The 162688-nt window shown below is 67.9% G+C and carries 148 protein-coding genes, 5 tRNA genes, 1 other RNA gene and 1 pseudogene (1 of these 155 cut by a window edge); 67 read left to right on the top strand and 88 right to left on the bottom strand.

The features are described 5' to 3' along the window. The 4 genes and pseudogenes from FHX60_RS17675 to FHX60_RS17660 form a co-directional block, all read left to right on the top strand. Positions 1-378: pseudogene (locus FHX60_RS17675) on the top strand (allantoinase); the annotation flags it as partial. Then, a complete protein-coding gene (uraD, locus tag FHX60_RS17670; RefSeq protein ID WP_092308361.1) occupies positions 375-893 on the top strand; it encodes a 2-oxo-4-hydroxy-4-carboxy-5-ureidoimidazoline decarboxylase in 519 nt (172 codons plus the stop codon). The pseudogene FHX60_RS17675 and the gene uraD, both read left to right, overlap by 4 nt. A gap of 181 nt (positions 894-1074) precedes the next feature. Continuing rightward, positions 1075-2142, top strand: coding sequence for a porin (locus FHX60_RS17665; RefSeq protein WP_112773480.1), 1068 nt, complete (start codon positions 1075-1077; stop codon positions 2140-2142). A 241-nt stretch (positions 2143-2383) separates the two neighbouring features. Then, positions 2384-2629: a hypothetical protein gene (locus FHX60_RS17660; protein WP_012352285.1), complete on the top strand. Its 246-nt coding sequence runs from the start codon at positions 2384-2386 to the stop codon at positions 2627-2629. Between the two features lie 104 nt (positions 2630-2733). Here FHX60_RS17660 and FHX60_RS17655 read toward each other — a convergent pair whose 3' ends face one another. Together FHX60_RS17655 and FHX60_RS17650 are read right to left on the bottom strand one after the other, a co-directional pair. Continuing rightward, positions 2734-5055, bottom strand: coding sequence for an NADP-dependent malic enzyme (locus FHX60_RS17655; protein ID WP_183284042.1), 2322 nt, complete (start codon positions 5053-5055; stop codon positions 2734-2736). Between the two features lie 337 nt (positions 5056-5392). Continuing rightward, positions 5393-6031 carry a DUF4136 domain-containing protein gene (locus FHX60_RS17650; RefSeq protein ID WP_181486952.1) on the bottom strand — a complete coding sequence of 213 codons (639 nt, stop codon included), beginning with the start codon at positions 6029-6031 and terminating at the stop codon, positions 5393-5395. A gap of 272 nt (positions 6032-6303) precedes the next feature. Between FHX60_RS17650 and pepN the strand changes: the two genes are divergently transcribed. The 3 genes from pepN to FHX60_RS17635 all read left to right on the top strand — a co-directional run bounded on the left by pepN (position 6304) and on the right by FHX60_RS17635 (position 10350). Further along, positions 6304-9015: an aminopeptidase N gene (gene pepN / locus FHX60_RS17645; protein WP_183284041.1), complete on the top strand. Its 2712-nt coding sequence runs from the start codon at positions 6304-6306 to the stop codon at positions 9013-9015. 99 nt (positions 9016-9114) lie between these two features. Next, complete coding sequence (locus tag FHX60_RS17640; RefSeq protein ID WP_012352281.1) at positions 9115-10131, top strand: class 1 fructose-bisphosphatase; 1017 nt, start codon at positions 9115-9117, stop codon at positions 10129-10131. Positions 10132-10274: 143 nt separating this feature from the next. Continuing rightward, positions 10275-10350: transfer RNA gene (locus FHX60_RS17635), tRNA-Thr, on the top strand. 39 nt (positions 10351-10389) lie between these two features. Here the strand turns inward: FHX60_RS17635 and FHX60_RS17630 are convergent. From FHX60_RS17630 to FHX60_RS17620, 3 genes are all read right to left on the bottom strand, one after another. Further along, positions 10390-10641 (bottom strand): hypothetical protein, encoded by a 252-nt coding sequence (locus FHX60_RS17630; RefSeq protein ID WP_183284040.1) that lies wholly within the window; start codon positions 10639-10641, stop codon positions 10390-10392. Between the two features lie 67 nt (positions 10642-10708). Next, positions 10709-11626, bottom strand: a complete 918-nt coding sequence (gene ppk2, locus FHX60_RS17625) for a polyphosphate kinase 2 (protein WP_183284039.1) — start codon at positions 11624-11626, stop codon at positions 10709-10711. Between the two features lie 115 nt (positions 11627-11741). Next, positions 11742-13130, bottom strand: a complete 1389-nt coding sequence (locus FHX60_RS17620; protein ID WP_183284038.1) for an FAD-binding oxidoreductase — start codon at positions 13128-13130, stop codon at positions 11742-11744. A 227-nt stretch (positions 13131-13357) separates the two neighbouring features. Here FHX60_RS17620 and FHX60_RS17615 point away from each other — a divergent pair, with 227 nt between their 5' ends. Next, on the top strand, positions 13358-14470 hold the full coding sequence (locus FHX60_RS17615) for a CapA family protein (RefSeq protein ID WP_260164007.1): 1113 nt from the start codon (positions 13358-13360) through the stop codon (positions 14468-14470). Positions 14471-14730: 260 nt separating this feature from the next. On the opposite strand, the gene FHX60_RS17610 is transcribed toward FHX60_RS17615, so the two are convergent. Next, complete coding sequence (locus tag FHX60_RS17610; RefSeq protein ID WP_183284036.1) at positions 14731-16344, bottom strand: flagellar assembly protein A; 1614 nt, start codon at positions 16342-16344, stop codon at positions 14731-14733. Positions 16345-16530: 186 nt separating this feature from the next. Here FHX60_RS17610 and FHX60_RS17605 point away from each other — a divergent pair, with 186 nt between their 5' ends. After that, positions 16531-17373, top strand: coding sequence for a class I SAM-dependent methyltransferase (locus FHX60_RS17605; protein ID WP_183284035.1), 843 nt, complete (start codon positions 16531-16533; stop codon positions 17371-17373). Here FHX60_RS17605 and FHX60_RS17600 read toward each other — a convergent pair whose 3' ends face one another. Next, positions 17374-17994, bottom strand: coding sequence for a DUF1415 domain-containing protein (locus tag FHX60_RS17600; protein ID WP_183284034.1), 621 nt, complete (start codon positions 17992-17994; stop codon positions 17374-17376). It abuts the gene before it with no gap. A gap of 90 nt (positions 17995-18084) precedes the next feature. On the opposite strand from FHX60_RS17600, the gene FHX60_RS17595 reads away from it, so the two are divergent. Then, on the top strand, positions 18085-19359 hold the full coding sequence (locus tag FHX60_RS17595; RefSeq protein WP_183284033.1) for a TIGR03862 family flavoprotein: 1275 nt from the start codon (positions 18085-18087) through the stop codon (positions 19357-19359). Here FHX60_RS17595 and FHX60_RS17590 read toward each other — a convergent pair. Then, on the bottom strand, positions 19356-20981 hold the full coding sequence (locus tag FHX60_RS17590) for an NAD(P)/FAD-dependent oxidoreductase (RefSeq protein ID WP_183284032.1): 1626 nt from the start codon (positions 20979-20981) through the stop codon (positions 19356-19358). The genes FHX60_RS17595 and FHX60_RS17590 overlap by 4 nt on opposite strands. Positions 20982-21048: 67 nt before the next feature. Beyond that, on the bottom strand, positions 21049-21420 hold the full coding sequence (locus tag FHX60_RS17585) for a hypothetical protein (RefSeq protein ID WP_183284031.1): 372 nt from the start codon (positions 21418-21420) through the stop codon (positions 21049-21051). Positions 21421-21596: 176 nt separating this feature from the next. Here FHX60_RS17585 and FHX60_RS17580 point away from each other — a divergent pair, with 176 nt between their 5' ends. Both FHX60_RS17580 and FHX60_RS17575 read left to right on the top strand, forming a co-directional pair. Next, a complete protein-coding gene (locus FHX60_RS17580; RefSeq protein ID WP_183284030.1) occupies positions 21597-23033 on the top strand; it encodes an aminotransferase-like domain-containing protein in 1437 nt (478 codons plus the stop codon). A 176-nt stretch (positions 23034-23209) separates the two neighbouring features. After that, on the top strand, positions 23210-24721 hold the full coding sequence (locus FHX60_RS17575) for a sensor domain-containing diguanylate cyclase (protein ID WP_260164003.1): 1512 nt from the start codon (positions 23210-23212) through the stop codon (positions 24719-24721). A gap of 25 nt (positions 24722-24746) precedes the next feature. Here FHX60_RS17575 and FHX60_RS17570 read toward each other — a convergent pair whose 3' ends face one another. The 5 genes from FHX60_RS17570 to FHX60_RS17550 all read right to left on the bottom strand — a co-directional run bounded on the left by FHX60_RS17570 (position 24747) and on the right by FHX60_RS17550 (position 28507). Beyond that, a complete protein-coding gene (locus tag FHX60_RS17570) occupies positions 24747-25013 on the bottom strand; it encodes a putative hemolysin (protein WP_183284028.1) in 267 nt (88 codons plus the stop codon). Positions 25014-25083: 70 nt separating this feature from the next. Then, positions 25084-25986: a lipid A hydroxylase LpxO gene (lpxO, locus tag FHX60_RS17565; protein ID WP_092308330.1), complete on the bottom strand. Its 903-nt coding sequence runs from the start codon at positions 25984-25986 to the stop codon at positions 25084-25086. Positions 25987-26137: 151 nt separating this feature from the next. Further along, complete coding sequence (locus FHX60_RS17560; RefSeq protein WP_092308328.1) at positions 26138-26449, bottom strand: hypothetical protein; 312 nt, start codon at positions 26447-26449, stop codon at positions 26138-26140. A gap of 28 nt (positions 26450-26477) precedes the next feature. Next, positions 26478-27878, bottom strand: coding sequence for a DUF2252 domain-containing protein (locus FHX60_RS17555; RefSeq protein WP_183284027.1), 1401 nt, complete (start codon positions 27876-27878; stop codon positions 26478-26480). Between the two features lie 185 nt (positions 27879-28063). Continuing rightward, the gene (locus FHX60_RS17550) at positions 28064-28507 is read right to left on the bottom strand and encodes a carboxymuconolactone decarboxylase family protein (protein WP_112773496.1); all 444 of its coding nucleotides are present in this window, start codon (positions 28505-28507) and stop codon (positions 28064-28066) included. Between the two features lie 172 nt (positions 28508-28679). Between FHX60_RS17550 and pdxR the strand changes: the two genes are divergently transcribed. Then, entirely contained in the window at positions 28680-30128 is a 1449-nt protein-coding gene (pdxR, locus tag FHX60_RS17545) for a MocR-like pyridoxine biosynthesis transcription factor PdxR (RefSeq protein WP_183284026.1), read from the top strand. Between the two features lie 154 nt (positions 30129-30282). Further along, positions 30283-30591 carry a hypothetical protein gene (locus FHX60_RS17540; RefSeq protein ID WP_112773498.1) on the top strand — a complete coding sequence of 103 codons (309 nt, stop codon included), beginning with the start codon at positions 30283-30285 and terminating at the stop codon, positions 30589-30591. 58 nt (positions 30592-30649) lie between these two features. Here the strand turns inward: FHX60_RS17540 and FHX60_RS17535 are convergent, their stop codons facing one another. Next, positions 30650-31333, bottom strand: a complete 684-nt coding sequence (locus FHX60_RS17535) for a Fe2+-dependent dioxygenase (RefSeq protein ID WP_116295171.1) — start codon at positions 31331-31333, stop codon at positions 30650-30652. A gap of 149 nt (positions 31334-31482) precedes the next feature. Between FHX60_RS17535 and FHX60_RS17530 the strand changes: the two genes are divergently transcribed. After that, entirely contained in the window at positions 31483-31764 is a 282-nt protein-coding gene (locus tag FHX60_RS17530) for a hypothetical protein (protein WP_092308316.1), read from the top strand. A gap of 139 nt (positions 31765-31903) precedes the next feature. Here FHX60_RS17530 and FHX60_RS17525 read toward each other — a convergent pair. From FHX60_RS17525 to FHX60_RS17515, 3 genes are all read right to left on the bottom strand, one after another. Continuing rightward, positions 31904-31979: transfer RNA gene (locus tag FHX60_RS17525), tRNA-Met, on the bottom strand. Between the two features lie 139 nt (positions 31980-32118). Next, on the bottom strand, positions 32119-32379 hold the full coding sequence (locus FHX60_RS17520; protein ID WP_092308315.1) for a hypothetical protein: 261 nt from the start codon (positions 32377-32379) through the stop codon (positions 32119-32121). A 168-nt stretch (positions 32380-32547) separates the two neighbouring features. Next, positions 32548-32624 (bottom strand) — tRNA-Arg (locus tag FHX60_RS17515). A 156-nt stretch (positions 32625-32780) separates the two neighbouring features. On the opposite strand from FHX60_RS17515, the gene greB reads away from it, so the two are divergent. Next, positions 32781-33344 (top strand): transcription elongation factor GreB, encoded by a 564-nt coding sequence (gene greB / locus FHX60_RS17510; RefSeq protein ID WP_092308313.1) that lies wholly within the window; start codon positions 32781-32783, stop codon positions 33342-33344. Positions 33345-33359: 15 nt separating this feature from the next. On the opposite strand, the gene FHX60_RS17505 is transcribed toward greB, so the two are convergent. The 4 genes from FHX60_RS17505 to FHX60_RS17490 form a co-directional block, all read right to left on the bottom strand. Continuing rightward, positions 33360-35774 (bottom strand): RelA/SpoT family protein, encoded by a 2415-nt coding sequence (locus FHX60_RS17505; protein WP_112773501.1) that lies wholly within the window; start codon positions 35772-35774, stop codon positions 33360-33362. A 205-nt stretch (positions 35775-35979) separates the two neighbouring features. Continuing rightward, a complete protein-coding gene (gene rpoZ, locus FHX60_RS17500; RefSeq protein ID WP_006578656.1) occupies positions 35980-36183 on the bottom strand; it encodes a DNA-directed RNA polymerase subunit omega in 204 nt (67 codons plus the stop codon). Positions 36184-36275: 92 nt separating this feature from the next. Continuing rightward, positions 36276-36950 (bottom strand): guanylate kinase, encoded by a 675-nt coding sequence (gene gmk / locus FHX60_RS17495; protein ID WP_092308310.1) that lies wholly within the window; start codon positions 36948-36950, stop codon positions 36276-36278. 18 nt (positions 36951-36968) lie between these two features. Further along, entirely contained in the window at positions 36969-37904 is a 936-nt protein-coding gene (locus tag FHX60_RS17490; protein WP_183284025.1) for a YicC/YloC family endoribonuclease, read from the bottom strand. A gap of 223 nt (positions 37905-38127) precedes the next feature. Between FHX60_RS17490 and FHX60_RS17485 the strand changes: the two genes are divergently transcribed. From FHX60_RS17485 to hemW, 5 genes are all read left to right on the top strand, one after another. Then, positions 38128-39180, top strand: a complete 1053-nt coding sequence (locus tag FHX60_RS17485; RefSeq protein ID WP_092308307.1) for a serine/threonine protein kinase — start codon at positions 38128-38130, stop codon at positions 39178-39180. A 73-nt stretch (positions 39181-39253) separates the two neighbouring features. Beyond that, a complete protein-coding gene (locus FHX60_RS17480) occupies positions 39254-40168 on the top strand; it encodes a PP2C family protein-serine/threonine phosphatase (RefSeq protein WP_183284024.1) in 915 nt (304 codons plus the stop codon). A gap of 103 nt (positions 40169-40271) precedes the next feature. Continuing rightward, entirely contained in the window at positions 40272-40991 is a 720-nt protein-coding gene (rph, locus tag FHX60_RS17475; protein WP_111519003.1) for a ribonuclease PH, read from the top strand. 15 nt (positions 40992-41006) lie between these two features. Then, positions 41007-41624: an RdgB/HAM1 family non-canonical purine NTP pyrophosphatase gene (gene rdgB / locus FHX60_RS17470; protein ID WP_183284023.1), complete on the top strand. Its 618-nt coding sequence runs from the start codon at positions 41007-41009 to the stop codon at positions 41622-41624. Further along, the gene (hemW, locus tag FHX60_RS17465; RefSeq protein ID WP_183284022.1) at positions 41621-42853 is read left to right on the top strand and encodes a radical SAM family heme chaperone HemW; all 1233 of its coding nucleotides are present in this window, start codon (positions 41621-41623) and stop codon (positions 42851-42853) included. Before rdgB ends, hemW begins: the two co-directional genes overlap by 4 nt. A gap of 83 nt (positions 42854-42936) precedes the next feature. Here the strand turns inward: hemW and FHX60_RS17460 are convergent, their stop codons facing one another. Further along, entirely contained in the window at positions 42937-43446 is a 510-nt protein-coding gene (locus FHX60_RS17460; RefSeq protein WP_112773505.1) for an outer membrane lipoprotein, read from the bottom strand. Between the two features lie 288 nt (positions 43447-43734). Here FHX60_RS17460 and FHX60_RS17455 point away from each other — a divergent pair. Then, positions 43735-43824, top strand: a tRNA-Ser gene (locus FHX60_RS17455). Between the two features lie 43 nt (positions 43825-43867). Here the strand turns inward: FHX60_RS17455 and FHX60_RS17450 are convergent. The 5 genes from FHX60_RS17450 to FHX60_RS17430 are packed head-to-tail and all read right to left on the bottom strand — an operon-like array spanning position 43868 to position 47806. Further along, positions 43868-44239, bottom strand: coding sequence for a hypothetical protein (locus FHX60_RS17450; protein WP_112773506.1), 372 nt, complete (start codon positions 44237-44239; stop codon positions 43868-43870). Positions 44240-44293: 54 nt separating this feature from the next. After that, on the bottom strand, positions 44294-45469 hold the full coding sequence (locus FHX60_RS17445; RefSeq protein ID WP_183284021.1) for an osmoprotectant ABC transporter ATP-binding protein OsmV: 1176 nt from the start codon (positions 45467-45469) through the stop codon (positions 44294-44296). Next, the gene (locus FHX60_RS17440) at positions 45466-46116 is read right to left on the bottom strand and encodes an ABC transporter permease (RefSeq protein WP_012352190.1); all 651 of its coding nucleotides are present in this window, start codon (positions 46114-46116) and stop codon (positions 45466-45468) included. Before FHX60_RS17440 ends, FHX60_RS17445 begins: the two co-directional genes overlap by 4 nt. A gap of 10 nt (positions 46117-46126) precedes the next feature. Then, positions 46127-47062, bottom strand: coding sequence for a glycine betaine ABC transporter substrate-binding protein (locus FHX60_RS17435; protein ID WP_183284020.1), 936 nt, complete (start codon positions 47060-47062; stop codon positions 46127-46129). A 27-nt stretch (positions 47063-47089) separates the two neighbouring features. Then, the gene (locus tag FHX60_RS17430) at positions 47090-47806 is read right to left on the bottom strand and encodes an ABC transporter permease (RefSeq protein ID WP_183284019.1); all 717 of its coding nucleotides are present in this window, start codon (positions 47804-47806) and stop codon (positions 47090-47092) included. Between the two features lie 673 nt (positions 47807-48479). On the opposite strand from FHX60_RS17430, the gene FHX60_RS17425 reads away from it, so the two are divergent. The 6 genes from FHX60_RS17425 (at position 48480) to FHX60_RS17400 (ending at position 54986) form a co-directional block, all read left to right on the top strand. Continuing rightward, on the top strand, positions 48480-49397 hold the full coding sequence (locus FHX60_RS17425) for a pirin family protein (protein WP_183284018.1): 918 nt from the start codon (positions 48480-48482) through the stop codon (positions 49395-49397). Positions 49398-49693: 296 nt separating this feature from the next. After that, entirely contained in the window at positions 49694-51256 is a 1563-nt protein-coding gene (locus FHX60_RS17420) for an ABC transporter ATP-binding protein (protein ID WP_183284017.1), read from the top strand. Continuing rightward, entirely contained in the window at positions 51249-52358 is a 1110-nt protein-coding gene (locus FHX60_RS17415) for an ABC transporter permease (RefSeq protein WP_183284016.1), read from the top strand. Before FHX60_RS17420 ends, FHX60_RS17415 begins: the two co-directional genes overlap by 8 nt. 18 nt (positions 52359-52376) lie before the next feature. After that, positions 52377-53297: an ABC transporter permease gene (locus FHX60_RS17410; protein WP_183284015.1), complete on the top strand. Its 921-nt coding sequence runs from the start codon at positions 52377-52379 to the stop codon at positions 53295-53297. Positions 53298-53351: 54 nt separating this feature from the next. Further along, positions 53352-54497, top strand: coding sequence for a BMP family ABC transporter substrate-binding protein (locus tag FHX60_RS17405; protein ID WP_092308284.1), 1146 nt, complete (start codon positions 53352-53354; stop codon positions 54495-54497). Positions 54498-54692: 195 nt separating this feature from the next. Beyond that, the gene (locus FHX60_RS17400) at positions 54693-54986 is read left to right on the top strand and encodes a YkvA family protein (RefSeq protein WP_092308282.1); all 294 of its coding nucleotides are present in this window, start codon (positions 54693-54695) and stop codon (positions 54984-54986) included. Between the two features lie 70 nt (positions 54987-55056). Here FHX60_RS17400 and FHX60_RS17395 read toward each other — a convergent pair whose 3' ends face one another. The 4 genes from FHX60_RS17395 to FHX60_RS17380 are packed head-to-tail and all read right to left on the bottom strand — an operon-like array spanning position 55057 to position 58276. Beyond that, positions 55057-56034, bottom strand: a complete 978-nt coding sequence (locus FHX60_RS17395; RefSeq protein WP_112773512.1) for a quinone oxidoreductase family protein — start codon at positions 56032-56034, stop codon at positions 55057-55059. Positions 56035-56084: 50 nt separating this feature from the next. Beyond that, positions 56085-56492, bottom strand: a complete 408-nt coding sequence (locus FHX60_RS17390; RefSeq protein ID WP_112773513.1) for a methylglyoxal synthase — start codon at positions 56490-56492, stop codon at positions 56085-56087. Positions 56493-56545: 53 nt separating this feature from the next. Continuing rightward, positions 56546-57334 (bottom strand): SDR family oxidoreductase, encoded by a 789-nt coding sequence (locus FHX60_RS17385; RefSeq protein ID WP_092308278.1) that lies wholly within the window; start codon positions 57332-57334, stop codon positions 56546-56548. 54 nt (positions 57335-57388) lie between these two features. Then, positions 57389-58276, bottom strand: a complete 888-nt coding sequence (locus FHX60_RS17380) for a DMT family transporter (protein WP_183284054.1) — start codon at positions 58274-58276, stop codon at positions 57389-57391. 206 nt (positions 58277-58482) lie between these two features. Between FHX60_RS17380 and FHX60_RS17375 the strand changes: the two genes are divergently transcribed. Next, a complete protein-coding gene (locus FHX60_RS17375) occupies positions 58483-58959 on the top strand; it encodes a MarR family winged helix-turn-helix transcriptional regulator (protein WP_018007004.1) in 477 nt (158 codons plus the stop codon). A 49-nt stretch (positions 58960-59008) separates the two neighbouring features. Here the strand turns inward: FHX60_RS17375 and FHX60_RS17370 are convergent, their stop codons facing one another. Continuing rightward, positions 59009-61288, bottom strand: coding sequence for a xanthine dehydrogenase family protein molybdopterin-binding subunit (locus FHX60_RS17370; protein ID WP_183284014.1), 2280 nt, complete (start codon positions 61286-61288; stop codon positions 59009-59011). Between the two features lie 114 nt (positions 61289-61402). On the opposite strand from FHX60_RS17370, the gene FHX60_RS17365 reads away from it, so the two are divergent. Continuing rightward, a complete protein-coding gene (locus FHX60_RS17365; RefSeq protein WP_183284013.1) occupies positions 61403-62158 on the top strand; it encodes a TetR/AcrR family transcriptional regulator in 756 nt (251 codons plus the stop codon). Between the two features lie 27 nt (positions 62159-62185). Here FHX60_RS17365 and FHX60_RS17360 read toward each other — a convergent pair whose 3' ends face one another. Genes FHX60_RS17360 through FHX60_RS17345 form a run of 4 tightly spaced genes read right to left on the bottom strand, consistent with a single transcriptional unit; the run spans position 62186 to position 65508 of the window. Further along, positions 62186-62821, bottom strand: coding sequence for an N-carbamoylsarcosine amidohydrolase (locus FHX60_RS17360; RefSeq protein ID WP_092308272.1), 636 nt, complete (start codon positions 62819-62821; stop codon positions 62186-62188). Continuing rightward, on the bottom strand, positions 62814-63902 hold the full coding sequence (locus tag FHX60_RS17355; protein WP_092308270.1) for a 2,5-dihydroxypyridine 5,6-dioxygenase NicX family protein: 1089 nt from the start codon (positions 63900-63902) through the stop codon (positions 62814-62816). The genes FHX60_RS17360 and FHX60_RS17355 overlap by 8 nt, the downstream gene beginning before the upstream one ends. A gap of 11 nt (positions 63903-63913) precedes the next feature. Beyond that, positions 63914-64744, bottom strand: coding sequence for an alpha/beta fold hydrolase (locus FHX60_RS17350; protein ID WP_112773517.1), 831 nt, complete (start codon positions 64742-64744; stop codon positions 63914-63916). Positions 64745-64755: 11 nt separating this feature from the next. After that, a complete protein-coding gene (locus FHX60_RS17345; protein WP_112773518.1) occupies positions 64756-65508 on the bottom strand; it encodes a maleate cis-trans isomerase family protein in 753 nt (250 codons plus the stop codon). Positions 65509-65879: 371 nt separating this feature from the next. On the opposite strand from FHX60_RS17345, the gene FHX60_RS17340 reads away from it, so the two are divergent. The 6 genes from FHX60_RS17340 to FHX60_RS17315 all read left to right on the top strand — a co-directional run bounded on the left by FHX60_RS17340 (position 65880) and on the right by FHX60_RS17315 (position 73659). Further along, positions 65880-67040, top strand: coding sequence for an FAD-dependent monooxygenase (locus tag FHX60_RS17340; RefSeq protein ID WP_183284012.1), 1161 nt, complete (start codon positions 65880-65882; stop codon positions 67038-67040). Between the two features lie 89 nt (positions 67041-67129). Next, entirely contained in the window at positions 67130-67627 is a 498-nt protein-coding gene (locus FHX60_RS17335; protein ID WP_092308262.1) for a (2Fe-2S)-binding protein, read from the top strand. Continuing rightward, complete coding sequence (locus FHX60_RS17330; protein WP_183284011.1) at positions 67624-70563, top strand: c-type cytochrome; 2940 nt, start codon at positions 67624-67626, stop codon at positions 70561-70563. Before FHX60_RS17335 ends, FHX60_RS17330 begins: the two co-directional genes overlap by 4 nt. 594 nt (positions 70564-71157) lie before the next feature. Continuing rightward, positions 71158-72558: an MFS transporter gene (locus tag FHX60_RS17325; RefSeq protein ID WP_258396817.1), complete on the top strand. Its 1401-nt coding sequence runs from the start codon at positions 71158-71160 to the stop codon at positions 72556-72558. A 162-nt stretch (positions 72559-72720) separates the two neighbouring features. After that, on the top strand, positions 72721-73371 hold the full coding sequence (upp, locus tag FHX60_RS17320; RefSeq protein WP_012352165.1) for a uracil phosphoribosyltransferase: 651 nt from the start codon (positions 72721-72723) through the stop codon (positions 73369-73371). 123 nt (positions 73372-73494) lie between these two features. Next, on the top strand, positions 73495-73659 hold the full coding sequence (locus FHX60_RS17315) for a DUF3149 domain-containing protein (RefSeq protein WP_092308258.1): 165 nt from the start codon (positions 73495-73497) through the stop codon (positions 73657-73659). Between the two features lie 68 nt (positions 73660-73727). On the opposite strand, the gene FHX60_RS17310 is transcribed toward FHX60_RS17315, so the two are convergent. Then, entirely contained in the window at positions 73728-75251 is a 1524-nt protein-coding gene (locus tag FHX60_RS17310) for a helicase HerA-like C-terminal domain-containing protein (RefSeq protein ID WP_112773522.1), read from the bottom strand. Positions 75252-75470: 219 nt separating this feature from the next. Here FHX60_RS17310 and FHX60_RS17305 point away from each other — a divergent pair, with 219 nt between their 5' ends. From FHX60_RS17305 to rng, 8 genes are all read left to right on the top strand, one after another. Further along, positions 75471-76196 carry a YebC/PmpR family DNA-binding transcriptional regulator gene (locus FHX60_RS17305; protein WP_092308254.1) on the top strand — a complete coding sequence of 242 codons (726 nt, stop codon included), beginning with the start codon at positions 75471-75473 and terminating at the stop codon, positions 76194-76196. 89 nt (positions 76197-76285) lie between these two features. After that, entirely contained in the window at positions 76286-77554 is a 1269-nt protein-coding gene (gene purD, locus FHX60_RS17300; protein ID WP_092308252.1) for a phosphoribosylamine--glycine ligase, read from the top strand. 141 nt (positions 77555-77695) lie between these two features. Beyond that, positions 77696-78607, top strand: a complete 912-nt coding sequence (gene hemF / locus FHX60_RS17295; protein WP_183284010.1) for an oxygen-dependent coproporphyrinogen oxidase — start codon at positions 77696-77698, stop codon at positions 78605-78607. A 10-nt stretch (positions 78608-78617) separates the two neighbouring features. Continuing rightward, positions 78618-79355 (top strand): nicotinate-nucleotide adenylyltransferase, encoded by a 738-nt coding sequence (locus FHX60_RS17290; RefSeq protein WP_183284009.1) that lies wholly within the window; start codon positions 78618-78620, stop codon positions 79353-79355. Between the two features lie 62 nt (positions 79356-79417). After that, entirely contained in the window at positions 79418-80152 is a 735-nt protein-coding gene (gene rsfS / locus FHX60_RS17285; RefSeq protein WP_092308246.1) for a ribosome silencing factor, read from the top strand. A 64-nt stretch (positions 80153-80216) separates the two neighbouring features. After that, positions 80217-80696, top strand: coding sequence for a 23S rRNA (pseudouridine(1915)-N(3))-methyltransferase RlmH (gene rlmH, locus FHX60_RS17280; RefSeq protein ID WP_092308244.1), 480 nt, complete (start codon positions 80217-80219; stop codon positions 80694-80696). A gap of 31 nt (positions 80697-80727) precedes the next feature. Next, a complete protein-coding gene (locus FHX60_RS17275) occupies positions 80728-81342 on the top strand; it encodes a Maf family protein (RefSeq protein WP_116602408.1) in 615 nt (204 codons plus the stop codon). A gap of 103 nt (positions 81343-81445) precedes the next feature. Next, complete coding sequence (gene rng, locus FHX60_RS17270) at positions 81446-82912, top strand: ribonuclease G (protein ID WP_092308241.1); 1467 nt, start codon at positions 81446-81448, stop codon at positions 82910-82912. A gap of 64 nt (positions 82913-82976) precedes the next feature. On the opposite strand, the gene FHX60_RS17265 is transcribed toward rng, so the two are convergent. After that, entirely contained in the window at positions 82977-83303 is a 327-nt protein-coding gene (locus FHX60_RS17265; protein WP_183284008.1) for a hypothetical protein, read from the bottom strand. 279 nt (positions 83304-83582) lie between these two features. Here FHX60_RS17265 and FHX60_RS17260 point away from each other — a divergent pair, with 279 nt between their 5' ends. Continuing rightward, positions 83583-84092, top strand: a complete 510-nt coding sequence (locus tag FHX60_RS17260) for a hypothetical protein (RefSeq protein WP_092308237.1) — start codon at positions 83583-83585, stop codon at positions 84090-84092. A gap of 30 nt (positions 84093-84122) precedes the next feature. On the opposite strand, the gene FHX60_RS17255 is transcribed toward FHX60_RS17260, so the two are convergent. Then, positions 84123-84713, bottom strand: coding sequence for a peroxidase-related enzyme (locus FHX60_RS17255; protein WP_183284007.1), 591 nt, complete (start codon positions 84711-84713; stop codon positions 84123-84125). A 180-nt stretch (positions 84714-84893) separates the two neighbouring features. On the opposite strand from FHX60_RS17255, the gene waaC reads away from it, so the two are divergent. Further along, positions 84894-85871 carry a lipopolysaccharide heptosyltransferase I gene (waaC, locus tag FHX60_RS17250; protein WP_183284006.1) on the top strand — a complete coding sequence of 326 codons (978 nt, stop codon included), beginning with the start codon at positions 84894-84896 and terminating at the stop codon, positions 85869-85871. Between the two features lie 73 nt (positions 85872-85944). On the opposite strand, the gene msbA is transcribed toward waaC, so the two are convergent. Further along, on the bottom strand, positions 85945-87669 hold the full coding sequence (msbA, locus tag FHX60_RS17245) for a lipid A export permease/ATP-binding protein MsbA (RefSeq protein ID WP_181486954.1): 1725 nt from the start codon (positions 87667-87669) through the stop codon (positions 85945-85947). 99 nt (positions 87670-87768) lie between these two features. Beyond that, the gene (locus FHX60_RS17240; protein ID WP_112773895.1) at positions 87769-88542 is read right to left on the bottom strand and encodes a glycosyltransferase family 25 protein; all 774 of its coding nucleotides are present in this window, start codon (positions 88540-88542) and stop codon (positions 87769-87771) included. 298 nt (positions 88543-88840) lie between these two features. Between FHX60_RS17240 and FHX60_RS17235 the strand changes: the two genes are divergently transcribed. Both FHX60_RS17235 and FHX60_RS17230 read left to right on the top strand, forming a co-directional pair. Beyond that, positions 88841-89605, top strand: a complete 765-nt coding sequence (locus tag FHX60_RS17235) for a glycosyltransferase family 2 protein (RefSeq protein ID WP_092308230.1) — start codon at positions 88841-88843, stop codon at positions 89603-89605. Between the two features lie 47 nt (positions 89606-89652). Beyond that, positions 89653-90726 (top strand): glycosyltransferase family 4 protein, encoded by a 1074-nt coding sequence (locus tag FHX60_RS17230; RefSeq protein WP_183284005.1) that lies wholly within the window; start codon positions 89653-89655, stop codon positions 90724-90726. A gap of 30 nt (positions 90727-90756) precedes the next feature. Here FHX60_RS17230 and dnaE read toward each other — a convergent pair whose 3' ends face one another. Then, positions 90757-94269, bottom strand: a complete 3513-nt coding sequence (gene dnaE / locus FHX60_RS17225; RefSeq protein WP_112773896.1) for a DNA polymerase III subunit alpha — start codon at positions 94267-94269, stop codon at positions 90757-90759. 206 nt (positions 94270-94475) lie between these two features. Between dnaE and FHX60_RS17220 the strand changes: the two genes are divergently transcribed. After that, a complete protein-coding gene (locus tag FHX60_RS17220) occupies positions 94476-95324 on the top strand; it encodes a sulfurtransferase (protein WP_112773532.1) in 849 nt (282 codons plus the stop codon). An 18-nt stretch (positions 95325-95342) separates the two neighbouring features. On the opposite strand, the gene FHX60_RS17215 is transcribed toward FHX60_RS17220, so the two are convergent. The 5 genes from FHX60_RS17215 to rpsP all read right to left on the bottom strand — a co-directional run bounded on the left by FHX60_RS17215 (position 95343) and on the right by rpsP (position 98467). Beyond that, positions 95343-96023, bottom strand: a complete 681-nt coding sequence (locus FHX60_RS17215) for a CoA pyrophosphatase (RefSeq protein ID WP_092308224.1) — start codon at positions 96021-96023, stop codon at positions 95343-95345. Positions 96024-96167: 144 nt separating this feature from the next. Then, positions 96168-96560 (bottom strand): 50S ribosomal protein L19, encoded by a 393-nt coding sequence (rplS, locus tag FHX60_RS17210; protein ID WP_012352117.1) that lies wholly within the window; start codon positions 96558-96560, stop codon positions 96168-96170. 74 nt (positions 96561-96634) lie between these two features. Continuing rightward, positions 96635-97417, bottom strand: coding sequence for a tRNA (guanosine(37)-N1)-methyltransferase TrmD (gene trmD / locus FHX60_RS17205; RefSeq protein ID WP_183284004.1), 783 nt, complete (start codon positions 97415-97417; stop codon positions 96635-96637). A gap of 53 nt (positions 97418-97470) precedes the next feature. Continuing rightward, on the bottom strand, positions 97471-98094 hold the full coding sequence (gene rimM, locus FHX60_RS17200) for a ribosome maturation factor RimM (protein ID WP_181486944.1): 624 nt from the start codon (positions 98092-98094) through the stop codon (positions 97471-97473). A gap of 121 nt (positions 98095-98215) precedes the next feature. Continuing rightward, entirely contained in the window at positions 98216-98467 is a 252-nt protein-coding gene (gene rpsP, locus FHX60_RS17195; protein WP_018007036.1) for a 30S ribosomal protein S16, read from the bottom strand. 152 nt (positions 98468-98619) lie between these two features. Between rpsP and FHX60_RS17190 the strand changes: the two genes are divergently transcribed. From FHX60_RS17190 to FHX60_RS17175, 4 genes are all read left to right on the top strand, one after another. Further along, the gene (locus FHX60_RS17190) at positions 98620-99744 is read left to right on the top strand and encodes a PQQ-dependent sugar dehydrogenase (RefSeq protein ID WP_183284003.1); all 1125 of its coding nucleotides are present in this window, start codon (positions 98620-98622) and stop codon (positions 99742-99744) included. Between the two features lie 153 nt (positions 99745-99897). After that, on the top strand, positions 99898-100293 hold the full coding sequence (locus FHX60_RS17185) for a hypothetical protein (protein ID WP_092308216.1): 396 nt from the start codon (positions 99898-99900) through the stop codon (positions 100291-100293). A 274-nt stretch (positions 100294-100567) separates the two neighbouring features. Continuing rightward, the gene (locus FHX60_RS17180; RefSeq protein WP_165835196.1) at positions 100568-100726 is read left to right on the top strand and encodes a hypothetical protein; all 159 of its coding nucleotides are present in this window, start codon (positions 100568-100570) and stop codon (positions 100724-100726) included. A gap of 143 nt (positions 100727-100869) precedes the next feature. Further along, entirely contained in the window at positions 100870-101361 is a 492-nt protein-coding gene (locus tag FHX60_RS17175) for an NINE protein (protein WP_183284002.1), read from the top strand. A gap of 317 nt (positions 101362-101678) precedes the next feature. Here FHX60_RS17175 and FHX60_RS17170 read toward each other — a convergent pair whose 3' ends face one another. Continuing rightward, complete coding sequence (locus tag FHX60_RS17170; protein ID WP_183284001.1) at positions 101679-102908, bottom strand: PA0069 family radical SAM protein; 1230 nt, start codon at positions 102906-102908, stop codon at positions 101679-101681. Positions 102909-102919: 11 nt separating this feature from the next. Beyond that, complete coding sequence (locus tag FHX60_RS17165) at positions 102920-103423, bottom strand: Lrp/AsnC ligand binding domain-containing protein (RefSeq protein ID WP_012352108.1); 504 nt, start codon at positions 103421-103423, stop codon at positions 102920-102922. A gap of 107 nt (positions 103424-103530) precedes the next feature. Here FHX60_RS17165 and FHX60_RS17160 point away from each other — a divergent pair, with 107 nt between their 5' ends. Beyond that, the gene (locus FHX60_RS17160) at positions 103531-104835 is read left to right on the top strand and encodes a D-amino acid dehydrogenase (protein ID WP_092308212.1); all 1305 of its coding nucleotides are present in this window, start codon (positions 103531-103533) and stop codon (positions 104833-104835) included. Between the two features lie 78 nt (positions 104836-104913). On the opposite strand, the gene FHX60_RS17155 is transcribed toward FHX60_RS17160, so the two are convergent. From FHX60_RS17155 to FHX60_RS17120, 8 genes are all read right to left on the bottom strand, one after another. Further along, on the bottom strand, positions 104914-106698 hold the full coding sequence (locus FHX60_RS17155; protein WP_183284000.1) for an acyl-CoA dehydrogenase: 1785 nt from the start codon (positions 106696-106698) through the stop codon (positions 104914-104916). A gap of 118 nt (positions 106699-106816) precedes the next feature. After that, complete coding sequence (locus tag FHX60_RS17150; protein ID WP_018007045.1) at positions 106817-107752, bottom strand: electron transfer flavoprotein subunit alpha/FixB family protein; 936 nt, start codon at positions 107750-107752, stop codon at positions 106817-106819. Between the two features lie 18 nt (positions 107753-107770). Beyond that, positions 107771-108520 carry an electron transfer flavoprotein subunit beta/FixA family protein gene (locus FHX60_RS17145; RefSeq protein WP_112773539.1) on the bottom strand — a complete coding sequence of 250 codons (750 nt, stop codon included), beginning with the start codon at positions 108518-108520 and terminating at the stop codon, positions 107771-107773. A gap of 220 nt (positions 108521-108740) precedes the next feature. After that, positions 108741-109538, bottom strand: a complete 798-nt coding sequence (locus FHX60_RS17140; RefSeq protein WP_183283999.1) for a MetQ/NlpA family ABC transporter substrate-binding protein — start codon at positions 109536-109538, stop codon at positions 108741-108743. 33 nt (positions 109539-109571) lie between these two features. Continuing rightward, positions 109572-110225 (bottom strand): methionine ABC transporter permease, encoded by a 654-nt coding sequence (locus FHX60_RS17135; RefSeq protein WP_092308203.1) that lies wholly within the window; start codon positions 110223-110225, stop codon positions 109572-109574. Continuing rightward, positions 110215-111249 carry a methionine ABC transporter ATP-binding protein gene (locus FHX60_RS17130; RefSeq protein ID WP_183283998.1) on the bottom strand — a complete coding sequence of 345 codons (1035 nt, stop codon included), beginning with the start codon at positions 111247-111249 and terminating at the stop codon, positions 110215-110217. Before FHX60_RS17130 ends, FHX60_RS17135 begins: the two co-directional genes overlap by 11 nt. A 165-nt stretch (positions 111250-111414) precedes the next feature. Next, positions 111415-112218 (bottom strand): enoyl-CoA hydratase, encoded by an 804-nt coding sequence (locus FHX60_RS17125; RefSeq protein ID WP_112773541.1) that lies wholly within the window; start codon positions 112216-112218, stop codon positions 111415-111417. A gap of 9 nt (positions 112219-112227) precedes the next feature. Beyond that, positions 112228-113151: a histone deacetylase family protein gene (locus FHX60_RS17120; RefSeq protein ID WP_183283997.1), complete on the bottom strand. Its 924-nt coding sequence runs from the start codon at positions 113149-113151 to the stop codon at positions 112228-112230. 169 nt (positions 113152-113320) lie between these two features. Between FHX60_RS17120 and mltB the strand changes: the two genes are divergently transcribed. After that, a complete protein-coding gene (mltB, locus tag FHX60_RS17115) occupies positions 113321-114427 on the top strand; it encodes a lytic murein transglycosylase B (protein ID WP_112773542.1) in 1107 nt (368 codons plus the stop codon). Between the two features lie 70 nt (positions 114428-114497). On the opposite strand, the gene cysM is transcribed toward mltB, so the two are convergent. From cysM to cmk, 11 genes are all read right to left on the bottom strand, one after another. Further along, the gene (gene cysM / locus FHX60_RS17110) at positions 114498-115400 is read right to left on the bottom strand and encodes a cysteine synthase CysM (RefSeq protein ID WP_112773543.1); all 903 of its coding nucleotides are present in this window, start codon (positions 115398-115400) and stop codon (positions 114498-114500) included. A gap of 133 nt (positions 115401-115533) precedes the next feature. Next, positions 115534-116835: a solute carrier family 23 protein gene (locus FHX60_RS17105; RefSeq protein WP_183283996.1), complete on the bottom strand. Its 1302-nt coding sequence runs from the start codon at positions 116833-116835 to the stop codon at positions 115534-115536. Positions 116836-117071: 236 nt separating this feature from the next. Further along, positions 117072-117467, bottom strand: coding sequence for a ComEA family DNA-binding protein (locus FHX60_RS17100; protein ID WP_112773545.1), 396 nt, complete (start codon positions 117465-117467; stop codon positions 117072-117074). Positions 117468-117632: 165 nt separating this feature from the next. Beyond that, positions 117633-118628 carry an ADP-glyceromanno-heptose 6-epimerase gene (gene rfaD, locus FHX60_RS17095; RefSeq protein WP_092308189.1) on the bottom strand — a complete coding sequence of 332 codons (996 nt, stop codon included), beginning with the start codon at positions 118626-118628 and terminating at the stop codon, positions 117633-117635. A gap of 27 nt (positions 118629-118655) precedes the next feature. Next, a complete protein-coding gene (rfaE1, locus tag FHX60_RS17090) occupies positions 118656-119603 on the bottom strand; it encodes a D-glycero-beta-D-manno-heptose-7-phosphate kinase (protein WP_112773546.1) in 948 nt (315 codons plus the stop codon). 80 nt (positions 119604-119683) lie between these two features. After that, a complete protein-coding gene (locus FHX60_RS17085; protein ID WP_183283995.1) occupies positions 119684-121072 on the bottom strand; it encodes a UDP-glucose dehydrogenase family protein in 1389 nt (462 codons plus the stop codon). A gap of 33 nt (positions 121073-121105) precedes the next feature. Further along, on the bottom strand, positions 121106-122335 hold the full coding sequence (lapB, locus tag FHX60_RS17080; RefSeq protein WP_112773547.1) for a lipopolysaccharide assembly protein LapB: 1230 nt from the start codon (positions 122333-122335) through the stop codon (positions 121106-121108). A gap of 3 nt (positions 122336-122338) precedes the next feature. Beyond that, entirely contained in the window at positions 122339-122692 is a 354-nt protein-coding gene (locus tag FHX60_RS17075) for a lipopolysaccharide assembly protein LapA domain-containing protein (RefSeq protein ID WP_183283994.1), read from the bottom strand. Positions 122693-122976: 284 nt separating this feature from the next. Next, complete coding sequence (locus tag FHX60_RS17070; protein WP_092308410.1) at positions 122977-123396, bottom strand: integration host factor subunit beta; 420 nt, start codon at positions 123394-123396, stop codon at positions 122977-122979. A gap of 30 nt (positions 123397-123426) precedes the next feature. Next, a complete protein-coding gene (rpsA, locus tag FHX60_RS17065) occupies positions 123427-125121 on the bottom strand; it encodes a 30S ribosomal protein S1 (protein WP_012352088.1) in 1695 nt (564 codons plus the stop codon). A 165-nt stretch (positions 125122-125286) separates the two neighbouring features. After that, positions 125287-125955 (bottom strand): (d)CMP kinase, encoded by a 669-nt coding sequence (cmk, locus tag FHX60_RS17060; RefSeq protein ID WP_092308178.1) that lies wholly within the window; start codon positions 125953-125955, stop codon positions 125287-125289. Between the two features lie 123 nt (positions 125956-126078). Here cmk and FHX60_RS17055 point away from each other — a divergent pair, with 123 nt between their 5' ends. Then, entirely contained in the window at positions 126079-126324 is a 246-nt protein-coding gene (locus tag FHX60_RS17055; protein ID WP_112773549.1) for a DUF2061 domain-containing protein, read from the top strand. On the opposite strand, the gene aroA is transcribed toward FHX60_RS17055, so the two are convergent. From aroA to gyrA, 7 genes are all read right to left on the bottom strand, one after another. Then, positions 126314-127618: a 3-phosphoshikimate 1-carboxyvinyltransferase gene (aroA, locus tag FHX60_RS17050; protein WP_183283993.1), complete on the bottom strand. Its 1305-nt coding sequence runs from the start codon at positions 127616-127618 to the stop codon at positions 126314-126316. The two genes, FHX60_RS17055 and aroA, sit on opposite strands and share 11 nt — an antisense overlap. 49 nt (positions 127619-127667) lie before the next feature. After that, entirely contained in the window at positions 127668-128567 is a 900-nt protein-coding gene (locus tag FHX60_RS17045; protein ID WP_183283992.1) for a prephenate dehydrogenase, read from the bottom strand. A gap of 87 nt (positions 128568-128654) precedes the next feature. After that, the gene (gene hisC / locus FHX60_RS17040; protein ID WP_112773550.1) at positions 128655-129785 is read right to left on the bottom strand and encodes a histidinol-phosphate transaminase; all 1131 of its coding nucleotides are present in this window, start codon (positions 129783-129785) and stop codon (positions 128655-128657) included. 27 nt (positions 129786-129812) lie between these two features. Further along, positions 129813-130976 (bottom strand): prephenate dehydratase, encoded by a 1164-nt coding sequence (gene pheA, locus FHX60_RS17035; RefSeq protein ID WP_112773551.1) that lies wholly within the window; start codon positions 130974-130976, stop codon positions 129813-129815. 104 nt (positions 130977-131080) lie between these two features. Continuing rightward, positions 131081-132238, bottom strand: coding sequence for a 3-phosphoserine/phosphohydroxythreonine transaminase (gene serC / locus FHX60_RS17030; RefSeq protein WP_092308169.1), 1158 nt, complete (start codon positions 132236-132238; stop codon positions 131081-131083). 159 nt (positions 132239-132397) lie between these two features. After that, entirely contained in the window at positions 132398-132961 is a 564-nt protein-coding gene (locus FHX60_RS17025) for a DUF2059 domain-containing protein (protein WP_092308167.1), read from the bottom strand. Between the two features lie 94 nt (positions 132962-133055). Continuing rightward, a complete protein-coding gene (gene gyrA, locus FHX60_RS17020; protein WP_112773552.1) occupies positions 133056-135743 on the bottom strand; it encodes a DNA gyrase subunit A in 2688 nt (895 codons plus the stop codon). Between the two features lie 433 nt (positions 135744-136176). Here gyrA and ompA point away from each other — a divergent pair, with 433 nt between their 5' ends. The 5 genes from ompA (at position 136177) to FHX60_RS16995 (ending at position 139625) form a co-directional block, all read left to right on the top strand. Continuing rightward, positions 136177-136830, top strand: a complete 654-nt coding sequence (ompA, locus tag FHX60_RS17015; RefSeq protein WP_062797334.1) for an outer membrane protein OmpA — start codon at positions 136177-136179, stop codon at positions 136828-136830. Between the two features lie 116 nt (positions 136831-136946). Next, positions 136947-137705 (top strand): bifunctional 2-polyprenyl-6-hydroxyphenol methylase/3-demethylubiquinol 3-O-methyltransferase UbiG, encoded by a 759-nt coding sequence (gene ubiG, locus FHX60_RS17010; RefSeq protein WP_112773553.1) that lies wholly within the window; start codon positions 136947-136949, stop codon positions 137703-137705. After that, entirely contained in the window at positions 137702-138376 is a 675-nt protein-coding gene (gene gph, locus FHX60_RS17005; protein WP_183283991.1) for a phosphoglycolate phosphatase, read from the top strand. The genes ubiG and gph overlap by 4 nt, the downstream gene beginning before the upstream one ends. A gap of 85 nt (positions 138377-138461) precedes the next feature. Beyond that, positions 138462-138820: a transfer-messenger RNA gene (ssrA, locus tag FHX60_RS17000) on the top strand. 403 nt (positions 138821-139223) lie between these two features. Continuing rightward, positions 139224-139625, top strand: a complete 402-nt coding sequence (locus FHX60_RS16995) for a hypothetical protein (RefSeq protein ID WP_183284053.1) — start codon at positions 139224-139226, stop codon at positions 139623-139625. A gap of 15 nt (positions 139626-139640) precedes the next feature. On the opposite strand, the gene FHX60_RS16990 is transcribed toward FHX60_RS16995, so the two are convergent. Beyond that, complete coding sequence (locus tag FHX60_RS16990; RefSeq protein WP_183283990.1) at positions 139641-140135, bottom strand: cyanophycin metabolism-associated DUF1854 family protein; 495 nt, start codon at positions 140133-140135, stop codon at positions 139641-139643. After that, on the bottom strand, positions 140125-142419 hold the full coding sequence (locus FHX60_RS16985; protein ID WP_112773555.1) for a cyanophycin metabolism-associated ABC transporter: 2295 nt from the start codon (positions 142417-142419) through the stop codon (positions 140125-140127). Before FHX60_RS16985 ends, FHX60_RS16990 begins: the two co-directional genes overlap by 11 nt. A 238-nt stretch (positions 142420-142657) precedes the next feature. On the opposite strand from FHX60_RS16985, the gene cphA (FHX60_RS16980) reads away from it, so the two are divergent. After that, the gene (cphA, locus tag FHX60_RS16980; protein WP_092308155.1) at positions 142658-145291 is read left to right on the top strand and encodes a cyanophycin synthetase; all 2634 of its coding nucleotides are present in this window, start codon (positions 142658-142660) and stop codon (positions 145289-145291) included. Positions 145292-145333: 42 nt separating this feature from the next. Then, positions 145334-147904 (top strand): cyanophycin synthetase, encoded by a 2571-nt coding sequence (cphA, locus tag FHX60_RS16975; protein WP_112773557.1) that lies wholly within the window; start codon positions 145334-145336, stop codon positions 147902-147904. 61 nt (positions 147905-147965) lie between these two features. Here the strand turns inward: cphA (FHX60_RS16975) and FHX60_RS16970 are convergent, their stop codons facing one another. The 4 genes from FHX60_RS16970 to FHX60_RS16955 form a co-directional block, all read right to left on the bottom strand. Next, positions 147966-148625, bottom strand: a complete 660-nt coding sequence (locus FHX60_RS16970) for an amino acid ABC transporter permease (RefSeq protein ID WP_092308151.1) — start codon at positions 148623-148625, stop codon at positions 147966-147968. Between the two features lie 105 nt (positions 148626-148730). After that, entirely contained in the window at positions 148731-149552 is an 822-nt protein-coding gene (locus FHX60_RS16965; protein WP_183283989.1) for a transporter substrate-binding domain-containing protein, read from the bottom strand. Between the two features lie 193 nt (positions 149553-149745). Continuing rightward, positions 149746-150657 (bottom strand): glutamate/aspartate ABC transporter substrate-binding protein, encoded by a 912-nt coding sequence (locus FHX60_RS16960; protein ID WP_183284052.1) that lies wholly within the window; start codon positions 150655-150657, stop codon positions 149746-149748. Between the two features lie 105 nt (positions 150658-150762). Continuing rightward, positions 150763-152046 carry a D-amino acid dehydrogenase gene (locus FHX60_RS16955; RefSeq protein ID WP_183283988.1) on the bottom strand — a complete coding sequence of 428 codons (1284 nt, stop codon included), beginning with the start codon at positions 152044-152046 and terminating at the stop codon, positions 150763-150765. A 142-nt stretch (positions 152047-152188) separates the two neighbouring features. On the opposite strand from FHX60_RS16955, the gene FHX60_RS16950 reads away from it, so the two are divergent. Both FHX60_RS16950 and paeA read left to right on the top strand, forming a co-directional pair. Then, positions 152189-153154 carry a LysR substrate-binding domain-containing protein gene (locus FHX60_RS16950; protein WP_183283987.1) on the top strand — a complete coding sequence of 322 codons (966 nt, stop codon included), beginning with the start codon at positions 152189-152191 and terminating at the stop codon, positions 153152-153154. 83 nt (positions 153155-153237) lie between these two features. After that, complete coding sequence (gene paeA / locus FHX60_RS16945) at positions 153238-154557, top strand: polyamine export protein PaeA (protein ID WP_112773561.1); 1320 nt, start codon at positions 153238-153240, stop codon at positions 154555-154557. Here paeA and FHX60_RS16940 read toward each other — a convergent pair. From FHX60_RS16940 to FHX60_RS16915, 6 genes are all read right to left on the bottom strand, one after another. Continuing rightward, a complete protein-coding gene (locus tag FHX60_RS16940) occupies positions 154439-155569 on the bottom strand; it encodes a phosphatase PAP2 family protein (RefSeq protein WP_183283986.1) in 1131 nt (376 codons plus the stop codon). The genes paeA and FHX60_RS16940 overlap by 119 nt on opposite strands. Further along, entirely contained in the window at positions 155562-156491 is a 930-nt protein-coding gene (locus FHX60_RS16935) for a DUF1653 domain-containing protein (RefSeq protein ID WP_183283985.1), read from the bottom strand. The genes FHX60_RS16940 and FHX60_RS16935 overlap by 8 nt, the downstream gene beginning before the upstream one ends. Before the next feature lie 150 nt (positions 156492-156641). Next, positions 156642-156731: transfer RNA gene (locus FHX60_RS16930), tRNA-Ser, on the bottom strand. An 80-nt stretch (positions 156732-156811) separates the two neighbouring features. Next, positions 156812-158116: a serine--tRNA ligase gene (gene serS / locus FHX60_RS16925; protein ID WP_112773563.1), complete on the bottom strand. Its 1305-nt coding sequence runs from the start codon at positions 158114-158116 to the stop codon at positions 156812-156814. A gap of 81 nt (positions 158117-158197) precedes the next feature. Next, complete coding sequence (locus FHX60_RS16920; protein WP_092308137.1) at positions 158198-159562, bottom strand: replication-associated recombination protein A; 1365 nt, start codon at positions 159560-159562, stop codon at positions 158198-158200. 79 nt (positions 159563-159641) lie between these two features. Continuing rightward, complete coding sequence (locus FHX60_RS16915; protein WP_112773901.1) at positions 159642-160775, bottom strand: ABC transporter ATP-binding protein; 1134 nt, start codon at positions 160773-160775, stop codon at positions 159642-159644. A 153-nt stretch (positions 160776-160928) separates the two neighbouring features. On the opposite strand from FHX60_RS16915, the gene FHX60_RS16910 reads away from it, so the two are divergent. Both FHX60_RS16910 and FHX60_RS16905 read left to right on the top strand, forming a co-directional pair. Further along, on the top strand, positions 160929-162572 hold the full coding sequence (locus FHX60_RS16910) for an ABC transporter permease (RefSeq protein ID WP_092308133.1): 1644 nt from the start codon (positions 160929-160931) through the stop codon (positions 162570-162572). Between the two features lie 106 nt (positions 162573-162678). Next, positions 162679-162688 carry the 5' portion of a hypothetical protein gene (locus tag FHX60_RS16905; protein ID WP_183283984.1) on the top strand. 662 nt of this gene lie beyond the right edge of the window, so only the first 10 of its 672 coding nucleotides appear in the window; it begins with the start codon at positions 162679-162681; the stop codon falls past the right edge of the window.

Here is a 162688-nt window from a genome sequence, read left to right as displayed (position 1 = left end):
GACCTGCCGTTCTGGACCGAAGTCGAAGTCACCGGCGGCGAGAAGAAGCCGCACCTGGTGGTGCCGTACACGCTGGACTCGAACGACATGCGCTTTGCCACGCCGCAGGGCTTCAATACCGGCGAACAGTTCTTCCAGTACCTGAAGGACGCGTTCGACGTGCTGTACGAGGAAGGCGACCCGAGCGGCCAGGACAGCCCCAAGATGCTGTCGATCGGCATGCACTGCCGCCTGCTCGGCCGCCCGGGCCGCTTCCGCGCGCTGCAGCGCTTCCTCGACTACGTGCAGGGGCACGACAAGGTTTGGATCTGCCGCCGTGTCGATATCGCCCGGCACTGGGCCGCCACCCACCCCTACACTCCCCGGAATCAAGCATGAGCCAGACCTACACCATCGCCCAACTCAACACCATGCCGGTCGCGGAATTCGTGCAGGTGCTGGGCGGCATCTACGAACATTCGCCGTGGTTTGCCGAGACCGCCGCCGCGCAACGGCCCTTCGCCGATGGCGCCGCGCTGGCGCAGGCGCTGCGCCAGGCTGTGGATGAAGCCGGCGAAGCGGCCCAGCTGAAGCTGGTGCGCGCCCACCCGGAGCTGGCCGGCAAGGCCGCCGTGCGCGGCGAGCTGACCGCCGAGTCGACGCGCGAGCAAAGCGGCGCCGGCCTGAACCAGTGCACGCCCGAAGAATTCGACCGCCTGCAGTCGCTCAACGCGGCGTACAACCAGAAGTTCGGCTTCCCGTTCATCCTGGCGGTGCGCGGCTACGACCGCCACGGCATCATCGCCGAGTTCGCGCGCCGCATTGAAAACACGCCGCAGCAAGAGTTGCAAACTTGCATCAACCAGATCCATCGCATTGCACAGTTCCGTCTTGACGACTTAGTATCCGCCTGAGCAAAAAAGCGTCACCTGTATAACAAAAAAAACGCTGTACCCCGATGCCGCCGGCCTCCCATGCAACACCACACCGAGCCCGGCCAGGCGGCACGAATAAAAGCACAAAGACATGATAAGAACCCGTCAGGGACCCAGTACACAACGTTCCAAGCAGGATCAAAACCACGGAGGTCTAACAATGCAGAAGCAGTACAAGCCGGCGCTCAAGCTGGCGGCGGTAGCGGCTACCCTTTTTTCCGGCGCGGCCATGGCCCAGTCCAGCGTCACGCTGTACGGCCAGGCTGACATGTTCGTCGGCGGCGTGAAGAGCCCGGGCTCGGGCGAGCGCGCCTGGGTGGCCAATTCTGGCGGCATGCAGACGTCTTACTGGGGCATCAAGGGCACCGAAGACCTGGGCGGCGGCACCAAGGCCATCTTCGACCTGAACGGCTTCTTCCGCACGGACGCCGGCCGCAGCGGCCGCTTCGAAGGCGACTCGATGTTCAGCCGCAACGCCTACGTCGGGCTGCAGAACGACAAGGCCGGCACCATCAAGCTGGGCCGCAACACCACGCCGTACTTCATTTCGACCATCCTGTTCAACCCGCTGGTCGACTCGTACGTGTTCTCGCCGACCATCTTCCACACCTACTTCGGCGCGGTCAGCGGCGCCGTCGCCGATCCCGGCATCATCGGCGATTCGGGCTGGAACAACTCGGTGGTGTACAGCACGCCGACCTTCGGCGGCCTGACCGCCAACTTCATCTACGGCTTCGGCGAGCAGCCGGGCGCCGCCGGCAAGCAGAAGTTCGGCGGCAACGTCCTGTACTTCAACGGTCCGTTCGCCGCGACCGTGGCCTACCAGCAGGTGCGCTTCAACAGCGTGCCGACCGACATGTCCGACATCGGCCTGTCGCGCCAGGACGCCGCGCAGATCGGCCTGTCCTATGACTTCAAGGTGGTCAAGCTGTTCGCGCAGGGCCAGTACATCAAGACCCGCGCCACCACCGCGCCGTCGGGCGACATCAAGCACATCGACGGCCAGTTCGGCGCCTCGGTGCCGATCGGCGCGGGCAACCTGCTGGCTTCGTATGCCTACGGCAAGGTCGACAACTCGCTGGGCGACTTCAAGCGCAATACCTTTGCCGTCGCCTACGACTACAACCTGTCCAAGCGCACCGACGTGTACGCCGCCTACTACTACGACAAGATCACCGGCATCGAGCACGGCGACACCTTCGGCGTGGGCGTGCGCCACAAGTTCTGATGCGCTGAGCGCGTCCCCGGCAGCACTGAAGCCCGCCTTTCCGGCGGGCTTTTTCATTGGGCGGCGAGGCGCAGCGCCCGCCACCCGCGCCCCGCCGCAATGCTGCGCTGCGCCACATCACGGGCGGTCCCGGGCCGGATGAGAAACAGCCGCCCCATAGGCGGATTCAATTGGAAGGCCTCCGGCGCGCTTCCTAGATTGGTGTTCCAGGCCTCAAAAACCCATGACAGCGAGGTGACACATGCGGCGATACGCGAAGACCCGGTCTGAACTCATGGCCATCCTGAACCAGTGCCTCGACAACAACCCCGAGTGCGGAGAATGCGAACTGCACGCGGTGCGAATGCACCAGCCTGACCATACCGGATGCAACTGGAGCGCCGAGGTAGATTTCCCGCAGGAGTCCGTCGACAACCTGGGCCACCAGCTCGCCGCGGCAAAATCAATTATCGTGGTCATGCGCGAGCAGTACAACGTGCTGCAATAAGCACCAACCCAACCGCCCCCTGGCCGCGCGAATGCGGCGGGGCAACAAACAAAAAGGCCGGGTCATTGACCCGGCCTTTTACATGGCGAAGGCTTCGCGGTGGCTCAGCGCCCCGCGTTGCACTCGGCCACGGCGACGGCCGTCATATTGACGATCCGGCGCGTGGTGGCCTGCGGGTTCAGGATGTGCACAGGCTTGGCCGCGCCCAGCAGGATCGGGCCCACCGTCACGCCCTGGCCGCCCGTGATCTTGAGCAGGTTGAAGGCAATGTTGGCGGCATCCAGCGTCGGCATCACCAGCAGGTTGGCGCTGCCGGCCAGCTTGGTCGACGGCAGGAAGTGGCGGCGCACGTCCTCGACCAGCGCGGCATCGCCCTGCATCTCGCCTTCGACTTCCAGGTGCGGGGCCTCGCGCGCGAGGATCTGCGCGGCCTCGCGCATCTTGCGCGCCGACGGGCGCGTCGACGAGCCGAACATCGAGTGCGACATCAGCGCCACCTTCGGCTGCAGGCCGAAGCGCGCGATCTCTTCCGCGGCCAGCTGGGCGATGGCCGCGAGCTGTTCCGCGCTGGGGTCGTCGTTGACGAAGGTGTCGGTGATGAACAGCGTGTACTTCTCCAGCATCAGCGCGTTCATCGCGGCAAACACATGCGCGCCCGGCGCCAGGCCGATCACGTCGCGCACGTGCTCGAGGTGGGCCTCGAAGCGGCCCACCGTGCCGCACAGCAGCGCGTCGGCGTCGCCCATGTGCATCAGCATGGTGCCGATCAGCGTGTTGGAGCGGCGCAGCGCCACCTTGGCCATGTCCGGGGTCACGCCGTCGCGGCCGCGCAGCGCGTGGTAGGCCTCGTGGTAGGCGCGGTAGCGCGGATCGTCCTCGGGGTTGATCAGCTCGAAGTCCACGCCCGGCTTCAGGCGCAGGCCGGCCTTGTCGATGCGCATCTGGATCACGTGCGGACGGCCGATCAGGATCGGACGCGCCAGGCCTTCGTCGACCACCGACTGCACCGCGCGCAGCACGCGCTCTTCCTCGCCCTCGGCATAGGCCACGCGCTTGGGCGCGGCCTTGGCGGCCGAGAACACCGGCTTCATGATCAGGCCGGTGTGGTAGACGTAGGTCGAGAGCTGCTGGCGATACGCCTCCAGGTCCTGGATCGGGCGCGTGGCCACGCCGGACTCTTCGGCGGCCTTGGCCACCGCCGGGGCGATCTTCTCGATCAGGCGCTGGTCGAACGGCGTCGGGATGATGTAGTCGGGGCCGAACTTCAGCTCGCGGCCACCGTAGGCCGCGGCCACGGCGTCGTTCAGCTCGGCCTCGGCCAGCTCGGCGATGGCCTTGACGCAGGCCAGCTTCATCGCTTCCGTGATCTTGGTCGCGCCGCAATCGAGCGCGCCGCGGAAGATGTACGGGAAGCACAGCACGTTGTTGACCTGGTTCGGGTAGTCCGAACGGCCGGTGGCGATGATGCAGTCCGGGCGCGCGGCCTTGGCCACTTCCGGGCGGATCTCGGGCTCGGGGTTGGCCAGCGCCAGGATGATGGGCCGCTCGGCCATGGTCTTGACCATCTCGGCGGTCAGCACGCCGGCGGTGGAGCAGCCCAGGAAGACGTCGGCGCCGTTGACGATATCTGCCAGCGTGCGCGCCGAGGTGTCCTGCGCGTAGCGGGCCTTGTTGGCTTCCATGTTGGCGTCGCGGCCCACATAGATCACGCCCTTGGAATCGACCACCGAGATGTTCTCGCGCTTCACGCCCAGGCTGACCATGGTGTCGAGGCAGGCGATCGCGGCAGCGCCGGCGCCCGACACGGCCATCTTCACCTTGCCGATGTCCTTGCCGACCACCTTGAGGCCGTTCAGCAGCGCTGCCGCCGAGATGATCGCGGTGCCGTGCTGGTCGTCGTGGAACACGGGAATGTTCATGCGCTCGCGCAGCTTCTGCTCGATGTAGAAGCACTCGGGCGCCTTGATGTCTTCAAGATTGACGCCGCCCAGCGTGGGTTCCAGCGCGGCGACGATCTCGACGATCTTGTCCGGGTCGCGCGCGTCGAGCTCGATGTCGAACACGTCGATGCCGGCGAACTTCTTGAACAGGCAGCCCTTGCCCTCCATCACCGGCTTGCCGGCCAGCGGGCCGATGTCGCCCAGGCCCAGCACGGCGGTGCCGTTGGTGACCACGGCCACCAGGTTGGCGCGCGAGGTGTACTCGGCGGCGGTGGCGGGATCCTTGGCGATTTCCTCGCAGGCGTAGGCTACGCCCGGCGAATAGGCCAGCGACAGGTCGCGCTGGTTGGACAGCGCCTTGGTCGCGGTGACCTGGATCTTGCCCTTGGTCGGGCTGCGGTGGTATTCCAGCGCGGCGAGGCGCAGCTGCGCTTCAGGACTGTTCGGGGCATGTTGCGGTGCATCACCGCCGTTCTTGCTGCTCATTGGCTCGTCCGGAAAATGGCCCGGACCGGAAGCGCCCCTCTCCCGCCATGGTTCGACCCGGCTCATGCGACAAGCCGGCAGCGAAGGACAAGCTCTGGCAGCGAAACTGACGACTCCGGCAGCCAGGCCGGAAAAATCGAGCAGCTATTCTAGCCCACGCGCCCGCGCAAAGTACCACCGCAGCACGCCTGCAGGCCGGATTTTGCGCGGATTCCGGCCGTTAAACAGCTTTTACCATTGGGTATGCAATGGCGGTGCAGAAGCATGCTCCTGCATGCATCCGCACGCATCGGGCTGCCGGGCCCCGGATCGGCGATGGTGGCTGGTTGCGGCCGCCCTACCTGGCGTTCTTTTCCACCTCCAGCGTCACCCGGCGCGGACGGCCGCTGTCGGACGGGAAGTCAGTGAAGGCGCTGCGGATCAGGTACGGCATCATCGCCGGCAGGCTGCCGTTCTCGGCCTGGTTCTGCGCGGTGACCTGGTAGACCCGCTTGCCGCTGGCCGCGTCCTTGAAATACACCCGCAGGCTGGAGAACGTCACCGGCACGTCGCGCACCACCGTCTGCGGCGGCCAGTAGCCCGGACCCCACGGGCCCCATGGCCCCCAGGGGCCCCACGGCCGGTAGTAGCCAGGGCCCCAGTAAGGAGGTCCCCAGGGGCCGTACCACGGGTCCGGATAGACCGTCTCGGCCACGCGCACCAGCCCCGGCGCGGAGTCATAGTCCATGCTGACCAGATAGCGTGCCTGCCGGGCCGGCACCTGCTCGAAGCCGACGCCCGCCAGCGTCGCCGCCAGCCACTGCTCATAAGTCTGCCGGTCGAGTTGGGCCGCCTGCTCGGCGCTGCGCTCGAAGCTATAGGTGCGCGGCGCGTCGTTTTGCCAGCCGGGCTGGCGGAACGCCGTGACATCGGTGGTCACGGTGCTGGCGCACCCCGTCAGCAGCAGCGCCGCCAGCAGCGCCAGCGCGCCCCACATCCTGCGCAGCCCCGGCCACCGGCCCGCTGCCCCGTCATTGCCGACACCGCCTGCGCGCTGCCACATAGTGCTACCTCGCTCGTCTGTCCACTGAAACCCTGCGTGTCTCTGAGACCACGCCGGCGGCGCGGAATTCCCGCGGCGGCTTGGTGCGGCGCCCGTCAGACCGCACCCCCACCCCTTGGCTACAATGAGGACTTCAGCGCCATGCCTTGCTTGCACGCGCCTGGCCGCCCCCTTTTCCTAACGGTCTTCCGAAGACAGGATCCCCCATGCTGCGCACCGACACGCCCGTTACCGTCTATCGCAAGGACTATACCCCGCCGCCGTTCGCCATCGACCACGCCGCGCTGGTGCTGGAGCTCGATCCCCAACGCACCGTGGTCACCAGCACGCTGCGCTTCGCGCGCACGGCCGGCGCCCCCGACGCGCCGCTGGTGCTGGCCGGTGAAGAACTCGAACTGATCGGCGTCAGCCTGGACGGCAAGCCGGTGGCCAACGCCACCCAGGACGGCGGCACGCTGACGCTGCCCGGCCTGCCGGCGCAGGGCACGCTGGAAATCACCACCGCGTGCCAGCCCGCGGCCAACACCACGCTGTCGGGCCTCTATGTGTCCAACGGCAACTTCTTCACCCAGTGCGAGGCCGAGGGCTTTCGCCGCATCACCTATTTCCTCGACCGCCCCGACGTGATGGCGACCTACCGCGTCACGCTGCGCGCCGACCGCGCCGCCTATCCGGTGCTGCTGTCCAACGGCAACCTGGTGAGCCAGCGCGAACTGCCCGATGGCCGCCACGAAGCCGTGTGGGAAGACCCGTTCCCCAAGCCGTCCTACCTGTTCGCGCTGGTCGCGGGCAAGCTGGAATGCATCGAGGAACGGATCCGGTCCGCGTCCGGCAAGGACAAGCTGCTGCAGGTGTGGGTCGAGGCGCGCGACCTCGGCAAGACCCGCCACGCGATGGATTCGCTGGTCCATTCGATCCGCTGGGACGAGCAGCGCTTCGGCCTGGAGCTCGATCTCGACCGCTTCATGATCGTCGCCGTGGGCGACTTCAACATGGGCGCGATGGAGAACAAGGGCCTGAACATCTTCAACACCAAGTACGTGCTGGCCAATGCGGAAACCGCCACCGACACCGACTTTGCCAATATCGAGGCGGTGGTCGGCCACGAGTACTTCCACAACTGGACCGGCAACCGCGTGACCTGCCGCGACTGGTTCCAGCTGTCGCTGAAGGAAGGCCTGACGGTGTTCCGCGACCAGGAGTTCTCGGCCGACATGATGGGCTCGGAATCGGGCCGCGCGGTCAAGCGCATCGAGGACGTGCGCGTGCTGCGCCAGGTGCAGTTCCCCGAGGACGCCGGCCCGATGGCGCATCCGGTGCGCCCCGACAGCTACGAAGAGATCAACAACTTCTACACCGTCACGGTCTACGAGAAAGGCGCCGAGGTAGTGCGCATGTACCAGACCCTGCTGGGCCGCGAGGGCTTCCGCAAGGGCATGGACCTGTACTTCCAGCGCCACGACGGCCAGGCCGTGACCTGCGACGACTTCCGCGCCGCCATGGCCGACGCCAACGGCCGCGACCTGAGCCAGTTCGGCCTCTGGTACAGCCAGGCCGGCACGCCGGTGGTGACCGCGCGCACCGCGTGGAACGGCGACGACGGCAGCCTGACGCTGACGCTGACGCAACGCTGCCCCAAGGTCGGCATCGAGACCCGCGCCGGCACGCCCGACAAGCAGCCCTTCCATATCCCGTTCGCGCTCGGCCTGCTGGGCGCCGACGGCAACGACCTGCCGCTGCAGCTCGAAGGCGAAGGCGCGCCCGCCGGCACCACGCGCGTGCTCGACTTCACGCAGGCCGAGCAGAGCTTCCGCTTCATCAACCTGCCGCGCGGTGCGCAGGCCCCGCTGCCTTCGCTGCTGCGCAATTTCTCCGCGCCGGTGATCGTCGATGCCGAGTACACCGACGCACAGCTGACCTTCCAGCTGTCGCACGACAGCGACGCCTTCAACCGCTGGGAAGCCGGCCAGCGCCTGGCCACGCGCGCGCTGCTGCAGCTGGTGGCCGACGCGCAGGCCGGGCGCGAGCTCACCCTCGACCCCGCGCTGGTGCGCGCCATGCGCGCGGTGCTGACCGACGACACGCTCAACCCCGCCTTCCGCGAGCAGGCCCTGGTGCTGCCGGCCGAAGCCTACCTGGCCGAGCGCATGGGCGTGGCCGATCCCGCCGCCATCCACCGCGCCCGCCAGTTCATGCGCGAAGGCCTGGCGCGCGCGCTGCAGGCGGACTGGCTGGCGGCCTACGAAGCCAATGCGACGCCGGGCGCGTATTCGCCCGATGCCGCGTCGGCGGCGAAGCGCGCGCTGCGCAACCTCGCGCTCGGCTACCTGGCCGAAAGCGGCGACCCCGCGATGCAGGCGCTGGCCGACCAGCAATACCAGCAGGCCGACAACATGACCGACCGCTTCGCCGCGCTGTCGGCACTGGTCAACAGCTTCGCGCCCGGCCGCGAGCATGCGCTGGCGGACTTCTACCAACGCTTTGAAGACGATGCACTGGTAATCGACAAGTGGTTCTCGCTGCAAGGCATGCAGCGCGGCAGCGTCGGACCGCAGCCCGGCGGCCCGCACGCCGGCAAGCGCACCATCGACACCGTGCGCGCGCTGATGGAGCATCCCGCCTTCAACCTGCGCAACCCCAACCGCGCGCGCTCGCTGATCTTCAGCTTCTGCTCCGGCAACCCGGCGCAGTTCCACGCCGAGGACGGCTCGGGCTACCGCTTCTGGGCCGACCAGGTGCTGGCGCTGGACGCCATCAACCCGCAGGTGGCGGCGCGCCTGGCGCGGGTGATGGACCGCTGGCAGAAATACGAACTGGCGTTGCGCGACCGCATGCGCGCCGAGCTGGAGCGCGTCGCCGCGTGCAGCACGCTGTCGCGCGACGTGCGCGAGATCGTTGGCAAGGCGCTGGCCGGCTGAGCGCGCCGGCGACGGGACAGGCAGCCCGGCCCACGCCCCCGATGCCCGGCCGTGCGCGGCCGGGCATGTAGAATTGCGGCCATCCAAGGAGAACCAACCATGACTCGCATCAGCCTGACCCGCTACCTGGTCGAGGAACAGCGCAAGCACAACACCATCCAGCCCGAACTCCGGCTGCTGATCGAAGTGGTCGCGCGTGCCTGCAAGGCCATTTCCAACGCCGTCAGCAAGGGCGCCCTCGCCGGCGTGCTGGGCTCGGCCGGCACCGGCAACGTCCAGGGCGAAACCCAGCAGAAGCTGGACGTGATCGCCAACGAAGTGCTGCTCGACGCCAACGAATGGGGCGGCCACCTCGCCGCGATGGCGTCGGAAGAAATGGAATCGTTCTACGAGATTCCCAACCGCTACCCGAAGGGCGAATACCTGCTGATGTTCGACCCGCTCGACGGCTCGTCGAACATCGACGTCAACGTCTCGATCGGCACCATCTTCTCGGTGCTGCACATGCCCAAGCCCGGCCAGACCGTGACCGAGGCCGACTTCCTGCAGCCCGGCACGCACCAGGTCGCCGCCGGCTACGCCGTGTACGGCCCGCAGACCACGCTGGTCCTGACGGTCGGCAACGGCGTGCACATGTTCACGCTGGACCGCGAGGCCGGCAGCTTCGTGCTGACCCAGTCCAACGTCACGATTCCGGAAGACACCAAGGAATTCGCCATCAACATGTCGAACATGCGCCACTGGGCCCCGCCGGTGCGCAAGTACATCGACGAGTGCCTGGCCGGCGACGAAGGCCCGCGCGGCAAGAACTTCAACATGCGCTGGGTGGCCTCGATGGTCGCCGACGTGCACCGCATCCTGACCCGCGGCGGCATCTTCATGTACCCGTGGGACAAGCGCGAGCCGGAAAAGCCCGGCAAGCTGCGCCTGATGTACGAAGCCAACCCGATGGCGATGCTGGTCGAGCAGGCCGGCGGCGCCGCCACCAACGGCGAACAGCGCATCCTCGACGTGCAGCCGGAAAAGCTGCACCAGCGCGTCTCGGTGATACTGGGCTCGAAGAACGAGGTGGAGCGCGTCACGCGCTACCACCAGGAAGCGCAAGCCAAGGCCTGATCCCGGCCGGGCTCGCCTGAAACGGGGCGCACTGCGCCCCGTTTTTCCATGCCGGCGCCGGTGGCACCGGCGACACAAAGGGCTTCACAAGGCCGGAAAACGCTGCTACTATTGCGGGCTGTTCCAGATCGCCGGAACATGTTGCCGAAGTAGCTCAGTCGGTAGAGCAGCTCATTCGTAATGAGAAGGTCGGGGGTTCGATTCCTCTCTTCGGCACCACCAGAATTCAGGGCCCAGCCCGCGCAAACCCGGACAGCGTCACGCTCTCCGGGTTTTTTGTTGCGCGCGTTCTGGAGAAGAAGGCGGCGGAGGCAGCGGCAATGGCACCGGCTGGCGCCCCAGCCGTTGTGCCCACCAGTAGCGGAAGGGGTGATCCAGATCGGGATAGAGCACCGGCTGGCTGAAGCAGCCGGCACGCTTCATCAGGAGATAGGCGGCAAGCATGGCCGCCCAGAAAGCTAGCAGTTCCACGATCACGGCCGCCGCGGATGTCGGGGTGGCCGCTTTCATTATAGATAGCCGCTCTGGCATGGGGCCGATGACGCACCCCGTGGATACCCTAGGCGCCGGGTATCGCTCAGTACACCTCCGGCACGATCATCTCCCTCGGCACCGGCTGGCGCACGTAATCCTCGTGGCGCTCGCGGCCGGGCAGCACCACTGTGGGCGCTTCCACTTCGGCATACGGCACCAGGCTCAGCAAGTGATGGATGCAGTTCAGACGCGCGCGCTTCTTGTCGTCGGCCTGCACCACCCACCACGGCGCCTCGGCGATGTGGGTGCGCTCGAGCATGATCTCCTTGGCCCGGGTGTAGTCTTCCCAGCGGCGCTGGGATTCCAGGTCCATCGGGCTGAGCTTCCACTGCTTGAGCGGGTCATGGATGCGGCTGAGGAAGCGCAGGCGCTGCTCGTCGTGCGTGATCGAGAACCAGTACTTGATCACCTGGATGCCGGAACGCACCAGCATCTTTTCGAATTCGGGCACCGAGCGGAAGAACTCTTCGTACTGGTCGTCGGTGCAGAAGCCCATCACGCGCTCGACGCCGGCGCGGTTATACCAACTGCGGTCGAACAGCACGATCTCGCCGGCGGCGGGCAGCTGCGCGACGTAGCGCTGGAAGTACCACTGGGTGCGTTCGCGGTCGTTGGGCGCGGGCAGCGCGGCAACGCGGCAGACGCGCGGGTTCAGCCGCTGCGTGATGCGCTTGATCACGCCGCCCTTGCCGGCGGCGTCGCGCCCCTCGAACAGGATCACGACCTTGTGCCCGGTCGCGGCGACCCAGCTCTGCAGCCGCACCAGTTCGCCCTGCAGCCGGAACAGCTCGCGGAAATATTTCCGGCGGCTGTCCTGCTCGGCCTGGTCGTCCAGGTGCACAGGATCGCCGAAGGCCTCGCTGGCCTCGCGGTCGTCCAGTTCCAGTTCGATTTCTTCGTCGTAGTAGTCGGCCACCTCGTTGTGGATACGCCGCACCAGCTCTGCTTCACCCGGTCTCATCTGCTTGCTCTCCCTGTGGATACAACGCGGTCGCGGCGATGCTGGCATGGCCGTATTGCAGCCGCGTGAAGGCGGAGCAGGTCGCCCTGCCCCGCCCCGCCACGCGATACGCCGTTCAGCCCGCGGGATTGATGTTGTGGTTATGGCGGAACAGGTTGTCGGGATCGTAGCGCCGCTTCACTTCCACCAGCCGGTCGTAGTTCGGCCCATAGGCAGCGCCGACGCGGTCGGCCTCCTCCTGCGTGAGGAAGTTGACATAGACGCTGCCCAGTGCGAACGGCGCCGCCGCGCGGAACACCTCGCGCGCCCAGCCGATGCACCGGTCGTCGTCCGCGGGGCTGTCCCAGCGCCCGTGCAGGTTCATGATGAACTTGGCGTCGCGGTTGGCGTAGGCGGTGGCGTCGGGCGCGACGCGGTTGGTCTGCCCGCCCATCGCGCCGATAAAGACTTCGCATTGCGGCGACGGCAGCTTGCCGATCTGCTCGATCAGCATCGCGATCAGCCCGTCGTCGAGGCCCGCAAAGTTATGCGACTTCCAGTAGTTGCGCGCACCCGGCGTCAGCAGCGGATCGAAGGCCTGCTGCCACGCGGTGAGCGGCATCGGCCCCAGGTGCTCGCCATACGGGGTGCCGAGCCGGCGCAGCGGCTCGACCAGTTGCGGCCCCTGCTCCGGCGGACCGATATAGCAGATCGCCAGCGCCGCCACCGGCTTGCCGTGCACCTCGGGCGGCAGGAACGGCAGCGGCGGCGCCTGGCGCATCACCACCCACACGGTCAGCTCGTCGGGCATCGATTCATACAGTTCGCGATAGGCGGGCAGCACGCTGGCGGCCTGCTCCAGCGGATAGACGATCAGTCCGCCATAGACCTGCGGCCCGACCGGATGCAGCCGGAACTCGAACATCGTCACCACGCCGAAGTTGCCGCCGCCGCCGCGCAACGCCCAGAACAGGTCGGCGTTCTCGTCGCTGCTGGCGCGCACCAGCTTGCCGTCGGCGGTAACGACCTGCGCCGACACCAGGTTGTCGACCGTGGTGCCGAACTTGCGGCTGAGCCAGCCGAAACCGCCGCCCAACGTCAGCCCGGCGACACCGGTGGTGGAGTTGATGCCGAGCGGCGTGGCCAGACCCTGCGCCTGCGCTTCATGGTCGAAATCGCGCAGCGTGGCGCCCGGCTCCACCCACGCGCGTTGCGCGTGGGGATCGACGCGCACCGAGCGCATCTGCGACAGGTCCAGCACCATGCCGCCCTCGCAGATCGCCAGCCCGCCGATGTTGTGGCCGCCGCCGCGTACCGCCAGCAGCACGCCGTGCTCGCGCGCGAAGTTCACCGCCGCCACCACGTCGGCAGCACCCGCGGCCTGCACGATCCACTGCGGGTGGCGATCGATCATCGCGTTCCAGATCCGGCGCGCGTCGTCATAGCCGCTGTCCTCCGGCCGCAGCAAGCGTCCGCGCAGCTGCGCCTTGAGTGCCTCAATGTGTTCTTGCGATGGCTGGGCCATGATCTGCCTCCCGATGCTGGTTGGAAACATCGGACGACACGCGGCGTCAGGAGCAAAAAAATGGCCACGAGGACCGATGACTTCATCATTTAAGGCAGGCACCGCGGGAATGTAAATGCGCGCCGCGCGCGCGGCGCATTCCGCGGGTGGGGCCAAATCCTGCCGTGGCCGCGCGGCCTATCATGGAGGCACGGCGGCACGGTGCCCGCGCGCCGTGCGCCTGCACAATGGACCCTGCCAGCCAACCTCCCCTGTTCCTGTGCGGCGACGTGATGACCGGTCGCGGCATCGACCAGATCCTGGCGCATCCCAGCCAGCCGCTGCTGCATGAATCGTATGTGCATTCCGCGCTCGACTACGTGCGCCTGGCGGAACGCAGGGCCGGCCCGATCGCGCGCCCCGCCGGGCCGGACTATCCGTGGGGCGATGCGCTGGCGGAACTGGCAAGCCGCGCCGCGCGGCCGCGCATCGTCAACCTGGAAACCGCCATCACCACCAGCGACGATGCCTGGCCCGGCAAGGCCGTGCACTACCGCATGCATCCGCGCAATGTCGATTGCCTGCAGGCCGCCGGCATCGACTGCGCGATCCTCGCCAACAACCATGTGCTGGACTGGGGCCGCGCGGGCCTGGCCGATACGCTGGACGCGCTGGACGGCGCGCAGATCGCGCACGCCGGCGCCGGCCCCGACGAGGCCAGCGCCGCACGCGCCGCGGTGCTGGCGCGGCCGGGCGGTGGTCGTGTGGTGGTAATGGCCTTCGCCATGCCGAATGCCGGCACGCCGGCGGCGTGGCGCGCCACCGCGGGGCACTCGGGCGTGAACCTGCTGGACGACTGGTCCGCGGCCTCGCAGCAGCGCATTGCCGCGCAGGCCCGGCAACTGCGGCGCCCCGGCGACGTCATGGTGCTGTCGATCCACTGGGGCCCGAACTGGGGCTACCACATCGATCCCGCGCAACGCGCCTTCGCCCGCGCGCTGGTCGAGCACGCCGGCATCGACATCGTGCACGGGCATTCCTCGCATCACCCGCTGGGCATCGAGCTGCATGCCGGCAAGCCGATCCTGTACGGCTGCGGCGATTTCATCAACGATTACGAGGGAATTGGCGGATACGATTCCTACCGCCCGGACCTGGCGCTGATGGCATTCGTCAGCTTCGATGGCGGCGGCAGCGCAGACCTGCGGCTGGTGCCCTTGCGGCGCAGCCACTTCCGGCTGGCGCATGCGCGCGAAGTCGACATGGCATGGCTGCAAGCCATGTTCGAAACACAGGGATGCGCGCTTGGGACACGCGTGGCGCGCAGCGGGCTGCACGAGTTGCGGCTGTGGGCGGCATAAGCCCAAGCCGTCCCTGCCACGATTCCGGTACTTGCGAAACCGCCGGCGCGAAAACAGAAAGGCCAGCGCGATGGCTGGCCTTCCCGTTCATTCAAGTGCCACGTGTGTCGGTTCGGTGTAACGCTTCCACAGAGTGCTGATCCGCTTCTGCATTCATTGCCCAACGCTAGCTCGGTCGCCCATCCTGCGGCACCCCAGGACATATCTGCAGGATAGTACAAATCCCCTCGAATCAAAGCGGGATCGAGCAAGCGCGCGATTCAGCCGACGGTGATACGGTCATCGAGCAGCCGGATCTGGCCGCCGGGCTTGTCTTCCATCACTTTGAGCACGCGGCTGCCCACCTGCAGCGTGACCCCGCCATGGATGCGCCGCGGGGCATCGATGACGGCATCGGCGGCGGGCTGCATCTGCTGCCCCAGTTCGGTCAGGCGCGCCTCCAGCTCGAACAGGTCGCGCGACAGCTTGAACAGCGTCGCGCGCGCCTTTTCGCGCAGGTCGCCGACGGCGCGCTCCGGGTGCTTGGCAAAGAAGTCCACCAGCTGCCTGACCTTGTTCTGCTCCTCCAGCATGCGCCGGCGCTCGGCCTCAAGCGCGGCGCGCTGCGCGTCGGCATAGGGATTGAGGCCCACCTGGATGCTGGTGGCGGTGCCGGCCGGCGCGCCCAGCACCGCGGCGCGCACCGCCAGCAAGGCGCGGCTGCGACCGCCGCTGATGCTGCCCTGCACGCCGGTGCCACCCACCACGATGCGCTGGCCCGCGGCGACATCGCTCTGGCGGATGCCGCTGTCGACGGTGACTTCGGTGCCGGCCTCGACCACCGCATTCTCGATGAAGCGCGCCTTCACCGCGCCCTTGCAGCGCACGCTGGCGCGGCTGATGCCGCCTTCGGCATGGGCACTTTCGGACTTGCCGATAATGCCGCCCTTGACGATGACGTTGCCACCGGCCTCGACACTGGCGGCTTCGATGGTGCCTTCGACCACCACGTCGCCACTGACATTGACCGACATGCCGGTGCGGATGTCGCCCGACACGCGCAGCGTGCCGTCGAACGCCACGTTGCCGGAATGCAGGTCCACCGATTCCACCTGCACCACGGGACTGACGGAGATGCCGTAGACGCCGACCACCGGCGATCCGGCAATCACCGCACGCAGCAGTCCGGGGTCGTCCGCATCCGCCACCGCGCCGGTCAGGCCCTCGGCAAACGGCGGGTCGTCGACCGCATCGGCGGCAATCGGCTTGCCGAACACGTCGACACCGGCATGGCCCGGCACCGCCGCAATGCGCCGCATCAGGGGCGTGCCGGGGCTGACCAGCAGCAGGTTGCCCAGCTCGCGCAGGTCGACCTTGCCGGCATCGTCGTCGCTGTGCGCCGGCTTGCGCGGCTCCAGCAGGTTGATAAAGCGCGCCGGCTCGCCCTGCCGCGGCGCAAGGCCTGCGGCGATGGTGCGCAATTCGCAGCCGCCTTCGGCCAGTGCGGCGTCCAGGGCGAGCGACTGGATCGGCGCCACCACGCCGCGCTGCGCCACGGCGCGGCGGATCTCGTCCGCGCTCACCTGCCGGCCGCCTTCCGGCGGCATCAGCGTCAGCCGCACGGCCAGGCCGTCGGCGGTGATGTCGAGCTCGAACGCGCCGTCGATCAGCGCGCCGATGGTGGCATCGATCTCATGCCCGGCCCGCTGGCATTGCGCGAGGAACTGCGCCACCGCACGCGCATCCAGCCGCGCGCCGGACCAGCCCAGCCCCTCCAGGCACTGCTGCAGGGTAGCCGGGTCCGGCGGCAGCCGGCCCGGCTGCGGCGTGTAGCGTGCATGCACCTGTTCGCCCGGCTGGGCAAGCTCCAGGCTCAGTCCCGATTCATGCGTCATGCGTCCCCTGAATCGTCTGGCGGCGACGGCGATTGCCGGCGCTCTGCTTGTTATCGATACATCACCAACGGCAGGCGCGCCAGGAACTTTAGCGCACAACATTGCCGTGGCAGGTACCGGGCGACTTTTCGGTAAACTGTCGCCATTCCGGGGCGCGCCGCGCCCCGCCGCCTGTGCAGTCCCTCAATGTCAAATAACCACGAAATCCGCCCCGGCCAGTCCATCGAGCTGCTCAAGGAACTCCATATCCTGACGCGCGACGGCAAGATGAACCAGGACAGCCGGCGCAAGCTCAAGCAGGTCTACCACCTGTTCCAGTTCATCGAACCGCTGCTGCAGGAGGTCAAGGCCGCGCGCGGCCGCGTCACGCTGGTGGACCACGGCGCCGGCAAGTCCTATCTCGGTTTCATCCTGTACGACCTGTTCTTCAAGGCACTACAGGACGACTCGCACATCTACGGCATCGAGACCCGGGAAGAACTGGTGAAGACCTCGCAGGCGCTCGCCGCGCGGCTGGGCTTTCCGGGGATGTCGTTCCTGAACCTGTCGGTGGCGGACTCGATCACCTCGCCACAGCTGCCGCCCACCGTTGACGTGGTCACCGCGCTGCATGCGTGCAATACCGCCACCGACGACGCCATCCGCTTCGCGCTGGCCAAGCGCGCGCAGCACATCGTGCTGGTGCCCTGCTGCCAGGCCGAGGTGGCCAGCGTGCTGCGCAAGCACAAGGGCAAGCTGCTGGCGGGCAATCCGCTGACCGAGATCTGGCGCCATCCGCTGCATACGCGCGAGTTCGGCAGCCAGGTGACCAACGTGCTGCGCTGCCTGCAACTGGAGGCGCACGGCTACCAGGTCAACGTGACCGAACTGGTGGGCTGGGAACACTCGATGAAGAACGAACTGATCATCGCCCAGTACAAGGACCTGCCGCGCCGCCGCCCGGCCGAGCGGCTGGAAGAAGTGCTGGAGCGGCTGGGACTGGAAGAGCTGCGCGAGCGCTTCTTCACCGCGCCGGCAGAGGCGGCGTAACTACGCCTTGCAGGACTCGGCCCCGGGCTCGGACCCGGGCTGATCCTCGCCCGCCATCCAGCGTCGCCAGCCCTCGTGGCCGAGACGGCGCATGACCGCCTGGTTGCGCTCGTAGATGTCCGCCGCATCGGGAAACGCCGCCGCCGCGCGCGCGATCGAATCCTCGCGCAGCAGGTGCAGGATGGGGTACGGCGCGCGATTGGTGTAGTTCTCGATATCGTCCGGCTCGGTCCCGGCGAACTGGTACTGCGGATGGAAGCTGGCGATCTGCAGCGTGCCATCCAGCCCCAGGCTGGCGAGCAGGCGCTCGGCAAAGTACAGCAGGTCGTTGAAGTCGAGGAAATCGGCCACCGCGTGCGGCAGGATCAGCAGGGTGGTGTCGATCCGCGCCGGGTCGGCATCGGCCAGCAGGCGCAGTTCGCGCTCCAGGTCGTCCATCACGTCGGGCGCCGCGGTGACGGGGCTGACCACGTAGCGCACCTGCTCCTTCACGTACACGCTCTTGGCGAACGGGCACAGGTTGAGCCCGATCACCGCGCGTTCGAGCCAATGGCGGGTGGCGGCGATGACCGCCGCATCGGCGTCGGCGGGCTGACTGGCGGAGTGCGTGACGGAAGACATGATGGCAAGGCGGGGCAAAGCATCATTCTAGCGCTGCCGCAGGCTCTATAATCCGCGGCGGAAACACCCCCGCCCTGCCGAGCCCCGCCAATGCCCTCTATCACCACACCCACCTCTGCCTCAGCCACTCCCGACGTTGCCGTCATCGGCGGCGGCCCGGCCGGGCTGATGGCGGCCGAAGTGCTGGCGGCGAAGGGCGCCCGCGTGGCGGTCTATGACGCGATGCCGTCGGTCGGCCGCAAGTTCCTGATGGCCGGCAAGGGCGGCATGAACCTCACCCATGCGGAGCCGGAGCCGGCCTTCCTGGGCCGCTACGGCGCACGCACCGGGCAACTGGCGCCGATGCTGGCGGACTTCGGCGCGCAGGCGCTGCGCGACTGGGTCCATGGTCTCGGCATCGAGACCTTCGTCGGCAGCTCCGGCCGCGTCTTTCCTACCGACATGAAGGCCGCGCCGATGCTGCGCGCGTGGCTGCACCGCCTGCGCGAGTCGGGTGTGCAGTTCCATATGCGGCATCGCTGGCTGGGCTGGGAGGAGGACGACGGCGTACCGCATGCGCTGCGCTTTGCCACGCCGCACGGCGACACGGTCGTCCGCGCACGCGCCGTGGTGCTGGCGCTGGGCGGTGCCAGCTGGGCCAGGCTTGGTTCCGATGGCGCCTGGGTGCCGCGCCTGGCCGAGCGCGGCGTCGAGATCGCGCCGCTGCGGCCGGCCAATTGCGGGTTCGACGTGGCATGGAGCGAGGACTTTTGCATGCGCTTTGCCGGCGCGCCGGTCAAGCCGGTGGCAATCGCGCTGAATGACCGTAACGGACACCTGAACTACCGCCAGGGCGAATTCGTGATCAGCCGCGACGGCATCGAAGGCAGCCTGGTCTACGCGCTGTCGGCACCGATCCGCGACCGCATCGAAGCCGATGGCGAGGCCACCATCCACCTCGACCTGCTGCCGTCGCACAGCGCCGAACAGGTCAGCGCGCAGGTCGAGCATCCGCGCGGCTCGCGTTCGTTGTCGAGCCACCTGCAAAGCCGGCTCGGCATCACCGGCGTCAAGGCCGGCCTGCTGCGCGAATGCCTGTCCCGCGACGCCATGCTCGATCCCGGCACGCTGGCCGTGTCGCTGAAGGCGCTGCCTCTGCGCGTGCTGCGCCCGCGCCCGATCGACGAGGTCATCAGCAGCGCCGGCGGCGTGCGCTTCGAAGCGATGGATGCCAGCCTGATGCTGCGCGCCCTGCCCGGCGTATTCTGCGCGGGCGAGATGCTGGACTGGGAAGCGCCCACCGGCGGCTACCTGCTGACGGCCTGCTTCGCCAGCGGGCGCACCGCGGCGCTGGGGGCCGCGGCTTATCTGCAGCAACAGGCTTAGGCAGCCCTGCCGCCCGCGATGCTGAGCGCCACCGCCTCGGCCACTTCGATGCCGTCGATCGCCGCGGAATAGATGCCGCCCGCATAGCCCGCGCCTTCGCCCGCCGGATACAGGCCCTTGACGTTGATGCTCTGGTAGTCGTCGTGATTGCGGCGGATGCGCAGCGGCGACGAGGTGCGTGTCTCGACCCCGGTCAGCACCGCGTCGTGCAGCGCGAAGCCGGGCAGCTTCTTGTCGATCTCGGGAATGCCTTCGCGGATCGCCTCGATCACGTAGTCGGGCAACGACGTGCTCAGGTCCGTCGGGGTCACGCCCGGCTTGTAGGAAGGCTCGACCGAGCCCAGCGACGTCGACGCGCGGCCGGCGATAAAGTCGCCGACCAGCTGGCCCGGCGCGTTGTAGTTGCCGCCGCCCAGCTCGAACGCGCGCTCTTCCCACTTGCGCTGGAACTCGATGCCGGCCAGCGGGCCGCCGGGGTAATCTTCCGGCGTGATGCCGACCACGATGCCGGCATTGGCATTGCGCTCGGCGCGCTTGTACTGGCTCATGCCGTTGGTCACCACGCGGCCGGGCTCCGATGCCGCGGCCACCACGGTGCCGCCCGGGCACATGCAGAAGCTGTACACCGAACGGCCATTGCTGCAGTGGTGCACCACCTTGTAGTCGGCCGCGCCCAGCAGCTTGTTGCCGGCGAACTTGCCGAAGCGGCTGCGGTTGATCAGCCCCTGCGGATGCTCGATGCGAAAGCCCAGCGAGAACGGCTTGGCTTCCATGAACACGCCGCGCTCGTGCAGCATCTGGAAGGTGTCGCGCGCGCTGTGACCCACCGCCATGATGACGTGGTCGGCTTCCAGGTATTCGCCATTCGACAGCTTCAGGCCGCGCACCTGGCCGCCGTCGATATCGATATCGTCGACGCGGGTCTCGAAGCGGATCTCGCCGCCCAGCTCGATGATCTCCGCGCGCATCTTCTCGACCATGCTGACCAGGCGGAAGGTGCCGATATGCGGGCGCGCCTTGTACAGGATGTCTTCCGGCGCGCCGGCGCGCACGAACTCGTTGAGCACCTTGCGGCCATAGTGCTTGGGGTCCTTGATCTGGCTGTACAGCTTGCCGTCAGAGAAAGTGCCTGCGCCGCCTTCGCCGAACTGCACGTTCGACTCCGGATTGAGCACGCTCTTGCGCCACAGGCCGAAGGTGTCCTTGGTGCGCTCGCGCACTTCCTTGCCGCGCTCGAGGATGATGGGGCGGAAGCCCGACTGCGCCAGGATCAGGCCGGCCAGCAGGCCGCACGGCCCCATGCCGATCACCACCGGGCGCGGATGCATGCCGCCCTGCGGCGCGCGCGCGACGAAGTGGTACGCCATGTCGGGCGTCACGCTCCAGTTCGGCTTGCCGGCGATGCGGCGGATGGCCGCGGCCTCGTCGCGCACCTCGATATCGATGATGTAGGTCAGCTTGATATCGGAGCGCTTGCGCGCATCGTGGGCGCGGCGGAATACGGTATAGCCGATCAGGCCGTCTCCCTTGACGCCGATCTGCGCGGCACCGGCGCGCACGGCGGCGTCGAGGTCGCTTTCGGTATGGTCGAGCGGGAGTTTGACTTCACTTAGACGTAGCATGGGAAACCCGGGAACTGCGGCCGGGGGGTTGGGCACACCAATGTGCCAGGCCGGCCGGAGCGCAATTTTATCGCCTTTGGCGCGCCGGGTCGGGAATCCGCAGCGGGACCGGCTGGGCGGCCGGACGCGCACGGTGCCAGGACAACGCCAGCCGCGTCCGCAGCCGCGCCAGCCACCCCGGCGGCACCGTGACCGACAACGCTGCGCCCCGGCTCGCCGACACCGTCAGCCAGCCGCGCGCGGGAACGATCCAGGTGTCGCCCGCGCGCAGGTGCCGCTGCGGCACGTGGCAGTGGCCGGCGAGCCATTGCATCGGCCCGGCCAGCGCCATCTCGCCGGCGGCGGCATGCAGCACGGTGCCGGGCGCCACATGCAGCCGCAGGGCCTGGCCCGCCGGCAGTGGCATCAGGGTCGGGGTGTGGTCGAGATCGCCTGGCATGGCAGGACTCCGGTAGCTGGCACAGGACTCCAGCGTATCGACCGCCGCGCGCGCGCGGCAGGCACAAGGCCACATCGCGGCGACCGGAACAGCAACCGGGATTTCCGCCTGTTACGATACAGAGCCCCCGCCTCTGTATCTGTACCGATGCGGCCCCGCCACGCCACCATGCCCCCATGGAAACCACCCCGCTCTATCGCCAGCTTGCCGGCCATTACCGCCGCGCCATTGACTCCGGCACCCTCGCCGCCGGCGACCGCATGCCGTCGGTGCGCGCGCTGATGGCGCTGCATGGCGTGAGCCTGTCGACGGCGCTGCAGGCCTGCCGGCAACTGGAAAGCGACGGCCTGCTCGAAGCGCGGCCGCGCTCGGGCTACTTCGTGGCCGCGCCGCGGCGCGCAGCGCTGGCCGCGCTGTCCGAGCCCGCCGCCGCGCTGCCCGACCCGGCCCAGTACGTCGGCATCCACCAGCGCATTTCCGGCCTGCTCGCGCGCGGCCAGCACGAGCCCGTGCACACCAACCTGGGCGGCGCCTACTGCGCGCCTTCGCTGTACCCGACCGAAGCCCTGCGCGGCGCCGCGACACGCGCGCTGCGCCGGCATCCGCAGCTGTTCGGCGAGGGCGTCGAGCCCGATGGCTACCAGCCGCTGCGCGCCGCGATCGCGCGACAGGCGCTGCGCAACCGCGTGCAGCTGGCCCCGGAAGAGATCGTCATCACCAACGGCTGCACCGAGGCGCTGAACCTCGCCCTGCGCGCGGTGGCGGGCCCGGGCGATGTGATCGCGGTGGAGTCCCCCACGTACTACGGCCTGCTGCAGATCCTGGAAAGCCTGGGCATGCGCGCGCTGGAGATTCCGTGCAGCCCCCAGACCGGCATCTCGCTCGAGGCGCTGGAGCTGGCCGCGCAGCACTACGACAACATCCGCGCGGTGGCGGTGGTGCCGAACCTGCAGAACCCGCTCGGCTGCATCATGCCCGACGCGCACAAGGCGCGGCTGGTGCAATGGTGCGAGGCGCGCGGCATCGCGCTGATCGAGGACGACTGCTTTTCCGCCACCGCCGACAGCGACGCGCCGCCGGCCGCGGCCAAGGCCTGGGATGGCAGCGGCAACGTGATCCACTGCGCTTCGCTGCACAAGGTGCTGGCGCCCGGCATGCGGCTGGGCTGGATCGCGGCGGGCAAATGGCAGGCTCGCGTCGAGATGCTGAAGTTCGGGCTGTCGCGGCCCAACGAGATGCTGTCGCAGATGGCCGCCGCCGACTTCCTGGCATCGGGTGCGCATGACCGCCACCTGCGTCGGCTGCGCACGCGGCTGCGCGCACAGCGCGAATGGTTCACGCAGGCCATCGCCGCCGGGTTTCCCGCCGGCACGCGGCTGGGCGCGCCGCGCGGCGGCATGCACCTGTGGGTGGAGCTGCCCGCGCAGGTCTCGTCCGAGGCGGTGTTCGACCAGGCGCTGCAGGCCGGCATCCGCGTCATGCCGGGCGTGATGTTCTCCAACGCCGGGCGCTTCGACCACTGCCTGCGCATCAACTGCGGCGCCCCGCGCTCCGCGCAGATCGAGCGCGCGCTCGGCACGCTCGCCACGATCGTGCAGCGGCTGGCGGGCTGAGCGCCGCGGCTGCCGCCGCCAGGCGCGGCGCCGATTTGCAACAACCTTCCCTTTTTGCCGGCGGCTCGCCTATCCTAGTGCGCTGGTGTGCAGGCGCCCGTCCGGCTGGTCCCCGGAGACCTGATTGCATCGGTTGCCCACGGCCGCCGCGCACCTCCACGACAAGAACAAGGAGAATGGCCTTGACCAGTACATCCGTGGCGCCGTCCGCCGGACAGGGTAGCGGCGACCCTGCCCGCACCGTTCCCGACGATTACCAGGCCCTGTTCCAGCTGGCACCCGTGTCGCTGTGGCTGGAAGACTTCAGCGCGGTGCGCGAGTGTTTCGCGCAATGGCGGCAGCAGGGCATTACCGACGTGCGCGCGCACCTGCGCGCCGACCCGCGGCGGGTGGCGCAGTGTTCCGCGCTGATCCGCGTGATTGCGGTGAACCGGCGCACGCTGGAGCTGTTCCGCGCGGCCGACCTCGACGACCTGGTGAACAACCTCGACACCGTGTTCCGCGACGACATGTTCGAGCAGCATGTCGAAGAACTCGGCCAGCTGTGGGACGGCGCCAACGGCTTTGCCAGCCAGACCGTCAACTACGCGCTGGACGGCGCGCGGCTCGACATCCAGCTCGAGGCCACGGTCATGCCGGGCCACGAACAGACCTGGGAACGCGTGCTGCTGTCGATCGAGGACATCACCCCGCGCCTGCGCACCGAGCGCGAGCTGCGCCGCAGCGAGCAGTATGCGCTGGGCCTGTTCGAACATTCGCCGGTGTCGCTGTGGGTCGAGGACTTCAGCGCGGTCAAGATGCTGATCGACGAGGTGCGCGCCGCCGGCATTACCGACTTCCGCACCTTCCTCAACGTCCATCCCGACTTTATCTCGCGCTGCATGCAGGAAATCCGCGTGCTCGATGTCAACCAGCAGACCCTGCTGATGTTCGGCGCGGACAGCAAGGCCACGCTGCTGTCGCGGCTCGGCGACGTGTTCCGCGACGACATGCGCATCCATTTTGCCGAGCAGCTGATCGACCTGTGGCATGGCCGGCTGTGGCAGCAGCGCGAGGTCATCAACTACGCGCTCGACGGCCGCGCCGTCGACGTGTTCATGCAGTGGTCGGTGTTTCCCGGGCGCGAAGCGGACTGGGACCAGGTGCTGGTGTCGCTGACCGATATCACGGCGCGCAAGAAGGCCGAGGCCTATGTCGAATTCCTCGGCAAGCATGACGTGCTGACCAAGCTCTACAACCGCGCCTACTATGAGGACGAACTGGCGCGGCTGGGCCGCAAGGGCCCGTGGCCGGTGAGCGTGGTGGCGGTCGACCTGAACGGGCTCAAGCTCGTCAACGACCAGTTCGGCCATGCCGACGGCGACAGCCTGCTGCGCCGCACCGGCGAGGCGCTGAAGAAAGCCGTGGGTGAGCAGGCCTGCGTGGCGCGCACCGGCGGTGACGAGTTCATGGTGCTGCTGCCCGGCCGCGACGAGCGCGGCGCCGCCACCGTGGTCGAGCAGATCGGCAAGGTGGTGGAGCTGAACAACCAGTTCTACCCCGGCACGCGGCTCAGCTTCTCCATCGGCCACGCCACCTGCCAGGAAGGCGAACGCCTGGGCGACATCGTCAAGCTGGCCGACAGCCGCATGTACCAGGCCAAGCGCGAGCACTACGCCGCGCTCGCCAACGAACGCCGCCGCGACTGAAGGCCGGGCGCTACTGCGAGACGCTTCAGCCCGGCGTGCACTCGCCGCGCATCAGCGCCCATTCCTCGCACTGCTTGCCCGAAGGGAAGGTGCAGATGCCGGTCTGGCCCGCCGGTGTCGTCACGATCTGCAGCTTGCCGCCGCGCTGCGCGCAGTTGACCGAGGCAGGGTTGGCCATGCCGATGGCGGACCCGCTGCTGGCCGGGCTGGCGGGGCGCTCGGCAGGCGTGGTGGTGCAGGCGGCCGCCGCAAGGCTGGCAGCCAGCCCGAGGGCTACGGGAAGAAAGCGCATCGGCATCTCCGGCAGGAAGCAAACAGGTCCGCAAAACGAAAGAGCCGGCTGGCGCCGGCTCTCTTGCTGCTTACAGGTAGACGATCAAACCCACGCCCAGCACGATCAGGCCGAACTTGGCCACGTAGTAGAGCTGGCGGTTCCAGGCCTTGAAGCGGCGGCGATACTGGCCGCCCAGCCAGACAAAGCGGAACAGCCGGTTGATCATGCCGGTCTGGTCGTGCTCGTCGTTGGGCGAGCTGGCCGCGGTCATGACCTTGCGGCCCATCCAGTGGTTGAATTTCGCGGCCCAGCCATAGCGCATCGGGCGTTCGATATCGCAGAACAGGATCAGCCGGTTGGCGTCGCTGCGGTTCTCGGCCCAGTGCAGGTAGGTCTCGTCGAACACCACGCCCTCGCCGTCGCGCCAGCTGTGGCGCTCGCCGTCAACCTCGATAAAGCAGCGGTCATCGTTCGGCGTGGCCAGGCCCAGGTGATAGCGCAGCGAGCCGGCAAACGGGTCGCGGTGCGGATTGAGCTTGCCGCCCGGCGGCAGCTCGGCGAACATCGCCGCCTTGACCGTGGGCAACTCGCGCAGCAGCGCGACGGTCTTGGGGCACAGCTGCTCGGCCGACGGGTGCTGGGCCTCGTACCACTTCAGGTAGAAGCGCTTCCAGCCGTACTTGAAGAAGGAATTGAAGCCGGCGTCGTCGTTCTTGTCGGCGGCCTTGATCTTGCGCATCGCCGCCAGGGCCAGGCCTTCATCGCGGATCTCGGGCCAGGCGGCGCGCAGTTTTTCCAGGTCGGGGAAATTGTCGACCGGGATATACGGGGTGCGCGGCACGCCCGAGAACGCGTACATGAAGCAGTTGATCGGGGCCACCAGGGCCGAATGGTCCAGCAGCTGGCGCCACAGGCGCAGGCGCACCTTGCCGCGGAAGTGCACATACAGGATGGCACCGAGGTAGCCCGCGACGATTATCCACTTGATCACCGAAATCCTCCTGGTCAGCCGCCTGCGCCGCACGGCGTGCCGCGGCCCGGCTGGGTGAAAACCCGCATTTTAGCGAAACGGCGCGGGCACCGCAGCTTGCGCCGGCTGCGGCACATGACGGGCCCGGCGGCATTGCCGGGCGGACCACGCCTCAGGCGCCGCCGCGCGACTGGCGGGCGATGCGCTCGATCAGCGCGCGCGCGTCGTCGGGCTGGCCCTTCAGCGTCAGCAGGCGCGCGTTCAGGACCAGGTTCTCCAGCACCAGCTTGGCGGTCGAGGCCCACATCGTGGCCAGCAGCGCCTCCACCGGCAGGCCGGACGCTTCCAGCTCGCTGGAGCGTTCGGCGATCAGGCGGCAGGCCAGCCGGCGCAGCGCGGCGTCGTCGAACGGCAGGTCGGCGTAGTCGATCGGGTCTTCCTTTTCGACTTCCGTCATCAGTTGCAGCAGGGTGTCTTCAGTCATGGGCAGACTCCTGGCGGGGGACGTCACACTACACGCGGAAATCGGCGGCCATGTCGGCGTCGGTGCGCGCTTCCAGGCGCCCCGAGCGACAGGCGGCGACAAACTGGTCGTAGTCGCGCTCGACCTGGTCGGCATAGCCATTGGCATAGCCTACCATCACGTCGGCCATGCGGTCGCTGCGGCCCAGGTAGCCGCTGACTTCCGCGGCCAGGCCGCTGGCCTTGGCGTGGGCCCGTGCCAGCACCCAGCCGCACAGCGCGGCATAGCGGCCGAGCAGGTCGGCATCCATCAGTTCGATCTGTGCCGACAGCTTCATGTCGCGCAGCTGCCGCATATAGAAGTGCCGCCCGCGCGGGCCCTTGGTCCAGCCCAGGAACAGGTCGCTCGCCGCCTGCATCAGGCGCTGGCCCTCGACCACGCGGCGCCCCTCATGCGCGCACGGCGCGCTCTTGTAGTAGCGCGCCACCACCGACCGGGTCGCCTCCTTTACCTGCAGGAACAGCGGCTTGTCATGCTGGTCCACCAGCAGCTGGATCAGGCAGCGGGTGCCGACGCTGCCCACCCCCACCACCTTGAAGGCCTGGTCATGGCGGGTGAAGTGCTCCAGCAGCCGGCGCCGGTCAGGCGCCAGCGTCGACAGGTACTCCTTGAACGCCTGCGCGATCGCCTGCTCCGGATTGGCCAGGGTCATCCAGTCGTCGCCCGCTTCGAACAGGGTCTGCCTGCCGTGCACATGGAACACGGCGGGCGGCGCGTCGAGGATCTTCCAGCGTTCACCGATGCGCTCGGCAAGCTTGGGCAGCAGCGATTCATGGGTACGGTCGGCGGCGCGCTCCATGCCGCGCCGGATGCGTTTCTGGATCTCGGGCGAGGTCTCTTCCTCGATCAGCCGGTCGAAGGTGATGCGGTCGTACCAGGTGTCGAGCATGCCCATCCCGGCGTAGTCGGCCATGCGCCGCCGATAGCTGCCGACGGCCGCGCGCACCGCGTCTGCCGCCACCCCGGGGCCGTGCCGCAGGTGGCGCACCGCCACCACGAAGCTTGCGCACAGGCGCTTCAGGTCCCACTCCCACGGGCCGGGGCTGGTTTCGTCGAAATCGTTGAGGTCGAACAGCAGCGCGCGCTCGGGCGTGGCAAAACCGCCGAAGTTGGCCAGGTGGCAGTCGCCGCAGATCTGCATGGGCAGGCCGGAATCGGGCGTGCCGGCGAGGTCGTGCGCCTGCAGGATGGCGCTGCCGCGGAAGAAGGCAAACGGGGACTGGACCATGCGGCCGTAGCGCAGCGGCACCAGCCGGGGCACCCGGCCCTCGCTGCTGAGCTGCAGCAGCGCGACCGGATCGCGGTCGACCTGGCCGATGGCCTCGTGCGCGCCGCGCGGCACCTGCTGGCGCAGCGCCTTGCCGCGCTCGCGCCGGGTTTCGACCGGCATGGCATCGGCATCCGGTGTCGGCGCCGAGGGGCTTTCCTGACGTATCGCCACATTGCCTCCCATGCCGGCGCCGCCGGCCGTTGCCCGATGTGCAGTCGCTGCAACAGAAGCTAATGCAGCGCGCGCCGGCTTGTCAATCGACAAGCCGGCGCGCTGCGGTCAGACGGGCAGGCGGGAAAGCGGCTTCAGAGCGCCGGCGGCTGGCGGCGGAAGCCGACGCCGAAGCGGTTCCACGCATTGATGGCCGAGATCAGCAGCGTCAGGTCAGCCATTTCCTTTTCCGAGAACTGCTCGCGCAGGGCCTGGTAGTCGGCATCCGGCGCCTGGCTTTGCGGCAGCAGCGTCAGCGCCTCGGTCCACGCCAGCGCGGCGCGCTCGCGCGGGGTGAACCAGCCGACTTCGCGCCAGGCCGGCAGCAGGTTCAGGCGGCGTTCGCTTTCACCGTGCTTGCGCGCGTCGGTCACGTGCATGTCCAGGCAGAAGGCGCAGCCGTTGATCTGCGAGGCGCGGATCTTGACCAGTTCCTTCAGCGTGGTTTCCAGCGAGCAGCGCGCCAGGTAGACCTCGACGCCGACCATTGCCTTGTAGGCGTCGGGGGCCACGTCTTGCCAGTTCATCCGTTCTTCCATGATCGATCTCCTTAAGCAGGTTCAGCAGGTTCAGCAGGTTGGATTCGGGTTCGATGCAACGGGCGCGCTGGTCTGGCGCCCGACGGAATGAAAGATAGACGCCTGCATTGGCTCCGTACACTGCCAATTTTTGGCAAAATCAGTAGACCAATCGAGATCGACGCCACCCGCCATGGAACTGCACCTCGCCCTGGACCACGCCGGCGACCTGACCGCGCAGATCGTCCACCACATCCGCGATGCGATCCAGGGCGGCCGGCTGGAAGCCGGCGCGCGCATGCCGCCGTCGCGGCTGCTCGGCACGCAGCTGGGCGTGGCGCGCAAGACCGTGACCACCGCCTACGAGCGGCTGGTGGCGGAAGGCTGGCTGCACGCGCGCGTCGGCGACGGCACCTATGTCTCCCAGGGCCTGGCTCGGCCGGCGGTGCGCATCGCCGCGGCGCCGGTGCTGCCGCCGGCGGTGCAGCGCTGGCTGGCCGTGCCGACGCCGTTCCTGGCCCCGACGAGCGGCGCACGCTACGCCTTCCAGCCCGGCCAGGCCGAGACCACCCGCTTTCCACATGAAGCCTGGGCGCGCTGCGTGCGCGCGGCGCTCGCGGCCGAGCGCACGCGCACACCCGGCCCGGCCGATGCCGCCGGCGAGATGCCGCTGCGCCAGGCAATCGCGCGCCATATCGCCTTTACCCGCGGCGTGCAGAGTGCGCCGACCGACATCCTCGTCACCAGCGGCGCGCAGCAGGGCATCGACCTGCTGGCGCGGCTGCTGCTCGGGCCGGGCGCGGTGGTGGCGATGGAGGACCCCGGCTACCCGATGGCGCGCGCCCTGTTCCAGGGCCTTGGCGCGCGGGTCATGCCGGTGCCGGTCGACGACGAAGGACTGGTGGTGGCGGCGCTGCCCAACGACGCCACCCTGGTCTATGTCACGCCCTCGCACCAGTCGCCGCTGGGTGTGCCGATGAGCCTGTCGCGGCGCCAGGCCCTGCTCGACTGGGCCGCGCGTCGCCATGCGGTAATCCTCGAAGACGACTACGACAGCGAGTTCCGCTACGGCGGCCAGGCGCTGGATGCGCTGCAGACGCTGGACCGGCACGGCCGCGTGGTCTACCTGGGCACGTTCTCCAAGACCCTGGCGGCCAACCTGCGCGGCGGCTACGTGGTGGTGCCGCCGTGGCTGATGCCGGCGGCGCGCAAGGTCAAGCATCTGATGGACTGGTACACGCCGACGCTGCTGCAGCAGGCGCTGGCGCGCTTTCTGGCGGAAGGCCACCTGCTGCGCCATATCCGGCGTTCGCACGCGCGCCATGCCCAGCGCCGCGCGCGCTTGCTGGCGCGGCTGCAGGGCGACCTGTCGCCGTGGCTGGAGCCGCTGCCGGCGGTGGCCGGCTTCCACCTGGCGGCACGGCTGCGGGTGCCGGTGGCCACCGAGGCGCTGGTGTCGATGGCACGGCTGGCGGATCTGGAACTGGCCACGCTGGACCCGTGCTATGCGAGGCCGCCACCCAGTTGTGCCGGGCTGCTGCTGGGCTTCGGCGCGATCGACCTGCTGGATATCGACCCTGCCCTGGACCGGCTGGCGATGGTACTCTCTGCCTTGGCTCCCGCCCCGCCGCGCCTTGCGTGATGCGGCCGGCACCGGGAGACGTCAGCCACGCACGGCAGGCAGGTGACCCACCTTCGACATGGCGCCTCAGTCATGCTTGCCGGGTGAATTTGCTGTGAACAAAACGGATGTCCGAAAGTCTCATTCGCACTTCCAACCAACCCGAGTCGCGTTCATGACCAAGCGTTTGTTGTCCGCCATGCGTCAGTACGCATGGTTTGCAGGGGTGAAGCACCATGTCGTGCAGGGCGTCGAAGCCCTGGCCGAGCTGCTCAAGTCCCCGTCCGCCGCGGCGCGCGCCGTCGCGGCCATCGTTGCCGAAACCGAGCAGGGCGTACAGGTCTGGGTCTCGTACTTCGGCAAGCCGCTGGACCCGCACACCAACTATGTGCTGTGGCCGAACCGGGCGCTGCGTCCGGCGCGACGGCGCATCCAGCCCTCCCCCATCGAGCTGTTGCAACGCCAGCGGCGGCGCGACGAATAGCCGCCTCCCGCATCCTGGCTAAGGCGGCGCCGTGCGCCCTCGCGGGCGCCGGCAGCGCTCAGGCGTCGGCCCAGCGCCGCAGCAGGTTGTGATAGACGCCGGTCAGGCCGATCACCGATTCGTGCGCCTGGCCGAGTTCCTGCGCCACCTGGCGGATGCGCCCGTCGAGTTCGAACAGCATCGCGCGCTGGCCGTCGTCGCGGACCATGCTCTGGATCCAGAAGAACGATGACACCCTCGCCCCGCGCGTGACCGGCGTCACGTGGTGGATGCTGGTGGCCGGGTACAGCACCATGTGCCCGGCCGGCAGTTTCACGCGCTGCTGCCCGTAGGTGTCCTCGACCACCAGCTCGCCGCCGTCGTAGTCTTCCGGTTCGGTCAGGAACAGCGTCGCCGACAGGTCGCTGCGGATGCGGAAGCTGGTGCCGCGCAGATAGCGGATCGCGTTGTCGACATGGTTGGCAAAGGTATGCCCGCCCTCATAGCGATTGAACAGCGGCGGATAGACCTTCAGCGGCAGCGCCGCCGAGAAGAACAATGCATGGTTGCCCAATGCGTCCTGGATCAGGTCGCCGACCTGCCGCGCCGCCGGCGAACCCTCGGGCAGCTGCAGGTTGCGCTTGGCCAGCGCCGACTGGTAGCCCGAGGTTTCGTTGCCGTCGGCCCAGGGCGCCGCGTCGATGATCTCGCGCACTTGCGCGACCTGGGCTTTGGTCAATACGTCGGGGATCTGCAGCATCATGATGGCTTCTACGTCGGGATAAATCGGCAGGCGCCCATTGTATGGGAACCCCGCGCAGGGCCCGAACAAGAATCATTATTGTTTGATCCCGAGCAGGCGGTGCCTTCACTACAATGGTTGGTGTATGCCGCCATCGACAAGGAGAAGACATGTCCGAACCGCTACACGACGAAGCGCTGGTCAATCTCTACCTGGAACGCATCTCGGCCCTTTCGGTCAGCGCCTTCGATGGAGCCGACGTCAGCGGCGAACTCGATGCGGTGATGCGCGAAGCCGTGACCAAGTGCCAGGCCGCCGGCGGGCCGCAGGCGCAGGGAACGCTGACGGTACTCGCCGCGCGCTTGCGCGATCGCGCCGATGCCGCCGAACGCGAAGACCAGCCGCTGGTGCGCGATACCTTCAGGCTTGCGGCGGAACGCGTGCCGGCATGACGTGGATGCGCGGCGATTCCATGCGTGCAGTGGCCGCATTGGCATCGATGTCAAAACACTAAGGGAAGCTGGCCGGACGGCCTGGGGAACAACGCTTGAGGGATCGCGGCGGTTGCCGCGGTTGGCTGATGCCAGGTGTTGGTTGCGGGGGCAGGACTTGAACCTGCGACCTTCGGGTTATGAGCCCGACGAGCTGCCAACTGCTCCACCCCGCGTCTGAAGGAGATGGATTATGGGTGATCCGACGGCGCATGGCAAGCACTATTTGCGTCGGTGCCTCAAATCATTCGCCACCGGGGCAAGTCGATACATCACAACGTGATATAAACCGCTGCGCGCGATGGCGTGCCACACTTATTCGGCAGGTCCCAGCAGGCGATCGACCAGCGCATAGCCGGCGCCGAACGCAGCCACCTCGGCCGCATGGCGCGTGGCGAACTGCTGTGGCCCGCTGGCGAGCAGTTCGGTATCGCCGGCATCGGCCGGATCGGCACCTTCCTGCGACACGCGCACCTCGTAACCCCAGCGACCGATGCTGCCTTGCCCCTGCGGCGACACCAGGACGTAGACGTCCATACCGCGATATGCCTCGACGCGCCAGTCAGCGTTGCCCATGCGAGCGACTCCCGGATCCATGATGGTTCTTCGAGACTAGGAGGCGACACGCGCGACCGCAAGGCAAAACGCGCGCGCGGCAAGACGGCGCACACGCCTGAGCGGCAAAACCTGAACGACAAAGAAAAAGGGCTTCCGTTTCCGGAAGCCCTCTTCTTTCTGCATAGGTGGCGCGGCTGGCAGGATTCGAACCCACGACCCCTTGGTTCGTAGCCAAGTACTCTATCCAACTGAGCTACAGCCGCACGCGAGAAAAAGATTATAACCCAGTTTTTGTTTTTGTGAAGCCCCCTTCCAACTTTTTTGTGATCTTTATCGAGGCGGGTCGAGGCAGGCCCGTCCTGGCGCGGCCTGCCCGCGGGCTTTTCCTATAATGGCAGACTGAAGAAGTGATCCGGACCATGAACAAGGCATTTGTCAAAGAGTCCTCGGGCGACGAGGACGACGATCTTCCCGAAGGCGCAGCGCCGCTGCCACCCGGCACCAAGAACTACATCACTGCGCAAGGCTATGCGCGCCTGCGCAATGAGCTGATGCACCTGATCGATGTCGAGCGGCCCGACGTGGTGCAGATCGTGTCGTGGGCGGCGTCCAACGGCGACCGCTCCGAGAACGGCGACTATCTCTATGGCAAGAAGCGCCTGCGCGAGATCGACCGCCGCATCCGCTTCCTGACGCGCCGCCTGGACAAGGCCGAAGTGGTCGACCCGTCCCTGCAGGGCGACAACGACCAGATCTTCTTTGGCGCCACCGTCACCTACGCGCATGCGTCGGGCGAAGAGACCACCATCACCATCGTCGGCATGGACGAGGTCGACCTCGACCACAACCACGTCAGCTGGATCTCGCCAATCGCCAAGGCGCTGCTCAAGGCGCGCGAAGGCGACACCGTGGCGTTGCGCACGCCGGCCGGCGTCGAGCAGATCGATATCCTGGAAGTCCGCTACCCGGCGCGCGGGCAGTAAGCCGGCGCCGGCGCCTCAATTATCGTTGCGGTCGCGGAAGATGCGGATGACGTCGGGGTTGCGGCGCAGCCCGCGCATCACGTTGGCCAGGTGCAGGCGGTTCTGCACCTGGATGATGAACTGCATGTAGGTGGCTTCCTGCTGGCCGGCGTCCTGCTGCTCCATCGCCACGTGGGCAACGTTGGCGTCGGCCGCGGTCAGGTCCGCCGCCACGCGCGCGACGATGCCCTTGACGTTGCGCACCATCACCTTGATCGACACATCGAAGGCGCGCGTGGTCTTCTTGGCCCACATCACGTCGATCCAGTGCTCGGGATCCTTGCTGTGCAGGCGCTTGGCGATCTTGCAGTCCTGCACGTGGATCTGCAGCCCTTCGCCCTTGCCCAGGTAGCCGACGATCGAATCGCCGGGGATCGGGCGGCAGCATGCCGAGAAGATCATCGACATGCCCTCGTCGCCGGTGATCGGCACCGCGGGCGCCTCTTCGCCGGCAAAGGTCTGCACCGCCGCCAGCAGCGCGCTGTCGACATCGCCGGACAGCTCCTGCAGCAGGATCTCCATGCGCTTGGCCACCACCGCCGGCACGCGCCGGCCCAGCGCCAGGTCGGCGAAGATGTCTTCGCGCTGCTTGTTGCCGGTCCACTGGATCATGCGGTCCCACACCGACTGCGGCACCGCCTTCAGTTCGATGCCGAGCTGGCGCGCCGACTGCTCCAGCAGGCGCTCGCCCAGCTGGATCGCCTCGTCCAGCTTGGTGGTCTTCAGGTAGTGGCGGATCGCCGCGCGCGCCTTGCCGGTGCGCACGAACGACAGCCAGGCGGGGTTGGGCTTGGAGTAAGGGGCCGTCACCACCTCGACGATGTCGCCGCTCTTGAGCTCGGTGCGCAGCGGCAGCATCTCGTTGTTGATCTTGACCGCGACGCACTGGTTGCCCAGGTCGCTGTGCACCGCGTAGGCAAAGTCCAGCGCGGTGGCGCCGCGCGGCAGCGCGCGGATATGGCCCTTGGGCGTGAACACGTAGACTGCGTCGGGGAACAGGTCGATCTTGACGTGCTCGAGGAATTCCTGCGAATCGCCGGTCTGGCTCTGGATATCGAGCAATGACTGCAGCCACTGGTGCGCCTGCTGCTGGATATCGTTGGCGTGGTCGGCCTGGTGCTTGTACATCCAGTGCGCGGCCACGCCGGCCTCGGCGATCTGGTGCATGTCGCGCGTGCGGATCTGGAACTCCACCGGCGTGCCGAACGGCCCCACCAGCGTGGTGTGCAGCGACTGGTAGCCGTTGATCTTGGGGATCGCGATGTAGTCCTTGAACTTGCCGGGCATCGGCTTGTACAGGCCATGCAGCGCGCCCATCGCCATGTAGCAGTGCATCTGCGTTTCCACCACCACGCGGAAACCGTACACGTCCAGCACCTGCGAGAACGACAGCTGCTTGTCGTGCATCTTGCGGTAGATGCTGTACAGCGTCTTCTCGCGCCCGGACAGTTCGGCGACGATGCCGGCATCGGCGAGTCCCTTCTGCGCGGCCTCGAGAATACGCTTGACTACCTCGCGCCGGTTGCCGCGCGCGGCCTTGACGGCTTTTTCGAGCGTGGCGTAGCGGAACGGCGAGCCGACCTTGAACGACAGTTCCTGCAGCTCGCGGTAGATCGTGTTGAGACCGAGACGGTGCGCGATCGGCGCATAGATCTCCATGGTCTCGAGCGCGATGCGGCGGCGCTTCTCCGGCGGCACGAAGTCGAGCGTGCGCATGTTGTGCGTACGGTCGGCCAGCTTCACCAGGATCACGCGCACGTCGCGCGCCATCGCCAGCAGCATCTTGCGGAAGCTTTCCGCCTGCGCCTGCTCGCGGCTCTGGAATTCGAGCTTGTCCAGCTTGGTCAGGCCATCGACCAGTTCGGCGACCTTGGGACCGAATTTCTCGGCCAGCTCGCTCTTGGTGATGCCCTGGTCTTCCATCACGTCGTGCAGCAGCGCCGCCATGATGGACTGCACGTCCAGCTTCCAGTCCGCGCACAGCTCGGCCACCGCCACCGGATGGGTGATGTAGGGCTCGCCGCTCTGGCGGTACTGGCCCAGGTGGGCCTCGTCGGAAAACTGGAAGGCCTCGCGTACGCGCGCCAGGTCGGGCGCCTTCAGGTACGCGAGCTTTTCCATCAGCCGGGTGATGGAGATGACCTGCTGGCGCGGCGGCACCGCCGGCTGCGAGGTCGGGCCGAAGAAGTGCCGGTATGACTGCGCCAGCACTGCATCGATAAACAGGCTGTCGGCTGCCGGCGGCGCCACTTGCTGCGCCGCGGCCAGTTCATCCTGCACCGCCGCGCCGCGCGCCTTGCCCGCTGCCAGCGCGGGCGCGACGGCGCGCTCGCCGACGACATCGTCGCCGAGCGGATCGGGAAGATTGGGAGCGCCGGTGCGCGCGTTCACGGAAGACTGGCCCGGAATGGTGCGCTTACGCGCCGCGGGCGGGGCCGCATCGCCAGGCGCCGGCACGACGGCGGTCGGCGACGGCTGGGATGGAGGCTTGGAGGGCGGATGCGGCGATGGCATGGCGGCGGCCCGGGGAATCCGGCTGGAGAGCCTGGAACAGTGCTGGCACGATGCAGGGATGAGCCATGGGCCGCCTGATCGATCAGGTCGGGACCTTTTTCAGCATCTCGATGCCGACCTGGCCCGACGCGATCTCGCGCAGTGCCACCACGGTCGGCTTGTCCTTGGCCTCGACCTTGGGCGTGTGGCCCTGCACCAGCTGGCGCGCACGGTACGTGGCCGCCAGGGCGAGCTCGAAGCGATTCGGGATGTGTTTCAGACAATCTTCGACGGTAATACGCGCCATATCAAATCCACCTTGGGACAAAACCTGTTGGGTTGCTATTTTACAGCACGCGGCGGAAAACGCCGGCGGCGCCTGCGCTCGCGTGCCTCGGCTCAGTGGATGCCGAGCTCGATGAACAGCTCCGCGTGCCGTGCCTTTTGCGACGAAAAGCGCAGACGGGTAGCCCGAACCACGTTGCGCAGCTCTTCCAGCGCATCGTCGAAGACCTCGTTGATGATGACGTAGTCCGACTCCGACGCATGCGACATCTCGCTGCCCGCCGCCAGCAGGCGGCGCACGATCACGTTGGGCTCATCCTGGCCGCGCTTCTTCAGGCGCTCTTCCAGCGCGGTCAGCGACGGCGGCAGGATGAAGATCTCCACCGCGTTGGAAAAGCGCTGGTGCACCTGCTGCGCGCCCTGCCAGTCGATCTCCAGCAGCACGTCATTGCCTTGCGCCATCTGCTGCTCGATCCACACGCGCGAGGTCGCGTAGTAGTTGCCGTGCACCTCGGCCCATTCCAGGAAGTCGCCGCGGTCGCGCGCGGCGCGGAAGGCATCGACGGTGACGAAGTGGTACTCGCGCCCGTCTTCTTCGCCCGGACGCGGCGCGCGCGTGGTGTGCGAGATCGACAGGCGGATGGCCGGGTCTTGCGCCAGCAGCGCGTTGACCAGCGTCGACTTGCCCGCGCCCGACGGTGCAACGACCATGAAGAGGTTGCCGGGATAGACGGTGTCGATGGCCTTGTGGGGGGCCGTGCGGGTGGCCGATGGAGAGGTTTGGCTCATGATGATTCTGTGACTGTCTTACTCTAGATTCTGGACCTGCTCGCGCATCTGCTCGATCAGCAGCTTGAGCTCCATCGAGGCATCGGCCAGCTCCTTGGCGGCGGCCTTGGAGCCCAGCGTGTTGGCCTCGCGGTTGAGCTCCTGCATCATGAAGTCCAGGCGCTTGCCCACCTGGCCGCCCTTCTTCAGGATATGGCGCGTTTCGTTCAGGTGCGCCTGCAGCCGCGACAATTCTTCGGCGATATCGATGCGGATGCCGTAGACGGTGGCTTCCTGGCGGATGCGCTCGGCGATCTCGTCGCGGCTCATCGACGGCATGCCGTTGGGCGCGGCCAGGTTGAAGGCTTCCTGCAGGCGCTCGGTCAGCTTTTCCTGGTGATGCGCGATCAGCTGCGGGATGGTCGGGGTCAGGCGTTCGACGATCGCCAGCATGGCGTCGATGCGCTCCGTCAGCGTGGCCTTGAGCGCGTCGCCCTCGCGCCGGCGCGCTTCCAGCAACTGGGCCAGCGCCTCGCGCGCGGCGCCGAGCACGGCCTCGCGCAGCGACTCCTGCGACAGCTCCGGCTCGACCAGCACGCCGGGCCAGCGCAGGATCTCGCCCATGCGCAGGGTGCCGGCGCTGCTGAAGGTGGCGGCCACGGTGGTTTCGAGTGCGCGGATCTGCGCCAGCAGCCCGTCGTTCAGCGCCAGCGTGGCGCCGCCCGCATCGGTGCGCTGCAGGTTGATGCGGCATTCCAGCTTGCCGCGCGACAGCTCGGCCATCAGCATCTCGCGCAACGCCGGCTCGAACGCGCGGCACTCCTCCGGGGCCCGGAACAACAGGTCGAGGAAACGCGAATTGACAGTGCGGAATTCCACCGAAACGGACGCGGTGCGCCCGCTGGGCTCGCCCTGCGCGTTGGTCAATGGCGCCTGGCGCGTCGCCAGGCCGTAGCCTGTCATGCTGTGGATCATTGGTTGTTCTCGTGAATGGCGCCGCCGACCCGAAGCGGCCGCGGCCTGCCGGCGGACACCCGCCCGGCAGCCGCGCGGCACAGCCTGTGGGGGCGCCCTCAAAACGTTGAAAGGCGGGCAATAACGCCCGTATTTGTGTTCTTTACAAGTGACCGATTAGCCCGGACAATCCGGAGGCAAATTCCGGAGGCAAATCCGCGGGGGCAACTCCGGTCCTATTCCCATGACAGAGCCAAAGGGCACGCCACAACCGAAGAGTGCACCGCTGCCCGTCGGCACGCTGCTGTCCAACTATCGTATTGTAAAGAAGTTGGCCAGCGGGGGGTTCAGTTTCGTCTACCTGGCCACCGACGAAACCGGCGCGCCGGTCGCCATCAAGGAGTACCTGCCGTCGTCGCTGGCGCGGCGCAACCCGGGCGAACTGATCCCCGTGGTGCCCGAAGAAAACGCCGCGGCGTTCCGGCTGGGCCTGAAGTACTTCTTCGAAGAGGGCCGCTCGCTGGCCCGCATTTCCCATCCCAGCGTGGTGCGCGTGGTGAACTTCTTCCGCGAGAACGCCACCGTCTACATGGTGATGAACTACGAGCTGGGCAAGACGCTGCAGGAGCATGTGCTGGCGGCCCGGCAGCAGGGGCGCGCCAAGGTGCTGCGCGAGCATTTCATCCGCAAGGTCTTCCACGACCTGATGAGCGGCCTGCGCGAAGTGCATATCCACAAGCTGCTGCACCTGGACATCAAGCCCGGCAACATCTACCTGCGCGAGGACGAGTCGCCGATCCTGCTGGATTTCGGCGCCGCGCGGCAGACCCTGACCATGGAGGCGGCGCGCTTCCAGCCGATGTACACGCCCGGCTTTGCCGCGCCGGAACTGTACGGCAAGCACACTGACCTGGGCCCGTGGACCGACATCTACAGCCTGGGCGCGACGCTCTACGCCTGCATGGCCGGACTGCCGCCGCAGGAAGCCAACCAGCGCGAGAAGGACGACCGCATGGGGGAGGCGCTGATGCGGCTGCGCAGCAGCTACACCAACGGCCTGGTCGACCTGGTCGAGTGGTGCCTGCGGCTGGAGCCCTCGGGCCGCCCGCAGAGCGTATTCCGGCTGCAGAAGGAATTGCGCGAGCAGACCAACGCGCTGGGCGAGCAGGCGCTGGCGCCCACGACCCAGGCGCCGGCACCCGCCCCCATGCCGCCGGAAAAAGCGCCCGCGACCTCGCGCTTTCTGACACTGCTGCGCCGGCGTGACGAGCCGGCACCGGGCGCAGGCGTCGACTGAATCACAAACCCGGCCGCAGCGCCTCCGCGCGCGCTGCCGGGCCATCGAACCCCAAGAAAGCCAACCAGCCAACATGCGATTCTCTGTCTACCAGGAAAGCAGGAAAGGCGGCCGCCGCATCAACCAGGACCGCATGGGCTATTGCTTCACGCGCGACGCGCTGCTGATGGTGCTGGCCGACGGCCTGGGCGGCCACGCCCACGGCGAGGTCGCCGCGCAGCAGGCGCTGCAGACGCTGGCGCGCCAGTTCCAGCTGCAGGCGCGGCCCGCGGTGCGCAACCCGGTCGAGTTCCTGCAGGACACCATCATGCTGGCGCACCGCGAGATCCACCGCTACGCCGAGGCCAACCAGATGGCCGACGTGCCGCGCACCACGGTGGTCTGCTGCCTGGTGCAGCACGGCCAGATCCACTGGGCCCACGCCGGCGATTCGCGCTATTACCTGCTGCGCAAGGGGCGGCTGCTGACGCGCACGCGCGACCACTCCAAGATCGAAAACCTGCTGCAGCAGGAGCGCGTGCTGCCGATGGAGGTGGCCAACCATCCCGAGCGCAACAAGCTCTACAACTGCCTGGGCTCGCCCAACCTGCCGCTGATCGACCTGGGCGGGCCGGTGCGGCTGGAACCGGGCGACGTCGCCCTGCTCTGCTCCGATGGCCTGTGGGGCCCGCTGGACGAGCCGGCGCTGGTGGACAAGTTGTCGCGCTTGTCGGTGGTGCAGGCGGTGCCGGCGCTGATCGACCAGGCGCTGCAGCAGGCCGGCGAAGGTGCCGACAACACCACCGGCATCGCCATGATGTGGGAGCTGGACAACAACACCGCCGGCCAGGATGCGGTGATGACCGACACCCTGCCGCTCAATGCCTTCACCACCTCGATCCTCGAACGCAACGGCACCGACAGCGACCTGCTGTCCGAGGAGGAAATCGAGCGCTCCATCGCCGAGATCCGCGCCGCCATCGACAAGACCAGCAACCTGATGCGGTGATGGCACCCGCAAGCGCCGGCCGGGGCGGCGCGCCAGCGCGCACCGGCCGGCAGCGGTAGAATCGCGGTCTCTTCCCTTCTACCCCTTGCGGACAAACCATCTCATGCGACCCAGCGGCCGCGCAGCCGATGCGCTGCGTTCCATCAGCCTTACCCGCCACTACACCCGCCACGCCGAAGGCTCGGTCCTGTGCGCCTTTGGCGATACCAAGGTGCTGTGCACCGCCAGCGTGCTGGCCAAGGTGCCGCCGCACAAGAAGGGCAGCGGCGAAGGCTGGGTCACGGCCGAATACGGCATGCTGCCGCGCGCCACGCATACGCGTTCCGACCGCGAGGCCGCGCGCGGCAAGCAGACCGGCCGCACCCAGGAAATCCAGCGCCTGATCGGCCGCGCGATGCGCTCGGTGTTCGACCTGGCGGCGCTTGGCGAATACACCCTCCACCTCGACTGCGACGTGCTGCAGGCCGATGGCGGCACCCGCACCGCGGCCATCACCGGCGCCTTTGTCGCCGCCCATGACGCGGTCGCGACCATGCTGCGCGACGGCCTGATCGCCGCCAGCCCGATCCGCGACCATGTCGCCGCGGTCTCGGTCGGCATGGTCGACGGCGTGCCGGTGCTGGACCTGGACTACGCCGAGGACAGCAACTGCGACACCGACATGAACGTGGTCATGACCGGCAGCGGCGGCTTTGTCGAGGTGCAGGGCACCGCCGAAGGCGCGCCCTTCAGCCGCGCCGACCTCGACGCCATGACGCGCCTGGCCGAAGCCGGCATCGCCCGGCTGGTGCAGCTCCAGCGCGAAGCGCTGGGCCTGGCCTGAGCCACGGAGCCCGCCATGCAACGCCTGGTACTGGCCTCCAACAATCCCGGCAAGCTGCGCGAATTCGGCGCGCTGCTGGCCCCGCTCGGCTTTGACGTGGTCACGCAGGGCGAGCTCGGCATCGCCGAGGCCGAAGAGCCCTTCGCCACCTTCGTCGAGAACGCGCTGACCAAGGCGCGCCATGCCAGCCGGCTCGCCGGCCTGCCGGCGCTGGCCGACGACTCCGGCATCTGCGTGCAGGCGCTGGGCGGCGCGCCCGGGGTCTATTCCGCGCGCTATGCGCAGATGGCAGGGCAGGCCAAGTCGGATACGGCCAACAACGCCTACCTGGTCTCGCAGCTGGCCGGCAAGCTGAACCGGCACGCGTACTACTACTGCGTGCTGGTGTTCGTGCGCCACGCCGATGACCCGTGCCCGATCATCGCCGAAGGGGTGTGGCATGGCGAGGTCGTCGACGCGCCGCGCGGCGCGGGCGGCTTCGGCTACGACCCGCACTTCCTGCTGCCGGCGCTGGGCAAGACCGCGGCCGAGCTGCCGCCGGAAGAGAAGAACCGCGTCAGCCACCGTGCCCAGGCGCTGCGCGCCCTGGTGGCCCGGCTGCAGGCCGAGGCCGCGGAGCCTGCCACCCGATGATTCCGATCGTACCGGCCTCCGCATCCGTGCCCGTGGACAGCAAGCAGCTGTGGCTCAAGCCCGGGCAGATCAGCCTGCCCGGTTCGCCGCCGCTGTCGCTGTACGTGCATGTCCCGTGGTGCGTGCGCAAGTGCCCGTATTGCGATTTCAACTCGCACGCCGCGCCCGGCGCGGACAACCACGAGATCCCGGAAGACCTCTACCTGGACGCGCTGCGCGCCGACCTGGAGCAGTCGTTGCCGCTGGTATGGGGCCGCCCGGTGCATACCGTCTTCATCGGCGGCGGCACCCCCAGCCTGCTGTCGGCGGCAGGCATGGACCGGCTGCTGTCGGATATCCGCGCCCTGCTGCCGCTCGACGCCGACGCCGAGATCACGATGGAGGCCAATCCCGGCACCTTTGAAGCCGACAAGTTCGCCAGCTACCGCGCCAGCGGCATCAACCGGCTGTCGATCGGCATCCAGAGCTTCAATGACCGGCACCTGCAGGCACTGGGCCGCATCCACGGCGGCGCCGAAGCGCGCCGCGCCATCGACATCGCCCAGGCCAGCTTCGACAACATCAACCTGGACCTGATGTACGCCCTGCCCGGCCAGACCCTGCAGGAATGCCAGGCGGACGTCGAAGCGGCGCTGGCGTACGGCACCACGCACCTGTCGCTGTACCACCTGACGCTGGAGCCGAACACGCTGTTCGCGAAGTTTCCGCCGGCGTTGCCCGACGACGACACGGCATACGAGATGCAGGACTGGATCGAAGCGCGCACCGCCGCGGCGGGCTATCGGCACTACGAGACCTCGGCTTATGCGAAGCCGCATCGCGAAGCGCGCCACAACCTCAACTACTGGCGCTTCGGCGACTACCTCGGCATCGGCGCCGGCGCGCACGGCAAGCTGTCGTTCCCGCAGCGCGTGCTGCGCCAGATGCGGCACAAGCATCCGGCAACCTACATGGCGCAGGCCATGGCCGGCAACGCGGTGCAGGAAGCGCGCGACGTCGGCGCCGACGAACTGCCGTTCGAGTTCATGCTCAATGCGCTGCGCCTGACCGACGGCGTGCCGGCCTCGAGCTTCCACGACTACACCGGGCTGCCGCTGCACACCATCAGCAAGCAGCTGGCCGAGGCCGAGAAAAAAGGCCTGCTGGAAGCCGACCTGACCACGATCCGCCCCACCGAGCTGGGCCGCCGCTTCCTCAACGACCTGCAGGAGATGTTCCTGAAGGACTGAACGGCCCGGCACGCCGGCAGCGTTAAAAAAAAGGCCACGCAAGCGCGTGGCCTTTCACTTCTGGCAAACGTCAGGCTGGCAGGTCAGTACGGCGTGGCCATGTCGTTGGCCACGCGCGCGCGCATGCCCACTTGCAGGCTGCCCAGGTTGGACTGCGTCACCGTGGCGAGGCGGCCGTCATCGAGCCGCACGTTCACGCGATAGACCGTCTGCGTATTGCTGCCAGCGCGCTTCTCGATCTGGTTGCCGGCCACGGCGCCGACCACGGCACCGCCGATGGTCGCCGCGGTCTGGCCGCGCCCGCCACCGATCTGGTGGCCCAGCAGGCCGCCCGCGGCGCCGCCGATCACGGTGCCGAGCAGGCCCGAGCTGCCTTGCGTGGTGGTGATCGGCTCGATCGATTCCACCCGGCCGTAGTAGACCGCGCCGGCCGGTGCCTGCGAGGTGTGGGGGGTCTGGTAGCCCGGGGGCGGCGCGTTGTAGCCCGTGTTGTAGCCCTGGTCGTAGCCGCTGCTGTACGGCGCCGCACAACCGGCCAGCGCAGCCGCCGCGGCCACCGGAACGATCAGCCATGTCTTGCTAGGGATTCGCATTTTGAGTTCTCCTCTGTTGCCAGGCGAAAGCCGGGGATGCGGCACACACCGCAGTGCCCGGTACGACAATATGAGCGATGGCGCGATATGAAGGTTCCGCCATGTCAGACAGAGCCCGACAGCGCGGCAGAAGATGTGGCAGGAAATTTACGGCTGCGCCCGTGCCCGCGGCGCAAGTCCCCATCGGGGCGCGCGGGCCTTGTATAATGCGCGGCCAGACCATTGCGTCTGCATGCGGCAATGCGCCGGAGGCCCCGCCCTTTCGCGCTACAATGCCCGCACTTTTCCGGAAGCGTGGCCGAGTGGTTTAAGGCAGCAGTCTTGAAAACTGCCGATGGGGTGACCCATCCGTGAGTTCGAATCTCACCGCTTCCGCCAGACAAGAAAACGGCCCGCACCAGCCACTGGCGCGGGCCGTTTTTCATTCGGCGTCGTCGATCACCCGCTTCAGCAAACGGTAGGCCTCGGCCTCGGAAATCCCGAGCCGGTATTTGGTGGCCAGCACGCGCGCCAGCCCGCGGGCCGCGCCCGGAGGGCTATGCCGCAGCTGCTCGCGGTAGGCCTCGACCTCATAGCGCAGGCGCCAGCGCCGGCTGGCCAGGTAGAGCACGCCCATCAGGCCCCAGCTGCGCCAGAACTGGCGCACGTGGACCTTCTCGTGCTCGATCAGCGCCTGGGTTGCGCCGGGGCGCAGCAGGATCAGCGGGCCGGGCGTGAAGCCGTCAAACCCGCGCGGGATCAGCCAGCGGGTTTCGATGACCAGGCACAGGGGCGAGCGGCAGTAGCGGAGCATGCCTTTAGCATAGCGCGCCGGCCCCGCTCGTGGCGTACGGAGCCGGTTGCCCGATCAGGCGGCCGCGCGCAGCGGCGCGGCGGGTGCGTCCGGGGTCGCCGGCGCGCCGGCCTGGCCGCGCGAGCGGCCCGAGCTCAGGTAGCCGGCGATCGATTCCTGCGTGACCTCGCCCAGGTAAGCGCCGTCGGCGCCCATCACCGGCAGCCAGCTGGTGTTGTGCTGGTACATGCGCGACAGCACGATGCGCAGGTGCTCGTCGAACGCCGCGGTGGCGGCGAACGGGCGCATCACGTCGCTGCATGTGCCCTGGCCCGAACGCGCGTCGCGGCGCGTGACGTAGCCCAGCGCCACCTGCGCGTCGTCCACCACCGGCAGGTGGCGCACGTCGGCGTCGTCCATCACGCCCAGCGCCTCGGCCAGCGGCATGCCGGGGCGGCAGCTCGGCGGCATGGTGGCGGCATCGCCGGCGCGCACCAGCAACAGGCGCTTGAGCGTATTGTCGTGGCCGACGAAGGCCTGCACGAACTCGTCGGCCGGGTGCGCCAGCAGCGCGTCGGGGTGGTCGAACTGCACCAGCTTGCCGCGGCGGAACACCGCGACCTTGTCGGCCAGCTTGATCGCTTCGTCGATGTCGTGCGAGACCATGATCACGGTCTTGCCGAGCTGGCGCTGCATCTGCAGGAATTCGTTCTGGATGCTCTCGCGGTTGATCGGGTCGACCGCGCCGAAGGGCTCGTCCATCAGCAGCAGCGGCGCGTCGGCCGCCAGCGCGCGGATCACGCCGATGCGCTGCTGCTGGCCGCCGGACAGCTCGCGCGGATAGCGCGACAGCAGCCGGTTGGGGTCCAGCTGCACCATCGCCATCAGCTCGCGCGCGCGTTCGCGGCACTGCTTTTTGTCCCAGCCCAGCAGGCGCGGCACCACCATGATGTTCTCTTCGATGGTCATGTTGGGGAACAGGCCGATCTGCTGGATCACGTAGCCGATCTTGCGGCGCAGGGTCACGCCGTCGAGGCCGCGCGTGTCCTCGCCCTCGATGCGCACCGTGCCCGAGGTCGGCTCGATCAGCCGGTTGATCATCTTCAGCGTGGTGGTCTTGCCGCAGCCCGAGGGGCCCAGGAAGACGCAGATCTCGCCGCGTGGCACCGTCAGCGACACCGCGTCGACGGCGCGCGTCTCGGTGCCGTCTTTTTGCGGGAAAGACTTGGTGAGTTGGTCGAGTTCGATCATAGCCGGATTCCTTTCGGCGTCAGCGCCCGCTGCAACCACTGCAGGAAAGCGTCCGCCACGATGGCGAGCAGGCTGACCAGGACCGCGCCCACGGCCAGCTTGCTCATGTTGCTCTGGCTGATCGCCTGCAGGATCAGCACCCCAAGGCCACCCGCGCCGATGATGGCGGCAATGGTGGCAACCCCGATATTCATCACCACGGCGGTACGCACGCCGCCCAGGATCACCGGCACCGCCAGCGGCAGGTCCACCAGCCGCATCCGTTGCCAGGTGGTCATGCCGATGCCGCGGCCGGCTTCCTGGATGCCGGGGTCGACATTGGCCAGCGCGGTATAGGTGTTGCGCATGATCGGCAGCAGCGAGTACAGGAACACCGCCGTCACCGCCGGCACGTAGCCGAGCGCATGGCCGAAGCGCGCGAAAATCGGGATCATCAGCCCGAACAGCGCGATCGACGGCAGCGTCAGCACAATCGTCGCCAGCGCCAGCAGCGGCGTCGCCAGCGCGCGGAAGCGCGTGATCAGGATGCCCAGCGGCACCCCGATCAGGATCGCCAGCCCCACCGCCGAGCCCACCAGGGCGAGGTGCTCGCCGGTCAGCTTCAGCAGCGTGGGCCAGCTGTGTTGCAGGTATGCGAACAAGTCCATGCGGCCCTCCTCAGATCAGTCCGTGGCCGCGCAGGAAGTCCTCCGCCACCTTGTCCACCGGCTGCTGGCCGATGTCCACCTTGTAGTTCATGTCGGTCATGCTCTGGTTGTCGAGCTTGGCCGCGAGCGCGTTGAGCAGGCCCGCCAGTTCCGGATGCCGGTCGAGCACCGGCTTGCGCACCACCGGCGCCGCGTTGTACGGCGGGAAGAAGTGCTGGTCGTCCTCGAGCAGCACCAGGTCGAAGCCCTTGACGCGGCCGTCGGTGGCGTACACCAGCCCCAGTTCCACCTGGTTGTTCTTCAGGGCGGTGTAGACCAGGCCCGGATCGAGCTGGATCACGTCGCGGCGCGAGAACGGCAGCTGGTACAGCGCCTTGAGCGGCTCCAGCCCGTCCGGGCGCGCGGCAAATTCCATGTCGACGGCGAACGGATGGCTGGCGTCGGCGCCGGCCTTGCGCATCTGCTCGGCAAAGGCCGACAGCGTGGTCGCGCCGCCGGCGGCCGCACGCTCCTTCGGCATCGCCAGCGCATAGGTGTTGTTGATGCCCGAGGCGTCCAGCCAGACCAGTCCGCGCGCGCCGTCCATCTGCTTGACGCGCGCATAGCTTGCCTGGGCGTCCAGCTTCTCCTCGACCTTGTTGAACACGATCAGCGCGGTGCCGGTGTAGTCCCACACCACGTCGAGCTGGTCGTTCTCCAGGGCCTGGCGCATCAGCGTGCTGCCCAGGCCGGCGGTCAGCTCGGCATCGAAGCCCTTGGCACGCAGGTACCGGGTGGTCATCGACGACAGCAGCAGCTGTTCGGTGAAGTTCTTGCCGCCCACGCGGATGGCGGCGCCCGCGGCGCGAGCCTCGGGCGCGGTGGCCAGCGCCAGGCCGGCGGCGAAAGCGGTGACCGCAGCCACCAACAGCACGACCCGGCGCGCACGGCGGCGGATGTATTGCATCTGCTTTTCCATTTCGGTGTCCCCAGTTCAGCGCGCCAGGCCGCGGCGGCGCAGGTACAGCTGGCCGGCGGCGGCAAACAGTGCATCGAGCGCCAGCGCCAGCAGCGCGGTGGCGGCGGCGCCCAGCAGCAGCAGCGGCTGGTTGTTCAGGTAGATGCCCGGGAAGATCAGCTCGCCCAGGCTGTTGGCGCCGATCAGGAATGACAGCGGCACCGTGCCCACGTTGATCACCAGCGCGATGCGGATGCCGGCCAGCATCACCGGCAGCGCGTTGGGCAGCTCCACCCGCACCAGGCGCTGGGCCGGGGTCATGCCGATGCCGCGCGCGGCTTCGAGCAGCGTGGGCGAGACATTGCGCAGACCCTCGTAGGTGTTGCGCACGATCGGCAGCAGCGAGGCCAGCCACAGCGCCAGGATGGCGGGCCGCTCGCCGATGCCGAGCACGGCCAGCGCCAGGGCCAGCACCGCCAGCGACGGCACGGTATTGCCGACGTTGAAGACCTGCATCAGCCGGTCGGCCCAGCGCCGCATGCAGGGGCGGCTCAGCGCGATGCCCGCCGGGATGCCGGTGGCCAGCGCCAGCGCCATCGACAGCACCACCAGCCGCAAGTGGTCGGCGACGTCGTAGAGCAGGCGCTCCTGGTACTGGCGAATCACATCGACGCCGATCCACGCCACCAGTGCGGCCAGCGCGGCAAGCGTCAGTCCTGCCCAGGCCAGCGCCCGTGCCGGTTGCTTTGACATACTCTCCCCTTCTCCGGGCCAAAAAAAGCGCGCAGCGCGCCACTTTCCGGCGACGGAAAACAATATGGGCTGGTGCGTGCGGAGATAGGGCGCCACCAGTCCCGGTTCAGATTGCATTGCCGCCATGACCGGCACGATTGCCGGCGGACGGTCTGTGGATTCGTCCGCCGTGGGCGGGGAATCTCGATTGACGGGATGCCGTGTTGACGGCGGTCCCTGAAGCGGCGCAACCGGCGGTGCAAGCACATCGCGAGCGGTTGGCCAGTGGCAGCGCAAATATTGAAGTTTTCCGACGCGCCGCCGGTCCATCGGCCGTTGACTGGCAAGGGCTGGCGGGACTTTCCCCACCCTGCTTCTCGCATCAACGGATGACAAAGAGAGCGCTATTATAGCGATCTTCATCGATCTTGTCATCTTTGGCCTTTCCGGAGGCGATCTGGCAGCGATTTCCGGCCTTTATCCGGCCACTGCGCGATGCCCCGGACGCGGCACATGCGGCGCCGCGATCGTTCCGAAAACAGCTTGGCGAATGGCAGGATTTGATGCACCAACAGAACAATCTGTTGCCCGTGCGCCCTCTACTCTTTCCGCGCCAAACCACTAAATTGACGAGGTAGCTGAAACGCGGACCGGCCGGCCATCGCCGCGCCGGTCCGCCCCACAGGAGCAAGACATGGATACCCGTAGCATCGCCACCGTTCCGGCCACCGCCGCGGAAAGCGTGCAGCGCTCGCGCACCGTCGACCGCGTGGTGCGCGGCATCGCCACCTCGGATGGCGCCGGCGTCAAGCTGACGCGCGTGCTGACGCAGAACCTGCAGCGCCGGCTGGACCCGTTCCTGATGCTCGATGCCTTCGGCACCGACAGCAAGGACGACTACATCGGCGGCTTCCCCGATCACCCGCACCGCGGCTTCGAGACCATCACCTACATGCTGGCCGGGCGCATGCGCCATCGCGACAGCGCCGGCAACGAGGGCCTGCTGCAGAACGGCGGCGCGCAGTGGATGGTGGCGGGTGCGGGCGTGGTCCACTCGGAAATGCCCGAGCAGGAAGACGGCCGCATGGAAGGCTTCCAGCTGTGGCTGAACCTGCCGGCCGCCGACAAGATGACGGCGCCGTGGTACCGCGACCTGCCCGCCGCCGAGATTCCGACGGTGGGGCTGGAGCATGGCGCCACGGTGCGCGTGCTGGCCGGTGCCAGCCATGGCGTGGCGGGCGCGATCACGCGCCCGGTGACCGAGCCGGTCTACCTGGACGTTGAGCTGCCGGCCGGCCAGGACTTCGCGCAGGCGCTGCCGGCCGGGCACAACGCCTTTATTTACGTGTACCGGGGCGAAGTCTCGGTCGGCGCGGGCGATGACCGCGCCGTGGTCGAGGCGCAGCGCATGGGCGTGCTGGACAACGCCGGCCAGGCTGACGGCGTCATCGTCAGGGCCGAGGCCGACGCGCGCTTCCTGCTGATCGCCGGCCGCCCGCTGAACGAGCCGATCGCGCAATACGGCCCGTTCGTGATGAACACGCAGGAGCAGATCTACCAGACCCTGGCGGATTTCCGCGACGGGCGGTTCGCGACTGCTACGGGCGCGTAATCCGCGTACGGTCTGCTCGCAGCGTCACAAGACCGCCGCCTCCGGCAAGGAGGCGGCGGTTTTTTTCGTGCTGCCGCCGGCATGCGACTTGCAACCACCCGCCAACCGTTGCACAGACTGGACACCGGCCCGATTCGGGCCTTCCGGGACCCCGCACACTTATATAATTCGTCACCAATATCCGGCATCACGAACCCATGATGAATGCTGCAATGCGTCGCGGCGATGCTGCGCCACGCACTGCCGCGCTTTGACGCATCCCCGTTGCTGCCACAACAACAACCCGAGCCGCCTCAGTGACATCACAACTCCCTCCCCGGTTGGCGCTGGCCCATATCAGCAAGCGTTACCCGGGCGTCGTCGCCAACGACGACGTCAGCCTCAGCGTTGCACCCGGCGAGATCCATGCCGTGCTGGGTGAAAACGGCGCCGGCAAGTCCACCCTGATGAAGATCATTTTCGGCGCCGTCCGTCCGGATGCCGGCGAGATGCACTTCAACGGGGCGCCGGTCAGTATCGGCAGCCCGCACGACGCCCGCAACCTGGGCATCGCCATGGTGTTCCAGCATTTCTCGCTGTTCGACACGCTGACCGTGACGGAGAACATCGCGTTGGGCCTGCCGGCCGCGCAGCAGGGCAACATGAAGCAGCTGGCCGAGCGCATCCGCGCCACCGCCGAACGCTACGGCCTGCCGCTGGAGCCGAACCGCCATGTGCACACGCTGTCGGTGGGCGAGCGCCAGCGCGTCGAGATCGTGCGCGCGCTGCTGGCCAGCCCGCAACTGCTGATCCTGGACGAGCCCACCTCGGTGCTGACGCCGCAGGCGGTGGAAACGCTGTTCGTCACGCTGCGCCAGCTGGCCGCCGAAGGCACCAGCATCCTCTACATCAGCCACAAGCTCGACGAGATCCGCGCGCTGTGCCATCACGCCACCGTGATGCGCATGGGCAAGGTCACCGGCGTGTGCGATCCGCGCCAGGAAACCGCGGCGTCGCTGTCGCGCCTGATGATCGGCGGCGAGCCGCCGCGCGAGCCGCGCGTGGCCGCGCAGCGCGGCCCGGTGCGGCTGAGCGTGCAGGGCCTGTCGCTGCCGCGCGCACACGCGTTCGCGACCGAGTTGAGCCAGGTTTCGCTCGATGTCCACGCGGGCGAGATCGTCGGCATTGCCGGGGTCTCGGGCAACGGCCAGCAGGAGTTGCTGGCGGCGCTGTCCGGCGAGGACACGCGCGCCGACGCCACCTCGGTGCAGCTCGCTGGCAAGCCGGCGGGCCGCCTCGATGCGCGCCAGCGCCGCCGCGCCGGGCTGGCCTTCGTGCCGGAAGAGCGCCTGGGCCGCGGCGCGGTGCCGGGCATGAGCCTGGCCACCAATATCCTGTTGTCGCACCAGGCCCCGCCCTATGTCCGGCAAGGCATGATCTCCCCCGCTGCCGCCAGCGGGCTGGCGTCGGCGGTGATCGGCCGCTTCCGCGTCAAGGCCAGCGGGCCGCAGGCGCTGGCGCGCAGCCTGTCGGGCGGCAACCTGCAGAAGTTCATTGTCGGGCGCGAAATCGAAAGCGGCCCGAAGGTGCTGATCGTGGCGCAACCCACCTGGGGCGTGGACGTCGGCGCCGCGGCGCAGATCCACAACGAGATCCTGGCGCTGAAGGCCACCGGCTGCGCCATCCTGGTGGTGTCGGAAGAGCTCGACGAGCTGTTCGCGATCTGCGACCGGCTGCACGTGATCGCCAAGGGGCGGCTGTCGCCGTCGGTGGCGACCGAGACCGCCACGCGCGAGCAGGTCGGGCTGTGGATGAGCGGCTTGTGGGAAGGCGGCCCGGCCCGGGCCCATGCCGGCACGGAGGTCGCAAGCCATGGCTGATGTGCGCACCCTGATGCCCCGTTCCCCCCTCACGCTGGCGCCGCGCGGCATGCCCTCGCGCGCGATGGCCTACGCCTCGCCGGTGCTGGCGCTGGCGCTGACGCTGCTGTTCGGGTCACTGCTGTTCCTGGCGCTCGGCAAGGATCCCGTGGCCGCGCTCAAGGTGTTCCTGGCCGATCCGCTGCGCGACAAGCGCGCGATCGGCGAGGTGCTGCTCAAGACCGTGCCGCTGGTGCTGTGCGCACTGGGCCTGTCGGTGTGCTACCGCGCCAACGTGTGGAATATCGGCGCCGACGGCCAGCTGATTGCCGGCGGCATCTGCGCCGGCGCGGCGGTGCTGTATTTCGATGTGCCGGGACAAGCGATGAACGGCACCGTGGTGCTGGTGCTGGCGTCGCTGGCCGGCATCGCCGGCGGCATGGCGTGGGCGTCGCTCACCGCGCTGCTCAAGGACCGCTTCAACGCCAACGAGATCCTGGTCTCGCTGATGCTGACCTATATCGCGCAGCAGCTGCTGCTGTGGGTGGTCAACGGGCCGCTGAAGGATCCCAACGGCATGAACTTCCCGCAATCGAAGGTGTTCTCGTCCGAATACCTGCTGCCCAACCTGATGTCGGGCTCGCGGCTGCATGCCGGCTTTGTGGTGATGCTGGTGCTGGTGGCGGTGATGACGGTGTTCGTGTTCCGCAGCTTCGCCGGCTACCGGCTGCAGGTCGGCGGCACCGCGCCGGCGGCGGCGCGCTATGCGGGCTTCTCGGCGCGCAGCGCGCTGTGGAGCGCCTTGCTGATCTCCGGCGCCACCGCCGGCCTGGCGGGCGCGTTCGAAGTGGTCGGGCCGATCGGGCAACTGCTGCCGTCGATCTCGCCGGGCTATGGCTTCACCGCCATCATCGTCGCCTTTATCGGCCGGCTGCATCCGGTCGGCACCGTGTTCGGCGGCATCATGATGTCGCTGTTCTATATCGGCGGCGAGATGGCGCAGTCGCGGCTGGGCCTGCCTTCGGCCATCGGCTGGGTGTTCCAGGGCATGCTGCTGTTCTTCCTGCTGGCGTGCGACACGCTGATCGACAACCGGCTGCGCTGGCGCGCCACCACGGCCTGAGCGGAGCACACCAAGAACATGGAACAACTCGCCCCCCTCATCGCCACCGCCATCAACGCCGGCACGCCGCTGCTGCTGGCGGCGCTGGGCCTGCTGATCAACGAACGCTCGGGCGTGCTCAACCTGGGCGCCGAAGGCATGATGCTGGTCGCCGCCGTGGCCGGCTTCATGGTCGGCTACCAGACCCAGTCGCCGCTGCTCGGCTTTGCCGCCGGCGCCCTGGCCGGCATGCTCATGGCCACGCTGTTCTCGTGGCTGGCGCTGGTGCTGGCCACCAACCAGGTCGCCACCGGGCTGGCGCTGTCGATCTTCGGCACCGGCCTGTCGGCCTTCATGGGCCAGCGCTTCGTCGGCTACGCCATGCCGGCGCAGGCCAAGGCCGTGCCGGGACTGGCCGAGCTGCCCTTCGTCGGTCCGGCGTTCTTCCAGCATCACTGGATGGTGTATTTCAGCCTGCTGCTGTGCTTCGCCATCATGTGGTTCCTGTTCCGCACGCGCGCCGGGCTGACGCTGCGCGCGATCGGCGAATCGCCGGAATCCGCGCACGCGCTGGGCTACCCCGTGCGCACCATCCGCTTCGGCGCGCTGCTGTTCGGCGGCGCCTGCTGCGGGCTGGCGGGCGCCTACCTGTCGCTGGTCTATACCCCGATGTGGGTCGAGAACCTGGTGGCGGGCCGCGGCTGGATCGCGCTGGCGCTGACCACCTTTGCCACCTGGCGCCCGGGCCGCGTGCTGGTGGGCGCGTGGCTGTTCGGCGCCGTGACCATCCTGCAGTTCTACCTGCAAGGCGTGGGCGTGTCGGTGCCGTCGCAGTTCCTGTCGATGCTGCCCTACGCCGCCACCATCGTGGTGCTGGCGCTGATCTCGCGCAATCCGGCGTGGATACGCCTGAACATGCCGGCGTCGCTGGGCAAGCCGTTCCGCCCCGGCAACGCCTGATCGATTTTCTGACGGAAATCCCCGAGCTATCAACCATTCACAAAAGGAGAAATCATGATCGTCACGCGCAGGAAGACCCTGGCGGCGCTGGCCGCCACCGCAGTGCTGGCCCTGGCCGGCTGCGGCAAGAAAGAGGCCGACAAGCCCGCCGAACCCGCCGGTGCCGCTTCCGCGCCCGCCGCCGGGCAGGCGGCCGAGCCGCTCAAGGTCGCGTTCGTCTATATCGGCCCGGTCGGCGATGCCGGCTGGACCTTCGCGCATGACAACGGCCGCAAGGCGGTCGAAGAGAAGTTCGGCAACAAGGTCAAGACCACCTTCGTCGAGAACGTGCCCGAATCCGCCGCCGACGCCGAGCGCGTGTTCCGCGACCTGGCCAGCCAGGGCAACAAGCTGATCTTCGGCACCACCTTCGGCTACATGGAGTCGATGCTCAAGGTGGCGAAGGAATTCCCGGACGTGAAGTTCGAGCACGCCACCGGCTTCAAGACCGCCGACAACCTGGCCCAGTACGACGTGCGCACCTATGAGGGCGCCTACCTGGCAGGCGTGGTCGCCGGCAAGATGAGCAAGACCGGCAAGATGGGCGTGGTGGCGTCGGTGCCCATCCCCGAGGTGATCCGCAATATCGACTCGTTCACGCTGGGCGCGCGCAGCGTCAACCCGAACGCCACGGTCAAGGTGGTGTGGGTCAACAAGTGGTTCGATCCGGGCAAGGAACGCGAAGCCGCGACCACGCTGATCGGCCAGGGCGTCGACATGCTGATGCAGAACACCGACTCCGCCGCCGTGGTGCAGACCGCGCAGGAAAAAGGCGTGCATGCCTTCGGCTGGGACAGCGACATGACCAAGTTCGGCGACAAGGCCCACCTGGCCGCGTCGGTGATCTCGTGGGGCGTCTACTACAACAAGGTGGTGGAAGACGTGCTGAACAACCAGTGGAAGAACAGCACCACGTGGTGGGGCCTGAAGGAAGGCATGATCGACCTGAAGAGCTACAACGCCGACGTGCCGGCTGAGGTCAAGGCCCTGGTCGACGAACGCAAGAAGGGCATCATCGACGGCACCGCGCCGATCTGGAAGGGCCCGATCAAGGACAACACCGGCAAGGAACAGCTGGCCAAGGACCAGGTCGCGGACGACAAATTCCTGCACGGCGTGAAGTTCTATGTCGAGGGCGTGGAAGGGAAGATTCCGGGCTAAACCGCGCCATCGCCGCCCGAGCTTGTCCGGGCCCTGTGCTCCCTCTTCCCTTCATGGGGAGAGGAGAGCAAACCGCAGCGGGGGCAGCCTCCAAGGCATCTCCCCGCACCCGCGGAACTTGAAGCCCGCCACACCGGCCCAATCTCCTTGCGTATGCGCCAGTGTCAGGCGCCCGCCATGTGAAGGAGGCCTCTCATGTTGAAGCGTTTTTCGGCCCTGTGGACGCTGGTTCGCCGCGACGGCCGCCTGTTCTGGTACGCGCTGCGTCATCCGGACGCGCCGGCGTGGCTCAAGCCCGCCGCCATCGGCCTGCTGTTCTACGCGATCTCGCCGATCGACCTGGTGCCCGATGTGGTTGCGGGCCTGGGGCTGGTCGATGACGTGGTGCTGATCCCGCTCGCGGTGCACCTGATCCTCAAGCGCCTGCCACCGCATATCCTGCGCCAGGCGCAGGCGCGCGCCACCGCTACCACGGTCCGGCCGCACTGAAGCCGCCAACAAAAAAATCCCCGGGACACTCGGTGCCCCGGGGATTTTTCATGCCCGCGCGAAACCGCTTTCAGTTCGGCAGCAGAATGGTCGAGCCGGTGGTCTTGCGCGCTTCCAGGTCGCGGTGCGCCTGCGCCACTTCGGACAGCGCGTAGCGCTGGCGGATATCGACCTTGACCTTGCCGGTGGTGACGGCGTCGAACAGGTCGGCCACCATCGGCTCGAGCAGTTCGCGGTGCACCACGTAAGTCATCAGCGTCGGCCGCGTCAGCCGCAGCGAGCCCTTGTTGCCCAGCACCGACAGGTCGAACGGCGGCACCGGACCCGAGGCGTTGCCGAAGCTGACCATGGTGCCGCGCGGCGCCAGGCAGTCGAGCGAGCCGCGGAAAGTATCCGCGCCGATCGAGTCATAGACCGCCGGCACGCCCTTGCCGTTGGTGATCTCCCTGACCCGCTCCACGAACGACTCGCGCGTATAGACGATGGTGTGGGCGCAGCCGTTGGCGCGCGCCAGTTCGGCCTTCTCGTCGCTGCCCACGGTGCCGATCACGGTCACGCCCAGCGCCTTCAGCCACTGGCACGCGATCAGCCCGACGCCGCCCGCGGCCGCGTGCAGCAGCACGGTGTCGCCCGGCTGCACCTTGTAGCTGTCGCGGATCAGGTACTGCGCCGTCAGCCCCTGCAGCATCATCGCCGCGGCGGTGTCGAACGGGATCGCATCGGGCAGCCGCACCACGATGTCGGCCGGCATTACCCGCACCTGCGCATAGGCGCCGGTGGGACGGCCGGCATAGGCCACGCGGTCGCCCACGGCAACGTGGCGCACGCCCTCGCCCACCGCCTCGACCACGCCGGCGCCTTCCATGCCCAGCCCGCCCGGCAGCGGCTGCTTGTACAGCCCGGTGCGGAAATAGACATCGATATAGTTCAGGCCCACCGCCTCGTGGCGCACGCGCACCTCGCCGGGGCCGGGTTCGCCCACCTGTACATCGACCCACTGCATGACTTCAGGACCGCCGGTCTGCTCGATCCGGATGGCTTTGCTCATCTGCGTCGCTCCTTGTTTTGGTGAGGCATCGATCGGGAATGCGGGGAATTTCAGCCGGCCTGCGCCGCGCCGTTCTCGCGCGCAAGCCCTGCCAGCAGCAGCTCGGCGCTGGCCACGTTGGTCGCGCACGGCACGTTGTGCACGTCGCAGGCGCGCACCAGCGCGTTGATATCGGGTTCGTGCGGCTGCGGCGTCATCGGGTCGCGCAGGAACACCACCGCGCTGACGCGCCCTTCGGCCAGCTGCGCGCCGATCTGCAGGTCGCCGCCCCACGGGCCCGACAGCATGCGCGTAACGTCGAGCCCGACTTCGTCGATCAGGCGCCCGCCGGTGGTACCGGTGGCAAGCAGTTCGCACTGCGACAGAAAGGCGCGATGGCGCGCGGCGAAGGCGACGATGTCGTCCTTCTTGTGGTCATGGGCGATCAGCGCTATACGGGGCACAGGGGGCCGGGTCATCAAGGCTTCCTTCTTCCTTTTGCGGGGTACGGGTAACGTCAGGACACTGCGGATCAGAACGTGCCAGGGAAGGCGCCGCCGTCGAGCAGGATGTTCTGGCCGGTGATGTAGCCGGCATGGCGGCTGCACAGGAAGGCGCAGGTGGCGCCGAACTCGGCCGGCTCGCCGAAGCGGCGCGACGGGTTGGCCGCGGCGCGGCGCTGCGCCACTTCCTCGATGCTCAGGCCGGCCTTCTTCGCGCCGCCCTCCATGGTCTTGAACAGGCGGTCGGTATTGAACGGTCCCGGCAGCAGGTTGTTGATGGTGACGCCGTGCTGCGCCACTTCGCGCGCGACGCCGGCAACGAAGCCGGTCAGGCCGGAGCGCGCGCCGTTGGACAGGCCCAGCACATCGATCGGCGCCTTGACCGCGCCGCTGGTGATATTGATGATGCGGCCCCACTTGCGCGCGATCATGCCGTCGACGGTGGCCTTGATCAGCTCGATCGGGGTCAGCATGTTGGCGTCGAGCGCGGCCAGCCAGTCGCTGCGCTCCCAGTCGCGGAAATTGCCCGGCGGCGGGCCGCCGGCGTTGTTGACCAGGATGTCCAGATCGCCGAGCTTGGCGGCGGCGTCGAGCGCCGCCTTGCGGCCCTCGGGCGTGGTGATGTCGGTTGCCACCGCGATCACGCGGCGGCCGTGGCGCGCGCGCAGGTCGGCCGCGGCCTTTTCCAGCGCCTCGGCGCCGCGCGCCACGATCACCACGTCGACGCCCTCGGCCGCCAGCGCATCGGCGCAGGCGAAGCCCAGGCCCTTGCTGGCGCCGCATACCAGCGCATGCTTGCCGCGCAGTCCCAGATCCATGTGTTTCTCCCTTGTCTGTTGTCTGTGACCGGCCCGCCTCCGGGCCGGCCCGAATCAGCTTTTCCTTGCCGACAGCAAGTACATGCCGCCCATCACCAGCGCGCTGCCGGCCAGCTGCACGCCGCTGACAGGCTCGCCCAGCAGCCAGAAGGCCAGCAGCAGCGTCGACACCGGGCCGATCATGCCGGCCTGCGACGCCATCGGCGCACCGATGCGCGACACCGCCACCATGGTCAGCGACACCGGCAGCACGGTGCAGAACACCGCGTTGACCAGCGACAGCCACATCACCGGCGCCGGCTGCGCCAGTTCCGCCAGCGGCCGGCCCAGCACCAGGTACTGGATCACGCAACAGGCGGTCGACACACACATGGCATACGCCACCAGCCGCAGCGAGCCGATGCGCTGGACCAGCTCGCCGCTCAGGATCAGGTAGATACCATAGGTGATGGCGCTGCCCAGCACCAGCGCGCCGCCCAGCCACACCTGGCTGCCGCTGACATCGAGGTCATGCGCGAACACCAGCACGATGCCGGCATAGGCCAGCAGCAGCGACAGCCACTGGTGCCTGCCGATCGGCCGGCGCAACAGCAGCGCGGTAGTCAGCAGCACGAACGACGGCGTCAGGAACAGGATCAGCCGCTCCAGTCCGGCGGTGATGTACTGCAGGCCGATGAAGTCCAGGAAGCTGGACAGGTAGTAGCCGATAAAGCCGAGAAACACCACCCGGCCCCGGTCCGCCCACGACAGCGGCGCCAGCCGGCGCGACTGCCACCAGCCGATCGCCATGAACAGCGGCACCGCGAACAGCATGCGCAGCGTGATCACCATCACGGCATCGACGTTGTAGCGGTACATCAGCTTGGCGACGATCGCCTTGGCCGAGAACAGCACCGCGCCCACGGCGGCGATGACAAGGCCCGAGCGCTGCGGCGACGGCAGCGCGGCGGGCACGGCGAGAGACTTCTGGGAGGCGGGCACGAAGAATACGGGGGAAAGCGGACCGGCACGGCGGCCCCGCAAAACGACCCGACGATTGTATTCGAAAAGGCGCGAGGGCATCGGACGCCGCCCCGGCCGCGCGCACGCCCTGTTCCGCGGCCTTCCTCGGTATACTCTGGGTCACCTCCAGCCACCGCACCTGCTTCGTGCCCCAGCCCGCCGACACGCCTTCCGGCAAGCCCGCCGCCGACTATGACTTCACCGAGCAGGTGGGCCACCTGCTGCGGCGCGCCTACCAGCGCCATGTGGCGATCTTCCAGCAGACCATCCCCGATTCGCAGCTGACCGCGGCGCAGTTCGTGGTGCTGTGCGCGGTGCGCGACCGGCAGCCTTGTTCGATGAACGAGGTGGTGCGCGCCACCGCGATCGACCAGGCCACGGTGCGCGGCATCATCGACCGGCTCAAGTCGCGCAAGCTGATCGCGGTCTCGCATGACCCCAACGACCGGCGCAAGGTGGTGGTGACGGTCACGCCCGCCGGGCTGGCCCTGATCGACGAGACCGTGCCGTTCGCGAAGGAGATCTCGGAGCAGACCTTCGGCAGCCTGAATCCGGCCGAGCGCGTGGCGGTGACCTACCTGCTGCGCAAGATGAGCGAGATCGACGAGGGGAACGGAGGCTAGCGCCGCAGATTGTCTCCCCTCTCCCGCAAGCGGGAGAGGGCGTACACAATCAGCCTTTGCCTGATGCCATCGCCGCCAGCACCGTCTCCGGCACGAACGGCGGCCGGCGCAGGCGCACCCCCAGCGCATCGAACAAGGCATTGGCAATCGCCGGCGCGCCCGGCAGCGAGGCCGATTCGCCCGCGCCCAGTGGCGGCTCTGACTGGCGCGGCATCAGCACCACGTCGATCGGCGGGATTTCCGGGAAGGTCAGCAGCGGATAGCTGCCCCATTCGCGGCTGGCGACACCGTCGGCATCGAAGCGGACCTGCTCCTTCAGCACGCGGCTGAGGGTCTGCACCACATTGCCGTGGACCTGGTGGCGCACGCCGTCGGGATTGACGACCATGCCGGTGTCCTGCCCCACCACCACCTTGTCGATGGCGATGCGGCCCGTGCCCGCGTCCACGGACAGGTCCACCACCCAGGCGGCCCAGGCCGCGCCGAATCCGGGAAAGCGGCTGTGGATATAGCGCGCGAAGGCCACGCCCCGTCCGCGCAGCCGCCCGTCGGCATCCGGCACGCCGCGCGATCCGGCCGCGCCGCGCTGCCAGCCCGCCGCCTCGGCGACGGCCCGCAGCAAATCCGCGGCGCGTTCGTCAGGCAGGTGCCGCAGGCGGAAATCGACCGGGTCGGCGCGCGCCGCCAGCGCCAGCTCGTCGATCACGCACTCATGCGCGAATGCATTGGGCAGCGCCGACACGCCGCGCAGCCACGACGCGCGCACGATCGCCGGCGTGTCGTCGCAGCCGATACGGCGCGCGGCATAGGCATAGGGCGGCACCGCGGTACGGTCGCCCATCTCCAGCATGCGTGGGGCATTGGAGACGGCACCGGTCAGCACCAGCGCCAGCGTGGGCGCGTCGTTGGACGGATAGCGGCTGGTGAAATCGTAGCCGAGCAGCGCGCCGCCGGCGCCGAGCGTGGCGCTGACATCCATCAGCTGGGCCGCGCCCTTGGGCTCCCACAAGTGCTCCTGCTCGCGCGACAGCTGCACGCGCACCGGCCGCCCCACCGCGCGCGACAGCAGCGCCGCGTCGGCGCAGACGTCGTCGGCGCAATTGCGGCCGTAGCAGCCGGCGGCCTCCATGCGCACGATCTCGATGCGGTCTTCGCCCAGCCCGCACAGCCGGGACAGGTCGATGCGCAGCATGTGCGGGTTCTGCGTGCCGGACCATACTGTCAGGCCCTCTTCGTGCCAGTCGGCCACGGCGCAGGACGGGCCGATCGAGCCGTGCATCTGGTACGGCCACACGTAGCGACGCCGCAGTACCGTGCCGGCGCCGCCGGCGGGCAACTCGCCCTCGCTCAGCAGTTCGCGCCGCGTGGCCGGGTTGGCGCGCAGCGCCGGCTCCGGATCGTCCAGCGCGGGCAACGGCGGCACCGGCTTCCAGCGCACGCGCAGCCGGCGCGCGGCCTGCACCGCATACTCCTCGCGCTCGGCGACCACGCCGACGAAGTCGCCCTGCACCACCACCTCGACCAGGCCGGGCACGTCGCGCACCGAGTCCCGGTCGACGGCCAGCAAGCTGTTGCCGACGAAGGCGCCGCTGTCGCGCCCGGCATACGGCGGGCGCACCACGCGGCCGTGCAGCATGCCGGGCACGCGCACGTCGTGGACAAAGGTCAGCGCCCCGCGCGCCTTGTCGGGGATATCGACGCGTGGCGCCGCGCGGCCGACGACGCGGTAGGCGTCGACGGGCTTGGTCGGCACGTCTTCGGCCAGCGGCAGCTCAACGTGCTCGCCGGCAACCAGCGCCGCGTAAGCGATGCTGAGCTGCGTGCCGGGCACGCGCAATACGCCGTCTGCCGCTTCCAGCCTGGCGGCGTCCACGCCCAGCCGCCGTGCCGCGCGCGCCTGCAGCCACGCGCGCGCCTGCGCAGCGGCGCGGCGCAGCGGCAGCGCCGAGATCTGGATCGATGCGCTGGCGATGGTCGGGCCCTGGTTGGGCGTGGCCTCGGTATGGCCCAGCACCATGCGCACGTGCTCGAGCGGCACATCGAGTTCCTCGGCGACGATCTGCGCCAGCGCGGTGCGGATGCCGGTGCCGAGGTCGACGTGGCCGTTGAAGGCGAGCACCTCGCCGCTGTCGCGCACGGCGATAAACAGGTCCGGCAGCGCCGGCACATAGTCCGACGCCGCGCCGGGCTGGCCCGGCGCCGGGCGCGCGGCCGGCTGCGGGGCGCGCGTCACCAGCAGCACGCCGGTGGCCTGCAGCAGCGCCAGCCGCAGCGCGCGCGGCGTGGCGGCATCGGCCTGTGCCGGGGGTTGCAGCTGGGTTGCCGTCATCGTTTCATTCTCTCCGTCACTGCTGGCCGAGCAGGCCACCGATCGGGCCACCGATCGAGCCAAATCCGGCCACCGTTATACTGCGCCAACAGGCACACAGCAGAACCTCCCACCATGACCACCAAGACTGCGGCCGCGCCCGCCACCCGGCGGGCGGCAGCCGGCACCCGGGCCAGGCAGGCGCAGGACAGCCGCGAGCGCATCCTCAAGGCTGCCATCAAGGTCTTCGCCCAGCGCGGCTACGACGGCGGCCGCATCGAACGCATCTCGTCGCTGGCCAAGACCTACGACCGGATGATCTACTACTACTTCGGCAGCAAGGAGAAGCTGTTCGTCGAAGTGCTGGAGACCATCTACCTGCAGCTCAACCAGGCCGAGCAGCAGCTCGAGCATGAGCTCGACGCCGCCGACCCCGTGCGCGCGCTGTCGCAGCTGATCGATTTCGTCTGGCAGTATTACCTGGACCATCCCGAGTTCGTCGCCATCCTGACCAGCGAGAACATGAGCCAGGGCAGGCACGCGAAGAAGTCGGTGCGGCTGCGCGAGATCTCCAGCTACGCGCTCTCGGTGCTCGACGGCATCCTCGCGCGCGGCAAGGCCGCCGGACGGTTCCGCGCGGACGCCGGGGCGCGTGACGTGTATATGGTGATCGCTTCGCTCGGCTACTTCTATAACTCCAACCATCATACGCTCAGCGCCTTCCTGGGCGAGCCCATGATGAGCCCGCCCGCGCTGGCGCACTGGCGCGATGTGATCCAGCAGACCGTGCTGCGCACGGTGGCCTTGCCCGGCGCCGTGCCGGCGGCGCAAGTGCCACGCGCCGCCGCGCCGAGCAAGGCGGCACGCGGCAGGCGCGCGGCGGCGGGCTGAGGCCGGCACGGGCGCCATCGGCCAGGCTCAGGCGGCGGCGCGCACGCCTGCCACCTGCGCCAGCGCCTCGTCGCGCGGCAGCACCGTGGCGTACTTCTGCGCCATATCGAACAGGTTGGCCTCGTGCGGCCCCAGTGCGCGGTCGCCCACGCAATCCGACACCACCAGCGGGCGGAACCCCAGCGACATCGCATCGACCACGCTGGCGCGCACGCAGCCGCTGGTGACGCAGCCGGCCACCAGCAGCGTCTGCACGCCGCGCTGCGTCAGCCATGCCGCCAGCGAGGTGCCGAAGAACGCCGACGGCACCGTCTTGCGCACCACCAGCTCGCCCGCCGCGGGCGCCAGCTCGGGCACGATCTGGCTGTTGTGGCCATCTTCCTTCAGCGTCAGCATGCCCGGCACCTTCAGCGTGAAGATGTTGTGGTCGCTGTCGTCGTCGGCGAACACGATGCGGCTGTGCGCCACCGGCCAGCCGTGTTCGCGCGCGGCACGCAGCAGCGGCTGGGTGTTGCGGATGGCCTCGGGAATATTGCCGCCGCCGAACACCGCCGGATCGGCAAAGCCGTTGACGAAGTCGATGATCAGCAGCCCGTACGGCGCCTTCAGTTCCATCGCCGCGCCGAAACCCTGGCGCTGGTAAGTCTGCACTGCGTCATCCATGGCGCGAGTCCTTGTCTGCCTTGTAGAGCGATGCGGCCGGGGCATGGTGCCCGTCCATCACCTTGCCGCGCACCACCACCGGCTCGCCGTCGAGGCTGACGGTGCAGTGGCGCACGGGGATATCGATATGGCAGGCGGTGGTGCGGCTGCCGCCGGCTTCGTTGTTGGGGCCGAACGAGCACAGGAAGTTGCCCTCGTAGGCGCGCGCATCCATGCCGATGGTGGCCTCGCGGTCGTACATCGCCAGCGCCGACCAGCTCGCGCGCGGCTGCAGGCCCCAGCCGATATGCGACATGGCATACGCTTCCGGATCGTTGAACGACGCCATGTAGTCGGCCAGCAGCTCGGCGTCGACGCCGCCTTCGATGCGGCGCACGTAGCCGGCCTCGACCGTGATGCGGATCGGCGCCTGGAGATAGGACTTCATCGGCAGCAGGATGTCGCCGCGGTCGAGCACGATGGTGCCGTCGGTGCCGCCCTCGTCGGGCCAGGTCAGCACGAAGCCGCTCGGCCAGTGGTCCCAGCGCCCGGGCTCGTCGACAAAGCCATACTCGCTGATCGCGGGGAATTCCCCCAGGCGGCAGCGCAGGTCCATGCCGGCGTCGGACACGATATGCATCTCGCGCGCCTTGCCCAGCCGCTGCGTGGCTGCCTTGACGCGGGCGCGGTCGGCCTCGGTCGGCACCAGCCGCGCCAGCACTTCGGGCGGCTCCACCGCCAGCAGGATCCTGGTGCCGCCGGACAGGATCTCGTGCTGCTCGGGCGAGAACAGCAGCGTCATCAGGTCCAGCACCAGGTCGCTCGCCTTCAGCGCGGCGATCGCCGCGGGATTGCCGGTCAGCGGCGTGGTGCCGAGGTAGGCCAGCGCATCGCGGCTCAGCGCCTTCTCGCCGTTCACCGGCGGCAGGTCGAGCCGGTTGACGATGGCGCCCATCGACGCCGCCGCCACCATTGCCGTGCGCAGCGTCTGCGGATGCGTGGCGGCGCCGGTCAGCACGGTGACGGTCTGTCCCGGCTGCAGTTTCGACAGCGTCAGCACCTGCTGCCACGCTGTCGTCAGGTCGTAATCGCTTACGGGCATGTTGGCTCCTGTCAGTCCAGCGGCGCGCCGAGGAAATCGCCGAAGGCGCGGTAGAAGCCGGCCTCGTCGTCCCACGGGATCATGTGGCCGGCGTTGGCAACGTGCGCGACCAGCAAGGTTGGCAGCAGCGTGCGCATCTCCTGCACGTCCTGCGCCCGGATCACGTCGCCGCGGCCGGCGGTCATCAGCAGCGTCGGCACGGCGACCCGCGGCAGGTCGGCGTGGATATCGTCCTCATGGAAACCGTTGAAGCTGGCCAGGATCGCGCGCTCGTCGCAGGTATGCAGCCATTGCGCGCGCAGGCGCAGCTGGTCTTCGGTCCAGGTCGGGCAGAAAGCGCGCATGCCTTCGGCGTCGATGCCCTGCTGCGCCAGCCGGATCGAATCGATGTACCACGGCAGTTGCGACGGGTAGGCGCGGCGCCCCGGGCCGGATACCGGCGGATCGACCAGCACCAGCCGCGTCAGGCCCGCTGGCCTTTCGCGCGCGGCGCGGATGCCGATGCGCGCGCCCATCGAATGGCCGACCACGGCATAGCGCTGCAGTCCCAGCGCGGCGGCCAGGGCCACCACGTCGGCGGCCTGCGCATCGAGGCTGTAGTCCAGCTCCGGGCCGGCCTGCGACAGGCCGCGGCCGCGCACGTCGAGCACATAGGTATCGAACTGCTGCCCGAAGCGCTCGCCGACAAAGCCCCAGGTCACCGCGGGGCTGGTGATGCCCGGCACGATGATGACCGCATCGCGCTGCGCGCGCGCGCCCGCCTGCCCGCCATAGCGCAGGTAGTGCTGGCGGATGCCGTTGGCGTGGACGTGGGCGCCGTAGAGAAAGGTGCTGTCTGCCATGGCCTGCCCCTTCAGTACGCGCCCGACAGCAGCGCGCCGGCGCCCGGCACCACCGGCTCCAGCCCCAGGCGCTTGAGCAGCGCATAGGTGGTGGCAACGGCGGCGGTGACGACCGGCTTGCCGGTCATGGCCTCGACCTTGGCCACCGCGGGCAGCGACGGCATCTGCACGCAGGCGGACAGCACGATCACGTCGGCATCGGCGGTGTTCATCTGCGCGACGATCCCGGGCAGCTTCGCCGGATCGTGGCGGCCGACTTCCAGGTTGTCGGGGATCTCCAGCGCACGGTAGTCGACCACCTCGTAGCCTTCGTTGCGGATGTAGTCCACCACCAGTTCGGTCAGCGGCTTCATGTACGGCGCCACCACCGCGATGCGCTTGGCGCCCATCACCTTGAGCGCGTCGACCAGCGCGCCGGCGCTGGTGATCACGGGTGCGTCGCCGCCGTTCGCGGCGGTATGCGCCTGCAGGCGCTGCTCGGAGACGCGGTGGTAGCCGTGGCCCATCGCCATGATCGCCACCAGGCAGGCGTAGCCGAGCACGTCGACGCGGGCGTCGCTCAGCTCCACCGCGCAGCGGTCGGATTCGGCATCCATCGCGGCCAGTTCTTCCTTGACCACCTTCTTCATCCGCATCCGGCTCGAGTGGAAGGTGAAGCGCTCCGGGCGCACCAGCTGGCGCGCGGCCAGCATCGCCGGGATCTCGGTTTCCATGGTGGTGTTGGAGCTCGGCACGATCTGGCCGATTCGGAAAACTTTCTGCACTGTCGACTCCGTCATCTGTTTGTCTGCCCTTGGTTGCGCTTGGGTCGCGCTCTCGGTCTGCCTGCATCGGCCCAAGGCCTGCATGCTGCGAACGATTGTAGTGTACACACTTTATATAGGCAAACAGATTCTGCACCGGGACCGGTTCACTCGTTCAGTGCATACTTAATCCATGACTCCCTCTTTTAGCGCATGATTTCGCCATTGCAGCGCATCATTGCAAATCCATCACATGGTCGTCAGGGTTTTCCATAGGTTCGGTTGATTTTGCCTTTACCTCGATATTTTGAGTGTGTACACTCGTTTTCAACGGTCGGCCGCGTGGCCGCCCCAGCCCCCATCGACCTTGTGTCATTGCCAGGAGAAATAACGTGCAAGGCAAACCGCGAATCGCAGTTGTCGGCGCCGGACTCGGAGGGACGGCCGCGGCCGCCCTGCTGCAGCGAGCCGGCTTCCAAGTCAGGCTGTATGAGCAGGCACCGGCGTTCTCGCGCCTGGGCGCGGGCATCCATGTCGGGCCCAACGTGATGAAGATCATGCGGCGCATCGGCATCGAGGACGCGCTCAACGACATGGGCTGCCACCCCGACTACTGGTACAGCCGCGATGGCCTTACCGGCGAAGTGATCGCGCAGATCCCGCTGGGCGACTATGCGGTGCGGCACTACGGCGCCAGCTACCTGACCGTGCACCGCGGCGATTTCCACAAGCTGCTGACCGACGCCGTGGCACCCGGCACGCTGTTCTTCAACAAGAAGCTGGAAAGCGTCACCGACCAGGGCGATGTGGTGCAGCTGCGCTTCACCGACGGCACGGTCGAACAGGCCGATATCGTGGTCGGCGCCGACGGCGTCAACTCGCGCATCCGCGAGACCCTGCTGGGCGCCGAGCCGCCCAAGTACACCGGCTACGTCGCGCACCGCGCGGTGTTCCCGATCTCCCGCGTCAAGGGCTTCACGCACGAGCGCTGCACCAAGTGGTGGACCGATGACCGCCACATGATGGTCTACTTCGACACCAGCAAGCTCGACGAGATCTACTACGTCACCGGCGTACCCGAGCCCGATTGGGACATGAGCAAGAGCTGGGTGCCGAGCAGCATCGAAGAGATGCGCGCGGCCTTCGACGGCTGGCACGAAGGCGTGCAATCGCTGATCGAAGGCACGGTCGAAGTGACCAAGTGGCCGCTGCTGGAGCGCGACCCGCTGCCGCTGTGGAGCCGGGGCCGCCTGGTGCTGCTGGGCGATGCCTGCCACCCGATGAAGCCGCACATGGCGCAGGGCGCCGCGATGGCGATCGAGGATGCCGCCATGCTGACGCGCTGCTTCACAGAAGCCGGCACCGACGACTACGCGGCCGCCTTCGCGCTGTACGAGGCCAACCGCGCCGAGCGCGCCGGCAAGGTCCAGCTGGTTTCGCACAACAACACCTGGCTGCGCAGCAACGAGAACCCGGACTGGTGTTTCGGCTACGATGTGTTCAACGTGCCGCTGGTGTCGGCCGGGAGCAAGCCGCTGTCCGAAGCCGCCTGACCGCCTGACCGCCCTGCCCGCCGCCGCCCCTCGCGAAGAATGGGGCGCGGCGCCGCGATGCGTGATGTTCAAACCGCCCCCAGCCCCCGATGAACACGCCCCGCCCCCTGACCCTGCAGGTCAACCACGCCGAGCACACGCTCGAGGTGGCGCCTGACACGCCGCTGCTCTACATCCTGCGCAACGACCTGTGCTGCAACGGGCCCAAGTACGGTTGCGGCCTGGGCCAGTGCGGCGCCTGCACGGTGCTGGTAGATGGCCTGCCCGCGCGTTCGTGCGTGCTGCCGGTCCGGGCCGCGGTGGGCCACGCGGTGACCACGCTCGAGGGCCTGGGTACGGCACAGCATCCCGACCCCGTGCAGCAGGCGTTTATCGAAGAACAGGCCGCGCAATGCGGCTACTGCCTGAACGGCATGATCATGACCGCCAAGGCACTGCTGGCGCAGAACCCCGACCCCGACGAAGCGCAGATCCGCGAAGCCTTGCGCTTCAACCTGTGCCGTTGCGGCACGCATGTGGAAATCGTGCGCGCGGTCAGGCGGGCCGCGGTGCTGCAGCGACAAGCCGCGCAAGGGGCGGCGTCGTGAGCGCCGGCATCGTGCAAGCGGCGACGCCGGCCACGGCACTGGCCGCCGGCCTCCCGCCGGGCGCCGCCGATTGCCTGGTGGCCCATGTACTGACACCCCCGGGCCTGCGCTGGGTGGGCGGCGAGCCGCTCGCGGCGCGCCTGCTGCACGCCGAGCGCGACGCCGCGCTGGCGCTGCCTGGCATCCGCGCGGTGGTGGTCCGCAACAGCTTTGCCGGCGTGGCCGCGGTTTCGGCCATCCAGGCCGCCGACGCGGCGCGGGCGCTGCGGGCGCGCTGGTCTGGTCCGCCGCGCGCCGGCGCCACCGCTGCGGCGCGCCACACGCTGGCGCAGCGCGGCGATGCCGCCGATGCGCTCAAACACGCCCGCGTATCCCACACGCAGCATTACCAGTGGCCGCTGGCGGGCAGCCGCGACGATGCCTGCTGCACCGTTGTCGCCGACTGGCGCGACGGCATGCTGACCGTATGGCTGCCCGCCACGCGCCCCGGCGCACTGCGCGCCGAACTCGCTGCGCTGCTGGGCATCGCGCCAATGCAAGTGCTGCTGGTCTGCTGGCAAGACCCGCACGACCGCGCCGACCCCGCGCTGCTGGCACCGCACGCTGCCGCCGACGCGGCCCTGCTGGCGCACGCCAGCGGGCAACCGGTGGTGCGCCGGCTGCGCGCCGCCGAGGTGGGCCTGGCCGATGCCGCGTTCGATCTCCGCATCGATAGCGCCCGCACCGGCGCCACCGTCGACGCCTACGCCGCCACGCTGTCCGGCGCCACGGCCCCGGCTTCACCGCTGGCGCTGTGGCTGACGCATACGCCGGCGCCGGTGACGGACCGCCTTGATGCGGGGCATGGCGGCGACGCTGCGCTGCCGCCGTATGGCATCCCCCATGTCGAGCTCGCCGTGTCCGGTGACCCGGCTGCATTCGCAGCCGCGCCGCTGACGGCAGCCCGCGCGCAGGTGTTCGCGCGCGAATCCCATCTCGACGAGCTTGCCGCCGCCAGCGACGCCGACCCGGTGGCGCTGCGCCTCGCGCATCTGCACGACCCGCGCGGCGCGGCGCTGGTGCGGCAGGTGGCTGAGCGCGCCGGCTGGGACCCGGACGCCAATGCCGCCGCGCCACGCGCCAGCGCCGCCGCGGGCAACGTGCGACGCGGCCGCGGCTTTGCCTATGCCCACACCATCGACCACGACGCCGGCCAGAGCTGGTCGGCGTGGGTTGCGGAGGTCGAGGTCGACGGCACCACCGGCGAGTTGGCCGTCACGCGCGTCACGGTCGGGCATGACAGCGAATCGCTGCCGCCACCGCAAGCCGCCACGACGACGCGCTCGATCGAGCGGGACGTGGCCGCAACCGCGCTGCAGCTGACCGCCGCCACGCCGGGGTTCGACACCTGGCCGGCCGACGCGCGTGTTGCGGGGGAAACCTTGCCCGCCGTGCCGGCCCAGGCCCTGCCCGAAGTGCGGCTGGCCGGCACGCTGGCCACGCACGATGCGCTGGCTGCCGGCCCCACGGACTCGATGCCGGCGGCCGCCGCCGTCGCCAATGCCATCTACGATGCCACCGGCGTGCGCCTGCGCAAGCCACCGTTCAGCGCCGAACGCATCCGCCTGGCACTGGCCGAGGCAAGTCCCGGCGACAAACGCAAGAAGCGCGGCTGGATCGCGGCGGCGGCGGCCGCCGCGGCCGGCGTGTGCGCCACGCTGTTGCCGTGGCGCGCGCCGATCGCGCCGGTGGCGCCGCCCGAGCCCGGCTTCTATTCCGCCGCCACGCTCGAACGCGGCCGGCTGGTGGCCGCCGCCGGCGACTGCGCGGTCTGCCATACCGCACCGGGCGGCGCGAAGAACGCCGGCGGCCTGCCGCTGGAAACGCCCTTCGGCACGGTCTACAGCACCAACATCACGCCGGATGTGCAGACCGGCATCGGCAACTGGTCGTTCGCCGCCTTCGAGCGCGCCATGCGCGAAGGTATCCACCGCGACGGGCGGCGCCTGTATCCGGCGTTCCCGTACACCGCCTTCGCCAAGATCAGCGATGGCGACATGCAGGCGCTGTACGGCTACCTGATGTCGGCCGAGCCGGTGACCGCCGCGGTGCCGCAGACGCAGCTCGCCTTCCCCTTCAACGTGCGCCCGCTGCTGGCCGGCTGGAACCTGCTGTTCCATCGCAATAAACGCTTTACGCCGGACCCGTCGCGCTCGGCGCAATGGAATCGCGGCGCGTACCTGGCCGAGGGGCTGGGCCACTGCAGCGCCTGCCATTCGCCGCGCAACGCGCTCGGCGCCGAGCAAGGCGGGCGCCGCTACCTGACCGGCGGCAGCGCCGAAGGCTGGGAAGCGCCGGCGCTGACCGCGCTGTCGCAGGCGCCGGTGCCGTGGACCGAGGCCGCGCTGTTCACTTACCTGCGCGGCGGCTATGCGCCCCACCATGGCGCCGCCGCGGGACCGATGGCGCCGGTGGTGGAAGAACTCGCGCAATTGCCCGAGGACGACGTGCGCGCGATCGCGCATTACGTGGCCTCGTTCGGCGCGCCCGCACCGGCGCCGTCGGTGCTGGCGGCGCAGGCGGCGCAGGTCGAACAACGCAGCCAGCAGGCCGCGCGCACGCTGGGCGGTCCCGCCGAACGCCTGTACCAGAGCGCCTGCGCGGTCTGCCACCAGTCCGACCAGGGCATCGCGCAATTCGGCGTGAAGCCGTCGCTGGCGCTCAATACCAACCTGCACAGCAAGCTGCCGGACAACGTGATCCAGGTGTTGCTGCGCGGCATGCCGGCACCGCCCAACAGCGAGCTGGGCGCGATGCCTGGCTATGCCGACACGCTCGACGACCAGCAGATCGCGCAACTGGCGCAGTACCTGCGTGCGCGCTTTGCGCCCGACAAACCCGCATGGCAGGACCTGGAGAACACCGTCGCGCGGCTGCGCGCGGCGCCTGTCCACTGAACCACCGGAGCACCGTGCACCACGCTGGCAGGCCCTGCGCATCGGCGCCGGGCGCGTGGGCGTGACCGACCCTGCGCCAGCCGGCCAGCGCGCGGGAAAACCCCGAGGAGAGAAACGCAATTCGGCCTTGCCCGCCAGTTTCATGTAGCTTACGCTGAACGATCATGTAGTGCGCACTACATGAGTGCCAGCAGGCACGCAGCGGTGCCTCCCCGCACAAGGACGGCGCGCCGCAAGCGGCGGACAAGAACACAAAACCATAAGACCGGCCCGATACCTCACCGGACGCCCTGGCGCGGGGCTTGCATAGTTCCGCCAGACCACCGGACACCGGGCCTGACCAAACCAAGGGTAGACAACCAGGAGTGACTATGACGTATCAGTACCAGGAAGCTGTTGCAGGCGTGCTACCGGGTTAGTTCTAGCCTCGCCAGGTGGAAGCCATCGCCCCCGCCGGGACGCCGAGCGGCGCCAATCGTGCCAGTCACGCCGGCGCCGCTGCATTCCGCAGCAGCTGGCATCACGTGCCGGGCTGCTTCGCTCCACGCGTGCTTCCGAGTTCCAGAACCAGCCTATAAAGACAGGTAGACAAACATGTCGTCATCCATTTCATCCATGGCCACCACGACCATCCCGGACGCAACCCTGGGCTCGGCGCCCCAGCCCAGCGCGCGCGCAGCGTCGTCGCCCCCCATCACGATCGAGCAAGGCATCCGTGCGGCCGGCGTCGGCCGCTTCCAGTATCGGCTGTTCGTCATATTCGGCCTGGTGTGGCTTGCCGACGCGATGCAGGTGCTGTCGATCGGCTTCACCGCGCCGTCGATTGCGGCAACCTTCGGCATCCCGGTGCCGACGGCGCTGCAGACCGGCACCATGTTCTTCGTCGGCATGCTGATCGGCGCCTTCGTGTTCGGCCGGCTGGCCGACCGCATCGGCCGCCGTCCGGTGCTGATGATGGCGGTGATCATCGATGCGATCTGCGGCGTTGCCTCGGCCTTCGCGCCGGACTTCCAGTGGCTGCTGCTGTTGCGCTTCCTGACCGGCATCGGCGTCGGCGGCACCCTGCCGGTCGACTACACCATGATGGCCGAGTTCCTGCCGTCGGACCGGCGCGGCCGCTGGCTGGTGCTGCTGGAGTCGTTCTGGGCGGTCGGCACCATCCTGCTGGCGATCCTGGCGCTGATCGCGGTGTCGCGCGGCGACGACGCCTGGCGGCTGATCTTCCTGGTTACCGGCATCCCGGCGCTGGTCGGCGTGGTGTTCCGCTTCTTCGTGCCAGAGTCGCCGCTCTACCTGAATAAATCGGGACGCTCGGAGGAGGCCCGCGCGGTGCTGCAGCGGGTGGCCGCGGCCAACCGCGTGTCGGTGGAGATCGGCGCGCTGCAGCCGCAGAAGATGGAGCGCAAATCGGTGTTCGCGCTGTTCGCGGCCGGCTGCCGGCGCCGCACCATCTGCCTGCTGGCGGCGTGGATGCTGATCTCGATCGCCTATTACGGAGTCTTCGTCTACCTGCCGGTGAAGCTGGCGGGCCAGGGCTTCGGCTTCATGCGCGGCCAGGTGTTCCTGATCGTGCTGGCGCTGGTGCAGCTGCCCGGCTTCGCGCTGGCCGCGCACGGGGTCGAGCGCTGGGGCCGCAAGCCGACCCTGATCGGCTTCCTGCTGCTGAGCGCGGCGGGCTGCATGCTGTACAGCCTGGGCCAGTCCCCGGCGCTGGTGATCGGCTCGACCCTGCTGATGAGCTTCTCGCTGCTCGGCACCTGGGGCGCGCTGTACGCCTTCACGCCCGAGGTGTACCCGACCGACCTGCGCGCCAGCGGCATGGGCACCGCGGGTGCGATGGCGCGCTTCGGCGGCCTGTTCGCCCCGTCCATCATCGCGCCGATCATGGCCAGCCAGTTCACGCTGGCGCTGGTGCTGCTGTCCTCGTTCCTGGCCGTGGCGGCGCTGGCCATCTTCCTGGTCGATATCGAGTCGAAGGACCGCGCGCTCGACTAGCCGAAGGCGTCATGGCGCGGCTGTGGGGCCGCGGTGGGGCCGCGGTGGGGGCGCGGCGGCCCGCTTCCATTACAATCCGGCTGCAACGGCGCGGCGCGCGAGCCCCAACCGGCCTCGCGCGCGCGCTTCACTCGCCATCCCGCCGAGCCCTCGCCGCCAGCCATGAAACAAGATCCGCGCTTTCCCAACCTTTTCATCCTCGACCACCCGCTGATCCAGCACAAGCTCTCGCACATGCGCGACAAGGAAACGTCGACGCGCACGTTCCGCGAGCTGCTGCGCGAGATCACGCTGCTGATGGGCTACGAGATCACCCGCAACCTGCCGCTGACCACGCGCCGCATCGAAACCCCGCTGGTCGAGCTGGACGCCCCGGTGATCGCCGGCAAGAAGCTGACCATCGTGCCGGTGCTGCGCGCGGGCGTGGGCATGAGCGACGGGCTGGTCGAGCTGATCCCGTCGGCGCGCATCGGCCATATCGGCGTGTACCGCGACGAGCAGCATCGCCCGGTGGAATACCTGGTGCGCCTGCCCGCGCTGGAGGACCGCAGCTTCATCCTGTGCGATCCGATGGTCGCCACCGGCTATTCGGCCGCGCACGCGGTGGAGGTGCTCAAGCGCCGCGGCGTCAAGGACGAGGCCATCACCTTCGTCGCGCTGGTGGCCGCCCCCGAGGGCGTGGAAGTGTTCCAGAAAGCGCATCCGGGGGTGAAGCTGTTCGTCGCCTCGCTCGACAGCCACCTGGACGCCGATGCGTATATCGTGCCCGGGCTGGGCGATGCCGGCGACCGGCTGTTCGGCACCAAGAACTGAGCGTGGGCGGGCTGGCCGGCGCTTGACCGGCCTCAATAGCCCGCCTCGAGCGGCTCCCTACACTGGCGGCAAGCGCCGGCGCAACCACGCCGCGCCCCACCATCCACACCAAGGGAGCGACGCATGGAAGCCTTCAAGATCCTGTTCAGTACCAGCACCGGGCTGATGAGCCTGGGCGTGATCGTCTTCATCATCGGCATGGGCTGGTTCTTCGCCCGCATGTTCGCGCGCAAGATGCGCGAGGATGGTGAAGCGGCGAAGGCGCGCGACGCGGCGCAGCGGCGCTGACCCATGAATGACCGCCGGTTTGCTCCGCTCCTCCCCTGCGGGAGAGCGGAGCAAACCGGCGGACTTCCTTACTTCTTCTTCCCCAGCAAACTCCCCAGCACGCCCCGAATCAGCTCGCGCCCGACCTGCGAGCCGACCGTGCGTGCGGCCGACTTGGCCATCGATTCCAGGATCGAATCGCCGCGGCCGCTCTTGCCGGTGCCCTTGGTCAGCGTGCCGAAGATTTCGCCGGCGGTGCCGAGCCAGCCGCTGTCCTGCTCGCCTGCCGGCTGCCCGGACTGCGCGCCGCCCGCGCCCTTGCCGCCATTCGCCACCGTCGGCACGCTGCCGCGCAGCTTTTCATAGGCGGACTCGCGGTCGACGGTCTGCTCGTACGTGCCGGCCACCAGCGAGCTGGCGATCAGCTGCCTGCGCTCGTCCTCGGTCGCCGGGCCGATGCGGCTGCCGGGCGCCAGCACCCAGGCGCGCTCGGTCACGCAGGGCGTGCCCTTGGCGTCGAGGAACGACACCAGCGCCTCGCCCACGCCCAGTTCGCCGATGGCGGTTTCCAGGTCCAGCTTCGGGTTGGCGCGCATGGTGGTGGCCGCCACCTTGACCGCCTTCTGGTCGCGCGGGGTGAAGGCGCGCAGCGCATGCTGCACGCGGTTGCCCAGCTGCCCCAGCACCGTATCCGGGATATCGACCGGGTTCTGCGTGACGAAGTACACGCCCACGCCCTTGGAGCGCACCAGGCGCACCACCTGCTCGATCTTGTCGAGCAGCGCCTTGGGCGCATCGTTGAACAGCAGGTGGGCCTCGTCGAAGAAGAACACCAGCTTGGGCTTGTCCAGGTCGCCGGCCTCGGGCAGCTTTTCGAACAGTTCGGACAGCATCCACAGCAGGAAGGTCGCGTACAGCCGCGGCGAGTTCATCAGCTTGTCCGCGGCCAGGATATTGACCACGCCCTGGCCCTTGTCGGTCTGGATGAAGTCTTCAAGGTTCAGCATGGGCTCGCCGAAGAAGACATCGCCACCCTGCGACTCCAGCGCGATCAGCCCGCGCTGGATCGCGCCGACCGAGGCGGCCGAGATATTGCCGTATTCGGTGGTGAACTGGCTGGCGTTGTCGCCGACGTACTGCAGCATCGCGCGCAGGTCCTTGGCGTCGAGCAGCAGCAGGCCGTTGGCGTCGGCGATGCGGAACACCAGGTTCAGCACGCCCTGCTGCGTGTCGTTCAGCTCCAGCATGCGCGACAGCAGCAGCGGCCCCATGTGCGAGACCGTGGCGCGCACCGGGTGGCCCTTCTCGCCGAACACGTCCCACAGCGCGGTGGGGCACCCGCCCCACACCGGCTCGGGCAGGTTCAGGTCGGCCAGCCGCTGCTTGAGCTTGTCCGACGGCTGGCCGGGCTGCGAAATGCCGGTCAGGTCACCTTTGACATCGGCCATGAACACCGGCACGCCCAGGCGCGAGAACCCTTGCGCCAGCGTCTGCAGCGTGACGGTCTTGCCGGTGCCGGTGGCTCCCGTGATCAGCCCGTGCCGGTTGCCCATCTGCGGCAGCAGCACCAGTTCATGTTCGGCATTCTTGGCGATGAGGATGGGGTCGGCCATGATGTTCCTGGATTCCGTGAGGGTCGGTTGGGAGTCGAGCGAGTCCGGGCGGCGCGGGCAGGCCCGCGTGATAAAATCCTGGGCTGATTATAGCCAGCCGCCAGGCATACCCGTCACCTGGCGCGCGCCGCCCGCCCGCCTTGCCGATGCAGCCGCGGCGCGCCTGGCGACCCCGCACAACATCACCGCAGATCACCGCATTCCGCTTCGGAGAGAATCATGGCCGGTCACTCGAAATGGGCCAATATCAAACACAAGAAAGCCGCCGCCGACGCCAAGCGCGGCAAGATCTGGACCCGCCTGATCAAGGAAATCACCGTGGCCGCCAAGCTCGGCGGCGGTGATCCCGACTCCAACCCGCGCCTGCGCCTGTCCATGGACAAGGCCATGGACGCCAACATGCCCAAGGACAACATCCAGCGCGCGATCCAGCGCGGCGTGGGTGGCCTGGAAGGCGTGAACTACGAGGAAATCCGCTACGAGGGCTACGGCCTGAGCGGCGCCGCGATCATCGTCGACTGCCTGACCGACAACCGCACCCGCACCGTGGCCGAAGTGCGCCACGCGTTCTCCAAGCATGGCGGCAACATGGGCACCGAGGGCTCGGTGGCCTTCATGTTCACCCACTGCGGCCAGTTCCTGTTCGCTCCCGGTACGCCGGAAGACAAGCTGATGGAAGCCGCGCTGGAAGCCGGCGCCGACGATGTCGTCACCAACGACGACGGCTCGATCGAGGTCACCTGCCCGCCCAACGATTTTTCCGCGGTCAAGTCCGCGCTGGAAGCCGCCGGCTTCAAGGCGGAAGTTGCCGACGTGGTGATGAAGCCGCAGAACGAAGTCAGCTTCAGCGGCGACGACGCGGCCAGGATGCAGAAACTGCTCGACGCCCTGGAAAACCTGGACGACGTGCAGGAAGTCTTCACCAACGCGGTGATCGAAGACTAAAACGGTAACAAGCTCCCCAACGGCGGCAGCCCGGCCAACAAGACCCAGCTGCCGCCTTTTTGCATGCGTTTCTTTTCTGGCAGTGGATCATGAAAGTATTGGTTGTCGGCTCGGGTGGACGTGAACACGCGCTGGCCTGGAAATTGGCCCAGTCACCCAAGGTGCAGGTGGTGTACGTCGCCCCGGGCAACGGCGGAACCGCGCTCGACAAGCGCCTGCAGAATGTTCCGCTGACCGATCCCGAGGTCATCGCGGCGTTTGCCGAGCGCGAGGGCGTGGCTTTCACCGTGGTCGGCCCCGAGGCCCCGCTGGCCGCCGGCATCGTGGACATCTTCCGCGCCAAGGGACTGCGCATCTTCGGCCCCACCCAGGCCGCGGCGCAACTGGAATCGTCCAAGGATTTCGCCAAGGCGTTCATGCAGCGCCACGGCATCCCCACCGCCGCCTACCAGACCTTCGCCGACGCCGCCCAGGCGCACGCCTACATCGACGCGCAGGGCGCGCCGATCGTGATCAAGGCCGACGGCCTGGCCGCGGGCAAGGGCGTGGTGGTGGCGATGACGCTGGAAGAGGCGCACCAGGCCGTCGACATGATGCTCGACGGCAACAAGCTGGGCGACGCCGGCGCACGCGTGGTGATCGAAGAATTCCTGGAGGGCGAGGAAGCCAGCTTCATCGTGCTGGTCGACGGCAAGAACGTGCTGGCGCTGGCCACCAGCCAGGACCACAAGCGCCTGCTCGACGCCGACGCCGGCCCCAACACCGGCGGCATGGGCGCGTATTCGCCGGCGCCGGTGGTGACGCCCGCGCTGCACGCGCGCGCGCTGCGCGAGATCATCCTGCCGACGGTGCGCGGCATGGAGAAGGACGGCATCCCGTACACCGGCTTCCTGTACGCCGGCCTGATGATCGACCAGGACGGCAACCCGAAGACGCTGGAATTCAACTGCCGCATGGGCGATCCGGAAACCCAGCCGATCCTGGCGCGCCTGAAGACCGACCTGGTCGACGTGATGGAAGCCGCGGTCTCGGGCAAGCTCGACAGCATCGAGCTGGACTGGGACCGCCGCACCGCGCTGGGGGTGGTGATGGCGGCCCACGGCTATCCGGACGATCCGCGCAAGGGCGATGCCATCACCGGCATCCCGGCCGAAACCGACGACAGCGTGACCTTCCACGCCGGCACCACGCTCAAGGACGGCACCCTGCTGACCTCGGGCGGGCGCGTGCTGTGCGTGGTCGGCCTGGCCGACACCGTCAAGGCCGCGCAGCGCGCCGCCTATGCCGCGGTCGAGCAGATCCGCTTCGACGGCATGCAATACCGCACCGACATCGGCTACCGCGCCATCAAGCGCTGACTGGCCGCCGCCGGCCCCGGGCGACCAAGCGGCCGCCCAGCCGGTACAATCGTGACAATGCTGTGACGTACCCGGCAGCCGACTGGCTGCCGGAGTGCCATCCGGCCGGTCCATTCGTCGGTTTATCCGATTCAGCCAACCATGATCGATTCCCAGGCAGTCCGTGCCTATCTGCTCGGTCTGCAAGACCGCATCACCGATGCCATCGGTGCCATCGACGGCCAGCCGTTCCTGACCGACGCCTGGGAGAAACCGCCCACCGAACGCCTGCGCGGCAGCGGCCGCACCCGCATCCTGGAAGGCGGCGCGGTGATGGAACGCGCCGGCGTGGGCTTCTCGCATGTCAGCGGCGACACCCTGCCGCCGTCGGCCACGGCCAACCGTCCCGAACTGGCGGGGCGCAGCTTCGAGGCCATGGGCGTGTCGCTGGTGTTCCATCCGCGCAATCCCCATGTGCCGACGGTGCATATGAACGTGCGCTGCTTCCTGGCGCTCAAGCCGGGGGCGGAGCCGGTCTGGTGGTTCGGTGGCGGCATGGACCTGACGCCCTACTACGGCAACGCCGGTGACTGCACGCACTTCCACCGCACCTGCCAGCAGGCGCTGGCGCCCTTCGGCGACGAACTGTATCCGCGCTTCAAGCAGTGGTGCGACGAGTATTTCTTCCTGAAGCACCGCAACGAGGCGCGCGGCGTCGGCGGGATCTTCTTCGACGACTTCTCCGCGCTCGGCTTCGAGCGCAGCTTCGCCATGATGCAGGCGGTCGGCGACGCCTTCCTGGAGGCCTACCTGCCGATCCTGCAGGGCCGCAAGGACATGCCCTACGGCGAGCGCGAGCGCGATTTCCAGGCCTACCGGCGCGGGCGCTACGTCGAATTCAACCTGGTGTTCGACCGCGGCACGCTGTTCGGCCTGCAATCGGGCGGGCGCGCCGAGTCCATCCTGATGTCGATGCCGCCGCTGGCCGCCTGGCGCTATGACTGGCAACCGGAACCGGGCAGCCCCGAAGCGGCGCTGTACACCGATTTCCTGCCGGCGCGCGACTGGGCCTGACGGCTGACCCATGGCCCATCCCGCGCAATCCCGCATGCCCGCCGCCGACGCGGGCGCGTCGCCACAGCCCGGCGCCGACCGCCCCTACCGCCTGGGTATCCTGGGCGGCACCTTCGATCCGCCCCACGTCGGCCATCTGGCGCTGGCGCGTCTGTGCATCGACCATCTGGGCCTGGACGAGCTGGTATGGATTCCCACCGGCCAGTCCTGGCAGAAAGGCGACGACGTGACCCCGGCCGCCGACCGCCTGGCGATGACCGAGCTGGCCGCCGCTGCGCTCGGCGACAGCGGCGCCAAAGTCCGCGTCAGCCGCATGGAGGTGGATCGCGCCGGCCCCAGCTACACCATCGACACGGTGCGCCAGCTGCGCGACGAATACGGCCCCGAGGCCTCGCTGTGCTGGCTGATGGGCGCCGACCAGCTGCTGCGCCTGCACACCTGGCATGGCTGGCAGGAACTGTTCGCGCACGTGCACCTGTGCACCGCAACACGGCCGCGCTTTGCGCTGGCGGCGCTGGAGGGCCCGGTGCTGGCCGCGCTGGCCGAGCGCCAGGCCGACACGCACCTGATACAATGCACGCCCTCCGGCCGGATGTGGATCGACCAGACGCTCGCCGTCGACCTCTCTTCCACCCATCTGCGCCAGCGGCTGGCAGCCGGCGAGCCGGCAGATGACCAATTGCCGCCCGGCGTGGCACACTACATTGCCAGCCACGGGCTGTACCGCAACGCCCCGGCCCGGGCATGACCAGGGTTGCATCGACCCCGCGCCCACCCCCAAACCGATCTGAGCTGAACAAGAAGACACCCATGGATATTCGTAAACTGCAACGCGCCATCGTCGACGGCCTCGAGGATGTCAAAGCGCAGGACATCAAGGTGTACGACACCAGCCACCTGACGGAACTGTTCGACCGGGTGGTGATTGCCAGCGGCACATCCAACCGCCAGACCAAGGCGCTGGCAGCGTCGGTGCGGGATACGGTCAAGGAAGCGGGCGGCCATATCGTGGCGGTCGAAGGCCTGGAAACCGGCGAATGGGTGCTGGTCGACTGCGGCGACGCCGTGGTCCACATCCTGCAGCCGCAACTGCGCCTGTACTACAACCTCGAAGAGATCTGGGGCGACAAGCCGGTGCGCATGAAGCTGGCCGCCGGCGCCCGCCTGGCCAAGGCCAGCGAGCCCATGGACGAAGACGAAGACGAGGCCCCGGTGCGCACGGTGCGCCGCGCCAGCAACCTGCGCCCGGCGCTGGCGCGCCTGCCCGAAGGCATGAAGGAGCCGTCGCCGCCGATGGGCCACGAGGACACCGACGCGGACGCCATCGCCACCATCCGCAAGCCGGCCCGCAAGAGCGCCGCCAAGACCCCGGCCGGCAAGACCGCCGGCACCCGCGCCGCCGCGCCGCGCAAGACCGCCGCCGGCACCGCCGCGCGCAAGACCGCCACCAAGACCGCGGCAAAGAAGGCCCCGGCCAAGAAGGCACCGGCCAAGACCGCCGCAGCCAAGCCGGCCGCGCGCAAGCGCGCCACGCGCTCGGCCTGAGTCCGGTGCGCGGCCGTTGGGCGTCAGTCCGGCGGCCGCGCCGCATTACCGCATCGTCTGACCCATGCAACTGGTGATCGTGGCCGTCGGCCACAAGATGCCCGGCTGGATCGAAACCGGCTTCAGCGAATACGCCAAGCGCATGCCGCCCGAGCTGCGCATCGAGCTGCGCGAGGTCAAGCCGGAAACGCGCTCTTCCAGCAATAACGCCGCCACCGTGATGCAGCGCGAAGCCGCGCGCATCGAGTCGGTGCTGGGCAGCCTGTCGAAGCAGTGCCGGATCGTTGCGCTGGACGAGCGCGGCCGCGACTTCACCACGGTGCAACTGGCCGCGCAGCTGACCGACTGGCAGCGCGAGGGCGGCGACGTGGCGTTCCTGATCGGCGGCGCCGACGGGCTCGATCCCGCGCTCAAGGCCCGCGCCAGCACCCTGATCCGGCTGTCCAGCCTGACCCTGCCGCACGGCATGGTGCGCGTGCTGCTGGCCGAGCAGTTGTACCGTGCGTGGTCCGTCACGCAGAACCACCCCTACCATCGGGCCTGATCCCGGCCGTCGCCGGAAGGCCCCCGCCGCGATGCCCGACACCCTGCACGACTACCTCTACCTCGCCTCGCAAAGCCCGCGCCGCCGCGAGCTGCTGACCCAGCTCGGCGTGCGCTACGAACTGCTGCTGGCCGACGACGAGGAAGACGCCGAAGCGCTCGAAGCGGTGCTGCCCGGCGAGAGCCCCGACGACTATGTCCAGCGCGTGTGCGCGCTCAAGGCCGAGGCCGCGCTGCGCCGCCGCGAACGCCGCGCGCTGCCGGATGCGCCGGTGCTGACCTCGGACACCACGGTCTGCCTGGGCGGCCGCATCCTCGGCAAACCCGCCGACGGCGCCGACGCCGCGGCCATGCTGGGCGCGCTGGCGGGCACCACCCACCGCGTGCTGACCGCGGTGACGGTGGTGTCGGCCACCGGCATGCGCCATGCGCTGTCGGTTTCCGAAGTCACCTTCCGCCCGCTGCAGCCCGCCGAGATCGAGCGCTACGTCGCCAGCGGCGAGCCGCTGGGCAAGGCCGGCGCCTACGGCATCCAGGGCCGCGCGGCCGAGTTCGTGGCGCGGATTGCAGGCAGCTATTCAGGTATCATGGGCTTGCCCTTGTTTGAGACGGCGGCGTTACTTCGCCAGGCCCGCCTGCGGTTCTGAGCGGCGCCGCCGGTCAACCCTACCCTGCCCTGATCCCGCCGCTAATCCCGCCGTTTATCCGGCGCACATCGCGCCGGGCCACCGGCGACGCGTTTCACCCGCTATGACTGAAGACATACTCGTCAACATCACGCCCCAAGAGACCCGCGTCGCCATCGTGCAGCAGGCCGCCGTCCAGGAACTGCATGTCGAACGCACGCTTACGCGCGGGCTGGTCGGCAACATCTACCTGGGCAAGGTGGTGCGGGTGCTGCCCGGCATGCAGTCGGCCTTTATCGACATCGGCCTGGAGCGCGCCGCCTTCCTGCACGTGGCCGACATCTGGCATCCGCGCGACCCGGACCGCAACAACTCCACCCCGCAGCTCGCCATCGAGAAGACCCTGTTCGAAGGCCAGGCGCTGATGGTGCAGGTGATCAAGGACCCGATCGGCACCAAGGGAGCGCGGCTGTCGACCCAGGTCAGCATCGCCGGGCGCACGCTGGTGTACCTGCCGCAGGACCCGCATATCGGCATCTCGCAGCGCATCGAAGGCGAGGTCGACCGCGAGGCGCTGCGCAGCCGCGTGCAGGGGCTGGTGCCCGCCGACGAGCGCGGCGGCTTTATCGTGCGCACCATCGCCGAGGAAGCGACCGACGAGGAACTCGGCAACGATATCGCCTACCTGCGCAAGATCTGGGGCGCGATCCGCCAGAACGCCACCACCCTGCCCGCGCCCAGCCTGCTCTACCAGGACCTGAACCTGGCCCAGCGCGTGCTGCGCGACTTCATCAACGACGCCACCGGCGTGATCCAGATCGACTCGCGCGAGAACTACCAGATGCTGCTGGAGTTCGCCAAGGAATACACGCCGGCGGTGCTGCCGCGGCTGTCGCACTACACCGGCGAGCGGCCGATCTTCGACCTGTTCAATATCGACGCCGAGATCGAGAAGGCGCTGTCGCGCCGCGTCGACCTGAAGTCGGGCGGCTACCTGATGATCGACCAGACCGAGGCGATGACGACCATCGACGTCAACACCGGCGGCTACGTGGGCGCGCGCAACTTCGACGACACCATCTTCAAGACCAACCTGGAGGCGGCCCATACCATCGCGCGCCAGCTGCGGCTGCGCAACCTCGGCGGCATCATCATCATCGACTTCATCGACATGGAGAACGCCGAGCACCGCGACGCGGTGCTGTCCGAGCTCAAGCGCGCGCTGTCGCGCGACCGCACCCGCATCACCGTCAACAGCTTCTCGCAGCTGGGCCTGGTCGAGATGACGCGCAAGCGCACGCGCGAGTCGCTGGCGCATGTGCTGTGCGAACAATGCCCGGTGTGCCAGGGCAAGGGCCAGGTCAAGACGCCGCGCACGGTCTGCTACGACATCCTGCGCGAGATCATGCGCGAATCGCGCCAGTTCAACCCGCGCGAGTTCCGCATCCTGGCCTCGCAGGAAGTGATCGACCTGTTCCTGGAAGAGGAAAGCCAGCACCTGGCGATGCTGGGAGACTTCATCGGCAAGCCGATTTCGCTGCAGGTGGAATCGACCTTCCACCAGGAGCAGTACGACATCATCCTGATGTGAAGCGGCCGGCGCGAGCGCTGCCGGCATAGCGAAACAGCCCGCCAACCTGGCGGGCTGTTTCGCTTTACGGCCGGATCACGACGTGCGGGCTGATGACCAGCGCGGGTTCGGGCTGGTAATACACCGGCGGGGGCGGCGGCTGGTACACCACCGGACGGTCCTTGCACTTGCGCTCTTCCTTGTACTCGCCGTTGCCCTTCCACTTGCGCTTGATCTTGCAGTTGCCGACCCAGAATTCTTCCTTGTAGTCGTCGCCTTTGTAATAGCGGCCATAGTGCCGCCGATCGTAACGGTCATCGTCGTCCCAGTCGTCGTCGGCATGGGCGGCGGCGCAGAAGGAGCCGAGGAGCATGGGCAGGACCACAAGGGATACCAGGAGGCGGGGCTTCATGTCGGAACGGGCAAGCACAGGTTGGAGCGAGGCTAGCACGCGGGTGCGCACAGCAGTGTTTCAAGCTGTTTAAGAACGTAACCGCGATGCATCGACGGCGCCTGTCCGATGCCTTGCGCACGCTGACTTCTGGACTGGGGAATGGCCCTACCCCTTTTCCGTTTGCCATCCGCTATAACTAAGCGAAGGTAGTCAGCGGCCTTCGCACGGAGGCCGCACCCGGCTGTCCGCGCAAGCCGTTCGAGCGCGTATGGCCGGTCGGCAAGCAAGGAGTCCGGCATGAACGCCACGAACCATGGGGCCTGTGTGCTGGCCCTCCTGTTATCGGTGGCGTGCGCGCCATTGCCGATCGCCAGGCGCGCGCCGCCGCCACCGCCCGCAGCCAAGGTAGAAGTCCCCGAGGCGCCCAAGGAGCGCGCCACGCCGATCGCGCCCAAGGTCATCAACCTTGCCGCGGCGTGCAAGCGCACCGAGGAAGACGGCTTCCGCGAAGACGCGCTGATGGACGTCCAGGCCAACGAGGTGCGCGCGCTGAAATGGAAGCTGTGGGTATCGCGGCGCGGCAGTTGCGAATTCAACCTGGTGCAGTTCCGCCAGGTTCGCGCGACCCCGCACATCGAGCTGCAGGCGATCGACGGCAGCCAGTGCAAGCTGCTGGTCTGGCAGGATCCGCGCCGCGTCACGCTGGCCCATAACCGCTGCGAGAAGTACTGCACGCCCGGCATCTACGAGCAGGCGTGGCCGGTACTGTTCGATCCCAAGAGCGGTGCCTGCGCCGAAGTGCGCTGAGCCACCCGGCGCCGCGGCACCGCGGCGCCGCTACTTCGCCTTCGGTACCCGGCCCATCAGGTAGAACTCGTCGTTCGGGCGCATGCCGATGGTATTGGCCATGCGGTTGGACAGGCCGAAGAACGCGGTGATCGCGGCAATATCCCAGGCGTCCTCGTCGGAAAAGCCGTGCGCGCGCAGCGCGTCGAAATCGGCCTCGCCGACTGCATGCGAAGCGGTGCAGACCTTCATGGCGAAGTCGAGCATGGCGCGCTGGCGCGGCGGGATGTCGGCCTTCAGGTAGTTCACCGCGACCTGGTCCGCAACCAGCGGCTTCTTCTCGTAGATGCGCAGGATCGCGCCATGCGCCACCACGCAATACAGGCACTGGTTGGCGGCGGACGTGGCCACCACGATCATCTCGCGCTCGCCCTTGGTCAGGCCGCCGTCCTTGAGCATCAGCGCATCGTGATAGGCGAAGAAGGCGCGGAATTCATCCGGACGGTACGCCAGCGCCAGAAAGACGTTGGGAACGAAGCCGGCCTTCTCCTGGACTTCCAGGATGCGCGCGCGGATATCGTCGGGGAGGTCGGCCAGCGCCGGGACGGCGTAGCGGCTGATCGGGAATGCCGTGTCTGACATGGTGGTCTCCGGTTGGAATGGCATCATCATCGTGAGGCTTCTGGAACCAATACTAACGGATCGCGCGCCAGCCGGCGGGCCGCATGTTGCCCATGCATCGCACGGACACAGGTCCGCCGGATCAGGCATACTACGCACCTTCCGAACCAGGCGGCCCCCCTGGCCGCGCTATTGTTCCCGATGAAACGTATTCTCATCGTCAAGCTGACCTCGCTCGGCGACATGGTGTTCACCCAGCCACTGGTGGCTGACCTGCAGCGCGCCTTTCCCGGCGTCAAGATCGACTGGATCGCCGACTCCTATTGCGCCGACGTGCCGCGCTGGAATCCCAATATCGAGCGCGTGATCGCCGCACCGCTGCGCGGCTTCAAGAAGGCGCGCAGCTTGGCCGGCCTGCGGGAGATCTTCGGTGCCCTGCGCGCCTTGCGCCGCGAGAAATACGACGCGGTGCTGGACGTCCACGGCGTCTACAAGAGCGCCATCGTCACTTTCCTCGCCCGCACGCGCCATCGCTATGGCTACCCGGTCCAGGAACTGGGCGAGAGCGGCGCGCGCTTCGCCTACAACCATGTGTTCCAGCCGTTCGTGGAAGAGGACTGCGCGCGCAACCGCATGCGGCGCGCGGTCAGCCGCGCGCTCGGCTACGAAATGACCCGGGAGATGGATTACGGCCTGGAAATGCCGGCGGACACGCCCGCTGCGGCCGGCAAGGGCCCCTACGCGATGCTGTTCCACGCCACTTCCAGCGAAGAAAAGAAGTGGCCGGTGGCCGACTGGATCAGCGTGGGCAGCGCCATCTCCGCGCGCGGGCTGCGCGTGCTGGTGCCCTGGGGCAATGACGCCGAGCGCCTGGAAGCCGAAACCATCGCCGCCAGCGTGCCCGGCGCCGAGGTGATGCCGCGCCTGAGCATCACCGGCGTGGCGCAGATGGTGGGCAAGGCCTCGCTGGTGGTCGGCATGGACACCGGCTTCGTGCATATTGCCGACGCGCTGCGCCGGCCGACCGTGATCCTGTTCACGACCACCTCGCGCCACCTGTACGGCGTCGATGCGCCGGGCCGCGCGGTGTCGCTGGGCGGCGGCGGCGTGGTGCCGCAACGGGACGAGGTGCTGGCCGCCATCGACGAAGTGCTGCCCCGGGTCACTTCGACCAACTGATCCCGCCGCCACGGCGACAAAAAAGGGCCGGTGCATTCGCACCGGCCCTTTTTGCTGGATGGTCCGCAACCGCCTAATGGCTGGCGAACTGGATCCGGTGCAGCCCGGCGTACAGGCCATTGGCCGCGAGCAGCTGCGCGTGGGTGCCGGTCTCGGCGACACGGCCGTGGTCGAGCACGGCGATGCGGTCGGCATTCTCGATGGTCGACAGCCGGTGCGCGATCACCAGCGTGGTGCGGCCCTTCATCAGCTCTTCCAGCGCCGCCTGCACCTGGCGCTCCGATTCCGAGTCGAGCGCCGAGGTGGCCTCGTCCAGGATCAGGATCGGCGCATCCTTGTACAGCGCGCGCGCAATCGCCAGGCGCTGGCGCTGGCCGCCGGACAGCTTCATGCCGTTGTCGCCGATATTGGTCTGCACGCCCTCGGGCAGGCCCTTGATGGTTTCGGTCAGGTAGGCCGCCGCCAGCGCGCGCTCGACGCGGGCCATGTCGATCTCGCTGTCAGGCTGCGCGCCATAGGCCACATTGGCCGCGACCGTGTCGTTGAACAGGACCACGTCCTGGCTGACGAAGGCGATCTGGTTGCGCAGGTCCTTGAGCGCCAGCTCGGTCAGCGGCACGCCGTCGAGCAAGATGCGACCGGAGGTGGGATCGAAGAAGCGCGGCACCAGGTTGACCAGCGTGGTCTTGCCGCTGCCCGACGGTCCCACCAGCGCCACCACCTCGCCCGGGCTGACGCGCAGGTCGATGCCCTCCAGCGCGGCGCGCGGCGCCTCGCCATAGCGGAAGCCGACCTGCTCGAAGGCCAGTTCGCCGCGGGCGCGGGCGAGCGGCTTGCCGCCATCCTGCGGCTCGACCGGTTCGTCGATCAGACGGAAGATCATCTCGGCGGCGGTGATGCCGCGCGTCAGCGGCTGGTTGATGTCGGTCAGGTGCTTGAGCGGCGAGATCAGCAGCAGCATCGCCATCACAAAGCCGGTAAAGCCGCCCACCGTGGTCTGGTTGGCCTGCGCCTGCACCATCGCAATGGTGATGATCACCGACAGTGCCAGCGCGGCCAGGAAGGCCGTGACCGGCTGGTTCAGCCCGCCGGCCACCGCCATGCGCATGGAGTAGTTCTTGAGCCGCTCGGCCACGGTGCGGAAGCGCCGCAGTTCATAGGCCTCGCCGCCATGCAGCTTGACCACCTTGTAGCCGCCCACGGCTTCTTCGACCACGTAGGCGGCGTTGTTGGTATAGGTCTGGTGATCGCGGTTGAGCTTGCGCAGCCGGCGGTTGATCTTCGACATCAGGTAGCCGATCACCGGCAGGATCACCGCGACGATCAGCGTCAGGCGCCAGTTGGTGTAGAACAGGTAGATCAGCAGCGCGACAACCGTGAGCGAATCGCGCACCAGCGTGATGAACACGCTGGTCAGGATCTGCAGCACCTGGTTGACCTCGAAGATCACCGCGTTGATCAGCGACGCCGCGGTATTGCGGTGGTAGAACGACGCCGGCGCCTGCAGCAGGCGCTCGAACATCTGCAGCCGCATCTTCAGCAGCACGCGGTTCGAGATCAGGTTGAGCAGGTAGCCCGACGCAAACTGCGCGACGCCGCGGATCAGCGCCACGCCGGTCAGGATCGCCGGCACATGCCACAGCGTGCCGGCGTAGTCGCCGCCGAAGCCTTTGTCGAGCAGGTCGTTGACGACCTTGGGGATCACCCCTTCGCTGGCGGCCACCACCGCCATGGCGAGGATGGCGCCGATAAAGATGCGCAGCTCGGGGCGCAGGTAAGACCAGAGCCGGCTGGCCATGCTGGACGGCACGGCGGCACCTGGCGAGATGGGCGGTTTGGATGTGGTCACTGGGTTTTCTTCTGGGTGATGGCGGCGTTGCGGCACCAGGGCGCGGCGCTAGCCCGGCCGCTTCTGGCGCGCGACGCGCAGGAAGGGCCTGACGAAGACCTGGAACAGGAAGCGCTGGTAGACATAGCGGCGCAGATAATAGCCGACACTGCGGCGCGCCTTGTCGGTGGCGTCGAGGTCGGCGCGATGCGTTTCCAGCGACGAGGCCTCGGCCAGTTCGGTCAGGCCGATGCAATACGGGACCACGGCGCGCACCGACACCAGGCCGCGCCGCTCGAACGCGGACCAGTAGTCGGCCGCGCACCAGGTCGGCTGCAGCCCGGCCACCAGCCGCTCGGCGGCGGCGCGGGTGACGACATAGCCATGGGCGCGCCACCATTCGCCATAGCGTCGCACCAGCTTGCGCCGCGGGCCCAGCGGCCGGATGCCCCAGCGGGTGAATTTGTCGACATGCGACAGCAGCACGACGTCCGGGCGGGCGGGATCCATCTGCGAGGCCAGCGCCTCGAGCACGGCCGGCACGTCATCGCCGAGCAGCGCGTCGTCTTCCAGCACCAGCGCCAGGCTGGCGCCGTCCTCGAGCATCTTGCGGTAGACCCCCAGATGGCTCAGCGCGCAGCCGATCTCGCCGCGGCTCATGGGGCGGTAGCTGGTGCTGGCGGCCTGCGCATCGTAGCGGCGCGTGACCTCGTCCTCGGCGAGCGCGCGTCCGTTCACCGCGGGAAACACCTGGAACGGCACGCCGAGCCGCGTCAGCTGGCCGGCAATGCGCTGGCGACGCGCCTCGGCGCTTTCGAGATTGATCACATAGGCGCCGATCATGCCGCCACCGCCCATGCGTCCTGGCCGATCCGGCGTGAAAGGGAGATCGATGCGGCACACGCCACCAGGGATAAAACCGTTTCCATCCCTGTGAATCGGGACCAATGTGCTCGTGTCATCAATTTGGCAACTGAGATCTGGGCTTCGGCGCGCCCGGCGCGCACCGGCATTCGAGGGCAAGCGGCTGCGGGGCCACTGCGCCGGTGCGGTAGAATACGCGCTCTTCCATCAGCGCCCGGCTGGCGGCGACGCCGGCGGCTGGCCGGTCTGGCCCGGACGGGGCGCGCCCCTACGTTCCATGAAAGTCTCCGCCGTCATCATTACCAGGAATGAAGCTCACAATATCGGGCCATGCCTTGAAAGCGTGTCCTGGTGCGAAGAGGCGATTATAGTGGATTGGGCCAGCACGGACGACACGGTGGCGATCGCGCGTGCCGCCGGCGCCACCGTGATCCAGACCGACGACTGGCCCGGCTTCGGCCCGCAGAAAAACCGCGCGGTCCAGGCCGCCAGCGGCGACTGGATCCTCAGCCTGGACGCCGATGAACGCGTCACCCCCGCGCTGCGCGACGAAATCCTGCACCACTTGCAGCAAGCCGATGCCCGGGCGCTGGCGCTGCCGCGCCTGTCTGCGTTCTGCGGCACCTTCGTGCGCCATGCCGGCTGGTATCCGGACTATGTCACCCGGGTGTTCCGCAAGGGCCGCGGCCGCTTCACCGACGATCTCGTGCACGAACACCTGAAGGTGGACGACCCGGTCACGCGGCTGCGCGAGCCGCTGGTGCACTACAGCTACCGCTCGCTGTCGGACGTGCTGCGCAAGATCGACAGCTATTCCAGCGCCGGCGCGCAGCAGGCCTATGCCCGCGGCAAGCGCAGCTCGGTCGCGTCGGCGGCGGGCCACGGCCTGTGGGCGTTCGTGCGCACCTACCTGCTCAAGCGCGGCTTCCTCGACGGCGGCGCCGGGTTCGGCGTCGCGCTGATGAATGCGCAGGCCAGCTACTACAAGTACGCCAAGCTGGCGCAGCTGCACGCCGCGGCGGAAAACAAGGCGGCCGGCTGAAGCGCCCGAGGTGGCCACGCGCCGCCCCACCCTTACCTTCTCGATCGATGAAAGTTGGCATCTCCTGCAATCGCTTCGGCGCCGGCGGCGGCCTGGAGCGCTACGCGCTCGACATCAGCCGCGCCATGGCGCGGCGCGCCGATACCGAAGTCTCGGTCTACGCACGCCGCTTCGACGCCGGCGTGGCGGCGTCCGCCGGGGTTGCCGCGCATCGGGTCTTGGTGTCGTGGCTGCCGGGCAAGCTGCGCGACCGCTATTTCTCGTGGCGGCTGCAAGGGCTGCGCGATGCCGGCGAGGTGCTGATCGGCTGCAACCGCGTGCGCGGTTCCGATATCGCCATCTGCGGCGGCACCCATCGCGGCTACCTTGCCGCCCGCGGCACGCCGGCGCGGCGCTCGGACCAGTGGCAGATCGATCTCGAAAGCGCGCAATATGCCGGCGCGCACCGCGTGGTGGCGCATTCCGCGCTGATGCGACGCGAAGTGATCGAGCTGTACGGGATTGCGCCCGAGCGCGTCGAGCTGGTCTACCCGCCGGTCGACACGCAGCGTTTCACGCCGGTCGATGACGGTGAGCGCGCCGCGCTGCGGCGCGAGTTCGGCTTTGGCGACGACGAGATCGTGTTCCTGTTCCCGTCATCGGGCCATGCGCGCAAGGGCTTCGACCTGCTCGCCGACTACTTCTCCCGCTCGGACCTGCCGATCACGCTGGCCGTGGCCGGCCGCCCGGTCGGGCGCACCATCGCGCGCGTACGCGAGCTGGGCTACAGCAGCCGCATCGACGCGCTCTACCGCGCCGCCGACTTCACCATCCTGGCCTCGGGCTATGAGCCGTTCGGGCTGGTGGGGGTGGAATCGGTGCTGTGCGGCACGCCGCTGGTGTTTGCCGACAATATCGCCTGCCTGGAAGTGATCCGCCCGCAGGCCGTGCATGCGTTCTCGCGCGAGCGCGGCGAGACGCTGGACCATGCCATCCGCGCCGCGGTGGAGTCGGTGCGCCGCGGCCAGGCGCGGCTGGCGAACCCGCTGGCGCTGCTCGACTACGACCCGGGCATCGAGGTCCATGTCGACACCCTGCTGAGGCTTGCCGCCGACGCGCGAGGCGCGCGGGGCGCCGCCTGAAGCGGCACCCGACGCGAACTCGGGCAGCGCTTAGTCGTACACAGTGCTGACGGCATCCGCCGACAGCACCTGGCGCAGCGCGGTCAGCGCCTCGTCGGAAGGCACCACCTGCCAGTCGGGACCCAGCATGGCTTCGCAGCTGGCGGACTTTGCCTCGTAGCGAATCCGCACTGGCAGGCCCTGCGCGCCGCTGGCGCGCGCCAGGTGCGGCATCAGCAGCTCGCGCAGCATGCCGGTCGAGGAATTGCCGTTCATCGACAGCCGCACCGCGCTGGCAAAGCGCACCCGCGCGGCGACCAGGTCCATCACCGATTCGGCGGTGAAGCGAACGCCGCCGGTGAAGGTATCGTGGCGCGCATTGCCGGTGGCGATCAGCAGTTCGTCCTCGCGGAACATCTGCCGGTTGGCGTCGAAGACCTCGTTGAACACGGTCATCTCGACCAGGCCGGTGCCGTCGTCGAGCGTGACGATCAGCATCTTGCCGCGCTGGGTCATCTGCGTGCGCATGCCGCTGATCACGCCGGCAATGGTCTTGCCGCGCACGTCGCGACCGAAGCCGCCGCCGTTGCCCTGCACTTCCTTTTCCAGCCCGGCCAGCGTGCCCTTGTTGAAGCGGCGCACCTCGTCGCGATAGGCGTCGAACAGGTGGCCCGAGAAGTAGTAGCCGAGCGCCTGCTTTTCTTCCTGCAGCGTGCGCTTGGGACTCCAGCGCGGCTCGTCGAGCAGCTCCGGGCGGTGCGCCTCGCCGGCATCGCCCATCAGGTCGAACAGCGACACCTGGTTGGCGGATTCGGCCTTCTGCTCGGCGGCTTCCATCGCGATCGGCACCGACGCGAGCAGCTGCGCGCGGTTGTCGTTGAGGCTGTCGAAGGCGCCGGCGCGGATCAGCGCCTCGATGGTGCGGCGGTTGACCTGGCGGCGGTCGACCCGCTCGCAGAAATCGAACAGGTCGGTGAACGGCCGCTCCTCGCGCGCGCGCAGGATGTCTTCGATCGCGCCCTGCCCGCTGCCCTTGATGCCGCCCAGGCCATAGCGGATGGTCTTCGGGTCGGTCGGCGCGAAGCGGTATTCGCTGGCGTTGACGTCCGGCGGCAGCACCGCGATCTTGTTGAGCTTGCAGTCCTCGTAGAGGATCTTGACCTTGTCGGTGTCATCCATGGCCAGCGACATGTTGGCTGCCATGAATTCGGCCGGATGGTGGGCCTTGAGCCACGCGGTGTAGTACGCCAGCAGCGCATAGGCGGCGGCGTGCGACTTGTTGAAGCCGTAGCCCGCGAACTTCTCCATCAGGTCGAAGATGTCGTCGGCCTGCTGCGCGGACAGCCCGTTCTTGTCGGCGCCCTCGCGGAACATCACGCGATGCTGCGCCATTTCCTCGGGCTTCTTCTTGCCCATGGCGCGGCGCAGCAGGTCGGCGCCGCCCAGCGAGTAGCCGCCGATGATCTGCGCCATCTGCATCACCTGTTCCTGGTAGACCATGATGCCGTAGGTCTCTTTCAGGACGGGCTCGACGCGCGGATCGGGATACTCGACCTTCTCGCGGCCGTGCTTGCGCGCGCAGAAGCTGGGGATCAGGTCCATCGGGCCGGGACGGTACAGCGCCACCAGCGCGATGATGTCCTCGAAGCGGTCAGGCTTGGCATCCTTCAGCATGCCCTGCATGCCGCGGCTTTCCAGCTGGAACACGGCGACCGTGTTGGCGGTCTTGAGGATGTCGAAGGCGGGGCCGTCGTCGAGCGGGATCTGGCTGCAGTTCCAGTCGGCCTTGCCCGGGTCCAGGCGGCGAATATAGCGCTCGGCCCAGTCCAGGATAGTCAGCGTGGTCAGGCCCAGGAAGTCGAACTTGACCAGGCCGGCGGCCTCGACATCGTCCTTGTCGTACTGGCTGACCACGCCGCTCATGCCGTCGTTCTGCGCGCCCTGCGTGTACAGCGGGCAGAAATCGGTGAGCCGGCCGGGCGCGATCAGCACGCCGCCGGCGTGCATGCCGACGTTGCGGGTCATGCCCTCGACGCGCTGCGCCAGCTCCAGCAGCTGGCGTACTTCCTCTTCGTTGCGCTCGCGCTCGGTCAGCAGCGGCTCTTCCTTCTTGGCCTCTTCGATGGTGACCAGCTTGCCCGGCTTGAACGGGATCAGCTTGGCGATGCCGTCGACAAAGCCGTAGCCGAGGTCGAGCACGCGGCCCACGTCGCGCACCGCGGCCTTGGCCGCCATGGTGCCGAAGGTGGCGATCTGCGACACCGCGTCCTTGCCGTACTTCTCCTTCACGTACGTGATCACGCGATCGCGGCCGTGCTGGCAGAAATCGATGTCGAAGTCGGGCATCGAGACCCGTTCCGGGTTCAGGAAACGCTCGAACAGCAGCGCGTACTTGAGCGGGTCGAGGTCGGTAATGCCGAGCGCATACGCCACCAGCGAACCGGCACCCGAACCGCGGCCCGGGCCCACCGGCACGCCATTGTTCTTGGCCCAGTTGATAAAGTCCGCCACGATCAGGAAGTAGCCGGGAAAGCCCATCTTGATGATGGTGCCGGTCTCGAACTCCAGCCGCGCGTAGTATTCCGGGCGCTTGCCCTCGCGCACCGCCTCGTCGGGGAACAGCACCGCCAGGCGCTTCTCCAGGCCTTCCTTGGCCATGAACACCAGGTAGTCGTCGAGCGACATGCCATCCGGCGTCGGGAACAGCGGCAGGCGCGGCTTGCCGAGCTCCAGCGTCAGGTTGCAGCGGCGCGCGATCTCGACCGCGTTCTCAAGCGCCGACGGGATGTCGGCGAACAGCGCGCACATCTCGTCCTGGGTCTTGAAGTACTGGTCGGTGGTGAAGCGCCGCGTGCGGCGCGGGTTGGCCAGCAGCTCGCCCTCGGCGATGCACACGCGCGCCTCGTGCGCGGTGTAGTCGTCGGGCGTCATGAACTGCACCGGATGCGTCGCCACCACCGGCAACTGCAGCGCGGCCGCGAGTTGCACCGCCTGCTGCACGTAGGCGTCGGTGCCGGCGTGGCCGGCGCGCTGCAGCTCGATGTAAAAGCGCTGCGGGAACACCGAGGCCCAGTGCTGCGCGGCGCGGCGCGCGCCGTCGGCATTGCCGTTGGCGAGCGCCATGCCGATATCGCCGCCCATCGCGCCCGACAGCGCGATCAGGCCCGTGGCCAGCGGCAGGTCGTCTTCGCCCGGTTCCAGGAACCACGACGGATCGATCTCGGCGCGGCCGCGATGCTGGTTGCCCAGCCACGCGCGCGACAGCAGCATGCACAGGTTCAGGTAGCCGCGCCGGTCCTGCACCAGCAGCAACAGGCGCGCAGGCTTGTCGCGGTCTTCGGCGTTGGTCAGCCACACGTCGGCGCCGACCACCGGCTTCACGCCCTTGCCGCGCGCTTCCTTGTAGTAGCGGATCAGGCCGAAGGCGTTGGCAAGGTCCGTCAGGGCGAGCGCGCCCATGCCATCGGCCGCGGCGGCCTTGACGGCATCATCGAGGCGGACGATGCCGTCCACGATGGAGTATTCGGAATGCAGGCGGAGGTGTACGAAGCGGGGTGCAGACATGGGCGACATTGTACCGGCTCGGCCCGCCGGCATGCCGCCAATGTTGCGTGCCACGCGCGCCGGCGCGCCCGCGCGCATAGCTGATCGGCGCGCTGGGGAATGCCACGCGCCAGGCGCGCGCGCGCTATAATTTCGCCTTTCCAATCAGGCAGTTATCGCAGGCTGTCGGCGCCCCTCGGGGCGCCGCCGCGGCGGCGCAGTGTCCCATGCAGATCGTCAATATTTCCGCTTACAAGTTTGTCTCGCTGGACGACATCGAGACCCTGCGCCCGGCCATGCGCGAGCGCTGCGAGGCGGCGGGCCTGAAGGGCACGATCCTGCTCGCGCCGGAAGGCATCAACATGTTCCTGGCCGGCCCGCGCGAAGCGATCGATGGCTTCATGGCGTGGCTGCATGCCGATGCGCGCTTTGCCGATATCGCGCCCAAGGAAAGCCTGTCGGACCACCAGCCCTTCAAGCGCATGCTGGTGCGCGCCAAGAAGGAAATCATCACCATGAAGATGCCGCTGATCCGCCCCGAGGCGGGCCGCGCGCCCGCGGTGCGGCCGGTGGACCTGAAGCGCTGGCTGGACCAGGGGCACGACGACGAAGGCCGCCCGGTGGTGATGCTCGATACGCGCAATGATTTCGAGGTGGCGGTCGGCACCTTCGAGGATGCGGTCGAGTACGACATCGCCAAGTTCAGCGAATTTCCCGACGCCGTCGCCGCGCACAAGGCAGACCTGGAAGGCAAGACCGTGGTCTCGTTCTGCACCGGCGGCATCCGCTGCGAGAAGGCCGCGATCCATATGCAGGAAGTCGGCGTCGAGCGCGTCTACCAGCTCGAAGGCGGCATCCTGAAGTACTTCGAGGAGGTCGGCGGCAGCCACTATCGCGGCGACTGCTTCGTCTTCGACTACCGCACCGCGCTGAACCCAAGCCTGGAACCGGCCGGGCCCAAGCAGTGCTTTGCCTGCCGCGCCGTGGTCACGCCCGAGCAGCAGCAAAGCCCGCACTATGTGGTCGGCAAGAGCTGCCCGCACTGCATCGGCGGCAAGGACCGGGCCGCCGCCTGAGGACGGCTCGCGCGCGGCTCAGGCCGCCAGCAGGTGGTAGAGGTTGCGCAGCATGCCGGCGGTGGCGCCCCAGATAAAGCGCTGGCCGCCGTTCTCGCGCGGATAGGGCATGGCGTAGAACATGCGCTCGCCGTCGACCCAGCGGAACAGGCGCCGCTCATGGTGCGACGGGTCCATCAGGAAGGCCAGCGGCACTTCGAACACATCGGCCACTTCCGAGGCGTCGGGGCGCAGCGTGAAGCCATCGCGCACCAGGCCCACCACCGGGCTCACATGGAAGCCGGTGCCGGTGATGTAATCCGGCAGCGCGCCCAGTACCTCGACATAGTCGCGGGCCAGGCCCACTTCTTCTTCCGTCTCGCGCAGCGCGGTGTCGATGCGGTTGACGTCCCACGACTCCTGCCGTCCGCCGGGGAAGCTGATCTGGCCGGCATGCGCGCTGAGGTTGGCATTGCGCTGCGTCAGCAGCACCGTCAGGCCATCGCTGCGCTCGACCAGCGGCACCAGCACCGCGGCATCGCGCAGCCCGCGACTGCGATCGTAGACCCGTGATTCGTCGGTCAGCTCGGGCGCCCACGCCGGCGGAGCCCGGAAGCGGTGCCGGATAAAGTCGACCTGCAGGCGCGGCGCGCTCAGCGCACCGTTGCGCAGGTCGGTATCGATGACGGGAAGGGATTCGGGATCGAAGGCGGGGCGCATAACATCGCAAGTATGACAGAAGCGCGCCATCTGGCGCCGCAGCAACGCGCGGCGGTGGGCCCCGCGCGGCCATGCAAAAAGGGCACCCTGGGGTGCCCTTCCTGAGAAAACGCTGGCCGGGTCGCCCCGGCCGGCATGTCCGGCTTACTCCGCGGCCTTGGCAGCGGCGGCAGCCTTCGACACCAGCTTTTCCTTGATACGTGCGGACTTGCCCGAACGCTGGCGCAGGTAGTACAGCTTCGCGCGACGCACGTCGCCGCGACGCTTCACTTCGATGCCGGCGATCAGCGGCGAGTACAGCTGGAACGTACGCTCCACGCCTTCACCCGACGAGATCTTGCGCACGATGAAGGACGAGTTCAGGCCGCGGTTGCGCTTGGCAATCACGACGCCTTCGTAGGCCTGCACGCGCTTGCGGTTACCTTCGACCACGTTGACGCTGACGACGACGGTGTCGCCGGGCGCGAATGCGGGGATGGTCTTGTTCGCGGTCAGGCGCGCGATCTCTTCCTTCTCGATCTGTTCGATGAGGTTCATCGTTTCTTCTCCGTAACCATCGTGCCGGCGTTGTATGCCCCAGGATTTCCCGGGCCCCGGCAGAGGATGGGGTTTTACCTGGCGGGAGTTTCCCCCCGCCCTTCTTTCGCCGCCCATTCCGACAAGAATTTCTCGTCGGCGCGGGTCAGCAAACCTTGTTCGCGGGCCGCCTCGATCAGGTCGGGGCGCTTGCGCGCGGTATTGGCCAGCGCCTGCTGGCGCCGCCATTTTTCAATCTCGGCATGATGGCCCCCTAACAGGATGTCGGGGACCCGCACGCCTTCATATTCTTCCGGCCGGGTGTAGTGCGGGCAATCCAGCAGGCCGTTGACAAAGCTGTCCTGCACCGCCGACTGCGCGTCGCCCAGCACGCCGGGCAGGTGGCGCACCACCGCGTCGATCAGCGCCATGGCCGGCAGTTCGCCGCCCGACAGCACGAAATCGCCGAGGCTGATTTCCTCGTCTACGCGGCGGTCGATCAGCCGCTGGTCGATCGCCTCGTACCTGCCGCACAGCAACACCAGGCCCGGCCGCTGCGCCAGCTCCATGACCTTGGCATGCGTCAGCGTCTTGCCTTGCGGCGACATCAGCACCACATGCGGCTGCGTCACGCCGGCCTGCGCCTGCGCCGCCACCGCGGCATCGATCGCATCGTCCAGCGGCTTGGCCAGCATCACCATGCCGGGACCGCCGCCATAGGGCCGGTCATCGATGGTGCGGTAGTTGTCGACGGTGAAATCGCGCGGATTCCAGCTGCGCAACGCATACCGCTGCTGCTTGGCCGCCCGGCTGGTAATGCCCCAATCGGTCAGCGCGCGAAACATTTCGGGAAACAGCGTGATCACGTCGAACTGCATCCGCTCTCTCCCTTCCCTATTCCGCACAGGACCTGCACCTGTGCAGGCACGGCTCAGTAATCGAGCCCCCAGTCCACCACGATGCGCTTGCCCGCGGTATCCACCGTGCGCAGGAACGCGTCGACAAATGGAATCAGCCGTTCACCGGCCTTGCCGTCGGGCTGCACGAAGGCAACCTGCAGGATCTGGTGGGCACCGTTGTCGATCAGCCCGGACACCTCGCCCAGCAACTCGCCTTGCTCGTTGCTGACGCTGCAGCCGATCAGGTCGACCCAGTAGAACTCATCTTCTTCCGGCGCCGGAAAATCCGCGCGCCGGATCCACACGCGGCGGCCACGCAGCGCTTCCGCGAGATTGCGGTCGGCCACGCCGGCAGCCTGCGCCACCACGGTGCCGCTGTGCTCGCGCGACTGCGCGATTTTCACGCAGGCGGGCTCGGCCCGCGCCGCGTCGGCCGCCACCAGACCCGCCTGCGGCGGGCTCAGCAGCCACCAGCGGCGGGCATGCAGCAGCGCCGACGCATCGTCGGCATGCGGCTGGACCTTGATCCAGCCACGGATGCCATAGGCAGCGCTGACATAGCCGACTTCCACCAGGTCTTCGGGCAGCGGATCGGCATACAGCAGCGCCGCGGGCAGCCTGAGCGCCTTGGCCGGCTCGCCCTGCGGCCGGTTCATGGACCGGTTCAGTGGCGGCCGCGTCGGCCGCCCGGCGTCCTGCTTTCGCTCAGTCACGTGTGCGCATGGTCCAATGCAAACGCGCCCCGCCGGTTATGGCAGGGCGCGTTGCAGACGGCAATCAGGCAGCAGCCTTGGCGCCTTGCTTGACCAGGCGGGCAACGGTCGGCGACAGCTGGGCGCCGACGCCTTGCCAGTAGGCCAGGCGGTCTTGCGACAGGCGCAGGCCTTCTTCACCTTCGGCTGCCAGCGGGTTGTAGAAACCAACGCGCTCAATGAAACGACCATCGCGACGGTTGCGCGAGTCGGTGGCGACGATGTTGAAGAACGGGCGCTTCTTGCTGCCGCCGCGAGCCAGACGGATAACGACCATGGAATGATTCCTCAGAAAACGGGGTGTTCAAGGGCGTTCGAACACGAAACGCAAGAGTATAGCCCAATTCCCGAGGCCAAACAAACACTTAGGCGGTTGACGCGTGAACGCGGCGCAGGCATCGTGGCAAAAACCGCGACAGGAGGCCCAACATGCGCCCCGCTCTGCACTTCATGGTTGGCATGGTACCGCGTACGCTGCTGGCGCTCATGGTACTGGCAACGAGCCAGTCCGCGCTGGCCGCCCTGCCGCTGGACCAGCTGCGCCTGCCGCCCGGCTTCCGCATCGAGGTGCTGACCGACGACGTGCCGGGCGCGCGCGCCATGGCGATGTCGCCGTCGGGCACGCTGTTCGTGGGATCGCGCAGCGAAGGCAAGCTCTATGCGGTCAGCGATGCGCTCGGCACGCGCCCGCGGGTGCGCACCGTCGCCACCGGCTTGCGCAATCCGCTCGGCGTGGCATTCCATGACGGCAGCCTGTATGCGTCCTCCGTCTCCAAAATCGTGCGGCTCGACCAGATCGAGGCGCGCCTGGACCAGCCGCCCGCGCCCAGGGTGGTGAGCGACCGCTTCCCGTCGGACGGCCACCACGGGGGCAAATTCATCGGCTTCGGACCGGATGGCTACCTGTACGTCGCCACCGGCGCGCCCTGCAACGTGTGCGAGCCAGACGAAACCCGCTATGCCAACATCGTCAGGATGAAGCCCGACGGCACCGGCCTGCAGGTGGTGGCACGCGGCGTGCGCAACACCGTCGGCTTCGACTGGCACCCCGCCACGCGCGAACTGTGGTTCACCGACAACGGCCGCGACCGCATGGGCGACGACGTTCCCGACGACGAACTGAACCGCGTCACCGCGCCCGGCCAGCATTTCGGCTATCCCTACTGCCATGCCGGCAACGTCGCCGACCCGGAATACGGCGGCAAGCGCCCGTGCTCCGAATTCGTGCCGCCCGTGGCCCGCCTGGGCGCACACGTCGCCGCGCTGGGCATGCGCTTCTACACCGGCACGCAGTTCCCGCCGGAATACCGCAACAACGTCCTGATCGCCGAACACGGCAGCTGGGACCGCAGCGAGCCTTCCGGCTACCGCGTGGTGCGCGTGGTGCTGGACGGCGCCGGCAAGGCCGTGCGCCAGGAGGTGTTCGCACAGGGGTGGCTGCGCGGCGGCAGGGCCTGGGGCCGGCCCGCCGATGTCCTGGTCGCGCCGGACGGTTCGCTGCTGGTCAGCGACGACCATGCGGGGGCGATCTACCGCATCCGCTACCAGCCCTGAATCCGGCTGAAAGCCCCGCCCGGCGCGGCTTTGTGCGGGCGAAACAATCCGTTACACCGGTAACGGGATTGGCATAGGCGCCCCGATGCCCCATGCGTACCATGAACCCATCTTCCAACAGCAACACAGCGCGACAGGACCCTGGGAATCCGCATGCTCACCCGCTCTCTCCTGCGCGACCTGGTGGCTGGCATCCTGGTGGCCTCGGGCCTGGTCGGCGCGGTAGCCGCCAGCCATGCCCAGGTCGCGTTCTGGCAACAAGTCCGTTCCGATGGCCGGCCCGCCCGGATCCAGTCCGGAGATGGCTGGCAGATGGCCAGCGTGCGCGCCGAAAGCCGTGAACACGTGCAGGCGCAGATCGACCGGATGGAGGCGCGCGCCCGCGCCGACGACCGGCTCAGCGGCCGCCGCGCCGCGCTCGCCGGCGCCCGCGACGACAACCGCGGCCGCGGCCCGGAACGCAATCCCCCCAATGACGCCCGCAACGAGCCGCGCCAGGGCCAGATCGGTCCCGGCTGGCAGGCGCGCGGCCGCGACAACGGCCGCTGATCGAAGCCGTCGGTGCTTCCCCGGCGCCTGAATACCGCGCCCCGCCCCTCGCTGCGGAACTCCGCCCCCGCCCGGCCTGTCTCTACTTAAGTGTGTGCCCCGATTCCGGGCGCGCGCACAGGCTGCCGCCCGGCGCTGCCCGGGGCTCACAGCGTGCCGTCATGTGCGGACGGCAATCGAACTGACCTGCCTCTGCCCGACACCTCCTGCCGGGACCCGACCAAGACGGCCCGGGCGCAGCCTCCAGAATGACAATAATTCTGTGAGGTTTGTCATGTCACCCCTGCTTAGCGACCTGGCCGAACACGCTGGCCAGCTATCGCTGTCGATCCTGTTCATGGGCATCCTGACCCTGGTTCTCTACAGCGAAACCCATATCAGCGAGCACGCCTCGGCCTTTATCCGCGGCCTGATCGCCGGCGGCTGGCATTAGCGCCGCTGGCGCCTTTTGACGCACTTCCCTTCCTTGCGCTGACTGCCGGCGTACAATGTGGGCCGGCCGGTACCCTTGTGCCGCCACTTCCGTGCCGGCGCAACGCCGGCCTGCATCCCAGGCCTGAAACTCTCTTTCCGACCATGCCCGCAGCCACGCCAGCCCGCCACGCCTCTCCGCTCGCAGCGCCGTCGGCGCGCGGCAAATCCAAGCTGCTGACCGTGGCGCTGGCGTTCCTGTTCGGCAGCCTGGGCGCACACCGCTTCTACCTGGGCGGCCTGCGCGACCTGTATGGCTGGGCGCACCTGCTGGCGCTGCTGGCCGGCGCCATCGGCGTGGCCTCGATGGCCACCGGCGCGGGCAGCCCGGCGCTGAACTGGACCTTGGCGGTGGCCGGCGGCATTTCCGTCATCAGCGCCTTCCTGGCGGCGATCGTCTACGGGCTGCGCCCGGACGACAAATGGGATGCCCGCTTCAACCCGCACGGCAAACCCACGCGCTCGGGCTGGCCGGTGGTGATCCTGGTGATCCTGTCGCTGCTGATCGGTACCGGACTGCTGATGGCGGGGCTGGCGATCAGCTTCCAGACCTTCTTCGAATCGCAGGTCGAGGCCGCGCGCGAACTGTCGCAGTAGTCGCCTGCGCACGGCTCTCCTGGCGCATCGTTTGTGCGCGATCAAGGCGGCCGCAATCGCCGGTTTCCCTTTCGGCCAATTCGCCCATACTGGTAGAGCCGTCCGATCCTGGCGGCGCGACGCGCGGCGAGGCCACGCCCCCGGCTGCGCAAAGGAGCAAGAATCGACATGCCAAGCTATGAGGAAGGACGCCTGGCGGCGATCGCCGTCCGGCTGGCGCTGTCCTCGGGACTGCCGCCATCGAGCGCCAAGGCCGCGCTGGAACTCGCCAGCAGCATGATCGGCGACCAGCAGGCCACGGCAGCCGCGCTGAAGACTCAGAACAGCGAACCCTGCGGATCGTCCTTGCCGCTGGGCCCCGCCGCCGGCGGGCGAAAACGCGAAGTATCCAGTTCAAACCGGTTGTAGCGGAAGCCGAGCCGTTCGGCGGCCTTGTAGAAGCGCTGGCGCAGCAAGTCCGCCCACACGCCGGTGCCGCGCATGCGCGTGGCAAAGTTCGCATCGTAGGCTTTGCCTTCGCGCATGTCCCGCACGCGGTTCATGACCCGTTCGGCCCGGTCGGGGAAGTGCGCCTGCAGCCATTCCTCGAACAGCGGCCGCACCTCCCACGGCAACCGCAGCACGATGTAGTTCGCATACACGGCGCCCGCCTCGCGCGCCGCTTCCAGCACGCGCTCCAGGTCGGGTTCGGTGATGAAGGGGATCACCGGGGCGATGCTGACCCCGACCGGGATGCCGGCATCGGTCAGCGTGCGGATGGTGCGCAGCCGCCGCGACGGCGTCGCCGCGCGCGGCTCGAGCGTGCGTGCAATGCCGGGATCGAGCGTGGTGATGGTGAGCGCCGCCACCGCCAGCCGCTTGGCCGCCATCGGCGCGAGCAGGTCGATATCGCGCTCGATCAGTGAAGACTTGGTGATCAGCGCCACCGGGTGGTCGCATTCGTGCAGCACTTCCAGCAGGCTGCGCGTGATACGCTGTTCACGCTCGATCGGCTGGTATGCGTCGGTGTTGACGCCCAGCGCGATGGTCTCGCAGCGGTACGACGGCCGCGCCAGCGTTTCGCGCAGGCGCTCGGCGGCATTGGTCTTGGCATAGAGCTGGGTTTCGAAGTCCAGCCCCGGCGACAGGTCCAGGTAGGCGTGCGTCGGCCGGGCGAAGCAATAGATGCAGCCGTGCTCGCAGCCGCGGTAGGGATTGAGCGAAACGTCGAACGGGACATCCGGGGAGGCATTGCGCGTCAGCACGGAGCGGGCACGCTCGAAATGGACTTCAGTGCGCAATGGCGGCAGCGGCACGTCGTCGTTGCCCGCGATGGCTTCTGGCGCCGCGGCGGTGTCTTCCGGCACCGGGCCCCAGCCATCGTCGAACGCCTCGCGCTGGTCGCGCTCGAAACGCCCCTGCAGGTTGCTGACGGCCCCGCGGCCCTTGCGCGCCGCGAGCGGGCGCGCAGGGGCCTGCGGCGCCTGCGCGTCGGGATCGGCCTCGCGCCGCGTCGCGCTGGCGCGGGGCCTGGAGGGGGATTTGGGTTTTGGCGGGGGGCGCTCCATGCTGGCCTTCGTTAGGCGGCCTGGCTCTTCTCCTCTACCGAGATGGCCAGTGTCTCCTTGATCTCTTCCATCACCACATAGCTCTTCGACTGCGCCGCGCCCGGCAGCTGCAGCAGGATGTCGCCCAGCAGCCGGCGGTATTCGCCGATCTCGCGGATGCGCGCCTTGATCAGGTAGTCGAAATCGCCCGAAACCAGGTGGCATTCGAGCACTTCCGGAATGCGCAGCACCTCGCGGCGGAACTGCTCGAACATATTGCCCGACTTGTTGCCCAGCGAAATCTCGACGAATACCAGCAGCGCGCTGCCCAGCAGTGCCGGGTTGAGCCGCGCGTAGTAGCCCATGATGACACCATCGCGCTCCAGGCGCTTGACGCGCTCGATGCACGGCGTGATGGTCAGCCCGACCGCCTCGGCCAGGTCTTTCATCGACATCCGGCCGTCGCTTTGCAGCGCGGTCAGGATCTTGCGGTCGAGCCGGTCGAGCGTGCGCTGGGGCTGGCGACTCGTTCTCATGAGTTTTTCCTGTTTTTCTGAGAAATTCGGTAACTATGACTGGAATGCATTCAATAGTATAGAGACAAATCCTCTATACCGTAGTCATCGCAGTTGGAGCCCCCGAAATGCGCGTTCTCGTACTTGGCAGTGGCGTGATTGGCGTCACCAGTGCGTGGTACCTGGCCAAGGCCGGTCATGAAGTGACCGTGGTCGACCGCGAGGCCGGTCCCGCGCTCGGCACCAGCTTTGCCAATGCGGGCCAGATTTCGCCCGGCTACGCGTCGCCGTGGGCCGCGCCCGGCGTGCCGCTCAAGGCGATCAAGTGGATGTTCCAGGAGCACGCGCCGCTCAGCATCCGTCCCGACGGCACGCTGTTCCAGCTGCAATGGATGTGGCAGATGCTGCTGAACTGCAGCGCCGGGCGCTATGCCGTCAACAAGGAGCGCATGGTGCGGCTGGCCGAGTACAGCCGCGACTGCATCCGCGCGCTGCGCGCGCAAACCGGCATCGCCTACGAAGGCCGCCAGCAAGGCACGCTGCAGGTGTTCCGCACCGACGAGCAGCTGCAAGGCGCGGCCAAGGACATCGCGGTGCTGGAACAGGCCGGGGTTCCCTACCAGTTGCTTTCGCGCGAAGAACTCGCCGCGAGCGAACCGGCGCTGGCCGCCGTCCGCCACAAGCTGGCCGGCGGCCTGCGCCTTCCCAATGACGAAACCGGCGACTGCGCGCTGTTCACGCAGCGCCTGGCCAACATGGCCGGCACGCTCGGCGTCCGCTTCCTGTACAACCGCTCGATCGACGGCCTGATGAGCCAGGGCGATGCCGTCACCGGCGCCGTGGTCGACGGCGAGCCGATCGCGGCCGACCTGGTGGTGGTGGCGCTGGGCAGCTGGTCGACGCAGCTGGTCAAACCCTTCCTGCGCGGCATGTCCAACCTGCCGGTGTATCCGCTCAAGGGCTTCTCGATCACCGTGCCGCTCAGCGATGCCTCGCGCGGTCCGGTATCGACAGTGCTGGACGAGACCTACAAGGTGGCGCTGACCCGCTTCGACGACCGCATCCGCGTCGGCGGCATGGCGCAGATCGTTGGCTATGACCGCAGCCTGGACCCGGCCAAGCGCCGCACGCTGGAGCATGTGGTGACCGACCTGTTCCCGGGCGCCGGCGATGTCAGCCAGGCCACCTTCTGGACCGGCCTGCGCCCGATGACCCCGGACGGCACGCCCATCGTCGGCCCGACCCAGGTGCGCGGCCTGTGGCTGAACACCGGCCACGGCACGCTCGGCTGGACCATGGCGTGCGGCTCGGGCCAGCTGCTGTCGGACCTGGTCTCGGGCAAGTCGCCGGCGATCCGAGCCGACGACCTGTCGGTCAGCCGCTACCTGAAGCCGGCGCGCCATCACCTGGCGCCGCGTCCGGCAGCCGCCTGATACAAGGCGGGTTTCCGCCAAAGCAAAAGGGCGACCTGGCAGGTCGCCCTTTTGCTATCCGCGCACCGCGTGCAACGCTCAGAACTGCTCGGCGCTCAACGCATTGACCGGCGCCCCGCCGTTGACCACGGCATCGCGCAAGGCCGATGCCTGCGACAGGATGTGCTCGGCAAAGAAATGCGCGGTCGCGATCTTGGCTTCATGGAAGGCCGGATCGTCGGCCCGTTTCGCGTCAGCGGCGAGCATGGCGCGGCCGAACTGCCAGCCGGAGAATACGATGCCGCACAGTTTCAGGTAAGGCACGCTGCCGGCGAAGACCGCGTTCGGGTCCGACTTGGCAGTGGCGACGACGAATTCGACCACGGCTTCCAGCGCAGCACGGCCCTTCGCCAGCTGCGCCTGCACCGCGCTGAAGGCAGCGCCGCCGTGCCGGCCCAGCGCGGCCTCGGTCTCGGCGATCTGCGCGCAGATCGCGCGGGCCACGGCGCCGCCGTCGCGCACGGTCTTGCGGCCGACCAGGTCGTTGGCCTGGATGGCCGTGGTGCCCTCGTAGATCGGCAGGATGCGCGCGTCGCGGTAGTGCTGCGCCGCGCCGGTTTCCTCGATAAAGCCCATGCCGCCGTGCACCTGCACGCCGAGGCTGGTGACATCGATCGACAGCTCGGTGCTCCAGCCCTTCACCACCGGCACCATGAACTCGTAGAACGCCTGGCTCTGCCGGCGCACGGCTTCGTCGGGATGCTGGTGCGCCGTGTCGCTGGCGGCCGCGGCGACGTACGCCACCGCGCGCGCGCCTTCGGTCAGCGCGCGCATGGTCATCAGCATGCGCTTGACGTCGGGATGGTGGATGATGGTCACCGCCTCGCGCGCCGAGCCATCCACGGGGCGGCTTTGCACGCGCTCGCGCGCGTAGGCCACCGCCTGCTGGTAGGCGCGCTCGGACACCGCGATGCCCTGCATGCCGACCGAGAAGCGCGCCGAGTTCATCATGATGAACATGTACTCGAGGCCGCGGTTTTCTTCGCCGACCAGCGTGCCGATCGCGCCGCCATGGTCGCCGAACTGCAGCACCGCCGTGGGGCTCGCCTTGATGCCCAGCTTGTGTTCGATCGAGACGCAATGCACGTCGTTGCGCGCCCCGGTGCTGCCATCGTCATTGACCAGGAACTTGGGCACGATGAACAGCGAGATGCCCTTCACGCCCTCGGGCGCGTTGGGGGTGCGGGCCAGCACGAGATGGACGATGTTCTGCGCCATGTCGTGCTCGCCGTAGGTGATGAAGATCTTGGTGCCGAACACCTTGTAGGTGCCGTCGCCCTGCGGCTCGGCACGGGTGCGCACCGCGGCCAGGTCCGAGCCCGCCTGCGGCTCGGTCAGGTTCATGGTGCCGGTCCACTCGCCCGAGATCAGCTTGGGCAGGAAGGTTGCCTTCTGGGCGTCGGTACCGGCCGTCAGCAGCGCCTCGATGGCGCCGTCGGTCAGCAGCGGGCACAGCGCGAACGACAGGTTCGCGGTGTTCAGCATCTCGTTGCACGCCGTGGCGATCAGCTTGGGCAGTCCCTGGCCGCCGAACTCCTGCGGATGCAGCACGCCCTGCCAGCCGCCTTCGCCGAACTGGCGGAAGGCTTCCCTGAAGCCGGGCGTGGTGGTGACCACGCCGTCCTTCCAGCTGCTCGGATCCAGGTCGCCGGCGCGGTTCAGCGGCGCCACCACCTGCTGGTTGAACTTGGCGGCCTCGTCGAGCACGGCCTCGGCCGTCTCGGGGGTGGCTTCTTCGAAGCCGGGCAGCTGGCTGACGGCCTCAAGGCCGGCCAGCTCGTTCATGATGAACAGCATGTCCTTGATCGGCGCACGGTAGGTCATCGATGTCTCCCAACATGTATGAAAAAGCCGTTCGCGGGTCGCCCCCGGAACGGCTCGTTACTTGCTGCCTGCTGTTATCCGTGCCGGCCGCGGTGCGGCCGGCAGGGCCGGCGCGGCATCAGCCCAGTGCTGCCACCAGCTCCGGCACCACGGTGTTCAGGTCGCCCACCAGGCCGTAGTCGGCCACGGAGAAGATCGGGGCCTCGGCATCCTTGTTGATCGCGACGATCACCTTGGAGTCCTTCATGCCGGCCAGGTGCTGGATCGCGCCCGAGATACCGACGGCGATATACAGCTGCGGCGCGACGATCTTGCCGGTCTGGCCAACCTGGTAGTCGTTCGGCACGAAGCCGGCGTCGACCGCGGCGCGCGAGGCGCCCAGCGCGGCGTTGAGCTTGTCGGCCAGCGGCGTCAGCACCTTGGTGTAGTTCTCGCCCGAGCCCACGCCACGGCCACCCGAGACGATGATCTTGGCGGCGGTCAGTTCCGGACGGTCGCTCTTGGCCACTTCGCGCGAAACGAATTGCGAAACGCCCGCGTCGGCCACGGCCGGCAGGGTCTCGACGGCGGCCGAGCCACCTTCGGCAGCAGCGGCGTCGAAGGCCGTGCCGCGCACGGTGATGACCTTGATCTTGTCTTCCGACTTGACCGTGGCAATGGCGTTGCCGGCGTAGATCGGGCGCTCGAAGGTGTCCGGGGCGTCGACCTTGGAGATTTCCGAAATCTGGGCCACGTCCAGCTTGGCGGCCACGCGCGGCAGGATGTTCTTGCCGTACGGGGTGGCCGGGGCCAGGATGTGCGAGTAGTCGTTGGCGATGGCCAGCGCCTGCTCGGCCACGTTTTCGGCCAGGCCGTCGCCGAAGTAGGCGGCGTCGGCCAGCAGGACCTTGGTCACGCCGGCGATCTTGGCTGCGGCATCGGCCGCGGCCTTGGCGTTGGAACCGGCCACCAGCACGTGCACGTCGCCGCCACACTGGGCTGCGGCGGTCACGGTGTTGAGCGTGGCGCCCTTGATCGATTGATTGTCGTGTTCAGCAATGACGAGTGCAGTCATGTTCTATCTCCCCCGCGCTCAGATAACCTTGGCTTCGTTCTTCAGCTTCTGCACCAGCGTCGCGACGTCCGGCACCATCACACCCGCGCTGCGCTTGGGCGGCTCGACCACTTTCAGGGTCGACAGGCGCGGCTTGACGTCGACGCCGAGGTCTTCCGGCTTGACGGTGTCGAGCGGCTTCTTCTTCGCCTTCATGATGTTCGGCAGCGTGACGTAGCGCGGCTCGTTCAGGCGCAGGTCGGTGGTCACCACCGCCGGCAGGCTCAGCGACAGCGTTTCCAGGCCGCCGTCGACTTCCCGGGTGACCGAAGCCTTGCCATCGGCCACCACCACCTTCGAGGCGAACGTCGCTTGCGGCAGGCCGGCCAGCGCGGCCACCATCTGGCCGGTCTGGTTGGAGTCGTCGTCGATGGCCTGCTTGCCCAGGATCACCAGTTGCGGCTGTTCCTTGTCGATCAGCGCCTTCAGCAGCTTGGCCACGGCCAGCGGTTGCAGGTCTTCGTTGGATTCCACCAGGATGCCGCGGTCGGCGCCGATGGCCATCGCGGTGCGCAGGGTTTCCTGGCACTGCGTGACACCGCACGACACGGCGACCACTTCGGTGACAACGCCGGCTTCCTTCAGGCGCACGGCCTCTTCCACGGCGATTTCGTCGAAGGGGTTCATGCTCATCTTCACGTTGGCCAGATCCACGCCCGAGCCGTCCGCCTTGACGCGGACCTTGACGTTGTAATCCACCACCCGCTTGACTGCGACGAGTACTTTCATGCGCTCACTCCACTGATAGCTGATAGTCAGAAATTTTGTTCGCTCGTCATTATAACCACCGGGCTGGCGGCTCTCCTATTTTTCGAACGATCGTACTATTTTATCGGCAAAATGATGCCGGGCATAGGCCCGGCACCTTTTTTACCGGTCAGGCGATTGTGCCGCAAAGCCACGCCGGCAGGCCTCGTCCGATTGGATGAAACCCTCGAGTGACGCCGGCTTACCAGGCCGTGATGACCGATTCCTTGAAGGTCGAGGTGACGTATTGCTTGATTTCCGGCGAATGGTAGGCCTTCACCAGCTTGGCCACCCAGGGCTTGCTCTTGTCGGCCTCGCGGATCGCGATCAGGTTGGCGTACGGCCCCTTCGGGCCTTCCATGGCGATCGCGTCCTTGGTCGGCGACAGGCCTGCCGATTCCGCGTAGTTGCCGTTGATCGCGGCGGCATCCAGGTCATCCAGCGAGCGCGGCAGCTGCGCGGCGTCGAGCTCGACGATGCGGATCTTCTTCGGGTTCTCGGCGATGTCCAGCGGCGTCGCCTTCAGGCCCGCGTTGGGCTTGAGCTTGATCACGCCCTTGCTCTGCAGCAGCAACAGGCCGCGGCCACCGTTGGTGGGGTCGTTGGGCACGCCCACGCGCGCGCCCTGCTTGAGCTGGTCGAGCGACTTGATCTTCTTCGAGTACACGCCCATCGGGAACGTCACCGTGTAGGCGATGTGCGTGAACTTGTAGCCGCGGTCCTTGATCTGGGCTTCCAGGTACGGCAGGTGCTGGTAGCTGTTGGCATCCAGGTCGCCGGCTGCGAGCGCGGCGTTGGGCTGGATGTAGTCGCTGAACTCGAGCACCTGGATGTTCAGGCCGTCCTTGGCGGCGACCTTCTTCACCTGTTCCATGATCTGCGCGTGCGGGCCGCCGGTCACGCCGATCTTGATCGGCTTGTCCTGGGCGATCGCGCCGGTGGCCAGCGAAGCGCCGAGCGCGGCGCCGAGGATCCATTGCAGCAGGTTGCGACGTTGCATGATGTGCGTTCCTATCTCGATAAAGTCTTGGGTTCAGCGGTGGCTGATGCGGCGGACCAGCCAGTCGCCGAAGCTCTGCACCGCCTGCACGAACACGATGAGAATGACCACCACCGCCACCATCACCTCGGTGATGTAGCGCTGGTAGCCATAGCGGATGCCGAGGTCGCCCAGGCCGCCGCCGCCGATCGCGCCAGCCATGGCGGAATAACCGACCAGGCTGACGAAGGTGATGGTCAGGCCGGCGACGATGCCGGGCATGGCCTCGGGCAGCAGCACCTTCCACACGATCTGGCGCGTGGTGGCGCCCATCGACTGCGCCGCCTCGACCAGGCCCTTGTCGACCTCGCGCAGCGCGCTTTCGACCAGGCGCGCGATAAACGGGATCGCCGCGATGGTCAGCGGCACGATCGCCGCGGTGGTGCCGATCGACGACCCGACGATAAAGCGCGTGAACGGGATCACCACCACCAGCAGGATGATGAACGGGATCGAGCGCACCGCGTTGACCACCACGCCGATCGTGCGGTTGAACAGCGGGTGCGACAGCACGCCGCCGCGGTTGGTCAGGTGCAGCAGCACGCCCAGCGGCACGCCCAGCAGCGCGCCGACCACGCCCGAGATCGCCACCATCAGCAGGGTCTCGTTGAACGAGGTCAGGAACAGGTCAAACATTTCAGACCACATGCTCGAACTCCTCCACCACCACGCCTTGCGCCTGCAGGTATTCCATTGCCGCCTTCACATCGGCCAGTTCGCCGGTGGCCATGATTGCCAGCGAGCCGAAGGCCTGCCCCTGGATCTCGTCGATATGGCCGTGCAGGATGTTGAAGTCCAGCCCGTAGCGGCGGATCGCCTGCGCCAGCACGGGCTGGTCGACGCCCTCGCCGGTGAAGGCGAGGCGGTAGACGTGGTCGCGCCCGTTGCCGAGCCGGCTTTCGACGCGCTTGAGCACGCTCGCCGGCAGCTCCTGCGAGATGACGTCGCCGATCATGGCGCGCGTGACCTCGTGCTGCGGGCGCAGGAAGACGTCGATCACGCGACCGGTTTCCACCACCTCGCCGGCCTCGAGCACGGCAACGCGGTCGCACACCTGCTTGATGACCTCCATCTGGTGCGTGATCATCACGATGGTCAGGCCGAGCTCGCGGTTGATCTGCTTGAGCAGGTCCAGGATGGAACGGGTGGTTTCCGGATCCAGCGCCGAAGTGGCCTCGTCGGACAGCAGCACCTTGGGCTTGCTCGCCAGCGCGCGCGCAATGCCCACGCGCTGCTTCTGCCCGCCGCTGATCTGCGCCGGGTAGCGGTCCTTCAGCGCCGACAGCCCGACCAGCTCCAGCAGCGGCAGCACCGTGGCGGCGATTTCCGCCTTGGGCTTGCCCGCCAGCTCCAGCGGCAGCGCCACGTTGTCATAGACGGTGCGCGACGACAGCAGGTTGAAATGCTGGAAGATCATGCCGATTTCGCGCCGGGCCAGGCGCAGCGCGCCATTGTCCAGTGCAGTCAGATCCTGGCCAGCGACGACCACGCGGCCGCTGCTGGGCCGGTTCAGCAGGTTGATGGCGCGCACCAGCGTGCTCTTGCCGGCGCCGCTGCGGCCGATGATGCCAAAGACTTCGCCCGCCGCAATCGACAGGCTGACGTCCCGCAATGCATGCACGTCGCCAGACGCGCCCGGGAAGCGCTGCGACAGTCCTTGCAGTTCGATCATGGAAAAAGTGACCAAAAGAAAACGGCAACAGGCGAGGGATCTCCAGCGCTGTTGCCGCTCGTTATTTTTCTGAAGCGCGTATTTTATGCGATTCGCTTCATACCATAAACGACTTTTTACCGATGTCTTTATACGTTCCCGGCATATAAAGACCGCGCAAGTCGGTCAGGAGTCACGCCAGGACGGCGGCCGCTTGTCGATAAAGGCCTGCACCCCCTCCAGCGCCGCATCGTCCATCATGTTGCACGCCATGGTCTGCCCGGCCAGCTGGTAGGCCGCCTCGATGCCCATCTCGAGCTGGCGGTAGAACAGCCCCTTGCCGGCGGCGACGGCGGCGGCCGGCTTGGCGCAGATGCTGGCAGCCAGCCGCGCCACCTCGTCGTCCAGAACCTCGGCCGGCACCACCCGGTTGACCAGCCCGCGCTCGCGGGCACTGGCGGCATCGATCATGTCGCCGGTCAGCAGCATCTCCATGGCCTGCTTGCGATGCAGGTTGCGCGACAGCGCCACGCCCGGGGTCGAACAGAACAGCCCCAGGTTGACGCCCGACACGGCAAAGCGTGCATCGTCCGCGGCCACCGCCAGGTCGCACATCGCCACCAGCTGGCAGCCGGCCGCGGTGGCAATGCCCTGGACCCGGGCGATGACCGGCTGCGGCATCCGCTGGATCGCCATCATCATGCGCGTGCAGCGGTCGAACAGGCGCCGGTAGTAGTCGTGCGACGGCGCCGCGCGCATCTCGCGCAGGTCGTGGCCGGCGCAGAAGGCCTTGCCGGCGCCCGCCAGCACCACCACGCGCACGCTGTGGTCGGCGGCGAGCCGGTGCAGCGCATCGGTGAGCGCATCGAGCAGCCCTTCGGACAAGGCGTTGAACGCCTGCGGCCGGTTCATGGTCAGGCGCGCCACGCCGGCGGCGTCGCGCGATTCGGTCAGCAGCGGCGCGTCGACACGCGCATCGTTCTCGGCCATGGCGGTCTCCTAATGCTCCAGCAGCACCTTCAGGTGGGCCAGCACGCTGCGGCCCAGCGCGCTGAGGTTGTAGCCGCCCTCCAGGCAGCTGACGATGCGGCCCTGCGCATGGGTGCGCGCCACCTCGACCAGCTGGCCGGTGATCCAGGCGTAGTCCTGCTCCACCAGGCCCATCTGGCCCAGGTCGTCCTCGCGGTGCGCGTCGAAGCCGGCCGAAATGAACAGCATCTGCGGACGGAATTCATTGAGGCGCGGCAGCCAGATGGTCTCGACCACCTCGCGCACCGCCAAGCCGTTGCTGTAGGCCGGCAGCGGGATGTTGACCATGTTCGGCGCCAGATGCTCGGTGCCGCTGTAGGGATAGAACGGGTGCTGGAAGATGCTGCACATCATCACGCGCTCGTCGCCGCGGAACGCCGCCTCGGTGCCGTTGCCGTGATGGACGTCGAAGTCGATGATCGCCACGCGCTCCAGCCCGTGCGCCTGCAGCGCATGGCGCGCGGCAATGGCCACGTTGTTGTAGAAGCAGAAGCCCATGGCGCGGCCGGGCTCGGCATGGTGTCCGGGCGGGCGCACGCAGCAGAACGCGTTCTCGAACTCGCCGGCGATCACCGCATCGGTGGCCGCCACCGCCGCGCCCGCGGCCAGCGTGGCGGCGGCGAGCGTGTGGGCGTTCATCGAGGTGTCCGGATCGATCGCGTGGTAGCCGCTCGACGGGCTGGCGCTTTCGAGCGCATCGACGTGCTCGGGCCGGTGCACGCGCTCGAGCTGCTCGCGCGTGGCGGGCGGCGCCTCGCGGCGCTCCAGCAGCCCGTCCAGGCCGTGCGAAATCAGGTGATCCTCGATCGCCTGCAGGCGCTCCGGACACTCCGGGTGGAAGTGTCCCATCTCGTGCCGCTGGAACTCGGGGTGCGTGTAATAGCCTGTCGGCATCTCTTATCGTCGCAATGGGTTGCAGTGCGTCGCCATGTTGTCTCCAAACGTTACGTTAGCACACGCCAGACCAGGCCACCCAGCAGCGCCGGCGCGCCCGCCCATGCCCGCCCCCACGCGGCCGCCGCGGTGGCATCCGCTATACTCGGTGCGACTTGCAAAGGACACCATGACCGACACCCAGCGCTCACTGCGACGCCCCCTGCTGGGCGCCGCGCTTTCCGCTGCCGCACTCGGACTCTGCGGCCTCTCCCCCAGCCTGCTCGCCGCCGGCAAGCGCCGCGTCAGCGTGCGCGAGGAAGAAATCGAACCCGGCCGCTACCGCGACAACCCGCAAGCACGTGCCTTTATCGACGAGATGGTGGCCCGCCACGGCTTTGACCGCGGCATGCTGCAGGACTGGTTCGGGCAGGCGGTCTACTCGGCCACCGTGGTACGGCTGATCATGCCGCCCGCCACCACCGGCCGCAAAAGCTGGCGCACCTACCGCTCGCGCTTTATCGAGCCGATCCGCATCAATGCCGGCGTGCGCTTCTGGCAGGACAACCGCGACACGCTGCGCCGCGCCGAGGCCGAGTTCGGCGTGCCGGCCTCGGTCATCGTCGGCATCATCGGCGTCGAAACCATCTACGGCCGCGACATGGGCTCGTTCCGCGTGCTCGATTCGCTGTCGACGCTGGCGTTCGACTACCCGGCTACGCCCAACCGCGACGCCCGCACCACGCTGTTTCGCAACCAGCTGGCCGACTACCTGCTGTGGTGCCGCGACACCCGCACCGATGTCTACTCGGTGCTGGGCTCGTATGCCGGCGCCATCGGCATTCCGCAGTTCATGCCGACCAGCCTGCGCGAATACGCCCTCGACTACGACAACAACGGCCACATCGACCTGCGCAACAGCCCCACCGATGCCATCGGCAGCGTGGCGCGCTTCCTGCAGCTGCATGGCTGGGAGCCGGGCCGTCCGGTGGTGTGGCGCATCGCCCCCGACGCCGGCAGCCTGGGCATCGCCACCGCGGCGGCCGATGGCGAGCCGTGGCCGACCCGCACCCTCAACCAGCTGACCCGCGCCGGGCTGCGCGTGGACGAGCCCATCAACCTGGCACGCGAAGGCGAAACCGGCGTGCTGGTGGTGGACCTGCCCACGCCCGACCAGCCCACCGAGTACCTGCTGGGCCTGCGCAACTTCTATGTGCTGACGCGGTACAACCGCAGCTTCTTCTATGCGCTGGCGGTGTACCAGCTGGGCGAGGCGGTCAAGGCGGCGATGGGCTGAGGCGGCACCGCCAAAGTCAAAAAAGGCCTCGCATCAGCGAGGCCTTTCTTGTTTGCGGCGGCGCTGCGGATCAGGCCGGGAACACGCCGGTCGACAGGTAGCGGTCGCCGCGGTCGCACACCACGAAGACGATGGTGGCGTTCTCGACTTCCTCGGCGACGCGCAATGCCACGCACAGCGCACCGGCGGCGGAAATGCCGCAGAAGATGCCCTCTTCCGATGCCATGCGGCGCGCCATGTGCTCGGCATCGCCCTGGCTCACCGGCTCGGTGCGGTCGATGTACTTGGGATCGTAGATCTTGGGCAGATACGCTTCAGGCCACTTGCGGATGCCCGGGATGCGCGAGCCTTCGGCCGGCTGCGCGCCGACGATCTGGATCTCGGGATTCTGCTCCTTGAGGAAGCGCGCGACGCCGGTGATGGTGCCGGTGGTGCCCATCGCCGAAACGAAGTGGGTGATGCGGCCGTCGGTATCGCGCCAGATCTCGGGGCCGGTGCCCTCGTAGTGCGCCTGCGGGTTGTCCGGGTTGGCGAACTGGTCGAGGATCACGCCCTTGCCGTCGCGCTCCATCGAATCGGCCAGGTCGCGCGCATACTCCATGCCGCCCTTGACCGGAGTCAGGATGATCTCGGCGCCGTAGGCCGCCATGCTCTGGCGGCGCTCGAGGCTGAGGTCCTCGGGCATGATCAGCACCATCTTGTAGCCGCGGATGGCGGCCGCCATGGCCAGCGCGATGCCGGTATTGCCCGAGGTCGCCTCGATCAGGGTATCGCCCGGCTTGATGCGCCCGCGTGCCTCGGCCCGGGCGATCATCGACACCGCCGGGCGGTCCTTGACCGAACCGGCCGGATTGTTGCCTTCGAGCTTGCCGAGGATCACATTGCCGCGCGCGTCGTTGGCGGCGCCGGGGATGCGCTGCAGTCTGACCAGCGGCGTATTGCCGATGGTGTCTTCAATTGTCTTGTAGGCCATGGGGCGAAGGAAGGTCGCAATCGGGGGAATCCGGAGGATTCCGGGGGATTCCAATTCGCCGGCCATTGTAATCCAGACCCCTATCCCCTCGCCGGCAGGCGGGATTTGCACCGCCCGCCGGCGCCGCCGTGGCTCAGCCTTCCTCGCGGTTGCCTTCGCCCAGCAGGTGATACAGCAGGATGCAGCCGAAGGTGGCGGTGCCGATGCCGCCCAGCGTCATGCCGCCCAGCTTCAGCGTCAGGTCGCCGGCCGCCACCGTCAGCGTGGCGCCCACCGTGATCAGGTTGCGCGAGCTGGAGAAATCCACATGGTTCTGCACCCAGATGCGGCCCGCGGTGGCGGCGATCAGGCCGAACACGACGATGGTCAGGCCGCCGATCACCGGCCCCGGGATGGTCAGGATCAGGGCGCCGAACTTGGGCGAGAAGCCCAGCAGGATGGCCACGGCGGCCGCCACCACGAAGATCAGCGTCGAATAGATCTTGGTGACCGCCATCACCCCCATGTTCTCGGCATAGGTGGTCACGCCGGTGCCGCCGCCGCTGGCCGACAGCATGGTGGCAATGCCGTCGCCGATAAAGGCGCGGCCGATGTACGGATCCAGGTTGCGGCCGGTCATTACGCCGATGGCCTTGATATGGCCGAGGTTCTCGGCCACCAGCACGATCGCCACCGGCGCGATCAGCAGCATGGCGCCCAGCTCGAACGTCGGCGCGGTGAACGCCGGCAGGCCGAACCAGCTGGCGGCGGCCACGCCGGAGAAATCGATCGGCTTGCCCAGCCCCATCACATTGGTGCCCAGGTAGTAGGCAACGTAGCCGGCCAGGCCGCCGATCAGCACCGGCAGGCGGCCGATCATGCCGGGCGCGCGCACCGCGACCAGCCCCACCGCGACCACGGTCAGCAACCCCACCCAGGTATCGAGCGCCGCGCCGCTGACCGCCTTGACCGCCACGGGGGCCAGGTTCAGCCCGATCGCCGCGACGATGGCGCCGGTCACCACCGGCGGCATCAGCTTTTCCACCCAGGCGTAGCCCGCCGCCTGCACCACCAGGCCGATCACGGTGTACAGCGCGCCGGCGGCAATGATGCCGCCCAGCGCCACCGGGATATTGAGGTTGGGGCCGCTGCCGGCATAGCCGGTGGCGGCGATCACCACCGCAATGAAGGCAAAGCTGGAGCCCAGGTAGCTGGGCACCCGGCCGCGCACGCACAGAAAGAAGATCAGCGTGCCGATGCCGGAAAACAGGATGGCGATATTCGGGTTAAAGCCCATCAGGATCGGCGCGATGGCGGTCGAGCCGAACATCGCCACCACGTGCTGGATCCCGGCCAGCAGTGTCTGCCCCGCGGGCAGCCGCTCATCGGGGCCGATCACGCCCTGGGTCTTGAGCCGCCATTGCGGCAGGAATCCCGCGTCCTCGCCATTCGCCATATTGTCTTGCTCCCTGTGGTCCGGGCTGGCCTCCGGATCGGCGGCCGCCGCGCTTGTGCCTGGTTGTTGGGTTGTGGAATGCCACTCGGCAGCCGCGCGGCAGGTCCTGCCTGCGCGGCGTCCGCATGATACTCCGCCGCCACGGGGGCTGCGAAGCCGGCAAGCTTTAGCACAACGCGTACCAGCAACAGCGCACCCGGCCGCAGCACGACCGGGCACAGGGCAGCGCTGACAGGCTAGCGGGCCGGCTTTGCCGGTGCAGGCGTCGCCTTGGCTCCCTTGGCGGGCGCCGGCGTGGCCTGCGGCGCAGCGGATGGCGCGGCTGTGGGCGCGCCCTTGCCGGCGATGGTCAGGCCGGCATCCTGCAGCCTGGCCACGGACTTCGGCCCGATGCCGCTGACGCGCTCGGCCAGGTCGGCGGCGTCCTTGTACGGCCCGCGCTTGTTGCGCTCTTCGACGATGTGGCGGGCCGTGGCCGGTCCCACGCCCTTGACCGCGGTCAGCGCCGCCTCGTCGGCGGTGTTGACGTCGACCGCGGCACGGGCGGTGCCGCCGGCAAGCAGGCACAAGGTTGCCGCGAGGGAGATCAGGGAAAAACGCCGGGCAAGTTGCCGGATCCAGTGCATGGCCATGAAGGCTCTCCTTTCCTGTGGATGGTCTGAGGTACCACCCCCGCCGGGGCGGCGAGGTCAGGTCAGGATAGGGGCGCACCGCGAGGGCGGCGCATGCGGCAACAAAAGTTGACACCGGCCGCACGAAAGCGTGTCAGCCGGCGCGAGGCAGGGACGATGCGGGGTTCAGCCGTTGCGCTCGAGCAGCCAGCGGCAGTAGCGCGCCACGCCTTCCTCGACGGTCAGGAAGCGCTCGCCGTAGCCGGCGCCGCGCAGCTTGGACACATCCGACTGCGTGAAGCACTGGTACTTGCCGCGCAGTGCGTCCGGAAACTTGACGTACTCGATCAGCCCTTCCTGCACCAGGTCGTCCAGCGACAGCGGCGGCTTGCCTTCGGCTTCGCGCAGCGTGTTGACCACGGTGGCGGCGATGTCGTTGAACGGCTGCGCGCGACCGGTGCCCAGGTTGAAGATGCCGGACTTCTCCGGATGGTCGAAGAAGAACAGGTTGACCTTGACCACGTCCTCGACCGAGATGAAGTCGCGGCTCTGCATGCCAGGGCCATAGCCACCGTATTCGCCGAACAGCTTCACCGTGCCGTCGGCGCGGAACTGGTTGAAGTTGTGGAACGCCACCGAGGCCATGCGGCCCTTGTGCGTTTCGCGCGGCCCGTACACGTTGAAGTAGCGGAAGCCGACGATCTGCGACAGCGCCGACGGCAGCCGGCGCCGCACGATCTGGTCGAACAGGAACTTGGAGTAGCCGTACACGTTGAGCGGACGCTCGAACTCGCGGTCTTCGCGGAACACCTGCGAGGCGCCGTAGGTCGCCGCCGACGATGCGTAGAGGAACTGTGTGCCCTGCTCCAGGCAGCTCTCCATCAGCGACAGCGTGTAGCGGTAGTTGTTCTCCATCATGTAGCGGCCGTCGGTCTCCATGGTGTCGGAGCAGGCGCCTTCATGGAACACCGCGCGGACCTTGCCGAACTCGCCGCGGGCAAAGCGCGCGAGGAAGTCCTGCTTGTCCAGGTAATCGGAGATCTCGCAGTCGACCAGGTTGTGGAACTTGTCGGCGCGGGTCAGGTTGTCGACGGCGATGACATGGGTCTCGCCGCGTTCGTTCAGGCCCTTGACGAGATTGCTGCCGATAAAACCCGCGGCACCGGTGACGATGATGGTCATGGTCGGATCAGGATGGGGCGCCGCGCCTCAGGCTGCGGTGCCGAACAATTCGGGATAAGTGACGACGGCGGTGCCCAGCTTGCCGACCACGATGCCGCCGGCGCGATTGGCATGCTGCACGGCTTCCTTGAGCGGCACGCCGGCACCCATCATGGTGGCGAGCGTGGCGATCACGGTGTCGCCCGCACCGGATACATCATAGACCTCGCGCGCCTGGGCCGAGACGTGCAGCACTTCGGCTTCGGTATAGAGCGTCATGCCCTCTTCCGAGCGCGTCAGCAGCAGCGCCTCGAGCTGCAGCGCGCGGCGCAGGTTCTGCGCGCGGATGGTCAGGTCGGCCTCGGTCTTCCAGGCGCCAACCACGGCGCGCATCTCGGCACGGTTGGGGGTGATCAGCGTGGCGCCGCGGTAGCGCGAGTAGTCGTCACCCTTGGGGTCGACCAGCACCTTGCGGCCGGCGGCGCGGCCGGCATCGATCATGCGCGTGACATGGGTCAGCCCGCCCTTGCCGTAGTCGGACAGCACCAGCACCTGGTAATCGTTGACCAGGCCCTGGAAGCGGTCCTGTACCGCGAGCAGCACTTCGTGCGCCGGCGCGTTCTCGAAATCCACACGCAGCAGCTGCTGCTGGTGTGCCACCACACGCAGCTTGATGGTGGTGTTGATCTTGGCATCGCGGTGCAGGTAGGGCTGCACGTGGCTCTCGGCCAGCAGGGCCTCGAGCGTGCGCGCCGGCTCGTCGTCGCCGACCACGCCCAGCATGCCCACGCGCGCGCCCAGCGCCGCGGCGTTGCGGGCCACGTTGGCGGCGCCGCCCAGGCGCTCGTCGCTGCGCTTGACCTGCACCACCGGCACCGGCGCTTCGGGCGAAATGCGCTCGACGTCGCCGAACCAATAGCGGTCCAGCATCATGTCGCCGACCACCAGGATATGGGACTGCCGGATCTGCTCCTGCGGAATGACGGTCTTGTTCATGAAGATCCTTGGCAATATCGCGGCGGCAGCGGCCACCGCGTTAGCTTATCGGTTGATGAGTCCGTTGACCCGCCTGCGCCTCATTCGTTCGCCGGCGCTGCCTTGCGGGCCGGGCGGCCGATGGCGTGGTATTCCACGCCGGTCTCGCGCATCGCCTCGGGCTCATACAGATTGCGTCCATCGAAAATCACCGGCGACTTCAGCCGCCGCTTGATCTGCGCGAAATCGGGGCTGCGGAACACCTTCCATTCGGTCACGATCGCCAGCGCGTCGGCGCCGTCGAGCGCGTCCATCTGGTGCTGGTGGAAGCTCACGCGCGCCGCGCCGCCCGGCACGTCGGCCAGGTCGGCCTCGAGCGCCCGACGGGCCTCGGCCATCGACACGGGGTCATGCACGCGCAGCGACGCGCCGCGCGATACCAGCTCGCGCGCCAGCACCCGCGACGGCGCCTCGCGCATGTCGTCGGTATTGGGCTTGAAGGCCAGGCCCCAGACCGCGAACACGCGGCCGCTCAGGTCGTCGCCGAAACGGCGCACGATCTTCTGGCCAAGCACGCGCTTCTGCGCGCCGTTGACGGCTTCCACCGCCTCCAGCACGCGCATCGGCTTGCCGTGGTCGGCGGCGGTGCGCATCAGCGCCTGCACGTCCTTGGGAAAGCACGATCCGCCATAGCCGGCGCCGGCATAGAGGAAACTGTAGCCGATGCGCGGGTCCGAGCCGATGCCCATGCGCACCAGCTCGATATCGGCGCCGACTTCGTCGGCCAGGTTGGCCAGCTCGTTCATGAACGAGATGCGCGTGGCCAGCATCGAATTGGCGGCGTACTTGGTGAACTCGGCCGAGCGCACGTCCATGTAGAAGGTGCGCTCGTGATGGCGGTTGAACGGCGCGTACAGCTGCCGCATGGTGGCCTGCGCGTGGCGGCCGGCGGCGTCGGCATTGCAGCCCAGCACGATGCGGTCGGGGCGCATGAAGTCTTCGACCGCGGCGCCCTCCTTCAGGAATTCGGGGTTCGACACCACCGAGAACTGCAGGTCTTCCAGCCCGCGCGCGGCCAGTTCCTCGCGGATCGCGGCGGTGACGCGGTCGCCGGTGCCCACCGGCACGGTCGACTTGTCGACCACCACCTTGAAGCCGGTCATGTGGCGGCCGATATTGCGGGCGGCCGCCAGCACGTACTTGAGGTCGGCCGAGCCGTCCTCGTCCGGCGGCGTGCCCACCGCGATGAACTGCACGTCGGCATGCTCGACGCTGGCTGCCACGTCGGTGGAAAAGGTCAGGCGGCCGGCCTCGCGGTTGCGCTGGATCAGCTCCTGCAGGCCTGGCTCGTAGATCGGCACGCCGCCAGCGTTGAGCAGCGCAATCTTCTGCTCGTCCAGGTCCAGGCAGAACACATCGTTGCCCTGCTCCGCCAGGCAGGCGCCGGTGACGAGACCGACGTAGCCACTGCCGATAATGGTGACTTTCATAGCTTCAATTCATCCGTTGCACGGCCACCGGAATCAGCCGAGCGTTTCGGAACGCCGCGGGGCATAGGTCTCCCAGCGGTTGCAACCAGGGCACTGCCAATAGAACAGCCGCGCACGAAAACCGCATTCGCGACAGGTATAGCGCGCCAGGTTGCGAGTGCGCAGTTGCAGCAGGTCGCGGATGGCGGTGGTTTCCTTGGCCTCGTCGTCCTCGGCGCCTTCGTCCTGGCCAGCCGCGGCCTCGACCTCAGCGGTTTGCGCGGCGGGCGCGGCGACGGCCACTGCCGCCTGCGCCTCGAAATACTTGGTCAGCGCCAGCAGCGTGGGCTGGCGGCGCAACTGTTCGCGCATCAGGCGCGCCGCGGCTTCGGGGCCGTTCACTTCCAGCTCGGCCTTGTACGCGGTATCAAGCACCTCGGGCGCGAGCTTGCCCTTGAGCAGGCCGCGCAGCCATTCCAGCGCCACGCCTTGCTCGTCAAGCGCGGCATAAGCCTTGACCACACGCTCGGCCACCAGCGGCAGGAAGGAGGCGTCCTGCCGCTCGATCCCGAGCCAGTGGCCCAGCGCCGCGCGCGCATCGCCCGCCGCCGCGGCGACGTCGCCCAGCAGGATCGGCGCGCGCACGTTGGCGGGATTCTCGGCCACGGCCTGGTTCAGCCATTTCACCGCCTCTTCGGGGCGCTTGCGCTGCAGCGCGTCCTGCGCCAGCTCGCAGCAGAACTGCGCGATCTGCAGGCTGTAGCTCTTCTGCTCCAGCGTCTGCAGCTCACGCGCGGCATCGATGGCCTTCTGCCACTCCTTCTCCACTTCATAGAGCTCGAGCAGCACGCGCTTGGCCGAGGCCGCGTAGGGCCCCGACATCAGCCGGCGCAGCGACTCCTCGGCACGGTCCAGCAGGCCCGCGCGCAGGTAGTCTTCGCCCAGTTCGAACAGCGCATGCTCGCGCTCGGGCTCGGGCAGGTCGGGGCGCGTGGCAAGGTTCTGGTGCACGCGGATGGCGCGCTCGGTTTCGCCGCGGCGCCGGAACAGCGCGCCCAGCGCAAAGTGCAGTTCGGTGGTTTCCGGGTCCAGCCGGGCGACTTCGACAAAGGCATCGATGGCCTTGTCGGGCTGCTCGTTGAGCAGGAAATTGAGTCCCTTGAAGTAGGAGCGCGGCAAGGCGCCCTGCTCGCTGATCATCTGGCGCACGTCGAAGCGCGCCGCCATCCAGCCAAGGCCAAAGACAAGTGGCAGCACCAACAGCCACCAGGTTTCGAACATCATGGATCAGACTTTCGGGCCGACTACGTTATAGGGAGACTTGGCTTCGCGCGCCACCGGGGCGGCGCTTGCGGGTGATGTCGATGGCGCCGCCGATGGCGCCGTCGCTGAGGCCCGGGCATCCGCGACCGCCCGGCGCAACCTGGCCAGTTCCATGCGCTGGCGCATCAGTCCGGGCGCCACCGATGCCAGCGCGGCCACCGCACCCAGTGCAAACGCGGCAAACAGGATCAGGATCAGCGGCGCATGCCAGACGGCGTTGAAGAACAGCTGCAGCGAGGCTTCTGCGGTATTGCGCAGGGCCAGCACGAACAGCAGCACGAATACGACGATGCGGACGATCCAGGCAAACAGTTTCATGCGGGTAGGCGGCGAGGCAGCGTGGCGTTGTGGCAGGCAAGCACAGAAGCAGCGGCTAAGCGGACGCCCTGTGCGAGGCCCGGCAAAGACCCCGGCATTGTAACGGAATCACTTCACGGATTCGGTAACGTGGCGGTAACGGCGTCCCGGCTCACGCCTCGCAAGCATCGCAGGCTGGTCTTGCAGGCGATGGGGCGTGCCGCCGCGATTCACACGGACAAAAAAAAGCGCCCCAAAGGGCGCTTTTTTTGACAATACAGTAACAGGCAGTGAGGCAAGGTCAGTCAGGAGCGAATGAAATCCAATCCGCTCTCATGCAAACCGGTCGGCGCGGCGGGTGCCGCGCCCTGGCCTGCCTTGCCCGGCAGGGCTTGAGCCGTGCCGCCGGAATGGCCGTTGCCATTGGCACCCGCAGGCGCCGGCTGGCTGCGGTCAACCCGTTCGCGCAATTCCTTGCCCGCCTTGAAGTGCGGCACCCGTTTTTCAGGCACCAGCACCCGCTCGCCGGACTTGGGATTGCGCCCCACGCGAGGCGGACGCTTGTTCAGACCAAAACTGCCGAATCCGCGGATCTCGATGCGGTGGCCGTCGGCCAACGCTTCGGACATCGCGTCGAGTATCGTTTTCACCGAGATGTCCGCATCCCGCAGCAGCAGCTGGGGGAAGCGGGCAGCCAGTTTTTCGACAAGCTCCGACTTGGTCATGGGCATACGCGCAAGCGCGGGGGCCTGCGATTACTGGTTGTCCTGGCCGAGCTTGGCCTTCAGCAGGGCGCCGAGGTTGGTCGTGCCAGCCGTGCCGGTATCGGCCTGGAACTTCTGCATCGCTTCCTGCTGCTCTGCGCTGTCCTTGGCCTTGATCGACAGGTTGATATTGCGCGACTTGCGGTCGACGTTCACCACCAGGGCGGTGATCTGCTCGCCTTCCTTCAGCACGTTGCGGGCGTCTTCCACGCGGTCAGCGGAGATTTCCGAAGCACGCAGGTAGCCTTCCACGTCGTCGGCCAGCTGGACCACGGCACCCTTGGCGTCAACGGCCTTGATGGTGCCCTGAACCAGCGAACCCTTGTCGTTGGCCGAGATGAAGTTGTTGAACGGATCGCCCGACAGCTGCTTGATGCCCAGCGAGATGCGTTCCTTGTCGACGTCGATGCCCAGCACCACGGCTTCCACTTCGTCGCCCTTCTTGTACTTGCGCACGGCCTCTTCGCCGGACTCTTGCCAGGACAGGTCGGACAGGTGCACCAGGCCGTCGATGCCACCCGGCAGGCCGATGAACACGCCGAAGTCGGTGATCGACTTGATCTGGCCGCTCAGCTTGTCGCCCTTCTTGTGGTTGCGCGAGAAATCGTCCCACGGGTTGGCCTTGCACTGCTTCATGCCCAGGCTGATACGACGCTTGTCTTCGTCGATATCCAGCACCATGACTTCGACTTCGTCGCCCAGCTGGACAACCTTGGACGGGGCCACGTTCTTGTTGGTCCAGTCCATTTCCGACACGTGCACCAGGCCTTCGATGCCGGCTTCGATCTCGACGAACGCGCCGTAGTCGGTCAGGTTGGTGACCTTGCCGAACAGGCGGGTGCCTTGCGGGTAGCGGCGCGAGATGCCGACCCACGGATCTTCGCCCAGCTGCTTCACGCCCAGCGAGACGCGGTTCTTTTCCTGGTCGAACTTGAGGATCTTGGCGGTGATTTCCTGGCCAACCGACAGCACTTCGCTCGGGTGGCGGACACGGCGCCAGGCCAGGTCGGTGATGTGCAGCAGGCCGTCGATGCCGCCCAGGTCAACGAACGCACCGTAGTCGGTGATGTTCTTGACGATACCGTTGACGATGGCGCCTTCCTTCAGGGTTTCCATCAGCTTCTGGCGCTCTTCGCCCAGCGTGGCTTCGACCACGGCGCGGCGCGACAGCACAACGTTGTTGCGCTTGCGGTCCAGCTTGATGACCTTGAATTCCAGGGTCTTGCCTTCGTACGGGGTGGTGTCCTTGATCGGACGCACGTCAACCAGCGAACCCGGCAGGAACGCGCGGATGCCGTTGACCATCACCGTCAGGCCGCCCTTGACCTTGCCGGTCACGGTACCCGAGATGATTTCGCCGTCTTCCAGGGCCTTCTCGAGGTTCAGCCACGAGGCCAGGCGCTTGGCCTTGTCGCGCGAGAGGATGGTGTCGCCATAGCCGTTCTCGAGTGCGTCGATGGCCACGGAGACGTAGTCGCCGGCCTGCACTTCGAGTTCGCCCTGGTCGTTCAGGAACTCCTCCACCGGCACAAATGCCTCGGACTTGAGGCCGGCGTTGACGACCACGAAGTTGTGGTCGATGCGCACGACTTCAGCGGAGATCACTTCGCCAGCCTTCATATTGGAGCGGGCGATCGATTCCTCGAACAGTGCGGCAAAGGATTCGTTAGTTTGCAGGTCGGACATAAACGTAAGGTGAAATCCGCAATACGCTGGCCGGCGCGACGATCGCGCTCAGTCTGCCAGGGCAGCGGGGTCAGGTTTGACAAAAGCCAGCCAAGGCACAGGCCCGGACTGACGCCATCGGGTACGGAAGAGGCGCGCCGCTTCTACGGATGCGCCCGCTGCATGTCATGCATCGGGCCGCACAGCGGCAAACCACTCCAGCACCTGCGCCACTGCCTGATCCACCGTCATGTCGGAGGTATCGAGCAGCTTTGCATCCTCGGCGGGACGCAGCGGCGCGGCAGCGCGGGTGCGATCCCGCGCGTCGCGTGCCTCGAGGTCACGCAAAAGGTCTTCGATATTAGCAGAAATTCCCTTATCAATCAATTGTTTATAGCGCCTGCGCGCGCGCGCCTCGACACTCGCGGTCAGGAACACCTTGAGCTGGGCGTCGGGGAAGATCACGGTGCCCATGTCGCGGCCGTCCGCCACCAGGCCGGGCAGCTTGCGGAAGCTGCGCTGCAGCTGGGTCAGCGCGTCGCGCACCGGCTGGTGCACGGCGATGGCCGAGGCGCGGTTGCCGATTGCCTCGGCGCGGATCGCCAGGCTCACTTCCTCGCCTTGCAGCCAGACGCGGTCGGGGCCGAACTTCACATCGAGGCGCGTGGCGATCCGCGCCAGGGTGTCCATGTCGGCCAGGTCAACACCGGCGCGGTCGCTGGCCAGCGCTACCAGCCGGTACAGCGCCCCGCTGTCGAGCAGGTGGAAACCCACTGCGTCGGCAACCTTGTGCGCAACCGTGCCCTTGCCGGAGGCGGTCGGTCCGTCAATGGTGATGACGTTGACGATAGTCATTACTTATGGCACCCAGTGAAACGATTGATTGTTAATTCTATTGAGAATCATTATTATTTGATCCATGGCACCGCGCCGCAAACCGCAGCGCATCCCTCAGTATTGGTCGCGAGGCAATCTACCATGGCAAAAACCCTGACGTTCGGCATCATGCACCTCGGCATCGCGTTCAGCGTGACCTATGCGCTGACCGGCAGCCTGGCCGTGAGCGGTGCCGTCACCTTTATCGAACCGGCCATCAATACCGTGGCCCACTACTTCTTCGACCGGTATTGGGACAAGCGCGAACGCCGCCAGGCATCCGCGGCCGGCGGCGGCGCCGCAGCGGCCGCCACCCCCGGCTCCGGCGCCGCCCTCGTCAGCGCGTGACGCCGGCGAAAACGCTGAAGTAGTCCGGGAACGTCTTCGCGACGCAGCCCGGATCATTGATCCGCACCGGCAACGGGCCGAACGCCGCCAGCGAGAAACACATCGCCATGCGATGGTCATCATAGGTGCCAATGCCGTCGGCCGGGGTCTGCCACGGCTGCGGCGGCGTCACGCGCAGGTAGTCGGCGCCTTCCTCGACCACGGCTCCCAGCTTGCGCAGTTCCGTCGCCATCGCCGCGATGCGGTCGGTTTCCTTGACGCGCCAGCTGGCGATATTGGTCAGCGTGGTCGTGCCTTCGGCAAACAGCGCCGCCACCGCCAGCGTCATGGCGGCATCGGGGATATGGTTGCAGTCCAGTTCGATGCCGTGCAGGCGTCCGTCGTCGCGCTCGGTGCCGCGCACCTCGATCCAGTTGTCGCCCGCCATCACGTTGGCGCCCATGCGGTTGAGCGCATCGGCAAAGCGCACATCGCCCTGGATGCTGGCCATGCCGACGCCTTCGACGCGTACGGGACCACCGCCGATCGCGCCGGCGGCCAGGAAATACGAAGCCGACGATGCGTCGCCCTCGACAAAGATCTCGCCCGGCGAGCGGTAAGCCGCCCCTGCGGGCAGGATGAAGCGCTCCCAGCCCTGCCGCTCCACCTCGATGCCGAAGCGCGCCAGCAGGTTCAGCGTGATCTCGATATACGGCTTCGAGATCAGTTCGCCCACCACTTCGATCTCGATGCGGCCGCTGGCGGACTGGGCCAGCGGCAGGCTCATCAGCAGCGCGGTCAGGAACTGGCTGGAGACATCGCCGCGCACGCGGATCGGCGCGTCGATGCGCAGGCTGGCCGGCTGGATATGCAGCGGCGGGAAACCTTCGTTGCCAAGGTAGTCGATCACCGCGCCGACCTGGCGCAGGCCATCGACGAGGTCGCCGATCGGCCGCTCGTGCATGCGCGGCACGCCGGACAGCTTGTAGCTGCCGCCTTGCAATGCTAGCGCGGCGGTCAGCGGACGGATCGCGGTGCCGGCGTTGCCCATGAACAGCTCGGCCGACTTGTTGGGGAAGTTGCCACCGGCGCCGGTGACGATGTAGTCCGCGCCTTCCTGCCGCCAGGCCACGCCCAGCGTGCGCAGCGCCTGCAGCATCACGCGCGTGTCGTCTGAATCGAGCAGGTCGCGCACGCGGGTCTCGCCGTTGGCCAGCGCGGCCAGCAGCAGCACACGGTTGGAGATGCTCTTCGAGCCCGGCAGCCGCACGGTGCCGTGGGCGCGGGTCAGGGGGCCTAGCGTCAGTTGTTCCATGGATGTCGTGGGCGCCGGGGCGCCGCGGTCAGGCGATTGGCCAGGGCCATCAGGGTTCGATATGGTTGTTGCCCGCGGCGCGCTCGGCGCCCCAGGCCAGGCGGGTCTTGCTGGCGCGCGTGAAGATGCGCTCGAGCGCGTCGCCGTCGCCCTTCTCGATCAGCGTCTTCAGGTGCGCCAGCACCGACTGGTAAGTATTCAGCTCGCGCAGCAGCGCGTCGCGGTTGGCGACGCAGATGTCGCGCCACATCTCCGGCGACGAGGCGGCGATGCGCGTGAAGTCGCGGAAGCCGCCGCCGGCAAAGTCCAGCTTCAGCGCCGCATCTTCGGCGTTGGCCACCTGCGCCACCAGCGCGTACGACAGCACGTGCGGCAGATGGCTGACTGCTGCGAACACCGCGTCGTGCTGCACCGCCGACATCACGCGGCAATGCGCTCCGGCGCTTTCCCACATGGCGCGCACGGCGGCAACATCGGCGCGCGCGTTTTCCTGCAGCGGACACAGCACGGTCTTCTTGCCGTCGTACAGGTCTGGCAACGCGGCCTCGACGCCGTTGAGCTCGCGCCCGGCGATCGGGTGGGCCGGCACGAACTGCGCGGCCTTGTCGCCCAGCGCGGTCTTGGCGGCGATGATCACGTCGGACTTGGTGCTGCCGGCATCGGTGACGATGGTGCCCGGCTGCAGGTGCGGCTCGAGCGCATGCAGCAACGCAAAATTCTGCGCCACCGGCGCGCACAGCACGATCACGCTCGCACCGCGCGCGGCATCGGCCAGCGTCGCGGCCTCGTCGATCACGCCGAGGTCCAGCGCCTTCTGCAGCGACGCGGCCGAGCGCCCGACCCCCACCACCGTGCCCACCACGCCGGCGCGCTTGAGCGCCAGCGCGAGCGAGCCGCCGATCAGGCCGACGCCGACAATGACAACACGGGAAAAATGCAATGCACTCACAATCACAGGCCGCAAGCGGCGGTAGTTCGGTCCAGACCGAGTTCAATCAATGCGCGGCACGAGCACCGGCGTTTGCAGCGGCCGGCCTCAGGCCAGCGCCTGCTCCAGCGCCGCGATAAACGCCGCGTTCTCTTCCGGCAAGCCGATGGTCACGCGCAGCCAGCGCGGCAGGTTGTAGTTGCCCACCGGCCGCACGATCACGCCCTGTTTCAGCAACGCCAGGTTGACGCGCGCGCCGGCGCCGTCATCGTCGCCCACGCGCACCAGCACGAAGTTTCCGGACGACGGCACGTATTCCAGGCCGAGCCGCTCGAACGCCTCGGTCAGCTGCCGCTTGCCGCTGCGGTTCAGCTGCGCGCTGCGGCGCAGGAAATCAGCATCGGCCAGCGCAGCGATGGCCGCGGCCTGCGCCACGCTGTTGACGTTGAACGGCTGGCGGATGCGGTTCAGCAGATCGGTCAGTTCCGGCTGCGCCACCGCATAGCCGATACGCAGGCCCGCCAGGCCATAGGCCTTGGAGAACGTGCGCGACACCATCAGGTTGGGGTAGCGGCGCACCCAGGCAATCGCGTCGTATTGCTGGTCGGCATCGAGGTACTCGTTGTAGGCCTCGTCCAGCACCACCACGACATGACGCGGCACGCGCTGCAGGAAGGCTTCGATCTGCGCGGCCGGCAGAAAAGTGCCGGTCGGGTTGTTGGGGTTGGCGATGAAGACCAGGCGCGTATCGGGGGCAATCGCAGCGGCCATCGCGTCGAGGTCGTGGCCGTAGTCGCGCGCGGGCACCTCGATGGCGCGGGCGCCGATCTCCTGCGTGGCCAGCGCGTACACCGCGAACGAGTACTCGGCGTAGACGATCGACTGGCCCGGCTCCACCAGCGCATGCGCGGCCAGTTCCAGGATGTCGTTGCTGCCGTTGCCCAGCGTCAGCCAGTCGGCGGGCACGCCGAAGCGCGCCGACAGCGCGCCCTTCAGCGCAAAGCCGTTGGCATCGGGATAGCGCCCCAGTTCGGCCACGGCCTCGGCCACCGCGAGGCGAGCCGATTCCGGCATGCCCAGCGGATTCTCGTTGGAGGCGAGCTTGACGATGCCGGCCTCGTCCAGGCCGAACTCGCGCGCGACTTCGGCAATCGGCTTGCCGGCCACGTATGGCGAAATCGCCCGCACATAATCCGGCCCGAAACCCGTTGCGCCGCCCTGCTTGCCCTGCTCTGCCATTGCGTCTCCTTGTGCGTTCCGGCTGCCTTACTTGCTCGACGGATACGAGCCCAGCACCTTCAGGTAGGCCGCGTTGCGGCGCAGCTCTTCGATCGCGCGCGCCACCGCCGGCTCATGCTGGTGCCCTTCGACGTCGACGTAGAAGTAGTACTCCCACGCGCCGCTGCGCGCCGGGCGCGACTCGAAGCGGCACATCGACACGCCGTTCGCGGCCAGTGGCGCCAGCAGCTGGTACACCGCGCCGGCCTTGTTCGGCACAGACAGGATCAGCGAGGTCTGGTCGCTGCCCGAGGGCTCGGTCTCATAGCGGCCGATCACGGCAAAGCGCGTGCGGTTGTGCGGATCGTCCTGGATATGCGTGCGCACCAGGTGCAGGTGGTAGCGGTTGGCGGCGGACTCGCCGGCGATCGCGGCCACGGTCGGGTCTTCGCTGGCCATGCGCGCCGCTTCGGCATTGCTCGACACCGCCTGGCGCTCGAGGTGCGGATAGTTGGCGGTCAGCCAGTGCTGGCACTGCGCCAGCGCCTGCGCATGCGCGCGCACCACCGTGACGCCATTCATGTCGGGCGTCGACGCCATCAGGTTGTGGTGCACCTTGAGCGCGATCTCGCCGCTGATCTTCAGCGAGGTCTGCAGGAACAGGTCGAGCGTGCGCGACACCGCGCCTTCGGTGGAATTCTCGACCGGCACCACACCGTATTCGACCGTGCCCGCCTCGACCGCGCGGAACACCTCGTCGATGCTCGGGCAAGGCACGCCCGACACCTCGTGGCCGAAATGCGCGTACAGCGCCTGCTCCGAGAACGTGCCGGCCGGTCCCAGGAATGCCACCTCCAAAGGCTTCTCCAGCCCGCGGCAGGCGGACATCACCTCGCGCCAGATTGCCGCCACGCTTTCGCCCAGCAGCGGGCCCGGGTTGGCCCCTTGCACCTTGCGGATGACTTGCAGCTCGCGCTCCGGACGGAACACCGGCGCGCCGTACTTCTTCTTGACCTCGCCCACCTCGAGCGCGAGCTTGGCGCGGCGGTTCAGCATCGCCAGCAACTCGCGGTCCACGGTATCGATCTGATCGCGCAGCGGCCCCAGCTCGACCGAAAGCTGGCGCTCGGCATCACTCAGGGGGCTGTCGCCGTTCTGCGGCGCATTGGGCGGCGTCTCCTCGCGCGCGGGGGTGCGGTCTTGGCTTGTCATGTTGTATCAATCCGATGGGCCGCCGGGCGCGGCGGCCGGAAAACTGCCCGCGCGGGCCGGCATGCCGTGCCTGGCATGCGCGGACCCCCCAGCGGGAATGCGCGTCAGGCGGAGGTCCGCTCGAACTCGCGCATGAATTCGATCAGCGCCATCACGCCTTCCAGCGGCATGGCGTTGTAGATGCTGGCGCGCATGCCGCCCACGGTCTTGTGCCCCTTCAGCTGCACCAGGCCATTGGCCCGGGCCTGCTGCAGGAAGGCCTCGTTGCGCGATTCGTCGCCCAGGAAGAACGGTACGTTCATGCGCGAGCGGCAGCTGGGATGGATTTCGTTGCGATAGAAATCGCTCTGGTCGAGGTAGTCGTACAGCGCCGACGCCTTGGCGATATTGCGCTGTTCGATCGCCGGCACGCCGCCCTGGCGCTTGAGCCACTGGAACACCAGGCCGGCGATATAGATCGCGTAGGTCGGCGGGGTGTTGTACATCGAGTTGTGCTCGGCCACCAGGCGCCAGTTGAATGCCGACGGGCACAGCGGATGGGCATGGCCGATCAGGTCTTCGCGCACGATCACGATGGTGACGCCGGCCGGACCGATGTTCTTCTGCGCGCCGCCGTAGACCACCTGCACGCGCGACCAGTCGACCGGGCGCGACAGGATGTGGCTGGAAGCATCCGCCACCACGACGCGGTCGCCCTTGACCTGGCCGATATCGGGGATGTCCTGGAATTCCACGCCGACGATGGTCTCGTTGGTGCACAGGTGCACGTAGCCCGCGTCGTCCGACAGCTTCCAGTCGGCCACGTCCGGAATGCGGTGGTATTTCTGCGCCTCGCTGCTGGCGGCGATATTGACCGCACCGTAACGGCGGGCTTCCTGCTCGGTCTTGACCGACCAGGTGCCGGTGACGACGAAGTCGGCCTTGGGTGCGTCGGCATGACGCAGGCGCATCAGGTTCAGCGGCACGATGCCGTTTTCTCCGATGGCGCCGCCCTGCAGGAACAGCACGCGGTAGTTGGCGGGAATATGCAGCAGTTCGCGCAGGTCGGCGATGGCCTGGCCATGGATGCCTTCGAACTCGCGGCTGCGGTGGCTCATCTCCATCACCGAGACCCCGGTCCCGCGCCAGGACAGCATCTCCTCGGCAGCCTGCTGCAGCACTTCGGCGGGCAGCGCCGCGGGGCCGGGCGAGAAGTTATAGACGCGTTCGGCCAATGCACGCTGCATCATGCCGGCAAGAGCGGGATTCTGGGGATCGTTCATGAGACGGGGGATGGAAAAATGGCTGCCGGTGTTACCCAAGCAGCCATTATCCCTCAAACCCGCGCCCCGTTGGGCGCCCCGGGTCAGCCCCGGGTTGCCGCGCCCGCCCGAACGCCATCGGAGGGGCGGCGGGCGGCGCCGTTGCGGCTCACGCCGGCATCACTTCGAAGCGGCGGTGATTTCCTTCTCGGCGGCGTCGCGCATCGACTTGCCAACCTGCGGGCCGTACTTCTGCATCATCGAGCCCCAGATTTCCTGCGTTGCCTTGCCCTGGTTGGCCATGAATTTCTGGCCGGTCGGCGACTTCAGGAAGGTGGTCAGGTCCTTCAGTTCCTGCGTGGTGTAGTACTTGCCGAAGGCATCGTAGTGCGCCTGGATGGCATCCTTGCGGAAGCCGTCGGTAGTGAACGCCGTGCCGGCGCCGTCCACGACGCGCTGGACCGCGCCGTTCTTCTTCAGCTTTTCAACCGCGGCCTGCTTCTGCTTGTCGCTCAGGGTCTTGTTTTCGACCAGCACCTGCTCGAGGACCAGCGGCGCTTCCTGCTTGGCGCCTTGCTGCCAGTTCTCTGCCTGGCCCTTCACAGCCTGGTCTGCCTGCATGACGGAAAGCAGTTCCTTGATGGCTGCCGTCTTTTCCGCGTCCTGTGCGTGGGCATGCTGCGCCATCATGAAGGTCGGGACAAAAGCAGCCAGAACAGCGATACGTCGATAGGTTTTGAGCATTGTGACTCCCTGGTAAATACGTCCGTTTTAGTCCGGACAGCCGCGAGGCGAGTTCCGGCTGGCGTCCTATTGTTGCAACAATTTACGTTTTGTCTTATGGATTCGCGTCGGCACCCGCACCTGCGGCACCTTCAGTGCCCTCGGCGCCTTCCGCGCCCTCGGCCTCGTCCGGTTCCTCGCCATTGCCACCGTTGTCGGCATCGCTTTCGACGATGCGCTGCAGCCCGGACAGCTTGGTGCCCTCGTCCACGTTGATCAGCGTCACACCCTGGGTCGCGCGACCCATCTCGCGGATTTCCGCCACACGGGTGCGGATCAGCACGCCGCCGGTGGTGATCAGCATGATCTCGTCCTCGGGCGAAACCAGTGCAGCAGCCACCACACGGCCGTTGCGCTCGCTCGTCTGGATCGCAATCATGCCCTTGGTGCCACGGCCATGTCGAGTGTACTCGGCGATGGGGGTACGCTTGCCGTAGCCGTTCTCGGTCGCGGTCAGCACGCTGCCGCGCACGCTCGCATCGGCCGCCTCTTCAGCGGTCTCGGCCGGCGCCACCAGCATCGCGATCACGGCCTGGCCGTCTTCCAGGTTCATGCCGCGTACGCCGCGCGCCTGGCGGCCCATCGGACGCACATCGTTCTCGTCGAAACGCACGGCCTTGCCGGCGTCCGAGAACAGCATCACGTCGTGCTGGCCGTCGGTCACCGCCGCACCGATCAGGTAGTCGCCTTCGTCCAGGTCGACCGCGATGATGCCGGCCTTGCGTGGGTTGGAGAACTCGGTCAGCGCAGTCTTCTTGACCGTGCCGCGCGCGGTCGCCATGAAGATGAAGTGCTCGGCGTCGAACTGCCGCACCGGCAGGATGACGTTGATCTTCTCGCCTTCCGACAACGGGAACATGTTGACGATCGGCCGCCCGCGCGAGTTGCGCGAGCCCTGCGGCACCTCGTAGACCTTCAGCCAGTAGAGCCGGCCGCGGTTGGAGAAGCACAGGATGTAGTCGTGGGTATTGGCCACGAACAGGGTATCGATCCAGTCGTCTTCCTTGGTCGCCGTTGCCAGCTTGCCTCGCCCGCCGCGCTTCTGCGCACGGTACTCGGAGATCGGCTGGCTCTTCATATAGCCGCTGTGCGACAGCGTGACCACCATGTCCTGCGGGGTGATCAGGTCCTCGGTATCGAGCTCGGTCGCGTTCAGTTCGATCTGCGAACGGCGCTCATCGCCGAATTCGGCGCGGATCGCTGTCAGTTCGTCGATGATGATGGTAGTAATACGCTCCGGACGCGCCAGGATATCGAGCAGGTCGGCGATTTCCGCCATGATGTCGCGATATTCCTGGACGATCTTGTCTTGTTCGAGCCCGGTGAGGCGTTGCAGGCGCATCTGCAGGATTTCCTGCGCCTGGCCGTCCGACAGCCTGTACAAGCCGTCGGCCTGCATGCCGAACACCGCCGGCAGTCCGTCCGGCCGGTAAGACGCCCGCCCGCCCGGGGTTTCGCCCTCGGCGCGGGCCAGCATGTCGCGCACCAGCGCGGAATCCCACGCCTTGCTCATCAGTTCCTGCTTGGCGATCGGCGGCGTGGGGGCGGCCTTGATGATGGCGATGAACTCGTCGATGTTGGCCAGTGCCACTGCCAGGCCTTCCAGCACATGCCCGCGCTCGCGTGCCTTGCGCAGCTCGAACACCGTGCGGCGCGTGACGACCTCGCGGCGGTGCGCGAGGAAGTACTCCAGCATCTGGCGCAGGTTCAGCAGGCGCGGCTGGCGGTCGACCAGCGCCACCATGTTCATGCCGAAGGTGTCCTGCAGCTGGGTGTTCTTATATAGGTTGTTGAGGACGACCTCGGGCACTTCGTTGCGCTTGAGCTCGATCACCACCCGCATGCCGGACTTGTCCGACTCGTCGCGGATATCCGAGATGCCTTCGACCTTCTTCTCGGTGACCAGCTCGGCGATGCGCTCCAGCAGGGTGCGCTTGTTGACTTGGTACGGCAGCTCGTCGACGATGATCGCTTGGCGCTGGCCGCGGTCGATATCCTCGAAGTGCGTCTTGGCGCGCATCACCACGCGGCCCCGGCCGGTGCGGTAGCCTTCGCGGACGCCCTGAATGCCATAGATAATGCCGGCGGTCGGAAAATCCGGAGCCGGAATCAATTCAATCAGCTCATCCACGGTCGCCTGCGGGTTGCGCAGCAGGTGCAGGCAGCCGTCGACGATTTCATTCAGGTTATGCGGTGGGATATTGGTGGCCATGCCCACCGCAATACCCGACGAACCGTTGATTAGCAGATTGGGAATACGGGCCGGGAGAATCGAAGGCTCTTTTTCAGAGCCGTCGTAGTTGCTGTCGAAATCGACCGTTTCCTTGTCGATGTCGTGCAGCATCTCGTGGGCGATTTTCGACAGGCGGATTTCGGTATAACGCATGGCCGCGGCGTTATCCCCGTCCACGGAACCGAAATTCCCCTGGCCGTCGACCAGCATGTAGCGCAGCGAGAAGTCCTGCGCCATGCGCACGATGGTGTCGTAGACTGCGGTATCGCCGTGCGGGTGGTACTTACCGATCACATCCCCGACGATACGGGCCGACTTCTTGTAGGCGCGGTTCCAGTCGTTGTTGAGCTCGTGCATCGCATACAGCACGCGCCGGTGCACCGGTTTCAGGCCATCCCGAACATCGGGAAGCGCGCGCCCAACGATTACGCTCATGGCGTAATCCAGGTAGGAGCGGCGCATTTCCTCTTCTAGGGAGACCGGAAGGGTTTCTTTTGCGAATGGATCCATTGCGGCGTGGTTTATGCGGCAGGTTTAAGCAAATGACAGGCCTTTGGCACGCGGCGCCGGTGGGCGCCTGACGGCTGGGCAACGTGCCATTCTAACATGCCAGCACCCCCTGCCCGGCGCTCTCCGGACAGGCCCCGCGGGAGCCCGCGAGGGCCGCTGCTGAAACCCGGAATCCCTGATGCCACAAGGCTTTGCGGGCGATACAAGACCCATGTTGCACAAACACCACAGGCCCAAAACCCATGCGGCGAATCGAATATATTTACTTCTTAGGAAACGACCCTTGTGGCACAATTCCCCAGCGAAGAGCCAGACATTGTTCGAAGTGGAGCATCCGCCACATCGAGAATGTTATACTCCGAAGAATGTATGACTTGTTTTCGTCCATTTGCTCGCAGTAACCCTGCGGTGATCTCATCCTGAGAGGAGAAATATGAAAAAATTTGCCAAGCTCGCGCTCGTTGCAGCTACCGCAGTAATGGCTGCATCCGCTCAAGCTCAGTCCGTCCCTTATGAAAAGAAGGCAGTGAACGACAACTGGGGCAACGGTACGAGCGAGTACGTGTGGAAGAATGGCACGAACGAGCTCTGCTGGCGCGACAGCTCCTGGACCCCGGCCACGGCCAACGCGCTGTGCGACGGCGCCCTGGCCCCGGCCGTTGCGGCACCGGCCCCGGCTCCGGTGGCCCCGCCGGTTGTCTCGAGCGAGAAGGTCACTTTCGCTGCTGACACCCTGTTCGACTTCGACAAGGCTGTGCTGAAGCCCGAAGGCAAGGCCAAGCTGGACGACCTGGTCTCGAAGCTGCAAGGCATCACCCTGGAAGTCATCATCGCCGTTGGCCACACCGACTCGTTCGGCTCGGACAAGTACAACGATCGCCTGTCGATCCGCCGCGCTGAATCGGTCAAGGCTTACCTGGTGAGCAAGGGCGTTGAAGCCAACCGCGTCTACACCGAAGGCAAGGGCAAGCGCCAGCTGAAGGTTGATCCGAAGTCGTGCAAGGGCAACCGCAAGGCGCAGATCGCCTGCCAGCAGCCGAACCGCCGCGTGGAAGTCGAAGTGGTCGGCACCCGCAGCGCACGTTAATCGGAACCCTTCCGATCCAAGAAGCCCAGCGCAAGCTGGGCTTTTTTTTTGGTACAGTTGCCCGGACTGTCCCCTTCCTCCACCCGCCGCGGCCAGCGCCGCCGGACCCGCATACGATGACGTTGCAATCGCACACCCTCCCCGCAGCCGACGCCGCCCGCCAGCACCCGCCGCGCCGGAATGCCGACCCCAAGGAAATCGACAAATTCAGCGAACTGGCCCACCGCTGGTGGGATCCGCAGAGCGAGTTCAAGCCGCTGCATGAGCTGAATCCGTTGCGCTTGGGCTGGATCGATGGCATTGCCGGACTGGCGGGCAAGCGGGTGGTCGACGTGGGCTGCGGCGGCGGCATCCTGTCCGAGAGCATGGCGCGCCTGGGCGCCACCGTGCGCGGCATCGATCTCTCCAGCAAGGCGCTGAAGGTGGCCGATCTGCATAGCCTCGAGTCCGGCGTTGCCGTGACCTACGAGGAGATCGCCGCCGAAGCGCTGGCGGCGCGCGAGCCGGCCAGCGTGGATGTGGTCACTTGCATGGAAATGCTGGAACACGTGCCGGATCCGGCTTCGATCGTGCACGCGTGCGCGACGCTGGTCCGTCCCGGCGGCCATGTGTTCTTCTCGACCATCAACCGCAACCTGAAGGCGTACCTGCTGGCCATCGTCGGCGCCGAATACGTGCTCAACATGCTGCCGCGCGGCACCCACGACTACGAAAAGTTCATCACCCCTTCCGAACTGGCCCGCTTCGCGCGCCAGGCCGGCCTGGACCTGGTCGAGATGCGCGGCATGACCTACAACCCGCTGTCGCAGGTCTATGCGCTGGGCCGGGACACCGACGTCAACTACCTGATGGCGTTCCGCCGGGTGGCGGCATGAGCGCGGCGATCGCAGGGGTCTTTTTCGATCTCGACGGCACCCTCGCCGACACCGCGCCGGACCTGGCTGCGGCGGCAAACCGGCTGGTGGTCGAACGCGGCCGCCCGCCCGTGGCCTATGACAAGCTGCGGCCCGTGGCCTCGCATGGCGCCCGCGGACTGCTCGGCGCCGCATTCGGCCTGCGCCCGGAGGATGCCGAATTTCCGGCCCTGCGCGATATCTTCCTGGATTACTACGAGGCCGACATCGCGGTGCACACGCGCCTGTTCGACGGCATGCCGCAGGTGCTGGCCGCACTCGAGGCGGCGGGCATCCCGTGGGGGATCGTCACCAACAAGATCGCGCGCTTCACGGTGCCGCTGGTCGCCGCGATTGGCCTGACGCCCCGCGCCAGCGCCGTCGTCAGCGGCGACACCACGCCGCATGCCAAGCCCCACCCGGCGCCGCTGCTGCATGCCGCCGCGAGTGCCGGCGTCGACCCGAGCCGGTGTGTCTATGTCGGCGACGACCTGCGCGACATCCAGGCCGGCAAGGCCGCCGGCATGATCACCGTGACCGCGGCTTATGGCTACTGCGGCGACGGCGACCCGCCCGAGGCCTGGGGCGCGGACCACCTGATCCGCCACCCGGCGGAACTGATCCCGCTGCTGGTGCCCGCCGCGATCGCCTGAAAGTGCGCTGGCAGTATCCAGGGACCCGGCCTGGAACTCCCCAAGACAGCTTGCGTCCAACCGGGTACAATCCAGCTTCCTCACTGGGGCCGACCTGGTTTCGACGTGGGTTACAAAGCAGTGGAGGGCATACCGAGGACCCGTCACCTCGTTAATCAATGGGAATGCAATAACTGCTAACGACGAACGTTACGCACTGGCAGCCTAAGGGCCGCCGTCCTCGCACTGGCTCGCTGACGGGCTAGGGTCGCAAGACCACGCGAGGTCATTTACGTCAGATAAGCTCCGGAAGGGTCACGAAGCCGGGGACGAAAACCTAGTGACTCGCCGTCGTAGAGCGTGTTCGTCCGCGATGCGCCGGTTAAATCAAATGACAGAACTAAGTATGTAGAACTCTCTGTGGAGGGCTTGCGGACGCGGGTTCGATTCCCGCCGGCTCCACCAGTATTCAGTCCGATGCAGTACCAGCAGGACCAGAAACCCGCGACAGCCGAGGCTGCGCGGGTTTTTCTTTGTCCGGCCGCGCCACCGGCATGCGCCGGAAAAAAACACATCCCCACTTTTGGGGATGCCGGGCGCGCCATGCAGGCCCATGATGCGATGCGGGCGATCCGCGACTCGCCCGCTGCCACTTCGAGCCCTCGTCCACCCGGCCGAGGGCTTTTTCTTTTGGCGAGGCACCATCGTCACGCGCGAAATCGCCTGCAATGTCCTCGCCCCCCCTACCGTGAGCCTGCCCGCGATCAGCGCGCTATCGCAGCAGTGACGTGCCGGAGGCATGGTTCATCGCTACATCCCGGAATCGAAGGACTACAATAGCCCGCTGCAGTCCTTCAAGGCTTTCGCGATGTCCGACCATCCCCGCTTCACCATCAACCGCTCCATGATCGCCCTGGTTCCGGAGCAGCCGTTCCTGGAATGGATCCAGGCGGTCGATCCCCAGCCCGTGGCCGGCCTCACGCTGGAGCAGGTACGCGAAGACCAGAGCGTGTTCCTGCTGCCCGAGGAGCTGGCCGACACGCACGAGAACGCCGTACGCTGGGTCGAGAAGCGCTGGCAGGAGTTCTTCGAATTCATGCTCGGCGAATGGTTCGACGACTCGGCATGGCCCGAGGAACTGTCGCTGAAGATGTTTCGCGAATGGTTCAGCGTGCGCTATCACTCGATGGTGTTCGACATGGCACCCGACGTGCCGGTGATGCACGACGACTGGGACGACGAGGACGATTCGTCCGAGCTGCTGCACTGATCTCCCGGCCGCCCCTCAGAGGAAGCGGTCTAGTATCTTGCGGCTGTGCTTGTCCAGCGCCATCAGGTCGCGGATCAGGTAGTGGATGCCGTGCGTGTCCGAGATCAGCAGCGTGCTGCCGGCCAGGCGCCGGATCGCTTCTTCGCCGCGCAGCACCAGGTCGGTCTGGCCGCGGTCGGTCTTGACCGTCCACACGCTCGGCGTGGCGTAGGTCGACACACTGACGATGCGCTCGATTTCCGGCATGAACTCGCGCGAGGCCAGCTCCGCCTCGATCATGTCGCGCTCGGCGATCGGCAGGTCTTCCAAGCGCGGAATCCACACCACCTCATGCCCGTCGGTGCTCATCATGCCGATGCCGCCCCGCGGCGCGGAGATGGGGAAGGCGCGCACCGGTACCACGCCTTCATGGACGGTGCCGTCCTCGGCGATCAGCACCAGGCGGCCGAACGGGTTGCGGTCCAGCGTGAACACAGGGGTCGGCGCGGCGGCGGCGATGTCATTGGGCATGGGCAGTCTCCGGGATCTGGATGGCCTCTTCGGTGTCGTCGTCTTCGGTATCGACATTGCGCGCCTGCGCCTGGTACAGCTTGTAGTACGCGCCTTCGCGCAGCAGCAGTTCGTCATGGCTGCCCACTTCGACGATCTGCCCGCGGTCCATCACCACCAGCCGGTCCGCCTTGCGCAGCGTCGACAGGCGGTGCGCGATGGCAATGGTGGTGCGGCCCTGCACCAGGTTGTCCAGCGCCTTCTGGATTTCCTTCTCGGTGGCGGTGTCGACCGACGAGGTGGCCTCGTCCATGATCAGGATGCGGGGGTTGATCAGCAGCGCGCGCGCGATCGAGATGCGCTGGCGCTCGCCACCCGACAGCGCCTGGCCGCGCTCACCCACCAGCGAGTCATAGCCGTGCGGCAGCCGCAGGATGAACTCGTGCGCATGCGCGGCGCGCGCCGCGGCAATGATCTCCTCGCGTGTGGCGTCGGGCTTGCCGTAGGCGATGTTGTCGGCAATCGTGCCGAAGAACAGGAACGGCTCCTGCAGCACCAGGCCGATATGGCGGCGGTACTCCGAAACCGGCAGCGAGCGGATATCGACCCCGTCGACCCGGATCGCGCCCTCCGACACATCGTAGAAGCGGCAGATCAGGTTGACCAGCGTACTCTTGCCCGAGCCGCTGTGGCCGACCAGCCCGATCATCTCGCCCGGCGCGATCGACAGGTTCAGCCCCCGGATCACCGCGCGGTTGCCGTAGCGGAAGCCCAGGTCGCTCATGTCGATGGCGCCCTCGACCCGGTCCAGCCGGGCCGGCCGCGCCGGCTCCGGCACGCTCGACACATGGTCGAGGATGTCGAAGATGCGCTTGGCGCCGGCGGCGGCCTTCTGCGTCACCGAGACGATGCGGCTCATCGAATCCAGGCGCGTATAGAAGCGGCTGATATAGGTCAGGAATGCCACCAGCACGCCCACGGTAATGGCGCTGTGCGACACCTGCCAGATGCCAAACACCCACACGATCAGCAGCCCGATCTCGGTCAGCAGCGTCACCGTCGGCGTGAACAGCGACCACACCGCGTTGACGCGGTCGTTGATCGCCAGGTTGTGCTTGTTGGCTTCGCGGAAGCGCGTGACTTCGCGCTTCTCCTGGGCAAACGCCTTGACCACACGGATGCCGGGGATGGTGTCGGCCAGCACGTTGGTGATTTCCGACCAGATCCGGTCGATCTTCTCGAAGCCGTGGCGCAGGCGGTCGCGCACCAGGTGGATCATCCACGCGATAAACGGCAACGGCACCAGCGTCACCAGCGCGAGCCACGGGTTGATCGAGACCAGGATCACCGCCGTCATCACGATCATCAGCACGTCGGTGGCGAAGTCCAGCAGGTGCAGTGACAGGAACACGCAGATGCGGTCGCTTTCCGAGCCGATGCGCGCCATCAGGTCGCCGGTGCGCTTGCCGCCAAAATACTCCAGCGACAGCTTTAGCAAATGTTCATACGTTGTGGTGCGAAGATCGGCGCCGATGCGCTCCGATACCCGCGCCAGCAGGTAGGTGCGCGCCCATCCCAGCGACCATGCCACCAGCGCCGCCCCGAGCAACCCCGCCAGGTACAGGCGCACCAGCCCATAGTCGATCGGCACGCCGTTCTGGAACGGGATCAGCACCCGGTCCATCAGCGGCATGGTCAGGTACGGCGGCACCAGCGTGGCGGCGGTCGACAGCAGCGTCAGGAGGAAGCCGCCCAGCAGTTGCCAGCGGTACGGGCGGGCAAAGCGCCATAGCCGCAGCAGCGCCCACGTCGACGGCGGCGTCTCCAGTTCGCGGCTGCATTGCGGGCACTGTTCCTCGTCCGGCGGCAGCGGTGCCTTGCAGGTCGGGCACAACACCTCGCCGGCTACGGGGACCGGACGCGAGGCCGCCGCGTCGCGCTGGGCCTCGAACTGGTCGGCCAGGCGCAAAGCGGCGGGATTGTAACCAAGCGTATATCGCCAGGTAGCGAGCCGGCCGGCCGGGCCGGTCAGTTCCAGCGTGCCCACCCCCGCATGGTCGGTATGCGACAGGCGCAGCGCCGGGGCGATGTTCCATTCCCGCACATTTTTTTCGCCGGGGGCATGGGCAACGATGCGCTGGTCGGTCACAACCAGCCACCCTTGGGTAAAATGCAGCCTCGCGTCGAGGTCCAGTGCCAGTCCGGCCAGGACAGTCTCGCCGGGTCGGAGCCACGATCCGGCTTCAGCTCGCCAGGGTTCGTCGGCGGCGGTGGCGGTAGGGACAGGCAGGGAGGACTGGGTCATGGATGGCGCGGCGTGCGTCCAGGGATTGCGGACATAACTTGAAACAATTTAGGCCGGGCACGCGCTGGCGGCCCGCTAATTCGCCCGCAGTATACATAACGACGAACGCGCGGGTAGCCCTGATGCATTGCACAATCACTTTTACACCAAGAAAGTCAACCCGCTTCGTGCTGTAACGTTACTGAAAGGTTAGGCTTCCATTTCTCGGGCGTTCCGCCCACTGCCTCAAGCTAATTCAATGAAAAAGAAGGACATTGAGATTTTCGATGTCATGTCGCTGCGCGGCCCGAATATGTGGACATATCGGCCCGTTTTGGAGGCATGGGTCGATATCGGGGAACTGGAGGACTTTCCCTCCAACACCATTCCGGGGTTCTACGAGCGCCTGTCGGCCTGGCTGCCGTCGCTGATCGAGCATCGCTGCAGCATCGGCGAGCGCGGCGGCTTCCTGCAGCGGCTGAAGGAAGGCACCTGGCCGGGGCATATCCTGGAACACGTGACGCTTGAGCTGCAAAACCTGGCGGGGATGCCGGGCGGCTTCGGCAAGGCGCGTGAAACGCCGGTGCGCGGCGTGTACAAGGTGATCGTGCGCGCCTGGCACGAGGAAGTCACCCGCGCCGCCCTGTTCGCCGCGCGCGACCTGGTCATGGCCGCGATCGAGGATCGCCCGTACGACGTCCCTGCTACGGTGGACCACCTGCGCCGCCTGGTCGACAAGCATTGCCTGGGCCCCAGCACCGCCTGCATCGTCGATGCTGCGGACGACCGCGACATCCCCGCGATCCGCCTGTCGGACGGCAACCTGGTGCAGCTGGGCTACGGCGCGCGCCAGCGCCGCATCTGGACCGCCGAGACCGACCGCACCAGCGCCATCGCCGAAAGCATCTCGCGCGACAAGGACCTGACCAAGAGCCTGCTCGAATCCTGCGGCGTGCCGGTGCCGGAAGGCCGGCTGGTCGAATCGCCGGAGGACGCCTGGGATGCCGCCGAGGACATCGGCGTGCCGGTAGTGGTGAAGCCTTATGACGGCAACCATGGCCGCGGCGTGTTCACCAACCTGATGACCCGCGAGGAAGTGGAAACTGCCTATGGCGTGGCCATCGACGAGGGCAGCGGCGTCATCGTCGAGCGCTTCATCCCGGGCAACGAGCACCGCCTGCTGGTGGTGGGCGGCCGCCTGGTGGCAGCGGCCATGGGCGAGACCGCCAGCGTGGTCGGCGACGGCAAGTCCACCATCGACGAGCTGATCGAGCTGCAGATCAATTCCGATCCGCGCCGCGGCAGCACCGAGGACCACCCGCTCAACCGCGTGCGCCTCGACTCCGCCGCGCGGCTGGAGCTGAAGCGCCAGGGCATGGACGGCAGTTCGGTGCCGCCGGAAGGCCGCACCGTGCTGATCCAGCGCAATGGCAACGTTGCCTTCGACGTCACCGACCGGGTGCACCCCAGCGTGGCCGCGCATGCCGCGCTGGCCGCGCGCGTGGTGGGGCTGGATATTGCCGGCGTGGACCTGGTGGCCGAGGACATCTCGCGCCCGCTGCACGAACAACGCGGTGCCATCGTCGAAGTGAACGCCGGCCCCGGCCTGCTGATGCATATCAAGCCGGCCGAGGGCACGCCGCGCCCGGTGGGACGCGCCATCGTCAACCACTTGTTCCCGGAGTCGGAAGACGACCAGGGCCGCATCCCGGTGGTGGGCGTGACCGGCACCAACGGCAAGACCGTGGTGGCACGGCTGGTAGCGCGCCTGCTGCAGCTGTCGGGCAAGCATACCGGGCTGGCCTGCAGCGACGGCCTGTTCCTGGACCGCCGCCAGGTCGAAAGCGGCGACCGCGCCAACTGGGAAGCCGGCCACCGCATCCTGATGAACCGCGCGGTCGAGGCCGCCGTGTTCGAGAACGACAGCGGCAGCATCCTGTCCGAGGGCCTGGCCTATGACCGCTGCCAGGTCGGCGTGGTCACCAACTTCGACCAGCCCGACCATCTCGGCGACTATTACGTCGAAGACGAAGACCGCATGTACAACGTGCTGCGCACGCAGGTCGACGTGGTGCTGCAGAACGGGGCCGCCGTGCTCAACGCGCGCGACGAGCGCCTGGTCGAGATGGCCGAACTGTGCGACGGCGACGTGATCTTCTTCGGCCTGACCCCGGAGCTGCCGGCGATCATGTCGCACCGCGCCGCGGGCAAGCGCGCGGTGTACGTGCGCGAAGGCAAGATCGTGCTGGCCACCGGCAACAGCGAGACCGCGCTGGTCGACGTGGCGGCGGTGCCACTGACCTACGCCGGCCGCGTCGCGTTCCAGATCGAGAACGTGCTGGCCGCGGTCGCCGCCGGCTGGGCGCTGGGCATCTCCAATGACCTGATCCGCGCCGGCGTGGTGACCTTCGATGTCGGCCAGGTAGACGTGCCGGGCCGCTTCACGCTGTTCGAGCGTAACGGCGCCACGGTGGTGGTCGACGACGCCCACAACGCCCCCGCGCTCGAAGCGCTGGCGACCGCGCTGGACCGCTTCCCGGCCGAGCGCCGCATGGTGGTCTACGGCGCCGGCGTGCAGCGCCGCGACGACGACCTGGTGCGCCAGGGCAAGGCCCTGGGCCAGCATTTCGACCGCGTGTTCCTGTGCGAGGACCGCAGCGTCAAGCGCGCCCTGCCCGACGCCGAGGCGCGCGCGCTGCTCAAGCAGGGCCTGTACGAAGGCCGGCGCGTGACCAAGATCATCGACGAAGGCACGCGCGCCAGCGCCATCGAAGCCGCCCTCAGCCAGCTCGTGCCGGGCGACCTGCTGGTGCTGCAGTGCGACGAGGCCGCCACCGGCGCCACCGTCGACCTGGTGCACCACTGGATGGGCCAGCCTGCCCGCCGCGCCTGACGCCCCCAGCTAACCGCGCATAGAAGACACGGAAACCGTTCTATGGAAGTCTCCCGTATCCGGGCCCTGCGGGGCCCGAACCTGTGGTGCCGCCACACCGCCATCGAGGCGATCGTGGCCTGCCAGGACACCGCCAACATGCTGTCGGCCCTGACCGGCTTCGAAGACCGGCTGCGCGCCCGCTTCCCCGAGATCGGGCCGCTGCGCCCGGACGAGGAATCGGTCGAGCTGTCGCTGGCCCACGTGCTGGAAGTGACCGCGCTGCGCCTGCAGGCCGCCGCCGGCTGCCCGGTGACGTTCAGCCGCACCGCGCAGACGGTCGAGCCCGGCATCTACCAGGTGATCGTGCAATACAGCGAGGAGGAAGTCGGCCGGCTCGCCTTCGAACTGGCCGAGGCGCTGTGCCAGGCCGCGCGCCACGACACCCCGTTCGACCTCGCCGACGCGCTGCACCGCCTGCGCGAGCTGGACGAGGACGTGCGCCTCGGGCCGAGCACCGGCTCGATCGTCTACGCCGCGGTCGCGCGCGGCATCCCGTACCGGCGCCTGACCCAGGGCTCGATGGTTCAGTTCGGCTGGGGCAGCAAGCAGCGCCGCATCCAGGCGGCCGAGACCGACCGCACCAGCGCCGTGGCCGAGTCGATCGCGCAGGACAAGGAACTGACCAAGAGCCTGCTGCACGCCGCCGGCGTGCCGGTGCCGCTGGGCCGCTCGGTGCGCAGCGCCGAGCAAGCCTGGGCCGCGGCGCAGGAGATCGACGCACCGGTGGTGGTCAAGCCGCGCGACGGCAACCAGGGCAAGGGCGTCGCGGTGCGCATCCGCACCCGCGAGGAAGTGATGACCGCCTACGAGGTCGCCTCGGACATCAGTTCGGACGTGATCGTCGAGCGCTATATCCCGGGCCATGATTTCCGCCTGCTGGTGGTCGGCAAGCAGCTGGTGGCGGCCGCGCGCCGCGATCCGCCGCAGGTGATCGGCGACGGCGTGCATACCGTGCGCCAGCTGGTCGAGGAAGTGAACCGCGACCCGCGCCGCGGCGAAGGCCATGCCACCTCGCTGACCAAGATCCGCTTCGACGATATCGCGCTGGCGACGCTGGCCAAGCAGAACCTGACCGCGGATTCCGTACCGGCCGCCGGCACCCGCGTGGTCCTGCGCAACAACGCCAACCTGTCCACCGGCGGCAGCGCCACCGACGTCACCGACGACGTCCATCCCGACATCGCCGCGCGCGCGGTGGCGGCGGCGCAGATGGTGGGCCTGGACATCGCCGGCGTCGACGCGGTCTGCGAGACCATGCTCAAGCCGTTCGAGGAACAGGCCGGCGGCATCGTCGAGGTCAACGCCGCGCCGGGCCTGCGCATGCACCTGCAGCCGTCGTACGGCAAGGGCCGCGCGGTCGGCGAAGCGATCGTCTCGACCATGTTTGCCGACGGCGACGACGGCCGCATTCCGGTAGTGGCGGTGTCGGGCACCAACGGCAAGACCACGACGGTGCGGCTGATCACCCATATCATGGCCAGCAGCGGCCTGCGCATGGGCATGACCGGTACCGACGGCGTCTATATCCAGGGCGAGCGCATCGACACCGGCGACTGCAGCGGCCCGCGCAGCGCGCGCAACGTGCTGCTGCACCCCGACGTGGACGCCGCCGTGTTCGAAACCGCGCGCGGCGGCCTGCTGCGCGAAGGCCTGGCTTTCGACCGCTGCGACGTGGCGGTGGTGACCAACGTCGGCGAAGGCGACCACCTGGGCCTGTCCTACATCAACTCGGTGGAAGACCTGGCGGTGCTCAAGAGCGTGATCGTGCAGAACGTGGCGCCGCACGGCATGGCCGTGCTCAACGCGGCCGACCCGATGGTGGTGCGCATGGCCGACGCCTGCCCCGGCAGCGTCACCTTCTTCGCGCACGATCCCGACCAGCCGGCCATGGCCACGCACCGCGCGCAGGGCAAGCGCGTGGTGTTCGTCGACGGCGCCGACATCGTCGCCGCGGAAGGCGATGCCGAAGTGCGCATCGCGCTGGCGGAGATCCCGCTGACGCGCAACGGCACCATCGGCTTCCAGGTCGAGAATGCGATGTCGTCGATCGCCGCCGCGTGGGCGCTGGGCATCGACTGGTCGGTGATCCGCCGCGGGCTTGCCACCTTCGTCAACGATGCGCAGACCGCGCCCGGACGCTTCAATGTGTTCGACTACCGCGGCGCCACGCTGATTGCCGACTACGGCCACAACCCGGATGCCATCCTGGCGCTGTGCAACGCGATCGAATCCATCCCGGCCAAGCGGCGGGTGGTGGTGATCAGCGGCGCGGGCGACCGCCGCGACGACGACATCCGCCGCCAGACCCAGATCCTGGGCGGCGCGTTCGATGAGGTGGTGCTGTACCAGGACCAGTGCCAGCGCGGCCGCGCCGACGGCGAGGTGCTGGCGCTGCTGCGCGAAGGCCTGCAGGGCGCGCAACGCGCCAGCCAGGTCGAGGAAATCCGCGGCGAGTTCCTGGCCATCGACACCGCGCTGTCGCACCTGCAGCCGGGCGACCTGTGCCTGATCCTGGTGGACCAGGTGGAAGAGGCGCTGGGGCATATCGCCGGGCGCATCGCGCAGGGCTGAACGGTCCGCTGATGCACAAAGGCCAGCTCCTTGGAGCTGGCCTTTTTCTTTGGTGCGGGGCTCAGTGCCGCCCTGGCAGCGCCAACCTGCGCTCCAGCCTGTGCTGCAGCCCCGACAACCCCGTGCTCAACACCCAGTAGATCGCCGCGACCGCCAGATACAGCGGCAACGGCTGGTAGGTGGCGGCGATCACCTCCTGCGCGGTGCGCAGCAGCTCGGTGACGGTGATGACCGATACCAGCGAGGTATCCTTGATCAGGCTGATCAGGCTGTTCGACAGGCTCGGCACCGCCAGCCGCAGCGCCTGCGGGCCCACCACGTAGCGCAGCGCCTGCGCCGGCGTCAGGCCCAGGCTGTACGCGGCCAGCCACTGCCCGCGCGCCACGCCCAGGATGGCGCCGCGCATGCTCTCCGACAAGTAGGCGCCGACGTTCAGGCTCAGCGTCAGCACACCGGCGGGCGTCGGCTCCAGCGCGATGCCGATGCCGGGCAGCCCGTAGTAGACCACGAAGATCTGCACCAGCAGCGGCGTGCCGCGCATGATGCTGACGTAGCTTCGCGCCACCGCCTTGAGCGCACGGCTATGGCTGATGCCCATCAGCGCCACCACCGTGCCCAGCATCAGCCCGAACACCATCGACCACAACGCGAACTTGATGGTCAGCAGCGTGCCCTGCAGCAGCACGGGCAGGGAGTCGATGACGAGCTGGAGAGCGGGCATGGCGTGGCGGCGCGAAAAGGATCAGCAATAAAGGACAAAAAGCAAAGCGGCGCGGCAGCCATGCAGGCCGCCGCGCCGCGACATGATAACGCCCTGTCGGCCGGCTTACTTGACCGGCTTGCCGGCTGGCTTGGTCACATCGGTGCCGAACCACTTCACCGACAGCTTGCCGAGCGTGCCGTCTTTGCCCAGTTCCTCCAGGGCGTGGTTGATCGCCTGCGCGAACTTGGGGTTGTCCTTGCGGAACGGGATCGCCACCTGCGTGGTGGCACCGGCCACGATCGCGCCCGGCCGCAGCGGCAGGTTGGCGGTCTTGACCAGATACGCGACCATCAGCCGGTCGTTCAGCGCGGCGTCGACGCGCTGTGCCGCCAGGTCGCGCAGGTACTCGGGTGCGCCGGGATAGGTCTTGACCTCGATGCCGGCCACGGACTTGGCCAGGTCGTTGTAGTTGCTGCCCAGGCTGACGCCGAGCTTGTGGCCCTTCAGGTCTTCCAGCGACTTGAACTGGCGCTTGTCATCCTTGCGCTGGATCAGCTGCGCATCCGAGTAGACGTAGGGCGTGGAGAAATCCAGCACCTGCTGGCGCTGCGGCGTGACGTTGACCTGGTTGACGATGATGTCGAACTTGCCCGCCTGCAGGCCGGCGATGATGCCGCTCCATTCGGTGGTGACGAACTCCGGCTTGACGCCGAGCTTGGCCGCCACCGCCCGCGCCACGTCGACGTCGAAGCCTTCCAGCTCGTTCTTTGCGCCACGGAAGCCGAACGGAGGATAGGTGCCCTCCAGCCCGATCTTCAGCACGCCCGCCTGCTTGACGGTGTCGAGCAGGTCGGCGGCATGGGCCGCGGTGGCCGCCAGGCCGGCGCCGGCCACCAGGGAAGCGGCCAACAGGGATTTGAACCAGCCAGTACGAAGCGATCGCATATGTTCTCCAGTCGATGCGGATAAGCAGTGTGGGGCAGCGCCGGCCGGCCTCTTTTGGAGGGCCGCCGGCTGTTGTGCTGCTATGAGCCTATATCGGGCTCAACACTACCGCAAACACTATCGAATGCTAAATATCGATTCATCATGGCTAAATAACCGCGAGGCCCGGTTGCGCCCCCGCGGCCGCCCTGCCTTACTGATAGGCCTTGTCGTTGGGCGCCGCGAACAGTGCCTTCATGTCGGCCGACAGCGGGTAGTTCATGTTGATGCCGCGCGGCGGGATCGGCGTCATGAACCACTTGTTGTACAGCTTCTCGGCACGGCCGCTGGTCTGCAGGTCGGCGATCACGCCGTCGGCCAGCTTCTTGAACGAGGGATCGTCCTTGCGGAACATGCAGGCGTAGTTCTCGGTCTGCAGCGGCGCGCCCACCACCACCCACTCGGCGGCGTTCTTGGCCTTGGTGCGCTCGCCATACAGCAGCGGCTCGTCCATCACGAACGCCGCGGCACGGCCGGTTTCCAGGATCAGGAAGGACTGGCCGTGGTCCTTGGTGCTGATCAGGTTCATGTTCATGGCCTTCTCGCCGTTCATCTTCACCAGCAGGCGCTCGCCGGTGGTGCCTGCCGTGGTGACCACGTTGCGATCCTTCAGGTCGGCAAACTCCTTCACGCCCGAATCCTTCTTGGTCAGCATCTTGATGCCGTAGACGAACAGGCTGTTGGAGAACGCGACCTGCTTCTGGCGCTCGAGGTTGTTGGTGGTGCTGCCGCATTCGATGTCGATGGTGCCGTTCTGCACCAGCGGGATCCGGTTCTGCGAGGTGATCGGCGTCAGGCGCACCTGCAGGTTGGGCATCTTCAGCTCGCTTTTCACCTTGTCGACGATCTGCAGCAGGATCTCATGCGAGTAGCCCATGACTTCCTTGCCGTCGGTGTACGAGAACGGGATCGACGATTCGCGATAGCCGAGCGAGATCACGCCGCTGTCCTTGATCTTCTTGAGCGTGTCGCCGTCGGCGGCATGGGCGGCGCCGACGGCCAGCAGCAGCGTGGCTGCCGCAAGTGCGCGGCGGGTGACGGATCGGTGGGGGTGCAGCGTTTGCATGTGGCGCTCCTTGTAGTGGGGCTTGGTCATCGAGGCATGTTTCATGGACAGCTTCAGGTACTGCGGACTTACCGGTACGGCAACAACCCATGCTCGGCCGCGGCGCTAGGCGCGCGCGGCGTCGAAATCTTCTGCGTCGACGGCGGGACGGCGCCCCGCCAGGCGGTCGGCCAGCAGGCCGGCACTGCCCATCGCAAGCGTAAACCCCAGCGCGCCGTGGCCCAGGTTGAGCCACAGCCCCGACACCCGCGACGGCCCCACCAGCGGCAGGCCGTCCGGCGTGGCCGGTCGCAGCCCGGCCCACGGCTGCAACTGCGCCAGCGGCTGGTCCGGCACGATGCCGGGAAACAGCGCGCGGGTCTGGGCCACCAGCGTGCCGACCCGTTCCGGATCGATGCGGGTGCCGCCGCGCACCAGGTCGGCCATGCCCGCCACCCGCAGTGTATTGCCGATCCGGGCATAAACGATCTTGTTGGCAAAATCCGTCACGCTGATATGCGGCGCGTGCGCGCCGCCGGCCAGCGGCACCGTGATGCTGTAGCCCTTGAGCGGCCACAGCATCGGCCGTACCCCAAGGGGGCGCAGCAGCGGCACGCTGCCGATGCCGCCCGACACGATCACCACGTCGGCGGGCACCACCCCGGCCGGCGTACGCACCCCGGCGACGCGCCCGCCCTGCTGCACCAGCCCTTGCACGACGGTGCCAAAGCGCATCGACACGCCCGCGTACGCGCCGTCTTGCAGCAACCGTGCCAGCGACAGGCAGAAGCGATGGCAGTCGCCCACCTCCTCGCTCGGGGTATGGATGGCGCCGGCAATGTCGTCGCGGATGCCGGCCAGCGCGGGCTCCAGCGCCACGCAGGCATCGCGGTCCAGCGCCTGCTGCTCGCAGCCCAGGCTGGCCTGGTAATCCAGCAGCCGGCAGGCCGAATCAAACGCCGCCGCGTCGCGGTGCACCACCAGCTTGCCGCGCCGCGCAAAATGGAAGCCGGCGCCGCCGTCGTCATGCTGGTGCCGGGCCACGAAGGCCTGCATCAGGTCGCGCGAATAGAAGCCCAGCCGCAGCAGCTTGCGCGTGGTCGCCTCGCTGGTGGCGCTGTTGCAGGCGGACATGAAGGCGGCCAGCCAGCGCCACTGTGCAGGGTCCGCCGCCGGGCGAAAGCGCATCGGCGAATCGCGCCGCAGCAGCCAGCCCGGCACCTTGGCCATCACGCCCGGACCCGCCAGCGGCGCCACGTAGCTGTAGCTCAGCTGCCCGCCATTGGCAAAGCTGGTTTCCTCGCCGGGGCCGTCGTGGCGCTCCAGCACCGTCACCTGGTGGCCATCCTCGGCCAGGCGCCATGCCGTGGTCATGCCCACCACGCCCGCGCCCACGATCACCACCCGCATTGCCTTTCCTTTGCTTGCGTCCATCAGGCAGAGCGTAGTGCAAGCGCGCCGGCTTGCCCAATGCAAATACGTGCCAGAATATGTCTTAAGGCTATGGGTGCCATTCGCGCCCGTGCCACCCCCTTCCCCCGCCTCAGATGCCATGCGCCTGCGCCAGATCGAAGTATTCCGCGCCGTGATGCTGACCGGCACCGTCAGCGAGGCCGCGCGCCTGCTGCACGTGTCGCAGCCGGTGGTCACGCGCGTGCTGCAGCATGCCGAGGCCTCGCTCGGCTTCCGCCTGTTCGAGCGGGTGCGCGGACGGCTGCAGGCAACGCCCGAGGCCAACGCGCTGTATGGGGATGTCGAAAGGCTATATGGAGAGATCGAACGCGTGCGCCGGGTCTCGGAAAGCCTGCGCCACAAGGGGGCGGGCCGGCTGCGCGTGGCCGCCACGCCGAGCCTGGCCAACCCGCTGCTGGTGCCGGCGGTGCGCAGCTTCTGCGCGCGCCACCCCGACACCCAGGTGCAGGTGCTGACGCACCATACCGACGAGATCGTCGGCGCGCTGCTGGCCAACCAGATCGACCTGGGCTTTGCCTTCGCCCCGCCCCGCCACGAGGCCATCTCGAGCGAGCCGGTGGCGAGCGGCCGCATGCTGCTGGCGGTGCCGCGCGCGCAGCCGCTGCCCGCCGGCGGGCGCCGCCGCATGGTGCCGATGCAGCGGCTGATGGAGCGCGCCTTCATCGGCTATGACGACAACAGCTCGCTCGGCCTGCTGGTGCGCCAGACACTGGCCCGGCACGCGCTGGAACCGCGCTCGACGCTGGAGGTGCAGACCTACTCGCTGGCGCTGGCGCTGGTCGACGCCGGCCTGGGCATGACCCTGCTGGACCAGTACACCGCGCTCAGCGCCAGCGCGGCGCGCGTCGCGCTGCATGACGTGGTGCCGGTGCTGCCGTTCGAGATCCAGATGCTGCGCGCCAGCCACCGCGCCGGCTCAAGCCTGGCCGACGACCTGCGCGACCAGTTCGCGCAGGCCGCCGCGACGCTGGCGGCAACGCTGCCGCAGCGGCTGGAAGTGCCGACGGCAAGCTTCGACGCCGCCCCCGCCAGGCGCCGCGACTGACGGGAGCACAGATTGACAGCCGCGCGCGCCGTGCACCATCATCAAGCCGCCTGCAGGCACAACCTGCCAGCGCAACCCTGCCTATGTTCGTCCTGACCCTGATCCTGCTCGTCCTTGTCAGCGCCTTTTTCTCGATCTCCGAGATCGCGCTGACCGCTGCCCGCCGCACCAAGTTGCAAGTGCTGTCCGAACGCGGCGACGGCCGCGCCACGCGCGTGCTGCTGCTCAAGGAAGAGCCCGGGAACTTCTTCACCATCGTGCAGATCGGGGTCAACAGCGTCGCCATCCTGGCCGGTATCCTGGGCGAGAAGCATGTGTCCGACCTGCTGCTCGAAGCGCTGTCGCCCTACATGCAGGTGGTGCACGCGCAGCGCGCCGCGAATATCGGCTCGTTCCTGATCGTGACGCTGCTGTTCATCCAGTTCGCCGACCTGATCCCCAAGCGCATCGCCATGACCTTTCCCGAGGCCTGCGCGCTGGCCGTGATCGACCCGATGCTGACGCTGCTGCGCGTGCTCAGGCCGCTGGTGTGGGTCTTCAACGCCGCCGCCGATGCCATGCTGCGCTTGATGCGGCTGCCGACCAAGCCGGTGGACCAGATCACCACCGAGGACATCGCCGCGATGGTCGATGCCGGCGCCGAGGCCGGCGTGCTGCACAAGCATGAGCTGCACCTGATCGAGAACGTGTTCGAACTCGACTTCAAGGGCATCACCGCGATCATGACGCCGCGCGACGAGGTGGTCTACCTGAGCCTGGACGAGCCCGCCGACAGCGTGCGCCGCAAGCTGGTCAACCAGCCGCACGCACAATACCCGGTGTGCGGGCACGACCTGGACGACGTGCAGGGCTATATCGATTCCAAGGACATCCTGCAGCTGCTGCTGGCCGATGAAAGCGCCGCGGTGATGGGCAATATCGGCCGCTACCACGACAAGAATGTGCTGGTGATTCCCGACACGCTGACCCTGTCCGAGTCGCTGACACGCTTCCGCGAGATGCACCAGAGCTTTGCCGTGGTCATGAACGAGTACGGGCTGGTGGTGGGCATCGTCACGCTGGACGACATCGTCGGCGCGCTGATGGGCGACATTCTCTATTCGAGCGAAGACGAGCAGATCGTGCGGCGTGACGACAGCTCGTGGCTGGTCGATGGCCTGACCCCGCTGGTCGACCTGAAGAAGGCGCTGGAGCTCGACACCCTGCCCGGCGAGGATTACGTCGATACCGCGGCCGGGCTGGTGATCTATGCGCTCAAGCGCATCCCGAAGAAGTCCGAGTCGATCACCGTGGCGGGCCATCGCTTCGAAGTGCTGGACATCGACCATCACAAGATCGACCAGCTGCTGGTGTCGCGCCTGCCGCCAGCACCAGAGGCTGGCGCGGCTGCGACGCCAGCGTAGCAGCGCCGGCCTGGCGATAGCGCTCGAGCGTATCCGGCAGCCGGAACCACGCCACGTAGCCGAACGCCGCCACCACTGCAACCGCCGCCACCACACCGAGCCGCGACGGCGCCACCGAGCCCTGCGGCGCCGGCCCGTGCAGCGTGCCGTAGGCCGTGCCCAGCAGCGCGATCCACGCCAGCCCGAGCGCATAGCCCGCGGCCACGTCGGACAGCCAGTGCATGCCCAGGTACAGCCGCGACACGCCGATCGCCGCCACCGCCACCACGGTCAGTGCCAGCACCGGAATGCGCACGCGCCACGGCTGGCGCAGGCACATCAGGAAGGCCAGGAAGCCGTAGGTGACCATGCTGCTGGTGGCGTGGCCACTGGGGAAGGAATACGATTCCAGGCCGCTGTAGATGCTGGCCGGCCGCACGCGCGCCATGCCCAGCTTGAGTGCCATCACGCAGGCGCGCGCGCCGAGCAGCGCGGCGGCCCAGTACAGCGCCACGATCCAGGCCCGGCGCCAGCACAGCCACGCGAACACCGCCACGCCCACCGCCACGGAAATACGACCGCCGCCGAGCTCGGTCACGGCCACCATCGCCACGTCGAGCCAGTCGCTGCGCAAGGCGCGCAGGCCCGCGTACACCTGCTGGTCGAGGCGCACCACGTCGGCATTCTCCGCGACCTCGCCGGCCAGCCAGAACAGCGCGCTGCCGCTGGCCAGCAGCACGGCGCCGGCCAGCAGCACCAGCAGCAGCTCGGCCACGTCGCGCTCGAGCACGCGCAGCGTAAGCGCGCCCAGCCGCCGCGGCCGCTCCGCCACGCGTGACGACAGCGCGCCGGCACCCCACACGCGCCAGCGGTCCAGCCAGTGCACCACGGGCCGCAACAGCGCCACCAGCAGCGGCACCAGGCTCAGCAGCAGCAACGTCACCAGCGTGAACAGCGCAAGCAGCCCCAGCGCCGTGCCCGGCGTAAGCCAGGCCTGGACCAGCTCGCTCGCGCGCGCCGGCGCGTCAGTCACCGGCCGCCTCCGCCGCGGCCACGCTGCGCGCGATATTGGCGCGGGCCGGCGCCTCGCAGTCGGCGAAGGGCGCGGTCAGGAACAGTTGCGGGCGCCGCGCCAGCTGGCTCAGGAATGCGGCGCGGCGGCGCATGAACTCGGCCCACAGCGCATCGCCCTGCAAGCCGGTGCGCGCGGCCAGCAAGGCGCGGTTCTCGGCGAAGACGTCCTGGCTGTGGCTGTCGAACACATCCGGCGGCGCGGCCAGCCTGAGCAGGTCGAGATCGAGCACGGTGTCCGCGCCCGCGCAGCTGGGTCGATGGCCGCGCGTATCGAGCACGATCTGCGCGGCACGCTCCAGCACCGCGCGCGCCTCATCTGGCGCCACGGAATCGATCATGGCGGCCGAGGCGGCTTCGTTGTGCTCGCAGCCTGGCACATAGACCGCGTCATGGCATAGCACCGCCAGCGCCTGCGCGCGCTCCAGCATCACGCCGCGTGCATGGGCGGCCTCGAACATCTCCAGGATATGGCGGCGGTCGTGGTAGCGGCGGTACGGCGTGTCGTGCAGCGACAGCACATCGAGCACCGCCTGGCGCGGCAGGAAATCCAGGCAGGCCAGGGCCGCGGGCCAGTCGGGCGCGAAGCGCGGCACCGCGCCCTGGGGCGTGGCCACCGGTTCGCTGAACACATCGGCGCGGCGCACCCACAGCAGCGACGGATCGCGCATGGCGCGGTAGACCACCACCGGCGCCAGGTCGGCCTCGAAGCGCCCGATGCCTACCGCCGTATAGGCGCCGCCCTTGTAGTGCCGGTAGGGCATGCCGTAGACAAGATCGGGATCGGCCGGCAGTTCGGACGGATCGCCGTGAAAGGCCGGTGCGGCGGCTGGATTGTCGGGAGGCTGGGTCATGGTGCGGCATCCTGCGTGGCGGATCGCCATGATAGTGCACCAGCCGGCGCGTGCCGTGCCCGCAGCACAAAACCGGCCGCCGAAAAAACAAAACCGACGCGCACTTTCGTGGGCGTCGGCCTGAGCTTTACTACACTGTTGTTGCCTGTCCGGTGGTCGAGACCGGGCAGCTTCTTGTCATGGCGGAGAGGGTGGGATTCGAACCCACGGTACCGTCGCCGGTACGCCTGATTTCGAGTCAGGTACATTCGACCACTCTGCCACCTCTCCGGTAACTGCTTTGCCGTGTGGCGAAACCAAGATTATAGCCACACGGCGCCGGCCAGTGCAAGAGGCCGACAACAGATTTTTTACAGCTCCGGTTCCAGGCGGGTGACGCCGCCCATGTACGGCTGCAGCGCGGCCGGCACCGTGACCGAGCCGTCGGCGTTCTGGTAGTTCTCCAGGATCGCCACCAGCGTGCGGCCCACGGCCAGGCCCGAGCCGTTCAGCGTGTGCACCAGTTCCGGCTTGCCCTGCCCCGCGCGCATGCGCGCCTGCATCCGGCGCGCCTGGAAGTCGCCCATGTTCGAGCACGAGCTGATCTCGCGGTAGGTGTTCTGCGCCGGGATCCACACTTCGAGGTCATAGGTCTTGGTGCTGCCGAAGCCCATGTCGCCGGTGCACAGCACGATGGTGCGGAACGGCAGTTCCAGCTTCTTCAGGATCGCCTCGGCGTGGCCGGTCAGTTCTTCCAGCGCGTCGAACGATTGCGCGGCCGGAACGATCTGCACCATCTCGACCTTGTCGAACTGGTGCTGGCGGATCATGCCGCGCGTGTCCTTGCCGTACGAGCCCGCTTCCGAGCGGAAGCACGGCGTATGCGCGACGAAGCGCAGCGGCAGCTTTTCGCCGGCGACGATGGCGTCGCGCACGATATTGGTCAACGGCACCTCGGCGGTCGGGATCAGGTAGAAGTTCTCGATGCGCTCGCCTTCCTCGCTACCCACCTTGCGCGGCACCTTGAACAGGTCTTCCTCGAACTTGGGCAGCTGCCCGGTGCCGCGCATCGACGCGGCGTTGACGATGTACGGCACGTACATCTCGGTGTAGCCGTGTTCCTGCGTATGGGTTTCGAGCATCAGCTGCACCAGCGCGCGATGCAGGCGCGCCATGCCGCCGCGCAGCATCGAGAAGCGCGAACCGGTGACCTTGACCGCGGTGTCGAAATCCAGCCCCAGCTTCTCGCCCACGTCAACGTGGTCGCGCACGGCAAAGTCGAACTGGCGTGGCTCGCCGACGCGGCGCACCTCGACGTTCTGGGTCTCGTCGTTGCCCACCGGCACGCTCTCGTGCGGCAGGTTGGGAATCGACAGCATCAGTTCGCCCAGATGCGCCTGGATCTCGTCGAGCCGCGCGGCCGAGGCCTTGAGCGTGTCGCCGATGCCGCCCACTTCCGCCATCACGGCCGAGGCATCCTCGCCCTTGCCCTTGAGCATGCCGATCTGCTTGGACAGGCTGTTGCGGCGCGCCTGCAGTTCCTCGGTCTGGGTCTGCAGTTGCTTGCGTTCGGCCTCGAGTGCCTGGAACGCCGCCACGTCGAGTTGGAAGCCGCGCGTGGCAAGGCGTTGCGCCACGGCGTCGATGTCTTTGCGGAACAGCTGGATGTCGAGCATGTTGCTAAGGTGGAGTGCAGGGCCAGCGACATGCCGGCGGACCCGCCATTTTACTGCACCCACGTTAGCAAACAGGCAAACCTATTCGCTGGTCTTGCCGCCCTTGCCGTGGTCCTTCGGCTTCGCGGCACGCTGCTCGCGATGCCAGGCATCGTCCAGTTCGCGCAGATGACGCAGCTTCTCGGCGATCTTGCCTTCCAGTCCGCGCGGCACCGGCTGGTACCAGCCCTGCGCCTTCAGGTCGTCCGGGAAGTAATGCTCGCCCGCGGCGTAGGCTTCGGGCTCGTCATGCGCGTAGCGGTAGGCGTGGCCGTAGCCCAGCTCCTTCATCAGCCGGGTCGGCGCATTGCGCAGGTGCACCGGCACCGCGCGCGACTTGTCCTTGGCGACGAAGGCACGCGCCGCGTTGTAGGCGTTGTAGCCGGCGTTGGACTTGGGCGCGACCGCCAGATAGATCAGGGCCTGGCCCAGCGCCAGCTCGCCCTCGGGCGAGCCCAGCCGCTCATAGGTCTCGGCCGCGTCCAGCGTGATGCGCGCGGCGCGCGGATCGGCCAGGCCGATATCCTCCCACGCCATGCGAATAATGCGGCGCGCCAGGTAGCGCGGGTCGGCGCCGCCATCGATCATGCGGCAGAACCAGTACAGCGCAGCGTCCGGGTCCGAGCCGCGCACCGACTTGTGCAGCGCGCTGATCTGGTCGTAGAAGGCATCGCCGCCCTTGTCGAAACGGCGCAGGTTTTCCGACAGCGCGCTGCCCAGCAGCGCGGTATCGATCTGCGCGGCGCCGGCATTGCGCGCGGCGCGCGCGACGATCTCGATGTTGTTCAGCAGCTTGCGGCCGTCGCCGTCGGCCGACGCCACGATCAGCTGCAGCGCTTCATCCTGCCAGCTGATGCCGCCCAGTTCCTCGGAGGCGCGCAGCGCCAGCTGGGTCAGTTCGGCATCGTCCAGGCTCTTGAGCACGTAGACCGCCGCGCGCGACAGCAACGCGCCGTTGACCTCGAACGAAGGATTTTCGGTGGTAGCGCCGATAAACGTGAACAGGCCGCTTTCCACATGCGGCAGGAACGCGTCCTGCTGGCTCTTGTTGAAGCGGTGCACCTCGTCGACGAACACCAGCGTGCGCCGGCCATGGGCGCGGAACTGCTCGGCGCGCTCGACCGCCTCGCGGATGTCCTTGACCCCCGACAGCACCGCCGACAGCGCGATGAATTCTGCGTCGAACGCATCCGCCATCAGCCGCGCCAGCGTGGTCTTGCCCACGCCGGGCGGCCCCCACAGGATCATCGAATGCGGCTCGCCCGACTCGAATGCCACGCGCAGCGGCTTGCCCGCGCCAAGCAGGTGCTGCTGGCCGATCACCTCGTCGATGGTGCGGGGGCGCAGTCGCTCCGCCAGCGGTTGCCGGGAACGGTCGGGAGATTCGGAAAACAGCGTGTCCGCCACGGTAGTCAGGCCCTGTCAGTGCGCAAGATGCAGAACGCCACAGTGTAGACCATCGGCGCCTGAGCGCTTGCGCGCGCGCTCAGGCGGCAAACGCCACCACGTCCTCGATCTCGACGCGGATGCCGATGCGCTCGCCCACGGCGTGGTTGTGGTGCGAGGGCACCAGCGCCAGCACGCGGCCGCCGCTGGCCAGGCGCAGCGTGTACAGGATCTCGGCGCCGCGGAAGGCCTTGTGCACGACCTCGGCGCGCATCGGGCTGGCGTCGTCGTGAATGATGTCGTCGGGACGCACCAGCACGTCGACGGCAGCGCCGGCCGGCAGGTCCAGCGGCACGGCCGGGCGCAGCAGGCCCAGTTCCAGTTCGATCTGGGCCGCATCACGCATCCGCCCGGCCATCAGCACCCCCTGGCCGATAAAGCCCGCGACGAAGCGCGACGCCGGGCGGTGGTACAGGTCGTGCGCGCTGCCCCATTGCTCGATCACGCCGTCGTGCATCACGCCGATCTCGTCGGCCATGGCGAAGGCTTCGTGCTGGTCGTGCGTGACCAGGATGGCGGTAGTGCCCTGCGCCTTCAGGATCGACCGGACTTCCAGGCTCAGGCGTTCGCGCAGGTCCACATCGAGGTTGGAGAACGGCTCGTCGAGCAGCAGCAGTTCCGGGCGCGGCGCCAGCGCGCGTGCCAGCGCGACGCGCTGCTGCTGGCCGCCGGACAGTTCGTGCGGATACTGGCCGCCGGCGCCGGCCAGGCCGACCAGCTGCAACACCTCGTCGACCCGCGCCGCGCGCTCGGCCCGGCGCGCGCGCGTGAGGCCGAAGCCGACGTTGGCCGCCACGTCCAGGTGCGGAAACAGCGCATAGTCCTGGAACACCATGCCGATGCGGCGCTGCTCCGGCGCCAGCAGCGTGCCCGACGAGGACACGGTCTGCCCGTCCAGCACGATGCGCCCGTCCTGCAGCGGCTCGAACCCCGCGATCGCCCGCAGCACCGTGGTCTTGCCGCAGCCGCTGGGCCCCAGCAGGCAGGCGATATGGCCGCGCGCCACCGAGAACGACAGCCCCTTGACCACGGCATGGCGGCCGAAGGCGTGACGGATACGCTCCACCTCGATGACAGCTGGAGCGGGGGCTGCCGCATCCGGCGCATCCGCGCGGGTAGCCGGCCGGCTGCGGGCTGGGGTGTCAAGCAGTCGTGAATAGGAATCGGTTCGCATGTGCGCATTATAGGGACGCGCCGTGATCGTGCAGCCCTGCTCGACCTTCCTACGCGCGCCCGACGCCGCCGGCATTGCTAGAATGCGTCAGCCCGCACACCGCGCCGCCAGGCGCAGGTCCGGCGGGCGGCACTTTGCTCACCGTTTCCGCGCATGCTCCTGTCCAGCCGCCGCCGCTTCCACCCCCTGACCCTGGCCACCGTGGCGATGGCGCTGCTGATCGCCGTGCCGGTGCTGGTGATCGCCTCGGCCGTGCTGCTGCCCGCCGGCGACACCTGGCGCCACCTGATCGACACGGTGCTGGCCGAATACGTGCTCAATACCGTCTGGCTGCTGTGCGGCGTCGCCGCAGGCGTGCTGCTGCTGGGCGTGACCACCGCCTGGCTGGTCTCGACCTGCCGTTTCCCCGGCCACGCCGTGATGGAATGGGCGCTGGTGCTGCCGATGGCGATGCCGGCCTATGTGATCGCCTACGCCTACACCGACGCACTGCAGTTCGCCGGCCCGGTGCAGGGCTGGCTGCGCGAGCTGACCGGCTGGCGCGCGCGCGAATACTGGTTTCCCGAGATCCGCTCGCTCGGCGGCGCGATCGCGCTGTTCTCGCTGGTGCTGTACCCGTACGTCTACCTGACCGCGCGCGCCGCCTTCCTGCAGCAGACCCAGAACACGCTGGAGGCGGCGCGCCTGCTCGGCCATGGCGCCTGGAGCCGGCTCTGGCGCGTGGTGCTGCCGCTGGCGCGACCGGGCATCGTCGCCGGTACCGCGCTGGCGATGATGGAAACACTGGCGGACTTCGGCACCGTGGCCTACTTCGCCATCCCGACCTTCTCCACCGGCATCTACCGCGCATGGTTCTCGCTGGGCGACAAGAACGCCGCGGCGCAGCTGTCCGCCTGCATGCTGCTGTTCGTCGCCGCCATCCTGCTGATGGAGCGCGCCAGCCGCGGCCGCGCGCAGGTGTTCGGCAACCAGCGCCGCGCCGCGGCCTGGACCCTGGACGGCGCGCGCGGCTGGCTGGCGCTGGCGGCGTGCCTGGTGCCGGTGCTGCTGGGCTTCGTGGTGCCCGCGCTGATGCTGTGCCGCATGGCCTTTACCGATGGCGACGCGCAGTTCGGCCCGCGCTTTGTCGGCCTGGTGCGCAACAGCTTCCTGCTGGCCAGCGCCACCGCGCTGGCGGCGGTGGCGGTCGCGCTGGCGGTGGGCTATGCCGCGCGCGCGGTCAACGGCAAGCGCAGCTGGCTGATGCGCGGGCTGACCCGGGTATGCGGCATGGGCTATGCGCTGCCGGGCTCGGTCATCGCGGTGGGGGTGCTGGTGCCCGTGGCGCGGCTGGACAATGCGCTGTCGGCGTGGCTGCAGCAGCAGTTCGGGGTCTCGGCGGGGCTGCTGCTGACCGGCGGCATCGCCGCGCTGGTCTACGCGCTGCTGGTGCGCTTCCTGGGGGTGGCGCTGCAGACCGTCAACGCCGGGCTGGGCAAGATCACGCCCAGCATGGACGCGGCCGCGCGCAGCCTGGGCCATGGCCCCGGGGCCACGCTGCGGCGCGTGCATTTGCCGATGCTGCGCGGCAGCCTGCTGACCGCCGCGCTGATCGTCTTTGTCGACGTGATGAAGGAATTGCCGGCCACCTTCGTGATGCGGCCGTTCAATTTCGACACGCTGGCGGTGCAGGCCTACAACCTGGCCGCCGACGAACGCCTGACCGAGGCCGCCACCGCCTCGCTGGTGATCGTGGCGGTCGGGTTGCTGCCGGTGATCGTGCTGTCGCGCACGATCCGCCGCCAGGCGCAGCGCTGAGCCGCCCCCGGGCGCGCTAAAGTCGCGCGGGCCTCGCGCCGATAGCCTCTTATGGCCCGGCCTCCGCCCGGGCGCGACCCGCGGCATGCCCGCCGCACAAGAGCCTATGCTGCGAT

Origin of the sequence: Cupriavidus alkaliphilus (genome assembly GCF_014191175.1) — a bacterium.
Lineage (GTDB): Bacteria > Pseudomonadota > Gammaproteobacteria > Burkholderiales > Burkholderiaceae > Cupriavidus > Cupriavidus alkaliphilus.
This window is presented reverse-complemented; position numbering and strand designations above follow the sequence as displayed.

What these genes read in the sequence shown, in the direction of transcription:
- uraD (WP_092308361.1), top strand. Translation starts at nt 375, where the DNA reads ATGAGCCAGACCTACACCATCGCCCAACTCAACACCATGCCGGTCGCG.
- FHX60_RS17665 (WP_112773480.1), top strand. Translation starts at nt 1,075, where the DNA reads ATGCAGAAGCAGTACAAGCCGGCGCTCAAGCTGGCGGCGGTAGCGGCT.
- FHX60_RS17660 (WP_012352285.1), top strand. Translation starts at nt 2,384, where the DNA reads ATGCGGCGATACGCGAAGACCCGGTCTGAACTCATGGCCATCCTGAAC.
- FHX60_RS17655 (WP_183284042.1), bottom strand. Translation starts at nt 5,055, where the DNA reads ATGAGCAGCAAGAACGGCGGTGATGCACCGCAACATGCCCCGAACAGT.
- FHX60_RS17650 (WP_181486952.1), bottom strand. Translation starts at nt 6,031, where the DNA reads ATGTGGGGCGCGCTGGCGCTGCTGGCGGCGCTGCTGCTGACGGGGTGC.
- pepN (WP_183284041.1), top strand. Translation starts at nt 6,304, where the DNA reads ATGCTGCGCACCGACACGCCCGTTACCGTCTATCGCAAGGACTATACC.
- FHX60_RS17640 (WP_012352281.1), top strand. Translation starts at nt 9,115, where the DNA reads ATGACTCGCATCAGCCTGACCCGCTACCTGGTCGAGGAACAGCGCAAG.
- FHX60_RS17630 (WP_183284040.1), bottom strand. Translation starts at nt 10,641, where the DNA reads ATGAAAGCGGCCACCCCGACATCCGCGGCGGCCGTGATCGTGGAACTG.
- ppk2 (WP_183284039.1), bottom strand. Translation starts at nt 11,626, where the DNA reads ATGAGACCGGGTGAAGCAGAGCTGGTGCGGCGTATCCACAACGAGGTG.
- FHX60_RS17620 (WP_183284038.1), bottom strand. Translation starts at nt 13,130, where the DNA reads ATGGCCCAGCCATCGCAAGAACACATTGAGGCACTCAAGGCGCAGCTG.
- FHX60_RS17615 (WP_260164007.1), top strand. Translation starts at nt 13,358, where the DNA reads ATGGACCCTGCCAGCCAACCTCCCCTGTTCCTGTGCGGCGACGTGATG.
- FHX60_RS17610 (WP_183284036.1), bottom strand. Translation starts at nt 16,344, where the DNA reads ATGACGCATGAATCGGGACTGAGCCTGGAGCTTGCCCAGCCGGGCGAA.
- FHX60_RS17605 (WP_183284035.1), top strand. Translation starts at nt 16,531, where the DNA reads ATGTCAAATAACCACGAAATCCGCCCCGGCCAGTCCATCGAGCTGCTC.
- FHX60_RS17600 (WP_183284034.1), bottom strand. Translation starts at nt 17,994, where the DNA reads ATGTCTTCCGTCACGCACTCCGCCAGTCAGCCCGCCGACGCCGATGCG.
- FHX60_RS17595 (WP_183284033.1), top strand. Translation starts at nt 18,085, where the DNA reads ATGCCCTCTATCACCACACCCACCTCTGCCTCAGCCACTCCCGACGTT.
- FHX60_RS17590 (WP_183284032.1), bottom strand. Translation starts at nt 20,981, where the DNA reads ATGCTACGTCTAAGTGAAGTCAAACTCCCGCTCGACCATACCGAAAGC.
- FHX60_RS17585 (WP_183284031.1), bottom strand. Translation starts at nt 21,420, where the DNA reads ATGCCAGGCGATCTCGACCACACCCCGACCCTGATGCCACTGCCGGCG.
- FHX60_RS17580 (WP_183284030.1), top strand. Translation starts at nt 21,597, where the DNA reads ATGGAAACCACCCCGCTCTATCGCCAGCTTGCCGGCCATTACCGCCGC.
- FHX60_RS17575 (WP_260164003.1), top strand. Translation starts at nt 23,210, where the DNA reads ATGGCCTTGACCAGTACATCCGTGGCGCCGTCCGCCGGACAGGGTAGC.
- FHX60_RS17570 (WP_183284028.1), bottom strand. Translation starts at nt 25,013, where the DNA reads ATGCGCTTTCTTCCCGTAGCCCTCGGGCTGGCTGCCAGCCTTGCGGCG.
- FHX60_RS17560 (WP_092308328.1), bottom strand. Translation starts at nt 26,449, where the DNA reads ATGACTGAAGACACCCTGCTGCAACTGATGACGGAAGTCGAAAAGGAA.
- FHX60_RS17555 (WP_183284027.1), bottom strand. Translation starts at nt 27,878, where the DNA reads ATGCCGGTCGAAACCCGGCGCGAGCGCGGCAAGGCGCTGCGCCAGCAG.
- FHX60_RS17550 (WP_112773496.1), bottom strand. Translation starts at nt 28,507, where the DNA reads ATGGAAGAACGGATGAACTGGCAAGACGTGGCCCCCGACGCCTACAAG.
- pdxR (WP_183284026.1), top strand. Translation starts at nt 28,680, where the DNA reads ATGGAACTGCACCTCGCCCTGGACCACGCCGGCGACCTGACCGCGCAG.
- FHX60_RS17540 (WP_112773498.1), top strand. Translation starts at nt 30,283, where the DNA reads ATGACCAAGCGTTTGTTGTCCGCCATGCGTCAGTACGCATGGTTTGCA.
- FHX60_RS17535 (WP_116295171.1), bottom strand. Translation starts at nt 31,333, where the DNA reads ATGATGCTGCAGATCCCCGACGTATTGACCAAAGCCCAGGTCGCGCAA.
- FHX60_RS17530 (WP_092308316.1), top strand. Translation starts at nt 31,483, where the DNA reads ATGTCCGAACCGCTACACGACGAAGCGCTGGTCAATCTCTACCTGGAA.
- FHX60_RS17520 (WP_092308315.1), bottom strand. Translation starts at nt 32,379, where the DNA reads ATGGGCAACGCTGACTGGCGCGTCGAGGCATATCGCGGTATGGACGTC.
- greB (WP_092308313.1), top strand. Translation starts at nt 32,781, where the DNA reads ATGAACAAGGCATTTGTCAAAGAGTCCTCGGGCGACGAGGACGACGAT.
- rpoZ (WP_006578656.1), bottom strand. Translation starts at nt 36,183, where the DNA reads ATGGCGCGTATTACCGTCGAAGATTGTCTGAAACACATCCCGAATCGC.
- gmk (WP_092308310.1), bottom strand. Translation starts at nt 36,950, where the DNA reads ATGAGCCAAACCTCTCCATCGGCCACCCGCACGGCCCCCCACAAGGCC.
- FHX60_RS17490 (WP_183284025.1), bottom strand. Translation starts at nt 37,904, where the DNA reads ATGATCCACAGCATGACAGGCTACGGCCTGGCGACGCGCCAGGCGCCA.
- FHX60_RS17485 (WP_092308307.1), top strand. Translation starts at nt 38,128, where the DNA reads ATGACAGAGCCAAAGGGCACGCCACAACCGAAGAGTGCACCGCTGCCC.
- FHX60_RS17480 (WP_183284024.1), top strand. Translation starts at nt 39,254, where the DNA reads ATGCGATTCTCTGTCTACCAGGAAAGCAGGAAAGGCGGCCGCCGCATC.
- rph (WP_111519003.1), top strand. Translation starts at nt 40,272, where the DNA reads ATGCGACCCAGCGGCCGCGCAGCCGATGCGCTGCGTTCCATCAGCCTT.
- rdgB (WP_183284023.1), top strand. Translation starts at nt 41,007, where the DNA reads ATGCAACGCCTGGTACTGGCCTCCAACAATCCCGGCAAGCTGCGCGAA.
- hemW (WP_183284022.1), top strand. Translation starts at nt 41,621, where the DNA reads ATGATTCCGATCGTACCGGCCTCCGCATCCGTGCCCGTGGACAGCAAG.
- FHX60_RS17460 (WP_112773505.1), bottom strand. Translation starts at nt 43,446, where the DNA reads ATGCGAATCCCTAGCAAGACATGGCTGATCGTTCCGGTGGCCGCGGCG.
- FHX60_RS17450 (WP_112773506.1), bottom strand. Translation starts at nt 44,239, where the DNA reads ATGCTCCGCTACTGCCGCTCGCCCCTGTGCCTGGTCATCGAAACCCGC.
- FHX60_RS17445 (WP_183284021.1), bottom strand. Translation starts at nt 45,469, where the DNA reads ATGATCGAACTCGACCAACTCACCAAGTCTTTCCCGCAAAAAGACGGC.
- FHX60_RS17440 (WP_012352190.1), bottom strand. Translation starts at nt 46,116, where the DNA reads ATGGACTTGTTCGCATACCTGCAACACAGCTGGCCCACGCTGCTGAAG.
- FHX60_RS17435 (WP_183284020.1), bottom strand. Translation starts at nt 47,062, where the DNA reads ATGCAATACATCCGCCGCCGTGCGCGCCGGGTCGTGCTGTTGGTGGCT.
- FHX60_RS17430 (WP_183284019.1), bottom strand. Translation starts at nt 47,806, where the DNA reads ATGTCAAAGCAACCGGCACGGGCGCTGGCCTGGGCAGGACTGACGCTT.
- FHX60_RS17425 (WP_183284018.1), top strand. Translation starts at nt 48,480, where the DNA reads ATGGATACCCGTAGCATCGCCACCGTTCCGGCCACCGCCGCGGAAAGC.
- FHX60_RS17415 (WP_183284016.1), top strand. Translation starts at nt 51,249, where the DNA reads ATGGCTGATGTGCGCACCCTGATGCCCCGTTCCCCCCTCACGCTGGCG.
- FHX60_RS17410 (WP_183284015.1), top strand. Translation starts at nt 52,377, where the DNA reads ATGGAACAACTCGCCCCCCTCATCGCCACCGCCATCAACGCCGGCACG.
- FHX60_RS17405 (WP_092308284.1), top strand. Translation starts at nt 53,352, where the DNA reads ATGATCGTCACGCGCAGGAAGACCCTGGCGGCGCTGGCCGCCACCGCA.
- FHX60_RS17400 (WP_092308282.1), top strand. Translation starts at nt 54,693, where the DNA reads ATGTTGAAGCGTTTTTCGGCCCTGTGGACGCTGGTTCGCCGCGACGGC.
- FHX60_RS17395 (WP_112773512.1), bottom strand. Translation starts at nt 56,034, where the DNA reads ATGAGCAAAGCCATCCGGATCGAGCAGACCGGCGGTCCTGAAGTCATG.
- FHX60_RS17390 (WP_112773513.1), bottom strand. Translation starts at nt 56,492, where the DNA reads ATGACCCGGCCCCCTGTGCCCCGTATAGCGCTGATCGCCCATGACCAC.
- FHX60_RS17385 (WP_092308278.1), bottom strand. Translation starts at nt 57,334, where the DNA reads ATGGATCTGGGACTGCGCGGCAAGCATGCGCTGGTATGCGGCGCCAGC.
- FHX60_RS17370 (WP_183284014.1), bottom strand. Translation starts at nt 61,288, where the DNA reads ATGACGGCAACCCAGCTGCAACCCCCGGCACAGGCCGATGCCGCCACG.
- FHX60_RS17365 (WP_183284013.1), top strand. Translation starts at nt 61,403, where the DNA reads ATGACCACCAAGACTGCGGCCGCGCCCGCCACCCGGCGGGCGGCAGCC.
- FHX60_RS17360 (WP_092308272.1), bottom strand. Translation starts at nt 62,821, where the DNA reads ATGGATGACGCAGTGCAGACTTACCAGCGCCAGGGTTTCGGCGCGGCG.
- FHX60_RS17355 (WP_092308270.1), bottom strand. Translation starts at nt 63,902, where the DNA reads ATGCCCGTAAGCGATTACGACCTGACGACAGCGTGGCAGCAGGTGCTG.
- FHX60_RS17350 (WP_112773517.1), bottom strand. Translation starts at nt 64,744, where the DNA reads ATGGCAGACAGCACCTTTCTCTACGGCGCCCACGTCCACGCCAACGGC.
- FHX60_RS17335 (WP_092308262.1), top strand. Translation starts at nt 67,130, where the DNA reads ATGAACACGCCCCGCCCCCTGACCCTGCAGGTCAACCACGCCGAGCAC.
- FHX60_RS17325 (WP_258396817.1), top strand. Translation starts at nt 71,158, where the DNA reads ATGTCGTCATCCATTTCATCCATGGCCACCACGACCATCCCGGACGCA.
- upp (WP_012352165.1), top strand. Translation starts at nt 72,721, where the DNA reads ATGAAACAAGATCCGCGCTTTCCCAACCTTTTCATCCTCGACCACCCG.
- FHX60_RS17315 (WP_092308258.1), top strand. Translation starts at nt 73,495, where the DNA reads ATGGAAGCCTTCAAGATCCTGTTCAGTACCAGCACCGGGCTGATGAGC.
- FHX60_RS17310 (WP_112773522.1), bottom strand. Translation starts at nt 75,251, where the DNA reads ATGGCCGACCCCATCCTCATCGCCAAGAATGCCGAACATGAACTGGTG.
- FHX60_RS17305 (WP_092308254.1), top strand. Translation starts at nt 75,471, where the DNA reads ATGGCCGGTCACTCGAAATGGGCCAATATCAAACACAAGAAAGCCGCC.
- purD (WP_092308252.1), top strand. Translation starts at nt 76,286, where the DNA reads ATGAAAGTATTGGTTGTCGGCTCGGGTGGACGTGAACACGCGCTGGCC.
- hemF (WP_183284010.1), top strand. Translation starts at nt 77,696, where the DNA reads ATGATCGATTCCCAGGCAGTCCGTGCCTATCTGCTCGGTCTGCAAGAC.
- FHX60_RS17290 (WP_183284009.1), top strand. Translation starts at nt 78,618, where the DNA reads ATGGCCCATCCCGCGCAATCCCGCATGCCCGCCGCCGACGCGGGCGCG.
- rsfS (WP_092308246.1), top strand. Translation starts at nt 79,418, where the DNA reads ATGGATATTCGTAAACTGCAACGCGCCATCGTCGACGGCCTCGAGGAT.
- rlmH (WP_092308244.1), top strand. Translation starts at nt 80,217, where the DNA reads ATGCAACTGGTGATCGTGGCCGTCGGCCACAAGATGCCCGGCTGGATC.
- FHX60_RS17275 (WP_116602408.1), top strand. Translation starts at nt 80,728, where the DNA reads ATGCCCGACACCCTGCACGACTACCTCTACCTCGCCTCGCAAAGCCCG.
- rng (WP_092308241.1), top strand. Translation starts at nt 81,446, where the DNA reads ATGACTGAAGACATACTCGTCAACATCACGCCCCAAGAGACCCGCGTC.
- FHX60_RS17265 (WP_183284008.1), bottom strand. Translation starts at nt 83,303, where the DNA reads ATGAAGCCCCGCCTCCTGGTATCCCTTGTGGTCCTGCCCATGCTCCTC.
- FHX60_RS17260 (WP_092308237.1), top strand. Translation starts at nt 83,583, where the DNA reads ATGAACGCCACGAACCATGGGGCCTGTGTGCTGGCCCTCCTGTTATCG.
- FHX60_RS17255 (WP_183284007.1), bottom strand. Translation starts at nt 84,713, where the DNA reads ATGTCAGACACGGCATTCCCGATCAGCCGCTACGCCGTCCCGGCGCTG.
- waaC (WP_183284006.1), top strand. Translation starts at nt 84,894, where the DNA reads ATGAAACGTATTCTCATCGTCAAGCTGACCTCGCTCGGCGACATGGTG.
- msbA (WP_181486954.1), bottom strand. Translation starts at nt 87,669, where the DNA reads ATGGCCAGCCGGCTCTGGTCTTACCTGCGCCCCGAGCTGCGCATCTTT.
- FHX60_RS17240 (WP_112773895.1), bottom strand. Translation starts at nt 88,542, where the DNA reads ATGATCGGCGCCTATGTGATCAATCTCGAAAGCGCCGAGGCGCGTCGC.
- FHX60_RS17235 (WP_092308230.1), top strand. Translation starts at nt 88,841, where the DNA reads ATGAAAGTCTCCGCCGTCATCATTACCAGGAATGAAGCTCACAATATC.
- FHX60_RS17230 (WP_183284005.1), top strand. Translation starts at nt 89,653, where the DNA reads ATGAAAGTTGGCATCTCCTGCAATCGCTTCGGCGCCGGCGGCGGCCTG.
- dnaE (WP_112773896.1), bottom strand. Translation starts at nt 94,269, where the DNA reads ATGTCTGCACCCCGCTTCGTACACCTCCGCCTGCATTCCGAATACTCC.
- FHX60_RS17220 (WP_112773532.1), top strand. Translation starts at nt 94,476, where the DNA reads ATGCAGATCGTCAATATTTCCGCTTACAAGTTTGTCTCGCTGGACGAC.
- FHX60_RS17215 (WP_092308224.1), bottom strand. Translation starts at nt 96,023, where the DNA reads ATGCGCCCCGCCTTCGATCCCGAATCCCTTCCCGTCATCGATACCGAC.
- rplS (WP_012352117.1), bottom strand. Translation starts at nt 96,560, where the DNA reads ATGAACCTCATCGAACAGATCGAGAAGGAAGAGATCGCGCGCCTGACC.
- trmD (WP_183284004.1), bottom strand. Translation starts at nt 97,417, where the DNA reads ATGCAGTTCGACGTGATCACGCTGTTTCCCGAAATGTTTCGCGCGCTG.
- rimM (WP_181486944.1), bottom strand. Translation starts at nt 98,094, where the DNA reads ATGAACCGGCCGCAGGGCGAGCCGGCCAAGGCGCTCAGGCTGCCCGCG.
- rpsP (WP_018007036.1), bottom strand. Translation starts at nt 98,467, where the DNA reads ATGGTCGTTATCCGTCTGGCTCGCGGCGGCAGCAAGAAGCGCCCGTTC.
- FHX60_RS17190 (WP_183284003.1), top strand. Translation starts at nt 98,620, where the DNA reads ATGCGCCCCGCTCTGCACTTCATGGTTGGCATGGTACCGCGTACGCTG.
- FHX60_RS17185 (WP_092308216.1), top strand. Translation starts at nt 99,898, where the DNA reads ATGCTCACCCGCTCTCTCCTGCGCGACCTGGTGGCTGGCATCCTGGTG.
- FHX60_RS17180 (WP_165835196.1), top strand. Translation starts at nt 100,568, where the DNA reads ATGTCACCCCTGCTTAGCGACCTGGCCGAACACGCTGGCCAGCTATCG.
- FHX60_RS17175 (WP_183284002.1), top strand. Translation starts at nt 100,870, where the DNA reads ATGCCCGCAGCCACGCCAGCCCGCCACGCCTCTCCGCTCGCAGCGCCG.
- FHX60_RS17170 (WP_183284001.1), bottom strand. Translation starts at nt 102,908, where the DNA reads ATGGAGCGCCCCCCGCCAAAACCCAAATCCCCCTCCAGGCCCCGCGCC.
- FHX60_RS17165 (WP_012352108.1), bottom strand. Translation starts at nt 103,423, where the DNA reads ATGAGAACGAGTCGCCAGCCCCAGCGCACGCTCGACCGGCTCGACCGC.
- FHX60_RS17160 (WP_092308212.1), top strand. Translation starts at nt 103,531, where the DNA reads ATGCGCGTTCTCGTACTTGGCAGTGGCGTGATTGGCGTCACCAGTGCG.
- FHX60_RS17155 (WP_183284000.1), bottom strand. Translation starts at nt 106,698, where the DNA reads ATGACCTACCGTGCGCCGATCAAGGACATGCTGTTCATCATGAACGAG.
- FHX60_RS17150 (WP_018007045.1), bottom strand. Translation starts at nt 107,752, where the DNA reads ATGACTGCACTCGTCATTGCTGAACACGACAATCAATCGATCAAGGGC.
- FHX60_RS17145 (WP_112773539.1), bottom strand. Translation starts at nt 108,520, where the DNA reads ATGAAAGTACTCGTCGCAGTCAAGCGGGTGGTGGATTACAACGTCAAG.
- FHX60_RS17140 (WP_183283999.1), bottom strand. Translation starts at nt 109,538, where the DNA reads ATGCAACGTCGCAACCTGCTGCAATGGATCCTCGGCGCCGCGCTCGGC.
- FHX60_RS17135 (WP_092308203.1), bottom strand. Translation starts at nt 110,225, where the DNA reads ATGTGGTCTGAAATGTTTGACCTGTTCCTGACCTCGTTCAACGAGACC.
- FHX60_RS17130 (WP_183283998.1), bottom strand. Translation starts at nt 111,249, where the DNA reads ATGATCGAACTGCAAGGACTGTCGCAGCGCTTCCCGGGCGCGTCTGGC.
- FHX60_RS17125 (WP_112773541.1), bottom strand. Translation starts at nt 112,218, where the DNA reads ATGGCCGAGAACGATGCGCGTGTCGACGCGCCGCTGCTGACCGAATCG.
- FHX60_RS17120 (WP_183283997.1), bottom strand. Translation starts at nt 113,151, where the DNA reads ATGCCGACAGGCTATTACACGCACCCCGAGTTCCAGCGGCACGAGATG.
- mltB (WP_112773542.1), top strand. Translation starts at nt 113,321, where the DNA reads ATGACCGACACCCAGCGCTCACTGCGACGCCCCCTGCTGGGCGCCGCG.
- cysM (WP_112773543.1), bottom strand. Translation starts at nt 115,400, where the DNA reads ATGGCCTACAAGACAATTGAAGACACCATCGGCAATACGCCGCTGGTC.
- FHX60_RS17105 (WP_183283996.1), bottom strand. Translation starts at nt 116,835, where the DNA reads ATGGCGAATGGCGAGGACGCGGGATTCCTGCCGCAATGGCGGCTCAAG.
- FHX60_RS17100 (WP_112773545.1), bottom strand. Translation starts at nt 117,467, where the DNA reads ATGGCCATGCACTGGATCCGGCAACTTGCCCGGCGTTTTTCCCTGATC.
- rfaD (WP_092308189.1), bottom strand. Translation starts at nt 118,628, where the DNA reads ATGACCATCATCGTCACCGGTGCCGCGGGTTTTATCGGCAGCAATCTC.
- rfaE1 (WP_112773546.1), bottom strand. Translation starts at nt 119,603, where the DNA reads ATGAACAAGACCGTCATTCCGCAGGAGCAGATCCGGCAGTCCCATATC.
- FHX60_RS17085 (WP_183283995.1), bottom strand. Translation starts at nt 121,072, where the DNA reads ATGAAAGTCACCATTATCGGCAGTGGCTACGTCGGTCTCGTCACCGGC.
- lapB (WP_112773547.1), bottom strand. Translation starts at nt 122,335, where the DNA reads ATGATGTTCGAAACCTGGTGGCTGTTGGTGCTGCCACTTGTCTTTGGC.
- FHX60_RS17075 (WP_183283994.1), bottom strand. Translation starts at nt 122,692, where the DNA reads ATGAAACTGTTTGCCTGGATCGTCCGCATCGTCGTATTCGTGCTGCTG.
- FHX60_RS17070 (WP_092308410.1), bottom strand. Translation starts at nt 123,396, where the DNA reads ATGACCAAGTCGGAGCTTGTCGAAAAACTGGCTGCCCGCTTCCCCCAG.
- rpsA (WP_012352088.1), bottom strand. Translation starts at nt 125,121, where the DNA reads ATGTCCGACCTGCAAACTAACGAATCCTTTGCCGCACTGTTCGAGGAA.
- cmk (WP_092308178.1), bottom strand. Translation starts at nt 125,955, where the DNA reads ATGACTATCGTCAACGTCATCACCATTGACGGACCGACCGCCTCCGGC.
- FHX60_RS17055 (WP_112773549.1), top strand. Translation starts at nt 126,079, where the DNA reads ATGGCAAAAACCCTGACGTTCGGCATCATGCACCTCGGCATCGCGTTC.
- aroA (WP_183283993.1), bottom strand. Translation starts at nt 127,618, where the DNA reads ATGGAACAACTGACGCTAGGCCCCCTGACCCGCGCCCACGGCACCGTG.
- hisC (WP_112773550.1), bottom strand. Translation starts at nt 129,785, where the DNA reads ATGGCAGAGCAGGGCAAGCAGGGCGGCGCAACGGGTTTCGGGCCGGAT.
- pheA (WP_112773551.1), bottom strand. Translation starts at nt 130,976, where the DNA reads ATGACAAGCCAAGACCGCACCCCCGCGCGCGAGGAGACGCCGCCCAAT.
- serC (WP_092308169.1), bottom strand. Translation starts at nt 132,238, where the DNA reads ATGAACGATCCCCAGAATCCCGCTCTTGCCGGCATGATGCAGCGTGCA.
- FHX60_RS17025 (WP_092308167.1), bottom strand. Translation starts at nt 132,961, where the DNA reads ATGCTCAAAACCTATCGACGTATCGCTGTTCTGGCTGCTTTTGTCCCG.
- gyrA (WP_112773552.1), bottom strand. Translation starts at nt 135,743, where the DNA reads ATGGATCCATTCGCAAAAGAAACCCTTCCGGTCTCCCTAGAAGAGGAA.
- ompA (WP_062797334.1), top strand. Translation starts at nt 136,177, where the DNA reads ATGAAAAAATTTGCCAAGCTCGCGCTCGTTGCAGCTACCGCAGTAATG.
- ubiG (WP_112773553.1), top strand. Translation starts at nt 136,947, where the DNA reads ATGACGTTGCAATCGCACACCCTCCCCGCAGCCGACGCCGCCCGCCAG.
- gph (WP_183283991.1), top strand. Translation starts at nt 137,702, where the DNA reads ATGAGCGCGGCGATCGCAGGGGTCTTTTTCGATCTCGACGGCACCCTC.
- FHX60_RS16995 (WP_183284053.1), top strand. Translation starts at nt 139,224, where the DNA reads ATGTCCGACCATCCCCGCTTCACCATCAACCGCTCCATGATCGCCCTG.
- FHX60_RS16990 (WP_183283990.1), bottom strand. Translation starts at nt 140,135, where the DNA reads ATGCCCAATGACATCGCCGCCGCCGCGCCGACCCCTGTGTTCACGCTG.
- FHX60_RS16985 (WP_112773555.1), bottom strand. Translation starts at nt 142,419, where the DNA reads ATGACCCAGTCCTCCCTGCCTGTCCCTACCGCCACCGCCGCCGACGAA.
- cphA (WP_092308155.1), top strand. Translation starts at nt 142,658, where the DNA reads ATGAAAAAGAAGGACATTGAGATTTTCGATGTCATGTCGCTGCGCGGC.
- cphA (WP_112773557.1), top strand. Translation starts at nt 145,334, where the DNA reads ATGGAAGTCTCCCGTATCCGGGCCCTGCGGGGCCCGAACCTGTGGTGC.
- FHX60_RS16970 (WP_092308151.1), bottom strand. Translation starts at nt 148,625, where the DNA reads ATGCCCGCTCTCCAGCTCGTCATCGACTCCCTGCCCGTGCTGCTGCAG.
- FHX60_RS16965 (WP_183283989.1), bottom strand. Translation starts at nt 149,552, where the DNA reads ATGCGATCGCTTCGTACTGGCTGGTTCAAATCCCTGTTGGCCGCTTCC.
- FHX60_RS16960 (WP_183284052.1), bottom strand. Translation starts at nt 150,657, where the DNA reads ATGCAAACGCTGCACCCCCACCGATCCGTCACCCGCCGCGCACTTGCG.
- FHX60_RS16955 (WP_183283988.1), bottom strand. Translation starts at nt 152,046, where the DNA reads ATGCGGGTGGTGATCGTGGGCGCGGGCGTGGTGGGCATGACCACGGCA.
- FHX60_RS16950 (WP_183283987.1), top strand. Translation starts at nt 152,189, where the DNA reads ATGCGCCTGCGCCAGATCGAAGTATTCCGCGCCGTGATGCTGACCGGC.
- paeA (WP_112773561.1), top strand. Translation starts at nt 153,238, where the DNA reads ATGTTCGTCCTGACCCTGATCCTGCTCGTCCTTGTCAGCGCCTTTTTC.
- FHX60_RS16935 (WP_183283985.1), bottom strand. Translation starts at nt 156,491, where the DNA reads ATGGCGATCCGCCACGCAGGATGCCGCACCATGACCCAGCCTCCCGAC.
- serS (WP_112773563.1), bottom strand. Translation starts at nt 158,116, where the DNA reads ATGCTCGACATCCAGCTGTTCCGCAAAGACATCGACGCCGTGGCGCAA.
- FHX60_RS16915 (WP_112773901.1), bottom strand. Translation starts at nt 160,775, where the DNA reads ATGCGAACCGATTCCTATTCACGACTGCTTGACACCCCAGCCCGCAGC.
- FHX60_RS16910 (WP_092308133.1), top strand. Translation starts at nt 160,929, where the DNA reads ATGCTCCTGTCCAGCCGCCGCCGCTTCCACCCCCTGACCCTGGCCACC.